The organism is Agromyces sp. NPDC057865, from assembly GCF_042796995.1.
Lineage (GTDB): Bacteria > Actinomycetota > Actinomycetes > Actinomycetales > Microbacteriaceae > Agromyces.
Window position 1 is genome coordinate 947,039 of the sequence record NZ_JBHVMJ010000001.1, and the last position, 223,166, is coordinate 1,170,204.

Below are 223,166 nucleotides of genomic sequence, written 5' to 3' on the forward strand. Positions count from 1 at the left end.
TGCACCCACGCCTGCATGTCGACGAGCTTCGCCTGCAACGAGATGAGCTCCCGCTCGTACAGCGCCTTCGGCATCTTCTTGGTCATCCGGCACCCCCTCGCGATCGAAGCCTACGACCTCGGGCCTTCCCCGCGGCAGGCCCGAACTGGTAGCCATGAGCAATGGCCACCAACCTGACGAGCCCACCCCCTGAGCCGAACGCTCCGCTCATCCGCGGTGAATCGGCGACGGATGCCGCGCGCCGCGTGCTCGACGCGATCACCTACCTCACGCTCGCCACCGCCGACACCGCCGGTCGCCCCTGGGCCACTCCCGTGTGGTTCGCGGAGCGCGACCTGCGCGAGTTCATCTGGGTGTCGCGGTTCGAGACGCGCCACTCGCGCAACGTGGCCGAGCGGCCCGAGGTCTCGATCGCGATCTTCGACTCGACGGTGGCGGTCGGCGGCGCGATCGCCGTCTATGTCGAGGCGACCGCCGAGGAGCTCGCCGAGGGCGACCTGTCGGATCCGCTCGAGGTCTTCAACGAGCGCTCCGTCGCGCAGGGGTTGCGTGCCTGGCGTCCCTCTGACGTGAGCGGCTTCGCGCCGCATCGCCTCTATCGGGCGACCGCGTCCCACGCGTGGGTGCTCGACGAGGAGGAGCACCGGGTGCCGCTGCTGTAGGGCCTAATTTCGGTGGACAGTCGAGGTGCCTGGGCCCCCCGTTCAGGGTCAACCGGAACATCGCACCGACGTCGGCCGCGGCGTGAGGTCAGCCCGCGCCGCGTAGCCAACCCTCGACGACCTCGATGAAGGCGTCGGATGCCGTCGCGTGCACGTTGTGGCCCACCGGGATCGTGACGAGCGTGGCGTTCGGGATGTGCTCGGAGGCCACGACGAGCAGCTCCTGCGGCACGTGGCTCGTCGGCCCGCCGGCGACGATGAGCGTCGGCGCGGTGATGTCCGCGAGCGCCGGCCACGACGTCCGGTCGGGATCGTCGAGCTCCGCGTGGACCTGCGGCACGACCTCCCAGTCGAAGTCGAGCGGACCCTCGGGCCGAGCCGCCATCGGCCGCCCGTTGCGCGGGTACGGCGGGCACGCGTCCTCGACGACGAGCCGCGCGATGCGCTCGGGCTGCGCCTCCGCGACCAGGTAGGCGACGACACCACCCAGCGAGTGCCCGACGAGCACCACGTCTCGGGCGCCGAGCCCATCGAGCACGCCGAGCACGTCGTCACGCATCCGCTCGAACGCGTATTCGCCGGGCCACTCGCTTCGCCCGTGCCCGCGCAGGTCGACTGCCGCGACGCGATACGTCGAGGCGAAGTGCTCGGCGACCGCGCCCCAGTCAGCGGCTCGCTCGCCGAGCGCATGCAGCAGCACCATCCACGGCCCTCCCGGCTCACCCGACAGGTGCACGGCGATCCGGATGCCGCCGCCGACCTCGATGACCCGGTGCTCCATGCGCCCACGCTAGCTGCCGGACGCTGCGATCACCGCCGGACAGGAGTTGTGCTTCCGGGGAGCACCGCCACAACGCCACAACGCCACAACGCCACAACGCCACAACGCCACCCCGAGGCTCGGACCGAAACACGCCGTTGACGCCCCGCCGCCCGCACCACTAGTGTTCGAAAGCTGCGCATCCCGCGCAGCATCCCCGGAACTGGACGGAAGGACACGGCCGTGTATCTGCAGCGCACGTTCGATCAGCCTTCCATCGAGCGCGCCCGCACGGCGCAAGCTTGCACGGCGATGAATCGCCCGAGCGAACTCGACCAGCTTCTCGACCAGGCACCCTGACGCCGCGGCATCCGACCGCGACCTTCGTCACCCCGGTGCCCGTTCGAGGCCCGGGGTGCTTTCCTGTCTGCGCGCGACGGGAGCCCTCCGGGCTCGGGACATCCGCACAGCACACCAGACAGGAAAGGAACATGGAGACCATCTCGAAGCGGCTCGTCTCGTGGGCGAGCCTGATCGACGGCAAGACCGTCGACCAGGCCCGCACCTCGTCGACCATGCCGTTCATCTACCCGCACCTCGCGCTGATGCCCGACGCGCACCTGGGCCTCGGCGCCACGGTGGGGTCCGTCATCCCGACGCTCGGAGCGATCATGCCGGCGGCGGTCGGCGTCGACATCGGCTGCGGCATGATCGCGGTCCGGACGCAGTTCGCGGCATCCGACCTGCCCACCGACCGGCGACCGGTGCGGGAGCAGATCGAGCGGGCCGTCCCGCTCTCGGCGGGCAAGCAGAACCGCAAGGTCGTCGCGACCGCCGTGCCGCGGATCGCGGAGCTCGAGGCGCTCGCCGAGGCGAAGGGCTTCGACCCGTCACGGTACGCGGGGAACTGGCGAGAGCAGCTCGGTTCGCTCGGCAGCGGCAACCACTTCATCGAGGTGTCGGTCGACGAGCTCGACCGGGTGTGGCTGTTCCTGCACTCGGGCAGCCGGGGCGTGGGCAACAAGATCGCGCAGCACCACATCGCCGTCGCGAAGCGGCTGGCGAAGCAGTGGTGGATCGACCTGCCCGACCCCGACCTCGCCTACCTCGTCGAGGGTTCGCCCGAGTTCACGAGGTACATCGCCGAGCTCCGGTGGGCGCAGCACTTCGCGCTGCTCAACCGGGAGGAGATGATGGACCGCGTCGCGCGGCAGGTCGGCGAGTGGGTCGGGACGCCGGTGGAGGAGCAGGAGCGGATCAACTGCCACCACAACTTCACCGAGAGCGAGGAGCACTTCGGCAAGCGGGTATGGGTGTCGCGAAAGGGCGCGATCCAGGCCGACCTCGGTCGGCCGGGCCTCATCCCCGGCTCGATGGGCACCGCGTCATACGTGGTCGAGGGGCTCGGCCACCCGATGTCGCTCAACTCGTCGCCGCACGGCGCCGGCCGGGAGTACTCGCGGACGAAGGCCCGGCAGCTGTTCACCCACGAGCAGCTGCGGGAGGCCATGGTCGGCATCGAGTTCCGGGACACCGACGCGTTCCTCGACGAGATCCCGCAGGCCTACAAGCCGATCGACCGGGTCATGTCCGACGCGTCCGAGCTGGTCAAGGTGCGGCACGTGCTGCGGCAGCTCGTGAACGTGAAGGGCGACTGAGGCGAGGCGCGAGCGCTGAGCGCGAGCGGATGCCTCGGGCCGCGGCCCGCACGCAGGGGGAAGCGTGCGGGCCGCGGCCGCCGCCGGTGCCGCGCGCCCGGCCGCACCGGCCCGAACGCGGGCCTTGCGGGGCATCCGAGCCGAGGAGAAAACTGAGCCGCACGGCCGGCTGCGGCCGTGCACCGGGGGATCGGAGCCGATCATGCCCAGCCCGACTCGACGTGTTGTGGGCGGGATCGCCGGCGTCGCGGCATCCGTGCTCGTGCTCGCCGGCTGCACCGCCGGCCCGACCGACGCCGACGCCACCGACGCCGGAGGCACCCAGACCGCATTGCCCACGCCCGACGACGGCGGCGCGACGACGACGGATGCCGCGGTGCAGGCGATGCTCGACGACGCCGCGGCCGAGCACTTCGACGAGCACGCGCTGGGGTCGCTGCTCGTCGAGATCCGCATGGACGGCGAGGTCGCCGCGCAGGCCGCGCTCGGCGACGCGATGAGCGGCGTGCCCGTGACGCTCGACGGGCGGTTCCGCAACGGCGCGGTCGCGATCACGTACATGAGCACCGTGATGCTGGCGCTCGCCGAGGAGGGCGTGATCGACCTCGACGAGCCGATCGACGAGTACCTGCCCGACCTGCCCGAGGCCGACGAGGTCACGCCCCGGATGCTCGCGGACATGACCGCCGGCTATCCCGACCACGTCGCCAACGAGGGCTTCGTCGACACGCTCACGAAGGATCCGTTCATCGCCTGGACCACCGAGGAGCTCCTCGAACTCAGCATCGACCAGCCGCGCACGTTCGAGCCGGGTGAGAACTGGGACTACTCGCACAGCGGCTACGTCGTGCTCGGGCAGGTGCTCGAGGAGGCGACCGGGCAGCCGCTCGAGGACCTCATCGCCGAGTACGTGCTCGACCCGCTCGACCTCGACGACATCGTGGCGGACCAGGGCCCGGCGATCCCGTCGCCCGCCGTGCACGCCTTCACCGCGGAGCGCGGCACGTGGGAGGACTCGACGTTCTGGAACCCCTCGTGGACGATCGCCGACGGCGCGGTCGAGACCACCACGATCAGCGACATGGCGTCGAGCTTCGACGCGATCGTCGGCCGCGGCGAGGTGCTCGACGAGGAGTCGTGGCAGGCGATGATCGATCCGGTGCTCATCGGGTTCGGCGAGCCGCTCGACGGATGCCGCGCCTGCCACACCCTGGACGAGAACTACTCGTACGGGCTCGGCGTCGTCCTCAGCGGCGACTGGGTGAAGCAGACGCCCTCGTTCGGCGGCTACGCGAGTGCGGTCGTGACCCTGCCCGCCTCGCGCGCCGAGGATGAGCGCTCGGTCACGATCGCGGTCGCGGTGACGTACACGCACGACTCGCAGGAGGACTGGCTCGGGTCGCTGCCGAACCTCGCCGAGCCGCTCGCGCTGTCGCTCGCCGCGGAACTCGTGCCGGATGACCCGCCGCCGACGGCGCCGGCATCCGAGTGAGTTCGCGGCTCACGATTGGCGCAGAAGGGCTTCAGCCCCGCGGCATCCGACGCGTACGCTCGACCCTGTGACGAATCCGAAGCCCAGCTCAGCTCCTGTCCCCGTCGACGACACCACCCGCGCCGCGATCCTCAACGCCGAGGTCGCCCGCTACGCGAACCAGGGCTGGACCGTCAGCTCGGTCTCCGCCGGCCAGGCCGTGCTCCAGCGCAAGAAGCGCATCGGCTGGTTCTGGAACCTCCTGCTCGTGCTCATCACCGCGGGCCTCTGGCTCATCGTGATCATCATCCGCGTCGTCAACCGCAAGATCGAGACCAAGATCGTGCGGGTCGACGCGTACGGACGCGTGTCGGTGAGCTGACGGTTCACGAACCGAGCGGATGCCGCGGAGTCGCGGCATCCGCACGATCGTGTCAGTCGTGAACGGCAATTCATGAGGAATCCTCGCGTCTAGAGGCCCAGAGCGGTACGTTCGACGCGATGGCGCGCCGTTCCCTCGCCGAGGTGTTCGACCCGAAGGCGAACTCGCTCAACTTCATCCGGCTCGTGCTCGCGGCCGGCGTGATCTTCTGGCACGCCTTCCCCCTGTCGGGTGCGGAGGTGGAGTTCGCGCCCGCCCGGCAGCTCCTGGGCCAGATCTGGGTCGACGGCTTCTTCGCGGTCTCGGGATTCCTGATCGTGGGCGCGTGGATGCGCGATCCCGACTGGGGTCGGTTCCTCGCCGCGCGAGTGCTGCGCATCTTCCCCGGCTACTGGACGTGCCTGATCATCACCGCGTTCGTGCTGGCGCCGCTCTCGGCACTGATCGCCGACGGGCTGTGGCCGTGGCAGTCCATCGGCCCGTCGAACGGGTCCTACGTCATCTCCAACGCGGTCCTCTCGATCAACCAGACCGGCATCGATGGAACCCTGACGGACGTGCCGTATCCCGACGCGTGGAACGGCTCCCTCTGGACGCTCCGCTGGGAGTTCCTCTGCTACCTCGGGGTGCTGGTGCTCGGACTCACGCGGCTCCTCACCAGGCGGCTGGTCGTCCCCGCCCTGTTCGTGCTCGCCGTCATCGGTTCGATCGCGGCCCGATTCGTCGACGTCTCGTTCGTGCAGCTCGACGTCGTCGCCCGGTTCGCCCTCATGTTCCTCGCCGGCGCCGTCGTCTACCTCTACCAGTCGCGGATCCCCGTGAACTGGCCGATCCTGGCCGGCTGCGCGGCCGCCGTCGCCGTCACCATGTTCCTCCCCGACTACCGCGTGCTCGGCGCGCTCCCACTCGCCGTACTGCTCCTCGGCGTCGGCGCGCTCATCAAGTCGCCCAGGCTCCGATTCGCCAACGACATCTCCTACGGCGTCTACGTGTACGCGTTCCCCGTGCAGCAGATCCTCGCGACCCTCGGCGTCTATCGGTGGGGCATCCTCCCCTTCGCGCTCATGGGACTGGCGTGCACGATCCCGCTCGCGGCGGCGAGCTGGTTCATCATCGAGAAGCAGGCCATGCGGCTGCGCCCGCGCAAGTACGCACCGAAGACCGTGCAGGAGCTCGTCGTCGACGAGAACCGGTACATCAAGTGACGGATGCCGCCGCATCCACCCGCCATGTCATTCGGCGCGCTGCAACTCGCGAGCCACTGCCAAACGAGGATCCCGATTTTGGCATCCGCGAAGTGTTGACGCACGGCTCCGACTGCGTCTAACGTCTGATCAAACGTTTTGGCAAAACGTTTAGGCAACGCACTCCATACTCCCCCATCACGCCACAGACATGAATGGAGCCGAAGTGATGAAGCTTCGCACCCGCACGACGGCGCTCGCCAGGCGCACCCGCCTCACCCTCTCACTCGCCGCCCTCAGCGCCGCGGCCCTCGTGCTCTCCGGCTGCGGCGTCGGCGACGGCGACGGGGCGGCAGCCGGCGACGACGAGCTCACCGTCCTCGTCGAGGGCGGCGGCCTCGCCGAGCTGCAGCCGGTCGCCGACGCCTACAAGGCGGAGACCGGCACGACCGTGACCCTCCTCGAGCTGCCGTACGACGGCCTCTACGACCGCATCTCGTCAGAGCTCGCCTCGGGCCAGGTGTCCTTCGATATCGCCGCGCTCGACGCGATCTGGCTGAGCGCCTTCGCCGACGGTGTCACGCCGCTCGACGACCTGTTCACCGACGACGTGAAGTCCGACCTGTTCCCAGGCCTCGTGAGCGAGGCGCAGGTCGACGGTTCGTTCGTCGGCATGCCGGTCTGGACCAACTCCGAGATCCTCTTCTACCGCACGGACCTCTTCGAGGACCCGGCCGAGCAGGCCGCCTTCAAGGCGAAGTACGGCTACGACCTCGCCCCGCCCACCGACTGGGAGCAGTACCGCGACGTCGCCGAGTTCTTCACGCGCGACACCGACGGCGACGGCCAGGTCGACCTGTACGGCACCGACGTGAAGGGCGCGGTCGAGACCGAGTGGCTCGCGACGGTCTCGCAGGCCGGGGAGGAGCACATGGTGCTCGACCCCGAGAGCGGCGAGGTCACCATCGACGACGCCGAGCACCTCGAGGCGCTCGACTACTACACGAGCCTGCTGCCGTTCGCGCCGTCGGGCGCGGCGCAGCTCGATTGGGCCGGCGCGCAGAACCTCTTCTACCAGGGTCAGCTCGCCATGATGCGGTTCTGGGGCCACGCCTACAGGGGCACACCCGACGACGCGGTCGTGAAGGACAGCATCGGAGCCGCCCCCATGATCGCCGGCCCCGGCGGCATCGCCGGTGTGCCGGGGGCCTGGTACCTCTCGGTGCCGACCGCCACGAAGAAGCAGCAGGAGGCGAAGGACTTCATCGCCTACGCCTACGAGCACAACGACCTCTCGATGGACTCGTGGCTCGGCCTCGCCGCGCGCATCTCGGCGTTCGAGTCGAAGCAGGGCGAGGAGGGCAAGGAGCACTACGCCGCCCTGCTCGAGACACTCAACGCGCCGCAGACTCTCGCCCGACCGGCCACGCCCGAGTGGCAGGAGATCGTCGACACGGTGCTCACGCCGCTGCTGCAGAAGGCGGTGGAGCCGGGCGCCGACAATGCCGCGCTCCTGTCCGAGGCGAAGGCCCAGATCGAGGCGATCGTCGAGTAGCTCCATGCGCACCACGATCAGCACCACGTCGGCCGGGGCGGCGCACGCCGCCCCGGTCCGGCGGCCCGATTCCCAGGCGACGGATGCCGCGGCATCCGTCGACGCGGGCGAGCACCCGACCGACCACCGCAACGGCTCCGACGCGGGCGACCCACGGATGCCGCGCGCCACCGTCGACCGACCCCGACGCCGCCCCATGAGCGACCGGCGATTCGCACTCCTGCTCATGATGCCGGCCGCGATCTTCCTCGCGGTGTTCGTCGGCTGGCCGCTCGTGAAGTTCATCACCGACAGCTTCTTCGAGATCTCGCCCATCGCGGGTGGCCCCCGGGAGTTCGTCGGATTCGACAACTACGCGACCGCGTTCGGGTCCGAAGCCTTCCAGAACGCCGCCTGGCGCACGGTGGTCTACACCGTGATCGTCGTCACGGCCGAGTTCCTGCTCGGGCTCGCCGTCGCGCTGCTCTTCACGGCGCTGGGCCGCCAGTCCAACGTGTTCCGAACCCTCTTCATGTACCCGCTCATGATCGCGCCCGTCGTGGCCGGCCTTCTCTGGCGATTCCTGCTGATCGACAACTTCGGCATCGTGAACCAGCTCCTGTTCGAGTGGGGCATCCTGCAGTCGCCCGACCAGATCCAGTGGCTGAGCGACCCCGACATCGCGCTGTTCTCGGTCGCCCTGCCCGACATCTGGCTCACGACGTCGTTCATCACCCTGGTGCTGTTCGCCGGATTGCAGAACATCCCCGGCGACGTGATCGAGGCCGCGCGGATCGACGGTGCGAACTACTGGCGACTGCTGATCAGCGTCATCATTCCCCTGCTGCGACCCGTGATCGCCGTCGCGCTCATCGTTCGCGGCATCGATGCGGCACGAGCCTTCGACATCATCATCATCCAGACCGACGGCGGCCCGCAGGGCAGCACCACGACGCTCAGCCTGCTCATCTACCGCACGCTCACCCGCTTCGGCGATCCCGGACTGGCGAGCGCGATGGGCACCGTCTACCTCATCGCGATGCTGGCGGTCTCGCTCGTGGCGATCGCACTGATCTGGCGCCCGGGAGGGAACGCACGATGAACCCCCTCGAGACCCGCGCACGCGTGAGTCGCGTCATCCTCTGGGCACTGCTCGCCTTCGCGATCGTGCTCTACGGCTTCCCGTTCGCCTACCTCCTGCTCACCTCGTTCAAGACCCCGCTCGACGCGATCGCCGTTCCACCCTCGGTGATGCCCGAGGTGTGGACGCTCGACAACTACGAGTCGGCGCTCAGCCACCAGGGCGTTCCGGCGGCGCTCGTCAACAGCGTCATCACGGCCGTGATCTCCACCGCGCTCTCGCTCGTGCTCGCGGTGCCCGCGGCGTACGCGATCACGCGCTTCCGCACGCCCAGCGGACGAGTGTTCATCGTCGCGGCGCTCGTCACCCGAATGGTGCCGACCATCGCGATCGGCGCCCCGCTCGTCGAGGTCATGCGCAACCTGGGCCTCACCGACACCTCGTTCGGCCTGGCGCTCGCACACACGACGATCTCGCTCCCGCTGTCGATCTGGCTCATGGCGAGCTTCTTCGAGGCGGTACCCGACGAACTCGACGAAGCGGCGAAGGTCGACGGATGCACCAGGCTGCAGGCGCTCTGGAGGGTCGTGATCCCCGTGGTCACCGGCGGCATGGCCGTCACGGCGATCTTCGCGTTCCTCGCCTCGTGGAACGAGTTCCTCTTCGCCCTCCTGCTCACCAGCGTCCGGGCCCAGACCACGCCGATCGTGATCGCGAACTTCCAGACGCAGTTCGGCCTCGACTGGGGCGGGATGACGGCGCTCGCCGCGGTCTACTCCATTCCCGTCATCCTGCTGACCCTCATCCTCCAGCGTCACATCGTCGCCGGACTGACCCTCGGCGCCGTCAAGGGCTGACGAACCGAGACCCGAACGGAGAACGCATGCCCGGCAGCAACGCCTACGACGTGACGACCTGGCCGCATGGCGACCCCTACGACGACATCGGCGCGGTGATCAACGGCATCATCGCCGACGTGAAGGCACGCCAGGCCGAATCGCACGCCGACGGCCGGGGGAAGCCCGGCGCGGTCATCCACATCCCGCCCGGGGATTACCGCCTTCGCACGCAGGTGCTCATCGACCGCAGCTTCCTGCGCATCCAGGGCGCAGGGCACGGGTTCGCCTCGTCGAGCATCCGCTTCAACATGCCGGAAGGGGAGTGGCCCGGGCTGCACGAGCTGTGGCCTGGGGGCAGCCGCATCATGGTCGACATCCCCGCCGACCGCATCCGGAGCGAAGCGGATGGCGCGGCCTTCCGCGTCGCGCGAAGCGGCAGCCCCAGGATCAGCTCGGTGGAGTTCGTGGACTTCTGCATCGACGGGCTGCACTTCGCCTCGGCCGGCCCGGAGGAGCCGGCCGGCGGCCCGGCCGATAGCGCCGGCGGCAATCCCGAGAACTCCTACGCCAACGGCAGGACCGGCGTCTTCGTCGAGACGGCGAACGACTCGGTGCGCATCACCGGCATGGGCTTCGTGTACCTCGAGCACGCCATCACGATCTGCAACGCCGACGCGCTCTCCATCCACGACAACTTCATCGCGGAATGCGGGAACTGCATCGAGCTGCGCGGCTGGGGGCAGGCATCGAAGATCACCGACAACCTGATCGGAGCCGGCCCGGACGGCCACTCGATCTACGCCGAACACCATGGCGGCCTGCTGATCACCGCGAACAACGTCTTCCCCCGCGGTGCGAGCAGCATCCACCTGCACGGGGTCCGGCGTTCGAGCGTGACGAACAACCGCCTGCACTCGTTCTACCCGGGCATGGTCGTGCTCGCGGCGGACAGCTCCGAGAACCTGGTCGCCTCGAATCACCTCCTGCGCGACCACGAGCCGTGGACGCCCTTCGTCGGCATCGACAACGGGCTCGACGACGTCGCGGGCCTGCTCAGCATCAGCGGCAGCAACAACAGCGTGATCGGCAACCACATCTCGGAGGTCGTCAAATCCGGTCGCATCCGACCGAGGGGGGCGACCCCCGTGATCATCCGACTCGTCGAGGGACACGGCAACTACATCGCCGGCAACCACGTCGTGGCGATGGATGTCACCGCCACGCCGAGCGACTCGGCCTTCGAAGCCCAGGTCGACGCCCTCTTGGCGGAGGAGTCCCAGGCGCTCGAGGTGACCGCCGTCCTGGTCGATGCCGCATCGACGCGGAACACGATCCTCGATTCCGGCCGCGCCGACCAGGTCATCGTCGACACCGCGGTGAACGCCGTCCGGGCGACGCCGCCGGTGGGGGACGGCGCGCTCACGCGCGCGTCGCCCGACCTGCAGGCGCTCCGCGGCGGCATCCGGTGACGAATGCACCTGACGAACAGGCTGCTCGGCGGCGCGGCGTCGGCGAAGACGCGGGCCCGAGGCGGTTCGAGATGGTACGAAGGGAGGCGGTGAGATGAGGAGACGGATGCCTCGCAAGCAGGTCGGAATCCGCGATGTCGCGGCCGCCGCCGGTGTGTCGGTGACGACCGTGTCGCACGTGCTCAACGACACCCCTCACACGCGCACCAGCGACGAGACCAAGTCACGCGTGCGCGAGGCCGCGGCCCGGCTCGGCTACCACCCGAACCGGCTCGCGCGTGGCCTTCGCACGCAGGCCTCGGGCATGGTGGGCCTGCTCACCGAGGAGATCGCGACCACGCCCCACGCCGGTCGCATCATCCTCGGCGCGCAGGAGGAGGCGAGCCGGCACAACCTCACGCTCGCGATCATCAACTCGACGCTGCGGCACGACCCCGACGTCGAGCCGTCGGAGGTGCAGGCCTTCCTCGACCGGCAGGTCGACGGGATCATCTACGCCACCGTCTACCACGACGAGGTGGTCCTGCCCGAGCAGATGCACGCCGTGCCATCGGTGCTCATCGGCGCGCGCGACCGCGACGGCGAGGTGCCGTCGATCATGCCCGACGAGCGCGCGGGCGCGGCATCCGTCATCGACCTGCTCGTGCGCCTGGGCCACCGGCGCATCGCCTTCGCCGCGACCTCGGTGGATGTGCCCGCCACGCGCGGGCGCCTGCGCGGCTACCGAGACGGCATGATCGCCGCCGGGCTCGACCCGTCGGCGCATGTCGTCGAGGCGGTGTCCGAGGCGGCCGGCGGCTACGAGGCGACGATGGCGCTGCTCGACGAGGGCCGCCGCGCCGAGGACCGCCCGACGGTCGTGTTCTGCTACAACGACCGCATGGCGATGGGCGCCTATCGCGCCGCGGCCGAGCTGGGGCTGTCGGTGCCGGCGGATGTCTCGGTCGTCGGCTTCGACGACCAGGCGCCCATCGCGGGCAGCCTGTTCCCGGCGCTGTCGACGGTGGCGCTGCCGCATTACGAGATGGGCGCTTGGGCGGTCGCGACGCTCGCCGCGATGATCGAGGGGCGCGACGAGCCGGAGGTCGCGGGGCCGTTCCCGACGCTGCTGCCGTGTCCGATCGTCGAGCGCGGGTCCATCGCCGTGCCGGCGCGCTGACTGGCGCGTCCGGTTCTGTATCTCCCTGCTCCGAATTCCGCTCCGAATTCTGTTCCCACTCCTACTCCGGCTCCTGCTCCTGCTCCTGCTCCTGCTCCTGCTCCTGCTCCTGCTCCTGCTCCTGTTCCACCGGGTCGACCCCCGCGCAACGCCGCGACGGCTCGCCCGAACCCTGCACACGAAAGGCCTCCGCACATGCTCCGACTCGCCGCATCCTGGGTGTGGGACTTCTGGTTCGCCGACGACGGCGACCGCTTCCACCTCTTCTTCCTCAAGGCGTCGCGGGCTCTGCACGACCCCGACCGCCGCCACTGGCGCGCGACAATCGGGCACGCCGTCTCGACCGACCTCGTGCACTGGACCGAGGTCGCCGACGCGATCGTCCCCTCCGACTCGCCGGCCTTCGACGACCTCGCGACCTGGACGGGCTCCGTCGTGCGCGGCGACGGCGGCACCTGGCGCATGTTCTACACGGGCGTCGACCGCGCCGGTGGCGGTCTGGTGCAGCGCATCGGTGTCGCGACCTCCGACGACCTCATGACCTGGTCGACGACCGGCAGGGCCCTCGTCGGGCCCGATCCCCGCTGGTACGAGCAACTCGCCGACGGCGCCTGGCCCGACGAGGCGTGGCGCGACCCGTGGGTGTTCCCCGATCCGTCGGGCGAGGGCTGGCGGATGCTCGTGACCGCGCGCGCGAACGTCGGCGAGCCGTCGTCACGGGGCGTCGTCGGCACCGCGTGGTCGGCCGACCTCGAGCAGTGGCTCGCCGAGCCGCCACTGTCGACCGCCGGCTCGGGCTTCGGCCAGCTCGAGGTGCTGCAGCTCGAGCAGGTGGATGGACGCTGGGTCCTGCTCTTCTCGTGCCTCGGCTCGGAGCTCGCGGCCGAGCGCCGGGCGGCGGGGGAGCACGGCGGCATCTGGGCCGTGAACGTCGACGACCCGGCCGGACCGTTCGACATCGCCAGCGCCTATCGACTCGCGGACGAGACGCTGTACGTCGGGCGCCTCATCCGCGACCGCGATGGTCGGTGGCAGCTCATGGCATTCCGCAACACCACGCCCGACGGTTCCTGGGTCGGCGAGATCACCGACCCGATGCCGGTCGCGTGGGTCGACGGCCGGCTGAGCGTGGCGACGGATTCCGCGGGCCTGCCCTCGCACGTCACTGTGGCCGACGAGGCGCGGGCGGATGCCTGATCGCTGGGAGGCGATGCGTCGCCCTGCTCGCTCGACCGAGGTGAAACGCTGGACTCGCTGAAGCTCATGCCGCGACGTCGGTTCGGGCCGGCGAGAACCGGGCTCGTCCGCCGAGCCGGGGCGTCTGCGTGACGTCGACGTGCGGTGGCGGGATGAACCAGACCTCGCTGAGGCCGGCGCGGATGTCCCACCCTTCTCGATGTATCTGGTGGTGGCAGAAGCTGCAGAGCATCACACCGTTGCTCAGGTCGGTCGGCCCGGCATCGCGTTCCCACCACCGGATGTGGTGGGCGTCGACGTAGGCGATGTTCTGGCCGCACGAGGCGCAGCCGCCGTCGCGCTCGGCGAGGGCGAGGCGCTGCGCACGGCTGAAGAGTCGGGCCGAGCGGCCGAGGTCGAGCGGAATGCTTTCGCCGCCGAGAACGGCGGGGATGAGCTGCGCATCCGCCGACATGCGCCGGGCGGTTCCCGCTGAGACGGGCTGGTCGATGCCATCGATGCTGGCGTGGCCGAGGCCGTCCCGGAGGGTGTCGAGGTCCAGCCGGATGACGACGGTCGTCTTCGCGAGCGGCGCGAGTGTCTGCTCGCAGCCGAGGGCATGTCGGGCGAGCGCTGCGAGCGCATCGGCCTGTATCTGCGGGATCGAGCGCTGGTCGTCGACCACGACGCCCGAATCCACCTCGGCGGGCTCGCGGCGTCGGAGCACATCGCTCACGAGCGCCTCGATCGCGGCCTTGACCGGGGCCGCATTCTCGGGATCGAGGCGCGCATGCAGGTGCACCATGCCCGCGGTGTCCTGCCGGATGGTGAGCGACCGTTCGCTGCGGAGTTCCTCCTCGCGCGGTTCGACGCCATCGCGGTCGAGCCTCGCCTCGGCTTCGCGGATGCCGCGCATGAGCAGCTCGAGCGGAACCCTGCCGGCGAGGTCCACCAGCACCGCTTCGGTGGAGTCGGCCAGCACCGGATCGGCACGCATGCGCACGCGATCGAGCATGGCGGTGATCGCGGATGCCGCGTCGACACCGATGGCGCCCGAATCGAGCGCCCCGGCGACGTGGGGATGCCTCGACGGGAGCCGCTCACCGCTGATGCTCTGGCGCTCGGCCGTCGCGGTGCCGACGGCGATCAGCCGCGCGGCATCCGTTCTCGATGCGCCAGTCGATGCGGCGATGAGCCGCACCGGACTGTGGAATCCTTGCGCTCTCGCAAGGCTGGACTCGCCCGAGTCGCGGCTCGACCGCTTCGACACCTCGGCGGCCACGCGCGCGAGCAGCCCTTCGGCATCGCGTCGCAGGCGCGCGAGCGAGTCGGTCACGCGAACCAGCCCCTCGTCGCTCATCTGCTCGACCTCGACCTGGGTCGACCCCTCGATCGCGCCGAGCGCGGGCATCGCACCGGCCCACGCCGCCCGCAGCTCCTCGACGTCATGCGCGAGGGGCTGCAACGGCTGCTTCATGACTCCATTTTGCATCGACCCACTGACATTCGAACGGGACCGATAGCCCTCCTGATCAGGCATATTCGCTGTGGACAACTGTGAGCGGAGCGCCCCTGTGGAGGACGAGTGCGAGGAGGACGAGTGCGCGGAAGACGAGGAGAACGGTGATGAGTGCGACGACCACGGTGCGGCCGTGAACCGATTCGGGCAAACCGGCAGGATCCTCAGCTCGCGGGAATCAGGATCGAAGGCGCCGCCGACCACAGCACGACGAAGGCAACCGGGATGGCCGCCACAATTGCGGCAGCACAGAGCTGCCGCAGCCGGCGCGCACGCCCGACGGCGGAGTGCAGTCGATCGAACGCGGCAAGATCGACGACGTCGACCCCGGCATCCGCTGCCACGCCGGCGGCCGGGCCGCGACCGTCGCGATGTGCTGCCCCTGCTCGGGTGTCAGGGTCGACGGATGCCGTGGCATCCGCCCGCCGTGTCATTCGGCGCGCTGCAAACCCGCGAGCCTCGGCGCGGCAGTACGCTGCCGCTCGGACGGGCGGCTCGCCCGCGATGAGGAGGGCGGACATGGTTCCCGAGATCAACTACTGGGCGGTGCTGCTGGCGACGGCCTCGAGCATGGCCGTCGGCGCGATCTGGTACGCGCGTGGCGTGTTCGGAACCCGTTGGGCGAAGCTCGCGAAGGTCGACATGGACCGCCCGGGCGCGAGCGCGGTGCTGCCGCTCGTCGTGACCGTGCTCGTGAGCTTCGTGTCGGCCTGGGTGCTGGCGGGCGCCTCGACGATCGCGTGGCACTTCTACGGCGGCAGCTACCTGTGGTCGGCGCTCCTGACGGCGCTGATCCTGTGGGCGGGCTTCACCGCCGCCCGTTTCATCACCCACGACGCGTTCGAGGGTCGGCCGTGGTCGCTCACGCTGCTGAACATCCTGCACGAGCTCGTGACCTTCGTCGTGATGGGCCTCATCATCGGGCTCTGGCCGACGGCGGGCACGGTCTGAGGGCGTCTACCGAGTCAATAGCGCGCTCATCGCGGCCAACGACGCCGTGACGAACACGAACGGCATCGCGGCGACCGCCGCGAGCACCCACAGGATCCGACGTCGCCGGGCGCGACCGACCGCCGCATGGAGCCGGTCGAACGCAGCGTGATCCACGGCCTCGACCTCCGGCGTCCGCTTCCACGCCGCGGGCCGAGCCGCGACCGTGGCGACGTGCCGCACCTGCTCGGGCGTGAGTGTGACCGGCTGACGCTGCAGCCAGCGCACCAGTTCGTACTCGCGTAGCACGGCGACGTCGGTCGGCCGCTCGCGCACCGTCATTCCCTTGGCGCCGACGATCGCGACGATCGGCGTCACGTCGACGAGCATCCGCGCGGCGACCGACAGCAGCTTCGACGTGCGCCTCGCCTCGAACGCAGCGTTGCGCAGGTGGTCGGTGCGCTGCCCGTTCACGAGCAGGCGCTTGGCGCCCAGCCACACGTTCTGGCCGCGGTGATGCTTGGTGTTGATCGTGAACACCCCGGCGGGTCCGATGACGACGTGGTCCAGGTCGCTCGCGCCGGTGCCGATCGGCACCGAGTGCAGCACATACCAACCCGGTCCGAGCGTGTCGAGCCGCCGCGCCACCTCGAGCTCGCCGAGCGCGCCGACGTACCAGGGCTCGGCCTCACGCCCGAGCGGCGAGACCCCGAACAGCCGCTGGGCTGCGTTGTTCGGCGTCACAGTCGACTGTATGCGAAGGCACTCGCCGATGACGGATGTCGCGGGCGGGCGCAGCCCGAGCGACTGGTCGACGGTTGGCTCGTTCGTCATGGGCGCGCGGGTCTCGGTTTCGGTCGGCGGTAGGGTCGCTCGATCCTCCCAATGGGGTGACCCAATGGGGAGTCCCCCATCGGGGGTTCCCAGTCCGCGATGCAGAATGCAAATCGGCTACAGAGGCGTCCGTCAGCTTGCTGCACTGCCTGTGGCGGTTTGGAATGCTTCGACGACCTCCTGCGGCAGGCGTCCGCGAACACCCACCGAGTACCCGTTCTCAAGCGCCCACCTGCGGATCAATGCCGGCGACGGGCCCGAGTAGGCAGCGGACGCGGCCGCAGCATCCTGGTCGGGGATCGGGCTGATTCGTTCTGGAGAGTCAGGCGCGGACGAGCGTGCCGGATTCCTCGATGACGACGACGCCTCCGCCGGCTGCAGGTGTGCGAGCAGCTTTTCGAACGTGGCGGGATCGACGAGTCGGGTGTTCAACTCGAGTGCCCTGCGCAGCTTCGTTCCGGCGAAGGATCCGTCGGAGACGAGCATCGCCGTCATGCGTGAGACGTTGCCCATGACTCGCACGCCGAGCTCCGAAGCGCGTCGCTCCAACCGATCCCGCATCGCTTCGTCGCAACCGGTGAACGCGACCTTGTGCCCCACACGGAGCGGCTCGCCATGCGTCCAGTCAACCGGAAGTGCCTGGAGGGCAGCGCCAAGGCGTGCAGCCCGCGAAGCATCCGCCTGCTTGATGATCTCGGACACTGCGGCCGAGTCGACGTCGAGCAGTTCCGCGACCCCGTTCAACTGGGTTCGCTCGTCGTTCGACACATGACCGTCGTCGAGGGCCCGATGTGCGAGCGCAAGCACGAAGGCCCGGTTCGCGGCTCGGATGTCGGCAGCGTTCAGTTCGTAGATCGCGGCGTGGTCGTTCAGCACGACCGCCTCCTCGTGGGAGATCTCGCCGTCCTCGAGCGCCTCGAGGAGCGTCTCGAGGTAGGTCATCGTGCCCTCAGGAGCGCCCTCGTCGAGCACGTCGAGCAGGCTCAGCCCCGACAGTTGCTGCAGGAGCGGCGGCTGCATCGGACGAGGCGGAGTGACACGGATCGGCCAGCTGTTAATCGGTACCGCTGCAGCCGAGGGCATCCGAGGCTCGCGCACCGGCCCTGACGGCCACGAAAGCACTCGAGCTTGCTGTGGGAGGTCGAGCAGATCGCGATGGACTGCTCGTCCTGACCCTCCAGCGAGATAGTGCCGAAGCAGACCGGCGGTCGCTCTCGCGTCGCCGAGCGCCGAGTGTGCGTTGCTCAACGTGACGCCCGTCGCCCAACAACAATCGGCCAAGCGCCTGCGGTCCATATCGGGCAGGTAGTGACGGCTGCCGTTGAGGGTGCAGTACGACGCCAGCTCGGGCAACTCCCAGCCGGCAAGCGTGAACTCCGCACGAAGGAAGGAGAGATCGAACCGGGCATTGTGGGCCGCGATCGGCAGGCCCTTCAGTCGACCAGCGACGTCTCCCGCAAGGTCGCGAAACAGCGGCGCGTCTGCGACATCCGCATCGGTGATTCCATGGATGTGCGTTGCTCCGACGGGTCCCTGAGGGTTGAAGCGGCTCGTCCATTCATCGACGATCACGCCTTGCGCGTCCACGCGGACGACGGCGAGCTCGAGCACGCGACTGGTCTTGGGGGAGAGTCCCGTCGTCTCGACGTCGATGATCGCGAAGGCCGGTATGAGCTGCTCGAGTAGACCGGCATCCGTCTGGCGGGGAGGCGCAGGCTGGGGCGGAGAAGCGGGCTGGCGCGGAGGGGCCGGCTGGCGCTGAGGGGCAGGCTGGCGGCGGTCGGTTCGGCCGAAAAGCCAGTCGAAGAAGCTCATGCTGTTCTTTCGTAGGGAAGGGTTCAGCGGGGGTCTCGCTCATCTTCCGGTACCCGCGCATGGCTCGCGCCCTCGACACGCGGCCCCTTCCGCCGACCCCGTGATTGTTCCGATTCCGTATGGCCGCGCCCTCGATCCGTCACGAGAGCGAGGCGTCGCTGGGACGCGTTCGAGCTGATCCCACGTAGCGTGTCGGCGGCGCACGCTAACGTCTTCTTCAGGTTCACGAGTGGCAGCTGTCGGTACCTGGCCGGCTGCCCGGCAACCCCCTCCGTCGAGCGGGGTGCCCCAGGGGAAGAACCGGCCCGCGGCATCCGTCTCGGGCAAGTCGACGGAGGTGACGCGCCTCCGAGCGAGGAGTGAACCATGCACGTATACAGGGACTTCGAGACGGCCGTCGAGGCGCTGAGGCGATCGCCCGGATACACGCGGAAGCGAGAGAAAGACCCGTGGGGCTCCGTGCCCAATTCGCTGCGCCTGGACTGGTGCCGGGCGCTGCTGGACTTCCCGACCTTCTTCCCGGGCGCAGCGAGAATGGCCTGGACCGCGAAGATCATCAGGTCGGACCGTGCGAGCACCGTGCACCAGTGGGCGTGGCAGGCCGACGACTTCCACCGCATCGGCTTCACGGCGAACGACTGGTACCTGCTGCGACTCTGCGTCGATCGGCGGCTGACGACGATGCTCGAGAAGGGCGACGGCCGCCTCGTGATCGACACGCAGCGCTTCGGATATCCGACGATCGTGCTGATCGCGGACCACTGGACGGACTGGAAGCCGCTGCTTCGCTCCGGCGTCACGCCGCAACGTGCGCTCGACCTGATCGTCGACGGTGACCGTAGCGCGTGGCCGGGCGGCGCGATCATCGACCTCGACGGCGGCACGCTCATGTCGTCCTGAGTCCGAAGCGGCCGCCTCGCGACACTCGTTGCGAGGCGGCCGGCCGGCATTCAGTACCCGAGCGCGGTCGTGAGCTGCTGCTGCAGCGACCGGATGCGTGCGTGTGCATCGGGCAGCAGCGTCTCGATCACGATGTCGACGATGAAGAACGCTTCGTCCTCATTGCCGGGGCACTCCGGATCCGTGCATCGGCACGGATAGTTCAGGTCGAGGAACTCGGCCACGCGGGCCACGGCGATCTGCTGCTGGGTCATGTTGCTTCCTTCGTTTCATGTCGTGGTACGACAACCGGCCGCAGGAGTGCGGCGCGGATTCAAAGGAAGGAGCGATGTGAAGGACATCGTGCCACAAGCCCACGACAGTGGCACGACGAACCAGCTAGGGACTCCCACGGGCAAGGTGTCGATCTTCCGTCTCCCCGTTCGACGCATGAGTAGAAGCATCCGTTCGAGGCATCTGCTTCGGGCAGGAAACGAAGCTCAAGCAGAGCGACGACCTAGGAGACGACATCATGTCAACACCCCGGGCACTCCGGCCCCTCCGCAACCCGGCCTACCGCTGGCTCGCCGCCGCGCTCGTGGCGTCGATGGTGGGCGCCGGCATCTGGATGGTCGCGCTCGTCTGGCAGATCGTCGCGATCGGCGGCGGCGCGGCCGAGCTGTCCCTCGTCGCCGGGGCATCCGCAGTGGGCATGCTGCTGACCACGCTGCTCGGCGGTGCACTCGCCGATCGGATGTCGCAGCGCCGCATCCTGCTCGTCGTCGAGGTCGTGAGGGCCGCCAGTGTCGGCATCGTCGCACTGCTGTCGCTCGCCGGTGCCCTCGAGGCGTGGCAGCTCGCGGCAGTCGCGTTCGTCGGCGGCGTCATGGCCGGCCTCTATTACCCCGCGTACTCGGCGCTGCTGCCGAGCGTGCTGCCCGAGGACCAGCTCATGGCCGCGAACGGCTTCGAGGGCATGGCGCGTCCGGTGCTCATGCAGGCCGGCGGGCCGGCGCTCGCGAGCGCGCTGATTGCGATCGCGTCGCCGGGTGCCGCTCTCGCCGTGGCTGCGCTGACCAGCGTCGCGGCGGTCGTGTTCATCCTGAGGGTGCCCGAAGTGCCGCTGCGCGGCGAGCGCCCCGAGCGTGCGAACGCGGATGCGGGCGCGAACGACGGCGCGGGCAACGCCGCCCCGCGGCATCCGGCCGTCGCCCTGCTCGTCGACGTGGCCGCTGGCTTCCGCTACATTGTGCGCACGCCGTGGCTGCTCGGCACGCTGACCTTCGCGTCGCTGCTGATCTTCCTGATCATGGGGCCGTTCGAGGTGCTCGTCCCATTCGTGATCAAGGACCGGGCCGCCGGCGGCCCCGACGATCACGCTCTGATCCTGGCGGCGTTCGGCATCGGCGGTGCGGTCGGCTCGGCCATCATCGCATCGCTCCGGATGCCGCGCCGCTACCTCACCGTGATGAACCTGCTCTGGGCGTTCGGATGCCTCCCGCTGGCGGTGTTCGGCCTGACCGACCAGATGTGGGTCATGGCGATCGCGGCGTTCCTGGTCGGCGCGGCCTTCAACGGCGGTGTGGTGATCTGGGGCACGCTGCTGCAGCGCCGCGTCCCGCCGGAGATGCTCGGCCGCGTCTCGAGCCTCGACTTCTTCGTCTCGCTCGCGTTCATGCCGATCTCGATGGCCGTCGCCGGTCCGGCGGGGGAGTCGCTCGGGCTGCCGGTGGTGTTCCTCGTCGCAGGGATCGCGCCCCTAGTGATCGGCGTCGTCGCGATCATCGCGGCACGGATGACGCGCGACGAGATCGCGAACCCGATCGACGCGGGCGGGGCTCCGGCAGCGGGACGAGCCGTCGAGGACGACGGCGAGGAGCGGATTCGATCCGCCAGCGAGCTCGTCCCGAGCGTCGCCTGACGTGGTTGCGATCGCCCGGACGGCCTACGCCGCTCGGACGGTCACCTGGCTTCAGGCGCCCGTCGACCGCCGCTCGGCCGTCCGCCGGAGACGATCGACATCGAGGCCGAGCAGCTCGAATCGCTCCCGAAGTGCAGCCGCCGCATCCGGATTCGTCGCTCCCAGGCAGTCGGCCACTCGGAGGCCTTCGTTGCTCACCTCGGTCAGCGAGGCCATCAGCGACGCGGCGGCGGACGCCGGGAGGGTGATCGCCCCCTCCGACTCCGATGCATCGGTCACTTCGCCGACCTCGACCACGTAAAGCAGTGCATTTCCGAGCGCCGCGCGCTCGCCGGCGCACGGGCCGCCCGGTCCGGGGTCCGTCTCGACGTCGAACCCCTCCGATGCAACGCCGGCGCTTCGCAGATACACGTCGGCCTCCCCGTCCGACGCGAGGATTCGCATGATCTCGGGGTACTCGGCCTCGGTGATCTCGACCGTCGGTTCGAGTTCGGATGCTCCATCAGCCATCTCGATCGCCCCTTCCGGCAAGAGAACAGCCCAGCGGTCCGGAATCTACTCCGGGCTCCCGTGTGCGGCAACGGTGGTGTCCGCGGTGACTCGACCGAGGCAGATCGCGACGGCCAAGCGCTCGCGCGCGGCATCCGTCGCCATAGTCGTCGCTCAGCCCCGCTCGTGGATCGTGACCTGGTACCCGTCGGGGTCGGCGAAGGTGAACGTGCGCCCGAAGGGGCCGTCGATGGGAGCGGACGTGATCGCGGCGCCGCTGCTGACGAGATGGTCGTGCATCCGCTGCACGTCGTGGGCGCGAACCCAGAGGCCGATGCCGGCGCCCGGCTGGGCGAGCGAGTCGAGGTCGAAGCCCGGCAGCGGTTCCCGCACCGCGAAGGGGATGGGCTGGGTGGCGAAGACGACCGCGTGGGGCGGCGAGACCTCGGCACGATCGAGGCCGAGGTGCTGTTCGTAGAACGCGGCCGAGCGCTCGAGGTCGCGCACCTGCAGCGAGATGAAGTCGGGTCCGATGGCGGACATGTGGAGCCTCCTTGAGTGTCAGAGTATTGACATAAAGAACGGTATGTCAGACTACTGACATGGGGCAAATCCACACGGGCGTCGACCTGGACGCTTCACTCGGCTACCTGCTCAAGCAGGCGGCAAGCACGCTGCGATCATCGATGGATGCCGCGCTGCGGCCGCTCGGCCTGACCGTGCCGCAGTACGCATGCCTCGAGTTGCTCGCCCAACGACCCGGGCTCTCGAACTCCGAGCTCGCCCGCGGTGCGTTCGTGACCAGGCAGTCGATGAACGTGCTGCTGCACGGCCTCGAACGCGACGGGTTGGTCTCCCGCCCCGTTGAGCCGCCGACCGGCGGCCGCGCAATGCCGGCGCAGCTGACAAAGCTCGGACGCGAGCGACTCACGGTGGCGAGCTCGGCGGCTCAGGCAGTCGAGGAGCAGATGCACGCCCGGCTCGATGCCGATCAGCAGGAGGCGCTGCGGGCGCTGCTCACCGCCACCATCACGGCGCTGAACGAGAGCCCTGCTCGTCAACCAACTGGGATCGCCGAGGGCTCCGCCGCAGCACCGTGATCGTGGCCACCGCAGCGAGAGCGGCGATTGCAGCGAAGACCAACAGGGTCTCACCGTCGGGGCGAACGACGCTCTGCCCGCGAAGCGCCTGCCAGGTGACGAGCAGCACGACCGCGGTGTAGCTCGCCCCCGCCACCTGCAGCAGCCGCGCGCGGGTCGTCGCGTCCAGGCGCGTCCATCGCCGCAGCGCCCAGGCGAGCAGCGGCAGCACCTGCAGGGCGTGCAGCCCGACGAAGTGGCCCACGCGCAGGTCGCCGTGCTCGAGGCTCCAGCCGGTGATCGGCATTCCGGCGCCGCCGTCCGCCGCTCCGACGGTGTGACCGCCGGAATCGTTCCACCCCTTGTTGAAGATCATCGTGACCGCGGCGAGCATGCCGAGGACGCAGATGCCGATTCCCCAGCGGAGCCCGGCTGCCAGTCCGGCGTCGAGGCCGCGCTGTCGCAGCGCGAGCACGCCGGCGGCGATGGTCGCGATCAGCACGAACGACACGATGCCGCCCATGGCGTACCAGACCGCGGCATCCAGGTCGGTGGATTCGTTGTAGTGGCTCGTCGTGCCGCGGAGGACCTGCAGCTCGACGAGCACGATCTCGGCGACGAGGGCGACCGCGATGACCGTGCTGAGGACGGTCAGCAGCCGAGCGTGGCCCCGAACGTGCGACAGGATCCAGCGCAGCGTCAGCAGGTAGATCGCGATCGAGAACGAGAACTTGGCCGGCTTCATCCAGGCGGGAGCCCCCGTGATCACGGTCGGGTCGACGATGAGGCCGACGACCGCGATCGCGAACGCGACCGCGCTGAGGCCGGCGCCGATCGCGAGCACGGTGCCCGCTGCCGACGTGCGGGAGGAGGAACGGGGAAGCGTGGTGGTGGGGATCGAGGTGGTCATGCCCCGATGCTCCGCTCGCGGCATCCGGCCGTCATCGCACCGTGGAACGCCTCGTTCTCGTACCACGGGACGAGGCGTGAACCCGTCCGATACGGTTTCGTTGAGGCGAGAGCCGAGAGGAGCGACGCATGATGCGGGCTTCAGTCGGGGCGGGTTCACGGGTCACCGACCTCGTCTACGCCGGGATCGCCCTCGTCGCCGCGGTGCTGGCCGTGGTCGGTGCGCAGTTCGACCCCGTGGTCGTGGTGGCGATGCTGGTCGCCTTGCTGCCCTGGGCCCTGCTCGTCTTCGGCGTCGAACTCCCGCAGCTCGCCTTCGTGACGCTCGCGATCGTCCCGGTGGTGCCCGTCATCGCGCTCTCCGAGATCGGGGCGGCGCTCTTCGTCAGCTTCGCCGCCGCCAGCCGGCTCGCCAGCAGGTCCGACGACCGCTGGCTGGTCGGCACGGTCACCGTCGTCGTCATGGCGATCCCGTTCGTGCCGTTCCTGTTCGGAGTCGAATGGGATGTCGGCGCGATCTACTTCGCGTTCGGCGGCGCGTTCAGCGTGCTCGTGGGCGTGCTCCTGCGGCGCGCCACGCGGTTGACCGACGAGCTGCGCGCGGCCGAAGGGGAGCTGGCGGATGCCGCGGCGCGCGAAGAACGGCATCGGATCGCTCGCGACGTGCACGACCTCGTGGCGCATTCGCTGACGGTCGTCGTGCTCCACGTCGGCGGGGCACGTCGTGTGCTGCGCAAGAATCCGGATGCCGCCGAGGCGGCCCTCATCGAGGCCGAACGGGTGTCGCGCGAGAGTCTCGACGCCATTCGCGGGGCCGTCGGGATGCTCCGGGATGACGACGAGTCCGACGCGGCATCCCTGGACCTCGAGCGACTCGTGACGACCTATCGCTCGGCCGGGCTTCCGGTGGAGCTGAAGGTCAGCGGCACCGCCGAACCCCTGTCGCTGCCCCTCCGGATCACGCTCTACCGGGTCGTGCAGGAGGCGCTCGCGAACGCCGCCCGACACAGCGCTCCCGGGGCGTCGGCCACTGTGGAGGTCGGGATCGACGACCACGCCATCGTCGCCCGCGTCTCGAACGAGTTCCCTTCGGGCTCGACGGATGCCGGTCCCGACGGCTACGGACTCGTCGGGCTGCGGGAGCAGACCGCCTCGCTCGGCGGCGAGCTCAGCAGCGGACCCGAGGGCGACTCGTGGGTCGTCGAGTGCCGGCTTCCCGTCGGGGGTGCCTCGTGAGCGCGCCGCTCCGGCTCGTGCTCGTCGACGACCAGGCCATGGTGCGAGCCGGACTCGCGCTCATCCTCGGCGCCGAACCCGACCTCTCGGTGGTCGCCGAATGCGCCGACGGCACGGGCGTGCTGCCGGCGGTTCGCGCTCACCAGCCCGACCTCGTGCTGATGGACGTACGGATGCCGCGGATGGACGGACCCGAGGCCACGCGGCAGCTCCGAGCCGTCTCGGCGTCCCCGCCGGTGCTCGCCCTCACGACGTTCGACGACGACGCCGTGCTCTGGGGAGCGCTGACCGCCGGGGCCGCGGGCTTCGTGCTCAAGGACAGCCCGGCCGAAGATCTGATCGCCGCGGTGCGTGTTGTTGCCGCCGGGGGTGCCTGGCTGGACCCACGGGTGCTTCCCCGGGTGCTGGCGCGCGCGAAGGACCGCGCGCCGGCATCTCCGGCGGCGAGCCGTGCGCTCGAGCAGCTGACCCCGCGCGAGCTCGAGGTGCTGCGTCGAATCTGCCGCGGGGCGAACAACCGCGAGATCGCGGCGCAGCTGCACGTGGGGGAGCGCACCGTGAAGTCGCACGTCTCGGCGATCTTCATGAAGCTCGGCGCGCGCGACCGGGCTGCGGCGATCGTCGCGGCGTTCGATGCGGGGTTGCGTCCGTAGCGGCGATCCGATCGGATGCCGCGGAGCGCTCGCATTCGTTTATGAGTCCGCTCGCCGTGAGCGGCGCTGCGGGCTGAAACTGTGTCGTGTCCTTGGCTTGGGGTCCGCTCCATGGCGAGTCGCGAACGGCGAACTTATGATGGAGCATGGCCGGGCTCTGGGTCAGGCGCCGACGCGGCGCGCAGGAACTCGACGTCCACGACGCCGACGTGGCGAAGCGGGCCGGATCGGCCCTGGTCGCCGCCGATGAGCGGATCCGCCGCGCCGCCGAGGAGCTCGAATTCGCCGAGGCCGAGCTCGGATCCGACGCGACCGAGGGGTTGCGGCAGGCGCTCGTCACGGCGCGACGACTCCTCAGCGAGGCGTTTCGAGCGAACCGGGCCAACCACGAACCGGACCCCGGCACCCTCGACGAAGTACGGGCCCGCAACGCTCGCATCGTGGAGCTGTGCGAACAGGTCGAGCTCATGCTCGACGACCACCTTTCAATGCTCGCCGAACGGGCCGCACGCGCCCGGGGCGCTCCCGGCGTCATCGTCGGTGTGCGAGCCGACATCGAGCGCCTGCGCTCGCGTCTCCCGCAGGCCCGCGAGACCATCGAGCAGCTGGCCGTGCGCTATGCGCGAGCGGCGCTCGTCACAGTGGACGGCAACCCTGCGGAGGCGGAGCACCTGCTCGGATTCGCCGAGCACAGCATCGGCGTGGCCGAGCGACGGCGTGACGCTGGGCACCGCGCACAGTCGATCGTCGCGCTCGAGGCATCCGTCGACTCGGTGCGCCGTGCCGCGGCCTTGCTCGATGCGGTGGGGGCCTTCGAGGTCGAGGCCCTGCGAGCGGAGTCCGAGCTGGCGGCCACGGTTGAGGAATCCCGCCGGGCCCTCACGGCCGCACTCGAGGAGCCCCAGCCCGCCAGTGTTGCGGGGGCGATCGTCGGACTGCAGGCGGCGCTCGCGAGCCTTCCGTCGGCTGGTGTCAACACCGACCCGTTCGCCCACCTGACTCAACTGCGCGAGGCGAACGCGAGGCTGGATGCCGCGATCGCGGCTGCCCGCGAGCACACCGCGCGTCCGATCGTACTCGTGGACCACGTGCGCCGCGCGATCACGCACGCCGACCGGGAGCTCGATGTCGCTCGCGATGCCATCGCTGGTCACCCGGGCCGGATCGGCGCCGAGGCACTCACGCGACTGGCCGAGTCCGAGCGCCTTCGGACCGATCTCGGCCACTACCTGAGCGGCACCGGGGCGACGATCTCGATGATGGACCTGGATCGCCGGGCGCAGGTGATCACGCTGGCCGAGCGTGTCGCGAGTCTCGCGAGCGAATCCCTGATCCTGGCGCGGCGCGACCTCGACGCGTTCCGATCGCGCGGTCCGAAACAGCGGGCCGGCGTCGAGGCTCAAGCCAGTTCGACGCCGTAGCGGCGAGAACTCAGCCGTCCGACGTGCACCGGATGCTGCGTCCGGCGCGCTCCGCCCGGAAGGTGCTTGGGCGGGAGTACGCTCACGCGCAGCGGTCTGCGCGAAGTGCGTCGCCGGCGGAAGCGGCCCGAGCCGCAACGAGAAGGAGGCGGAGATGATGGTCCCCGAGATCAACTACTGGGCGGTGCTGCTGGCGACGGCGTCGAGCATGCTCGTCGGCTCGGTCTGGTACGCGCGCGGCATCTTCGGAACGCGCTGGGCGAAGCTCGCGAACGTCGACATGGATCGCCCGGGCGCAAGCGCAGTCACGCCGATCATCGTGACGGTGCTCGTGAGCTTCGTGACGGCCTGGGTGCTCGCGGGCGCCTCGACGATCGCCTGGCACTTCTACGGTGGCAGCTACCTCTTCTCGGCGGTGCTCACGGCGCTGATCCTCTGGGCGGGCTTCACGGCCGCGAGGTTCATCACCCATGACGCCTTCGAGGGTCGCCCGTGGGCGCTCACCGGGCTCAACATCGCGCACGAGCTCGTGACGGTGATCATCATGGGGCTCATCATCGGGGTGTGGCCGCCGGCCGGCACCGTCTGAGACGCGCTCACCCGGCGACGTCGCGATCGGGCCAGATCGCCACGTCGACCTTGTTGCCTGCGGGGTCGGCGAGGGTCCACCACTCCTCGTCGTTCGAGGCGACGATCCGTCCACCCGCCGCGAGCGCGGCATCGACGCGCGCCCGCCCGACGGCGCGGGGCACCGAGACGTCGATATGGAACGCGTGCCGCAACGGCTTGTCGGCGGGGAGCTCCTGGAACCACAGGCCCATCCCGCGGCCCTGCCGGTCGACCAGGTCCTCGGCTCCGAGCTCGGCGTACCCGAACAATTCGCGCCAGAACGGGCGCACGTCGTCGTCGGGCTTGGACGCGATCGCCATCTGGATCGTCTGCACGTGCGAGGGGTCGGATTCGGTGCCGAAGTGGCGCGCGACCGCGGAGATGCGCCGCGCGAGGTCGAGGTCGGCCTCGACGAGCTCGATGGGGTTCAGGGCGAGCCGAACGGCCAGGCCTTCGGCGCGGAGGTCGAGGTGCAGTCGATCCGTGCCGTCCAGCTCGGCGAGCCGGGCGGCGAGCTCGGCACTGCGGGCGAGCGACCCGGTGCCGAACCATGCGGTCGGCCCCCAGAAGAGCATCGGCCAGTCGACCAGGTCGGATGCCTCGCGAAACGCCTCGAACATGGCCTCGCCCTGCTCGAGTTCGGCGAGGCCGGCAACGGCGGAAGGGCCGCTCGGCTTCGCTGCTGACTCGGGCACCGGCCGGCCGAGTGCGAGGGCGCCGGGGTCGATGCTGTCAGCCCCGAGCCGGAGCGCCTCGTCCTCCGGCATCGGCAGGTCGGGCCAGGCGACGAGGTCGACCTTGTTCCCCGCCGCATCCGCGCACGTCCAGTACCTCACCGCGGCGACATCGGAGGCGACGCGCCCACCCGCGGCGATCGCGGCGTCGAGCCGTCGACCCGCGATCTCCCGAGGCACGGCCAGGTCGAGGTGCATCGCGTGCTGCAACGGCTTCTCGGGATCGAGTTGCTGCAACCAGACCGAGGGTCCGCGACCACGAGGGTCGATGAGATCGTCGCTCTCGTGATCGGCATACCCGAGCACGGCTCGCCAGAACGGCCGCACGTCCTCGATGGGCAGCTGGGTCGCGATCGCGATCTGCACGTCCTGGGTGAGATCGGGGCGCGGGGTGAGTCCGCGCTCGTGCGCAACAGCGGAAACCACTCGGGCTCGATCCGCCACGCCGTCGTCCGTGAGGTCCTGGATGTCGGCGTGCAGGCGCACTGTCACGCCGCTCGGCTGCACGTCGATGAGCGGCGGATGGTCCGCGAGTTCGTCGAGCGCCGTGATGGCGGTGGCGAACGCGACGCCGGCATGCACCGACGCAGCCGCGAAGTGCGCGATCGGCCCGCAGTACAGCATCCTCCAGTCCTCGACCCCCGTCGCAGCAAGGAATGCCAGCCGATGCTCCGCGCCCATTGGGGCTCCCTTCCCGACGTGATGACGATAGCGAAACGCCCGCGAGCTTGCGCGACCGCGACCGCGGCCTGAGCCGGATGCCGAGAGATCACGGTCACGGCGACGGCGGTGTGGTCGGACGCGCGCGTCAGACAGCGGACGTGAGCAGGCGCTGCGCACGTTCCAAGAGATCATCCATGCTGCCCTTGGCGGCAATCGCAACGGCTTGCCGGGCTACCGCCTCTGCGCGATCGGCGTCTCCGAAGTTCAGCGCGGCCTGGGCTTCGGCAAGGAATGCATCCACCTCCGCCCAGGTGTACGAATCCGTCACCCGTCGATAGATGGTGCCCGCGTTCTTCATCCAATCCAAGGCGATTTCGTAGTGCCCCTCGGCCACGTGCGTGAGGCCGATGGATTTCGCCGCGAGCCCTTCCCAGCAGGGGTCCTGAACCTGTCGTGCCAGAGCGAATGTCTCCTCTGCAGCCTCGCGCACTACGCTCGGGTCGTCCCCTCTGGCAAGGCGGACATGGGCGAGCCAGGCTTCGGGCCACGGCCGGAATGCCGTCCAACGTTCGGCATCGGCCAACGCGCACGAGCGGTGGGCCCACTCCGCAGCTTCGTCCAGCCGCCCCAGAAGGTAGAAGGTGCGTGCTCCGATACCCAGATTCCATGCTTCGCGGCGAACGGCGCCGGCCGTTCGGCTCAACTCCACGGCCGTACGGAACCGTTCCACGCTCGCGTCGAGCCGACCCCAGTCGGTGAGGTTCATGGCTTCGATTCCTGCCAGGGCGGCGATCAGGGGCGGGTCATCGGCCGACAAGCCGCTCGCCTTCTCGAGATACTGCGCTGCGCTTGCTCGTCGTCCCGCCAGCACGTCGACATATGCCAACTCGGAGAGGGCCCGGGCCGCGATCTGTTCCGCTCCAGCTTCGAGTGCCAGGTCGACAGCGCTCGCGAGAATGACCGCTCCTTCGTCGTCGTAACCGCGAACCGAGTGCACGAGAGCCGTCCCGAGTTCCATCAGGCACCGCCCGAGCAGTTCCTTGTCGCCGGATGCCTCGGCAGACGCCGAGGCGCCGCGCAGGCACTCGATGCCCGCGTCGGCCGCGCCCGCCGAAAGCGCCGCGAGCCCCGCGTCGCACAGTGACACCGACGTGGCCCGCGCAGGGATCCCCGGTATCGGCGCCGCGACGGTGGGTCGTGCCGCAGCGCGGATCGCTGGTGTCGCCGTGACACCGAGCTCGATAGCGAACATCGCTTCACTGGCGTCGGCCTGGCGGATCGCCGCGTCCACGTCGCCTGACGAGGCGAGGGCCTTGACCAGCAGAACGTGTGCGCCTTCCTCGTATGGCGCTTGCCGCAGCATTGCACCGGCAAGCGCGACGGCCCGGTCGAACTGGCGGCCCGACAGGGCGCGGAGCGCTGCCTGCCGCAGCGCAGACAGCACCTCGCCATCAACCCGCTGGCGCTCGATCAGGAGCCATGACACGAAGCCGGGCGATCCCTTGACCTCGATGCCCTGCAGGAAGTGTCCTTCGACGATGTCGTCGGTGACCACGCCCGCCGCAACGTCGAGTACGTCAGCGGTCGCCTCTTCGCCGAGCGCCAACGAGACCGGGTTGCCCCCCAACGTATCGATCAGACCGGTTCGCCGACGCAACTCCGCCAGCGACCACCGAAGTGCTCCCATTGGATCGTCAGCTTCGCTGAACAATTCGTCGACGAGAACCTGGCGGGACACCGCCTCCGACGATCGGATCAGTCTGCCCAGGACGGCCCACGTCTTGTGCCCTCTCGGACCCGGAATCGGCTGGCCGTCGCGTTCGAGTAATGGTTGCCCGATCAATCGGATGTGCAACACAACGACAGCCTAACCGCGATCATGCCGCGAGCTCGTGAACGGAGGCGCCGCCGGCCAGTTGCTCCGCAAGTCGTACTTGCGATGTCGTCGGTAGGTCCCTGAGCAACACCCCATGCACGATGCCGAACGCCCGAAGGCGCGTAATCTCCGAGCCGCTCCAGTCGGTGAGTGCCGCTGCCGCCCCGGGACACAGGGCCCGAGCGGCAGCCCCCATCACCTGCAGGGCCGATGACTCGACGTGCGTCCCATCGGCAACGATGCGATCGGCCGTGCGATCGAGAATGTCCTTCAGTTCCATGGTCGTACTCCTGCTCGTATCGATGAACAGGAGCGTGAATCGTCGACGTGTGACGAGGCGTGTGCCCGTTCGACCCATCGGGCACCGAGGTCGTCACACGCTCGGTCACTCACCGGCTCCGTACCGTGCTCGTTGTCGCAGAAGGATCTGCGAGCCACGATTGAGAAGGAGCAAGACATGGCACTGTTCATGGATGTGCACACGCTTGGCGGCCCGGTTGGCATCATCGATGCCGAGCAGGCGCACGCAGCCGACCTGAAGACCCAGGGACGCTACGACGTCAACTACCTGCGGTACTGGGTCGACCCCGACCAGGGCAAGATCTTCTGCCTGGTGGAGGCGCCGGACGCGGCAGCGGCCGCAACAGTGCATCGCGAAGCGCACGGACTGGTGGCCGACCAGATCTTCGAAGTGAGCGAGGGCGCATGACGCCGGTGGGGAGCCGCACGAGTCGCGCTGCTCCCCACCAGCGCAGGAACCAGTCACATCGTCAAGGAGAGGAAAGCATGAAAGCCGCGGTGCACCGCCGTCTCGGCGGCCGGGAGGTCCTTCAAATCGGTGAATCAGCTCGCCCGGGTCTCAAGACGGACGAGATCCTCATCGCGGTTCACGCGACAACGCTCCGCACCGCCGACCACCGATCAGGGCGCCGGTCGGTGCTCGGAATGGACGTTGCGGGTGTCGTCGAAGCCATCGGACACGACGTCGACGGGTTCGAACCGGGCAACGAGGTGGTCGCAATGTCGGGTAGCAGGCCCGGCCGGCACGCCGACTACGTCATCGTCAAGGCCACCGAGGCTGTCGCCCGCATGCCCCGGAACCTGGGTTTCGACGAAGCGGCGAGCATTGTATTCGGGGGCATCACCGCTCAGGCCTATCTCAACCAGGTCACCGTGCAGCGTGGCACTACCGTGCTGGTGAACGGCGCGTCTGGCGCCGTCGGCTCCGCCCTGGTGCAAATGGCCCGGGCTGTCGGCGCTCGGGTGACGGGTGTCTGCAGTGCCGCCAACGAACAGATGGTGACCGGCCTCCGCACCAAGCGGACCATCGACTACGCCATCCATGACTTCATCGCAGACGGGTTCACGTATGACGTGATCATCGACTGCGTCGGAAACGCGCCAGTCGACCGTGTCCACGCGAGTGTCAACGCAGGCGGCGCAGTGCTGCTCGTCGCCGTAGGCCTCCGCTCGCTCCTTTCGGCCAAGCGGGACGCTCGACGGTATGGAATCACCGTGGTGACCGGGCCCGGCCCGTACCGCGCCGAGGACCTGAAGTACGTGATGTTCCTCGCCGAGGAGGGGGATCTCCGTCCCGTCGTCGACCGCACATTCCCGGTCGAGGACACCCCCGCAGCCCACCGATACGTCGACTTGGGCCGCGAACGGGGAAGCGTCGTCATCCACGTGGCCGAATCGGCTCACCCCGTGACGCAGCACCATGCGTCATGGACATGACTTGTCGCTCGCAATCAACGGGGGTCGCGCGCCGGCTTCGCCGCAGCACCGCGACGGTGGCCCATGGCTGCGAGTACCGCATCACAACCGCCATCCCTCTTGCACCGGGTGTTCTGGTGCTCTTCGACGGCAGCGTGCCCGTACTCGTCGGCGAGGGTACCGACAAGCGCGGTCTACGCGGTCGCATCCAAGAGCACCGAGCCACACGGCCGGACTTCAGTTCGAGCACCCTCCGGGCGAGCGTCGCGGTGGACGTCCTCCGGGTCAGCCGCTGGACCGCGCGCCGGCGACCGAGCGTGCCTCCGGCCGACATGGTCGAGCAGGTGAACGAGGCGGTCGCGGACTTGGAGTGATGTGGATCGTGTGCGCAACGCAGGAAGAGGCACGCGAGCTGAAGCAACAGCTGGACGGTGTACAAGCCCGAGTACAACGGTTAGGCCCCGTAAAGGGGTGTGACCGATCGTCCGGAGATCGCAGAGAGGAATCCCTCCGCGATCGCGTGCGGCTGAGCAGCGAGGTCGACTGTCGCGAATCGGATGCGGTGGCCCTGGATCTCGACTTCCTCATCGACATGTTCGCCGACGCTGGGATGCAGCATGAGTCCCTCCGGCCTGTGGGATTGATCGGGATCGCTCTGCGACATCAGGTACGCATAGATCTGGTAGACGTACCCGCTCTTGAGAGTCTGCTGGCCGAAATGGCCGGCCTTGGTGATGGAGGTGAACTTCGTGTCGATGACGATGCGGCGCGAAGGATGCTCGGCGCTGGTTGGCGCCTCCAAGGCGATGTCGATTTGCATGCGTGGCAGAAGTGCCTTGATACCAGGCGACGCGTTCGATGTCTGCCAGTTCAGGTATTGCCCGTGTGAGACTCTCCAGCCGGCAGGTTCCAGTCGATGCCGGTAGAAGCCCCAGGTTGCGTGCTCGAACAGCTTGCGCAAGTAGATGTCCTCGAGCGATGGCAGCGGAAGTGGCTTGGTGCCCGCCTCTGTCGTTGGGATGGCAAGCGTCAAGAGCAGCTCGGCGGCGGCGATCATGAGCTGGTCGCGGATAAGGAGCCTCTGACGGCGCATGGAAGACACTGTTGACAGTGGCGGGCATGGCCCGAGCACGCCAGCGGCTGCAAGCTGTAACGCGAGCGACCGATAGCGCGGTTCTCCGGGGATTATTCGTGTTGCGCGTTCAAGCGCGGCTCGCGCGAGGCGATTCACCGGCACGTCGCTCACGATCTCATCGAATGTGCAACTTACCTTCCCGCGCTGCAGCAATTGCCGTCGCTCGGTCGGGAGAACGTTGATGCGACCTCGAACCCGTGTCACGGGCCGCGTCGTGTCGAGAAAGCCGACTGTCAATCCTGTGTGGATGCGGCGACTGACCTCCTCGGCAAGGATCTCGGCAACCAGCTGCGGCAAGTCTTCGGGATTGTCCTCGGCCGACGACAAGCGGGATCCGGCGCGGCGGTACAGCTGCGATGCGAAGAGCTGGAGCAGCCATACATTCCGGATCGGGATCAGCACCATTACGGCCCTAGGAGTTGAGCGATTGCAGCCCTCGCGGTATCGGGCTGATCAAACCAGTACTCCTCGAGTAGCGGACGGATGTCTGTCTCGATGACGCGTTGCCACCACTGCGGGGTGTCGAGGCCCGTTTCTCCGATGCTTAGGTGCGGTGTGAAGAAGCTGTGGCCGACGCAGTACTGGCGTCCAAGTGACCCATCATTCGCGATCGTCTCGTTGAGCGCGTTAAGCCGCTTGCCGTACACCTCTAGTAGCTTCAGGTCGTAACCCAATCCGCTGACGTGTTGCACCCAGTCCTCGTCGAATGCGGGCTTGAGCTCGATGAACGAGAACCGCCTCCGTAGCGCCATGTCAACGATCGCGAGCGAGCGATCCGCTACGTTCATGGTGCCCAGTAAGTGCACGTTCGGTGGGACGAAGAAGCGTTCACCGTTGCGTGGGTATGCCAGCCGGATCGCGTACTCGGGAGAACGGTAGTCCGCTTCTATGAGTGTTAAGAGTTCACCGAGGATCTGGGCTGGATTGCCACGGTTGACCTCCTCAATGACCAGCACATAGGGGTCTTCAGGGTGAGCTGCCGCTTCGGTGCATATCGTGAGGAATGGGCCATCGGTCAATTCCAGCGCGGAGCCCGTTGGGCGCCAGCCGCGGACGAAATCCTCGTATGTCAGTGATGGGTGGAACTGAACGACCTGGACCCGGTCGCTTCCGCGCTCGTCACATAACGCCCACCCGAGCCGGCGAGCGAGCCACGTCTTGCCCGTACCTGGTGGCCCCTGCAAGATGACGTTCTTCTTTGCTCGTAGGCGCTCGAGCATCGCCTCAAGTTCGATCGCGGACACGAACCCGCCGTCCTCGCGAATCGAGTCCGTGGTGTAGGACTCGCCCGGCGCCACCTTGGTGGCCGGCGAGATCGGCGTGGAGGGAGGCACAGGGGACGTGTCTGGCGTGGGGGCAAGGCCGTATTGCCAGGCGGCGTTGGAGAACTCCGCAAAGGTGTTGTACGGGGACTCCGGGTCGGCAAGCCAGACGTTCATCGCCTCTGTATTGGCGAGGAACTGCTCTCCGTCTATCCGCGAGCCGAGCGAGAGCGTAGCTGCAAGTGCGGGGAACTCCTCCTTGAGGAACGTCACATTCCGCACGTCGTACGCGGCGAAGGATTTCGGACGTGCCCAGAAGAGTCCCATCGTCAGCTTTACCGTGTTGCCAATTGCGCATGCGTCGAACGCACCCACCAGGCGCTCACGAGTCTCTTCCGTTGCGTCGGCCGCGTATGCCGCACCCGCGCCGCACAGCTCCCACAGTGCGGGGATGATCCGCTCACCGCGCTCGTTCTCATAGCGGACGAACCACGAGGCCATGTTGTTGACGATCGGGATCCCCGGAAAGTGGACAGGGTACGGCGGGGCAACGCCGAACTCAGTTCCAAATGCACGAGCGATATCGGCGCGCGCGTCTTCGAGGATGCCGCGATTGAACGAGCTGAGAACGGTGAAGGGATCAACGTCACGCAGAGGACCAGATGTGCCGTCGACATAACGGTCGGATTGGAGGTACTTGAAGAGCTCCGGCCGGCCCGACGCGCGCGCGAGATTCCAGACCTTCTCGAGCAGTATCGTTCGATCGTCCACATAGCTGAGCAACGCGTCGACAAGTTGCGGGTAGAACGTTGTCCACGTGTAGTCCGGCTTGTCGTTTCGGGCGGGCGAGCTCATGAGGTGCAGGACTTCGGCCTCGGCGGTGCTGATCTTGAACAGCGTGGTGGCGGATCCGAGCTCGTGCTGTGCGGCCTTGGACAGTTCGGTGCGCGGCACGCCGGTTCGCACCCAACTCACCGGGCGCCAATGCTTGTACAACGCGCTCTCAGCGTGGAACTGATATGGACCTGTCACGACGCCGATGTCGAGGGTGCTCTGCCGCCTGTTCGGGCAGACGACGACATCGCCGTCGCGAATCTCGTGGACAAACCGGTAGAGCGTCCCCGCGCTCGACGGGATTTTGGCCTCCTCGAGTTCCGGCATTCGCTGGCCCACTTCGACCTTGAACGCCTCACGCGTCGGAGCGATCCCGGAGAGGTCGCCGATTTCCCAACCGATCCGAACCGCGCCGTCCTGGATCGGGTCGATGGTGGGCTGATCGTTGTGGATCCCCCATGTGGTGGTCATGATTCCTGAGCGTAGTGATCGCTCGTTCCTGAAGGTACTGATTTGCGCCGCCACCAGCCAGTCAGACAGTAGACGCCTGTTGCCCCAATCGCCGAGCAGCAATCATCGCGTCGGCTGCAGAGGGATTCGAGGGCAATGGGAGGGGCGCCCAATTCGGATCGGTGCCAGCATTCGCCCAGCCCACAGCGCGCTCCCAGCGCCGACCCTAGGATCGAAGGCATGGCCGGATTCTGGGGCAAGCGCAAACGCGAAGAAGAGCAGCAACTCCAGGCGCAGGACGCCGACCTGGCGAAGCGCGCCGGAACCGCCCTGGTCGCAGCCGACGAGCGCATCCGCGTGACCACCGACGAGCTCGCCTTCGCCGAGGCCGAGCTCGGCCCCGACGCCACCGCCGAGCTTCGTGAGGGGCTTACTGCGGTGCGTACTCACCTGGGCGAGGCCTTCCGGCTGAACCAGCTCAACCATGACGAGATCCCCGACACCCCCGAAGAGCTGCGCACCCGCAACGCCCGCATCGTGCAGCTGTGCGACTGGGCCGAAGACGTGCTCGACGAGCGCACCTCCGCCCTCGCCGAGAAGATCGCCCGCGCACGGCGCGCCCCCGAGATCATCGCCGGCGTGCGAGGGGATGTCGCACTCCTGCGCGCCCGCATCCCGCAGGCTCGCGACACCGTCGAACGCCTCGCCGCCCGCTACGCGCCCGAGGCGCTCGCCCAGGTGCAATCCAACCCTGCGGAGGCCGAGCAGCTGCTCGGATTCGCCGAGCACAGCGCCGGTGTCGCCGAACGGCGGCGGGAGGCCGGGCAGCGCGAGCAGGCGAACCTCGCGCTCGAGGCATCCGCTGAGTCGGTCCGCCGAGCGGCGGCCCTGCTCGATGCGGTCGAGAACTTCGAGGTCGAGGCGCTGAGGGCCGAGTCCACGCTGGCGGCGATCGTCGAGGACTCCCGCGGCGACATCGTCGTCGCGCTCAAGGAGCCGCACTCGCCCGGCGTCGAGAAGGCGGTCGCCGAACTGCAGTCGGCCCTGGCCTCGCTACCACCGGCTGGCGTGAACACCGACCCGTTCACCCACCTCGACCGGTTGCGTGAGGCGAACTCGGGGCTGGATGCCGCGATCGCCGCGGCCCGCGAGCGGGCGGCGCGTCCGATCCCGCCGCTCGAGCACGTGCGCCACGCCATCGACGACGCCGACCGGCAGCTCGCTGTCGCCCGTGACGTCATCGCCGGCCACCGTGGCTGGATCGGCGCCGACGCCCGCACCCGGCTGGCCGAGTCCGAGCGCATCCGGATCGACCTCGATCACTTCCTCGGCCGCTCGGCGGCGACGGCCACCGTGATCGACGAGGACCACCGCGAGCAGGCCATGGCGATGGCCCGCCGCGTCGCGTATCTCGCCGCCGAAGCCCTGCACCTCGCCCGACGCGACATCGACTCGTCGCGGCCGCAGGATCCCTGGGGCGGCGGCCCGGGCTGGGGCGGCGGCCGTCGCGGGGGCGGAGGCGACATGATGGGCGGCATCCTCGGCGGCCTCGTGATCGGGAGTGTGCTCGACGGCATCTTCGACTAGACCCGTGACGGCTACAGCCGCGAACTTGGTATGGAGCAGGGCCGGGTTCCCGGTCAGGGCCGACGTGATGCCCCCGAACTCGAGGTCCGCGACGCCGACTGGGCGAAGCGCGCTGGATGGGCGCTGATCTCCGTCGACGAGCGCATCCGCCTAACGGGGCCGGCCAATGTCGTCCTGGTTCAGGCGCCCTACCTCGACCGCCGGTTGCCACCGGAGTACAGTGAGATATCCTCGCAGAAGGGTACTCGTGTGATGATGGCGGACCTCGTCAATGCGTTCGCGACGATCGCCTTCGTGGGTGTGCTGGTGGGTTGCACACTCGCCGGCTCGACTTCATTTGGACTGCAGCAACGTGCTGGTTTGCTCGAACGCCGAGATCCGTCTATGGCCGAGGCGCTGCGGCGCGCCGATGCAATGAGCGACCTAGCCCCTTGCGGCGGCTTCGCCGGCATCGAGACGATGTCGCCGGTGTGCACGCCGAGCCGCCGTAGCTGGATCGACGGTGCGCGGATCCGTGCGGCCGACTCCGACCTGCGTGTGGAGCCGCTCGAGGAGTCGCTGCCAACCATGCCGGCGACGGTGGTTGCGCTCGCGAAGGGCAGACACGTCATCGCGAAGGGCGGGCACGTCATCGCGACGCCCCGCCGTCGGCAGTCGCCGACCGAGCCCACCGACCCCGCAGCACTTCAGGCTGAGCCCGCTCAGCGAGCGCTATAGCCCTCTTTCCCCTTGTCCTCCCTCCGCGGGACTACTCTTGTCGGTCTTCGAAGTCACGAGACCTCGGCCCGTTCACGATCGAAGGCGTCATCCTCTTCGAGGTGTTCGACGTCGTCTGTACCCTCTTCCGCCGTACCAATGAAGAAGTGGTGATTGGGCTGCTCTGCGAAGTACGCGCTCAACTCATCGCGTGCTTTGGCAAGGTTCTGGTAATAGTCGCGGAACGGCCGCGATGCCTCGTCGGCGTGTTCGGCGTCGCGCGGCACCGGGATGCGAATGTCGAAGTATCTGTCGCCGACATCTTCGCGGTTGGTCTGCATAAAGATCACGCGCCGCCACTGATCCCTCACAATGTTTAGCGTGACCGCCCACATCAAGTAAAACGGGTCAAAAACCGCGTTTTCCCCGGGCCGCAGCACGATGACTTCCTTCGTCGTCACCACCTGCTCCTGCCCTGGCATTAGCATGCAGAAGTCACCGATGTTCTTCGAGGTGCGCTCTGGGCAGATGAGATCCCAAGCCTTGAGCCCGGACGACTTGCCGCGCCAAAATTTCTCGGCGATGGCAAGCGGCACCCGATTGGTCGGGTTGATATTCACGAGTCCCGCACGGAGGTCGCTGACCTTGATGTACGGCACCGTGCCAACCCGTACGCTTTGGGTCGGAGAGCCGTGGCCGTTGCGGATCGTAAGCAGCCCTGCCTTCACCATTTCACCGATCGTCATAGACGTGAAGTCCTCGAAGATTGGGGTCTTCATCGCCTCGTCGAAGGCGTCGTCGAAGCGTCGGTCGTAGTACGTCGGAACGGCGCTTCGCATCGTCACATCCTCGGCCCTGACGAATCGAAGCGTCGGCGTCGAGTCACCCGCGCGAAGGGCCTCCATGTCAGTCCTCAACTGGTCATCGATGGCGTCCACGAACTCACCGGTCTCAGGGTCTGCCACCTGAACGCGCTGGCCGGTGGCGCGGTCAACGAGCGGCAACAGTCGGCCACCCTTGGTGAGACCACAGGTTGGCGCCGTTGAAACCATAACTTCGTCGTCACGGAACCACGAGGGCTTGTGAATCACGCTGCCACCTGCTCTGTCGTCGCCTGCTCAAGCTCTGGTTCGCCAACCTTTTCGAAGATGTAGAAGTTGGTCTTTGCGCGACAGAACTCCTCGAAGGCTTCCATCGCGATGTTCACCATGCCCCGCAGCTTCAGGCGGCCCTCGATCCACCCGGGCAGCCACCGGTAGCTGAATGAGAAGAAGTAGGTCTCGGGGAGCACAATGCCGACGCGGCCGCCGACCTGCAGCAGGCGGTAGGCGTGCTCGAGGAAGATTAGCCCGATCTCCAGCTCGGCGTATTCTGCCTTTTTCCCCGTCGCGGCCGCCTTCGAGATTGTGTACTTACCTGCTCGCGCGTCGGCCGCCGAGACCTTCAGGTTCTCGCCGAAGGGCGGATTGGTCATTACGACCGTGAACTTGCGCGCGATGCCGTCCGGCGTGTGCGTGCTGCCCAGCTCTTGCTGAAGGCGCGGGAATCCGCCGGTCCAGTTGTGGACCCGGACCGAATCGCCCTGCAAGACGTGAGTGGAACCGTCCCGGAAGGCGATCATGAGTGCCTTGGTGAGCTTCACTCCGATGCTGTCCATGTCGACGCCATAAAGGTTGTCGTTGGCGTACTTGACAATGTGATAAGCCTGCGCCTCATCCGGGAATTCATTCTCCTTGACCTGACGCAGCGCCTCGTGAAGGAATCCGCCGGTACCACATGCCGGGTCGATGACAGTATCTTCTGACGTGATCTCTAGCGCCATGACACACGGCCGGATGACCCGCTGCGGCGTTAGGAATTGACCCTCTCCCGACTTAAGCGCGCTCGCTCGGAAGACCTGGAAGGCCTTCGAGAGGACTTCCATATCGTCGCCCAGGATGCGGAACGGTGAGAGCTCTGCGACGACGCGGTAGAGCGTCGCGTCCGTGAGCTGGATCTCGTCCCGGTCGTCCTGATTAAAAACCCGGTTCTGCTGCCTAGCGAAGTAGTCCTTGAATTGCTTCCGGATGACCTCCGCCGTCTTCTGGATGCGGGTGTGCTCATCTCCATAGACGCGGAAGCGAACTGGCTCGTCTGCGTGAACCGGCAGAGAGAAGTAAGCATCGTTGTCCAGCTTTACGAGCATGACATGCAGCAGTTCTCGCAACTGGTCCTCGCGCCGTGTCGCACGCGAGTCCTGAACGACGACCGTCGCGACGAGACGCTTGAGTGCGGCGCTGAGCTCCACTTCCGTCGGGAGGCGGAGGGCGTTCCAGGTCAGCGGGGCCGACGGTGGTCGTGTGAGGTCGTCGTCGGGCTGTGGAAGCGGCGCACCCTCAACCTGGAGCCAATCGTTGGCGTGCTGCTTGTATATGGCAAGGCTGGCGCTCCCGTTCGTCCAGTATCCGAGCTTGGCCATCGGCTCCATCGAGAGGTATCGCATGAGCTGCTCCCGGCCAGCTTCGATGTCCGGTGCCTTGAATTCAAAGATCGCCTGTAGGGCGTACGACTGGCGACTGTCGTCGGCGAACGCAACGAGATCCGCTGAGCCTGCAATGCGGTACTTCTGACTACGCTCACGCTTAGATAGGTCATGCGGTGTTGCGGGGATAGGCCACTCAGGCTTCCACTGCAGCCGGCCGGAGGACCATCCGAGCGCATCGAGCTTGGCGATAACTTCCTGGCGGACAGTCTCTTCGGGCTTCACAGAACTCCAATCGAGAAACGAGTTGCCCGGAATCTATCACATGACCATGCCGCGCGAGAAAAGGAGCTGCTCTTTTTCGCCGAGCCCGATTGATCGCGTTCCTCCACGCCACCGGGTCCGTCGGACTCTCAATGAACCTGCCAAAGACTCGCCCAAGAGCATCTGTAAACGAAAATCCAATCGCTCGGGTCTTCTTGGCCCTGTGACGGCAAACCTCACAACGAGTAGCCGGGGATGTTTCGCTAGAGATCTACGATCGTCGGTGGTCACCGTCCGATGAGGACGACGGGGGACATGAGCCGGGGTTGAGGTTCGCCTTCCGCTTCTGATGGCTAGTACTGCTAGTGAGGAGCCGTGGATGGTGCTTGAGCCGACGACAAAATCCCGGCGCGCCGCAGTTCGCTATGCACTGTTAGGCGTGTGGTCAGCCACGCGGCGAGGATGACGATACCGAGCGACAACAGCGGTACAACTACCACGATGACGCGAACATGAAGCGGGCCAGGACAGGGCTCTAGCGTTGGGCGGGGTCCCGTCAGAGACGCTAATCTTCCAATTCGAACTCGGTGTAGACCTCTGCAAAGATCTGATGCACCTCGGCGTCTGTGGCGCCCATGCGAGTAGCGAGCGACATTAGGACATGCCTTGTAACGAATGCGCCTGCCTCGAGCTGCTTCGCCATCCGGGCTGCGAACACGCCGACATCGCCCCTTGATGCGTCTATGTGGTCTTGAAGAATTCCCTTGATTTGCTCGGCCCGGGCAGCGCGGTCGTCGTTGATGAAGCCGGTCACGATGCCCGCGTGCGCTCGGATCATCTCGCTTCGCTCTTCCGCGGCGATGAACATATGCGTCATGTTCTGATGTTGGCACCGACGGCCGACAATCCCCGAAATCGTGGCGCGGGGCCTCCATGGCGGCCAGGCTCGTTACATCGGCGCTCCGTCATGACTCGAAAGCAGAGATGACCCCGAGGAACGACGCCGCGGCCGCGGGATCTACCCCCGGGCGTCGCCCAGCGCGTCGGCCGATGGGTGCCGGCGCCCTCCCGCGAAGCTCACGAGCCCGTGACCGAGGAGCCCGCCCGTGCGGCGCGAACCTGACGCTGTCGCGGGATCGCATGGCGTCGGGCCGACGACTCCCGCCCAGAATGAATCCGAGTCACGGAAGGGCCGCCCATTCGCTCGGACGGCCCTCGCTGCTCCCCCACTTGGACTCGAACCAAGAACCTATCGGTTAACAGCCGATTGCTCTGCCAATTGAGCTATGGAGGATCGCTGTATCAGCACGGATACTCTAGCAACGGCGGAAGAGCACGAAGACGCAACCATGGAGTTGGCTCGTGAGCGCTACGAGGAGCGCAACTCGCCAGTGATCCGCTACGAGGTAGCGTCAATGCGTGAGCCTGATCGACGAAGACCTCCAGCTTGTGCTGGCGTACATCGCTGCCGCCAATCGAGCGGGCGCGGACCTCAGCACAGATAACCTGCGCGCATTCGCAGACAATCCCCGTCCTAGACCTGCGCTCAGCCGAACGCCGTTCAACCAGAACGCGGCGTCGTTCATACAAACCTTGTCGCAGTTCGTTGAAACGATTCGCGAGGCGGAGCACGTTGTCGACTACTTGACCCGAGTGGCCTGGATCGACATTACGGCCGCACGAGTCACCCTCACACCGTTGGGTCGTGCCGTCTTGGCAGCCGCTGAGCGACCCATTCCTGCCGATCCCTCCAATGAGCCTTTGACCGTCATCATCGACCCTCACGATCCGCTTTCATACGCAAGGATCTTCGACCTCATGACAGCCTACGGTAGAGGTCTTCTCGTCGACCCCTACCTGTCGCTCGATGGGCTCGCGGACCTCATCTCAATCTCGGAGGTCGACCGGGCGCTCACGAGTGATCGCAATCAGCGAAGGCGACTCGACCTCCTTGCACATGGTCTCGGCGCCGCCCAGACGCCGCCCGAAGTTCGGACCGTTGCTGCGGAACAGCTGCACGATAGGTTCTTCATTCCAGATGACGGACCGGTGTTCGTGCTGGGCTCGAGTCTAAATACGATCTCGAAGAGACCGGGTGTCGTGACGCCAGTTGCGGACCCGAATGCGGGCTCAGCAATCCGCGAAACCTATGCACGGATCTGGAACAGCAGTGAGCCTCTCAGACGCCGACCGATGGCAGAGGATCGTCGGAATGTCGGTTAGACCTGCTCTTGTGTTCCTCGATGGAGGCCACGGGTCTCCTTCTCCCCTCCTGTCGGCGGAGAAGAACGCCTAGTGGGTGAAGGAGCCGATCACCGCTAAGTGGCACGTGCGGCACCAAACGATGCCATTGCGACCTATCATGCAGCGAGTTCCACAGTGCGGGCAGTCAGGTTCCGTCTGCTCGAGCATGCTCAGCAACATAGCCTCAGTGGCGGAAGTGCCTGGCACGATCCGTTGGAACATGTGAGTGGATCGGTCTCGATTTCGCGCAGACGTGAGCTCCATACGCGGTTAGCGCTCCTAGCTAAGTCGCTCGCTCAAACAAGAAACCCCGGGAACCAGGGGGTTAATTGGGGGAGCGGGCGAGCGCTGAGGAGTTCCTCGGGCGAGCATCACCTGCCGGCGCCGTCCAGTGTTCGCGCTCATCGCGTGGAACTCGTCATCTTACGTCTGGCTACTCCTGCGGCCATTTGTGCACCGTCGTGGCGCGGCCGGTCCGCTGCGCTCGTTGCTCGTTCGGGTCGCGTCGGTGAGAGCACCGCTCCGCAGCGAGCGGGCAGATACTGCGACCGCCGCCGGGCGCACCGTGCTGCCGCTGCACGTCACCTCGTCGCGAGTGGCAGCGACGGTTCCGGGCAGGGCGGCCCGATAGGGTGAGGAGCCGTGGCTACCCATTCGCAGGTCGAGGCGTCGACCATCAGCGTCGGGGCGTTCTTCGCCGAGCGGCGTCTTATCGTTCCGGACTACCAGCGCAAGTACAGTTGGACGCCTGACGAGCAGATCGACGAGTTCTGGCGTGACCTGTCAACGGCCATCGGTCGGGGCGAGTATTTCCTCGGCCTGGTCATCCTCGCCGATGGGAAGGGTCGGACCGAGGTTGTAGACGGTCAGCAGCGCTTGGTCACCTTGACGATTCTCGCCAACGAGCTTCGCCTCATCGCCCTTCGGCTAGGCCGACGCCTCGTCGCCGAAAGCGTTCGGACCGATTTTCTCGATTCGATGGACTACGAGACCGAGGAACAGATTCCTCGGATTCTTCTCACAGACCCCGGCGACCACGCGGACCTCCGCGTTCTGCTGGCCGCCGATGGTGCCAGCGTGACGCCGATGCGAAACGGCTCGGCGATTCACGCTGCGCGCCTGGCGCTCGCATCAAGGCTCAGCGCGGACATCGACGGCCACGAGCAGCCAGCACTCCGAGTTGGGCAATGGACGGAGTTCTTGACCAAGTCGCTCACGTTCGCGGTGTTCACACACCCAGATCGCAACGCAGCGTTCCGCGTTTACGAGGTCGTGAATACCCGCGGCAAGGACCTCACTCCAACCGAGCTGATCAAGTCTCACCTCATTGGAAGCAGCGCTACCCGCGAGAGCACCTATCGCCGGTGGAGCGCCATCGAGTCACAGCTGGAATCTCTTGGTGCCGCCGAGCAGCTGACAACGTTTGTTCGACATGTCGTTACTCTCGAGCGGGGCTACGTGATCCCGCGGGAGTTGTATCAGGAGGTCTCGACCAACTACACGGGTCCGCTCGGCGTTGAGAAGCTTCTGGGTCTGCTTGAGCACTTCCTCCCGAGGTACTTGCAGATGATTGACCCGTCGGCGGATGTCGAGTCGTCTGAAGCGACCACGCGGAGCTTCGCTATTGCGGACGCGCTGTCTATCGCACGCTTCCGGCCTGTACTCCTCGTGGCTGCGTTCTCCGATAATCCTGACGGCAACCTCGTCGGACTGATGGACATCCTGATTCCGGCTGCCGTGACCGGACGCTTGGGTTCTGGCAGCTACGAAGCGCAGTTCGCTCGCGCAGCGCGTCGTTTGCACCAATCCGGTGACTGGTCCTCCGAGATGGCGCGGCTTGGGGAGCTAAAGCCTCCGCGAGATGAGTTCGAGCTGAGGCTGTCCCGGGGAATCAACAAGGCGCAGGCCCACGTTCTTCGGTCAGCGCGAGTCAAGGGAGATGCCCTACCCGACCTCGTCGGCTACCCGCACCAAGTTCGCCCTCGCAACGGTGAGGACTGGGTCGACTTCGATGGTGACCAGTACAAGGAAGTCGGCGGGCTGTTGGCGAACTGGGTGCTTTCGACGATCGAGCGGCGACCACAAGGGACGAGGACGCCTGAGGCGGTAGAGGCCAAGCTGCTTTCTACGCTGATCCCCGGTGAATCGATCTCGACCAACGACTTGCGCGATTGGACAGCACAACGCGTGAAGGCTGACAGCGCCGCAATGGCAACGGATGTTGCGGAGCTGTGGTATGGCGCTGCCTGAGGTCGAGGACCGCCTCCTAGAACGGCTCTCCTTACCGCAGCTTTCGGCAGAAACCCACCTGCGCGCCCTCGATGTCACCGTGCCGGAGGCTATGGACGATGTGGCTGCCATCGGGGTCGATACGAACATTCTCAAGGCCTTGAGGCGTGAACCGACTTTCGCGGACAGTCTCTTTGTGACGGTTCAAAGCACGGAGACGACGTTGATCGCACCGGGTCAGTGTGTAATCGAGTATTGGAATAATCACAAAGTCTTTGCGAGCGAGGACTGGAACACGTTCAAGAACGACCTCGCCAAACTGACCAAGCACCTCGACTCTGATGGCGTGGACGGTCACGACGAGGAGGCTGTGCGAGAAATCCAGCGCCTAGTCGGCGACTTGACTAGGGACCTCGAAGAGTCCCGCAATCCCGAGTATCTCAAGAAGTCGCAGGCATTGATGAGGCAGCTCCTCGATTCCGCAACCATGCCGATGGTCTCGAGGTCCCGCCTCGCGTCCCTCGCCGAGGTCCGACTCGCGAGCAAGACCCCTCCAGGATGGGCGGACGACAAGTCAAAATCGGCAGCCCTCGGTGACTTCTTCGGGTGGTGTGACTTTCTATTCGGGGTGCTATGCGCTGAGGATCCAAGAAAGCGCACAAAATTCCTCTTTGTCACCGACGACACTAAGCCGGACTGGCGAACCGGGGCGATGGGGCACCCGGCACTGATCGCCGAGTTCGATTGGGTCTGCGACGGCCAACTCTCAATCATCTCACTCCAGGACCTTCGCAAGCTGCTGGCGGCGGATGCTCGAACTAAACCGGCAACAGTCGACGCGGAAGCTGAGGAGTCGCCTCAGGGTGGGATCGGAGCCGGCCCAGCATCGACGAGCGAATCCGAGGAATCGACCCAGAGTGGAACCGAAGCGGCCCCTGCATCGCGGACTGAGGCTGAATCGTGATCGATGGCAAGCAGATTCGGGTCTACCTCGTCGACGGAACTCCCGGGGGCCTGCTTACTGCCGAGATCATGAACTGGACGGGCCACGTCGTCGCTGGGCCCCGCTCGGAACTTGCCGACTTGCTCTCGCGAGAAGAAGTCCGACGAACGGGCGTGTACGTCCTTCTCGGCGATGACCCTGAATCGCAAGCCCCGTCGGGCAAGGCCGTGTACATCGGCGAAGGTGACGACATCGGGGTGCGATTGCGACAGCACGCCCGACCGCACGAGGCCGGAGGCAAGGATTTTTGGGATCGGGTGGTCGTCTTGACATCGAAGGATGCAAACGTGACCAAAGCTCACGCCCGCTATCTGGAGTCCTCACTTATCAGAGCGGCCACCGATGCACGGCGTGCGAGTGTCCTTAATGGGACTGCGCCTGCCCCAATTCATCTTCCCGAAGCCGACGTCTCGGACATGGAGTACTACCTCAGTCAGCTCCAGATCGTGCTTCCCGTGCTGGGGATCACTGAGTTCCGGCCAACCAGAGCTCAACTTCGACCAGACGCGTCCCCCAGTGAGCCTGGTTCGCCCACCCAGCGGACCTCACCTACGTTCCGGTTCGAGATCACGCGACATGGTGTCGCTGCTCTCGCACAGGAGGTGGACGGAGAGTTCACGGTATTGGAGGGTTCGATAGCTCGGTCCGTCTGGGTAGGAACTGAACGCCACCCGGGATATCAGCAGCTTCACTCAGGGCTACTTAACGAGGGCGCCCTCCAGGTCGAGAAACATGGGTTGGCGCGCTTCACTCAGGACGTCGTCTTCTCGTCTCCATCCGCTGCGGCAACGGTTGTCGCTGGGCGGTCCGCGAACGGTCGTACCTCCTGGGTCGACACGTTGGCGGGTATCACCTTCGGTGAATGGCAGAGTCGCGGAATCGGGGACGACACTTCCCTGCCGCCGACAGAGGCTTTTACAGAACTGCAGGAGGATCTCACGTAGTCGGCATCAAGCTGTTTCCCGAGTCCGTTCGTGCATCCCCGACGCCCGGCGACGTGCGGGGAAGGGCCGCAGGCGGGAGGCTCCTGCTAATCCCGTGAATCTGCCAGACGCCTATTTCTGGCCTCCACACAAGAGTGAGGGCCAGGTCGGCATTTTGCGCACAGGTGACTTGGTAGATCTCTCGGGCACCTGCGACGATCTTGGCGTATGCGACGTCGGGCGCCCCCGGCGCGTGATTTGCCATCGACGCCATGCCCGGATTGCCGAGGCTGTCGATCAAAGCGGAATCTCGCTGAAATCCCCCCATGCGGATCTGGATTCCGGCGTTACGAGCGCGCCCAGCGCTTCTCGGTGCGTGGGAAGGTCGTTAATCCCCTGCCAGAACGCAAGCGCCGTGGTCATCGGATGGTCGATACCGTAGGCCGCAATGGCTGCTGCCGCGTCATCCTCGATTGTCCATCGTTCGTCGCTCACGAAATCGATGCTACGGGCGGCCCCCGACATCCCTCACCACGCAGGTGGTAGCTTGCACGAGCGCGCGATGGACGTTCTCGACCGCAGGCCGCAATCGATCGAATCGGCCGATCGGACTACCGCGGAATTGCGCGAGGTAGTAGATCTCCGATCCTTGCCGGACGATCTTGACCCCGCCGTAGGCGTGCCCCTGGGAATCTCGGAGTGTCCATATTCCGGGTGTCTTTTCATCGGCGTTGAGTAACGGGTGCCATTCAACGTTGAGTGATTGCTTGCTCACGGCTGGTTCCTTCCCTTCGCGAGCTGTGGCTTCCTGGTAGAGCGACCAGACGACCTCGGCACATAGGCGGAGCTCGTCGTGTGGGAAGAACCCGAGGAGGTTACGCGCGGTCTCCTCTGTGGCCCACGTGTCGGCGCGCAAGAGTGGTCTCGGTGGGTGGCCTGCTGTCACGGCGCGGATGATCGCGATGCGGCGGCCACCATCGAACTGGAGCCATGTGCCCGGTCCGGTTGCCCTGAGCTTGGGTTGCCAGTACCGCACGATTCGAACATACCTTCGAACACCCGGTTGGGTACAAGTTGCCCTGCCATCCTTCCCGGAGCGTTCAGCACACCGGACTCTCGTGTATCAAGACACCCGGGCCAGTTCGCCAGCTGATCGGCCAGTCGTTCGTGTTTTGATTTTCCCATGAGCTTGCCGGAGCAGAATCCCCGAAAGACCGTTCTCGAGCAAATGATCGGTGGCGCCATAAGCGCAATTCCGGGCATCGGTCCGGTGGTGTCCGGCGCCTACCTTGGGACAATCGCAGCCAGTGCTCGTGAGAAGGATGAGGAATGGCTCGCGATGGTCTCGGCCAGACTCAAGTTCGTCGAGCGTGAACTCGAGGCTCGCGGTGAAGCACTGGAAGTCGACGGCGAGTTCATAGGTCTTTTCAACAAGGCATTCCGGGAAGCCAGAGAGACGGGAGAGGCCGAGAAGCGACAGATACTCGCCGGAATCGTCGCCCACGCCGTTGACAGGCAGTCCTTCGACTGGGCATCGGACGAAGAATGGCTCGACTTGACCTTCGAGCTATCGCCGCGACATATCCACGTTATGAGCTTTTTTTACGATCCGGCGGACTGGATCAGATCAACTGGAGAAGACGTGGAACCACTATCCCGGAGAGGGGGCAACTTCGCGATAACCATCGACGATGTCATCCTCAAGTACCTAGCCCGAGGCGACGAGCGTCGTCGGGACAGGGTCGTTTCAACGATCAGAGACCTCGAACGGCGCGATTTGCTGGTGGTGCCACTTGGGAGCAACAGAAGCGCATACCCTGCACTTCAACCGCGAACTACGCCACGCGGCAATCAGCTGGTCGAGTTCCTCCGGAGGTGCGCGAGCGACGATTGATCCCGTTGGCAAGCAAACTCGCACGGGCGCCGAAAAAAATGTACGTCGGATACGGGCTAGCGAGCTGGCGCGCATGGCCCCGTCCGACCTCGCCAACCTCCAGACCCTCTGCACCTGGCATCACAAACGAAAGACATCACAAGAAGCACAAGCAGCACGTAAGCCACGCACCACACGACGACACCCGAGACACATCCGGGACTCCGCTGAGAGCCCCGGCACCCACCCCGTCCGTTCTGCCTCGTGGATGTGCTGTGAGAAATCCCCTGTACGGGGTCTGGGGAATCAGGGTACTGGGGGCGCTCAGGAGGCCGGCAGGCGCTCTGTACGCGGTTCGGTGAGTGTGTCGTGGTGATCTGGCCGTTGTGAGGCTGTGGCGGGCTCTGGCGGCGATATACGTTACAAGAGCCCTGTTCGTTAGAACGGTTTGGTGTCGGAGAAGCTGTCGTCGGGTTCTGGCCGCCGCCTGCCAATGATGTCGAGGACTTCGCGAGCGTATGCCTTGCGTCCTTGCTCGAAGTCTTCGCTTCCGGCGCTAACGATGACGCTGTGAGCTGATGCTGCGACTCGCGTGAGAACATCCTCCGCGCGGTCTGAAACGTCCGACATGTGGACAGCCTATGCCGCTGGAACTGGGCGTTGGTCTATTCGATCGCGACGCGCTTCAAGGTGTTCCCCCGCCCAGTCGGCAGCTCAATCTCTCGCACAAGAACGTGCTCACCCTGGTTCCAGCGAAGCCTGGCGTTTCGACTAGCCTCCAACGGCACCTGGACCCCGAACTGACGCGCCTCCTCGGGCGAAATGCGATCCCAAGCCAATGCAGTCAGTGCGTGAAGAGAGGGCGTCATCAATTCCACTGACACGTCAGTTGCCTCGTACGGACCGAGGTTGCTGAGCGCGAAGTGCATTGGTCCCCCGAGTACGTCGTGCGAATAGAGCTCGACATACTGGGAGACCTTGTTCGGTTGGGTATCTAGTCCGACGAAGGACACGGCGAGCGTAGTGCGGGTGGGCTCCGGCCCGGGCTCGCCGTACTTCTGCCGCATCCGGGTTTCGTGCCGGCTTCTCAGGAAGCGATACGCCCCGGCTATCTGCTTCCGCAAGGCAACGCCGATAGCGACCAGGATGGCCACAACGACACCGCCGACGATGGCTGATCCGAGCGGAGTCGATGCCCACAAGAAAAACGCAGTGATCGGGTCTTGGACTGTCTCCGCACCCTCGGCAATCATCACGTCGAAAGACCCGCGCACCTAGACGAAGAGTTGCTCAATGAGACCCTTGGCAACTGCGCCAGCGCCGGCGGCGATCGCGGCTTGCAGCGTCCCGCGCAACATCGCGAGTCCACGCTTCACGATCGATCGGTCCGGGTCAGGTTTGACGACCTCGCCGAGTACAGCGGCACTCGCCTCGCGCGCATTCTCACGCTCATCGGGGTCAAGGCCATGCGTAGCTTCGATCGCCTTCAGGGCGTCACCTACGGCTTGAGCGAGCTGCTCGTACCCAGGGCTTACCGGCTGCTGTTGGCTGATCTTTCCCTTGTCGAAGGCCACGTTTACGTGACTCCCGGACACGACGACCACAGGGCCGTTGAAGACCTGCGAAGACTCCGGACTCACCGGAGCCACGGGTGGGGTCGCGGAGTATGACACTGCGAGATGACTCATTGATGAGGACATCGGGGCTTGGTTGATCTTTACATTGGTCACGTAGACGGTTCTCGTCCCACCGGCGCCCCGCGGGTCAGGTATCTCGATCTCATCGCCGTCGTAGACAGGCGCGTCGATGTCAAAGTACGCCTTGCTGCCCTGCACCTGCGCTTCAAGCTCGTGACGCTCTTCGTCCTCCTGGCCGCGCTGATGCACGACCACGACGTTCGTCGTTCCGAACGATCTCCCCATGGTTGCAATGAAGCCGCCGTGTGCCATGTGCCCCTCCCCGAGCGTTGATGACTGCCACGAATGTAGCAACCCGGGTCGCAGTACTGCACGTGTATTGCACGCGAGACTGCGGACGTGCAACAACCCCCGGTAAGCCGGGGGTTTTCTTGTGGGCGATACTGGGATCGAACCAGTGACCTCTTCCGTGTCAGGGAAGCGCGCTACCGCTGCGCCAATCGCCCAAGTCGAGAACGGCGTTCTCAGGCTTGGAGGTGGATACGGGATTCGAACCCGTGTATACGGCTTTGCAGGCCGCTGCCTCGCCTCTCGGCCAATCCACCGTGTCTGGGTTCACCACTAAAGAACAGAAGGGGCTTTCGCCCCTGCTGATCAGAGCGGATGACGAGACTCGAACTCGCGACCCTCACCTTGGCAAGGTGATGCGCTACCAACTGCGCCACATCCGCGTTGCACGTGCCGTGCTCGACTCACCCTACCGGAGGCATCGATGGAAGTTTTACCACCCGCGTAGAGCCCCTAGCGCACGGGCTCGGGTGAGCGTCTCTGGCTCGAGAACTCGAATGTTCTCGAAGGGGGATTGTGTTAGATCTCAATGCGGTAATGGGATGCGACGATGGACCGTGCGCGCGGCATAGACTCCCCAACATATGGACGAGTCGGCCGCCCTCGACACGACCGCGGCGCGCGCCGTCGAGACGGCTGACCGCGACCGCGTGCTGTGGTCGGATGCCGACCGGGAGTGGGCGAGCCGAGCGGCGGCGACGATCGTAGGGGAGCGGGCGAGCGCGGAGGAGTTCCTCGGGCGGCGGGCGCAGCTCGTGCTCGAGCGGATCGGGACGCGGCAGCCGGCCGTGACACGGACGGTGCGCGGCATCCGATGGCGGCCGTGGGTGGGCGTCGTGACCGTGCTCGGGGCGTTCGTGTTCGGCGTGCTCATCGACCGCATCGGCGGCGGGTCGAGCATCAACCTGCTCGCGCCGCCCGTGTTCGCGCTCGTCGCGTGGAACCTGGTCGTGTACGTCTGGCTGCTCGTGCGGCCGCTGGTGCTCGGGCGCGGCGCGGCCGGTCCGGTGCGGTCACTGCTCATCCGGGTCGCGTCGGTGAGAGCACCGCTGCAAAGCGAACCGACGGATGCCGCGACCGCCGCCCGGCGCACCGTGCTCGCCGCCCTTCCGCGCGAGTGGGCCCGCGTCGCCGCGCCGCTCTACGGAGCGCGCGCCGCGCGCGTGCTGCACCTCGCCGCCGCGGCGACCGCGCTCGGCGTGATCGCCGGCCTCTACCTGCGCGGGCTCGCCTTCGAGTACCGCGCGTCGTGGGAGAGCACGTTCCTCGGCGCCGAGCAGGTGCACGCGCTGCTGAGCGTGACGCTCGCGCCGGGCTCGTGGATCATCGGCATCCCGGTGCCCGACCTCGCCGCGATCGAGGCGATCCGCGCGCCCGCGAGCGAGAACGCCGCGACGTGGATGCACCTCATGGCCGGCACGGTCGCCATCGTCGTCATCGTGCCGCGGCTCGTGCTCGCGCTCGTCGCCGGGCTGGTCGAGCGGCGCCGCGCGAAGCGCGTGCAGCTGCCCCTCGACGAGCCGTACTACCGCCGGCTCATCGCCGGGTGGGTGGGCGAAGCGACGCGCGTGCGCGTCATCCCGTACAGCTACACCCTCACGCCCGAGGCGCGGGTGGGGCTCGAGGCGATCCTCGCGCGGGCGTACGGCAACGCCGTTGCGGTGATCGACGAGCCTGTTGGGTGGGGTGATGACGAGTGGTTGAGTCCGGGGGCGGATGCCGCGGGCGGCGGGTCTGAGGTTCGCGTTGCGTTGTTCGGGCTCACGGCGACGCCGGAGGAGGATGCGCATGGGGCGTTCCTGAAGGAGCTCGGGTCGGGGAGCGGGCGGGGCGGGGCATCCGGTAGCGGGTCGGTGCTCGTGGATGAGTCGGGGTTCCTGGCGCGGTGGGGTGAGGATGCGCAGAGGTGTGAGGAGCGGCGGGCGGCGTGGCGTGAGTTGATCGAGGGGCACGGCGGGCGTGCGGTGTTCGTGGATCTCGGTGAGCCCGACCTGGCGGCGGCGGAGGCCGAGCTCGGGGATGCGGCATCCGTTCATGACAGCGACGGGAGGCGGGGAGGATGAGCGGGGGCGAGGTCTCGCGGTCGTCGAGTAGCGCCGCCGAAGGCGACGCGTATCGAGACGCGGGTCGGGGTCTCGATACGGCTGCTTCGCTGCCTACTCGACCACCGGACGGGCTCGACGCCGGGGCCGTGTCGCTGTCGCTCATCTCGCACACGAACGCGGGCAAGACGACGCTCGCGCGCACGCTCCTCGGACGCGACGTCGGCGAGGTGCGCGACGCCCCGCACGTCACCGCCGAGGCGACGCCGTACCCGCTCGTGCAGACGACCGACGGTGACCTGCTCACGCTGTGGGACACCCCGGGTTTCGGCGACAGCGTGCGGCTCGCGCGACGACTGCGGCAGGACCGTAACCCCATCGGCTGGTTCCTCTCGCAGGTGTGGGACCGCTACCAGGACCGCGCGCTGTGGCTCAGCCAGCTCGCGGTGCGCAATGTCGCCGAGCAGGCCGACGTGGTGCTCTACCTCGTGAACGCGGCCGAGGCGCCCGCCGACGCCGGCTACCTCGCGCCCGAGCTCGAGGTGCTCGAGTGGGTCGGCAAGCCCGTGCTCGTGCTGCTCAACCAGACGGGTCCGCCGCGCGACCGCTCGGCCGAAGCAGCGGATGCCGCGCGCTGGCGCGCCGCGCTCGCCGACTCCGGCCACGTGCGCGAGGTGCTCGCGTTCGACGCGTTCGCCCGCTGCTGGGTGCAGGAGTTCACGCTGTTCCGGGCGATCGAACCGCTGGTGCCGGATGCCTCGCGGCCGGCCTTCGCGCGGCTGTCCAACGCGTGGCGCGACCTTCGCCTCGACGAGTTCGACCAAGCGATGGTCGCGCTCGCGGGGCCGATCGCGCGCGCCGCCGTCGATCGCGTGACTCTGCCGACGGAACCGCTCGGCAAGAAGGTCACCGGGTCGCTCGGCCTGCCGAGTCCGGCGCGCCAGCAGGCCCGAGCGGATGCCGCGGAGGAGCTCTCCTCGCGCCTCGAGGCGGATCTGCGGCAGAGCATGGAGCGACTCATCGCCATCCATCGGCTCGAGGGACGCGCCGCGGACGAGGTGCTCGAGCGGGTGGCGGGCGACATCCGCATGGATGCGCCGCTCGACGAGACCCGCACCGCCGCGCTCGGCGGTGTCGTCTCGGGGGCGTTGACGGGGCTCGGTGCCGACCTGCTCGCCGGCGGGCTCACGTTCGGCGCCGGCATGGTCGCGGGCGCGATCATCGGCGCACTCGGCGGCGCTGGCGTCGCGCGCGGCGTCAACGTCGTGCGCGGGCGGAGCGAGTCGAGCCTGCGCTGGGAGGAGGCGTTCCTCGACGGGCTCGTGACCTCGGCGCTGCTTCGCTACCTCGCCGTCGCGCACTACGGCCGCGGCCGCGGCGCCTGGCGGCAGGGCGAGTACCCGCCGCACTGGCGTCCGATGGTCGTCGATGCGGTGGTCGCGGAGGGAGATCGACTCGCGGTGATCTGGTCGCGCCGGAGCGAGGGCGAGGATGCGCTGCAGCGCGAGCTCGAGGAACTCCTCGGCGAGATGGCGCTTGGGCTCCTCGACGAGCTCTACCCGGGCGCGCTCGACGACGATCGAAGCTGATCGACTCCTACGGATCCCGCGACAGCGTGCAGCTCACGGTGTACGTGCCGTTCGAGATCGTGTCGTACACCGCGATGGCCGTCGTGCGCTTGCGCTCGGCCGGCTCGTTCGGGCTCAGGCCCGCGATCGGGTACGAGGTCACGCCGTGCGCCCCGCCGAGGGTGTCGGGGTCCTCGATCACGAAGTCGAGCGTCTGGGTGAAGGCGACCGACTTGCTCGGCCAGCCGCGCTGCACGACCTCGAAGAAGATCTTGTCGCCGATGCCGGGCCAGTCCTCGCCGGTGTCGGCGTCGTCCCACACCGTGTGGATGAGCTTCTCGCCGTCCATCCACATGTCGAGCTCGGGCTCGTCGGCGCCCGGCCAGTCGGGTCCGGTCTCGTTGTTCACGTGCACCGTGAAGCCCTTGTCGAGTCGCAGGTAGGTGACCGGGGTCGCCCAGCGGATCACCTGTCCGATGTCCGAATCGTCGTCGCGTCGCACGGTCACGAAGATCTCGTCGTCGGCGTTCGCCGTGAAGGCGAACTCGAGCTTCGAGGAACCCGAGTCGCCACCGAGCGGGCTGCCCGCGGCATCCGACGCCTCGAGCGTGCCCGAGCCCTGCGGCTGCCGCAGGCTCACGCTCTCCTGGCGCGACTCGCCCATCAGCGTCGCGACCGGATGCACCCGGAACCACGCGATGTCGTCGTCGCCGAGTCGCTGGTTCGGCGGGAACGGCACGGTGACGTCCTCGTGGGGCGGCAGCGCGATCGCGGTGGCCTGCGAATCGCCCATGTGCTCGAGCACGATGAGCACGCCACTTCCGGGATCGCCGTCCTTCGTGCGCATCGACACCAATAGCGGTGACCGGTTCACGTAGGTCGAGCCCTCGTCATCGATGCTGCCGCCGAACTCGCGGTAGGCGGGCTTCACGACATCCGGGACATCCGACACCGAGAGCTGGTCGAGGCGTGTGAGCGGCCGGGAGATGTCGGTCGCGGCGTAGACCTCGACGACGAGCGACGCGCTGTGATGGAACGTGTAGGTGCCGGCCCGCGGGATCCACGCCCACGATCGGCCGCCCTCGACCCCGAGGGCAGGCAGCACGTAGTAGGCGAGCGAGGTGCTCGGCTGGCCCGGGCCCGACGTGCCGGCGACCGGCCCGTTCGCATCGATGTCGACCGCCGACGTCGGCTGGCAGTGGTCGTCGCGCCGCTGGATGATCGCTTCGAGCGCATAGTGATCCGACGTGTCGCGATGCCCGATGCGCATGTGGTGCGCGACGAGGTCGACGCCGTCGATCGTCTTGAACCGGCAGATGTAGTCGAGCCGCTGTTCGGCCTGGGTCTCACGGTTGCGGTTCGTGAGGCCGTGGTCGAGATCCTCGGATGCCCCGGGCGGCCGCATCTCGATCCAGCTGTCGGCGAACAGCTCGCCGAACGGCTCGCCGGCGGTGTCGAACACGTCGAACCACTCGTTGCTCGTCGCGTCGAGGTCGCCGCGGATGTTGAGGTCGCCCGCCACGATCACGTTCTGCCAGTCATTCGGCGACGGCCCGAGCACCTCGGCCACGAGCTCGCGGATTTCGGCGAGCTGCGACTTGCGGATGTCGCGATACTGCTCCTCCGTGTCGTACGCGGCCTGCAGGTGCGTGAACACCAGCGTCGTGTGCTCGGCCGGGCGGTTGACCTGCACCAGCACGGCCGCCTTCGACGCCCAGCTGTCGGAGCCCGCGTCATCCGCGTAGAAGCGCTCGCGCCGGTCGCCGCCACCAGGCAGGGTCACGAAGGGCAGTTGCGAGAACACCATGAGCCCGGCGTCCTCCTCGAGGTCGCCCTCGTGCACCGACTCGATCACGTGCGGCCACTCGGGCTTCAGCAGGTTGATGAGCACGTCGCGGGCGTCCTCGCTGAAGACCTCGTTGAGCGCCAGCACGTCGGGCCGCTCGGCGGGCTTGATCTTGAGCAGGTCGTTCGCCACGGCCTCGGCCTGCGCGATCGAGTCGGCGGCACCGCCCGGGATCAGTCCGGCGATGCCGGCCGGCACGCTGACCGTGCCCGCGCCCACGCCGGCGATGACCGGCAGGAGCTGCACGTTGAACGTCATCAAACGGAGCGGCTGCATCGCACGCCCCCTTCCCCCTCAGGACGGACGGCGTCAGCGTACTCCTGTCGGGCCGCGCCCTCCACGGCGCCGGCGCTTACCGATGCAGGTGCGCCGACTCCCCCGTGACGCCGGCGATGTCCTTCTCCGTCGTGTGCAGCAGGCGCTCGCTCAGGTTGCGCAGCGCGCGCGACACGGCGAGCTCGTCGCCGATCTCGTGCACGCTCGGGTCGAGCGGATTGCGCTGCGCCTGGCCCACGCCGGTCACCTCCTGGCCTGCGGGCGTGCGGACGCTGACGTGCGCCAGCGTGGTGTCCTCGTCGAATTCGTCGATGTCGACGGTGATGTCCCAGTGCTTCGTCGCAGACATGGAACTCACCACCCTCCCCGGTCTGGTTCCACGCTCAGCGTACGCGCGTGCGGGGTGGGCGGCGAGGGCCGAAATGCTCTGCCGAATGACCTACACGACGATCGCGACCGCGAACCCGTCCCACCCCTTCGAACCGACGGTCTGCAGGGCCGTGGCATCCACCCGAGGGTCGCTTCGGAGGAGCTCGAGCGCCCGCCGGCTGCCGATCACCATGGGGTCGTCGGTGTCGCGAACGGCGATCTCGCCGGCGCGCACGACGTTGTCGACGACGATGACGGTGCCCGGATGCCCCAGCCGGATCGCCCAGTCCACGTAGAGCGCGCTCGACTCCTTGTCGGCATCGATGAACACCAGGTCGAACGGCTCGTCACCGCGCTCGGCGATGCGCGGCAGCGAGTCCGCGGCACGCCCGACGAAGATCTCGACCTTGTCCGACACCCCGGCGCGCTCGAGGTTGGCGCGAGCCACCTCGGCATGCAGCTGCTCGAGCTCGAGCGTCACCACGCTTCCATCGTGAGGGATGCCGCGGGCGAGCCAGATGGTCGAGTATCCGCCGAGCGTGCCGATCTCGAGCACACGGCGAGCCCGGGTCATCCGCGCCAGCAGGTGCAGCAGCTTGCCGGTGAGCGGCGTGACGTCGATCGGAGGAAGGCCCGCCGCGAGCGCATCGGCATGCGCCTCGGTCAGCGTGGGGTCGTCGTCGAGCAGCGTCGCGGCGAGGTATTCGTCGACGACGCGCCAGGACTCGCGAGTGGACTCGGTCATGGGGTCAGACTCCTCCTCGCGTCGTCGTCCCGTCAACGATGACCTGCGGCAGTCGAGCGCCACAACGCCACAACGCCACGACGCCACGCGACGACCGCGGGCGACACACTGCTTGACCGCAGCTGCCGCGCGGGCGAGGATGGACGCGACCGGTTGGGAAATCGCTTTCCCGACCGCCTCACGCGGCGAGCACGGACGCTGCACCCACCACAGAGCACCACCACGCATCACGATCGAAGGAGATCCAGTGGGTCCAGACGTCCGACATGGCCGCGCGCGGCCGATCATCGCCGCGCTCACCGGCGCCGCACTCGTTGCGGGCGCCGCGCTCACCGCCTCACCCGCCGCGGCGGCCGAGCCCGCGGCATCCGTCGACTACAGCTTCGACTTCGGGGGACCGAGCACGCCGGTCGTGCCGGGCTGGCTCGGCATCAACCCCGGCACCACCTACAACGCGACCCGCGGCTACGGCTTCACGGTCGCGCCGCCTACCGCCGGGTTCCGCGACCGCGGCGGCGACAACACCGTCGGCCGCGACTTCACCATCGCGAACAACCAGGCCTTCGCGGTCGACGTGCCGAACGGCACCTACGAGGTCACGACGTGGGCCGGCGACCTCATCGCGGGCAACGGCACGAACTTCGACATCGAGGGCACGGCGTACGCGGGTCCGCGCACGAGCACTGGCGTCATCCACGAGGCGTACTTCCCAGCCGTCGCGGTCGCCGACGGGCAGCTGAACATCCGCGTCACGGGCGGCGATGGGCGCGTCAACGGTATCCGGGTGCAGACCCCGCTGCCTGCGCCGGCCGGCCTGCAAGCCACCGACATCGACGCGGTGAACGAGACCATCGAGCTCGGCTGGCAGCCGGTGGCGGATGCCACGGGCTACGCGATCTTCCGTTCGGCACCGGGCGGCGAGCTCGCCGAGATCGGCCGGGTGGCGGATGCCGCGACGACGAGCTTCACCGACACGGGCGTGGCCCTCGGCGAGAGCTACGACTACGCCGTGGCGACCGTGAAGGACGCACGCGTGTCGAAGCCGGGCGAGCGGTTCGCGGCATCCGTCGTCGACCCCGACGTGGCGAAGCCCGTGACCCCGACCGGCATCGCAACCGCCGCGATCGACCGCAACAGCGTCACGCTGAGCTGGACCGACGCGGGCGACGCCGTGCAGTGGAAGGTGTACCGCTCGGTGCGGGCCGACCTGCCGTTCGAGCAGATCGCCACCACGACCGAGCCGACGTTCACCGACACCGACGTGCTCACCACGCGGCCGTATCTGTACCAGCTCGTGGCGCTGAACGCGGGCGGGGCGTCCGCGGCATCCGAGACCTATGTGACCGCGGTGGCGACGACGCTCGTGCGCCAGGCGGAGTACCTGGACCGCGCCCCCGTGGCCGTGAAGACCGACGAGGGCGTGTACCTCGGCTGGCGCCTGCTCGGCCTCGACCCGCGCGACCTCGGGTTCAATGTCTACCGCGACGGCGAGAAGGTCAACGACGAGCCGATCACGGGCGCGACGAACCTCGTCGACGACGAGGGCACGACCGAGTCGACCTACCTCATCACCGCGCTCCAGGGCGATCGCGAGATCACCGTCGCCGATGACGTGACCGTGTGGGACCAGCAGTACCTCGACATCCCGCTGGACAAGCCGGCACCGGCGACGCTGCCCGACGGCCAGACGGTCACGTACTGGCCGGGCGACGGCACGGTCGGCGACGTCGACGGCGACGGCGAGTACGAGCTCGTGTTCCTGTGGAACCCGTCGATCTCGAAGGACAACTCGCAGTCGGGCTACACCGGCAAGGTCTACGCCGAGGCGGTCGAGTTCGACGGCACGAGCCTGTGGCGCATCGACCTGGGCGTGAACATCCGCGCCGGCGCGCACTACACGCAGCTCGAGGTGTTCGACTTCGACGGTGACGGGCGCTCGGAGGTCGCCTTCAAGACGGCCGACGGCACGGTCGACGCCGCCGGCACCGTGATCGGCAACCCGAACGCCGACTACCGCAACTCGAGCGGCTACATCCTGAGCGGGCCCGAGTACCTCACGGTCTTCGATGGCACGACTGGTGCGGCGATCGACACGGTCGACTACAAGCCCGGCCGCGGGTCGGTCGGCGCCTGGGGCGACACGTACGGCAACCGCGTCGACCGCTTCCTCGCGGGCGTCGCGTACCTCGACGGCGAGCACCCCTCGCTCGTCACCAGCCGCGGCTACTACACGCGCACCGTGATCGTGGCGTGGGACCTCGTCGACGGGCAGCTCGTCGAGCGCTGGACCTTCGACTCGAACCAGGCCGGATCGACCTACGAGGGCCAGGGCAACCACCAGTTCGTGCCCGCCGACGTCGACCGCGACGGCCTCGACGAGATCGTGTTCGGCTCGATGACCATCGACGACGACGGCACGCCGCTCTACAACACGCGCCTCCTGCACGGCGACGCGCTGCACGTGGGCGACTTCGTCACCGACCGCGCGGGCCTCGAGGTCTACGCGGTGCACGAGACGCCGAGCGGCAACGGCGGCAAGATCGCGACGATGCGCGACGCCGAGACCGGCGAGATCCTCTGGTCGAACTCGGGCAGCAAGGACACCGGACGCGGCACCGCCGCCGACATCGACCCGTCGCACCCGGGCGCCGAGGCGTGGAACATCGGCGGCGACTACGCGTGGAACTCGCCGGTCGGCACGCTCAACGCGGCATCCGGCGAGGTGCTCTCGACCGACATCCCGGCGGCGAACTTCGTCACCTGGTGGGACGGCGACCTCACCCGCGAGATCACCGATCACGACTACTCCGAGGCGAACGCGTCTGGCGTGCCGACGATCTCGAAGTGGAACCCCGCGACGAAGTCGGAGGACCTGCTCCTGCGTCTCGACGGCACGCTGACGAACAACACCACGAAGGGCAACCCCGTGATCCAGGCCGACCTGTTCGGCGACTGGCGCGAAGAGCTCGCCGTGCGCACGGCCGACGGCAACGCCATCCGCATCTACACGACGACGGATGCCACGGACGCGCGCATCCCGACGCTGATGCACGACTCGCAATACCGCGTCGGCGTCGCCGGGCAGAACTCGGCGTACAACCAGCCGCCGAACCCGTCGTACTTCATCGGCGCGGACATGGCGGAGCCGCCCGCGGCCTCCATCGCCTACGTGGGTGCGCCCGGCCTCGACGAGACGGCGCCGGTGATCTCGGGCCTGCCGTCGGGCACGGTCGTGTCGGATGCCCCGCTGCAGCTCGGCATCGCGATCGAAGATGCCGAGAGCGGCATACGCTCGCAGTTGGTGACGATCGGCGGTGTCGCGGTCGACGCCGCGGGCCTCGTGGACCTCGCCGGGCTCGGCATCGCGGGCGACGTCACGGTCGAGGTGACCGGGACGAACCACGCCGGGCTGACCTCGACGGCGTCGTCGCAGCTCCTCGTGGTTCCGGCGTCGTCGGCGACGACCGCGCCCGGCACGGGCACGCTCTCGAACACGAGCGGCTGGGAGTACGGCCTGCACGACGGCAACTACGACGTGGTCATGAACCTGTGGTGGGGCACGCCGGGCACGATCTTCCGGCTCTACGAGAACGGCGCGCTCGTGTCGACGCGCGTGCTGGACGACACGGCCGGCCTGTCGCAGACCTCGGGCGTCTCGTTCGAGGGCAAGCCCAACGGCACCTACGTCTACACGGGCGAGCTGATCAACGCGAACGGAACGACGGCCACCACGTCGACGACGGTCAAGGTGACGGATGCCGCGCCGGGCGCGCCCGTCGTCAGCACCGATCAGAAGAAGGGCGCGTCGTCGTTCACCGCGACCGCGAACCTGTGGTGGGGCACGAACGCGACGTCGTACCGGATCGAGCTCGACGGCGTCGTGGTCGGGTCGGGGTCGCTGACGGCGGCCACGCCGGGCGCGCAGGCGGCGTCGGTCAAGCTCAGCGGCGTGGCATCCGGTGAGCACACGCTCGTCGCGGTGTTCGCGAACGCGAACGGCGAGACGGCGTCGAAGCCGGTGAAGGTGATTGTTAAGTAGGTTCGCTGGATCGCGACTGCGGTCGCGGCGAGGGGCCGGGCGCTGGTGCGCTCGGCCCCTCGTGCGTCTCGTGCGCGGATGCGGTGCCGACGTTCCGAAGTTCCGGAGTGGCGGAGTGGCGGAGTCGCGGAGTTTCGAAGTGCCGAAGTGCCGAAGTGCCGAAGTGCCGACGTGGCGGAGTGGCCGAGTGGCTACGGCTCGGGCGGCTCCTGTAGCGCGCGCACCTCGATGGGCGTCTGCACCGCTCGCGACGCCTGGGTCGCCCACTCGATCGCCGCAGCCTCGTCGGGCGCCTCGATCACCCAGAAGCCGCCGACGTAGGCGGGCGCCTCGACGAACGGCTCGTCGAGCACGCGCGGCTCGCCCGACGACGTGTCGACGGTCTTCGCGGTCGACGGCGGGTGCAGGCCACCCGCGAAGAGCCACGCGCCCGAGTCCTTGAGCGCGGTGTTGAAGGCCTCGACGGCGGCCATGACCGCAGCGAGCGCCTCGGGGTCGAACTCCTGCATGGACTCCATCGTCGGCTCGGTCGCCGTGTCGTGGGGCATGGTCAGGAAGTACTGGGTCATTGCTCAGCCTCTCGTCCGGGGACGCCGTAGAGCCGCCCTCACTCCGACGTCGAACGGGAGGTCGTGCAGATCGACATCCAGCCTCGATTCGAGTGGTGATGGTCTCAGTAGGTGCCGGCCGGAACCTGGGTAGTGGGCGGCGCGAATATCCGTATGGCACGCGGATTCGCCGAGACGGCTTCGAGAGGAGTGTGGTGTGCAGCGGGAATCCGCCCGCACAGGACTCACTCGAAGGGAGGTGCACGAATGTTCGCCACCATGCTCATGCTCGGACTCCTCGCCGCCACCGCGATCGCCTCGGCCGTCGTCCAGTTCGGCCGCGACGGGTACCGCCGCACGCCCACGATCTCCCGGTAAGGCACCCCGCCCACCGATGGGTTCGGAAGATAGGGCGATCGCCCGATCCGAACCGACCACCTCAGCGAAGAACCTGAATGCAGACGGCGACCTCCGCCCTCGCACATCGAATGGAATGATCATGAACCTCGCAGCCGGCTACATCGCCCAGACGCTGCAGACCCACGACGAGCTCGTCGCCGCCCGCGTGAACGAGCACCGCCGCAACGCCGCCGACCGCCGCGCCGACCGTGCCGAGCGCGCAGTGCGCGCCCACCGTCCCGGCCTGCTGCAGCAGCTCGCCCAGCTGTGGCACGACGGTCGCACCTCCACGCCGATCCGGCCCGCCCACTGACCCATCGTCAGTGCGGCGCGGCCGCGCGGGGCGCAACCCCGTGCGGCTGATCGCCTCGCGGGTTACGGTGGGCGCATCGACCGAGGAGGCGACATGAGCGACACCTCGGGCCGCGACGGCGGCCCCGTCCCGAACCCGCCCGACGAGCGGAAGTTCGCCGACAGTGCGAGCGAGCAGGCGCGCCTGAAGGCCGAGCACGACCGCGAGCTCGGCGTCGACCCGTTCTGGGAGGGCGCGAACATCACCGAGAGCGACGGCCCCGACCTCGAGGCCGGCGACGACCTCGACCTCGGCGGCGGTCACCGCACGCCGCGCGACTGAGCGCGCGCGAACACTTCGATTCCGTTCCCCACACAAGCGTCGGTCACGCCTCCATGCGACGCGTGACCGTATCCTCATCGAAGGCGCGGCGACGAGCACCGCGCCTTCAGCGTGCCGGCCGACAACGTCCGGCGCAGGAGAGGACCGGAATGGTTCGTGAACGGATGCCGCGCGACCCTGCTGAGCTCGTGCTCGCACCGCTCGTGGCTGGCGGGTCGGCCTCGATCGCCGTGGTCGTACCCATGGTCGTTCGGAGTTCGGGTGGACCGAGCGTGCAGTACGACTACGTGAGCGCACAGCTCGCCGGCGCGATCGTGTTCGTCGTCGCTGCGCTGCTCGCGCTCGTCGTCTACGGCCTCGGCCTGCCGTGGCTTCCCCACGTCGTCCTCGCGGGAATCACCGCCTGCGCGGTAGCCGCCGCCATGTTCGTGATTGGACGCTCGAGCGACGCCTTGACCCTCGGCGCGCTCGTCGCGGCGCAAGCGATGTTCCTCAGCCTGTTATCGGCGATTGCCGTTCGTCGTGGTTCGAGTCGTCCACGCAGGAGGAGATCCGCGCCGCGCATTCCGCTCGCAGTCGTCGCCGTACTCGCCGGGCTGGTCGTGGAAATGATCGCCGCCGTCCAGTCCGCGGTCGTGGTCGCGATCGACCCGCCGCCCCTCGGCGCCCTCCAGGTCGTGTCCGGTTCGGTGATCTGGGCGATTCCGGGTGCGCTCGCAACGGCGTCGTCGGTCGTGGTCGTGTTGCTCGTCGACCGCTCGCGTGCGCCGCGAGCTGTTCCGGCGATCATCGTCGGGCTGCTGACACCGCTGCTCGTGCCATACCCGTTCCTCGTGATCAGCGGAATCGGCGATGTCCGCGAGAACCTGGCGTGGTGCGCGCTCATCGGAGCCTCGGTGGGCCTCCTCCTCTTCCTCTCGCATCGGCGCGTGGCGGCCGAGCCGGCCGGCCATGACGATCACCTCGGCGCAGTCGGGGTCGGCGAACCGGCCTGATCTTCGGGAGCCGATGCTTCAAGCTCCGGCGCCGGCTCGATGCGATCCGCGAAGTAGAACCGTGAGAGGCGCACCCGCAGCCGCTCGGCGAGCGTGAGCGCGCCGCGCGCGTTCGGGCGGAGCTGCGCGGGGCGCGGGGCATCCGTCACCGCGACGCGGGCGCGCTCGGACTCGCTCAGGAGCTGGTGCACCTCGACGTACTCGCCGCCCGGAAGGCGGACGATGCGGCCGGTCTCGAAGCCGTGCAGAAGGGCGTCGCGGTCCTTGCGCTGGAGGCCCAGGCAGAGGCGCCGAGCGACCGAGAACGCGATGATCGGGCCGAGCAGGAGCGCGGCCTGCTGCCCGGTGATCACGGTCTCGAGGCTCACCGAGAACTGCGTCGCGATGAGGTCGGCGCTCGCGGCGAGCCAGAGGACGCCGTAGAACACGATCCCGGCGACGCCGATGCCCGTGCGGGTCGCCGTGTTGCGCGGACGGTCGAGGAGGTGGTGGTCGCGGTGGTCGCCCGTGATCCACTCTTCGACGAACGGGTACGCGACGACGGCGAGCAAGTAGGCGCCGACGACGGCGAGCGGCACGAGGATCGCAAGCGTCCAGGTGCGGCCGAGCCAGACGAACTCCCAGTCGGGCGGCACGAGTCGGAGCGCCCCGTCGAGGAAGCCCGTGTACCAGTCGGGCTGGCTGCCGGCGCCGGCGGCCGCGGGATCGGCGGGGCCGTAGAGCCAGATCGGGCTCACGGTCACGGTCGCGGCCACGAGCAGGAGGAGCGCCGTGACCATGAGGAACAGCCCGCCGGCGCGGGCGGCCGCGTTCGGGAGCAGCGGGATGCCGACGACGTTCCGCTCGGTGCGGCCGCGTCCGGGGAACTGCGGCGGTCCGTGCCGCCACGCGGCGACGCCCCGCAGGACGACGAGTGCGATGAGCACGGCCGGGAAGACCGCGACGTGCAGTGGGTACAGGTGCTCGATGATCTCGCCCGGGAACGATCCTCCGAACAACAGCGTCGCGAGCCAGGTGCCGATGACCGGTATGCCGAGCGCGATGCCCTCGGTGATCCGCAGGCCGGTGCTCGAGAGCAGGTCGTCGGGCAGGGCGTAGCCGCTCCAGCCGGCCGCGAGCGCGGTCACGAACACCAGGAACAGCAGCACCCACATGCCGCGGCGGGGGCGGCGGAACGCGCCGGTGAAGAACGTCGTCAGCAGCTGCATGATGATCGCGGCGGGCAGGAGCAGCGCGGCCCAGTGGTGCGCCTGCCGGATGAGGAGGCCGCCGGGAACGTCGAACGTGATCGCCATGGTCGACGCGAACGCCTTCGACACCTCGGCGCCCTGCAGTGGCGCGTAGCCGCCCGAGTACGTGACGGCCTCGCTCGAGGGCGCGTAGAAGAACATCAACCACAGGCCGGTGAGCGTCACGACCACGATGCACGCGAGGGTGACGATGCCGAAGAGGTTCGTCCAGTGGCTCGGGATGCGCCTCCGGCGGGCTTCCGCCCTGACGTCGGCGAGGCGTCGGCCGAAGATGGTGACCGCCCCGAGACGTGCGGCGAGGCGGTCGGTGGTGGAGTGGTTTCGCATGCGTGCTCCTCGAACGTCCTTCACCCATACGACGCCGGAGGGGCCCGATTTGTGACAGGTACGGTGAGCCTGAGCGCAAGGAGCACTCCGAGCGATCCGGGGAGGCCATCATGAGCGGCACCGACGCACGCGTGATCGTGCAGCTGCGAGACGGGGCAGGGAAGCGCGCGGTGCGCGATCGGCCGCCGAGATGGGACGGCGAAGCTCCGCCCGACGACCTCGGCCAGGCCATCGTCGACACGTTGGCGTATGTGGCCGACCTGATCACCGAGTTCCAGGATCGGATCGCCGACGAGGCGTACCTCGGTTCCGGTCGGCCGAAGCGCGACCAGGTGGACCGTCCTCGAGCTGCGGAGTCGGGTGCGCCCGGCTCAGGTGTTCAGGTCGCGATCACGATGCGGGACGCGGCATCCGCTGACCGGCTCGCCCGCGAGCTCGACGCGAACGACGCGGTCGAGACCGCCGCGGTGGAGGCGGGACCGCCGACCCGGTGACACGCTGCGGCCGGGAGGCAGGACGCGTCCCGGCCGGGCTTTCGGAGAGGCTATTCTTCGACGCCGGGGTCGCCGCCCTCGAGGCCGCCCTCGGTGGAGTCGGTCATCGGTTCGGCGCTCGTCGGTGCGCCCGGGGTGTCGGCCCCGACCTGGCCGGGCTCGTCGGTCGGTCCGTCCGCGGCCACGCGGTCGTCGTCGCTCTGGCTGCCGCCGGTCCCGGTCTTGCCGGGGGCCCGCTCGGTGTCGTCGGGAACGGGCTGGATGTCGTCGTGGAGGTTCGAGTCGGTCATGGTCGCTCCTTCGTGATGGATGTGGTCCGGGGTGCGGCGGTCGAATCGTGGTCGCGCCGTCAGTCTTCGGAGATCTCGGCGACGGTCTCGGCGGTCTCGGTGGCCGAGAGCTCACGCGCGATGTCGGCCTGGGCGATGATGCCGACGAGGTCGTGCCCGTCGATCACGGGCAGGCGACGCACCTGGTACTCCTGCATCACCTCGAGCGCCTCGCGGACGTCGTCGTCGGCACCGATCGTGAGCGGCTTGCCCTCGGCGAGGCTTCCCGCCGTGACGCTCCCAGGGTCGCCGCCGTCGGCGACGCACTTCACGACGATGTCGCGGTCGGTGAGCATGCCCTTGAGCCGGTCGTCGTCGCCGCAGATCGGCAGGGCGCCGACGTCGAGATCCCGCATCATGCGGGCGGCGTCCACCAGGGTCTGGTGCTCCTTCACGCACGTGGGGTCGGGCGTCATGAGGTCGCGTGCGAGGGTCATCGGTTCGTCCTCTCTCCGGGCCCTCGGGTCTCGGGCCCGGTGTGTATCGGCAGGCTAACCACGCCGGGCGCTCGCGGCACGGGGGTTGACGCGGTGGCGGCGGATGCGGCATCCGGCCGTGTCCGGTCGCAGTCGGGCGAACCCTCAGCGCTCGAGGAACCCCCGCCCGTAGAGCGCGTCGGCGTTGCGCCACGCGATGAGCTCGGCGACGCGGATCGCCTCGTCGACCGGCCAGCCGTGCTCGGCGACGTAGCCGGCGAGCACACGGGTCGTCGCATCGCGCCACACGGCGGCGCCGAGCAGCACGCGCTCGGGCACGCCCCACGCGTCGGTCGAGAAGAGCACCTTCGCGAACGGCGCGAGGTCGAGCGACTCGCGCACGAGGATGTCGGCGTTCGCGCCGACGTGGGCGAGCGCGAGACCCGCGTCGAGGTACACGTGCGGGTAGAGGTGCGCGAGCATGCCCGCCTCGCGCAGGTACGGGTGGCAGTGCAGCAGCGCGATGCGCCCGCCCGTGGCCTGCGTCGCGGCGATGAACGGCTGCAGCCGGAACGGGTCGGCGCGGTCGAGCCGCAGGTCGGGGTCGCCGAATCCGACGTGCACCTGCAGCACGGCCGGGCCACCGTTGTCGCCGTGCTCGAGCGCCCACCACGCGAGGTGCCTGATGATGACGGGGTCTTCGAGGCGCACGGATGCCCCGCCGCCGCGCCGGCTCGCCGCGTGCCATGCGTCGGCGGCCTCCGCCAGCTCTGCGCGCGCGGGCTTCGCGGGGTCGAGCGCGAGTCCGCACCGGTACGCGGCGACGGTCTTGAACCCGACCGCGCTCGCCGCGGCGGACTCGAGCGCCACGGGGAGCCGTTCGACGAAGTCGGCGCCCGACGCGGCATCCGCCATGACCGACTCGGCCAGCGTCTCGAGGCGCACGATGCGGTGGATGCGGACGACGGGGCTGCCGTCGTCTCCGTGGCCCGCGAGCTCGGCGAGCTGCGCGTCGGAGATCAGCCGCTCGGGCGCGTGGCCGTCGTCGACGAGGTACGCGCGGATGCCGGAGGCGCGAAGGAGCCGGCGGGTGGCCTCGTCGAAGCCGAGCCGCTCGCGGGCGGCGAGGTAGTCCGCGGCATTCGCGTAGGGAGTCAGACCGAGGGTCGGGGCGCAGAACCGGCGCAGGGCGAAGCCGAGCTGGCTGTCGAAGATCGCGGTGCGGTCGGTCGCGTGCTCGGCCTGTGTGAGCGCGTCGAGCAGGTCGTGCTCGGCGAGCGGCGGGCGCAGCAGGCTGTGCGCGTGGTGGTCGACGAGCGGCATGGTATCGATGACGCGTGCGAGCTCGGCGCGGATGTCGGCGTCTGCTCCCGTGTTCGCGCCGGCCTCCGCCCCGCCAGGCGACTCCGCGTTCGCGGCCATGCGGCGATTCTCTCGCGTCTGCGCGGTTTGCGGCGGCATCCGACGGCTGAGATCGACCCTCGAATTGGGGCGGAGGGCGCGACCGGAATGCGCGGTTCCATCCATGCCTGCGGGGCGTGCGCGGGAGTAGCGTGCGGTCATGGGATGCGTGCTGGTCCCGGCGCTGCACCAGGCGGCAGGGCATCTGGGCTTCGCCGGCGCAGGGGATTTTTCGTACGCGGTATCGTCGTCCACGCTCGGGCCGGCGCTGCTGCCGATCTTCGCACTTCTCGCGAGCGTCGTCGCGGCCGTCAGCGTAGGGTCGCTCATCGTCGCCTGGCTCCGCGCGCCCGAGCCGAGCGGCCTGATCGAGGTCACCGACCCGAAGACGGCCGGACTGATGTCGGTGGGGTTCGCGTCGGGCACGGCCTCGCGGCGGTGGCTTGCCGCGACCGTTGTACAACTGGCATGCGACCGGGTCATCACGATCGACGATCGGCGCCCCGTGACCGATTCTTCGGACGGAACCGACGGGATGGGCCGCCGTTCGAAGGACGTGCGGCTCGTCTTCGGCACGGCGAATGCCGAGGCCGAGCGCGCGGCAGCTGGGGTGCTCGCAACCCAGGGTTCGTTCGACAGCGAGAGCGGCGTCGTCGCGGCGGTGTTCGAACCCGGCATGACGGGCGAGCGGCGGGATCCGGCGCCCGGCACCAGCGTCGACGTGGACCGCGTCGTGACGAAGAACGGATTGCTCGCCGCGCACACGAGCGACCGGTTCCGGGAGGCGATCGGGTGGTACCGAGAGCCGCGTCCGACTGCTCGCTTCCGAGCGGCGTCGATCGGCAGCATCCTCGGGATCGTCTTCGGGTTCATCTCGCTCGGGGTGAGTGCCGATTCGAGGTCGATCGCCTGGAGTGCGATCGTCATCGGGGCCGTCGCGCTCGGGTTGCGGCTGCTGCTTCCGCGATGGATCCCGCTCAACGCGGCAGGACTCCTGCTGCGTGAGCGAGCGAACCAACAGCGTGAGATCGTCGCGACGGCGGAGGTGCCGACGCTCGCGTCCGGTGAGCAGGTGCTCCCCTGGGCAGTGCTGTTCGACGAGCAGGGAACGATCCGGCGTGTCGCCGAGGTGGCCGAGGGCTCCGACGGCGCGCCGGCGTGGTATCGCTCGAACGACCCATTCACGGCCGACCGATTGGTGTCCTGCCTTGCCGTGGTGACGACGGAGCTCTCGCAACCACTCCGGGTCGGCGCGAAGGCCCCTTGGATGGGCGACGACAGCCGCTTCGGCGTTCCCCTCGTGGGCGACTACCGCGGTTGGGTCGGCGCCTACTACTACGGGAACAGCTGGGGAGGGACGCCCGGGCTCGGCGGGTTCGACGGCGGCACGGCCGGGGGATTCGACGGCGGTGGCGGGTTCGACGGGGGCGGCGGGTTCGACGGTGGTGGCTTCGGGGGTGGCGACGGCGGGGGCTTCTGAACGACGGCCCGCCCCGATCGCAGGGCTCGAGGGTCGGCTGGCCGGCGGAACGCGAAGTCCGAATCCCGCTGGCCGACTGGGTCGCGGCGGGCCCGGTCGGGGTGAGGATGGAGTCGTGCCCCGACGCCACGCCACGCTGCCGACCGCGATCGGCGACCTCCTGGTCGTCGCCGACGGCGACGCGCTCGCGGGCATCTACTTCCCGGGGCACTGGCATCCGCCGGTCGCCGGCTCGACCGGATCGGCCATCGACTGGCGTTCGGACGCGCTCCTCGGTCGGCTCGGCGAGGAGCTCGGCGAGTTCCTCGATGGCCGCCGTACCGAGTTCGACCTGCCGATGGCGCCGACGGGTGACGAGTTCCAGCTGTCGGTGTGGCGGATGCTGCGGGGCATTCCCTACGGCGAGACGACCACGTACGGCGAGCTCGCCGAGCGCCTCGGCGACCGCAACCTCGCGCGTCGCGTGGGCGGTGCAGTCGGGCGCAACCCGCTGAGCATCCTCGTGCCGTGCCATCGCGTGGTCGGCGCCGACGGCTCGCTCACCGGGTACGCGGGCGGGCTCGACCGCAAGCGATTCCTGCTCGAGCTCGAGGGCGCCGAGGTGGTGGCGCAGCGGCGGTTGTTCTGAGGCGGGCGCCCGGGATGGCCCTTCCCTCCGCAGAATCGGTAGATCAGGCGACAAATCTCCTGGGCGACAAATCTCTTGGGCGACATGTCTCCTGGGCGACAAATCGCCTCAGCGATACGTCGCCGAGGCGACAAAGCAACTTATCTACCGATCTACCGATCTACCGATCTACCGGTTCTGCCGAGAGACATGCCGCGACCGACCGTCGCGGCCGCACCCCGCTAACGCTCGTCGTCGCTCGTGATCCAGGGCGCGCCCCAACTGGATGCCGCACGGCGGGCGGCGTTGCGTCCGTCCTCGTCGGCGCGCGACGGACCGGGCAGCGTCTCCTCGCCCTCGACGCGCTGCATCTCCTCATAGCCCTCTTCGACCTCGTCGTGGTCGCGTCGACCCATGGCGACCTCCTTCGCTCGCGCCGGTGCGAGGAATCCTCGCTCCAGTCAGTCTCCTCCGTCCGAACGGATGCCGCGAGCCTCCGCCACGCGAGTTCGGATGCTGTTCACCGCCGACGTCGCCGCGCCGCGGCATCCGGCTCAGCCGCCGAGCACCCCGTCGGGATCCCGCACCACGACCCGCGGCGACCCGTCGGAACGCGCACCCACGACCGCCGGCAACGCATGGAAGAGCTGGCGCACCGCGCTGCCGACGCGGGTCACGCCCGAGAAGTCGAGCACGAGGCATCCGTCGTCGGACACGAGCGGAGCCAGCCGGGTGAGCACCTCCTCGGCGGCGGCGAAGTAGATCTCTCCGCGGAGCATCGCGACGGTCTCTCCGTCCGAGGTGGTGAGCGAGCCGATCGCCGAGAGCGCGTCGCCGCGGTGCGCGAGCATGTGCAGGCCGTACTGCGCAGACAGGCGTTCGAGCATCGCGACGCCGCGCACGCTGTTGCCGCGCTCGTCGAGTCGTGGGCTGAACGTGCCGATGCCGAACTGGCCCGGCTGCACGGCCACGATTCCGCCGCCGACGCCGCTCTTCGCGGGCAGGCCGACGTGCACCATCCAGTGGCCCGACTCGTCGTACATGCCGCAGCTCGTCATGACGGCGGTCGTCCAGCGCGCGGCATCCTCGCTGATCACGCGCTCGCCCGACACCGGGTTCACGCCGCCCGTCGCCAGCGTCGCAGCCATGATCGCGAGGTCGCGGGCGGTCACCGAGAGCGAGCACTGCCGGAAGTACGCGGTCGTCGCGACCTCCACGTCGGCGGCGAGCGTGCCCGCCGACTTCGTGAGGTAGGCGAGGGCGCGGTTGCGGTCGCCGGTGCGCGCCTCCGACGAGAAGACGTCCTCGTCGACGACCAGGTCGCGGCCGGCGAACCGCTCCAAGCCCGAACGGATGACGCCGAACTTGTCCTCGACGGTGTCGCCCGCGATGAGCGAGGTCGTCACGATCGCGCCGGCGTTGATCATCGGGTTGAGCGGGCGACCGGATGCCGGTTCGAGGCTGATCGCGTTGAACGGCTCGCCGCTCGGCTCGAGGCCGACGTGCTTCGTGACCTCGTCGACGCCGAGGGCGTCGAGCGCGAGCGCGAACACGAACGGCTTCGACACCGACTGGATCGTGAACGCCACGTCGCTGTCGCCCGCGTCGTGCACGTCGCCGCGCGTGCTCACGAGCGCGATGCCGAGGCGCTCGGGCTCGACGTTCGCGAGCTCGGGGATGTACGACGCGACCTCCCCGCTCGTGTCGGGACGGGCGGCGTCCAGCACGGCGTCGAGCGTGGCGCGAACCGGGTGATGCAGGTCGACCGGCATGCGGTCAGCCTATGGGGCACGGATGCCGCGCGTCACGGGTCGGGCGGGTGACGAGTGCGTGACGACCCCCGATCGCAGAGGCGGGGCGATTCGGCCGCGTCGGGTCGACTCCGAGCCGGACCGTCGATTCGCGGCATCCGTCTTCGTCGTACCAGCAGGACGCCACGCACGACGACGGAGGGAACCGCCATGCTCACGAGCCTCGAACACGAGCGCCGCATCCACGAGGCCGAGGTCGCCTGGATCGTGTCGAAGCGCGCCGCAGCGATGCGCTCGCGCGACGCCGACTGGCTCGCCGCCCGCTACCTGCCGGGCGCGCCAGTCGTCGGCCCGACGCCGCCGGTGACGCGGATCGCGGACCCGAGCCGTGACGCGGTGCGGCTGTGGGAGTGGTTCGAGCTGCTGCAGGGACGCATCCGGTGGTCGTCGCGGATCGAGCGGGTGCGCATGAACGGCGACCGGGCGATCTGCCGTTGCGTCGAGCAGGTGAGCGTGCGGGCGTGGATGCAGGCGCGCGTGCGGATGACGCTGACGACGACCGTCGCGCTGCGCCGGGTCGCCGAGGTCTGGCTGATCGAGTGGGAGCACGCCGTCGAGGCGTGAGCATCCAGCGCCCTGCTCTCGGCTGCCATTCGGCGCTCGTAGAGCGCTCTCACAGCCGAGCGGGGTACATTCATCAGTGGGACATTCGACCCACTTCCCCCGGTGGGAGTCCCCCGGCCGGCGCCATGGGCGGAGCCGCTCGACCCCCCGAGCCGAGCTCCTCATGCCCGGGCGCCGGTCCGCGTGCGTCCGCGTGCCGGATCCGAACCCTATCCGGATCCGGCGCGCGATCAGCGCGCCCTTTCACCACACGGATGCCGCGAACGCCCGCATGCGTTCGGCGAGCTCGCCAGGCACCTCCGCCGCCGTGAAGTGCCCGCCCTCGTCGAGGCGACCGAACTCCCTGAGACCGCGGTAGTGCTGCCGCGCGATCGATTCGGGGTACGCCGCTTCGTGCCGCTGGATGTAGACCGCCGCCGGCACCCCGGTCGGCGGGATCGCGTCGGGCTGGTCGGCGCCCTCGTAGTACGGGCGGAACGACGTGCCGATCGATTGGGTGACCCAGTAGATCATCGCCTCGGTGAGGATGCGCTCGCGGGAGATGCGACGTTCGACCGCCGATGGATCGCCCGGCGGGGTGTCGCTCCACTCGACGAGCTTCTCGGCGAGCCAGGCGAGCAGGCCGGCCGGGGAGTCGTTGAGTGCGGCGGCGAGCGTGTCGGGCCGGGTGGCCTGCACGTGCCCGTAGGCGCCGTCGGTCTCGTGCTTCGCGGCGAGTTCGGCGAAGAATGCCTGCTCGTCGGGATCAGTGAGCGCCGCGCGCTCCTCGTACGTCGGGAAATGCGAATGGGTCGCGAGGATGCCGGCGACCTCGGGGTAGCTCGCCGCGATGAGGTCGCTGACGTTCGCGGTGACGTCCTCGCCGTAGGTCAGCCAGCGCTCGTAGCCGAGCACGTCGGTCATGAGCGCATGCATCGTCGCCGCGAGGCGCCGTTCGGTCATCGGTCCGTCGGCGTACGGCGTCGAGAACGCGAATCCGGGCAGGCTCGCGACGACGACGTGGAAGTCGGGCAGGGCGTCGACGAAGTCGAGCTGCAGCGCGAACGTGTGCGGCCAGCCGTGCATGACGAGCAACACCGGGGCATCCGCTCGCTGGGCCCGCCGATGCACGAAGTGCACGACCGCGTCGTCGATGGGCACGGTGAACTGCGGATGCCGGTTGAGCCACGCCTCGCGCTCGCGCCAGTCCCACGCGAGCCAGGTGTCGACGAGCTCGCGGAGGTATGCGGAGCTCATGCCCGAGGTGGGCTTTCGCGGCGAATCGTCGAGGAATCGGGTGCGCGCGAGGCGCTCGCGGAGGTCGTCGAGGAAGTCGTCGGGCACGTGGAGCTCGAAGGGCTGCGGCTCGCTCATGGCCTGACGCTACGCCGCCCCGCCGACATGGGCGGGCCGCCGGCTCGAAGCCCAACTCCGAATTCAGTAGTGCCCCTCATGTGAGATCGACCACATACGGATAGCGTTCAGGCGACCCGACTCGCGATGCTGCGTGCCTCGCATCGCGTGAATCGCGCGCGAGCGCACGGAGAGAGGGCGACGGTCATGAACACAGTTGAGCTTGGCTCCGAGTCGACGGCCAATCGCCGTGGCATGCGCGGGATAGCCTCGATCGCTATCGCTCTCCTGTTCGGCTCTACGCTCGCTCTTGGGGCGGTCCAGCCTTCCGCAGCACTGACATGGAATTGTCCGGTCAACGCACCATTCGGATACAGGCTCCTCATCGATGACGTCGTGCTTCAGCGTGAGGCCGACAAGATCGGCGTTTGCGGGGACGGAGCATCAACGTTCCTTGTGATCAACAACTCCTCGAGCCAGCCGATCTCGTTTTGGTCGACAGGATTCGCATCTACTTGGCGATTGATCACTGGCACGGCCTCGGCAGCGACGCGGGCCCAGAACACTGCCGTACGGGACCTTTTGATGAGTACGGGTAGTTCTGGCAACTTCGTACTCGCTGGCGAGTCGATGCGCGTCGATCTCTCGCCCGCGCAGTTCGCCTGGGACTTCGACACTGGCCTGACTACCACAACGCTCGCTGCAGACGTCGCCGGTGGACTGGCGTTCGGCAAGGCCAAGAAGTGGGCGTCTGCTGGAAGCAACAAGCGGGCTGCGGTCGTCACTTGCGCGAGTGGTGCCATCGCGGCCGGTGCGACGGCGGAGTCGGTTGATGACGTGCTGAAGGGCCTGTTGCTGGGTGCCACGCCGTGCGCTGCGGCGGTTGAGCGTGCACAGGCCGTCGCCACCGACGAGAAGACTCTCGTTCAGCGTGCCGCCCGCCTACAGTCGACCATCACCTCGGTGGACAGCTTCGTCGACAACATCGACCTGGCGGTCGTAATCGGGAAGGTCCTTCGGCGCGGTCATTGACGGTCGCTCGGCGCTGAACCCGACCGCCGACACGCGAACGGGCCCGCCTCCGAGGAGACGGGCCCATCCGATCAGCGAGGCAGCGAGACTACTCCGCCGGGTTGTTCACCGTGACCCCCATGGTGCCGCCGGTGTTCTGCGAGGTGACGGTCACCGTGACGCCGTGGCCGGCCACGTAGACGCCGCCGAGCGGATTGCTGGCGTCGAAGTACGCGTCGGTCTTCGCGTCGGAGAACGTCGACTTCTGCAGGGTCTTGCCGTCGGAGCCGACCGCCGCGAGCGACTGGATCGTCTGGCTCTTGCCCTTGCCGACGAGGACCTCCTTGTGCAGTGCGACGGGGTCCATCGTCTGCAGGCCGAAGGTGGCGTCGAACGGCTGGCGACGGTTGCTCGGTCCGGTGCCGTCGGAGTACGTGAACTTCACCGGGTTCGCGTCGATCGGCAGCGCGAGGCCGTGGCCCTGGTGGTCGATCGTGTTGTTGTCGGTGTAGGTCTCGTCGACCGCCCAGACCAGCATGCCGTCCTGGAAGGGGAAGCGCTCGACGTGGTCGGGCGCCGTGTACGGCTTGTCGAACTGGTAGGGGCCGTCACGCAGCGTCGAGTCGTAGCCGACGTACGTGCGGTTCTCGACCAGGTAGTACCGGTCGCCCGACGAGGTCTCCGAGCCCGTGCTGAGCTTGAAGCCGCCCGCGGCCGTCCAGCCGTTGTCGCCGTGCTCGGCGTCATCGGTGGCCAGCGTGGTGCCGCCGTTCTTCACGACGATGTCGTCGATGAAAGCGCCCGCGAGGTGCACGCCGCCGTCGCTCTGGTAGCGGAACCGGAAGTCGACCTTGCCGTTGCCGGGGACCGTGAACCGGAGGTTCGACCACTTGCCGTTGGTCGAGCCCGAGATCGGCGCGCCGATCTGGACCCACTTGCCCGCGGCATCCTTGTACTCGGCGTACAGGTAGTCGTAGCCGTCCTCGATGTCGTACCAGGCCTTGGCGGTGACCGTCGCCGACTTCATGCCCGTCAGGTCGAGCGTGCGCGTGAGCGTCGTGTTCAGGTCGTCGGCGCTGGAGGTCCACCACGCGTGACCGCCGCTCGGGGTCACGTAGTTCGACGTGACCGGCTCGTCGGGAACGTCGACGACGAGCGCCTGGTCCTGGCCGTCGGCCTGCAGCGCGGCCGGGCTGAGCGTGTAGTCGCCGCCCTCACCCGGGTTCACGATCGAGTAGTCGAGCCAGCCGAGCTGGAGCTTCTCCCACGGACCCATGTAGCCGGGCGTCGTGCCGATGTCCTCGGTGCCGTGGTTGAGCCACGAGCCCGACGACATGAGCGTCCAGAACGCGGTCGAGTTCTCGCCGCCGTTGGTGTCGTAGAAGTCGGGCAGGCCGAGGTCGTGGCCATACTCGTGCGCGAACACGCCGAGGCCGCCGTTCTCCGCCTCGACCGTGTAGTCGCCGATCCAGAAGCCGGTGTCGCCGATCTGGGCGCCGCCGAACTGGGCGCCGGTCGGGCCGGTCACGCCGTAGTCGGTCGAGTTCACGTACCAGCGGTGCGACCAGATTGCGTCCTCGCCCTGCGCGCCGCCGCCGGCGTCCTCGCCTTCACCGGCGTGCACCGCCTGGAAATGGTCGAGGTAGCCGTCGGGCTCGTTGAAGTCGCCGTCGTTGTCGTGGTCGTAGCGGTCCCACTGGTCGAAGCTCGCGAGCTCGGCCTTGATCTGGTCGTCGGTCTTGCCGGCGGCCTTCTGCGCGTCGTACCACGCGTTGCCGGCGTCCTCGATGAACTGCCACGACCCACCGAAGTCCTCGACGGCGTTGTCGCCGTAGGTCGAGGCGTTGCCGGGCACCTTCACCCAGTCGCTCACCTCGCCGTCGACGGAGTAGTTGCCCGAGGACTGCTGCTCGTAGAAGTCCCTGAACGACTCGCCGTCGCCGAAGAACAGGTCGCGGTACGAATCCGGGTTGAAGTCCTTCATCCAGTGCGTGCTGTTGTTGACTGCGCGGTCGGGCTCGGGGATCTGGTTGTGCAGCGGGCCGGGCGTCGTGCCCAGCTTGCCGCTGCCCTGGTCGCCGAACTCGGCCAGGATCGTGAAGACCTGGTCTTCACCGGTGACGGCGGCCTGGTAGTACTTGTCGTCCGACAGCTGGACCACGCCGTCCTCGCCCGGGGCGGCCTGCCCCGAGAGGATGAGCTTCTGCGCAGCCTTGCGCCGCTCGTTCTGTCGTGCGGTGAGCGGACCGGGGCGGTTGTCGAGGCGCTGGGCCGCCGACGGTGCCGGGTCCTTGGCGGGAGCAGCGAACGCGGCCGGTGCGAATGCCGCACCGGCCACTACCGTCGCCCCCGCCGCAGCGACGGCCAGCAGGCCGCGCGTGCGTCGATTCACGGGTTTCTCCTTCGGGTTGAATGCCCGGGATCGCCGAGCACAGTGCGGGCAATCTAACACCGGGAATTCACCTTGGGAAGATGTTGACTTCGGTCATCTTTTTCGCGTTAATGCAGCAGTATCGAAGGGTCTGCGACAGAGGCCCGGACGACCGGTCATGGTCGGCCCGGGCCTCGCGGAATCGCGCGTTACGCGGCTGCCGCCTGCGCCCCCACCGCGTCCCGCAGTGCATCCACGAGCGGCGTCGTCGGCCGCCCGATCAGCCGCGACAGCGTCCCGTCGCTGTCGCCGAGGATGCCGCGGCGGATCGCGTCGTCGAGGCCCGCGACGAACGCGGCGGTGCCGGCGTCGAGCCCGACGGACTCGAGCGCCGCCACGTGCTCCTCGGTCGTGAGTCGCTGGTAGGCCACCTCGCGGCCGACGACCTCGGATGCCGCGGCGGCGAGCTCATCGAAGGTCCACGGGGTGTCGCCGGCGAGCTCGTACACCTCGCCGAGGTGCCCGTCCTCGAGGAGCACGACCGCGGCGGCGTCGGCGTAGTCGGCGCGGGGAGCGCTCGCCACGCGACCATCGGCCGCGGAGGAGGCGATCACGCCGGTGCCGGCCGCGCGCGCGACATCCGCCGTGTAGTTCTCGGTGTACCAGTCGTTGCGCAGGATCACTGCGGGCACGCCCGACGCGGCGATCGCCTCCTCGGTGGCCCGGTGGTCGGCGGCGAGCGGGAAGTCCTCGGCCGTCGTGGCCTTCGGCGCGCTCGTATAGACGAGCTTCGCGACGCCGGCGGCCTTCGCCGCATCGATCACGTTGCGGTGGCCCTGCACGCGGGCGCCGGGCACCGAGCCCGAGACGAGCAGCACCGCGTCGACGCCCTCGAGCGCCGCCGTGATCGTGTCGGGCCGCTCGTAGTCGAGCTCGGCCGTGCGGATGCCGCGTGCCGCGAGGTCCTGGAGCTTCGACGTGTCGCGTGCGGTCGCGACGACGTCGGCGGGCGCGGCGCCGCGGGCGAGCAGCGCCTCGACGACGAGGCGGCCGAGGTGGCCCGACGTGGCGGTGACGAGGATGGTCATGGGAGCGGTTCCTTCCGGTCGGTGGCGCATCGCCCTCGAGGGGTGCGCTTCACCGAGGGCAACCGGATGCCGCCGCTGTACCTTCCCTGTCGGAGGTACCCACTTTGAAGTAAGGTACCCACATGGTGGTAAGTCTTGCGGAAATCCGGGAGACCTCCGGCGAGGTCTTCATGGAAGGCTGTCCGACGCGCGTCGTGCTCGACCACATCATGAGCAAGTGGGGTGTGCTGGTGCTGCTCGCCCTCACCGACGGCACGCATCGCTGGGGCGAGCTGCGCCGCGAGGTGCAGGGCATCAGCGAGAAGATGCTCGCCTCCACGCTGCGCACGCTCGAGGCCGACGGCCTGGTCGTGCGCGAGTCCTACCCCGAGGTGCCGCCGCGGGTCGAGTACGCGCTCTCGCCGCTCGGCCGCGAGCTCATGGACCGCATGCTGCCCCTCGTCGAGTGGGTGGCGCGGCGGGCCGACGGCATCGTCGCGCGGCCGGCCTGAGCGGGCGACGCAGGCGACGGACCCGGGCATCATCGCCCGGGTCCGCATCCACTCGTTCGATCAGCTGACCGCGGACGCCACCAGCTCGGAGTACCGCTGCTCGATCGCCGGCGTCCACGTGCGCACGGCGAAGCCGATCGGCCAGAAGTCGCCGTCGTCGAGGTTCGCCCGGTCCTCGAACCCGATGGTCGCGTACCGAGCCTTGAACTTGTCGGCGGGCTGCATGAACGTCACGACCTTGCCCTCGTCGTTCGCGAAGGCCGGCATACCGTAGTACGTCTTCGGCATGAGCTGCGGCGCGACCTCCGAGACGACCTTGTAGAAGCCCTCGCCGATGGCGCGGTCCTCGCCCGACATCGCCTCGATCGCCTCGCGGATCGCCTTCTCGCCCGCGGCGCGGTTCTTGCCCGCCTTCGCCTCGGCGCGCAGCTCCTTCGCGCGGTCCTTGACGGCCTCGCGCTCGAACTCTGAGAGGCCCTCGCTCTTCTCGGCCATGATGATCATCTCCTCCAGGTCGGTGAGCCGCTTCGGTGGGCTCGTGCTCGTCACGCTACGCGGCTTCGGCGGCGCGTGCTTCTCGATTCCTGACCGACGATGCCGACCGACGAGGTCGCCCCGAGGGCCGGCACTTCACGACGACGCCGCGACCGGACTCACCTTCATGAACACCGTCGAGCTGTTGCACGCGGGCACCGGGTCGGTGCTCGACACGATGAACCCGGTGAAGCTGTGCGGCGGGTAGATGCGATACCCGGTGCCCTCGACGACCGGGCAGTCGTCGAGCGGTCCGCCGTCGGGTGCGATGTTCGTGACCTGCAACGGTGCGCTGACGGATGCCCCGGGCTCGAGCGTGACCGTCGCCGGCGAGTCGTCGTTCACCTGCTCGGCCGGCACGCCCAGCTCGTTCTCCGAGGCGTCGACGACCGACACCCCGGGCGCCCCGCGCAGCTCGCAGGATCCGCTGCCCGTGTTCGTGAAGACCAGGTTCAAGTAGATCGACCCCGCGCCCGCGTCGACGTTCTCGACGGTGACCTGCAGCGCGTCGTCGGCGCACTGGCCGGTCGGCGCGTTCGGGTCGACCGAGTGGGTGGGCGTCGACGTCGGCGTCTGCGTCGGACTCGCGGGCGCCGACGTGGTGGGCGGACTGGTCGGGGTCGCCCCACCGGAGCATCCGGTGAGGAGCAGGACGAGGGCGGTCGTCGTCAGCGCGGATCCGGCGATCAGGCGGCTCATCCGGTCAGGGTAACCGCCATGTCCGGTGCGTCCGCGGAGGCGGGCCGGGCGACTGCGGAGGCGGGCCGATCGGGAACATTCCGCGGCCCGCCGCGGTTCGCCTCAGCATGACGACGATCGGAATCATCGGAGCAGGACACATCGGCAGCCAGGTCGCGCGAGCCGCGATCGCGAACGGGTACGACGTGGTGATCGCCAACTCGCGCGGGCCCGAGACGCTGGCCGGGCTCGTCGCGGAGCTCGGGCCGAAGGCACGCGCCGCGACGGCGACCGAGGCGGCCGAGGCGGCGGATGTCGCGGTCGTGACCGTGCCGTTCAAGGCGTACGACGCGATCCCGGTCGAGCCGCTCGCCGGCAAGATCGTGATCGACACGAACAACTACTACTGGGAGCGCGACGGGCACGTCCCGGCGCTCGACGAGGGCCGCGCGACCGTTACCGGTCTTCTTCAGCAGCACCTCCCGACGAGCCACGTCGCCAAGGGCTTCAACCACATCATGGCGAGCGACATCACGACCGCCGGCCTGCCCGCGGGCACGCCCGGTCGCCGTGCGCTCGCGACGGCCAGCGACCACGCGGATGCCGCGCAGTTCGTGACCGACCTCTACGACGCGTTCGGCTTCGACACGGTGAACGTCGGCCCGCTCGCCGAGAGCTGGCGCGTCGAGCGCGACCAGCCCGCCTACGTGGTGCCGCAGGACCGCGACGAGCTCGTCGCGAACCTGGCACGTGCGGAGCGCCGGCTGGCGGCGTAGCGAGTCCGCGGGTCGAGGAGCCGCGGAGCGGCGTCCGGTTCCGTGGGTTGAGGAGCCGCGGAGCGGCGTCTCGAAACCCGCTTGCGCAGGGGGTCTCGATACGCGTCCGGCTGCGCCGGGCGCTACTCGACCACCGGGTCTGGGCGCTACTCGACCACCGGAATGTGCGGCTCCGCCGGGCGCTACTCGACCACCGGGCCCGGGCCACTCGACCACCGGCGGGGTGGCAGGCTGAAGGGGTGTCCGCCAGCTCGCCGTACCCGTCGTCCGTGTTTCCGAGCGCCGCGATCGAGGTGCTCGCCTCCCGCGCGCGGGCACTCACCGCCGCATCCGGCGGGCGTGTGCTCATCGGCGTGACCGGATCGCCGGGCGCGGGCAAGACGACGCTCGCCCGCTCGGTGGTGGCGGCGCTGAACGCGTGGGACGCGACATCCGCTGTGCACCTGCCGATGGACGGCTTCCACCTCGCGAACGCGACCCTCGACCGCCTCGGCCTGCGCGACCGCAAGGGCGCGATCGAGACGTTCGACGGCTGGGGGTTCGTCGGCCTCCTCGAGCGCGTGCGCCGCGAGGTCGACCACACCGTGTACGCGCCCGCGTTCGAGCGGCACGTCGACGAGCCGGTCGCCGGCGAGATCGCGATCGAGCCGGTGGCGCGCATCGTCGTCGTCGAGGGCAACTACCTGCTGAGCGACGAGGAGCCGTGGCGGCGCATCCGCGACCTCGTCGACGAGTCGTGGTTCTGCGCCGCCGACGATGACGAGCGGATGCCGCGACTCGTGCGTCGGCACACCGAGTTCGGGCGCTCCCCCGACGCGGCCCGCGCGTGGGCGATCGAGGTCGACGGCGCAAACGCGCTCCGGATCGACCCGACGCGCGTGCACGCCGACCTCGTCGTGTCGGGCGTCACGGGCGAGATCCTCGGCGACGTCCGCGAGGGCCGCGAAACGGGCTCGGCCTAGCCTGTTGCCGTGATCTCCATGATCGTGTTCAGCGCGAGCACGATGATGAACCCGTTGAAGAAGTAGCTGAGCACCGAGTGCCAGGTCACCGTCCACCGGATGCGGGAGGTCGTGTTGATGTCGTTGGGCGTGAAGCTCGTGCCGATCATGAAGGCGGCGTAGACGAAGTCGAGCAGGCCGGGGTCGTCGCGATCGGGGAACATCAGTGGGCGGCCGCGCGGGTCGTCGGGCACGCGGTTGTCGAGCCGGTAGTAGATCTGCGCGAAGCCCCAGTGCAGGAACCCCCACGCGATCAGCATCGCCCACACCCCGACGAAGTTCATGGCCTCGCCGAGGTCGGGATCCTGGCGGAGCACCAGCAGCTGGCCGGCGGCGGTGACGCCGATGAGGCTCGCCAGGATCGTGGTGATGAGGCTCGCGACCCGACCCGGCCGCCGGGTCGCGATCAGCGTCGGCGTCGCGCGCCACTCCTGCCGCGAGATGCGGGTGAGTGCGATCATCCACGCCGCCATGTAGGCCGACGAGAGCAGGCACCACACCGCCAGCACGATGATCTCGAAGACCGGGTCCTCGCCGACGAGGAACGTGATGCCGAGCACGACGATGATCGTGAGCGTCGTGATGTTCACGGCGCGCGCGATGCGGTGGTTGGGTGACGTGACGGTCGCGGTCGTCGCCTCCGTCATGCGCGTCCCCCTTCGCCGTCGCGGTGGACACCACGATGGCCCCCGCGGTCGCACCGAGTCAAGAGCGAGGATCCGGCTCCCGGGACCGCGGTGGCGTTGTGGCGTTGTGGCGTTGTGGCGTCGAGCGTCCGATGAAACGGTCGGCTTCCGCGAGGAGGAGGATGGGGTCGTGGACGCGAGGGTGCGGTGGGACCGCGCGAACTGGCTCGTCTGGGCGCAGCTCGGGCTCATCGTCCTGCTCCTGCTGCCGGGTGAGCCGCTGTGGAGCGCGACCTGGATCACCGCGCTCGCGGCGGTGCTGATCGTCGCGGGCCTCGCGCTCGTGGGTGCCGGCTTCGCGGTGCTCGGACGCGACCTCGTCGTGTGGGTCGCGCCGAAGCCCGATGCGCCGCTGCGCACCGGCGGGATCTACCGCCTCACGCGCAACCCGATCTACCTCGGGCTCATGATCGCGGCCGGAGGTTGGGTGCTCTGGCGGGCGCGGATCGAGCTCGTCGTCGTGTGGCTCCTGCTCTGCGTCGTGCTCGTGATCAAGGCGCACGTCGAGCAGCATCGGCTGCTCGACGCGTTCGGCGACGACTACCGCGCCTACGCCGATCGCACGCCGCTGATGCTGTTCGCCCGCGGCATCCGCTAGCTGTCGGCCCCGCCGGCGGCCGGGCCGTCGGCGACGTGCAGCAGCCGGAACTCGGTGCGATGCACGGCCTGCAGGTAGACCCGCAGCAGCGGGGCGAACGCGCGCAGCCCGGCATCCGTCGGGAACGGCTCGATGCGGTCGATCGCGTACTCGCGGCGGCCCCGCAGGACCACGCCGTGGCCGGCGGCGCGGAGGTTGCGGTACCAGCTGACCCCCGTGCCGTACACGAGCACGGCGACGAAGCCGGCCGGGATCCGGGCGTGCAGGATCGGCGTCTCGAACGTGCGGCCGCTCTTGCGGCCCACGTGCCGGACGAGCATGAACGGCCCGATGCCGCGGCGCGCCATCGCGAGCGTCAGGTGGTTGAACGTGTGCTTGATGGTGGTCAGCCACGCCTGCTTGAGCCGTCCCATCGCGTCGCCGTTCCGCCGGCTCAGGCCAGCGAGGGCGTGGGCGCGTCGGGCTCGGATGCCGCGCCCGCCTCGCCCGCCCGCGTCGGACCCGACTCGAGCAGGCTCATGATCGCGTGCAGCGGGATCGCCGCCCACGTCGGGCGGTTCCGGGTCTCGTAGATCGCCTCGTACACGGCCTTGTCGAGCTCGAACGCCGCGAGCAGCTCGCGGTAGCCGCTGAGGTCGAGGCCGGATGCCGCGACGTACCCCTCGAGGAACGCCCGCCGCGCGGCATCCGCCCACGCGACGGCCGACCCGGCGCGCTCGGGCAGCGCGAGCCCCGTGGAGCCCGCGACGTAGTCGAACGACCGCAGCATGCCGGCGACGTCGCGCGCCGGCACGTCGGGATGCTGGCGGTCCTGCATGGGACGCATTGGTTCGCCCTCGAAGTCGAGCAGCACCCAGCCGCGGTCGGGCACCAGGAGCACCTGGCCGAGGTGCAGGTCGCCGTGGATGCGCTGCAGCTCGGGCCACGCGCCCGCCTGCGCGCGCTCGTAGAACGCCTCGATCGCGGCGCGGTGCGGCTCGAGCTCGGGCACCTCCGCGACGGCGATGGCGAGACGGCGCGACCACGCCGACGTGATCGCCTGGATGTGCTCGGGCGAGGGCTGCTCCCGGGGGAACAGGCGGCCGAGCGAGAGGTGCACCTCGGCGACGGCGGCGCCGAGCGCGCGGGCCTCCTCGGTGAACGGCGTCCCGGCCGCGGCCGAGGAGAGCGCCACGCGCCACGCGTCCTCGACGCCGGGCAGGAACTCCTGCGCGAAGGCGAGGTGCCCGCGCGCGCGACCATCCGGCCGGCCCACGTCGTCCCACTCGCCCACGACGTCGCCGACGCTCGCCGGCACGTGCGAAGAGCCCGACGATGCGAGCGCGGTCTGCAGCGTGACATCCGGATTCTCGCCGTGGTGCAGCTGCCGGAACAGCTTGCAGATGATCGGCGCCGTGTCGGCGGGGCGGAAGATGATCGAGGTGTTCGACTGCTCGCCGCCGAGCACCGAGGCCGGCGACGTCGTCGGCGGGCGCACCGCATCGCCCGAGTAGTGGCCGATCGCGAAGGCGCCCTCGGAGACGGCGTCGCGGTCGCGCACGATGGTCGCGAGCAGGGCGTCGGTGTAGGCGCGGTCGTGCGGTCCGTCGTAGAGGTAGCCGTCGTCGGGAAGGCGCCCGATGAGGTGATCGGATGCCTCGGGCGCATGCAGCCGGTCGACCCGCTCGACGACCGGCACCTGGTACAGCACGGGAGGCTCCGACGCGTCGTCCATCACGAGCAGGGTGCGCACGCGCGCGTCCTCCTCGACCGTGGGCAGCTCGAACGCGCCGATGAGCCGCAGCGACGGCGTGTGGCCCTTGCCGCCGAACCATCGCTGGAGCGGCATCCACTCGGCGATCGCGGCCACGGCGCTGTCCATGCCTGAACCGTACGACGCGCCCCGGCCGATGTCGAGGAGCGACGCCGCGGGTTCCGCGTCGTTCAGGCCGAGGGCACGGGACGCACGGGGTCGCCGACCCGGACGAGCGCCCGGCCGCCGCCGTCGAGCTGCGGCACGAGGAGGATACCGAACCACGTCGTGCCGTCCCACCGGCGGCGCTTCGCGAGCGTCCGGATGGGCTCCACGCCGCGCGCGAGCGTGACCGGGTCGATGAGGGTCATCGCGCAGCGGTCGCAGATCGCGGTCACCCGGAAGCGCACGTCGCCGAGGTCGACGAACGGCCACGCGTCCTCGGCGAACGGCACGTCGCCGTCGATCACGATGTTCGGGCGGAACCGGAGCATGTCCAGCGGCGGCGTGCCCTCGTCCGTCCATGCGTCGAGCTGCGCCAGCGACGCCTCGCTCGTGAGCAGCACCGGGGCGACGTCGGCGAGGGTGACGCGCTCGCCGGGGAGGCCGCCGTGCGACGGGTTCACGGTGCGCACGGTCGGATCGGGCTGCCAGACGAGGCGCACGCCGGCGCCGATGCGCGCGGCCAGCCACTCGTCGGCTTCCTCGCCGACGGGCAGCGCGGTGCCCTGGCGCGTGAAGCCCACCGGGATCGGCGCGGCGTCGACGGGCGGGTCGACCTGGAGCGGGTCGCCCCGACCGTCGTCGAGCAGCACGCCGCCGCCGGCCATCGGCTCGGCGTGCAGCGCGAGCAGCCCGTTGCGCTCGCGTGCGGTGACCACGGCACCGGATGCCGCGTCGACGATGCCCCAGCGACGGTCGGCCGTGAGCCCCCACGGCTCGACCACGGCCGACCGCACGTCGTTCCCCGCGAACGATTTCACGGGGTGGACGCGGACGCGCGTGACCTGCATCCGATCACCGTACCGGGCGGTCGCGCCTGTGCCGAGAATCGGGGGCTTGTCGTGGCATCCGCGGGCTCGTATCGTCACGTTCGACCGCACCCTTCGACGACGAACGGAGCCGACATGGCCGCGACCGCGCTGCCCTCGAGCGGAGACCAACCCGCAGCATCCGGCACGCCCGTGAAGACGTGCGATGCGAGCGGCATGGCCGAGATCCACCGCATGTTCCGCGCGGGCTTCGGCGAGGGCCGGATGCTCGTGGAAGCCGTGCCAGGGGGCGATACTGCGCAGGCCGACCTCGTCGGCGACCACCTCGACATGCTCTCCGTGGGGCTGCACGCGCACCACGAGGGGGAGGACACGATGCTCTGGGCGCCGCTCGAGCATCGGGCTCCCTCGTGCGCCGCGCACGTGGAACGCATGAAGCAGCAGCACGCGGCGCTGCTGGTGCACCTCACGGCGATGGACCAGGCGTTGCCGACCTGGCGGTCGAGCGGACGGCCGGCGGACGCCGAGGACGTGCTCGCGGCGCTCGACGGCATCAACGCCGCGCTCGCCGCGCACCTCCCCGACGAAGAGTCGAACATCGTGCCCGTCATGGAGACGGTGATCACGCAGCCCGAGGTCGACGCGCTGTCGGAGCACGGTCGGAAGGCGACGCCCAAGGGCAAGGCGTTCCTGCAGCTCGGCGCGATCCTCGCCGCGCAGCCCGACGGCGGGGACGATTGGCAGCGCAAGCACCTGCCGCCGCCGGTGCGCCTCATCTGGCGGTGGGTCGGCCGACGGAAGTACGAGGCGCACCGCAAGGCGCTCGTCAAGGCGTAGCCCGCGCACACGGATGCCGCGCCGGGCGAACCCGGCGCGGCATCCGTGCTGTGGTGCTCGCCCCCTAGTCGAGCAGGTGATCCAGGGCTCGGCCCATCCAGGCGTTGCGCGTGGCCTGGTCGGTGATGCCCTCGAACCCGAAGCCGCTCAGCAGCGAGTGCGGCGTCGCCACCACGGCCGCCTCGGGGAAGCCCGCGGCCGTCGTGATGATGAAGTTGTTCGGGTTGGGCGCGCTGCCCTCAGGCGGGCCGGTGACCTGCCAGCCGTTCGAATCGTTGTTCTCGAACGAGGTCGATCCCTCGCCGGTCGACACGACGATGTCGTCGACGAAGACGCCGAGCCCCTGGGTCGACCAGTCGCTGACGTACCCGATGGAGACCTCGACCTGGCCCGCGGTCTGGTACAGCGACAGGTCGACGTTCCACTGCTCCCAGCCGCCCGAGTTGCCGGATGCCGCGTTCCACACGCCGGTGGTGCCGTTCGGCTCGCACGACGTCGAGTCGATGACCGTCTGGTAGTGGTCGAGCTGCGGGTGCAGCTCGCGCCAGCCGGCCGGGCAGCTCTGACCGGTGCTGCTCGTGGTGTGCTCGCTCGGCAGCGTCGTCCACTGGTCGGTGTTCGGCACGCGGGCCTCGACGATCAGGTGATCCCACTCGGGCTCGGTGTCGTAGGACGTCCAGAACGACAGGTTCGCGCCGCCTTGCGGGACGGTGATCGTCCGCGTCAGCCGCTTGTACGACACGTCCGCGATCTGCGAGTACGCGTAGGCGTCACCCGTGTGCGGCTCGAACGGACCGCCCTCGCGGTCCCAGCGGGCCGCGACCCAGCTCTCGAACTGCGGGTACTGCTGCGGGTCCAGGATGCCGCTCGTCGTGATGAACGAGTTGCTGTGGTCCTGGTTGCCCGCGCTGTCCGCGCCGTTGAAGCCCCAGTCGAGCCCGTCGTACGGGGTGTCCACGCCGAGCACGTCGAGCAGGTCGCCCTCATCCGTGGTGCCGGCGTCGTCGACCGCGATGTACGCGCCGAGCGAGTACTGCAGCGTGTCGTTGACGAGGTTGCCCGATCCGCCGAGCGGACGGCAGCGTGGCCGGACTGCGGGGTCGCCGCACGACGCGTTCGCGGCCGTCGGGTCGAACAGGTACGGACCGGCGTACTGCGTGCCGGCGTACTTGCCCGTGTAGAGCACCTTGCCGCCCTCGTTGAGGAAGTCGCGGACCTCGAGGATCTGGTCCATCGCCAGCCGGGAGGCGGTGCCCGCAGCACCGCCGGGTTCTCGGGTGATGATGTCGTCGCCCGTGTACCAGATCACGGCGTCGTAGTGCGAGAGCACGCCGAGGTTGTCGGACGCGATCCGCCCGCGTGCGTCCACGTCGTAGACGTCGTAGCCGACGCCGTTGGCCGTGAGCGCATTCTGGTAGGACGAGAGGTACTTCGGGGCCGTGACGCCCTGCGCCGGCGAAGCGCCGGTGTAATCCTCTGCCGACACGATCAGCACGCGGTCGCTCGACTCCTCGACGGCCTGGTACGTGAACGAGTCGCTCGTGGCCTTGCCGCCCGTGAACCAGACCTTGACGCTGTCGCCCGGCTGGGTCCCGGTCACGACGCCGCTCATGATGGCGTAGTGGGCGCCCGTCTTGCCGCCGTACGTGTCACCGCCCGTCCATTCCGACGTGGGCTTCGAGACGACGGGCTGGTTGTTGATCTGGTACTTCAGCGTCACGGCGCCGAGGCTCCGCTTCGCGATCACGCGCACCTCCTGCGGGTCGCCGTAGGAGTACTTGAACGTGAAGTCGGCCAGCGGGAGCCCGGCCTTGTACGTGTCGTCGCTCTTCAGGTAGAACGGCTTCGTCGTCAGGCCGAGGTGCGACACCGGGTTCGCCGGGTCGGCCGCCGACTTGGCCACGTCCATCGCGAAGGGCAGGGCGCGCTCGTACTCAGCCTGCACCAGCGCCTCGTCGTCGGGGAACACGAAGCCGGCGTCGGGCTCGCCCTCGCCGAGTTCGGGCGTCCACGCCAGCGTGCCGTGCTGGGCGTGCGCGAAGTCGGTGGTCTCGCCGTTCGTCACGTAGAGCACGTCGGAGGACAGGCCCGGCTCGAAGTCGGAGATCGCGGGGTTGTCGCGGTTGCCCGACAACGCATAGTAGATGGGGTCGTCCGCGGTCGGGGTCCCGGTCTGCCAGCCCTCGGCGTACAGCAGCCACTGTCCGAACGAGTGGTAGTTCACCTGGAACTCGGGAGCCGCCCGGTCGAGGAGCGCCATCATCGCCTGCGTCTCGGGCTCGGATCCGGCCGACGGGCCGCGGTACGTGTCGCTCGAGGTCAGAGACGAGGAGCCCTCCTCGTCGTAGCCGAAGTGCTCGGGGTAGTTGCGGTTGGGGTCGACGCCGTCGGCGCGGGTGATCTGGTTGTCACCGTCGTTGTCGCGCAGGTTCTTGCGCCACAGCCGCTCGTGGTCGAACGTGTACTGGTAGCCGTCGGGGTTGGCGACGAGCAGGAACCAGTACTCGTTCTTCTGCAGCAGCGTCTTCGTCGCCTTGTCCTTGGCGTTGTAGTTGTCGATGAACGAATGCAGCAGTCGCCGGTTGACCTCGGTCGAGATCCACTCGCGCGCGTGCTGCGTCGAGCTGTAGAGCACCGCCGGCCGGGACCCGTCAGGAACGCCCCTCGCGCCCTGCGTGACCTTCAGCGCGATGATCTCGCGGCCCTGGTAGGTGTGGCCGAGCACCACCAGCTTCACGAGCTGGGGGTTGTCCTTCGCGAGCTGGTAGAGCTCGTCGCGGATGCCGCCGCTCTCGTCCCACGATCGCCAGACGTTGTAGCCCGAGGCCGCCTGCTCCGCCGCCAACTGCTTGGCGGACTTGCCGTCCTTGTTCTTCTTCACGTGGACGTCGACGCCCTTCGCGCGGAGATCCTTCGCCTCCTGCTCGGTGAGCACGACGTCGACGGCGACGCCGTCGTCGGTGACCCGGCTCGCGGCGACGTCGACGCCGCTCGCGACGAGGTCGGTCGCCTGCTCGGTGCTCACGTCGGCGGTGTACATGTCGAGCGCTTCGTCGTCCTCTGCGGCGCTCGCGCCGACGGGAGCGAGCATCGCCAGCACGACTGCGAGCGTGGCGACACCGAAGGCGAGGCGCGTGGAGGTGGAACGAGTTCCGGCCATCATGGCTCCTTCGATCCGTCTCCGGCCGGAGGGGGTAATCGTGACGTCGTCGTCGATCATGTTCGCCACGCCTGCGGCTCGCTGCGGACCCTAGGCGCTAGCCTCCTCGGGTCCCGTCGCCCGTGTCAAGGCGGATTGGAGGGTTGCTCAGTCTCCCGCCTCCGTCCGCGAGCCCGCGCCTCCGCTCCCAGACGGCGGATGCCGCACCGGGCGACCCGGCGCGGCATCCGATCACCTGCTCCCTTCGATCAGATTCCGAAATGGTCGAGGATGCGGCCGACGACCTCGGCGCGCTCGTCGGGCGTGGCCAGCTGCTCGAGGCCGAAGCCGAGCATGAGCGAGTCGTCCGTCGCCACCGCGCTGTAGAACGGGCCCTCGACGGTGATGCGCTCCCAGTCGCTCGTGTTGCCCGGGCTGCCCGTGGGCGCCCCGAGTACCGACCAGTCGCCGAGTCCGGTCTCGAAGCCCTCGGCCTCGGTCTCGACGCCGGCCACCGTGAAGCGGGTGTCGTCGACGATCAGTCCGATCTCGCCCGTGAACGGGTCGGCCACGTAGCTGATCACGAGCTCGATGTTCTGGCCCGCATACGCGCTGAGGTCGAACGACACGTCGACCCAGCCACCGGAGCTGCCGGTGAACGCGTTCCACTCGCCGGTCGAACCGGTCGAGAGGCACGGGTTCGCGACCGTCAGGTAGTGCTCCAGCTGCGGATGCATGTCGACGTAGAAGCCGCCCTCGCACTCCGCCGACGGCGCCGTGCTCGTGCCGCCGTTGAGGTCGGGCAGGGTCGTCCACTCCTCGGTGCCCACGGGCCGGACCTCGACGATGACGTTGTCGTATCCGAGCTCTGCCGAGTACGAGAACTGCGCGTCGAAGGTCGCGGCCTCGCCCGCGCCGAGGGTCGGCACCGCGAAGGTGCGGCCCAGCCGCTGGTAGCTCTCGTGGGCGTGCGCGGCGAACGCAGCCCACTCGCCCTCGATCGGGATGAACGGACCCGACGGCTGGTCGTACTCCGCCGCGGCCCAGCTCTCGAACTGCGGGAACTCGTCGACCGGCAGCACGTCGCTCGTCGGCGTGAACTCGCCGGCCTCGTCGACGGGATTGTCCTCCGTCGCCGGTCCGCCGAACGCCGCCTCGACGCCCGTGAGCGGGTCGTCGATGCCGATCACGCCTCCGGCGCCGACGGGCGTGCGGTCGAACGCGCCGAGCCAGTACTGCGTGAAGTCGTCGGCCAGGATGAGGCAGTCGGAGAAGAAGTCCTCCGTCACCATGCACTCCTGGTCGGGCGCCCCGTCGAGGCCGTAGTAGATGCCGCCGAGCGCACCCGCGAGCTGGCCGTAGTATCCGGTCGTCTCGCCGGCGAGCGCCAGCTTGCCGTCCTCGTTGAGGTAGTCCCGCACCGCGATCGTCAGGTACTGCTGGCGCTCCGCCACCGACAGGTCGGTCACGGGTCCGAACAGGTACGTCTCGGTGAGCACGTCCTCCTCGTCCTGCGTCAGCCGGTTGTCGCCGAGGTACCAGAGCACTCCGTCGTAGTGGCTGAGCACGCCGAGGTCGTGCGGCACGCCCTGCGCGTCGACGTCCCAGACGTCCGCGTCCACGCCGTTGGCCGCGAGCGCGGCGACGTGCTCGTCGACGTACTTCGGACCGTCGTTGCGCGGCGCCTCCTCGGGGTTGTACCCGGTGTAGTCCTCGTTCGCGATGACGAGCACCTGGTTGCCCGTGTCCTGGGCGAGCTCGTACGTGAAGTGCTCGCTCTCGACCTTGCCCGGCTTCTGGCCCTTCGGCAGGTCCTTGGCGTTGGTCTGGCCCGAGAACCACACCTCGACGGAGTCGCCGGGCTTGGCGCCGGAGACGGCGCCTCGGTACTCGGCGTAATAGTCGGTGCCCTCGAAGCCGTAGCGCTCGCCGCCCTGCCACTCGGCGACCTGCTTCTTGACCTCCTTGCCGCCGTTGATCTTGTAGTGCAGCGTCTTCGCGTTGAGGGCGCGCTTCGCGGTGACCGCCACGGGCTGCGGGTCGCCGTACGAGACCTCGAACGGGTCGGCCACGAGGTCCGCGGCGTCGCGGCCCACGACCGACACCGGGTCGTCGGGGTCCTGCGCCGACTCGGCCACCGCGAGCGCGAACGGGATGTTCTTCTCGAACTCATCCTGGATGAGCGCCTCGTCGTCGGGGAAGTCGAAGCCGAGGGCCACGCAGTCCTCCTCGGCGACCCACTCGTCGTCGGGCACCCGGTCGGCCGCGTCCTCGCACGTCGACATCTCGGGCGTGAACCCGAGCGTGCCGTACGCCGCCTGCATGTGCGTGTCGAGGTCGCCGTTCGTCGTGTAGAGCTCCGCCGAGATGTCGGGGTCGTAGCCCGGCACGGCGGGGTTCGCGTCATCGCCGGCCATCGCCTCGTAGATCACGTCGTCGGGCGACGGCGTCGCCACCTGCCAGCCGATCCCGTAGAGCAGCAGCTCCGCGGCCGAGTGGTAGTTGATCATGAATTCGGGCGTCACCTTCGCGAACAGCTGGTCGAGCGCCTGCGTCTCGGGCTCGGATCCGGGGGACGGTCCGCGGTAGGTGTCACTCGCCGGGTTCGGCGATGAGCCCTCGTTGTCGTAGCCCCAGCGCGTCGCCGAGTTCCGGTTCAGGTCGACGCCGTCGGCTCCCGTGATCTGTCCATCCCCGTTGTTGTCGCGCAGGTTCTTGCGCCAGAGGCGGTTCCCGTCCTCGAACGTGAAGTCGTACCCGTCGGGGTTCGCGACCGGCACGAACCACAGCTCGGTCGTGTCGATGATCTTCGTGATGCGCGGATCGGTGCCGTACCCGCTCAGGTAGTAGTCGAGCAGGCGACGCACCATCTCGGGCGTGATCCACTCGCGGGCGTGCTGGGCCGCTACGTAGACGACGGTCGGCCGCTTGCCGTCCTTCTTCTGCTTGTCGATGTTGCCGGTGACACGCACGGCGCCGATGTCCTTGCCGTTCCACGTCTCGCCGAGCACGCGGAACTGCGCGATGGCGGAGTGCGCGGCCGCTTGGTCCATCAGCTCCTCGAGGATGCCACCCGGGCCGCTGTACATCCGGAACACGCCCTCGGGCTCGCCGAACGCCTGCATCGAGCGCTGCTGCGCCGCCGGCTCCTTGGCCTCGAGCGACGTCCCGTCCTTCGCGAGCTGTTCGACCTGCTCGGAGTTCAGGATGACCTGGACGTCCACCAGCCCGTCGGCGTGGGCGCTCGGCTCGACGACCATGTCGTGCCGATCCACCCCGAGGTCGACGATGCTCGCGAGCCCGTCCGCGTCGACGGTGCCGGTGTAGACCGATGGTCCGACCGCTCCGCCCGGTGGCTGTGGCGGACTGGCGAAGCTCGGCGCGGCGGCCGCGCCGGTGATGACCAGTGCCGCAGCGGTGGCGACGGCGAGTTGACGGAACATGCGTACCCCCTTGTGCGCGTGCGTCTTCGCCGGGTTGATCACCCGGCCGTCCGCCCACGGAGGTTCGCCGCGACGCGAACGATCCTCATCTTGGTCCCCGGTTCGGGGCCGGGTCAACCCCATTCGGAGAACGGTTCCCGATTCGCCGGGCGGCGGCGCTGCGTGCCGCGCGCCGCCCCGGCTCGGCCCGCCAGGCGACGGTGTCGGCGCTGCGTGCGAGCATGGAACCATGCCCGCCGAGCCCGCGTCCCGCCCCGGTGCGCACGGCAAGCGGGCGCCCGACTGGCGTCGTGCGATCGCCTCATTCACGGTCGCGCCGACCGACCTGCCCGAGTTCTCCGAGACGACGGATGCCGCATCGGCGGCCCCGCACGCTGGCCGACCGGCCGCGGCGCCGCGTCCCCTGGCGCTCCAGTTCGAGCTGCGCCGCGACGTGCCGCGTCGGCCGGGAGAGTGGCAGGGGCGACGCGACGAGCCCGCCCGGCGCGCGGCATCCGTCGACCGGCTCGCGGTGCGCCCGGTCACGGCCGGCGCACGCGGGCGCTGGGTCAAGTCCGGCCTCACCTGGCAGAACATCGCCTACCAGGCGAGCGCGGGCGGGTTCGACCACGCGCAGTCGCGGTGGTTCGGCCAGTTCGCGCTGCTGAAGGGCGGGTCGACCGGGGTGTACCAGCCCTCCGGGTCCGAGTGGATCTCGCTCGACGAGTTCGAGAGTCCGCTGCTGTGGGCGCTGCTCGCCGAGGCGCGGCGGCTCGGCATCGCGCTCGCCGGGTCGACGGCGGCGCCCGCGGTGGTCGTGCACGACGCGGCATCCGTGGCGCTCGATGCGACGATCGACGACGTCGGCGACCTGATGCTCGAGCCGATCGTGCGGTTCGGCGCGGCCGACGACCTTCGCTCGGTCCAGCACGTGCGTCGCATCGGCGAGCATGGGCTCTACCGCTTCGACTTCGACGCCGGGGTGCTCGACGTCGCGCCGCTGGAGGCACCGCTCGGGCCGGCCGAGGTGTCTGCGCTCGAGGGAGGCCTCGCCGTGCGCGTGCCGGCCGCGGAGGTTCCCGAGTTCGCGCGCGGGCACGTCCACCGGCTCGCGCGGTCGATCGCGATCGTGAGCCGCGACGACAGCTTCACGCCGCCGGTGGCACCGCCCGCGACGCTCGTGCTCGACGCACGGCATGAGCCGGGCGATCTGCTCCGACTCGCCTGGCGGTGGGAGCACGCCGACGGGCGCAGGACCCCGGTCGACGCGTCGGTCGCGACATCCGCCGACGACCCCGACCTCGACGACGACCTGCTCGCGCGGGTCGTCGACGCGCTCGGCTGGGTGCCGCTCGAGGCGGTGCTCCTCCGCGGCGCCGACGCGGCCGAGTTCACGGTCGAGCGGATGCCGCGACTCGAGCGCCTCGCCGAACGCGGGCCGCTGCGCATCGACGTGCGCGGTATCCGGCCCGACTACCGCCGAGCCGAGGGCGAGCCGCGGCTCACGGTCACGGCGGTCGAGTCGCTCAAGGCCGACTGGTTCGACCTCGGGGTGCAGCTCACCGTCGACGGTCGCCCGGTGCCGTTCCAGCGGCTCTTCACCGCGCTCGCGAAAGGGCGGCGGCGACTGCTGCTCGTCGACAAGACGTACCTGTCGCTTGCGGATCCGCTCTTCGATCCCCTCCGCGAGCTCATCGAGGAGGCCGGCACGGTCGCCGAGTGGGAGACCGGCACGCTGCCGATCCACCGCAGTCGCGCAGGGCTCTGGGCCGACTTCGAGGACCTCGCGCACGAGGCCGAGCCCGCCGTGGCGTGGCGTCGCATCGTTGAGGGACTCTCGCACGGAGGCGTCGAGGAGTTGCCGCCGCCCGAGGGGTTGGCACTGCCGCTGCGGCCCTACCAGCTCGCGGGATTCCGCTGGCTGGCGTTCCTGTGGGCGAATCGGCTCGGCGGCGTGCTCGCCGACGACATGGGGCTCGGCAAGACGGCGCAGGCGCTCGCGCTCATTCAGCATGCGCGCAACTCGGCGGTCGAGGAGGGCCCGGCGGAGCCGGTTCCGGTGGTTGAGGAGCGCCCGGCGGAGCCGGACGCGTCTCGAAACCTGGCGACCCGACAGGGTCTCGATACGCCTCCTTCGGTGGCTACTCGACCACCGACGGCAACCGCCGCGCCCCCGTTCCTCGTCGTCGCCCCCACCTCCGTCGCCTCCAACTGGGTGCGCGAGGCGTCGCGCTTCACGCCGGACCTCCGAGTCGCCACCGTCACCGCGACCGAGGCGCGGCGTCGTGGCCGCATCGCGGAGGCCGCGGCATCCGCCGACGTCGTCGTCACGACCTACGCGGTGCTGCGACTCGAGGCCGATGCCTTCGCCGCGCTCGAGTGGAGCGGGCTCGTGCTCGACGAGGCGCAGTTCGTGAAGAACTCGGCGACGAAGGTGCACGAAGCCGCCCGCGGCATCCGTGCGCCGTTCCGGCTCGCGATGACCGGCACGCCGATCGAGAACCACGTGGGGGAGCTGTGGGCGATCCTGCGGATCGTCGCGCCCGGCCTGTTCCCGTCGCGGCGCGCGTTCGACGAGACCTATCGCCGCCCGATCGAGCAGGACGGCAATGCCGAGCGACGCGAACGGCTGCGGCGGCGCATCCGGCCGCTCATCCTGCGCCGCTCCAAGGAGCTCGTCGCGCCCGAGCTGCCCCCGAAGCAGGAGCAACTGCTCGCGGTCGAGCTCGCTCCGAAGCATCGGCGCCTCTACGACGCGACCCTGCAGCGCGAGCGGCAGAAGCTCCTCGGACTCGTCGACGACCTCGACCGCCAGCGGTTCATCGTCTACCGATCGCTCACGCTGCTGCGAATGCTCGCGCTCGACGCCGCGCTCATCGACGAGGAGCGGTACGCCGGCTACCCGTCGGCCAAGCTCGACGCGCTGTTCGAGCAGCTCGACGACGTGCTCGCCGAGGGGCATCGAGCGCTGGTGTTCAGCCAGTTCACCTCGTTCCTCGGGCGGGCGAAGGCGCGACTGGATGCCGCGGGCATCTCCTACGCCTACCTGGACGGGTCGACGCCGGTGCGCCGCCGCGACGCCGAGATCGCGCGGTTCCGGGCGGGCGAGGCATCCGTGTTCCTGATCAGCCTGAAGGCGGGCGGCTTCGGCCTGAACCTCACCGAGGCGGACTACGTGTTCCTGCTCGACCCGTGGTGGAACCCGGCGAGCGAGGCCCAGGCCGTCGACCGCGCGCACCGCATCGGACAGGCGAAGCAGGTCATGGTCTACCGGCTCGTCGCGCAGGGCACGATCGAGGAGAAGGTCATGGCACTGAAGGCGCGCAAGGGTGAGCTGGTCGCGTCGATCCTCGATGCGCGTGCGGATGCCGCAGGCCCGCGTGACGGCGACGCGGATGCGCCGGGCGGAGCCGCGTCTCCGCCTGCCCCGGCCGACCTGCGCGCCGCGGAGGCGCTCACGGCCGCCGACCTCCGGGAGCTGCTCGACGGCTAGGGTCAGCGCGGGGCGACCGCCGTCGCGACCCGGCGCCCGGGCTGCCGGTTCGCCGCGCGGCGACGGCGGATCCACTTGTCGCCCTCGACCACGACGAGCAGGATCAGCGTCAGGCCGATGCACTCGAGCCACTGCCAGCCGGTGAGCGACACCGTGCCGAGTGCCCGCTGCAGCAGTCCGACCTCGGTCGACGCGACGATGAGGATGACCGGCCAGATGAGGATCTTCGTCACGGCCCAGATCGGAGGCAGCAGGCCCGACTCGGGTGTGCGGCGCATCAGCAGCGCACTCAGCACCGTCGCGAGGCCGAGCACGACGTAGGCCATGGTCATCGACGCGGTCGGCTGGCTCGGGCTCGGCTCGTCGGGTCCCCAGACGAGCGGGACCAGTGCGATGAGGAAGATGACCGCGCCGTACACGAGCCACTCGACGAGCGAGACGGGGTTCACGACGCCGATACGCGGATCGCGCGGCGGGTGGTTCATGATGCCGGGCGGGTTCGCGTCGGCGGCGATCGCGAGCACCGCGAACAGCGCCACGAAGAAGTTGATGAACAGCACCTGTGCGGGGAACAGCGCGACGCCCTCCGCGATCGAGAACGCGCTCGCCGCGAGGAACAGCATGATCAGGCTGAGCAGCTGCGTCATCTGGAACCGGAGGTACGCGGTGATCTTCGAGTAGACGATGCGGCCGAGCTCGACCGCGTGCACGAGCGTCGCGAAGTTGTCGTCGGTGAGCACGAGCTTCGCCGCCTGCTTCGTGACCTCGGAGCCCGAGCCCATCGCCACGCCGATGTTCGCCTGCTTGATCGCCGCCGCGTCGTTGACGGCGTCGCCGGTCATGGCGACGATGTTGCCCTTGGCCTGGAGGAGTCCGACGAGCCGCAGCTTGTCGTCGGGCGTCACGCGACCGAACACGTGCAGGTCGGGCAGACGGCGCGAGAGCTCCTCGTCGCTCATCTGCTTGAGGTCGGCGCCGCTGACGGCACCGGCTCCGAGCCCGAGCTCGGCGCCGATGGCGCCGGCCGTGACGGCGTGATCGCCGGTGATCATGCGGACGTCGATGCCGGCGGCGTGCGCCACCTCGACGGCGACCTTCGCCTCGGGGCGCAGCGGGTCGACGATGCCGACGATGCCGATGAGCACGAGCTCGTCGACCCACGACATCGCGTCGGCCGCGACCTTGCCCTCGTCGGCGTCGTCGATGAAACGCGCCGCGAACGCGAGCGTCCGCAGTCCGGTCGCCGACATGCGCTCGAGCTCTGCGGTCGCCGAATCGGATGCCACGGGCACCACTTCCCGGTCCTCGCCGAGCATTGTCGTGCATCGGCCGAGCACCACGTCGGGGGCGCCCTTCACGAGCAGCACGAGTTGCTTCTCGCCGCGGACCGGGATCCGCTGCAGCGTCGCCATGAACTTGTAGTCGGAGTCGAACGGCACCTCGGCGAGCCGCGGGTACTCGCGGCGGGCGTCATCGGCGTCGACGCCGAGCTTGGCGGCGAGCACGATGAGGGCGGCCTCGGTCGGGTCGCCGACGACGTCGCCCTCGTTCGAGACCGTCGCGTCGTTCGGCAGGCCGATCGCGAGCCCGAGCGTCGGCGCGTCGAGCGGCTCGTCGGTCGTGCCGAGCACGCGTCCGTCGAACGAGTACCCCTGGCCCGTCACGCGGTAGGTGTTGCCGCCCGCCCACGCGGTGCGCACCGTCATCTGGTTGAGCGTCAGCGTGCCGGTCTTGTCGGAGCAGATCGCGCTCGTCGCGCCGAGCGTCTCGACGTCGTTGAGCGATGCGACGATCGCGCGCTCCTTGGCGAGCTTCGAGGCACCCCACGAGAGCAGGCTCTGCACGAACACCGGCAGGCCCGTCGGGATCGCCGAGATCGCCACGGCCGTCGCGAGGAACAGCAGCTCGTCGAGGCTCTGTCCGCGCGCGAAGCCGATCAGGACGATGACGAGCACCGCGCTCCACGCGATGATGCCGAGCACCTTCGTGAGGCTGTCGAGCTCGAGCTGCAGTGGCGACTTCTTGTCGCCGACCTGCGTGAGCAGCGAGGCGATGCGGCCCATCTGGGTCCGCATCCCGGTCTCGACCACGACGATGCGTGCGGTTCCGCGAGTGACCGACGTGTTCTGGAACACCATCGACGTGCGGTCGGCGAGGGCCGTCTCGGCCGTGTTCTCCGCCGGCCCCTTCGGGATCGGAAGGGATTCGCCGGTGAGCGCGGACTCCTGCGTCTCGAGGTTCGCCGAGCGCAGGATGCGTCCGTCGGCCGGCACGAGGTCGCCCGACTCGAGCTCCACGATGTCGCCGGGCACGAGCTGCGTGGCATCGACCTGCGACAGGCTGCCGTCGCGGATCACGCGGGCCTGGGGCGTCTGCAGCTTGGCCAGCGCGTCGACGCTGCGCCGCGCCTTCACCTCCTGCCGCGTGCCCGTGATCACGTTGAACAGCACCAGGATCGCCACGATGATCGCCGTCGTGAACTGCTGGATGAGCAGCGAGACGATCGTCACCGCGATGAGCATGAGCGTCATGAGCTCGAGCACCTGGCTCAGCGCGATCCGCCACACGCTCGGTGGTGGCGCGCTCTGCAGGGCGTTGGGGCCGAACTCGGCGCGGCGCGTCTCGACCTCGGTCGCGGTCAGGCCGCGTGCACCGTCGGCCTTCGCCTCGGTCACGGCGGCGTCGGGGGCGAGGGCCCACCATTCGACGCCGTGTTCCTCCGCCTCGGTAGTGGTGCTCTGGACTTCGATGCTCACAAGACCCCCAGGGACGTCGTGCCGACTGTGGCCAGAGTAACGCCGCGGATGCCACGAAGGGGAGTGCCCCGACCGCGGGATTTCGGGCGGGCCGGAGGTGGGATAGGTCGCCGGCGCGGCATCCGTCATCGATGCCCGATGTCGAGGGCGGGTCAGCGCCCGAGGCGGCCCCAGCGGTCGCGGCGACGTGAGCGCGGCTCGTCGAGTCCGATGTGGACGCGCGTGCGCTTGCGTTCCCAGATGATCATGCCCGCGCCGAGCGCCCAGAGCGGCACCTGCGTGAGGAACGCGATGCGGAACGCCTCGAGCGAGTAGGTGGCGGGCGTGCCGGCGCCCTGCACGTCCATCGCGATGCCGATGAACAGGATGGCGAGGAGACCGGCCAGGAACCCGCCGCCGTTCACGATGCCGGTCGCGGTGCTGAGCCGGTGGCTCGGGTTGAACGTGCGGGCGTGGTCGAACGCGATCATCGATGCCGGTCCGCCGGTGCCGAGGGCGGCCGTGAGCAGGAAGAGGAGCCAGATCGGGGCGGGTCCGGGCCACAGGATGACCGAGAGCCATGCGACCGCCTGGATCGCGATCGTCGGCAGCACGAGCATGCGCGACCGGCGCATCGGGTGCCGGCTCGACAGCGCTCCGATGACCGGGCCGACGAGGATGCCGAAGATCACGAAGGACGTGACGACGAGCGACGCCACCGCGGGCGACAGGCCCTCGCCGGCGGTGAGGAACGGGAAGCCCCACAGCATCACGAACGCGGTGCCGGCGAAGGGCGTCGCGAAGTGCGACCAGAAGGCGAGCCGGGTCGCGGGGTGCGCCCACGACTCGCGGAAGCCCTCGCGAAGATCGGCGGCGCTCGTCACGACCCGGATGGCGCCGGTCTCCGTATCGACGGCGACGTCGGCGTCCCGATCGGGCGGATGGTTCCGGATGATCGTGAACGTGAGGATCGAGAACAGGACGCCGAGTCCGGCGAGGCTGCCGAAGGCGATGCTCCACGAGGTCGCGTGCAGGAGCGCGGCGAGCGGGAGAATCGAGATGATCTGCCCGAACTGGCCGATGAGCCCCGTGAACTGCACGAGCACGGGCGCCTGCCGGTCGGGGAACCACACGGCGATGAGGCGCAGCACGCTCGGGAAGACGGCCGCGTCGCCGGCGCCGATGAGCACGCGGGCGAGGATGCCGATGCCCACGTCGGACGCGAATGCCATCACGAGCTGGCCGAGCGCCATGAGCACCATGCCGGCGGTCACGATCGGGCGGGCGCCGAAGCGGTCGAGCAGCAGGCCGACCGGGATCTGCATCGCGCCGTACACTGCGAGCTGGATGACCGCGAACATCGACAGCGTCGAGGCGTCCGCGTCGAACCGGACGGCGGCGTCGACGCCGACCGACGAGAGCGAGGTCCGGTTCGTGACCGAGAGCACGTAGGCTGCGACGCCGACGGTCCACACCAGCCACATGCGCCACGGGCGCGCGGGCGTGGGGAGAATCGTCACTGGGCCTTCAGGGGGATCGGTGCCGCGGCGGCATCCGCGCGCCGCCCTTCCAGCCTAACCGCGCTGCGGGCGTGCCCCTGACGGCTGTGGACGGCAGGTGCCATCGTGCTGAACGCCCCGGGTTCAGTCCAGCCGGCCGAAGAGCTCGGCGCGCTCGGCCCGCGTCAGGCCGGTGCGTGGATCGCGTTCGTGCGGATCGGCAGCGGCATCGATGCGATGCGCGGTGTGGTCGAGCGCGAGATCGAGTTCTTCGCGATGCGCTTCGACGTAGGCGCCGATCGCGGACGCCACGACGTCCTTCTTGAACCGCCGTTGAAGACGGGCCGTGTCGGCGATCAGTCGGTCCGTCTCCAGGTCGACTCGTACGAGTCGGGTGATCTTGCCGGCCATGTCCGCACGCTACCTCCACACGCCGGGCGCCAGGCGCGACGTCGTTCCTCATCGACGGGACCGCTTCACGCGCACGCTGTGTGGAGGACGGGTCGTCACCGCCATCGTCTTTGAGGCGGGCGGGAGTATCACTCCGCAGAATCGGTAAACCCGTCTACTCGGCGACAAGGTCGACTGAGCAACAAATCAACCGGACGACAAGTCCACGGAGCGACAAGTCCGCGTAGCGACAACTCCATGGAGCGACAAGTCCTCGGGGCCACAAGTCGACGGAGCGACAAATCTACTGAGCGACGAAATCCCGTCGACGAGTCAATTTGGCGATAGATCGGGGATGACAGGTCTGCTCGGCGACAAATCAACTGATCGACAAGTCGACGGATTTACTGATTCTGCAAAGAGATATCCTCCTCCGCTTGGGCGCGACAACGGTGGCAGCGGCGACGTTGGCAGCGACAACGATGGCAGCGGCGACCGTCGAGAAGGCCGGAACATGGCCGACGGGTGATGCCGGCGCTGAGAGCGGGGACGACGACCGCGAAGGGCCGACGACGAAGGGCCGGGGCGACGATGTCGCCCCGGCCCTTCGTCAGGTTGCGGTGAGCAGGCGCTGCGGCCTGCCGGCGCAGCCTAGAGGTCGCCCTCGGCGGCCACCGCGTCGACCTTCTCCTCGATGATGTCCTCGAGGGGGCGGGTCGTCTGGGCGGGCGCCTTGTTCGACTGCTCGGCCGCCAGCTCGGCGTCGAGGTCGGTCGCGGCCTGCTCGAACTGCGAGTTGTAGAGGCGCCAGTACGCGCCCTGCCTCGCGATGAGCTGTTCGTGGCTGCCCTGCTCGACGATGTCGCCGTGCTCCATCACGAGGATGAGGTCGGCGTCGCGGATAGTCGAGAGGCGGTGGGCGATCACGAACGAGGTGCGGCCCTGGCGCAGCGCCGCCATCGCGTGCTGCAGCAGCAGCTCGGTGCGGGTGTCGACCGAGGACGTCGCCTCGTCGAGGATCAGCACCGAGGGCTGCGACACGAACGCGCGGGCGATCGTGATGAGCTGCTTCTCGCCCGCCGACACGTTCGAGGCCTCCTCGTCGAGCACGGTCTCGTACCCCTCGGGCAGCGAGTGCACGAACCGATCGACGTACGTCGCCTTCGCGGCGGCGATGATCTCGTCGTCGGTCGCGGTCTCGCGGCCGTACCGGATGTTCTCGCGGATCGTGCCGGCGAACAGCCACGGGTCCTGCAGGACCATGCCGGTGCGGGCGCGGACGTCGTGCCGGGTGAGCTCGGCGATGTCCTGTCCGTCGAGCAGGATGCGGCCGCCGTCGAGCTCGTAGAACCGCATGATGAGGTTCACGAGCGTCGTCTTGCCGGCCCCCGTCGGGCCGACGATCGCGACCGTCTGCCCGGGCTCGACCCGGAACGACAGGTCGCTGATGAGCGGCCGGTCGGGCGTGTACGAGAACGAGACGTTCTGGAACTCGATCGTGCCGTCGCCCTCGACCGGCGCGGGCGCGTCGGCGGCGTCGGGGTCCTGCTCGTCGGCGTCGAGCAGCTCGAAGACGCGCTCGGCCGACGCGGTGCCCGACTGGACGACCGCGGCCATGCCGCCGAGCTGCGACAGCGGCTGCGTGAACTGCTGCGAGTACTGGATGAACGCCTGCACGTCGCCGAGCCGCAGCTGCCCGTTCGCGACCATCAGGCCGCCGAGCACCGCGATGCCGACGTACGTCAGGTTCCCGACGAACATCATGCCGGGCATGATGATGCCCGAGAGGAACTGCGCCTTGAACGAGGCCGCGTAGAGCTCCTCGTTTTCGGCCCGGAACTTCTGGCTCGAGTCCTCCTCGCGACCGAAGACCTTGACGAGCGCGTGGCCCGAGAAGGACTCCTCGACGCGTGCGTTGAGGCGGCCGACCTTCTTCCACTGGATGCCGAACGCGGCCTGCGACTTCGGGCCGATCACGCCGAAGATCACGCCCATGAGGGGCAGTGCCACCAGCGCGACCAGCGAGAGCTGCCACGAGATCGAGAACATCATGACGAGCACGCCGACCACCGTGAGGATGCTCGTGAGCGCGCTGGAAAGCGACTGCTGCATCGTCTGGGTGATGTTGTCGATGTCGTTCGTCACGCGCGAGATCAGCTCGCCGCGCTGCATCCGGTCGAAGTAGCTCAGCGGCAGGCGGTTGACCTTGGCCTCGACGTCTTCACGGAGCCGGAACATGGCCTTCACCATGATCACGTTGATGACGTAGCCCTGGATCCACGAGAGCACGGAGGCCACCACGTACAGCATCAGCACGACGATGATGACCTGGCTGAGGCGCACGAAGTCGATGCCCTCACCCGGCGTCAGCGTCGCTGCGCCCACGATGTTGGCGAGGTCGTCCTGACCGGAGGCGCGGAGCCCCTCGACGACCTGCTCCTGGGTCAGGCCCGCAGGCAGCTGCAGTGAGATGAAGCCCTCGAAGATGATGTTCGTCGCCTCGGCGAGCACCTTCGGCGCGATCACCGTGAGCACGACGCCGATGGCGCCGAGCAGCGAGACGAACGCGAACGACCACTTCCACGGCGCGAGCAGTCCGAGCATCCGCCGGAAGCTCTTGCCGAAGTCCTGCGCCTTGCCGGGCTTCACGCTGTCCCAGTCGCCGGAATTGAGGCGGGCCTGCTCGGCGAGCTCGGCCTCGATCCGCTCCTCTTCGGTCAGCTCGGGCTCGACCACGGGTGCACCGCGGCGGCCACGGCCGCGTCCGCGGCCCTCGTTCTTCATGTCCGCGCTCATGCCCGTGCTCCCGCCGCCAGCTGCGACTCGACGATCTGGCGATACGTCTCGCAGGTCTCGAGCAGTTCTTCGTGCGTGCCGATGCCCACCATGCCGCCGTCATCGAGCACGATGATGCGGTCGGCGTCGGTGATGGTCGACACGCGCTGGGCGACCACGATCTTGGTCACGTTGGGCAACTCGCGCCACAACGCCTGCCTCAGCCGCGCGTCGGTGGTGAGGTCGAGCGCCGAGAACGAGTCGTCGAACACGAGGATGTCGGGCTGGTGCACGATCGCCCGCGCGATGGCGAGGCGCTGGCGCTGTCCGCCGGACACGTTGGTGCCGCCCTGCGCGATGCGCCCGTCGAGGCCGCCCTCCTTGTCGGCGACGAAGTCGGCGCCCTGGGCGATGGAGAGGGCCTCCCACAGCTCGGCGTCCGTGGCATCCTCGCGGCCGAACCGGAGGTTCGAGGCGATCGTGCCGTTGAACAGGAAGGGACGCTGCGGCACGAGGCCGATCGTCTTCCACAGCCGGTCGAGGTCGGCCTCGCGCACGTCGACGCCGTTCACGAGCACGGAGCCGCCTGTGACGTCGAACAGCCGGGGGATGAGCGACACGAGCGTGGTCTTGCCGGCGCCGGTCGAGCCGACGACGGCGACGGTCTCGCCGCGGTTCGCGCGGAACGAGATGCCCTCGAGCACCGGGTGCTCGGCGCCCGGGTACTGGAACACGACGTCGCGGAACTCGATCGTGCCGACCTCGGGGAAGGTCGAGACGGGGTTCTCGGGGCGGGCGAGCGTCGCCTTGTTGTCGAGTACCTCGCCGATGCGCTCGGCGGAGACCGCCGCGCGCGGGATCATGATCGTCATGAACGCGGCCATGAGCACCCCGCCGAGGATGATGCCGACGTACTGCATGAAGGCGAAGAGCGTGCCGATCAGCACGTCGCCCTCGTTCACCTCGATCGCGCCGAACCAGAGCACCGCAACGACCGTGACGTTGAGCACGAGCATGAACAGCGGGAAGAGCGTGATGAACAGCGTGCCGACGCGGCGGCCGACGTCCATGATGTCGGTGTTCGCCCCGCGGAAGCGCTGCTCCTCGATGCGCTCGCGCACAAACGCCCGCACCACGCGGATGCCCGTGAGCTGCTCGCGCAGGATGCGGTTCACGTTGTCGAGCTTCTTCTGGTACGAGCGGAACAGCGGCACCATGCGGATGATGACGACCCCCGCGACGACCAGGATGATCAGCACCGACGTCCAGATGAGCCAGCTCAGCCCGACGTCTTGACGCAGCGCCATGATGATGCCGCCGATGGCGAGCAGCGGCGCCTGCACGAGCATGGTCGCGCCCATCATGGCGAGCATCTGCACCTGCTGCACGTCGTTCGTGTTGCGGGTGATCAGCGAGCCGGGGCCGAACTGCGACACCTCGCGCTCGGAGAACCCGCTGACCTTGTCGAAGACGTCGTTGCGGATGTCGCGGCCGAGCTTCATCGCCGCCTTGGCCGCGAAGTAGGTCGCGATGATGGCCGCCGTGATCTGGCCGAGCGAGATCGCGAGCATGAACGCGCCCGTCGACCAGATGAACTCGGTGTCGCCCTTGCTCACGCCCTCGTCGATGATGTCGGCGTTGAGGCTGGGCAGGTAGAGGGAGGCGAGCGCCGCGATGAGCTGGAACACCAGCACGCCGAGCAGCAGCCACCCGTATGGTCTGAGATAGCGGATCAAGAGTTTGCCGAGCATGGTTCTCCGGGAGGAAACGGGGTGGATGGCGGGCGATGCGAGGGGGCCTGCGAGGCGCGACGCCGAACCCCCGATCGGCATCGCACCCGCTAGTCTGCATCGAACCCCTACCCTCCGACATCATCCGTCCGGCGGATATCGCTGAGAGCGCAATCATGCGCGCGATCAGGGCTCACAGGACGGGGCTGGGCGCCATGCGATAGGCCGTGAGCGAGGCGATCGCGAGCCACGCCCACCCGACGACGACGGCGAGCCACAGCAGTGCGACGCCCGCGGGCACCATGGCGAGCGCGGCACCGCCGAGGAAGCCGAGCACGATCACGGCGGCGGCGACGTACGACGTGATCGCGGCACCGCGCCGGCCCTCGCGGCGGAACCAGCCGCCGACGACGATCGCGGCCGCGGCGAGGCTCACGAACCCGATCGCGCCCGCCACGAGGTGGAGGAGGCCGCTGACCGACGCCGTCGCGGCATCCGTGCCACCGGGCGGGAAGCCGCCCATCGGGTCGGGCGGGAACAGCGCCGCGCCGAAGAGGCTCACGCCGTAGAGGCCGAGCAGCACGCCGGCGGCGACCCCGCGACCGCCCGGCAGCAGCCGCGCGAACCCGAGGGCCGCGGCGAGCACCATGAGCCCGCTGAGCACGAGGTTGAGCGCCTGGATCCAGCCGAGCGGACCGACGAGCAGCAGGCTCAGCGCGTGCCGCGAGAGGTCGAAGCCCGGCACGAGGAGCGCCTGCGCGAGGCCGACCACGAGGTAGAAGGGACCGGCGAGGACGCCCCAGCCGAGAAGCGACTTCGTGACGGCGCGACCGCGGTCGAAGGTCGCGTTGGGCGTAGTTGAGGGGACTGTATTCGACATCGTGCTCACCTGTCCGTCGTGTCGTGGGTGCATCCGAGGGTGTTCTGCCCTCTTGGGTGTAGTATTACACCGTGCAATGCAAAAGTAAACGGATGAGTGCAAGAGATTCGGAGTCCGGATGAACAGCGCGCCATCGACGACCGACCGGGCCGACTACGAGGACCCGCGCATCACGCGCTCCCGCGCGCTCATCATGGAGGCCGCCGCCCGTGTCTTCTTGCAACGTGGCTACCCCGGCACGAGCGTCGACGACATCGCCGCCGAGGCCGGCGTCTCGAAGCGCACGGTCTACAACGTCTTCGACGACAAGGAGCAGCTCTTCCGGGCGATCCTCGACCAGGCCATCACGACGGCCGAGCGCTACTCGCTCGCGTTCGGCGAGACGGCGGCCGAGACCGACGACGTCGAGGCGGCGCTCACCGCGCTCGCGCGCGAGCTCGCGGCATCCGTGCTCAGCGGTCGCGTCGTGCCGCTGCGGCGGCTGCTGATCGGCGAGGCGTCCCGCTTCCCCGAGTTCGCGGCGGAGTACTACGAGCGGGCGCCCGGCCGCGTGATGACCGCCGTCTCGGGCGCGCTGCGCGGATTCGGCGAGCGCGGGCTGCTGCGCATCGACGACCCCGAGCTCGCCGCCGAGCACTTCGCGTTCCTCGCGATCGGGCCGTCACTCGACCGCGCGCTCTTCGACCTCGAGAGCGACACGGATGCCACGACGGCGACCCGCGCGGTCGAGCGCGCCGAGCGCGGTGCCGCCGCCTTCCTCCGCGCCTACGCGCCGTGAGCCCGCGGGCCGCCCGCCCCGCTGCCCGGTGCCCGGTGCCGCGATCGTCGCGCCGCGGCCGTCGCCGCGACCAGAATGGACCGCGGAGGTCGACGATGATCACGCACGAGGTCCTCAACCAGGCACCGCCCCGCGAGGGCGTCGACGAGTTCGCGGCGAACGTGCCGCTCGTCGAGGCGGTGGCGCGCTGGGGGCGTGACGGCGCGCGCACGTCCGGCGGGCGCACGGCCGGCGGGCCGCCCACGCCAGACACGCCCCGCCCCGACGCCGACTTCGACGGCATCGACGCGGCATCCGTGCTGCACGACCTCGGACGGCACGTCGGCTCGGCCGCCTTCCAGCGCGACGCGGAGCGCGCGAACACCCACCCGCCGGTGCTGCACACGCACGATCGGTGGGGGAATCGGATCGACGAGGTCGAGTACGACGACGCGTACCACCGCATCATGGCCGCGGCGGTCGGCGCCGGCGCGCACACCTCGGCGTGGGCGGAGCCCGGTCCGGGTGCGAACGTCGAGCGTGCGGCGGCGTTCTTCCTGCTCGCGCAGGTCGAGCCCGGGCACGCGTGCCCGGTGTCGATGACGCACGCCGCGGTGCCGACGCTCGAGCTCGCGGCATCGGGACTCGCGAGCGACTGGATGCCGCGGCTGCTGAGCCGGGAGTACGAGCCGGGGCTGGGTGATCGAGCAGGGCCGCGCGAAGCGCGACCCGTATCGAGATCGGAGGGCCTCGATACGGCTGCTTCGCGGCCTCCTCGACCACCGGCCCCGAAGCGCTCGGCGCTCGTCGGCATGGCGATGACCGAGAAGCAGGGCGGATCCGACGTGCGCGCGAACACGACCCGCGCCGAGCCGACCGGGTCCGACGGATCCTGGGGTCGCGAGTTCCGGCTGACCGGACACAAGTGGTTCTGCAGCGCGCCGATGAGCGAAGCGTTCCTCGTGCTCGCGCAGGCGCCTGGCGGGCTCAGCTGCTTCTTCGTGCCGCGCGTGCTGCCCGACGGCTCGCGCAACGTGTTCCGGATCCAGCGGCTGAAGGACAAGCTCGGCAACCGCTCGAACGCGTCCAGCGAGATCGAGCTCGACGGCACCGCCGCGTGGCTCGTCGGCGAGGAGGGGCGGGGCGTCACCACGATCGTGCAGATGGTCACCCGCACGCGCCTCGACTGCGTGCTCGGCACGGCCGCTGGGATGCGGCAGGCGGTCGCCGAGGCCGCGTGGCACGTGCGGCATCGCCGCGCGTTCGGCGAGCTGCTCGTCGACCAGCCCGCGATGCAGGCGGTCGTGGCCGACCTCGCGCTCGAGTCCGAGGCCGCGACGGTCACGGCGATGCGGCTGGCGCGCGCCTACGACGACGACGCGGATGCCCCGGAGCAGGCGTTCCGCCGCCTCGCGACCGCCGTGGCGAAGTACTGGATCTGCAAGCGCGGGCCCGGGCACGCGTCCGAGGCCCTCGAGTGCCTCGGCGGCAACGGCTACACGGAGGCGTTCCCGCTCGCGCGGCGCTACCGCGAGCAGCCGCTGCTCGCGATCTGGGAGGGCTCGGGGAACGTCATCGCGCTCGACGTGCTGCGCGTGCTCGCCCGCGAGCCCGAGGCGTTCGACGCGTTCTTCGGCGTGGTCGCCGAGGCGACGGGGGCGCACGCCGCGCTCGACCTCGAGATCGCCGAGGCGCAGGCGGTCGTGCTCGAGGTGTCCCGCGATCCGGCGAGCGGCGCCGTTCGGGCCCGGGAGCTCGCCGAGCGGCTCGCGCTCGTGCTGCAGGCGTCGCTGCTCGTGCAGCACTCGCCCGCCGCCGCGACCGACGCGTTCGTGCGCTCCCGGATCGAGGGCGACGGCGGCACCATGTACGGCGCGCTGCCGCCAGGCCTCGACACGGCGGCGATCCTCGCGCGGGCGTGAGGGCGTGAGGGCGTGAGGGCGCCTCGCGGGCTCGGAGGCGGAACCCTCAGCTCCTGATCGGCACGTAGTGCGCGATCGTGACGCCCTTCGGCGTCGTGGTGCTGCGCGTGAGCTCGAGCGGCTGGTGCGTCGAGCCGAACAGCTTCGTGCCGGTGCCGAGCACGATCGGGTGGATCACGAGCACCCACTCGTCGATCAGGTGCGCCGCGGCGAGCGAGCGCACCACCGTACCGCTGCCGAGGATCGAGAGGTCGGGACCGTCGCTGTGCTTCAGCGTGGCCACGGTCTTGATCGCATCGCCGGCGACGAGCGTGGAGTTCTCCCACTCGAGACGGGTCGCCGCGTTCCGCGACACCACGAACTTCTCGACGCGGTTCATGTACTCGGTGTACGGGTTGCCGTCGTCCTGGTGCGGCCAGAACGCGGCCATGCTCCGGTAGGTGCGATGCCCGAACAGCATCGCGCCGTCGGAGCCCATGCCGACGGCCATCTCGGCCGCCAGGGCTTCGTCGCTCCCCGGGACGGCCCAGCCGCCGTACGGGAACTCGCCCCGGGTGTCCTCGTCGGGCGATGCGGGCGCCTGCATGACGCCGTCGAGTGAGACGTTCTCGGTCACGGTGATTCTGCGCATGCGGCTCATCCTCCGCCCGGATGCCGCGCGCCGCCAGTGCCGGCTCAGCCCGCGATGAGCCGCTCGAGCGCGGCGAGCGCCGGGCGCTGGCCCTTCACGAGGCGGTCGAGGGCCTCGTCGGGCGTGAACCAGCCCGCGGCATCCAGTTCGGGGAAGGACTGGCGCCGACCTGAACGGGGCGGCCATTCGAGCTCGAACAGGTTGCTGCGGATCTCGCTCGCGTCGAAGTCCGATTCGCCCGCGAAGACGTGCACGACCTTGCCCGACGAGTACCGGAACGTGCCGAGCTCCCGATACTCGACGTCGGGCGCGGGCCGGCCGACCTCCTCGGCGAACTCGCGCCGCGCTGCCGCCAGGGGTGTCTCGTCGGTGAAGGTGCCCTTCGGGATCGACCACGCCGAGGCATCCTTGCCGCGCCAGAACGGCCCGCCCATGTGCCCGAGGAGCACCTCGAGCCGCGGCTGCCGCCGGTAGAGCAGGATGCCCGCGCTGGTCTCCGCCATGCGGAAACGCTACCGCCGCCGGGCGACGTCGCCGCGGAGGCGAGGTCCGCTCAGCCGCGCCAGACGAACGGCGGATGCACCGCCGGCGCCTCGCCCGCCCCGACGAGCCGCGCGAGCCGCACGGCCCCGTCGAGCGGCGGCCCCTCCGCGGCGACGAGCGACGCCGACGGCGCGAGCCGCCCGAACTCGGTCGCGAACGCCTCGGCGAAGGCGCCGCCCGCTCCGAACACCCCGCCCGTCCCGGCCGCGAGCGGCGGCACGTCGGGGTCGAGCGCGGCGGCGAGCGTGGCCGCGACCTCGGCGCCGGCGCGCCGCATGATGTCGGATGCCACGACGTCGCCGGAAGCCGCGAGCCCGGCCACGTCCGCCGCGAACCCCGCGAGCAGGCCGGCACGGTCGGGCCGCGTGAGCAGTTGCCCGGGCCAGGACGGCGCCGCTCCGAACCGCGCCACGGCCGCGTCGAGGAGCGCCGCGGCATTCGTCGTCGCGCCGTCGTGCGTGCGGATCGCCGCCTTCAGTGCCTCGATGCCGATCCACGCGCCCGAGCCACGGTCGTCGAACAGGTGGCCCCAGCCCCCGACCCGCTTCCAGCGGTCGTGCAGGTCGGTGCCGATCGCGATCGCGCCCGTGCCCACGGCGACGACCGCACCGCCGCGTCCGGCCAGGGCTCCGAGGTGCGCCGTCACGGCGTCGATCGCGAGCGCGACGGGCGCGCCCGCGGCATGTGCGAGGCGGGCGGCGGCTTCGTCGGGGGAGCCCACGAGGGAGGCGAGGCCGGTGGCCCCGACCCCGACGCCCGCGATCGCGGCATCCGGCCAGTCAGCTCGAACTTCAGTGATGAGCGCGACGACCACGTCGATGACGCTCGAGCCGGCGGATGCCACGCCGACCCGGCCGCCCTCGAGCACGCGTCGCTCGTCGCCCGCCGCCGCCAGCGCCGGCGAGAACGGTTCGAGCGCGGCGCGGGACCCGGTGCCGCCGACGTCGATGCCGAGCACCCACCGGGCGGCGTCCGACTCGCCGGACTCCCAGCCGCCCGATGCGACACTCTTCACGGCCCGAGCCTACGGCCGGGGCATCCGACGCGCCCTCGTGAGGCGGCAGGTTTCCGGAAGGTCACGATTTCGGAAAAAACTTGCAAACATGACATCGCTCACGAATACTACTTCCCAGTGTCACATTCCCGGGCGCGCGTCGCGCCATCGAGATTTCCAATGAAGGAGGCATCCATGAAGAAGCGCTTGCTGCCCGTCGCCGTGCTCGCCACGGCCGCGTTCGGGCTCACCGCGTGTGCGGGCGGGGCGAACGGTGGAGACGGCGGTGACGTCAGCGCCGAGGGCGAGACCCTCAACGTCTGGATCATGGAGGGCACGAACCCCGACTCCGATGCGTTCTTCGACGAGGTCGGCGAGGCGTTCACCGAGGAGACCGGCGCGAAGCTCGACGTCGAGTTCGTGCAATGGGCCGACGCCCACGACCGGTTCGTGACCTCGATCGCGGGCGGCACGACGCCCGACGTCGCCGAGACCGGCACCACCTGGACCGCGGAGTTCGCCGACGCCGGCGCGCTCGCCCCGATCGGCGACTTCGTCGACGACGAGGGCCTGGGCGACGACCTCGTCGAGGGCCTCGTGACCTCGGGCACCTACGACGACGAGCTCTACGGCATGCCCTGGTACGCCGGCGTGCGCTCGCTCGTCTACCGCTCCGACATCTTCGAGGAGCTCGGCCTCGAGGCGCCGACCAGCTGGGACGAGATCGTCGCGGCCGGCGAGGCGATCAAGGCCGCGCACCCCGAGATGATGGCGTTCGCGGTTCCCGGCGACGCCGAGTTCGGCGTGTACCCGTGGGTCTGGGGCGCCGGCGGCGAAGTCTCCGAGCAGGACGGCGACGAGTGGGTCTCCGGCCTCGACAGTGCCGAGTCGCAGGAGGGCATCCAGTTCTACACCGACCTCGCGCTGAAGCACGGCTTCTCGTCGGCCGGTGCCACGACGTGGAAGGAGACGGACGTCCTCGACAACTTCTCGCAGGGCAACGTCGCCATGGCGCTCATGGGCTCGTGGACGCCCGCCGCGATCGTCGAGAAGAACGCCGAGCTCGAGGGCAAGTTCGCCGCCACGCCGATCCCCGGCAAGGACGGCGGCATCGCGCCGTCGGTCCTCGGTGGCTCGCACCTGAGTATGTTCAACACCGCGAAGAACCCCGAGCTCGCGTGGGAGTTCATCAAGCTCATGACCACGGGCGAGTTCGCCGAGCAGTGGGGCGAGCAGTCGGGCTACTTCCCGGGCCAGCAGTCGCTCCTCGCCGAGACGATGGAGTCGGACGACCCGCTGGTCGCGCCGTTCGCCACGCAGCTCGTCGACGGCGGCGGCACCGTTCCGGTGACCCCGAAGTTCGGTGCCGTGCAGGCGAAGAAGACCACGAACACCGCCATCCAGGCGATCCTCTCCGGGCAGAAGACGGTCGAGCAGGCCACGTCCGACGCCGCAACGGAGATGAACGAGATCATGAACGGCAACTGAGTCCGTGACCTCGACGATCCAGGTGCCGACGTCCGCGCGGGGGGCCGAGTCCCCCCGCGCGGGCGGCGGCCCCGTGCAACGACGGAACCCGATCACGCGGCTCCGGCCGTGGCTGCTGCTCGCGCCCGCCCTCGCGGTGCTCGCCGTGCTGCTGCTCTGGCCGCTCGTGCGCGTGTTCCTCTTCTCCCTGCAGGACTACGGCCTGCGCGAGATCGTCTCGGGCGAGCCGAACTGGATCGGCATCGACAACTACCTCGAGGTCTTCACCGACCCGACCCTCTGGACCGTCGTCCTCCCCAACACCGTCGGCTTCGCCGTGCTCGCCGTTGCGGGCACGGTCGCCCTCGGCACGGCCGTCGCCGTGCTCATGGCCTCGCTCGGCCCGTTCTGGCGCACCATCGTCGGCAGCGCCATCATGATCGCCTGGGCCATGCCCGCGGTCACCGGCACCTACGTCTGGGTCTGGATCTTCGACGCCGACCGCGGCATCTTCAACGAGACCCTCCAGACGCTCGGGCTCCAGGACGAGCCCGTCAACTGGTTCACGAACCGGTACACCTTCTACGCCATCGTGCTGCTCAACGTCGTGCACCACGGCTTCCCGTTCGTCGCCATCACGATCCTCGCCGGCCTCCTCGGCGTGCCGAAGGAGATGCTCGAGGCCGCCGAGATGGACGGCGCCGGCCCGTGGCGCCGGTTCTGGCGCATCATCGTGCCGAACCTCAAGCAGGTCTTCGCGGTCGTCATCATCCTGTCGACCATCTGGGACTTCAAGGTCTTCGCGCAGGTCTACCTCATGCCCGGCGGCTCGGGCTCGAACCGCGAGGCGCTGAACCTCGGCGTGTGGTCGTACGTCGAGTCGTTCGGCCAGAACCGCTACGGCTTCGGCTCGGCCATCGCGGTGCTGCTGACCCTCGTGCTGCTCGCGATCACGGTCGTGTACGTGCGCACCATGCTGAAGGAGGAGGAGCTGTGAGCACCGTCACGCCCACCACCGACGTCGCGCCCGCGGCATCCGTCGTCGTGGACGGCCCCGCCGACGAGACCCGCCGCATCGCGCGCAGCCGCCATAGCGCACGCAAGACCCGCGGCGCCGCGCTGAAGGCCGTGCTCGTCGTGCTGCTGCTCGCGTTCACGCTCTTCCCCGCGTTCTGGATGCTCTCGAGCGCCTTCGACGCGAAGGCCGGCACGGGCGGCCAGACGCTGCTCCCGCGCGAGTTCACCTTCGACAACTTCGCCTACGTGCTCACCGAGGGCGGGTTCGACGTGTTCCTGCGCAACTCGGCGATCGTCGCGCTCGTCACCGTGCTCGCGAGCGCCCTGCTGGCGCTGCTCGCCTCGGTCGCCGTCGCCAGGTTCCGGTTCCGGTCGCGCACCGCGATCCTGCTCATGATCCTCATCGTGCAGATGGTGCCGCTCGAGGCGCTCGTCATCCCGCTGTTCGTGCAGGTGCGCGACCTCGGCATGCTCAACACGCTGCTGGGCCTGATGGTCGTGTACGTCGCGCTCTCGCTGCCGTTCGGCATCTGGATGCTGCGCGGATTCGTCGCGGCCGTGCCCGTCGAGCTCGAGGAGGCCGCCTACATCGACGGCGCGAGCTGGGGACGGATGTTCCGCTCCGTGCTGCTCCCCCTCGTGATGCCGGGCCTCGTGGCCACGTCGGTGTTCTCCTTCATCACCGCGTGGAACGAGTTCATCTTCGCCATGACGCTGCTCGGCGGGGCATCCGAGAACTACACCGTGGCCATCGGCCTGAAGCAGTTCTTCGGCGAGCACACCAACGAGTGGGGCTACATCATGGCCGCCTCGACGATCATCACGATCCCCGTCATGATCTTCTTCGTCATCGTGCAGCGCCGCCTGTCGGCCGGGCTCGTGGCGGGTGCGGTCAAGGGATGAGCGCCATGCACGACCCAGCGCTCCGTCGGCTCGTCGGCGCGGTGCTCTGGCCCGGCTACCTCGGGCGCGAGCTGCCCGACTGGCTGCGCCGCGAGCTCGCCGAGGGCGGCCTCGCGGGTGCGGTGCTGTTCTCGCACAACCTTCCCGTTGGTCGAGTAGCGCCCGGCGAAGCCGGACGCGTATCGAGACCGGCGTCCGCCTTCCGCGACCTCCGCGACGACGTCCTCGTCGGCATCGACGAGGAGGGCGGCAACGTCACGCGCCTCGAGGCGGCGACGGGCTCCACCCTCCCGGGCGCCGCGCAGCTCGGCGCCGTCGACGACACGGATGCCACCGCCGCCACCGGCCGCGCGCTCGCGGAGCGTTCGCTCGCGGCCGGCGCGAACGTGGTGCTCGCTCCCGTCGCCGATGTGAACACCGACCCGCGCAACCCGGTGATCGGCGTGCGCGCCTTCGGCGACTCTCCCGAGCTCGTCTCGCGGCACGTCGCCGCGGCCGTGCGCGGCATCCAGTCGGTCGGTGCCGCCGCGTGCGTGAAGCACTTCCCGGGCCACGGCGACACGCACGTCGACTCGCACCACGCCCTGCCGACGCTCACGATCGACGTCGAGGAGATCGAGCGGATGCACCTCCCGCCGTTCTGCGCCGCGATCGAGGCCGGCGTCGCCACCGTCATGACCGGGCACCTCGTCGTGCCGCAGTGGGGCGACGCGCCCGCGACGCTCAACGCCGCCGTGCTCGGCCGCCTGCGCGCGATGGGCTTCGAGGGCGTCATCGTGACCGACGCGCTCGACATGGCCGCCGTGCGCGAGACCGTCGGGGCCGGGCCCGGTGCCGTGCAGGCGCTGCTCGCCGGGGCCGACCTGCTCTGCATCGGCAACCCGCGCAATCGGGGTGCCGCCACGGCGCCCGACCAGGACGAACAGGACTTCCGCGAGGTGCAGGCCGCCGTGCTCGCCGCGCTCGACGACGGCACCCTACCCGTCGTCGCGCTCGAGCGAGCGGCGGAGCGGGTGCGGAAGCTCGGGGCCGCGCTCGCCGGTGGGGGATTCTCCGGCGAGCGCACCGAGGCGCCGGGAACGACGGATGCCGCGAGCTGGGGAGCCGACGCGGCATCCGTCGCCCGGACCGCGATGACGGTCGACGGGCCCGTCGCCCCGGCACCCGGACCGCGGACCGTGCTCGACGTGCGCGGTCGCGCGACCATCGCGGTCGATGGCGACGCCGACTACGTGGCCGACGCGCTCGCCGCGGGCGGACGCGTGGTGCGGCTGGACACCGGCGCTGTGCCCGGCGATCGGCTGCGCGGCGCCGTTGCTGCGGCGGCCGAGGCGCCGGGCGCGTTCGTCGTGCTGGTGGACGCGATCGGCGCGCACAGCGCCCAGCGCGACGTGATCGAGCTGCTCGGCGCGATCCGGCCGGGCGCGGTCGTCGTGAACGTCGGGATGCCCGGCGCGCGGCTCCCGCTCGCCGCCGTGCACACGCGCGCCGCGAGCCGCCTCGCCGCCGAGGCCGCGAGCGCACTGCTCGAGGTCGGCTCCCGCCGGGAGGCGACCGCATGATCGTGCTGTCCCTGCAGTCGGGCACCTCCGCGGACGGCATCGACGTCGCGGTCGTGGACGTGTCGCGGGTCGAGGAGCCGCGCAGCGGCGTCTCGAGACCCGAGCTCCCCGCGGACGTGACGATGCGCGTCCTCCACGCCGACACCCTCGACTGGGCCCCCGACCTCCGCGCCCGCGCCCTTGCGGCGACGGCGGGCGAGCCGCTGACCGCCGGCGCGCTCTGCGAGCTCGACACTCGGCTGGGTCAGGCGTTCGCGGAGGCCGCGGCCGCCGGCTCCCGCGCCGCCGGCGTCGTGCCCGACCTCGTCGTCTCGCACGGTCAGACGATCTTCCACTGGGTCGACGGCGGCCGTGCCCGGGGAACCCTCCAGCTCGGCGAGCCCGCGTGGATCGCCGAGGCGGTCGGCGCGCCCGTGCTGTCCGACCTGCGCGCGGCAGATATCGCCGCGGGCGGTGAGGGCGCTCCGCTCATGGCGGTCTTCGACCTGGCCTGGCTCGGCGCCGAGGCCGCCGCGACCGGGCGGGCGATTGCCACGGTCAACCTCGGCGGGATCGCCAACGTGCAGGTGGTGCGTCCCGACGGCGACGTCGTGGCGTTCGACAGCGGGCCCGGCAACGGGCTCATCGACGCGGTCGTGGCCCGTGCCACCGACGATGCGGAGACCTTCGACGAGGACGGTCGCCTCGCGGCATCCGGGCGCGTCGACGCGGCACTCCTCGCCGAGCTACTCCGGCATCCGTACCTCGCGGCGCCCGTGCCGAAGACCACCGGGCGCGAGACGTTCGACCTGGGGGTCGTCGACCGCGCCGTGGCGGCGGTCGGGGCATCCGCCGTCGTGGCCTCGGGTGGTGCGGCGCCCGCGACCCGACCTGCGCTCGAGGACCTCGTCGCGACGCTCACCGAGCTGACCGCGCGCACCGTCGTCGACGCGATCCCCGGCGACCCGGCCGTGCTCATCGCGTCGGGCGGCGGCGCGCGCAATCCCGTGCTGCTCGGGCGCATCACGGCGCTGGCCGCCGAACGCGGCATCGCCGTGGAGTCGAGCGCGGCGCGGGGGATCGACCCGTCGTTCAAGGAGTCGCTCATGTTCGCCCTGCTCGGCTACCTGAGCTGGCACGGCGTCCCGGCGAGGCTGTCGTCGGGCGGCTCGGGGGAGCCGCGCGTCGCCGGGCGGTTCACGAGCGGTCGGATGCCGCTGCGCCTCCCGCCGCCGCTCGCCGGCGTCGCATCCGTCACCATCACCAGCACCGATCACGGGGGAGGACCGCGATGAGCCACACCGTTCCCGCCGGGGACCGTCGCGCCCTGCGCGAGCTCCTCGGCGAGCTCGCGACCGAGGGCGTGAACGACGCGCACGGCGAGTTCGACCTGCTCGCGACCGAGGCGCAGTTCGCGGCGATGCAGGGCGAAAGCGCCCAGGCCGTCGCTGCAGTGACGGATGCCGCGCCGCAGGTCGCCGCGGCCATCGACGCGATCGTCCCCCGTCTCCGTGCCGGCGGGCGACTCGTCTACCTCGGCGCCGGCACCGCCGGACGCATGGGCGTGCTCGACGCGAGCGAGATCCCGCCGACGTTCGGCACCGACCCGTCGCTCGTCGTCGGCGTCATCGCGGGCGGCGAGGTCGCCCTGCGCTCGGCCGTCGAGGACGCTGAGGACGACGCCGCGCGCGGCGCCGCCGACCTCGACGCAATCGGACTCACGGCCGCCGACGCGGTCGTCGGCATCTCGGCGTCGGGCCGGACGCCCTACGTCGTCGGGGCGCTCGAGCACGCGCGCGCGATCGGCGCGCTGACCGTCGGGCTCTCCTGCAACGCAGGCAGCCGCGTCGGAGAGGTCGCCGACCTCGCGATCGAGACGGTCGTGGGGCCCGAGATCGTCGCCGGATCGACCCGCCTCAAGGGTGGCACCGCGCAGAAGCTGGTGCTCAACGCGATCTCCACGATCGCGATGGTGCGGCTCGGCAAGGTCCACGGGAACCTCATGGTCGACGTGCAGGCGACCAACGCGAAGCTGCGGGCCCGTGCTGAGCGCATCGTCATGCTCGCGACGGGCGTCGACGCGGCGGCGGCATCCGCGACCCTCGAATCGGTCGGCGGCTCGGTGAAGGCGGCGATCCTCGTGACCATTACTGGGGTGTCGCCCGATGCGGCGCTCGCGCGCCTCGCGACGCACGATGGGGTGTTGCGAGATGCTCTCAGTGAGGTTCGCGCCGTGACCGTACCCGCCCGAACAGAGGAGACCGATGTCCCGTGACGTGCTCCAGAGCGTGCGGCAGGCCCTGCCGCGCCTGAGCTCGTCGGAGGCGCGCGTCGCGGAGGCGATCATCGCCGATCCCTCGATCGTGGTGGACCTCACGATCACCGACCTCGCGAAGCGGTGCGGCACCTCGCTCTCGACCGTCGCGCGCTTCTGCCAGACGCTCGGGTACACCGGCTACCGCGAGTTCCGCATGGAGGTCGCGAGCGCGATCAGCCGCGAGGCCGCCGAGCGCGACCGGTTCGGCCTCGCCGACTCCGACATCGGGCCGGATGACCCCGCCGCCGACGTCGTCGCCAAGATCGCGTTCCACGAGGTGCTCGCGATCGAGCAGACCGTGCAGGCGCTCGACATCGCCGAGCTCGACCGCGTGGTCGACGCGATCGCGGGCGCCGCGCACGTCGACCTCTACGGCTTCGGCGCCAGCGGCCTCACCGCCCAGGACCTGCAGCAGAAGCTCGCGCGCATCGGCATCTCGGCGTTCTGCTCCGTCGACGTGCACCTCGCGCTCGTCTCGGCGGCGCTGCGCAAGCCCGGCGACGTCGCGATCGGCATCTCCCACTCGGGCCTCACGACCGAGACGATCCACGCCCTGAGCGTCGCGCGGGATGCCGGTGCGACCACGGTCGCCCTCACGAACTCGCCCGACTCGCCCGTCACCGAGGTCGCCGACATCGTGCTCACGACCCAGGCGCGCGAGTCGACGTATCGCATGGGCGCCATGTCGAGCCGTATCGCGCAGCTCGCGGTCGTCGACTTCGTGTTCGTGCGCGTCGCACAGCGGCGGCACGAGGACGTCGCGGCGCCGCTGCGCCGCACGTACGAGGTGACCGCGAGCCACAAGGTGAGCACGCGCAAGCGGCGCGAGCAGCAGGGGTAGGGCGTTCGCGGGTTGCTCTCGCTCCCGCGGGCGGAGTTCCGCGGGTTGAGGAGCGGCCCAGCCGCGTCTCGAAACCCGCCTCTCGGCCTCGCTCTCGCTCCGTCCGCCGCGCGTCCTCGTTGCGCTGCCTCGCCCGGACGATCGGCTCGAAAGTCGGCCACCCGCGCGTGTGCGCCGGGGGGATGTCGCCGGCCGTGCGTACCGTGGGCGCCATGACGAACCAGGTGCAGATCACGGTCGCGCACGACGTGCTCGACGAGCCGTGCCCCCGCTGCGAGTCGACGGCGGTGCGAGCGGTCGTGCACACCCGCACGGTCGACGTCGTCACTGAGACGGATGCCGCTACGGACCCGTTCGCCGGCGAGAGCCCGCTCTTCGACTGCCGCGAGTGCGGCTTCGAGTGGGGAGAGCTCGTCCGCGACCTCATGCGGTAGCGCTCGCCGGAATCCGTCGCGCGGGGGAGGAACGCACACCTCGCGATCCGTAGGCTCGCACGCGTGAGCGACCACGACCGAGCCCCCGCATCCAAGCCGTCCGGCGAGGCGTGGGGGATCGGCCTCGCCCTCGGGACCGGCGTCGGCGTCGCCCTCGGGACGGCCCTCGGCAACGTCGGAGTCGGCATCGGCATCGGCGTCGCCATCGGCCTCGTGTTCGCGCTGGGGTTCGGCAAGGTCCTGGGGCAGCGGTCGGCCGACGGGCCGACGGATGCCTCCGATGACCCCGATTCCGAGCCGCCCGCGCCTGACTCGCGTTGACGCGCTCCCTGTGGATAACCCGACGGGACGGGGGTCCGGGCTCGCCTAGGCTCGACGCCATGCCGATCCCCACCCGCCGCCGAACCGTGCGACGCGGTGCTGTTGCAGCGGCCGCGGCGACGGGACTGGCCCTCGTGCTCGCCGGATGCGTCGGCGCTCCCGCGGCCACACCCACACCGTCCACCGCCGACACTCCCGCCCCGATCTTTGCGTCGGATGAGGAAGCCCTCGCAGCGGCCAGCGAAGCGTACGGAGAGTTCGAACGCGTATCGCAGACGATCGCTTCAGAGTCAGGCTCGTCGCCGGAGCGAATCGGCGACGTCGCGACATCGAGGTACACACCCGAGTTGGTGGAGGAGTTCCAAACGTACGAGGACCTCGGTATCCACACGGTTGGTCAATCAACGCTCGACTCATTGGAATTGGTTGAGCAGTCTTCCTCGGATGGCGCTGCCACGGTCGTCATCTACGTCTGCAGAGACGTGAGCGATGTCCGCGTTATTGACGCGACGGGGAACGACGTAACTCCGGCTGATCGTGACGAACGAGCTCCACTCGTGGCAACACTTGTCTCCGACGAATCGGAGCATCTACTCGTCGATCAGGTTGAGCTGTGGGCCGGCAAAGACTTCTGCTAGCGGGCATCATCCTCGGCGCAGCCAGCACGCTCGTGGTCGGGATTGCACCGGCGAATGCCTGCAGTCCCGCTGTTGGCTACGTCGGTTGTGTGCCGAACGTTGACGGCGGTCTCAGCGGATCGGAGGCGATTCTCGAAGGAATCGTTGGTGGCGGAGGCGGTCGCACGCCGGATTCCGGGGATGCGATCGTGGATGACCAGCCATCAGGGCAGGCTGACCCTGCGCCCGCTCCCCCACCCCCACCCGCGAACTGCAGCCCCAACAACATCGCGCTCTGCGCCGGCGACCCCGCCGCGCCGCCGCCCGAGGACCCGGCCGCCCCGGTCGTGGTGACGCTCCGCGACATCGCGTCGTTCCGGCCGGCGACGCCCGGCAACGGGATGGAGCCCGGGGGATGGGCGGTCGTGGGGCTGCCAGCGAACTTCGTGGCCGCGGCATCCGTGGACGTGGTCTCGGGCACACTGCTCGGGCAGCCCGCCGACGTGCGGTTCACGCCGGTCGGCTACCGCTGGAGCCACAGCGACGGCGGGATCGTCGAATCGGGCACCCCCGGCGCGAGCTGGACGGCCCTCGGGCAGGGCGAGTTCAGCCCGACGTCCACGAGCCACGTGTACACCGCGTCGGGCGAGTACACGGCCGAGCTGGAGGTCGTCCTCCGTGCCGAGTACCGGTTCGCGGGGTCGCCGTGGCGGTCGATCGCGGGCACGCTCTCGGTGGCCGGTCCGCCGCAGCGCGTCCTCGTCGGCGAGTTCGACACGGTGCTGACCCGCGGCGACTGCAACGCCGACCCGTCGGGCCCCGGCTGCTGATCGACGCACCGCGGAGTGGAAACGTCGCCCTAGATGTTGTTCGACGTGGTCCGCTCGCCGCTACGGCCGTGGTTCGCGACGATCGTCGCGTCGAGGAGCCGTCGCACGCCCGCCATCCCGTCGATCGCGAACGCCGCGCGCTGCCGCTCCGCCCCGGTGCCGGTCCGGATGAGGCGTCGCACCGAGCTCTCGACCGCCTCGAGGTCGCCCTCATCCGCGAGCTCGCCGGCGACCATCTGCACGAAACGGCGGAGGACGTCACCAGCCGGCGCGAGTCCGCCCGAGATCGGATCGAACACCTCGGCCCGCATGCCGTAGTGCGCCGAGTGCACCAGCGCAGCGCTGAGCAGTTCGGTCGGCACCTCCGCCGAGGCGGTGGCCGCGGCATGCGTCGCCTCGGGCCTCGCGAGCATGTGGCTCACCAGCGCACGGCAGAGCGCGGCGATGAGCAACGTCGAGTCGGCGTCGAGCTGGGCGTCGCCCATGCGGAACTCGACCGTGGGAAGGTGCTCGGACAGGCGCACGTCCCAGGCGATCAGCGCCAGGTCCTTGGTGCCGCCGATGCCGAGGAGTCGATGGATCCGGCGGTCGTAGTCCGCGGCATCGACGAATGATGGCGGGCAACCCGCGGTCGTCCAGCGGCGCAGGAGGACCGTGCGCCAGCTGTCGTAGCCGGTGTCAAGGCCGCGCCACAGCGGCGAGTTGGCCGAGATGGCCGTGAGCAGCGGCATCCACGGCCGAGCGGCGTTGAGCGCGACGACCCCGGCCTCGCGGTCGGGCACGCCGATGTGCACGTGCAGGCCGCTCAGCTGGTGGTCGGCGATCATTCCGCCCACGTCCGTCACGATGCGGTGGTAGCGCTCGACGTCGGTGACGGAGGGGAACGGGGTCGTCTGCGGCGGCGTGCCCACGCTCGCCGCGACCACGCCGAGCTCATCGGCTCGGTCCGCCAGGAAGCGGCGGAAGCCGAGGAGCGCCGAACGCGCCTCCTCGAGCGAGGAGAACACCGCGGACGCGTGCTCGACCTGCGAGGCGAGGAACTCCTTGTGCGTCACGTCGGCCCACTGCGGCGACGCCATCAGGGCGCCGTACACGTCGGCCCCGACGTCTGCCGGCTGCAACGTGATGCGATCGAGGAACTGGAACTCCTCTTCGATCCCGAATGTCCTCACGACGTCACCCCTCCGCCGAACCCGACAACAGACTCGGGCACCGACCCCGAATCAGTGCCCCGATTCGACCATCGGTGGCTGGAATCCTCCTGTCAACCCCGTGACGGATGAACGGGTCTCGGCTATCCGATGGCCCCCGAACGAACGAGGACGGGCGCAGGATGCCGTCGGCGAGCGGGCCTCCGAGGCATCCGATCAGGGCGCATGTCGAGAACGCGACGGCAGCCTCGACATACTGGTGGGAGCGCGGTCCAGCCTCCTGAACGAAACGACGACGACGCACGATCGAAGGAGCGATTCCGATGAAGTACCTCATCCAGATCTACAGCAACCCCGAGTCGCGGGCGATGTGGGACACCTTCACCCCCGAGCAGCAGGCCGAGGGCTACGCGTACTACCAGGCGATCAGCGACGAGCTCGTGTCGAGCGGCGAGTACGTGGCCGCCGAGGCGCTCGCCGACGCCTCGCTCGCGAAGCGCGTGACGCAGACCGACGGCTCGGCCGTCGCGAGCGACGGCCCCTTCGCCGAGACGAAGGAGCTCCTCGCCGGGTTCTACCTCGTCGACTGCGAGACCGAGGCGCGCGCCGTCGAGATCGCCGGCCGCTTCCCCGAGGCCGAGTTCGGGCTCATCGAGGTCCGGCCGGTGCTCGACATGGCCGCACGCGGCGACGTCTGAGTCGTCGGCACGACGCCGGTCGAGCCGATGAGCGACGCCGTGGGCGACGCCGTCCGGGCACTGCGAGCCGCTGCACCGTCAGCGCTCGCGGTGCTCGTACGGCGCTACGGCGACTTCGAGACGTGCGAGGACGCCATGCAGGAGGCGCTCATCGCGGCATCCGCCCAGTGGCCTCGCGACGGCGTGCCCGACAGCCCGCGTGCGTGGCTCGTACAGGTGGCGTCGCGGCGCTACATCGACCAGGTGCGATCGGATGCCGCGCGTCGCCGCCGCGAGTCGCTCGCCGTCGACCTCGAACCGCCGCCCACGCCGGTCCCCGCGGTCGACGACACCCTCGCCCTGTTCCTGCTCTGCTGCCACCCGGCGCTCACCACGCCCTCGCAGATCGCGCTCACGCTGCGCGCGGTCGGCGGGCTCACCACCGCCGAGATCGCGCGTTCCCTGCTCGTGCCCGAGGCCACCATCGCCCAGCGCATCTCACGGGCGAAGGCGCGCATCAAGGCGAGCGACGAGGGCTTCCGGATGCCGCGCGCCGACGAGCTCGAATCGAGGCTCGGCGCGCTCCGCAGCGTCCTCTACCTCGTCTTCACCGAGGGCCATACCGCCAGCTCGGGCGACCGGCTCGCGCGCGTCGACCTCTCCGCCGAGGCGATCCGCCTGACCCGGCAACTGCACGACGCCGACCCGGATGCCTCGGGCGAGACGACCGGGCTCCTCGCGCTGATGCTCCTCACCGATGCCCGCCGCGCCGCCCGCACCGACGACGCGGGCGCGATCGTGCCACTCGACGAGCAGGACCGTTCGCGCTGGGACCGCGCCATGATCGACGAGGGCGTCGCGTTGGTGACCGCGGTGCTCGATCGGGCGCCCATCGGTCCGTACCAGCTGCAGGCCGCGATCGCAGCGGTGCACGACGAGGCCGACTCCACCGCGACGACCGACTGGCTCGAGATCCTCGGGCTCTACGACCTGCTCGCGTGCCTGGCCCCGAGCCCGATGGTGACGCTCGGGCGCATCGTCGCGCTCGCGATGGTGCAGGGCCCCGACGCCGGACTCGCGGCGCTCGACCGGGCCGAAGCCCAGCGCGACGACGGACTGACCGACCACCACCGGACCTGGGCCGTCCGCGCGCACCTCCTCGAGCAGTCGGGGTCGACGGATGCCGCGTCGCTCGCGTTCGCGGAGGCCGCACGTCGCACGCTCAACGGCCCCGAGCAGCGCTACCTCGCAACGAAGGCGGAGCGCCTGCGGAGCTCGGCGGGGTGAGGCGTCGCGAGGATCAGAGGTCGAGCACCTCGAGCGCGACCTCGACGTCGTCGCCCTCCTCGATGCCCTCGGCCGTGCGCACGGCCTTCTTCACCGGCAGCACGTAGCTGCCCTGCTTCGAGTCGGGGAAGATCGAGGTCGACCAGGTGGTGCCGCCCACCGTGACGCGCACGCGCACCGCCCCGAAGCCGCGCGGCATGCGCGGAACCTCGCGGACGTCGTCGCCGTACTCCTCGGGCAGGGTCACGAAGAACCAGCCGCCCTGCGCGCTCCACTCCCAGAGCGGCGCCGTGAAGCGGAATCGCATGCCCGGATGCTACCGGCGACCACCGACGCGGCGTCGCGGATCGCGCCGCTCGCGCGGCTCGCGCGCCACCGGTCCTGACTCGTCGGGCAGCGGAACCGTGGTGTGCTCGTCGGGCGCGCGCAGCGGCATCGTCACGGTGACCGTCGGTGCGGCCGACCCGAACAGCGCGGCGAGCGCGTCGTGCGAAGCCTCGAGTGCACCGTCGGCTCGGGGTCGCGGCGCCGTGTGCGGGCTCCACTTCGTGCCGTCCCAGTAGCGGAGGAGGGTGGCATCCGTCGCCTCGTCGTACCAGCCGGCGGTGCGACGCTCAGGCACCGTCGCGCTCCTTGCGGCTCAGGCGCACGGCGCGCACGGCGAGCTGCACCGCGGCGATGACCATGAGCGCGGCGAACAGCCACGCCGACCACTCGGGCGAGAGCAGGAACGCGATCGCGACGCCGCCGAACGAGGCGAGGGTCGCCGGGATGCCGACCACGAGCGCCACTCGGAGGTCGACGATGCCCGCTCGCGTGTTCGCGACCGTGCCGCTGATCGCCGTGGGGATCATGACGGCGAGCGAGGTGCCCTTGGCCACGAGGTCGCCCATGCCGAACAGCGCGATGAAGGCGGGCACCATGATGACGCCGCCGCCGATGCCGAAGAGCCCCGAGGCGATGCCGATCACGACGCCGAGCGCGATCATGCCGAGGATGGGCAGGACGTCGAACTCGATCGTCGTGTCGCCGCCGCGAACCGGCGCGACGACCACCATGCGCACGGCCACCGCGATGAGCAGCGCGACGAACAGCCAGCGCAGCCAGCCGAGCGAGAGCCTGCGCAGCAGCCACGACCCGATCCACGAGCCGACGATGCCGCCGATCGCCACGAAGAGCGCCGCGAGCAGGTCGATCTCGCCGTTCGCGAAGTACGTGAGCGAGCCGGCGAGCGCGGCGGGCACGATGGCCGCGAGCGACGTGGCCGATGCGCGCCGCTGGTCCATGCCGGCGACGAGGATGAGGAGCGGGACCATGAGGATGCCGCCGCCGACGCCGAACGCGCCCGACAGCAGTCCGCCCGCCGCCCCGACGAGCGCGAGGCGCACCCACGGCACGCGCGCCTGATCGGCGGGCGCATCGGGGGAGGTCACCCGCCCAGCGTACCGGCGCGCGAGCGCGTTCTCAGGCGGCGCGGTCGCTGCCGGCGAGGAGCGCGGTGGACTCGGCCCGCACTGTCGAGGCGGTGGTCACGGTCGGCTCGACCGCGGCCTCGGGCAGCGATTCGAAGGTCGGCACCGGGAGGGCGTTGGCGACCCGGACGGATCGGCGCACCATGCGGGCGGCCAGCACGAGGACCACGCCGAAGACGGCCCCCGCCGTGTTCATCACGAGGTCGCGGGGGTCGGAGATGCGGTGCGGCTCGGGCACCTGGATCAGCTCGATCACGGTGGTGAACGCGAGCCCTGCCAGGAGGGCGAGCGGCCAGCGGCGACGCGGGATGAGCAGGGCGGCGAGGATGCCGACCGGGATGAACAGCGCCACGTTGAACGCCATCTCGGAGAGGTAGCCGGTGGTCCAGGTGGTCGTCGCCGTCCACGAGTCGGGATTGAGGATGCCGCCCTCGAGCTGGCTGCCGGTGTTCGTGCGCCACGGCGTCGGCCCCACTGTCACCCACAGCACGAGGGCTGCGTAGGCGAGGGCGACGAATCGCAGGGGGCGGCGGTTCATGCCACGATTCTCCTCCGGTTCCCTATGAGCAGGCTGGCACGTTGCCGCATGTCCGCCGATCGTCCACATCGGGCCCCTGTCGAGGACGAGTGCGCACCACCAGGCCAGGTCTCGATCCCGCGTCATCGTGCGTCACCTGTGGATGGATCCGTGCTGTATCGTCGCGCGTGCACTAGGGTTGGGTGAACCTCCATCAGCGGGCAGACGCCCGTGCCTCCATCCGATTGCCCGGAGGCGGACCCATCCGCGTGGCATGACCCGATACGAGACGGCGGAAGCCCGAGCGCATTCCCGCCCCTCGCCCCTCGCTTCGGCGGCACGGTGCCGCCGAGGCCGCGATCGACCCTCGATCGCAGCGGGCACGCACCGAGCGGCCCGAAGGACAGAAGGACAGCAGTATGGCAACCGGAACCGTCAAGTGGTTCAACGCCGAAAAGGGCTTCGGCTTCATCGCCCCCGACGACGGCAGCGCCGACGTCTTCGCACACTTCAGCGCCATCACGGGCAGCGGCTACCGCTCGCTCGAAGAGGGCCAGAAGGTCGAGTTCGAGGTCGCGCAGGGTCCCAAGGGCCTGCAGGCCGAGAACATCCGCGGCCTCTAGGCTCCGCGAACCCGGACGCCGCCGCGACTCGTTCGCGGCGGCGTCCGTCGTCCCAGCCGACGACCGACTCGACGAGCGGTCTCAGCTCGGGCGCCCGGACGCCGCGGCATCCGTCACCTCGTCGCGCCATGAGTGACGCGGCTCGTACCCGAGCATCCGGCGCGCCTTGTCGATCGAGAGCATCGTGTCGTTGACCCCCAGGTCGCCGCGCACCGGAACGTCGGGGAACACCTCGGCGACGAGCTCGGCGTTCGGCCGGCTCATGACCGTGTCGGCGGCCGCGATGATGTACCGCTCGAAGCCGGGCTTCGCCGCGGCGAGCGCCCGACTCACGGCCTGCGCGCCGTCGCGCCCGTCGATGTAGCCCCAGAGGTTCCACTTGCGCAGGCTCGCGTCGGCGTCGAACGACGGGAACGCGTCGTAGTCGGCCGGGTCCATCACGTTCGAGAAGCGCAGCGCCGTGATCGAGAGCTCGGGGTGCCAGCGCACGAGCTCGATCGCCATCTGCTCCTCGAGGTGCTTCACGAGCGAGTACGTGCTCTCGGGTCGAGCCGCGTACTCCTCGTCGACGGGGATGTACGGCGGCGGCACGTCGAACGGGAGGCCGAGCACCGTCTCGCTCGAGGCGTAGACGATGCGCGTGATGCCGAGGCGGCGCGCCGCCTGGAGCACGTTGAACGTCGACAGCATGTTGTTGTGGAAGGTCGCGACGTCGCTCACGATGCCGGGCGCGGGGATCGCGGCGAGGTGCACGATCGCGTCGACGCCCGAGTGCCGGTCGTCGACGCCCGCGATGGCGTCGATCACCTGCCCGTAGTCGGTGAGGTCGACGCGGGTGACGGACTCGCGGTCGCCCTGCTGGTCGAGGTTGACGACCTCGTGGCCCTCCTCGCGGAGCGTTCGGACGACGGTGCGGCCGAGCTTGCCCGACCCACCGGTGACGGCGATGCGCATGCGTCAAGTCTCGCACCGGATGCCGCGGCCCCGCGTCGCGGCATCCGTCGCCGTTCACCGCGCTCGCGTCCGCGGCTTCGCGGCCACCTTCGCTTTCGGGGCGCCATTCTCGCCGGCCTTCCCGGCGGACGCCTTCGCATTCGCCGTGGCCTTCGGCGAGCCGTTCTCGACGCCCTTCGGCTTCGTGTTCGACCCGGTCGCGGCCCGACTGCGCGGCGGCGGCGGCTTCGGCTTCGCGCTCGGCGGCTGCGCCATGAGCCGCTCGACGGCCTTGGCCATCGTGACGCCCCGCATCGCGTCGAGGTGCACCTCGATCGCGCGGAGGTCCGTGCGCAGCGCCGGGTCGTCGACGCGCGTGCGGAGCCGGCGCAGGACCTTGACGCCCGCGTCGACCTCCTCGGCCGTGAGCTTCACGCTGTCGTCGCGCGCGAGGCCGGCGCTGCGCTTGACGAGCTCGGCGGACTCGGCGAGCAGGTCGCGATCCTGGAGCGCGGCCGCCAGCGCGGGCACCTCGACGCGTTCGAACAGTGCGATCCACTCGCGTCCGGCGTCGGTCGTGGCGAGCAGCTTGTCGCGCACCTTCCGCAGCGCGTTGACCTCGGTCTGCGCGCGGAAGAACTGCAGCCCGATGAGCTCGATCGCGCAGATGCTCTGGTGGAGCAGCGCCACCATGCCCGACTTCGCGTCGCGCTTGACCGGCTCGGGGTCGGCGGGGTGGAACGACTCCTCGGCGGAGCCCACGTATGGTCCCGTCTCGAACGTGAACCCGTACGTCTTGTTGAGGCGCGAGTTCGCGATGTGGCGGCTGTATGTGTAATCGCTCCACGTGCCCGTGGTCGGGTACAGCGCGATGCCCGCCTGGTTCGCGTACGTGCGGCCGCGGACGGCCTTGATGGCGTCGCGGATTCGTCCGCCCACCGTCTGGAACCGCTGCAGGTCGCGTGGCGGGATGTACTCCTGGTACCCCGGCACGCCGATGGGCGCGCACGTGCCCGTCGGCAGCGTCGTGAACCGCTTGGACGGATCCGTCGTCTGCGACGGCGCATGCCCCCACGGCCACAGGATCAGCTCGGAGTAGGAGTGCACGTCGACGAACGTGTCCACCCGGTGCGTGTCGAGCAGGTGCTTCACGTTGCGGTTCTCGGGCTCGCTGAACGCGCTCGGGCCGACGTAGATGTCGGTGCACGGGTTGCACGAGGTCTGGCCCTGCGTCACGCCCCACACGAAGTCGGCGTTGCGGTTGAGGTCGACGCCGATGCACGTCGTGCCCGCGTTCGTCCGACGGTTCTTGCGCCACATGCCGTCGATCGTCATGACGTGCACGCGACCGTCGGGGTTCACGCACGGCACCATCCAGATGTCGAGGGCCTCGAGGATGAGCTTCACGTCCGCGGCGGGCCAGCGGCGGCCGCCGTAGACGAGATCCCGCTCGTTGACGTAGCTCGTGAAGAGGTCGACGGCGAGCTCGACGATCGCGTCGGGGTTCATGAGCTCACGGGCGTGCGTGCCGCCGACGAGGAGCACGCCTCGGCGCTCGGGGCCCGTGCCGGCGCGCAGCCGGAGGGCGAAGACGGGGCGTCCCTGCACGGATGCCTCGGGCAGCTGGATCCGCGTGAAGAAGTCGGGGAACCACGTGGCGAGGAGCTGCGTCAGCGAGTCGAGCTGCGCGACGGTGCGGTACATCAGCCTTCCTCCTCACGCGGGATGCCGGCGACGCGTTCGTCGAGCCAGCGCCGTGCGTCCTCGTCGGACTGGATGAGCGACGGATCGAGCGGCTCGATCGGCACCGTGCGGAACACGCGCACCTCGTAGCCGCGTCGCACGAGCTCGGCGAGCTCATCCGCCGTGACGACGACGCGCACCCCGCCCTGCGGATCGGGGATGCGGTCGAGGTCGAGGTCGGAGACCTGCGCCAGCGCGACGTCGCGCTCGCCGGGGTGCACCGTCGCCTCGAAGCGGCCGCCCTCCGGGCGACCCGGCGCCTCGTCGACGGTCACGTCGCGTTCATCGCGCTCATCGCGCTTCGATCGCCTGGCCATGAGAATCCCCCTCAGGTCGATGGCACGCCCGAAGGTCGATGGCGCGCCCGACGCGCTCGTGCGGGCACCACGACTCGTGGCGGGCACGTCGAACGGGCTCCCCCCGGACCCCTCTGCGCGTCAACGTACTCCCGCCGCACAAGTGACGCAACCTCAGGTTCGATGGGTGCACGGATGCCGCGTCGAACCCCGTCGTGCCGTCGTCGGATGCCGCCGGCTGACGGGGGAGCGACGGTGTTCGGCACGCGCGGCATCCGGCCCCTCACAGGCCGTGCACATGTGCAGCCCATAGCGTTCGAGCATCTGCAGCGGGCGATCGCCCGCGACCCCCGGCTGGGAAGTCGACGACCCGCTGGGAACCCGACATCTCACACACCGAAACGGTCGGTGCACTCCGGGCCACTAGGCCCCGCACCGGCACTGCCGACATCACCCGCAGCTACACGGCCCTCTCCCGGGTCGTCCGCGAATCCGGCCTCCTGCATCGCACGCGCTGGTTCTACCTCGGGCTCGTCACGCTCCTGGCACTCGCCCTCGGCGGCGCGATCACCGGGTTCATCCTGCTCGGCGACTCCTGGTTCCAGCTCCTCATGGCCGGCGCGCTGGGGCTCATCTTCACGCAGTTCGCCTTCCTCGCGCACGAGGCGTCGCACCGGCAGGTGCTCGAGTCGGGGCCCGCCAACGACCGCATCGGGCGGATCCTCGCCGCGGGCGTCGTGGGCATCAGCTACTCGTGGTGGATGACGAAGCACACGCGCCACCACGCGAACCCGAACCGAGTGGGCAAGGACCCCGACATCGAGTTCGACACGATCTCCTTCACCGAGACGGATGCCGCGAGGCAGCGCGGCCTGATCGCGCTGATCACGCGCCGACAGGGCTGGCTCTTCTTCCCGCTGCTCACGCTCGAGGGCCTGAACCTGCACGCCCGGTCCATCCGGACCCTCTTCGACCGCGGGCCGGTCAAGGGTCGGTGGATCGAGCTCGGGCTCATCGCCGTGCGATTCACCGTCTACCTCGGGGCGATCTTCTGGGTCCTGCCGCTCGGCATGGCGTTCGCCTTCCTCGGCGTGCAGCTCGCGGTCTTCGGCGTGTACATGGGTGCCTCCTTCGCGCCGAACCACAAGGGCATGCCGCTCATCCCGGCCGACGTGAAGCTCGACTTCCTCTCGAAGCAGGTGCTCACCTCGCGCAACATCTCGGGCGGCCTCTGGGCGAGCGCACTGCTCGGCGGCCTCAACTACCAGGTGGAGCACCACCTCTTCCCGAACATGCCGCGTCCGCATCTCGCGAAGGCGCGCGAGATCGTGCGCGAGCACTGCCGCACGCTCGACGTGCCCTACACCGAGACGACGCTCGTGCGCTCGTACGGGATCGTCATCCGCTACCTCAACGAGGTCGGCCTCTCGGCTCGCGACCCGTTCGACTGCCCGATGGTGAACCGGTTCCGTCGGGCCTGACGCTCGCCGGATCCCGGCCTTCCACCCCGTGCCCGCCGGGTCTTCGTGTCGGGCATCTTCGGAGCTTCGCTCCATAGGGTCGTCACGACGCCGATGTTCGCGGACACCCCAGCAGGATTCCCCCATGCAGTGCCCCAATGACGCGACCGTGCTCGTGATGAGCGAACGCAGCGGAATCGAGATCGACTACTGCCCGACGTGCCGCGGCGTGTGGCTCGACCGCGGCGAGCTCGACAAGATCATCGAGCGCGACACCCGCGACTACGGGCAGGCCGCATCGGGAGCGCAGGCTCCCGCCGCGCCGGCCGCCCCCGCTGCGCCGCCCGCGCCGCTGCAGGCGCCCGGGTACCAGCAGCCCTCCTACGGGCAGCCGTCGTACGACCGCGCCTACGACCCGGCGTACGATAACCGCGGGTACGGCGACCAGGGCCCGTACCGCAAGAAGAAGAAGGAGAGCTGGCTCTCCGAGCTCTTCGACTGAGCAGCCGGCGGCCGTGCCTTCGACCACGGATGCCGCGACCGCCCGCCGGAGCCCGGACACGCTGCCGCGGCATCCGTCGCCGCTCTGCCGAAGCGAGCGACTCAGGCCGCGAGCGCCTCGAGCACCCGCCGCGCGACCGAGGTGCTCGACTGCGCGTTCTGGCCGGTGATGAGGTTGCCGTCGACGACCACGTGATCGCTCCAGGGCGCGGCGGATTCGATGACGACCCCCGCGTCGCGGAGCGCGGTCTCGACCCACCACGGCGTGTTCTCGCCGGTGCCGCCCGTCCGCTCCTCCTCGTCGGTGAAGACGGTGAGGCGGCGTCCGGCGAACGCGTTCGTACCGTCGGCGAGGGTCGCGGACAGCAGTGCAGCAGGCCCGTGGCAGAACGGCGCGATGATGGTGCCGGCGGTGTTCGCCGCCACGAGCACGCGACCCACGGCCGGGTCGGAGGCGAGGTCGGCCATCGGGCCGTGGCCGCCCGGCAACACGATCGCGGCGTAGTCCGCCGGGTCGACGTCGGCAACGGGGACCGCGGCGGCGAGCTCGTCGGCGATCGACGCGAGGTACGACTCGAGCTCGGCGACGGCCTCGGCGCTCCCGACGACGCCCGCGTCGATGCTCACGGCGTCGACCGTGGGGGTGACGCCGCCCGGCGTGGCGATCGTGACGCGGTGGCCGGCCGCGACCAGCTCGCGGTGCGCGGTCACGAGCTCCTCGGCCCAGAAGCCGGTCGGATGGTCCGACCCGTCCTTCATGGTGAGGCTGGTCGCGCCGGTGACGATCATGAGGAGGTCGCTCATTCGTGTTCCTGTTCTCGAGGCAGTGGGAGTGGGTTCGGATTCGGTCGGGTTCGTGGGCGGGCTCAGGCGACGGATGCCGCGGGCTCGCGCTCGGGCGAGTCGGACGACGTCGCGGCATCCGCTCGGTGCGCATTCGCGGCATCCGCCCGCTCGGCGCGACGTGCCGTGAGGGCCGCGACCGCCATGACCGCGAGCGCGGTGAGCGTGATGATCGCCCCGGCCCAGATCGGGGACGTGTAGCCGAGTCCGGCGGAGATGCCCACGCCGCCCGAGAACGCGCCGAGCGCGTTGCCGAGGTTGAACGCGCCGATGTTCGCGCCCGACGCGAGCGTGGGGGCCGAGGCGGCGTAGCGCATGATGCGGCTCTGCAGCCCGGGCACCGTGCCGAATCCGAAGGCGCCCATGAGCACGAGCAGGACGACGGTCGCGATGGGGCTCGACGCGAGCCAGGCGAAGAGCGCGAGCACGACGACCAGCGCGCCGATGAAGGCGAGCAGGGTGCCGTCGATCGAGCGGTCGGCGAGGCGTCCGCCGACCCAGTTGCCGACGACGAGGCCCGCGCCGAAGAGCACGAGCAGCCAGGGCACGGCGGTCGCGTCGAAGCCGCTCACCTCGGTGAGTGTGTAGGCGATGTACGTGAATGCGCCGAACATTCCGCCGAAGCCGAGGACGGTCACGAGGAGAGAGAGCCACACCTGGCCCGAACGGAACGCGCCGAGCTCGCGGCGCAGGCTCGGAGCAGGTCCGTCGCGGTGGAGCGCCGGCACGAGGGCGGCGATGCCGATGAGGGCGAGCACGCCGATCACGGCGATCGCCCAGAACGTCGATCGCCAGCCGAACTGCTGGCCGAGGAACGTGCCGAACGGCACCCCGAGCACGTTCGCGGCGGTGAGCCCCGTGAACATGACGGCGATGGCGCCGGCGGCCTTCTCGGGTGCGACGAGTCCGGCCGCGACGACCGAGCCGATGCCGAAGAACGCGCCGTGGCAGAGCGCGGCGATGACGCGTCCGGTCATCATGGCCTCGTACGTGGGCGCGAGCGCCGACAGCGCGTTGCCCACGATGAAGAGCACGAGCAGGCCCATGAGCACGGGCTTGCGGGGGAGCCGCGTGGTGGCGGCGGTCAGGCCGAGGGCACCCACGACGACGGCGAGGGCGTAGCCCGAGATGAGCCAGCCGGCGGCGGCCTCGGTGACGCCGAAGTCGGCGGCCACCTCGGGCAGCAGGCCCATGATGACGAATTCGGTAAGGCCGATGCCGAAGCCCCCGATGGCGAGGGCGACGAGTCCGAGTGGCATGCGGGAGATCTCCTGGGAAGCGGTAAGATAGTTGCAGACGCGTTCTATTGCGAACGCGGGCACAATACTTGCACACGCAAATACAAAGCGCAAGCAACTACTTCGCTACGTCGGTCGGGTGGTATCCGTCCCGCGGACCGATCGACAAGTCAACAAATCGATAGATCGACGAGTCAACAAATCGACAAGTCAACAAATCCACCGAACTCACGAACAGATCGACCGACCGAGGAGCATCACATGGGCATCGCCGACGACGCAGTCGAGGTGCGCGCACAGGGCTGGCGCACGCTCGCCGCCCTGCACGGCATGATCGAGGCCGAGCTCGAGCGCGCGCTCGCGGCATCCGTCGACCTCTCGGTCGTCGAGTACACCGTGCTCGACGCGCTGAACCGGCAGGACGGCTGGCACATGCGCATGCAGCAGCTCGCGCGCGCCGCCGCACTCAGCCCGAGCGCCACCACGCGCCTCGTGAACCGGCTCGAGGACCGTGCGCTGCTCACGCGCATCCTGTGCGCCGACGACCGCCGCGGCATCTACACCGAGCTCACCCCCATCGGCCGCGCGCTCTACGAGCAGGCGCGCCCGATCCACGACGAGACGCTCGAACGCGTGCTCGCCGAGGCGGCCGAGCAGCCCGAGCTCGCGCCCGTCGTCGAGGCGCTGCACGGCGCCACAGCGCCCGCCGCCGGCTGAGCGACGAGCAACGAGGCCCGGCGCGACGCGAGCGCAATTCAGGCGATCGGCCGCGATACGGCTGCGCCCAGCCGGCCACGCCCGCAGTACGACGGCGCGGCATCCGCCGCTCGAGGTGACGGATGCCGCGTCGTGATCGTCAGGCGGCCGCGCCGCCGATGTTGATGAGCCAGCTCACGCCGAAGCGGTCGACCAGCATGCCGAACGCGTCGCCCCAGGGCGCCACCTCGAGCGGCTGCACGATCGTCCCGCCGTCGGCGAGCTTGTCCCAGTAGCCGCGCAGCGTTGCGTCGTCCTCGTTGGGGCCCGACAGCGAGACCGAGAACCCCGAGATGCCGTTGTAGTCCATGTGCTTCGGGGTGTCGGCGCCCATGAGCGTGAGCCCCGGTCCGTCGAGCTGCGCGTGCATCACCAGGTCGTTCTCCGACGGGTCCTGCGCGGACTGGTAGTCGGCGAACGTCGAGACGTTGAGGTCGCCCCCGAAGACGGAGTGGTAGAACTCCATCGCCTCGCGGGCGTTGTCGCGGAAGTTCAGGTACGGGTTGAGCGTGACCATCGTGGCCTCCAGATCGTCGTCGGTCCTCCGCCCGATTCTGCTCCGGATGCCGTGGCGACGCGAGGGGTTCTCGGCAAACTCTTGACGACCATCGGCGATGGGCGTACTCTCGTAATCAACCAAACAGTTGATCAAGCATCGAGTTGACAAAGGAGGCGGACATGATCTACGACCCGAGTGCCGATGACCGCCTCGACCGGGCCTTCATGGCCCTCGCCGACCCGGTGCGCCGCCGCATCATCGCCCGGCTCAGCCGTGGCCCGGCAACGGTCAACGACTTGGCCGAGCCGTTCGAGATCACCAAGCAGGCGGTCTCCAAGCACATCCAGGTGCTCGAGCAGGCGGGGCTCGTGACGCGCACGCGCGACGCGCAGCGCCGGCCCGTGCACCTGGATGCGGCGCAGCTCGAGGCGCTCACCGCATGGATCGACCGCTACCGGCTGATCCACGAGCAGCAGTTCCGCAACCTGGACGCGCTGCTCACCGACCGCGGCACGGACGCCGCGGCATCCGACACCGATGCCCCGCAGGGCGGGGCCGCACAGGAAGCGACGGAACCATGACGAACCCCGTCACCATCAACGCCCCCGAGGGGCTCCCCTTCATCGAGATCATCCGCGAGTTCGACGCGCCCGTCGAGGCCGTCTTCCGCGCCCACTCCGAGCCCACGCTCGTGAAGCAGTGGCTCGGGCCCAACGGCTACGAGATGGACATCGAGCGCTGGGACTTCACGACCCAGGGCGGCTACCGCTACGTGCACCGCAACCCCGAGGGCGAGGAGTACGCGTTCAACGGCACGTTCCACACCGTGCGGCCGAATGAGTTCGCGGTGCAGACCTTCGAGTTCGAGGGCGTGCCCGACGTGGTCGCCGTCGAGTCGATGACGTTCGAAGACCTGGGCGACGGCCGCACCCGGCTGCGCGGCTGGTCGACCTACCCCAGTGTCGAGGCCCGCGACGGCATGGTCGAGTCCGGCATGGAGATCGGCCTGCGCGAGGGCTACGAGCGCCTCGACGCGATCCTCGACGCCTGACCCCATCACCGCGCACGATCACGCGAAGAGCGAAGAGAACGGAGCACATCATGGACTGGACCCTCGAGGTCGTCCTCCTCCCCGTCACCGACATCGACCGGTCCGTCGCGTTCTACCGCGACCAGGTCGGGTTCGACCTCGACCACGACACGCGCAACGAGCACATGCACGTGGTGCAGCTCACCCCGCGCGGATCCGGTTGCTCGATCGTGATCGGCGACCTGCCCTCGCAGCGCGAGATGGCGCCGGGCTCGATGCGCGGCCTGCAGCTCGTGGTCGCCGACGCGGCCGCCGCCCGCGAGGAGCTCGTCTCCCGCGGCATCGAGTGCAGCGAGATCACGGTGTTCGACGAGCGCGACGGCGGCACCTTCTTCGGGTTCGCCGATCCCGACGGCAACACCTGGGCCGTGCAGCAGATCAAGGCGCGCGGCGAGCGGCCGCTCATCCCGCTCGACGCCCGCCAGCGCTTCGGCGCGGAGCAGGAGGGCTGACGGCACGGCCGATCACCTCGGCAGTGCCCAGCGGATGCCGCGGGCCGTCCCCATCAGGGATCGGACCCGTGGCATCCGCTCGTCTGCGCCCCCGCCTGCGCGTTCGCGCCGACGTCCGCCGATCACGTGTGGAAACCCGGCGACATCCGACCGCCGAACCATTGCATCGAGCCGCCGGCGCGGCGATCATGATGCGGGGGGTTCTGACATGGGGAGGCAGGCGAAGGCGACCTGGATCGGCGATCACGGAACCGCAGCATCCGTGACGCTGCACCTGGAGGCCGCCGGATTGCAGATCTCGGGCGAGCGACGAGGGCGCGTGCCCCGTTCGGCGTGGTCGCATGTGGAGGCGGCCGACGGCGTGGTGTCGTTCGAGGCCGATGGATTGACGTACCGGTTCGAGCTGGGCGCAGCGGCGCCGACGTGGGCGACGGCGCTCACCACGCCGCCGCCGACGCTTGCGGAGAAGCTCGGAGTGTCCGACGGCGAGGCGGTCGCGGTGCGCGGTGCGCTGCCGCTGCCCGAGCTCGACGAGGCGCTTTCAGGCGCCACGCGGGTGCCGCCGTGGGAGGCGGACGTGGTCGTGGTCGTGGTGCACAGCGACGCCGAGCTCGAGTCGCTCCCGGTGTGGTTCCGGGAGTGCGGCATCGCCTCGCACGTGTGGGTGGTGCACGGCAAGGGCCGGACGAGCAGCGCACCCGGCGACAACGCCGTGCGCGCCGTGCTGCGCGCCGCCGGATGGCGCGACACCAAGGTCAGCGCGGTGGCCGACGAGTGGTCGGCCACGCGCTACTCGCCGACGAAGGCGTCATGACGGCCGAGCCCACGGTGCTGCGGTACGCCGCGTTCACCGACGATCCGGCGGGCGGCAACCCGGCGGGCATCGTCCTCGACGCGTCGGCGCTCGACGACGCGGCCATGCAGGCCATCGCGATCGAGGTCGACTACTCCGAGACCGCGTTCGTGACCGGTCGCAACGGCGACCTCCGCACCGTGCGGTACTTCTCGCCGATCTCCGAGGTGCCGTTCTGCGGCCACGCGACCATCGCCACCGCGGTCGCCATCGCCGAGCGCGAGGGCCCCGGCATCGTGCGGTTCGCGACCCCGGTCGGCGAGATCTCGATCGAGACACGCGACGACGGGAACGGCCTGCGCGCGGCCTTCACGAGCCCCGACACCGACCTCGCGCACTTCCCCGAGTTCGCGCTCGACGCCCTGCTCGAGCTCATCGGCGTCGACCGCGTGCACCTCGATGAGCGGTACCCGCCTCGGATCGCCACCGCCGGTGGCCGACACCCGGTGATCGTCATCGCCGACGCGCACGTGTTCGACGACTTCCGGTTCGACCCCGGCGCCATGCGCGCGTTCATCGACGCGCAGGGGTGGCCGCTCACGATCGCCGTGCTGCATCGGGTGTCGGATGCCGCGGACGGCGCCTTGCACTTCGAGGCGCGCAACATCTTCCCGGTGGGCCGCATCACCGAGGACCCGGCGACGGGCTCGGCCGCGGCCGCCCTCGGCGGCTACCTGCGCGGACTCGGCGCGGTGCACCCGCCGGCCCGCGTCGTGATCGAGCAGGGCCGGCACGTCGGCCGCCCGGGGCGGCTCATCGTCGAGATCCCCGAGGAGGGCGGCATCGTCGTGAGCGGTCGCGCGGTGCCGATCCGCTGAGGTGCGGGCGCGGCATCCGTCACCCCCGCCCGCGGCTAGGCTCGACCCCATGCAGACCCGCACCCTCGGCCGCACCGGCCGCACCGTCTCCGCGATCGGCCTCGGCACCTGGCAGCTCGGCGCCGACTGGGGCGACGTCGACGAGGCCGACGCGCTCGCCGTGCTCGACGCGGCGCACGAGTCGGGCGTCACGTTCTTCGACACCGCCGACGTCTACGGCGACGGCCGCAGCGAGACGCTCATCGGGCGCTGGCTGCGCGAGCACCCCGGCTCGGGCGTGACGGTCGCCACGAAGATGGGCCGGCGGATGCCGCAGGAGCACGAGAACTACTCGCTCGACCACTTCCGCGCATGGACCGACCGCTCGCGCGCGAACCTCGGCGTCGACACGCTCGACCTCGTGCAGCTGCACTGCCCGCCGACCTCGGTGTACGCCGACGACCGCGTGTTCGACGCGCTGGACACGCTCGTCGACGAGGGCGCGATCGCCGACTACGGCGTGAGCGTCGAGAAGGTCGAGGAGGCGCTCACCGCGATCGCCCGTCCTCGTGTCGCGAGCGTGCAGATCATCCTCAACGCGTTCCGGCTGAAGCCGCTCGACGACGTGCTGCCCGCCGCACGGGCGAACGGCGTCGGCATCATCGCGCGCGTGCCGCTCGCGAGCGGACTCCTGTCGGGCCGCTACACGCTCGAGACCGAGTTCGCCGCGAACGACCACCGCAGCTTCAACCGGCACGGCGAGTCGTTCGACGTCGGCGAGACGTTCTCGGGCGTCGACTACGCGACCGGGGTGCGTGCGGCATCCGAGTTCACCGAGTTCGCACGCCAGGCGGCGCCCGACGCCACGGCCGCCCAGGTCGCGCTCGCCTGGGTCGCCGCGCAGGACGGCGTGAGTTCGGTCATCCCCGGCGCGCGCAACCCCGAGCAGGCGCGAGCGAACGCGGCCGCCGGGTCGCTCGAGCTGCCGGCGTCGTTCCAGTCGCAGGTGCGCGAGCTCTACGACCGCGACATCCGCCCGCTCGTGCACGACCGCTGGTAGCGCGGCTCAGCGCGACTCGTACTCCCACCCGGTGACCCAGTCGGGGTCGATGCCGTGCTCGTACGCGTACTCGCGCGCCGCGTTGCGCGCCGCGTGCCACTCGTCGGCGATCTCGGCCACGCCGGGCCGCTCGGCGAGCCCGGGCACGCGGTGGATCACGTCGAGCGCGAGCCGGTACCGGTCGAGGTCGTTGAGGTGCAGCATGTCGAACGGCGTCGTCGTGGTGCCCTTCTCGACGAAGCCGCGCACGTGCAGGTTGGCGTGGTTCGTGCGCCGGTAGGCGAGCTGGTGGATCAGCGACGGGTAGCCGTGGAACGCGAACACCACCGGCCGGTCCTTCGTGAAGATCGCGTCGAAGGCGAGGTCGTTGAGCCCGTGCGGGTGGTGCGACGGATCCTGCAGCCGCATGAGGTCGACGACGTTGACGACGCGCACGCGCAGGTCGGGCAGGCGCTCGCGCAGCAGCAGCGCGGCCGCGACGGTCTCCATGGTCGGCACGTCGCCCGCGCAGGCCAGCACGACGTCGGGCACGGATGCCGCGGGGTCGGCCGCGTCGTACCCGGGCTCGTTGCTCGCCTCGGCCCAGATGCCGATCCCCTGTTCGACGTGCGCCTCGGCTTCGGCGTGCGTCATCCACTGCGGCGCCGGCTGCTTGCCCGCCACGATGACGTTGACCCGGTTCTGCGTGTCGAACACGTGGCGCATGACCACGAGCAGGGTGTTCGCGTCGGGCGGCAGGTAGACCCGCACGACGTCAGCCTGCTTGTTCACCACGACGTTGAGGAAGCCCGGGTCCTGGTGCGAGAAGCCGTTGTGGTCCTGTCGCCACACGTGCGACGACAGCAGGTAGTTGATGGAGGCGAGGTCGCCGCGCCACGGCACGTGGGTCGCGGACTCGAGCCACTTCGCGTGCTGGTTGAACATCGAGTCGACGATGTGGATGAACGCCTCGTAGCTCGTAATGAGCCCGTGCCGCCCGGTGAGCAGGTAGCCCTCGAGCATGCCCTGCATGAGGTGCTCGCTGAGGGCCTCGGTCACGCGCCCTGAGCGAGCCAGGTGCTCGTCGAGCGGATGCAACGACTCGGCCCACACCCGCTGCGTCACGTCGAACACCGCGCCGAGCCGGTTCGACAGCACCTCGTCGGGGCCGAAGAGCCGCACGTCGTCGGGATTGCGCCGCATGAGCTCGGCGAGCCACCCGCCGAACACGCGCGTCGACTCGGCGGAGTCGCCGCGGTCGCCGGGATCGACGTCGACCGCGAACTCCTCGGTCGGCGGCAGGTCGAGCGGCCGCACGATGCCCGCGTTCGCCACGGGGGTCGCGCTCATCCGCAGTTCGCCGCGCGGCCGCAGCGGGTCGAGGTCGGCGACCGGCCGCCCGTCGGCGTCGAAGAGCTCTTCAGGTCGGTACGACCGCAGCCAGGACTCGAGCATCGCGAGGTGCTCGGGGTTCTCGCGCACCTCGGCGAGCGGCACCTGGTGGGCGTGGAACGTGCCCTCCACCTGCACCCCATCGACCACGCCGGGCCCGGTCCAGCCCTTGGGCGTGCGCAGCACGATGGCGGGCCACCGCGCCGCGTTCTCGTCGAACGCGCCCGCCGCGGCATCCGCCCGGATCGCGGCGATGCGCTCGTAGGCGACGTCGATCGCATCGGCGAGACGGCCGTGCACGGCCCTGTGGTCCTCGCCGTCGAAGCCGCCCGTGACGAGCAGCGGCTCGTAGCCGTTGCCGCGGAAGAAGTCGACGAGCTCAGCCTCGGGGATGCGCGCGAGCAGCGTCGGGTTCGCGATCTTGTAGCCGTTGAGGTGCAGGATCGGCAGTACGGCGCCGTCGGTGACCGGGTTGAGGAACGAGTGCCCGCGCCAGCTCGCGGCGAGCGGCCCGGTCTCGGCCTCGCCGTCGCCGATGACGCAGGCGACCACGAGGCCGGGGTTGTCGAGCGCCGCCCCGAACGCGTGCATGAGCGAGTACCCGAGCTCGCCGCCCTCGTTGATCGAGCCCGGCGTCTCGGGCGCCGCGTGCGACGGGATGCCGCCGGGGAACGAGAACTGGCGGAACAGCTGCTCCATGCCCGGGCGGTCGAAGGTGATCGCGGGGAACAGCTCGGAGTACGTGCCGTCGAGCCACGTGTTCGCGACCATCGCCGGTCCGCCGTGCCCGGGCCCGCACACGTAGAGCGTCGGCGTGCCGCGCTCGACGATCGCGCGGTTGAGGTGCGCGTAGACGAGGTTCAGGCCCGGCGACGTGCCCCAGTGCCCGAGCAGCCGCGGCTTGACGTCGTCGGGCTCGAGCGGGCGGTCGACTAGCGGGTTCCGCATCAGGTAGATCTGGCCCACGCTCAGGTAGTTCGCCGCACGCCACCAGGCGTCGACGACCTCCAGGTCGACGGATGCCCCGCCGCTCGACGCCACGTCGTCGCCGCCGCTCAGACCGGCCGCCTCCCGAGTGCGAGCAACGACCATCCGTAGAGCACGGCGATCACGCCGGTGCCCGCGGCGAGGAGCGCCACGCCGAACGCGACGATCGAGGTGAAGAGCGAGGTGCGCAGGTACGAGGCCGTCGCCGCTGTCTCACGCAGCGGGTCGTCCTGGTCGAGCTCGGCGTAGGTCTTGCCGCCGGTCGCCGCGAGCGCGTGCTTCTGGATGACCTCCGCCTGCGCCCACGCGGTGATCGGGTCGAGCACCTGCTGGCCCTGCGCGAATGCGGCGTCGTCGCTGACGACGATGTTCTCCTCGGCCAGCTGCGTGGTGACGCCGATCCACGCGGCGACGCCGCCGAGGATCATCAGCGCGCCGATGACGATGCCGACGATGCCGGCGAATCGGGATCCCCCGCTGCCCCGCTTGGGCTGCTCCGTCGTGGTGCGTTCGGTGTCGTCCACCTGTCCGCTCATGGCTTGTTCCCCCTCCCAGTCGGGGGCGATTCCCGCCCTCGGGGGCAGCGTATCGGGCGGCGCCGGTCGGGCGGAAGAGGTCGGCGGCGACGGGCGCGGTTCGCCCGCGGGGTAGGCTCGTCGCGATGAGCCGCCCGTTCCGCGCACCGCACCGGGACGTGCGCGCGTGATCGGCATCCTGACCGGATTCGCGGTCATCGCCCTCGCCGTCTTCGTCGGCTGGGTGGCGGCTCGCACGGGGGTGCTTCCGCCCGAGGCAAGGCCAGTGCTGGCGCGCCTGAACTTCCACGTGCTGGCGCCGTTCCTGCTGTTCTCGGTGCTCGCGACGGCCGACGTCGGCGCGCTCTTCTCGGCGCTGCTGCCGGTGTCGGCGGTCACCGCCGTCGCGATGATGGTGATCTTCGCCCTCGTCGCACTGCTCGCCTGGCGGCGCTCGCTCGCGCAGACGGTGATCGGCTCGCTCGCCTCCGGCTACGTCAACGGCAACAACTTCGGGATCCCGATCGCCGTGTACATGCTCGGCGACGCCGCGTGGTCGGCGCCGGTCGTCCTGCTCCAGCTCCTGTTGTTCGCGCCCATCGCCCTGGCCGTGCTCGGCGCCAAGGTGGAGGGTCGCGCGTCGGCGTGGGACATCGTGCGGTCGACGTTCACGAACCCGATCATCGTGGGATCGCTCCTCGGCGTGCTGGTGGCCGTCACCGGCATCGAGCTGCCCGCGTGGGTGCTCGATCCGATCGAACTCATCGGACACGCGGCGGTGCCGCTCATGCTCATCGCCTACGGCCTCTCGCTCCATGGGCAGCGACTCCTCGAGCCGGGCACCGGCCGTCGCGACGTACTCCTCGCTGCGACGCTGAAGCTCGTGGCGATGCCGCTCGCGGCGTGGGCGCTCGGCCGCTTCGTGTTCGGGCTCGAGGGCATCGAGCTCTACGCGGTCACGGTGCTGGCGGCGCTGCCGACCGCCCAGAACGTGTTCGTGTTCGCGCAGCGCTACGAGACCGCCGAGGTCGTGGCGCGCGACACCGTCTTCGTCACCACGATGGGATCGGTGCCGGTGCTCTTCGCAGTGGCGCTGCTGCTCGGCTGACCGGGCGCGGCAGGATGGTCGCGAGCGCGTTCGTGCGACCCCCAGAGCATGAGCGACCCTCGCGACCCTGCCAGCGAAGGAGACCGCATGCCGTTCCGCACCGACGACGGGCAGCCCCTCGGCGAGCTGCTGCTGGCCCAGCGCCCAGCCGACGGCCATCGCTTCGAGGTGCGGGCCGGGTTCGTCTACGACGATCCGGTGACGGGCCGCCGCTACACGGTGCCCGCGCGTCCGGCGGGGGCGCCGCTGCCCGACCCCGGCGTCGCGGAGCCGCCCGTGCACGGCGTGACCGACCTCGCCTCGGTGCCCATGTGGATGTGGAGCTTCATCGCGAGCTACGGACGCCAGTCGGCGCCGGCGATCCTGCACGACGAGCGCTCGATCGTCGCGGCGGAGCTCGGCGATCGACGCGCGGCCCTCGCGCAGCGCCGCGAGGACGACCGGGTCTTCCGCACGGGACTCCGCGAGCAGCGGGTTCCAGTCCTGCGGTCGTGGCTGATGTGGGCGTGGGTCGCCGCCGACCGCGAGCGGCAGTTCGGCGGGGCGGCCGGCGTGCTGCTGCTCGTGCAGTCGATCGTCGGAGCGATCGTGGTGCTCGGGGCATCCGTCGCCGCGTTCTGGAACCCGTGGTGGCTGCTCGCGCTGCCCGCCGTGGCGCTCGCCGCGCTGCTCTGGGCGGCGGCGGGCCTCGCGGTGCTCGTGCTGCTGCTCACGGGATCGCTCGCGGTGCTCGGCCCGCTGCTCGCGCTGCACCTCTCCGCGCTCGTGCCGTTCCGGCTCGTCGAGGCGATCGTCGAGGTGGCCGCTGGAGGTCGTGCGGCCGACGTCGTGCGGCCGACGGTGGCGCCTGTTGCGGAACGGGATTCGTGACACCAGTCACGAGGATCGGAGCGTCGAAGACAGCCGCTGTATCAGGACGAGGACCGAACCTGTTCGACTGATCCCCTGTTCGTCTTCGCCTCCGCGGCCATGCGTCGGAGCTCGAGTTGCCGTGACTGCTGGATATTGGACAACCACTGCCCTCGCTTCCGCTTGAGTGCTCGTAGCTCGGCCTTGTCTTTAGCGAGGAAGACCTTGCGGTCGTCGAGGTCCGATTGAAACTCCGCAGTTGAGACCACGTCCTTCAATCTGAGCGCCACCGGCGGTGCTGATTCGGCACCCACTGGACCGCGGGCGGGGACCACCATCGGTGCAGGTGCGATGAGTGGTTCGATGAAGACGAATATCGCGATGAGCGCGATGCCGGAACAGGTCCATACGACGGCTTGCACCTGCCAGCTGCTGGCCCAAACGATCACCGTTGCGCAGAGCGACCAGGCCGCTCCGGTGACAAACAGGGCTCTGGGAATCGACCACAGGGCGAGCCACGCGAATGGCGACTTCGGGCATCGTTTCCACACTCGCGAGCGCTGACTGAATCGCGAGACGAACTGGTTGATCCAGATGAAGAACGCGAGAAGGAGCAAGGACGAAAGCACCCACCCCCAAGGTGAGAGGAGCAGCTGCGGACCGTCCATCGGATCGGGCTGCTTCGACGGGTCGGCGAGAAGGAACTGGACGTGCTGCTTGGCGGACTCACCGGTGACCGTCGAACCCGGGATGATGCCGAGCAACGTTCCGACCAACCACGCGATCCCTTCGTAGATCCAGATCAGCCATGATGCCGTCAGCGGGAGACCAGGAAGGGTTGCCGCCATCGCCACCGCGGCAAGCATGTTGACGCCGTTCGACTTCTGGTCCACCACGGCGAGCCGGTTCTCCACGTACTCGACAGAGGGCTTCGACGCGGGGAACCGCGCACCGAGGAGCGAACGCGCAGTCGGATCGACCACCTGGACGATGTTCTTGTAGTACACGGAATGGTCGGTGAACGGCTGGCTGGTGTTGTGGACGGCATGCTCTTCCGGTCCCATGCTGTCGTCCGGCACGGGGAAGTACGCGTTGCGCCAGCGAGCACGCGCCCCGTAGTTCGTGTCAGCTATGGGCCCCGCGGAGAACGGATCCCAGATCCCCCAGTGGTTCGCCCACGCGACCGGAGCGTCTTGCGTCTTGTCCAGCCAGTTCGACACCGGTGTGTAGACATCGGGTCGCCCGCGCCACTTATCGCGCCCGAGTAGCACTACGGCGGCGCCGACGGTCGTCAGGCGAGTGACCCGGTAGTCGGAGGGAGTGAGTTCCTCGAACAGCGCGTACGTCGCGACGGCGGCTCCTTGCGAGTGGGCGAACACATGGACGTCGCCGTGATCTCCCACGAGGCGCTTGGCCTGCTCGAGCGCGCTACGCACGACGAGTCGCATCGCCGTGGCGCGCACGGGACGCTCCTTCCAGGCCGCGACATCACCGATGGACTCGACGACGCCGTCGATCACCTTCTGCGCGACGTTCTTGAACCACGGAATGAGCAGCAACGGCGAGAGCAGAGGAAGGACCACCGATGCGATCAGGCCGAGGGCGATCACGACTGCCGACGTGACGACGAACGCGGTGAAAGCGAGTAGGAGTCGTGCCAGATCGACGGTGAAGACCAGGACGATTGCGATGATCCGGATCGGAGCGAACTTCGGCCACTTCTGCCAGATGTTCCTCGGGTGATTGGTCATCGTGTACCAGGGGACCAGCACCATGGTGCCCCAGAACTGCGTCAGCATCCGCAGGATGGCATGCCAGAGGAACCCGATCGCCCATTGGAACACCTGCGCGCGAGTCATCGGGACGAATGACTCAGACCATCGCGCCTCGATGATCGCGACGCGGTGTTCGATGGTCGACCGTTCTTTCGGTGGAGTCGACTCGGGCCCTGGGAATCGCACGGTCGCGGTGATGATCGGGAGATCGCCGACAAGATCCGAATTGTGGATCGTGACGCCGTGATCGCCGTTCGCGCCGATGACGCGGTCACGCGCGAGCCAGTCCATTCGCTGAAGGAGCGGTTCCGCCCACTCGAGCAGGATCTGGCTGCGGTAGGCCGCACCCATGCCGTGTACGAGAACCAGGACGGTGTCGTACGGCTTGGCGCGCTCCGCCAGCCAGTCCCCCCACCGCTGCGTACGCCGGGTTCGCCGCCGATTCGTTGCCATCCTCATGTCGTCCCCCTCAGGGTGCAGACGAGATGGGCATGAGTGTGGGGCAACGGGGCGTCGCACGCATCGGGGGTACTACTGAAAGTTCGCCGAGCCGACACCTCACTGCGATCGAGGCGCCCTGCGGTGTCAGATCACGGTCGTGTCGGATGCCGCGGGCGTCGCGTCTGGGGTCCAGCCGTGGAAGTGCTTCGCCCACCACGTCGCCCATGCGCCCTCGGGCTGCAGGTTGGCGCGCCGGGTCGCGAGCTCGCGGCGGTACTCCTCGCTCGCGATCGCGATGCCGAGGCGCATCGGCTCGGGCGGCGGCACGATTCGCGGCGCCGCCTCGAGGCTCTCCTGCTCGGGCACGATCCGCGGCGCCGGCGAGAACCGGGGCTCGACGATGACGAAGCCGGCGATCGCCGCGAGGACGACCCCGCTCACGACCAGCCAGCCCGTGCTGGGCTGGGGCTCCCACCAGTCGAGGATGGCGAACCACACGACCACGGCGGCGGCGAGGACGTAGAGGGCACGCGGGATCGCTGTGAGCACGAGCCAGGTGCGTACGTCGAGCGGGCAGCGGTCCCACACGATCGAGCGCTCGGTCTGCTTCTGCATGAGCTGGTTGAGCCAGACGAGGAGGGCCGCGACGAGCGCCGATGCGACGATCCAGCCGATCGTCGAGAGCCGCGGCGGCGTGCTGCCCTGGTCGATCAGGAACCCGACGGACGCCGAAGCGCCCGAGCCGTCGAGCCCGGGGACGAGCGAGATCACCCATCCGATCGCGTCGGCGACGGTCTGGATGAGCCAGGCGAAGGCGACGGACGCACCCGAGAGGCCGGGCAGGATCGCCGCGATCAGGAACGCCGCGATGGTCGAGAGGCCGAGCGACTTCTTGTCGATCACGACGAGGCGGTTGCGGATGTACTCCACCGGCTGAGGCACTGGCGGGAACTCGTCGCCGAGCAGGTGCCGCACGGTCGGCTCGACGACCTGCACGGTGTTCGCGTAGTAGACGCCGTGGTCGAGCCAGGGCTGGCTCGTGTTGTGCACGGCATGCTCCTCGGGGCCGAGGGCGAGCGTCGCGGCGGACGGGAAGTACGCGGCCTGCCAGCGCTTGCGCGCGGCATCCTTCGTGTCGGTGATCGGGCCGGCCGAGAACGGGTCCCAGATCGCCCAGTGGTTCGACCAGGCGACGTGCGGCTTGCCCTCGAGCTTGTTCGCCGCGTTCCGCTCGATCCAGGTCTTGACGGGCGTGTAGGTGTCCTTGCGGCCCTGCCACTTCTCGCGGCCGAGCAGCACCACCGCTGCACCGACGGTCGTGAGCCGGCGCACGTTGAGCTCGGCGGGATCGAGCTCCTCGAACAACGCGAAGGTCGCCACCGCCGCACCCTGCGAGTGCGCGAAGAGGTGCACGTCACCGTCGTCGCCGACGAGCTCCTTCGCCCGCGTGAGCGCGTCGCGCACGACGAGCCGCATGGCGGACGCCCGCACGGGACGCTCCTTCCACGTGGCGACGTCGCCGATCGACTCGACGAGCTGGTCGAGCACGCCCTGCGCGACGTTCTTGAACCACGGGATGAGCAGCAGCGGGCTGAGCAGTGGCAGGATCGGCGTCAGCACCACGCCGACCACGACGAGGAACGTCCAGACGACGAGGAACGCGATCGTCGACACGATGACTCGGATCAGGTCGACGATGAGGTTGAGCCAGCGGGGGAGCAGGAGGGTGTTGCGCGGGGCGCGCAGGTGGTGCCCGAGGGTCAGCCACGACAGCACGACCATGGTGTTCCAGAACAGGCTCAGCGTGCGCCTGATCGCCCGCCACATGAACGGCACCGCCCAGCGGAACACCTGCGCCCGCGTCATGGGCACGAACGACTCCGACCACCTGGCCTCGAGGATCGCGATCTTCCGCTCGACGGTCTCGACCGGGGCATCCGGTGCGTCGGGGTCGCGTCGCTTCGGGAACCGGACCGTTGCCGTGACGATCGGGCTGTCGCCCGAGAGGTCGGAGTCGTGGATCGTCACGCCGTGCGTCGCGTTCGCCCCGATGATGCGGTCGCGGGCGACCCAGTCCATGCGCTCGAGCAGCGGCTCGGCCCATTCGAGGAGGATCTGGCTCTTGAAGGCGTTGCCCATGCCGTGCACCACCACGAGTGCGGCGTCGAAGGTGCCGGGATCGGGTCGGCTCGCCGACTCGGAGCCCTTGGCCGGGGCGATGAGCATCTGGTCCTCCTGCGTCGGGCGACGTCGGGCGCGTCGCCTGACCGCACGCTAGTGGTCGGCGGATCGCCGGATCAAGCGCCATCCCCCGAACGCGGGGCGCGGCGGCGGCGCAGCGCACCGTACGCGCGCATGAGCTGCGGCACGACGAGGTAGACCGCGAGCGGCACGACGACGAGGGTGAGCACGAAGGCGCGCAGCACCGGATGCCACGACTCCGCGATCGGCGCGATGAGCAGCATGCCGACGGCGACGAGCGGGAAGATCGCCAGCCACGTGATCACGGCGCGCACGTGCACCGACGGCGGGGCGGGGAGTGGGGCGTGCGCTGCGGCGGCGGCCGGCGTTGCGGCGGCGGGTGCGGCTGCCTCGGATGCTGCGGCCTCGACGACGGGGGTGGGGGCGGTGGTCATATCGACTCCTGTGGTCATTTCCAACTGAACGGTTGTAATTGAACCACGCCGCGTGCGAAATCGCAACTGTTCGGTTGGAGATTGCTACACTTGCCGAATGGCCTGGGACACCGAGCGCACGAAGCGACTGCTGCTGGATGCCGCGACGGCCGAGTTCAGCGAGCACGGACTCGCCGGCGCCCGCGTCGATCGCATCGCCGCGGCCGCGGGCGTGAACAAGGAGCGGATCTACCAGTACTTCGGCAAGAAGGACGACCTCTTCGCGGCCGTCCTCGCCGCCCGCCTGCGCACGTCGATGGACGAGGTGCCGATGCGCGGCGTCGGCGCCGACGCGGTGGGCGACTACGCCGGCCGGCTGTTCGACCACCACCTCGCCGACGGCGTCATCCCGCGATTGGTCTTCTGGGAGGGGCTCGAGCGCGGCGCGGCGACGGCGGCCGACGCGGCGCGCGCGGAGTACCACGCCCAGAAGGTCGAGCGGTTCCGCGAGCTGCTGCCCGGCGTCGGCCGCGAGGCGGCCGGCGAGCTCCTGCTCACGATCGTCTCGCTCGTGAACGCGTGGCCGGTGCTCGGGCACCTCGACGCGTTCCTCGTCGACGGCGGGCCCGACCGCGCGGCGCGACGCCGTGCGGTGCTCGTCGCGTCGGCGACGGCGCTCGCGCACGACGCGATCGACGCCGCGGCATCCGCCGCCTGACTCGACCGCCTCGCGCCCTCGACCGGCGGCGCGGCACTGCCCGACCTTCTCTCCGCAGAATCGGTAGATCGATCGACTGGGCGACAATTCGACTGGGCGACAAATCGACCGGGCGACAATTCGACTGGGCGACAAATCGACCGGGCGACAAATCGACTGGGCGACGAGTTGACTGGGCGACGAGGCGACGAGTCAACTCGTCGATTTTTCGACGAGGCGATAGGGCGACAAGTCCGCATGTCGAGAAGTCCACGAATCCACCGATTCTGCGGAGAGGTACTCCCGTCCGCCATCGAGAGATCGGTCAGCGAAACCGGGCGAGCGAATCCGGGCGAGCGCGAGGTTCAGTGATATCCCTGATGCCCGCCCTTCGAGGCGTCCGTAGCGTGGGAACCGGTCGTCGAGCCGTGGACCGCAGGGGGAACTGTCACCACGGACGGCGGCCGGAGAGCCGGTCAGCACCTGGTCCCGGACCGGGTGGGACCGGCTCCCCCCTTTCTCCCCGGAATCGCCGGGACCACCCGATCACCAGCCCAGACCAGCCGGCACACGCACGGCCCGACGAGCGGAGCACCCATGGACCACACGACGCGAGCCGCGCGCCTCACCCAGGCCCGCCCGGCGCACGCCGCCCTGCTGCCGAAGCGGCTCGACCGCGCGGTGAGCTGGACCGACTTCCGCACCGCAGTCCGGTACGACCCGTCCAACCGGCTGCTGATCGCGGTGCCCGCCATCAGCGCGAAGCGCGCCGAGCACCCGTGGCTCGGCGAGGCCGTGACGCTGCACACGCAGGTCGGTGAGGCCGACGTGTACCGCCGCGGCTACGAGCACGGCACGGTGTACTGGTCGGAGCGCACCGGCGCGCACGAGGTGCACGGCGAGATCGCCGAGCGCTGGCAGGCGGTCGGCGGCGAGCGATCGTTCCTCGGGCTGCCCACGACCGACGAGCAGCGGCTCGACGGTCCGACCGGCGACGCCGGCGGCTTCGCGCACTTCGAGGGCGGCTCGGTCTACTGGACGGCCCGCCACGGCGCGGCCATCGTGCACGGCATGGTGCGCGACATCTGGGCGCTGCTCGGCTGGGAGCGCTCGAGCCTGGGCGTGCCGGTCGCCGACGTGATCGTCGACCCGACGACGGGTGCGATGAGCGGATGCTTCGAGCACGGCACCATCGCCTGGTCGCCGTCGCGCGGGCCCGAGATCATCGTCGCCGACGCGACCACAGCGCTCGACGACGCCGACCGCGACACGCTCGGACGGCTGAGCACCGCGTACGCACCGCAGGCCTGACCCGCGACGGCTGGCCGTCGGCGCCGGGGTACCGCGGCACGCCCGCGCCCCACCGCATGACAGACTCGGACGGGTGACCGCGCCGCTCCTCGACCTCGCCCCGCGCCCGTACGACGCCGACGCGATGTACGACGCGTTCGTGGAGTGGGCCGCCGGACGGGGCTTCTCCCTCTATCCCGCGCAGGACGAGGCGATCATCGAGATCGTCTCGGGTGCGAACGTGATCCTGTCGACCCCGACCGGCACGGGCAAGTCGCTCGTCGCGGTCGCGGCGCACGCGGCATCCGTCGCCCGAGGCGGGCGCAGCTACTACACGGCGCCGATCAAGGCGCTCGTGAGCGAGAAGTTCTTCCAGCTCGTCGAGATCTTCGGCGCGCAGCACGTGGGCATGGTCACGGGCGACAGCTCGGTCAACCCGGATGCCCCGATCATCTGCTGCACGGCGGAGATCCTCGCGAACCTCGCCCTCCGGCACGGCGCCGAAGCCGACGTCGACCAGGTCGTCATGGACGAGTTCCACTACTACGGCGACCCCGAGCGCGGCTGGGCGTGGCAGGTGCCGCTCATCACCCTGCCGCGCGTGCAGTTCGTGCTCATGTCGGCCACGCTCGGCGACGTCACCGCGATCGCCGACGACCTCGCGCGCCGCACGGGCCGCGACACCGCCCGGGTCACGGGCGTCGACCGCCCGGTGCCGCTGCATTTCTCGTACGCGAAGACGCCCGTGCAGGAGACCGTCGAGGAGCTGCTCGAGACCCGGCTCGCGCCCGTCTACATCGTGCACTTCTCGCAGGCCGCGGCGATGGAGCGCGCGCAGGCGCTGTCCTCCATCCGCGTCGTGACGAGGGAGCAGCGCGACGAGATCGCCGAGGCGATCGGCGGGTTCCGGTTCACGACCGGGTTCGGCAAGACGCTGTCGCGGCTCGTGCGGGCCGGCATCGGCGTGCACCACGCCGGCATGCTGCCGCGCTACCGCCGACTCGTCGAGACGCTCGCGCAGCGCGGGCTGCTTCGGGTCATCTGCGGCACCGACACGCTCGGCGTCGGCATCAACGTGCCGATCCGCACGGTGCTCATCACGGCGCTGTCGAAGTACGACGGCCAGCGGATGCGGCAGCTCAGCGCCCGCGAGTTCCACCAGATCGCGGGGCGCGCGGGACGGGCCGGCTACGACACGGCCGGCACCGTCGTCGTGCTCGCGCCCGACCATGAGATCGAGAACGAGGTCGCGATCCGCAAGGCGGGCGACGACCCGAAGAAGCTCAAGAAGGTCGTGCGCAAGAAGGCGCCGGCGGGGTTCGTGACCTGGGGCGAGGGCTCGTTCGAGCGACTCGTCGGCGCGGAGCCCGAGGCGCTCGTGCCGCAGCTGCAGCTGACGGCGGCGATGCTGATCAACGTGATCGGGCGGGGCGGCGACGTCGTCGGCGGCATCCGCTCGCTCGTCTTCGACAATCACCAGTCGCGGGCCCGGCAGTACGAGCTGGCGCGTCGCGCGCTCGAGATCCTACGCACGCTGAAGGTCGCCGGCGTGGTCGAGATCCTCGAGCCGTCCGCGCCCGGGCGCCTCGCCGACCTGCGCCTCACGGTCGACCTGCAGCCGAACTTCGCGCTCAACCAGCCGCTGTCGCCGTTCGCGCTCGCGGCGATCGAGCTGCTCGACCCCGCCCCTTCGACGGGCTCAGGGACCTCGACGGGCTCAGCGGACGGCGGGGTCGGCACGGGCCACTACGCGCTCGACGTCGTGTCGATCATCGAGTCCACGCTCGACGACCCGCGGCCGATCCTCTCGCAGCAGCAGTACAAGGCGCGCGGCGAGGCGGTGGCCGCGATGAAGCGCGACGGCATCGAGTACGACGAGCGCATGGCGCTGCTCGAGGAGGTGACCTGGCCGAAGCCGCTCGACGAGCTGCTCGACGTCACGTTCGAGACGTTCGCGTCGAGCCAGCCGTGGGTGCGCGACTTCGAGCTCTCGCCGAAGTCGGTGGTCCGCGACATGTTCGAGCGCAGCATGTCGTTCGGGGAGTACGTCTCCTTCTACCAGCTGCAGCGCAGCGAGGGGCTGGTGCTGCGGTACCTGTCCGACGCGTTCCGCGCGATCCGCCAGACCGTGCCGAGCGACGCGAAGGACGAGGAGCTGCTCGACATCATCGAGTGGCTCGGCGAGCTCGTGCGGCAGGTCGACTCGAGCCTCGTCGACGAGTGGGCGGAGCTCGTCGACCCGTCGTCGCACCTTCCCGAGGACGAGCAGTCCGTCGTGCCGCCCGCGCCGCCATCGGTGGTCACCAACCGCCGCGCGTTCACCGTGCTCGTGCGCAACGAGCTGTTCCGGCGCGTGCAGCTCGCGGCGCTCGAGCGCGACGAGGAGCTCGCCGAGCTCGACCCCGACGTCGGCTGGCCCGACGCGCTCGACCGCTACTACGGCGAGCACGACGAGATCCTCACGGGCGGCCCGGCGCGCTCGCCGCGGCTCGTCACGATCGACGAATCGGATGCCGCGAGCGGCCTGTGGCGCGTCGAGCAGGTGATCGACGACCCCGCGGGCGACCACGACTGGCGCATCCGCGCCGAGGTCGACCTCGAGGCGTCCGCGGAGGAGGGCGCCGCGGTCGTGCGCGTGACCGAGGTCGTGCGGCTCTAGCGTTCCGCGGGTTGAGGAGCGCCCGGCGAAGCCGGACGCGTCTCGAAACCCCGTTTCCACAGGCGGGTTTCGAGACGCCCGCTGCGCGGGCTCCTCAACCCGCGGGCGAGCGACTACGCGACCGCGAGCATCCCCGCGGCGGTCAGCGCGAGCACGAGCCCGACCCACTGCACGGGTGCGATGCGCTCCTTGAGCACGAGCGCGGCGAGCAGGATCGTGCCCGCCGGGTACATCGCGCCGAGCACCGCCGCCACCGAGAGGTCGCCCGCGCGGATGCCGACGAGGAGCAGTCCGTTCGCCACGACGTCGACGGTGCCGCACGCGATCGCCAGCTGCACGCCGAGCGCGGTCGTGCTGCGCACGGGCGCGACGGCGGCGCCGACCGACGAGCGCTGGGGCATCCGCTCGGCCCAGGGCTCGTCGTGCCGGTGACGACGGGCGACGCCGACGAGCGCCAGCACGCCGAGCACGCGAACATGATGACCGCGTTCACGACGCGGTTGACGACGAGCGGCAGCACGCCGCTCTGCTCCGAGGTCTGGTCGATCGTGATGAAGAAGGTGCCGATCGCGATGCCCGAGCCGATGGCCATCAGGATGCCGCGCAGGCTCGGTCGCACGGCGCCGCGCTCGGGCACGAAGCCGACGAGCACGACCGCGACGAGCGCCAGTCCGAGCGCCCAGTAGCCGAGGGTGGCGAACCGCTCGCCGCCGACGACGAGGCCCCACACCATCGGCACGACGGCGGACACGAGCGCGGTGAGCGGGGAGAGGATGCTCATCGGGCCGATCGCGAGACACGCGTAGAGCAGCGAGATCGCGATCGCGCCCGCGATGCCCGACAGCACGCTCCAGAGCAGGTCGCCCGGCAGCCAGGTGCCGCCGAGGAACGGGAGCGCCGCGAGCAGCAGCACGAAGCCGGTCAGCGAGGCGACGGCCGTGACGAGGATGGAGCTCACGCGCTTCGCCGCGAGTCCGCCGAGGAAGTCGGCCGCGCCGAAGACGAGCGCTCCGGCGAGCGAGAAGACGGCGGTGAGCATGGTCGTCCCAGCGTAGCCGCGGCCCGGACCGTGCTCATCCGAGCAGGGTTCGGGGCCGACGGCGCACATCTGCGCGCGATCCGTGAACACCGCGTGAAAACGGGCGTACGAAGCAACGGAAACCCCTTGGCAGCGTCGGAGGCGGTGCCTAGGCTACGGACCAGTGCTCCCTGCGAACCCGACCTGCGCCGACAACGTCGTCGAGCCCAGGCTCCGCAGGTGCACCCAGAGGTAGGGGACCAGAGGAGAGTCATGCCACGTCGCAGTACTGTTCAACGCCTGTCAGCCGTGGCGGTCGCCGCGGCCGGCGCCGTCGTGGCGGGAGTCCTCGCCGCACCACCGGCATACGCCGTACCCGTCACGAATACGATCGCCCAGGTGCAGGGCACGGGGGCCGCGACGCCCCTCGTCGGGCAGACCGTGACGGTCGAGGGCGTCGTGACCGCCGACCACCGCGTCGGCGGCTACGCGGGCGTCTACATCCAGACGCCCGGACCCGACACCACGCCCGGTGCATCCGACGGCGTCTTCGTCTGGCTGAACGGCAAGTCGACGCCCTCGTTCGCGATCGGCGACCTGATCCGGGTCACCGGCATCGCGCAGGAGAACTTCACCGTCACCCGCATCAACGCCTCCGGCGCCGCCGCCTCGGTGGAGCTCGTGCAGGCCGGGGCCAACGGCGTGACGCCCACCAACCTCGCCGCCACCGTGCTCGGCAGCGCGCGTGAGGCGTTCGAGGGCATGCTCGTGCGGCCGACCGGCACGTACAAGCTCGTCTCGACGCACAACGCGCAGAACTTCGGCGAGCTGTGGACGAGCGCCGGCAGCGCCATGCCGGTCGAGGCATTCGAGACCGCGGTGCCCGGCACCACGGCCGCGAACAACATCACGACCGCGAACAACAACGCCCGACTGCTGCTCGACGACGGCTACAGCATCCGCACCGACAACGCAGCGCACCCGGGCGAACAGCCGTACCTCACGAAGGACACCGTCGTCCGCAACGGCGACAACGTGACCTTCCCGGCGGGTGGCGGCGTGCTCAGCTTCGACTTCAACAACTGGCGCGTGCAGCCGCCGCTGCCGATCAACGACGCGAGCCCGGCGAACCTCAAGCCGACGTTCACCACGGGCAACCCGCGTCCGGCCACCGTTCCGCAGGTCGGCGGCGACATCAAGGTCGCGGCGTTCAACGTGCTGAACTACTTCACGACGCTCACGTCGCAGAACCCCGACGCGCGTGGCGCGGCCACGGCCGAGCAGTTCGCGATCCAGAAGGCGAAGATCGTCAACGCGATCAACGCGCTGGGCGCCGACGTCGTCGCGCTCCAGGAGATCGAGAACTCCGTGAAGCTCGGGGAGACGGCCGACGAGGCGCTCGCCGACCTCGTCGCGGGGCTCAACACAGCTGCGGGTTCAAAGGTGTGGGACTACGTCCGCACGCCCGACGCCCTGAAGGACGCCGCGATCACCGACGTCATCACGAACGCGATCATCTTCAAGCCCGCCGTCGTGAAGCCGTCGGGTGAGGCGCAGACGATCATCGACGAGACCGTGTGGGACATCGCGCGCGAGCCGATCGCCCAGACGTTCAAGTACGGCAAGTCGTTCGTGACCGTCGTGGCCAACCACTTCAAGTCGAAGAGCGGCACCGACCCGACACCGCAGGCGGGTCAGGACGCCTTCAACGACGAGCGGGTGGAGCAGGCGCAGTCGCTCCTGAAGTTCGCGAACGGCCTCTCCGACGGTCGCAAGAACGCCGTGTACCTCGTGGGCGACTTCAACTCGTACGCCAAGGAGGACCCGATCAAGGTCTTCACCGACGCGGGCTGGAGCGACCTCCTGTTCACCAAGGCGCGCGGCCAGTACACCTACACGTTCGACGGCGAGCTCGGCTCGCTCGACCACGTGATCGCGTCGCCGGCTGCGGCCGACCGCGTGACCGGTGTCGGCGTCTGGTCGATCAACTCGCCCGAGTGGTCGGGCCGTGAGTACCCGGGCCCCGCCGCTGACGCGAGCAACCCGTTCCGCTCGAGCGACCACGACCCGATCCTCGTGGGCGTCGGATCCGAGAAGGTCCCCGGCACGGTCGACATCGACCTCGTGACGGTGAACGACTTCCACGGGCGCATCGAGCAGGCCACCCCGTCGGGCGGCATCGCGGCCCTGTCGACCGCCGTGAAGCAGATCCGCGCGGGCAACCCCAACACGGTCTTCGCCGCCGCCGGTGACATGATCGGCGCCTCGACGTTCACCTCCTTCATCCAGAAGGACGTGCCGACGATCGACGCGCTGAACGCGGCCGGGCTCGACGTCAGCTCCGTGGGCAACCACGAGTTCGACCAGGGCTTCGCCGACCTCACCGACCGGGTGATGCCGCTGGCGAACTGGGAGTACCTCGGCGCCAACATCTATCAGAAGGGCACCAAGACGCCCGCCCTGCCCGAGTACTACACCCGGACGTTCGACGGCGTGACCATCGGCTTCGTCGGTGCGGTCACCGACGAGCTGCCCTCGCTGGTCAGCCCGGGCGGTATCGCGGGCATCGATGTGGGCTCCCCGGTCGAGGCGGCGAACCGCGTGGCGGACCAGCTGAGCGACGGCAAGAAGCAGAACGGCGAGGCCGACATCGTGGTGCTCCTCGTGCACGAGGGTGCAGCGACGACCGCCAAGTCGTCGGCGCTCGACGCTCAGTCGCGCTTCGGCAAGATCGTGCTCGGTGCGAACAAGAACATCGACGCGATCGTCTCGGGTCACACCCACCTGGCGTACAACCACGTGATCACCGAAGCGGACTCCGCGGCATTCAAGCACGCGCCGATGCCGGTGATCTCGAGCGGTCAGTACGGCGAGCGGTTCTCGGTCATGGACATCCAGTACAACAAGTCGACCAAGACCTTCACGATGAAGAACGACACCTTCAACCTGATGGACGGCACGACGGCGCTGTACCCCGATGACCCGGCCGTCAAGCCGATCGTCGACGCGGCGGTGGCGAAGGCCAACGAGCTCGGCAACGTCGTGCTCGGCACCGCGAACGCGGACTTCGGTCGCGCCGTGGCGTTGAACCCGGTCGGCGCACCGTCGTTCCCCGAGAACCGAGGCGGCGAGTCCACCCTCGGCAACCTCGTGGCCGACGTGCAGCTCTGGTCGCTCAACGAGGACGGCACGCGTGACGTGGACATCGCGTTCATGAACCCGGGCGGCCTGCGCGCCGACCTGGCCTCGGGCGAGGTCACGTACCGGGAGGCGGCCGACGTGCAGCCGTTCGCCAACACGCTCGTGACCATGAACCTCACGGGTGCGAAGATCAAGCAGGTGCTCGAGGAGCAGTGGCAGCCGGCAGGCGCGTCGCGTCCGTTCCTCAAGCTCGGGGTGAACAAGGAGTTCACGTACACCTACAACCCCAGCGCACCGACTGGTCAGCACATCACCGAGATGTTCCTGAACGGCGCCGCGATCGATCCCGCCGCGACCTACTCGGTCGGCGTGAACTCGTTCCTCGCGACGGGTGGAGACAACTTCCTCACCCTGAACACGGGCACGAACAAGGCCGACAGCGGCAAGGTCGACCTCGAGTCGATGGTGGACTACTTCGAGGCCTTCGACACGATCACGCCGGACCTCAAGCAGCGAGCCGTCGGCGTGGTCGTGCAGGGCGACGGCACCTACGCCGTCGGTGAGACGGTGACGGTCAACCTCTCGTCGCTCGAGTTCACGCGTACGGAGCCGCCGGCCAACACGGTCGCGGTGACGTTCGGCGGGTCGACGATCGCGACCGGCACGGTCGATCGCGCCTACACGCCGACGGTCGACGAGGTGGGCAAGTCGACGGTGACGTTCCAGGTGCCCGCGGGCACCAGCGGACCGACCCGGTTCGGCATCACGACGCCGCTCGGCACGACCAGCTCGTTCGTGATCAACGTCGGCTGAGTCGACACGCATGACGGAGACGGCCCCGGGCACAAGCCCGGGGCCGTTCCCGTTCCCGATCGGTCTCCGTTCCCGATCGGCCGGGCCGGTTAGGCTGATCGGGTGATCTCCCGGGGCGCACGAGTCGCACGCGGAACGGCCGTGGCCGTCTTCGCGACGTTCGTGGCCTCGCTCGCGCACACCATCGGCGGCGGTGCACCCCCCGGACCCGTCGCCCTCGCGGTCGCGCTCGCGTTCTCCGCGCCGCTCGCGATGGCGCTCTCCGGTGCCCGGGCGAGGGTGCTCCGCACCGCCGTCTCCGCGCTCATCGCCCAAGGTGTCCTGCACCTCACGTACGCCATCGGCGAGCCCGCCACCCGCTCGATGCGGAGCGGGCATGGGACCGCGCACCTGAGCGTGCCCGGGGCATCCGTCGATCATGGGAACGCCTGGATGCCGGTGGCGCACCTCGGGGCCGCCGTGCTCACCCTCGCGGTGCTCGTCGTGGGCGACCGCGTCTTCGACGCCGTCGGCCGCGCGCTCCGCGTGTTCGTGCGACGGCTCACGTCGATCCCGGCGCCGGTGGTCGCGACGGTGTTCTCGCTGCCCGCCGATGCGCCGCGTCCCCACTTCGCCGGGCGCCTGCTCGTCTCGGGGCTCTGGTCGAGAGGTCCTCCGAGCGTCCTCGCCGCGTCCTGACGCGGCCGACGCTTCTCACCTCTTCTTCCTTGCTGGCGCTCGCGCATACGCGCGCGTCCGCACCGAACACGAAAGCATCCCATCATGCGCATCGCACGCCTCTCCCTCGCCGGCCTCGCCGGCGGCGCCGTCCTCGCACTCGCGGCAGTTCCGCTCGCCGCCAGCGCCCACGTCACCGTCACGCCGAGCGGCACCGCCGCAGGCAGCTACACCGTGCTGACGTTCGCGTTCAGCCACGGCTGCGAAGGGTCGCCGACCACGGCGATCGCGATCGACATCCCCGAGTCGATCGCCAGTGTCTCGCCGACGCTCAACCCGAACTACACGATCGAGAAGGTCGCCGACGGCGACCGCACCTCGCAGGTCGTCTACACCGCGATCACGCCGGTGCAGGACGGCTACCGCGACACCATCGAGCTCTCGCTCCAGCTGCCCGAGGACGCGGCCGGCGAGACGCTCGCCTTCCCCGTGCTGCAGTCCTGCGAGGTCGGCGAGACCAACTGGAACCAGGTCGCCGAGGAGGGCGAGGAGGAGCCCGAGAGCCCCGCGCCCGTCATCGTCGTGACCGAGGCGACGGGCGACGGGCACGGCCACGGCGCCGCGACCGAGGAGGCGGCATCCGACGAGCACGGCGACGGCCACGCCGAGGGCGCCGAGGAGACCGCCGCGACGTCCGACGACTCCGACACGGTCGCGCGCGTGCTCGGCATCGGCGGCCTGGTGGTCGGCGTCGTCGGCATCGTGCTCGCGCTCGCCGCGCGCCGTCCGCGGTCGGGGGCGTGATGTCCTCGGCGCGTTCGGCGGCGGGGCGCGCGGCATCCCGACGGCGCGTCGCGGCGCGGTTCGGCCGTCTCGCGGCGGTGGTCGCGGCATCCGCGGCGCTCGCCCTACTGCCGGCCCTGTCGGCCTCGGCGCACAACTACGTCGTGGCGACGACGCCCGCCAAGGATGCCGTCGTGACGGCCCAGCCCGGCACGGTCTCGCTCGAGACGAACGAGGCCCTGCTCGACGTCGAGGGCGGCTCGGTCATCCAGGTGCAGGGCCCCGACGGCAAGTACTACGGCGACGGATGCGCCGTGGTCGACGGGCCCGTCGCCACGACGCAGACGCAGCTGGGCGAGCCCGGCGTGTACACCGTGACGTGGCGCGTGGTCTCGACCGACGGCCACCCGATCTCGGGCACGTGGGCGTTCACGTGGCAGCCGGTCGACGGCATCGCGCTCGCGGAGGGATCCGATGAGCCGGGAGCCTGCGGCGGCACGTCGGCCGCCGCGCCCGGGGCCTCGACGCCGGCCGACGAGTCCGGCGCGCCGGAGGAGTCCACAGAGGCGGCCTCGGCCGCACCGACCGACGCGCTCTGGATCGTCGGCGGCGTGCTGCTCGCGGCCGTGGCGGCGATCGTGACCTGGCTCGTCGTGCGCCGGCGGGCGTGATCGGCGTGATCGGCGTGATCGCCTGAACCCGTCCTCCCCAGCCCGGCGTCGGCATCGGCCGCCGGGCCGGGGAGGCTTCCGGCTCACCCGTCGTGGGTGCTCGTTACACTCGACGGGTGAGCTGGAATGCGGAATCCCACGGCCCCGAGGAGGTCCCCTGGGATCCCGATGAGCTCGCCCCGCCGCCCGACGACGAGTGGGCTCCGCCGCCCCCCGACGAGGCGCGACCTTCAGCCGCGGCACAGGGCTGGGGCACGCCGATGGATGCCGCGTCACCGGGCCGCGCCGCGACCGAGCCGCGCATGGTGCGCCCCGCCCCGCCTCGCTTCGCCACAGCCGACGAGGCGCTGCACACGGTGTTCGGGTACGACGCCTTCCGCGGCGAGCAGGCGGCGATCATCGAGCAGGTCGCCGGCGGTGGCGACGCCGTCGTGCTCATGCCCACGGGTGGCGGCAAGAGCCTCTGCTACCAGATCCCCGCGCTCCTGCGCGAGGGCACGGGCATCGTCGTCTCGCCGCTCATCGCGCTCATGCACGACCAGGTCGACGCCCTCGTACGCAACGGCGTGCGGGCCGCCTACCTCAACTCGAGCCAGCTGCCGGCCGAGCGCGCCGCGGTCGAACGGGCCTACCTCGCGGGCGAGCTCGACCTGCTCTACATCGCCCCCGAGCGCCTCAACGCCGAGCCGGTCAAGCGATTCCTCGAGGGCGGCCGCATCGCGCTGTTCGCGATCGACGAGGCGCACTGCGTGTCGCAGTGGGGCCACGACTTCCGGCCCGACTACCTCGCCCTCTCCGAGCTCGCCGAGCGCTGGCCCGACGTGCCGCGCATCGCGCTCACCGCCACGGCCACCGAGGCGACGCATCGCGAGATCACGAGCCGGCTCTCGCTCGAGGGCGCGAAGCACTTCGTCTCGAGCTTCGACCGGCCCAACATCCAGTACCGCATCGCGCCGAAGCTCGAGGTGCGGCGCCAGCTCCTCGACTTCATCCGCAGCGAGGGCACGGATGCTTCGGGGCAGCCGGTCTCGGGCATCGTCTACGCGCTCTCGCGCGCGAGCACCGAGAAGATCGCCGTGTTCCTCGCCCAGAACGGCGTGAACGCCCTCCCGTATCACGCGGGACTCGAGGCGGGCCTGCGGCGCCGCACGCAGGAGCGCTTCCTTCGCGAGGACGGCATCGTCGTGGTCGCGACCATCGCGTTCGGCATGGGCATCGACAAGCCCGACGTGCGGTTCGTCGCGCATGTCGACCTGCCGAAGTCGGTCGAGGGCTACTACCAGGAGACGGGTCGCGCCGGCCGCGACGGTGCGCCGGCCACGGCGTGGCTCGCCTACGGCCTCCAAGACGTGGTGCAGCAGCGACGCATGATCGACGAGAGTCCCGGCGACCTCGCGCACCGACGCCGCATGTCGCAGCACCTCGACGCGATGCTCGCCCTGTGCGAGACCGTGCAGTGCCGCCGCCAGAACCTGCTCGCCTACTTCGGCGAGCGCAGCGAGCCCTGCGGCAACTGCGACACCTGCCTCGAACCGCCCGCGTCGTGGGACGGCACGGTCCCGGCGCAGAAGCTCATGTCGACGATCGTCCGGCTGCAGCGCGAGCGGCGGCAGCGCTTCGGCGCGGGCCACCTCATCGACATCCTTCGCGGCAAGGAGACCCCGCGCGTGCGCCAGCACGGGCACGACGCCCTGGCGACGTGGTCGATCGGCGACGACCTGAGCGAGCAGCAGTGGCGCGGCGTCGTGCGGCAGCTGCTCGCGCAGGGCCTCCTCGAGACGCACGGCGAGTACGGCACGCTCGCGATCACGGATACCGCGTCCGACGTGCTGTCGGGCGGGCGCTCGGTCATGCTCCGCGCCGAGCCAGAGCGTGCGGCCCGCTCGCGCGGCCCGAAGGCGGCCCCCGCCGCGGCCGACCTCGAGCCCGCCCAGGCCGAGCTCTTCGAGGCGCTGCGCGCCTGGCGCGCGGGGGAGGCCCGCGAGCAGGGCGTCCCGGCCTACATCGTGTTCGGCGACGCGACACTGCGCGCCGTCGCGGTGGCGCGTCCGGCGAACCTCGGCGAGCTCGACGGCATCACCGGCATCGGCGCGAAGAAACGCGAGGCCTACGGCGAGGCGCTCCTCGCGGTGGTCGCGGCGGCATAGCCCGGCCGTCGGGTGCCCGCTAGGATCGCCGCAAGCGCGGTTCGCCGCGGCATCCGTTCGCCCGACCGAGGGAGTGCCATGTCAGACCAGTTCGCGACGAAACGGCCGCTCGGGGTCACGATCGTGGCCGCCCTCTCCATCATCGCCGGCATCATCGACGTCATCGCGGGCATCATGCTTCTCGCCGTGCAGGCTGATCCAGCGGTCGTCGAGCGGGCGGGCGGCGCCCGCCTCGTCGTGACTGCCGCGATCGTGTCGCTGCTGCTCGGCGCGGCCATGATCGTCATCGCCTTCGGCCTGCTGCGCGGATACGCGACGGCCCGCATCGCCGCGACGGTGCTGCAGGTGTTCTCGCTGGCGCAGTCGATCTGGCTCGGCATCGTCAACCCGGCGATGCTCCCGAGCGAGATCCTCAGCGCCCTCCTCGCGATCGCCCTGCTCTTCCTGCTGTGGTCGGGGGAGGCGAGCCGCTACTTCAAGGGCCTCGCGCCCGACGAGCCCGCAGCCTGAGGTTCAAAACCAAGCGACATTCGGTTTATGATGAACCGGATGCCGGACGCGAACGTGCCGGCTGGAGCATGAAGGAGTGCTGCGGATGACCGACACGACGGCGCAGGCCGACCCGACGACCACGACCGGGGCGGCGGATGTCGCGGGCCCGACGACCACGATCGACCCGACCACGGGCGGCGACCTCGACACCCGCTACCGCGACGCGAGCCTCTCCGTCGACGAGCGCGTCGAGATCCTGCTCTCGCAGATGACGCTCGAGGAGAAGGCCGGCCTCTTCTTCCAGACGATGATCGCGACGAACGAGGACGGCACGCTGTCCGACGGCGACCCGGTGTTCGGCCTGCCGGCGACCGACGAGTACGTCAATGGCCGGCTCATGAGCCACTTCAACATCCTCGCCGCGGCGAAGACGGCCGAGGCCATGGCGGAGTGGCACAACCGGCTTCAGGAGCTCGCGGCCGCCACGCGCCTCGGCATCCCCGTCACCATCTCGACCGACCCGCGCCACTCCTACAGCGACAACCCGCTCGCCGGGCTCATGGCCGGCGCCTTCTCGGTGTGGCCCGAGACGCTCGGACTCGCGGCGATCGGCGACGAGGCGGTCGTCGAGCGGTTCGGCGACATCGCCCGGCAGGAGTACACCGCCGTCGGCATCCGCGTCGCGCTGCACCCGCAGATCGACCTCGCGACCGAGCCGCGCTGGTCGCGCCAGCTGCAGACCTTCGGCGAGGACCCCGAGCTCACGAGCCGACTCGGCGCGGCGTACATCCGCGGCTTCCAGGGCGCCGAGCTCGGGCCCGACTCGGTCGCGACCATGACGAAGCACTTCCCCGGCGGCGGCCCGCAGCTCGACGGCGAGGACCCGCACTTCGCGCACGGCCGCGAGCAGGTCTACCCCGGTGGCGCCTTCGAGACCCACCTGCAGCCCTTCGAAGCGGCGTTCGACGCGGGCACGAGCCAGATCATGCCGTACTACGGCATGCCCGTCGGCACCGAGTACGAGGAGGTCGGGTTCGGCTTCAACAAATCGGTGATCACCGGCCTGCTGCGCGAGCGCTACGCGTTCGACGGCATCGTCTGCACCGACTGGGGCCTCCTCTCGGACTCCGAGATCCTGGGCCAGCCATTCCCGGCACGCGCGTGGGGCGTCGAGCACCTCTCGACCCGCGAGCGCATGGTGAAGGTGCTCGAGGCCGGCGTCGACCAGTTCGGCGGCGAGGCGATCCCCGAGCTGCTCATCGACCTGGTGCGCTCGGGCGAGGTCGCGGAGGAGCGACTCGACGTCTCCGCGCGCCGCCTGCTGCGCGAGAAGTTCGTGCTCGGCCTCTTCGACCGTCCGTTCGTCGACGTCGAGCGCGCGAAGCAGGTCGTCGGCTCGCCCGAGTTCGTGGCCGCCGGCGAGGCGGCGCAGCGCGCGTCGATCACGCTTCTCAAGAACTCGGTGACGGATGCCGGCGCCCCGACGCTCCCGCTCGCACCGGGGCCGCGGCTCTACGTCGAGGGCATCGACGCCGAGCTCGCCGCCGAGTACGGCACCGTGGTCGCGACCCCCAAGGAGGCGGACGTTGCGATCCTGCGCGTCCAGGCGCCCTGGGAGGAGCGCCCGACCGTGTTCGAGAACTTCTTCCACGCTGGCTCGCTCGACTTCGCCGAGGCGTTCGTCGCGCACGTGCGCGATGTGGCGGCATCCGTGCCCACCGTCCTCGACGTGTTCCTCGACCGGCCGGCGATCCTCACGCCGTTCGTCGACGACGTCGCCGCGATCGTCGCGAACTGGGGCGCGAACCCGCGCGCGGTGCTCGACGTGCTGACCGGCGCGGCCGAGCCGAAGGGTCGCCTGCCGTTCGACCTGCCGTCGAGCATGGCCGCGGTCGAGGCCAACCGCCCTGACGTGCCGTTCGACACCGCCGACCCGCTGTTCCGCTTCGGGCACGGCCTGCGCTACGAGCGCTGACGACCCCGCACCGACAGCGTCGAGCCCCTCACCGGGTGGCGGATGCCGCGAGCCCTCGCCGCGGCATCCGCCCCCGCGCTAGCATCGGCCTCACGGGACGCAGTGGTCGCGTCTCCGAGCGAATGGGGTGCGCATCATGTCGGATTCTGTGGAAGTCAAGCGGCCGGTCGTCGTCTCGATCGTCGCGGTCGTGGCGTTCATCTCGGGCGTCTACGACATCATCTCGGGCATCCTGCTGATCTTCCAGGCGAACGACCCCACGGTGAACGCCGCGTTCGGAGGGTCGAGCGGCGTGCTGGCCGCGTCGATCGGGTCGATGATCCTCGGCGCCATCGTCGTGGCGCTGTCGTTCGGCCTGTGGACGGGCAACTGGGTCGCCCGCATGATCGTGACCGTCGTGCGAGCCCTGTCGCTCATCAAGTCGCTCTTCCTCGCCGTCGCGTGGATGGGCAACCCGGTGGGCGAGTGGGCGAACGTGGCGCTCTCCGCGATCGTGCTCATCCTGCTCTGGACGCGCCCGGCGAGCGCCTTCTTCAACGCCACGGCCCGCGCCAAGGAGCGCGCCAAGCAGTAGCATCGCACCAGGCGCGCCGCGTCCTGGCGGCGCCGACGACGTGGGGGAGTCATCGATGTCGAATTCCGTCGACCGTCCGGGCGGCGTGACGCTCGTCGCCGTGCTGACCTGGATCTCGGGTGCGCTCGACATCCTGGGAGGCACGATCCTGCTGTTCCAGACGAGCATCGCCTCGACCGTCGAGCAGTTCGGCGGCGCGAGCCAGCTCATCGCGACCGCGATCTTCTCGATCCTCATCGGCGCCGTGGTGATCGTGGTGGCGGTCGGCCTCATGCGGGGCAGCAGCGGCGCGCGCATCGTGATCACCATCTTCGAGGCGCTCTCGATCATGAGCTCGATCTTCCTCGCGATCGCCTATCCGGCCGGCGCGATCGGCGAGTACTTCGGCGTCGCGATCTCGCTCGTGATCATCGCGCTGCTCTGGACGCGCCGGGCGAGCGCCTTCTTCCGCAACTGACTCGCGATTCGATGAGCGGATGCCGCGGCATCCGCTCATCGTCGTGAAGCGGGTGCACGGATGCCGCGACGCCCGCTTGTGGACACTGCAACGCACCCTCGATGCGCCTTTGTAGGGTCCCGACAGCCCCGTCCGAGGGGTCCCGCGCGCCGTTTGTAGGCGCCGGACGCCTCGTTTCCGGCCCCCGTGAGGGCGTCCTAGCGTGGAACGGCAGCCCGCCGACAGCGAAGGACAGAACCGACGATGGTTGACACGGCAACCCCTACTTCCCCGAAGACGACCGGCGACACGACCGCCGCGACCGTTCCCGCGACGCCGTCGCGCGACCGTTCCGCGGCGCCCGTCCAGGCCCCGCCCGCAGCGGCGCAGCCCGCCTCGCCGCGCATCGACGTCGAGCAGCTCGCGCATCAGCTGCTCGGCACGTGGCCCGAGATCCGGCTCGCCGCTCGCGCCCGCGCGGCGGAGCCCGAGTACCAGCGCATCGACGGCCAGCCGATGGACGAGCACCGCGAGCGCGTGCTCGGGCAGCTCAAGCGCCTCGTCGAGTCGGGGGCCGTGCACAAGGCGTTCCCGAAGGAGCTCGGCGGCCAGGACGACCACGGCGGCAACATCGCGGCGTTCGAGGAGCTCGTGCTCGCCGATCCGAGCCTGCAGATCAAGTCGGGCGTGCAGTGGGGCCTCTTCGGCGCCGCCGTGCTGCACCTCGGCACGACCCCGCACCACGAGCAGTGGCTCCCGGGCATCATGAGCCTCGAGGTGCCGGGCGCCTTCGCGATGACCGAGACCGGGCACGGCTCCGACGTCGCGGCCATCGGCACCACGGCGACCTACGACCCCGAGACCGAGGAGTTCGTGATCCACACGCCGTTCCGCGGCGCGTGGAAGGACTACCTCGGCAATGCGGCCGTGCACGGCATCGCGGCCGTGGTGTTCGCGCAGCTCATCACCAAGGGCGTGAACCACGGCGTGCACGCGTTCTACGTGCCGATCCGCGACGAGCAGGGCGAGTTCCTGCCGGGCATCGGCGGCGAGGACGACGGCCTCAAGGGCGGCCTCAACGGCATCGACAACGGCCGCCTGCACTTCACCGACGTGCGCGTCCCGCGCGAGAACCTCCTCAACCGCTACGGGGACGTCGCAGCCGACGGCAGGTACTCGAGCCCCATCGCGAGCCCCGGCCGCCGCTTCTTCACGATGCTCGGCACCCTCGTGCAGGGCCGCGTGTCGCTCGACGGCGCGGCGACCATCGCCTCGGCGGCGGCCCTCGACATCGCGATCACCTACGGCAACCAGCGACGCCAGTTCAACGCGGCGAGCGACGTCGACGAGGAGGTGCTGCTCGACTACCAGCGCCACCAGCGCCGGCTCATCCCGAAGCTCGCCACCACGTACGCGCAGGTCTTCGCGCACGACGAGTTCCTCGTGAAGTTCGACGCGGTGTTCTCGGGCAAGGCCGACACCGACGACGACCGCCAGGACCTCGAGACCATCGCCGCAGCGCTGAAGCCGCTGTCGACGTGGCACGCGCTCGAGACGCTGCAGGAGGCCCGCGAGGCCTGCGGCGGCGCCGGGTTCCTCGCCGAGAACCGCCTCGTCGGCCTGCGCCAGGACCTCGACATCTACGTGACGTTCGAGGGCGACAACAACGTGCTGCTGCAGCTCGTGGCCAAGCGCCTGCTCACCGACTACTCGAAGCAGTTCGCGAACGCCGACGCCGGCGCGCTCGCCCGGTACGTCGTCGCCCAGACGGCCGACCGCGCGTACCACGGCTCGGGCCTGCGCCGCCTCGCGCAGACGATCGCCGACTTCGGGTCGACGGCCCGCTCGGTCTCGGAGCTCCGCGACGAGGAGGGCCAGCGCGAGCTGCTCACCGACCGGGTCGAGACGATGATCGCCGAGATCGCGGGCCGGCTCCGCGACGCGCGCAAGCTGCCGAAGGCGGATGCCGCGGCGGCGTTCAATCGCAACCAGAACGAGCTCATCGAGGCGGCCCGCGCCCACGCCGAGCTGCTGCAATGGGAGGCGTTCACGCGCGGCCTCGCGAAGACGACGGATCCGGGCACCAAGCAGGTGCTCACGTGGGTGCGCGACCTGTTCGGCCTCGGACTCATCGAGCAGCACCTCGCGTGGTACCTGATCCACGGCCGCCTCTCGCCCCAGCGCGCGCAGGCCGTCACGGCGTACATCGACCGGCTCGTCGAGCGACTGCGCCCGCACGCGCAGGACCTCGTCGATGCGTTCGGCTTCGCGCCCGAGCACCTGCGTGCGAGCATCGCGACGGGCGCCGAGCTCGAGCGCCAGGACGAGGCCCGCGAGTACTACGCCGAGCGTCGGGCGGCGGGCACGCTGCCCGCGCCGGAGAAGAGCTCGAACAAGTAATTCCGGTGGTCGAGTAGCGCCCGCCGGAGGCGGACGCGTATCGAGACCTGGTGACCTTCCGGTGGTTGAGTAGCGCCCGCCGGAGGCGGACGCGTATCGAGGCGTGGTGACCTTCCGGTGGTCGAGTAGCGACCGCCGGAGGCGGAAGCGTATCGAGACCTGGTGAGGGGATCTCGATACGCGTCGCGCTGGCGCGCGGCGCTACTCGATCACCGGAGGGGTCGCGCTGCGCGCGGCGCTCCTCGATCACCGGTCGGTCAACGCCGCAGACGCCGGTACGCGACCGCCGCGAGCGGCACGAACACGAACGCGATCACGAGCGGCCACACGGATGCCGCGAGCACCGCGTGCTCGGCGAGCCATCCGCTCGTGACCCCCGTCGGGTTGCCGAACAGCTCGCGCGCGGCCGTGGCAGTCGCCGACACGGGATTCCACTCGGCGATCACGCCGAGCCAGCCGGGCATCGTCTCGGCCGAGACGAACACGGTCGAGAGGAATCCGACCGGCCACACGAGCACCTGCACGGCCGTGGTGGCGCCCGTGCCGCGGAACCGGAGTCCGAGGAAGATCCCGACCCAGAGCAGGGCGAACCGGAGCCAGAGCAGGAGCAGTACGCCGAGCGCGATCTCGGCCGGCCCGGTCGTCGGGCGCCAGCCGATGAGCAGTCCGCCGAGCATCAGCACGGCGAGGTTCAGCATCGAGTTGCCGAGGTCGGCGATCGCCCGTCCGAGCGCAACCGACGCGCTCGAGATGGGCAGCGAGCGGAAGCGGTCGGTGATCCCGCGTTGCGCGTCCTCGGACATGGCGGTCATCGTGGTCTCGAGCCCGAACAGCATCGCCAGCGCGAACATCCCCGGCAGGAGATAGGCGATGTAGTCGCCGCCGCCCGGGACCTCGATCGCGCCGCCGAAGAGGAACGCGAACAGCAGGATCAGCATGATGTTGAACGCGAGGCCGAAGACGACTCCCCAGGGCTCGCGCACCTGGTGGAGCAGGTCGCGGCCGGCGATGAGCGCTCCCTCGCGGAGCGGATTCGAGCGGCGGTCGCGCAGCCCCGGAGCGGCCGCGATGCCGCGGGCGGGCATGGGGTGGAGGGCGGCGCTCATCGGGCGACCTCCTCGTCGGTTCGGGCGGCGTGTGCGGTGAGGTGCAGGAACACCTCGTCGAGCGTCGGGCGGCGCAGCGCGAGGTCGTCGACGTCGACCCCGGCGGCGTCGAGCGCGCGCACGATGGGCGCGAGCGCCTTCGCGCCGTCGGCGACCACCGCAGTGACGGTGCGGGTGTCCGCATCGACGGATGCCGCGGCATCCGTGACCCGGGCGATCGCGTCCGCGGCATCCGCGAGCCGGCTCGCATCGGCGACCACGGCCTCGACGCGGTCGCCGCCGAGGCGCGCCTTGAGCTCGGCGGGCGTGCCCTCGGCGATGACGCGTCCGTGGGCCATGACGGAGACGCGGTCGGCGAGCTGATCGGCCTCGTCGAGGATCTGGGTCGTGAGGAGCACCGTCGTGCCCGCGGCGGCGACCTCGCGGACGGCCTGCCAGACGGTGGCGCGGCCGCGCGGGTCGAGTCCGGTGGTGGGCTCGTCGAGGAACAGGATCGCGGGGGTCAGCACGAGGCCGGCCGCGATGTCGAGGCGGCGGCGCATGCCGCCCGAGAACCCGGAGGTCGGGCGGTCCGCGGCATCCGCCAGCCCGAACGCCTCGAGCAGGTGGCCGGTGCGCTCGGCCGCCCGCCGTTTCGAGAGGCCGCTGAGCCGGGCGAAGAGCATGAGGTTCTGCCGCGCCGAGAGCGCGTCGTCGACCGCGTGGAACTGGCCGACCAGGCCGATGCGCTCGCGCACGCCGACGGGATCGCGCCGGACATCGACGCCCGCGATGGCGGCGGTGCCGTCGTCGAACGAGGTCAGCGTCGTGAGGCACCGGACGGCCGTGGTCTTTCCGGCACCGTTCGGGCCGAGCAGGCCGTGCACCGTACCGGCCGCGATCGTCAGGTCGAAGCCGTCGAGCGCCGGTTCGCGCCCGTAGCGCTTGCGAAGCCCGATGGCCTCGAGGGCGGGAGGGGGAGGGAGGGTGGCAGTCATCGAATCCTTTCAACGTACAACGTACGGAATTATTCAATGACCGTACACTATACGGAGAATGTAGGCTAGCCCCCGTGTCGACCGAATCCACCGGGCGAGGGGAGCCCGACCGGACCCTGCGCCTGCTGTGGCGCGATCGCCTCGGCGAGCCGGTGGGCTCGCGGGGTCCGAAGCAGCGCGCGAGCGTCGACGCGGTGGTCGACACGGCGATCGCCCTCGCCGACGAGGAGGGCATGGAGGCGCTCTCGATGCGCCGCATCGCCGAGCGCCTCGGCCTGAAGCCGATGTCGGTGTACACCTACGTGCCGGGCAAGGCCGAGCTCATCGACCTGATGGTCGATCGCGTGGCGGCCGAGCAGCCGCTCCCCGAGTTGCGCGGATCACTGCGCGAGCGCCTCGAGCAGGTGGCGCGGCTGACGTGGAACGAGCTGCTCCGGCATCCGTGGCTGCTCTCGATCGACACGAGCCGGCCGCCGCTCGGACCGAACGTCTCGGACCGCTGGGAGTGGAGCCTGCGGGCCATCGAGGGACTCGGGCTGAGCGACCTCGACATGGACCAGGTGATCACGCTCGTCGTCGGCTTCGTCGCGGGGCCGGCGCGCGCCTACGTCGACGCCGAGCGACTGCACCGCTCGACCACCGAGACCGACGAGGAGTGGTGGGAGCGGAACGCGCCCGTGCTCACCGAGATCATGGACCCCACGCGGTACCCGATCTCGGGCCGCGTCGGACAGGCGGCGGGCGAGGAGTACGGCGCGCCGGCCGATCCCCAGCGCGCGTTCCACTTCGGGCTCGCCCGCGTGATCGACGGGATCGAGGCGTACGTGGCGTCGGGGCGCTGACCTACTCCGACGACGGGGGTTTCATGAGCGCGCCGGCCGCGAGCCCGACCGCGAGTCCGGCGGCGAGCCAGAGCCAGAACCCGGTCCAGAGGCTGATGCCGACGCCGACGATGGCGCCCACGACGAGCCCCACGATGAGCTGCTTTCGGCGGGCGGAGGACATCGGTTCGGAGGCCATGCCCCCAGCCTAGGCGGCGCCGGCGCGCGGTCAGCGGGGCCGGTACTCGCGCACGTGCGCCACCTCGAACACGAACGGCAGGGCATCCAGGTCGCGCGGGGCATCCGTCGGCAGTTCGTAGACGTCGAGCATGAGCTGCACCGGATAGGCGATGGACTGCTCGACGGTCTTCACGAGCCGACCTTCGACGAAGAAGCGCAGGCGCTCGGGCAGCCACTCGACGGCGTAGTCGTGGAACGCGGTGAGGTCGCCGTCGACGCGCACCTTCTCGAAGTCCATGACGAGTCGCGGATCGTGCTGCGGCTTCACGCCGACGCCGACGAGACCCGAGTCCTCGCCGACCTCGCTGCCGAAGATCTCGAAGATGCAGATCTCGCCGCAGTTCACGGCCTCGTCCTCGAACCCGACCGGCCAGAGGGCGACCATGGCCGACGGATGCCGGATCGCGCGGACCCGCGCCTCGATGACCCCGTGGTGCGGCAGCCAGAGGCGCTCCTCGTCCTGCTCCTCGCGCACGAGGAGGCCCGACCGGAACCGGTGCTGGCCCACGGGGCTCCCGAGCGGGCCCGAGAACTGGCCCGTCTGCAGGTGCGACACTCGCACGTCGCCGTCGTACTCGGGCGACCACGGCTCGGTGTCGCGGTCGATGCGCAGCTTGAGCGTGCCATCGGAGACCTCGTAGCGAGCCCGGGTCGCCGCCCGCGAGCTCCAGTGCGGCAGGTAGTGCGGGAACCAGCGGGTGTCGGCGAGGTCGTCGCCGTCGAACTGCTCGTCGACCGCGAGCACGTAGCCGCTGAGGTCGAGGGTCGTGGCATCCGTCGTCATCGTCGGTCGCTCCTTCCGCGACGTCTGCGTCGCTCCCGGCGGCTGCCGCCGCTACACGAGGCCGAGGGCTCGCACCGCGTCGCGCTCGTCCTGCAGTTCGGCCACGGATGCGTCGATGCGATGCCGCGCGAACGCGTCGAGCTCGAGGCCCTGCACGATGCGCCAGGCGCCGTCGACCGACTCGACCGGGAACGACGACACGAGCCCCTCGGGCACGCCGTACGAGCCGTCGGACACGACCGCGGCGCTCGTCCATCCGTTCGAGGTGCCGAGCACCCAGTCGTGCACGTGGTCGATCGTGGCGCTCGCCGCGGACGCGACCGAGGACGAGCCGCGCACCTCGATGATCTCGGCGCCGCGCTTCGCCACGCGCGGGATGAAGTGGTCGACGAGCCACTCGCGCGCGGCCTCGGGTCCGCCGAGGCGGTACGAGAGCAGCGCGGCCACCGACTGCCCGCCCGCGGTCGCGTGCGCGACGTCGGGGAACTGCGTCGCCGAGTGGTTGCCCCAGATCGTGAGGTCGCGGATGTCGCTCACCGGTGTCCCGACGGTCGGCGCGAGCTGGGCGAGCGCGCGGTTGTGGTCGAGGCGGGTGAGGGCCGTGAAGCGGTCGGCCGGGACATCCGGAGCATGCGCCGCCGCGATGAGCGCGTTCGTGTTTGCCGGGTTGCCGACCACGACGACGCGCACGTCGTCGGCCGCGCCCGCGTTGATCGCTGCGCCCTGCGGCCCGAAGATGCCCGCGTTCGCCGCGAGCAGGTCGCCGCGCTCCATGCCCGCGGTGCGTGGACGGGCACCGACGAGGAGGGCCAGGTTCGTGCCGCGGAAGGCCGCCGTCGGGTCGTCGTAGACCTCGACGTGCGAGAGCAGCGGGAACGCCGAGTCGTGCAGCTCGAGCGCCGCGCCCTCCGCACCGCGCAGGCCCTGCGGGATCTCGAGGAGGTTCAGGCGCACCTGGGTGTCGGGTCCGAGCATCGCGCCCGAGGCGATGCGGAAGAGCAGCGCGTAGCCGATCTGCCCTCCGGCGCCCGTGATCGTGATCGTGATCGGCTTCTTCGCGGCCATACGCACAGACTATGCCGCGTCACCAGCCGTGGGAGCCCGGGCCGCCCTTGAACGGGCCGACGACGCCCGACGTGATCCAGCCGCCGTAGAACCCGCCGGGCTGCGGCACCACGGGTTCGCCGTCGACGATGCAGGCGTCCATGGGGGCCGCGTAGACCGCGACCCGATCCGCGAGCACTTCGAAGCCGCGCGACGGAGTCGGGTAGTTCCACGCCGCACGCTCGGCCACGGTGCCGCCGCCGCGCACGCTGAGGTAGCGGGCCGCGCCCTTGAACTCGCAGAACGACTCGCCGGCAGTGGGCTCGAGCGAACCCTGTGCGAACGCCGCGATCGGCAGGTAGTAGACGGGCGGATGGCTCGTCTCGAGCACCCGCACGACGTCGCGGGTGTCGACGACGCGCTCGCCGCCGAGGTCGATCGTCACGCGGACGTCGACGACTTCGGCGCGTGGCGGTCGGGGGTAGTCCCAGACGGACTCCTGCCCAGGGGCCGCAGGTGCCGGGTCGGGTCGCATGGCGGGAGCGTAGGGCGCGAGGCTGGGAGCGGGCGGCATGCGGGCGAATGGGGGTGCGTCGGCGGCGCGGCGGCTGTCGGGGGCATCCGCGGATCGTCTAGCGTGTCGGCATGAGAGACCTCTATCCCGAGATCGAGCCGCTCGAGACGGGCATGCTCGATGTGGGAGACGGCCAGCACATCTATTGGGAGGTGTCGGGCAACCGCGAGGGCCGGCCCGTGGTGTTCCTCCACGGCGGACCCGGCGCCGGCACGACACCCGAGCACCGCCGGCTGTTCGACCCCGAGCGATACCGGATCGTGCTGTTCGACCAGCGCGGCTGCGGACTCTCGATCCCGCACGCGTCGGAACCCGACGCCGACCTCTCGGCGAACACCACGTGGCACCTCGTGGCCGACATGGAGCGGCTGCGGAACCACCTCGGCATCGACCGGTGGCAGGTCTTCGGCGGATCGTGGGGCAGCGCCCTCGCGCTCGCGTACGCGCAGACGCATCCCGAGCGGGTCACCGAGCTCGTGCTGCGCGGCATCTTCACGCTCCGCAGGCAGGAGCTCGACTGGTTCTACGAAGGCGGGGCCGCCGCCGTGTATCCCGACCTCTGGGAGCAGTTCCTCGCGCCCGTGCCGGCGCTCGAGCGCGCGCACCTCATCGAGGCGTACGGGCGGTTGCTGAAGGATCCCGACCCCGAGGTGCACCAGCCCGCCGCGATCGCCTGGTCGCGCTGGGAGTCGTCGACGATCACGCTGCTGCCGCAGGCCGACACGATCGCCCGGTTCACGGCGCCCGAGTACGCCACGGCGTTCGCGCGCATCGAGAACCACTACTTCCGGCACGGGGGCTGGTGGGAGGAGGGGCAGCTCATCCGGGACGCCCCGCGGCTCGCCGGCATCCCGGCCGTGATCGTGCAGGGCCGCTACGACATGTGCACTCCGCCGATGACCGCGTGGGACCTGCACAGCGCGTGGCCAGAGGCCGAGTTCCACCTCGTCTCCGACGCCGGGCACGCGTTCGACGAGCCGGGCATCCTCGATGCACTGATCCGCGCGACCGACAAGTTCGCGGGCGGCGGCGGCGACGACGAGCGTGAACGTGCCACGGATGCCGCGACGGAGCCCTTGGAGGGCGAGGACGCGGACGACGATGCGGATGACGCCGGCGAGGACGCGGACGACGAGGACGACGACGAGGACGACGACGCGGACGACGACGACGACGCGGACGACGAGGACGACGCGGACGATGACGCGGACGATGGCGACATCGAAGACGAGGATCCGGACGGCGACGCGGTCAGCGACGACACGGGGCCGCTCCGGCATCGGAGGGGCTTCATTCCCGCCCGACCCGACGTCGTCAACCCCTCGCCCGAAGACGGCGGGGATCGGCTTCCGAAGCCGCGCGGAGAGTAGCGTCATGCCATGACGTTCAACCCGAACGCCGACATCGGCGGTGGCAAGACCTCGAAGCGCGGACGCAACACCGGCATCGCCGTCGGCGGCGGCCTCGGCGTGATCGCACTCGTGATCATCTCGCAGCTCCTCGGCGTCGACGTCACCGGCCTCCTCGGCGGAGGCGGCGGCCAGCCGGCGGCGGAGGACTCCGCCCTGGAGGAGTGCCAGACCGGTCAGGACGCCAACGAGCGCGTCGACTGCCGCATGAAGGGCGCCGCGGCATCCCTCGAGGACTACTGGGTCGACGCGGCACCGACCATCGGGGTCGCCTACGCGAGCCCGCAGGGCTTCGTGCTCTTCACCGATGCCGTCGCGACCGGCTGCGGCAACGCCTCCTCGGCCACCGGGCCCTTCTACTGCCCGCCCGACCAGACCCTCTACGTCGACACGAGCTTCTTCGACCAGCTCGAGAGCCAGTTCGGCGCCAGCGGTGGCCCGCTCGCCGAGATGTACGTCGTGGCGCACGAGTGGGGGCACCACATCCAGAACCTCGCGGGCGTCCTCGAGCGCGCGCAGGACGGCCAGACCGGACCGACGTCGAACTCGGTGCGCACCGAACTGCAGGCGGACTGCTTCGCGGGTTCGTGGGCGGCGGCGGCCTCGCAGACCACGGACGAGCGCGGCGTCCCGTTCCTCCAGCCGATCACGCGCGAGCAGTACGCGCAGGCGATCGACGCGGCGGCGGCGGTCGGCGACGACCGGATCCAGGAGGCGACGCAGGGGCAGGTGTCGCCGCACTCGTTCACCCATGGGTCGAGCGAGCAGCGCGTGCGCTGGTTCGAGACCGGGTACCAGGGCGGCGCGCAGTCGTGCGACACGTTCTCGATCGACGGCTCGCAGCTGTGATCGGCGCCTGCCGGTGATCGCACGCCGCGTCGGGCGGATCGCCCTCGGCGTGGTCGCGGTGCTCGTGCTCGTCATCGTGGTGTTCCTCGTGTGGGCGCACACCGTGATGGCCGGCGAGCGACCGGCCGCGCTCGAGGCCTGGCGCGACGACGAGATCACCATCACCCACACCGACCGGTCGTTCGTGATCCAACCGTCCGACGGCGGCAGCGACGTCGGACTCGTGTTCATCCCCGGAGCGCGCGTCGATCCGGCCGCCTACCTGTGGAAGCTCAGCGGCATCGTCGCCGAGTCGGGTGCGACCGTCGTGATCACGGAGCCCACGCTGAACCTCGCCTTCTTCGACACCCGCCCGCTCTCGGCGTTCACCGCCGACGCACCCGACGTGACCGAGTGGTACGTCGGCGGGCACTCGCTGGGTGGCGTGCGCGCCTGCCAGCTCGCGGGTGCGAGCACGGATGCCGCGGCCGACCCGCCCGTCGCCGGCGTCGTGCTGTTCGGCAGCTACTGCGCGAACGACCTCGCCGACACCGACCTGCGGGTGCTCTCGCTCGTGGGCGAGCGCGACGGACTCTCGACGCCCGAGAAGGTCGCCGACGCGGCGCACCTGCTGCCGCCCACCGCCGAGACGGTCATGCTCCCGGGCGCGAACCACGCCGCGTTCGGCGACTACGGCCCGCAACCGGGCGACAACGCGGCGACCGCGTCGGACGAGGAGACCCGCGACCGCATCACGGAGGCGGTCGCCGAGTTCCTCGCCCCGACGCAGCGACGCCCGTGCCGCCGGTGCGGTGACGCCGCCGGCTCGGCTCAGCCGATCGCGGCGGCGATCGCCTGGCCGAGCTGCACGGGCTTGGTGAACTGCGGCCAGTGCCCCGTGGGCAGGTCGACGTAGTCGACGTGCTTCACGCGCGCGAGCTCGCGCGTGAACGGCGAGTCGGCGGCGATCCACTCGACAAGGGCCGCGCTCGGGAACTCCGACGCGATGATCGTGACCGGCACGTCGTAGCGCCGCTCGTCGGTGAGCGCGATCGGGTCGTAGGCGACGCCCTTCGGCTCGGCGATCGCCCGGGCACGGAACTGCGCGCGCAGGTCGTCGTCGAGATCGACGAGGTCGGCGTCGTCGAACACCGACCAGTCGGGCAGCGGGATCTCGCCGTCGACGACGGGCAGCTGGTCGTTGACGGCGAGCCCGTCGCCGAGCGGACCGGCGTCGACGTAGACGACGCGCACGATGCGGTCGGGGCGGGCGTCGGCCACGCCGTGCGCGATGGCGCCGCCGCCCGAGTGCCCGACGAGGACGAGCTGCGCGTCGGCACCGTAGCCGTCGACGATCTCGGCGACCGCGTCGATGTGGTCTTGGAGGCCGATCTCCGACCGGTCGGCGTCGGGCGACTCGAGCCCGGGGAGGGTGAGCGGGTTGACGCGATGACCGGCCTCTTCGAGGAGGGGGGTCACCCGCTCCCACGACGACGCGTCGAGCCAGAAACCGGGGATGAGGATGACGTCCATCCCTCGACGCTATCGGCGGCCTCCGACACCCCGACGCGTCAGGCGACCGCGGGCCGCGGCGCCCGTCGCGTGCCCGCCGTGGCGAGCACCACGATCCCGGCGGCGAGCACGGCGAGTCCGAGCAGGCCGCCCGCCGACAGCGTCTCGCCGAGCACGGCGACGCCGAGGATCCCCGCGGTGAGCGGCTCCGCGAGGGTGAGCGTCGACACGGTCGCGGGGGCGAGTCCGCGCAGGCCGATCCCGAACAGCACGTAGGCGAGCGTCGTCGTGACGAGGCCGAGCCACAGGGCCATGACGAGGCCCGGGCCGGTCGCGAGCCACGAGGCATCCGTCGACAAGAGCACCGGGAGGCTCACGATCGCGGCGACGCCGAAGAGCGAGCCCATGCTGCCGATCGGCGTCCAGTCCCGGTCGAGCAGCGCCTTGCCCGCCAGCGTGTACACCGCGTACGACGCGCCGGCGCCGAGCGAGGCGAGGAGTCCGAGTGGGCTGGCACTCGCCGAGCCCTGGTCGGTGGCGACGGCGAGGATCGCGACGCCCGCGGTGGCGATCGCGGTGGCGAGGAGCCAGCGGTGTCCGGGATAGCGGCGCCGCAGCATCCAGTCGAGCGCGCCCGTGATGACGGGGGCCGAGCCGAGCGCCACGACGGTGCCGACCGCGACGCCGTTCGCGGCCGTGCCCGCGAAGAAGGCGGGCTGGTAGGCGAGCACGCCGAGCGCGCCGATGCCGACGACCGCCCACGTCGGCACCCGGGGCGAGGGCGCGGGGCCGACGCCGGGCGTCGACGCGGCGGATGTCCCGGTCGCGCCGCCTCGACGCCCGGCGAAGTGCATGAACAGGGCGATGAGCCCCAGTGCGCCGCCGCCGATCAGGAGGCGCGCGGCACCCACGGAGGCGGAGCTCGCGTCGGGCCCGAGCGCCTGCGCCGTGCCGGTGGTGCCGAAGCACACCGAGGCGAGGAGGACCGCGACGACGAAACGCATGCGATATTGTTACACAATCCTGTCGCCGGCCCGCAAGTCCCGGCGGACGCATGGACCTGCGCGGGGAGGTAACATCGCGGATGTCGCGCGCGCCCTGCGGCGACGGACCCGCAGCGCCGCGGACCGTCGCCTCCCCCAGCAGGCGTCGCCGCGGCATCCGTCACGTGGTTCCCCCAGCCCGTCGGCGGAGCGACCCCGAACGGAGGACCCCTGTGCGCGCCGTGCTCGTGAACGCCTTCGGCGAGACGCCGCAGATCGCCGACGTCCCTGAGCCCGCATGCCCGCCGCGCGGCGCGGTGATCCGCGTTCGCGCGACCGGCGTCTGCCGCAGCGACTGGCACGCGTGGATGGGCCACGACGACACCGTCGCGCTGCCGCACGTGCCGGGCCACGAGTTCGCCGGCGAGATCGCCGTGCTCGGCTCGGAGGTGCCCGACACGGCGGGCTGGCGCGTCGGCGATCGCGTCACCGCGCCGTTCATCTGCGCGTGCGGCCGTTGCCCCGAATGCCTCGCGGGCAACGAACAGGTCTGCGACGCCCAGTCGCAGCCGGGCTTCACGCACTGGGGCTCGTTCGCCGAGCTCGTCGTCGTCGACGAGGCCGCCCGCAACCTCATCCGCCTGCCCGACTCGCTCGGCTTCGTCGAGGCCGCGTCGCTCGGATGCCGCTTCGCGACCGCCTACCGGGCGATCGTGTCGCGCAGCCGCCTCGCGCCTGGCGAGCAGATCGCGGTGCACGGATGCGGCGGCGTCGGCCTCTCGGCGATCATGATCGCGGTCGCGGCGGGCGTTACCGTGTACGGGGTCGACGTGTCCGACGCGGCCCTCGAGGCGGCGGAGAAGCTCGGCGCGGTGCCGGTGCGCGGTGGCGAGGGCGCGGCGGAGCGGATCGTCGCGGCATCCGGCGGCGGCGTCGACGTGTCGTTCGACGCGTACGGCTCGGCCGCGACGGCGCTCGACTCGGTGCGGAGCCTGAAGAAGCGCGGCCGGCACGTGCAGATCGGGCTCATGTTCGGCGACAACGCCCTTGCGGCCATGCCCATGGACGCGGTCATCGCAGGCGAGCTCGAGATCCTCGGCAGCCACGGCATGGCGGCGCACGAATATCCGTCGATGCTCGGCGCGGTGGCGTCGGGCGACTTCCGTCCGGTCGAGCTCGTCGGCCGCACGATCGCGCTCGACGAGGTGCCGGCGGCGCTCGCCGCGATGGGCACGGCGGGCGGTGCGGGCTCGGGCATGACGGTCGTCGAGCTGTAGCGGCATCCGTCGTGCCCGTCGACCGGGTGACGGATGCCGCGGCCATCGCCACAATGGGGGGATGGATCCCGTCGCGGCGCTCGAGGAGATCGCCTTCCTGCTGGAGCGCGACCGAGCCTCGAGGTACAAGTCCACGGCATTCCGCCGGGCCGCGGCGATCATCGAGGAGTACACGCCCGAGGAGCTCGCGGCGCGCGTGCGCGACGGCCGGCTGAAGCGCACGAAGGGCATCGGCGACAGCACGTACGCGGTCATCGCCCAGGCCGTCGGGGGCGAGGTGCCCGACTACCTCGCCGACCTGCGCGAGCGCAGCGGCCCGGCGGTCTCCGCCGCGAAGCCCGGGCTCCGCGCGCAGCTGAAGGGCGACCTGCACAGCCACACCGAGTGGAGCGACGGCACGACGCCCATCACGACGATGGCCCGTGCGGCCGAGCTCGTCGGCCTCGAGTACCTCGTGATCTCCGACCACTCGCCGAACCTCACGGTCGCGAACGGGCTCAGCGCCGAGCGCCTGATCGAGCAGCTCGACGTGCTCGACGAGCTGGACGCGGCACGGGAGGGCGGCATCAGGCTGCTCTCGGGCATCGAGGTCGACATCCTCCTCGACGGCGCGCTCGACCAGACGCCCGAGATGCTCTCACGGCTCGACGTCGTGGTCGCGAGCGTGCACTCGAAGCTGCGCACCGAGTCGCGCGAGATGACCCGGCGGATGCTGGGGGCGATCGCCGACCCGCAGACGAACGTGCTCGGCCATTGCACCGGCCGACTCGTCGAGGGCTCGCGCGGTACCCGGCCGCAGTCGACGTTCGACGCGCGCGCGGTGTTTTCCGCGTGCGCCGAGTACGGCGTCGCCGTCGAGATCAACTCGCGGCCCGAGCGCCAGGACCCGCCCGACGACCTCATCCAGCTCGCGCTCGAGGCCGGATGCCTCTTCAGCATCGACAGCGACGCGCACGCGCCGGGGCACTTCTCGTTCCTCGAGCTCGGGGCGGCGCGCGCGGAGGCGAACGGCGTGCCGGCCGAGCGCATCGTCACGACGTGGCCGGTGGACCGGCTGCTGGAGTGGTCGCGCCGGAATCGGTGAGCGGGATGACCCGCGGAGGCGGTCGCGGGGCGGCTCAGGCGCGCCGGGCGCCGTCGACCACGGCGGCGACCGTGGCGTCGTCCGTCGGCAGGTTCGCCTCGCCGAGTCGTTGGCGCGCCATCGTCGTGAGGTCGTCGACGTGGCCCAGCGCGGCGTCGCCGCGCATCTGCTCCGCGACGCCCGCGATCTTCTCGTCGATCCCGGCCTCGCCGCTGCCGTCTTCGATGGGTGCGTCCTGGGTGTCCATCGGGTCAGCCTCGCACGGCTGTCCGATCGCCACTGCCCCTTGACAGCCGTTGGGAGATCTTCTCCTTCTCCTCGACGCGGGCGGCGCGTACAGTGGTCGCACCGGTCGGACCCGAACGCCTGGGAGATGGAATGAGCGGTGTGACGCGCACGGATGTCGTCGTCCACGACCTCGAGTCGGCCGAGCGCGAGCTCGGCGCCCATTTCCCCGACATACGCCTCGGACGCGTCGAGCGCGACGGGTTCCGATCGACGTTCGCGTCGACCGCCGGCGAGCGATTCACCGTCATGGACTACACCTTCGAGGGATCGGGTTCTGCCGTCTCGGGCTCAGAGGACCTGGTCGTCATCATGAGCCGCGGTCGGGGCTACGAGCTGGCGCACGGCCGCGAGCCCGTCGACACCTCGCGACCGTTCCTCGCACCGGCGGAGGGGATGGCCGGGCGTTGGGAGGCGTTCGACGCGAAGCTCGTGCGGCTCGACCTCGGTGCCGTCGAGCGCATCGCACAGGCCGCAGCCGGCGACCCGTCGTTCCGCCTCGTCCGCCGTGGCACTGCGCCGCTGTCGACCGAGCACGCCCGACACTGGAGCCTCGCGCTCGGCGCCTTCGAGCGCGTGCTCGCGGAGGCGCCCGAAGCCTTCGATTCCCCGATCTTCGCGGAGGGGATGTTCCACCAGCTGGCGACCGCGTTCCTGTACGCCTTCGACACGAGCTGGCTCGACGTCGCCGAGCGCCCACCTGCGCGCCCTGAGCCGTCGGCGGTCGTCCGTCGCGCCATCGAGTACATGCACGAGTACGCGGGCGAGCCCATCACGGTGCAGCACGTCGCGGATGCCGCATTCATCTCCACGCGAGGCCTGCACTACGCGTTCACGCGCGACCTCGGCCGGTCGCCGTCGGAGGTGCTGCGGCGCATCCGGCTCGAGCGGGCACGCGCCGAGCTCGCGGCATCCGATGGCCGCCTCACCGTCGCGGCGGTCGCGCGTCGCTGGGGCTTCGCCAACTCCTCCAGGTTCTCGCAGGCGTATCACCGGGCCTTCGGCGAGCACCCGAGCGAGACGCTCAGGCGCTGATCGGCTCGGGGGTGCGTTCGGGAGCGCGCTCGTCGGGACGCTCGGTCGGGCGCGGCGGCTCGATCGGCTCGGGCATGACCACCAGGCCGCTGTTCGCGTTCGCCGAGAGCGCGAGCAGCTCGAGCCAGGCCCGGTTCAGCACCGGCTGCCGATTGCCCGAGTAGACGAACTCGATCGCGATCGACGGCGCGACCCAGCACACGGTCTGCTCCGCGCCGTCGTCCCACGTGAAGGTGAACGACTCGCGTCGGCGCAGCTTGTTGACGATGACGACCTGCAGGTGCGCCATGGTGCGGTCGTCGACGGCGAGCGAGATGCCGCCGTTGTAGATGAGGGTGCCCATGGGGTCTCCAAGCGGGTCGGGGGTCCGCGGGCGGGGTGTGCCGCGGAGGACGCACGGACCGAGGGGTCCGGCCGGCGGGTGCCCCCACGCCGCCGGCGGTCGTCCGCTCACACCGTACGGCGGCGGCGTGCCGATCGGGCCCACGCTCGCGGCATCCGTTCCGCCAGCGGCTGCAGCCGTTCCGATCGCGGATGCCGCGGGCCCGGATTCCCGTGGGTCGAGGAGCGCCCGGCGCAGCCGGACGCGTCTCGAAACCCCTGCGGACGCCGGTTTCGAGACGGGCGCTGCGCGCCCTCCTCAACCAGCGGCCCCGGGCTCAGCGCGTGCGCAGCTCGTTCAGCACCTCGACGAGCACGTTCGAGATGCCGTTCGCCTGGATGGCGAGCTTCGCCAGGGCGTCGAACACCGCGCTCCCCGGAGCGACCTCGCCGCTGTCGGCGAGGGCGCCGATCGCCTCGGTCGTCTCGGAGGCCAGCGCCTTCAGCATCTGCGCCCGCTCGATCGGGTTGATGGCCATGGGACTCCTCGGGCTACGTGTCGCTGACGGGCGGGTGGTGCGGGCTGCGGTGGACCTCCTCGACGTGCGCGAGCCCGGGCAGATCGGGATCGTCGACGATCGGCTTGTCGGCCATGAAGAGCCGGATGACGTGCGCGAGCTCGTCGGGGTGGCTGAAGTTGATGGCATGCGCCGCGCCCTCGATGACGACGAGCACCACGTGGTTGTCGGTGTTCGTCGCGACCTCGCGCACGATGGCCGGCGGGGGCATGAGCGGGTCACGGTCGCCCACCACCGCCAGGGTGGGGATGCGCAGGGCGAGCAGCCGCTCGTACGACGGGTACCGGGTGAGCGAACGGAACATGCGCACGGTGCTCGGGATGCCGAACTTGAGGTAGTCGGGCACGGCGACCCGCAGCATCCGCTTCGGCTCGCGGCCGCCGTCGCGCGCGAGCTGGGTGATGGCGCCCATGAGCGGCTGGTTGTAGACCCCGCCGGCCGGTGAGACGAGGATCGCGCGGTCGATGCGATCGGGGAAGCTGTAGGCGAACTCGGTGATCACCGGGCAGCCCATCGAGTTGCCGACGAGCGTCGCCCGCTCGACGCCGCGGTCGTCGAGGAACCGGGCGGCGGTCTGCGCCAGCCCGGGCACGTCGAGCGCGCGGGGGGCGCGCCAGCTCCGCCCGAAGCCGGGCAGGTCGGGCACGTAGGTGCGGTACTCGTCGGCGAGCCGCTCGGCGGTCGGCAGCAGGTACCGGCCCGAGAGCCCGAAGCCGTGCAGGTGCACCATCACGGGGGCGTCGGGCGGCGCGTTCGGCGACTCGCGGTAGAACACGTCCACCCCGTCGATCCGGGTCCAGCGCTCGGCCAGGCTCGACTCCGGCCGGCGGGGTCCGCGCGGCCGGGATCGCGGCTCGCCGCGGACGTCAGGTGCCGACAACGCCGCCTCGCCGTCGCCCGATGCCCACCAGTGCCCAGTCCATGCCGGCCCCCGATCCACGTCTGCGATGCCGCGCGGTGCTGCCTTCAGGGTGAGTCTAGATCGAAGCCCCGGCCCGAACGTATGGTGGGCACGACCCGTTCCGAACCTCCGGAAGGAGCACGCATGTCCATACCAGCCGAACCATCCGCCGGGGCGGGCGTCCCGGCCAGCAACGTCGTCCTCGTGCACGGCGCCTACGCCGACGGCTCGTCGTGGGCCGACGTGATCGCCCTGCTGCAGCAGGCGGGCCTGTCGGTCACCTCCGTGCAGAATCCGCTCACCACGCTCGACGACGACGTGGCCGCCACGCGCCGTGCCCTCGACCTGCAGGACGGGCCGACCGTGCTCGCCGGGCACTCCTGGGGCGGCACCGTCATCTCGGAGGCGGGCGCGCACCCGAACGTCTCGGCGCTCGTGTACGTGGCGGCCCGTGGCCCCGACGTGGGCGAGGACTACGCAGCGCTCGCCAAGCGATTCCCCACGCCGCCCGCCATGGCCGGGCTGGTGAACGACGCCGGCTTCATCCAGTTCGGCGAGGAGGCGTTCCTGGAGAACTTCGCGAACGGCGTCGATCCGGCCAGGGCGCGGGTGCTCTTCGCCGTGCAGGGTCCGATCACGGACACGTTGTTCGCGAGCCGCACGACCGTCGCGGCCTGGCGCGAGAAGCCGAGCTGGTACGCGGTCTCGAAGCTGGACCGCACGACCTCGCCCGAGCTCGAGCGGTTCGTGGCCGAGCGCATGGGCGCGACGACCATCGAGGTCGAGAGCGGTCACCTCTCGATGGTCGTGCGCCCCCGCGAGATCGCCGACCTGATCCTCGCGGCGAGCGGTCGCGGCTGAGGGGGATCTCGCCCGCCCGGGCGTCGCCCGGCGCTCTTCGTCCCATGCGGGGCATCCGTTCACCCTCGCCTTGGCGACGCCGCGTGCGAGGCGTATAGTCCATGTCGACTATTCGGGATGGAGGACCCCACCGTGGAGCGGATCACCGGCCTCGGGTTCATGATCCTGAGCCTGCTGCGCGAGGGCGACATGCACCCCTACGAGATGATGCGGCTCATGCGCCAGCGGCACGACGACCGCTTCGTCGCGATCTCGAACGGCACGTTCTACCACACGGTCGGACGCCTCGAACGGCTCGGCCTCGTCGACGAGGTGGGCGTCGAACGCGCGGGCAACCGACCCGAGCGCACGACCTACGCGCTCACCGACGCGGGTCGCGAGACCGTCGTCGACTGGGTGCGCCGCGAGCTGCCCGGCATCGACCGTCCGGCCGAGTTCCGGGTGGCGCTCGCCGAGGCGCATCACCTCCGGCGCGACGAGGTCGTCGCGCTGCTGCGCACCCGCCGCGCCGCGCTCGCCGAACTGCACGGGATGCAGGTCGAGGCCCGTCGCGAGGCGCGCGAGAAGGACGTGCCACGACAGTTCATCCTCGAGGTCGAACGCGAGGACGCCATGCTCGCGGCCGAGCTGACGTGGCTCGAGGGCATCATCACCGCACTGGAGGAGCACGCGTTCCCGTGGGGCGTCGACGAGCTCGACGGACCCACCGAGCGCTACCTCGCCGATCGAGAGGAGGCACGTCGATGACCGAGCACTCGACGGATGCGACGACCACCACTTCGGGCACCGGGGCCACCGCGGCATCCGGCCGTCGCGAACGCGGCCCATGGCCCGGGCTCTGGGCCCTCGTCATCGGGTTCTTCATGATCCTCGTGGACACGACGATCGTGTCGGTGGCGAACCCGGCCATCAAGGCCGCGCTCGACCCGAACACGCCCGACCTCGACAACGTCGTCTGGGTGACCTCGGCGTACCTCCTCGCCTACGCCGTGCCGCTGCTCATCACCGGGCGCCTCGGCGACCGGTTCGGGCCGAAGAACATCTACCTCATCGGCCTCTCGATCTTCACGCTCGCCTCCCTCGGCTGCGGCCTGTCGGGCTCGCTCGGTGCGCTCATCGCCTTCCGTGCGGTGCAGGGCCTCGGCGCGGCCCTCATGACGCCGCAGACGATGGCCGTGATCACGCGCACGTTCCCGCCCGACCGCCGCGGTGCGGCCATGGGCCTGTGGGGCGCGACCTCTGGCGTCGCCCTGCTCGTCGGTCCGCTGGCCGGCGGCCTGCTCGTCGACGGGTTCGGCTGGGAGTGGATCTTCTTCGTGAACCTGCCGGTCGGCGTCGTCGGCTTCGTGCTCGCCTGGATCCTGGTGCCGAAGCTCGAGACGCACAAGCACCGCTTCGACATCCTGGGCGTGTTCCTCAGCGCGACGTCACTGTTCCTCATCGTGTTCGGCCTGCAGGAGGCGGAGAAGTACGACTGGGGCGTGATCTGGGGCCCGATCTCGGTGTGGAGCCTCATCATCACGGGCGTCGCCGTCATGGGCCTGTTCATCTGGCAGCAGGCGCGCACGCGCAGCGAGCCGCTCGTGCCGCTCCCGCTGTTCCGCGACCGCAACTACTCGATCGCGAACCTCACGATCGCGACCGTCGGGTTCACCGTGACGAGCATGTCGCTGCCGCTCATGTTCTTCGTGCAGCTCGCCCGGGGGCTCACGCCCACGCAGGCTGCGCTGCTGCTCGTGCCGATGGCGGTCTTCGCGGGCGTGCTCTCGCCGATCGCCGGCCGCCTGATCGACCGCATCGACCCGCGCTGGATGCTCATCCCCGGACTCCTGCTGGTGTCGGGATCGCTCGTGCTCTACTCGGCGCTCATGAACGTCGACACGCCGATCTGGGCGTACCTCATCCCATCGGCGATCATGGGCATCGGCAACGCCGGCATGTGGGGGCCGCTCGCGACGACCGCGACGCGGAACCTCCAGCCGCGGCAGGCGGGCGCGGGCGCGGGCATCTACAACACGATGCGCACCGTCGGGTCGGTCATCGGCTCGGCGGCGATCGCCGCGTTCATGCAGGCGCGCCTCGAGGCGAACCTCCCCGGAGCGGCCGAGGCCTCGTCCGAGGGGTTCGGCAGCGGCGCGCTGCCGCCGTTCGTCGTCGACGGCTTCTCGCAGGCGATGGCGCAGGCGACCCTGCTGCCGGCGGCGGTCATCCTCATCGGCGCGGTCGCGGTCGTCTTCCTGCGCCGTCCACAGCGGGCGCCGCAGGGCGTGCCGGATGTCGCGGGCGCGGCGGCCGAGGCGGCGCCGGCGGGCTGAGCGGGACGAGCACGATCAAGCCGGGTCCCGAGACGCGTCCGGCTGCGCCGGGCGCTCCTCGCCAGCGGCCGAGCGACTCGCCGAGGCATCCGTCGTCGCAGCTCAGCCCGACTTGCTGCCCATGATGAACGCCGCGCGGATCTGCTCGAGCACGAGCTCGGGGTGCTCGTTGCCGATGAAGTGGCCGCTGTCGGTCTGCGTGACGTGCGCGGCGCCGAGCGAGTCCGCGAGGCGCGTCTGCGCCTCGACCCATGCGGGCCAGTACGTGTTCGCGTCGCCGATGCCGAGGTAGTCGAACGGCCGGTCGGCGGTGAGCACGGCCACGGGCATCGACGGGAGCGGCGGCGCGGCCGCGAGGGCCGCGATGCTGGCGGGGTAATCGGGTGCCTCACCGCCCGGGTTCGCCTCGCCGGCCTTCGCGATGTCGGCCATCCACTGGTCCCACACCTCGGGCGGCAGGGTCTCCTGCAGGTACTGCGATCCCGGGTCGACGAGAACGAGTCCGATCACGTCGTCGGGGTGCTCGCGCGCGAACGTCGCGGCGATCATGCCGCCCCACGAGTGCCCGACGACGAGGTAGGGCCCCTCGACCTCGGCCGCGGCCAGCATCACCGCCAGGTCGGATGCCGCGTCCTGCGACGTCGTCGGCTGCGGCACCTCCGTCGACCGGCTCGGCTGGCCCTCCATCTGCTCGGTGCCAGGTCGGTCGTACGCGCATACGCGCGTGGACGCGGCCGCCTGCGGGTACACCGCGTCGTCGGAGGGCACCGCCGGGTCGGTCGTGCTCGTCGGGTCGCCGACGTACTCCCAGTCGTCGGCCGCGACGCCGGCCCCCGAGACGAGCACCACCGTGGGCGAGCCGCTGCCGCTGCACTTCAGGTACAGCTCGCGTCCGTCGCCGAGGTCGACGAGGCCTGAACGGTCGCCGTCGCCCGGCACGAAGGCGTCGGATGCCGCGGCCGACGTCTCCGGCGCGGCGGGGCTGCCCGTTCCGCCGCCGGCGACCGTGCCGACGCCGCAGCCCGCGAGAAGGGCGAGCACGCCGACGGCGCATCCCGCCGCGAGGACGGGACGCGTCGCCTGGGTCACGGCGTCACCCCTGGAGGACGATCGAGTGGTTGATGCTCGTGGTCGGCACCACGAGCATGCGCAGGCCGAGGAGCCGGCTGTCGGTGCTGCCGGTGCGCCAGCACCAGTCGAACGCCCGGCTCGGCAGCTGCGTCATGAACGGACCGGCCCACACTTGACCGCCGTCGTTCTCGGCGTACCAGAAGTACTTCGCGCCGTTCGAGGCGCCGCCGCGCACCGTGGCGCGCCCGCCCGGTGCGATGGCCCACCATCCCTTCTTCGCCCAGTTGTCGCCCTCGCAGCCGGGCGAGTGGTAGGCGAGGGCGACGTACATGGTCGTCGCCGAGCCGTTGTGCACGTAGATGGCCATGTCACTGCTCCTCGACGTCGCGCGGATTCGGTGGGCCGTCGGCGCCCGACGCCTCGGCGTCGGCGTACGCCATCACGCCGGGGCGATGCGCCTCGGCGGTCGACTCGGCGCCCAGTCCGGGCCGCACGGTCGTCGGACTCTCCTCGTCCGACTCGGGAAGCGGGGCGAGGGCGGCGGCTTCGTCGGCACTGAGCGTGCGGACGAGCTCGGATGGATCCTGCATGCGAGACCTCGATTCGTCGGATGCGGCCGGCCCGGCATCCGCGACGCCACCGTCGCGCGCGCCCGACCGTCGCCGCCTCGGCACGGTCGACGGAGCGCAGCGTCCCGGATCGCATCCCAACGGCCGCGGTCGATGATTCCCCCGATGCACCCGACCAGGCGCAGCCCCCCGACACGCCGGAATATAGTCCCGGCCTGCAGGGGCGGCAAGGTTCGTCGGACGATCGCGTCGTCGCGGCATCCTTCGCACCCTTGCGAAGCGGAGGATGTTCTCGGTATGGATGGAGGTGCGCCCGACACCATCGACCTCGACGAAGAGGGGCTGCACATGCCATCGACCACCTCTGTGACGGCTCACCAGGCTGCAGCGCTCGACGCGCTGCGTTCCTCGGACGACGATCCCGACCGGTCGCTCCTGCTGCAGGGCGGCTGGGTCGTCGACCTGGTCGACGTCGCGCCGCGGCGGGCCGACGTCCTCATCCGCGGCGGGGTCATCGAGGCGATCGCGCCGGGTATCGCCGAGCGCGTCGGACCCGAGGTGATCGTCGTCGACGTCGCCGACGCCATCGTCATGCCGGGCCTCGTCGACAGCCATCAGCACGCATGGGAGGGCGCGCTCCGCGGCGTCGCGCCGACCGTCGCGTTCGGCGGGTACTGGGGGCTCACGCACGGCGGGACAGCCGAGCACTTCACGCCCGACGACATGGCCGTCGGCGAGCTCACGTCGGTCGCGCAGGCGATCAACGCCGGCACGACGACGTTCATCGACAACAGCCACAACCACCGCACCGAGGCGCACGCGGATGCCACGATCGAGGCGTTGCGCTCGACCGGGATCCGCGCCGTGTTCGCCGCCGGGCCGCCCGGCGACGGCCCCCACGACGACCTGTTCCCCGACGAGCTGCTGCGGTTGCGCGACCGGTGGTTCGCGAGCGACGACGGGCTCGTGCGCCTCCGGGCGTTCGACCTCTACCCGAGTCCCGACAGCCTCCGCTGGGCGACCGATCACGGCCTCGGGGTCGCCGCAGAGCTCGGACCGTGGGCGCCCGCGGCCGGCGAGCTGGCGGCATCCGGCGTGCTCGGACCGGGCCAGGCGTTCAACCACTGCGCCGGACTCACGCCTGACACGTGGCGGGCGCTCGCCGACAGCGGCGCAGCCGTGAACCTCGTGGTGCGCTCGGACGCGCAGTACGGGATCGGCGGGCTGTCGCCGGTGCTCGAGGCGCAGGCCGCCGGCCTCCGGTTCGGGATCAGCAGTGACAACGAGACCGCCTACGGGCACGACCTGTTCACCGAGATGCGCGTGCTGCTCACCGTGCAGCGCGGGCTCGCGTTCCGCAGGCTCGGCACCGACGAGGACATGCCGGCCCCGTTCGAGCCATGGGACGTGCTGCGTGCGGCGACCGTCGGGGGCGCGGTGAACGCCGGACTCGAGGATCGGATCGGCACCCTCGAGCCGGGCAAGCGCGCCGACGTCGTGGTGCTCTCGCTGCGTGGCGTGCACCTTCACCCGTGGGGCTCGGCCGTCGGCACCATCGTGAACTTCGCGACGCCCGCCGACGTCGACGCGGTGTTCGTCGACGGTCGGCCGCTGAAGTGGGGCGGCGAGCTCGTCGGCGTCGACTACGAGGCGCTCGCGCGACGCGCGGAGACGTCGCGGGCGCGGCTGCTCGAGGCGGCCGGGTTCTCGATGGAGGATGCGCGGGCGGGCGGCATCACGCCGCCGATCCCGCCGGGGTTCTGAGCCGGTTCGTCGTAGACGAACGCGGGGTCGCGCTCGGGTCGTACCGTGCGGAACCCGACGAGCTTGTGGCTGCCGTCGCAGAACGGCCGGATCGCCGACGCGCCGCACCGGCAGAGCGCGACGGTGCGGCGATGCGGGTCGACGTGGTTGCCCTGCTCGTCGAGGATCTCGACGTCGCCGCGCACGATGAGCGGGCCGTTCGGGCACGCGACGACCGACGGGCTCTGCGGCCGGGTCACGGCAGCGCCTTCCGCAGCGCGGAGCCGCCAGCCTCGAACGCGCGGCGCACCTCGCCGCACAGCCGGCCGTCGACGGTGAGGCACGCGCAGGCCCCGAACAGGATGTCGTCGGCGAGCCCGGGCTCGTCGGCCACGAGGCCGCCGGCCAGGTCGTGCGCGGCAAGCTGCTCGTGCACCGCGTCGGCCTCGACGTGCTCGTCGAAGTAGTCGGCGGCGTCGTCGCCGAGTCCGAGTCGCCGGAAGCCGTTCGCGTACGCCCGGCACGGGATCGAGCTGGTCATCTCGAAGGCGGCGAGGTGGCCGACGATCGCCCCGCGGAGCCGACGCTGCAGGCCGAGCATCGACATCAGGTTCATCGACGCGTACACGAGCGCCGGCACGTGGTCGGCGTAGGCGCCGTACCGGTCGTCGAGCCCCATGACCCGCATGGTCTTGGCGAAGATCTCAGCGTGCAGCCGCTCGGGCCGGCCGCCGCCGTACTCGTCGGCCTGGATCTCGACGAGCGCAGACTTCGCCCGGCCGTGCAGCCGCGGGATGGCCCAGCTGTGCGGGTCCGCCTCCTTGAGAGTGTAGATCGAGCGGTGCACGAGCACTTCGCGCACCTGGTCGACGGTCGCATCGCGCTCGACCCATGCCGAGAGTCCCGGCCCGTCGTCGGCGGCCTCGACGAGCGCGAACAGCGCCTCGGGGATGTCGCGCGTGGCGTGCGGCTGCGGGATGCGCCCCCGCAGCTCGGCCTCGTAGGCGCGCTCGAGCTCACCGCGGAAGGCGAGCAGCTCGGGCTCCCACTCGAGGCGGTCGTCGACGGCCTCGAGGCCGCCGTAGTGCAGTTCGTAGAGCACGAAGAGGGCGAGCTGCACGTCGTCGTCGTCGAGGAGGCTCGGGGACCGGCGGGTCGCAGCGGTCGCCACGTCGGGTTCCAGGCGGATGCCGTCGCCGGCGCGCAACCGCCCGATGACGAGCTCGCTCACCTCGCCCCGCGGCTCGGGCAGGCGCATGGGCCATCGGTCGTCCGTGCGGGTGGAGACCGGTGCCGTCAGCGTCATGTGCGCCCCCTTGCTGGCTCTCCGGCCCACGCTACGGCTGGGGCGAGTCGCGGGCACGGGGGTTGACCGCCCGGAGGGCCCGGTGTAACCGCGCCGGGTGCGTGCGGAGGCGACGTCGTCGAGGTCGATGCTGGCCGCCTCCGCGAGCCGCGTCACCGCCGCACGCCACGGGCCACCGCACGGGCCACGGCGACGAGGCCGACGCCGGCGAGCACCCACGGGCCGGCGACGAGGATGGGGTCCATCCACTGGTGCCGGACGTCGGCGCGGCGGGAGCCGAATCGCGATGAGATGCCGTGCCGCCGACGCTCGCTCAGCACGCCGGTCTCGGTGACGGGGTTGTCGGGCCGGAGGGTCGCGAACGAGCGCAGATGGCTCTCGACCGCGTCCACGCGATCGCCGAGGATCAGCAGCAGCCAGTGCGCGGCCCGACCCTCGCTGTATCGCGCGTAGGCGAAGCGGCGGATGCCGCCGGAGAGGCCCTTCAACGGCTGGGCGGTTCCGAACACGGGCGGCAGCTGTTCGTGCTCGATCGACCGCTCCCGTGCCGACGGCTCGGGCTGGCGCTCCGGGAACTCCCAGTGCGCACCGGTGCCGCCCGGTTCACGGCGTTCGCGGGGGACGGCCGGGCGGTCGGCGGGGTCGAGGTCGACGCCCCAGCCGGGGATCCGGCGGCGCAGCTCCTCGACATCGGTTCGTTGCTCATGCGGAGCTGACGTGTACGGCATGGGATTCCCTCCTTCAGGCGGCGCTCGGCAGGATCACCGGCTTGATGCAGCCGTCGAGCTTCGCGGAGAACATGTGGTAGCCCTCGGCGATGTGCTCGAGGGGGATGCGGTGCGTGATGATGTCGCTCGGCTTCAGGTAGCCGTTGCGGATGTGCTCGAAGAGGCGCGGCCACTGCCGCTTGACCGGAGCCTGGTTCATCCGCAGGGTGAGCCCCTTGTTCATGGCATCGCCGAACTTGACGGCGCTGAACATCGGTCCGTACGCGCCCATGACCGACACCGTGCCGCCCTTGCGCACGGAGTCGACCGCCCAGTTCAGCGCGATCGGGGAACCGCCCTGCAGCTTGAGCTTCGCCGCGGTGACGTGCTGCGTGAGGTTCCCGTCGGCCTCGGCCCCGACCGCGTCGATCGCGACGTCCGAGCCGAGCCCGTCGGTCGCGCGCTTGAGGTGCACCACGATGTCGTCGAGCTCCGCGAAGTTCACGGTCTCGGCGTGCGCGAACGTGCGCGCCTTCTCCAGCCGGTAGTCGAGATGGTCGACCACGATGACGCGGCCGGCTCCCATGAACCACGAGGATTTCGCGGCGAACAGGCCGACGGGCCCGGCGCCGAACACGACGACCGTGTCTCCCTCCCCGATGTCTCCGAGCTGGGCGCCGAAGTACCCGGTGGCCAGGGCGTCGGTGCAGAGCAACGCGTCCTCGGCGTCCATCCAGTCGGGGATGATCGACGGCCCGACGTCGGCGAAGGGGACGCGCACGAACTCCGACTGGCCCCCGTCGTACCCGCCGCACGTGTGCGAGTAGCCGTAGATGCCGCCCACGGCCGTCGCGTTCGGATTGACGTTGTGGCAGTTGGAGTACAGCCCTCGTTCGCAGAAGTAGCAGGAGCCGCAGAAGATGTTGAACGGCACCATGACCCGGTCGCCGGGCTGCAGGCGCTCGACGGATGCCCCGACCTCGACGACCTCGCCGATGAACTCGTGCCCGAAGGTGTGCCCCACCCGCGTGTCCGGCATCATGCCGTGGTACAGGTGCAGGTCGGAGCCGCAGATCGCGGCGAGCTCCACCCGCACGATGGCGTCGTTCGGGTGTTCGATCCGGGGCATCTCCTTCTCCTCGACCCGAACCTTGTAGGGCCCCCGGTAGACCATTGCCCGCATGTGCTGCTCCCTTGATCGCGGTCGTCACGCAGCCCAGGACACGCCACGAAACCATCCCCCTCGAAGCGGGTCAAGGGGATTGCCCGGTCGTACATCCTGCGCATGGTGCGGAGTGGCGGACACGCCGTTCGGGGCGGCCGCTCCCATCGACTGGTGAGCTCCTTCGCGCAGCGGATGTCAAGTCCCGTGCGAGGACACCAGCGAGGGCGGACGATGTGGTGAGCACCACCAGGGGGAGGACGACGATGTCAGGAACATCCGCCGCGAGGCCGGAGACTCCGGACCTCGATTTCGTGGCGCTGAGTGAGACGACCTGGCGCGTCTGCGACTGCAGCTGCGCAGACGACGACACCCGCCGGATCCTGGGCTACCTCCAGGTCGTCGACGGCGAGTACGAGATGCTGTGGATGCGCCCGCGGCCGGGGGTGAGCCGACGCTATCCGTCGCTCGAGTCCGCCGTCGACGCGATCTCGAGGCGATTGCGAACGCTCCCCGATCGCTGACGAACGATGATGGTGGCAACGGGCTACTTCGAGCTCTCCAGCAACTCCCGCAGCTGCCGGACCTCGACCATGAGCGCGTCGATGTGCGCCTTCGTGGCCGCGCGGTCCGCCTCGTTCGTGGCGCTCACCTTCTCGATGATCCACGAGGCGAGCGTGGCCGTCACCACGCCGATCAGCGCGATCCCGCCGATCATCACGCCGACCGCGACGAGCTGTCCGGCGGGCGTGATGGGGAAGTAGTCGCCGTAGCCGACCGTCGTCACGGTGACGAACGCCCACCAGACGCCTTCGCCCAGGGTCTGGATCGAGCCGTCCTGGCCAGGTAGTCGGCGAGGAACAGGCCCCAGGTGGTCCAGATGACCGTTTCCGCGAGCACTGCGTCGGGCCCGGTGAGGTTTCCGATCACCTGCCATGAGTAGGCGACGAGGAATGCGAGAGCCGCTGCCGCGAGCGGCCACTCGGTGAGCTTCTGCCAGCGCTTCTGGTCCATGCGGGTCACTCTAGGACGCGTGACCACGCGCCTGAGAGGACCAGTTCACGGGGGTGTCGCGTGCGAGCTCAGTGCGACTCACGGCTGACCGTCGAGCCTGATCCCCCGACGAGGAAGTCGAGGTCGGCGCCCCGGTCGGCCTGGAGCACGTGGTCGACGTAGAGGCGCTCCCAGCCGCGGCGCGGATTCGCGTAGCCGTCGATCGTCGCGTCGGTCGGCTGTCGGTTCGCGAGCTCCTCGGCCGGCACGTCGACGTCGAGCCGTCCGCCGCGGACGTCGAGCGAGATCCAGTCGCCGGTCTGCACGAGCGCGAGGGGTCCGCCGGCGGCGGCTTCGGGCGTGACATGCAGCACGACGGTCCCGTACGCGGTGCCCGACATGCGCCCGTCGCAGATGCGGACCATGTCGCGCACGCCCTGCTCGAGGAGCTTCTTCGGCAGCGGCATGTTCGCCACCTCGGGCATGCCGGGGTAGCCGCGCGGGCCGCACCCGCGGAGCACCATCACCGAGTCCGCGTCGATGTCGAGGTCGGGGTCGTCGATGCGGGCGTGGAAGTCCTCGACCGAGTCGAACACCACGGCCCGGCCGCGATGCCTCAGCAGGTGCGGGGATGCCGCGGCGGGCTTGATGATCGCCCCGCCGGGCGCGAGCGACCCGCGCAGCACCGCGATTCCGGCGGCGGGGAGCAGCGGAGTCTCGCGCGGCGTGATGACCTCGGGATCCCAGATCCGCGCGTCGTCGAGGTACTCGACGAACGGGCGGCCGGTGATCGTGAGCGCATCGCGGTCGAGCAGGTCGCGCACCTCGCGCATGACGGCGAGGAACCCGCCGGCCCGGTACAGGTCGTCCATCAGGTACCGCCCTGCGGGCTGCAGGTTCACGAGCAGCGGCACCTCCTCGCCGATCCGGTCGAAGTCGTCGATCGTCAGCTCGATCCCGAGCCGCCCGGCGATGGCGAGCAGGTGCACCACCGCGTTGGTCGACCCGCCGATCGCGGCCAGGGCCACGATCGCGTTGTGGAAGCTGCCAGCCGTCAGGAACGTCGACGGTCGCCGGTCCTCGGCGACGAGCTGCACCGCGAGCCGCCCGGTCTCGTGCGCCGCCTCGAGCAGCCGCGCATCGGGCGCGGGCGTCCCGGCCAGCCCGGGCAGCACCGTGCCGAGCGCCTCCGCGACGAGCGCCATCGTCGACGCCGTGCCCATGGTGTTGCAGTGCCCCTTCGAGCGGATCATCGACGACTCCGACCTGAGGAACATCGCCTCGCTCAGCGTGCCGGCGCGCACCTCCTCGCTGAGCCGCCACACGTCGGTGCCGCATCCGAGGGCCTCGTTGCGGAAGTGCCCGGTCAGCATCGGCCCGCCGGGCACGACCACGGCGGGCAGGTCGACGGATGCCGCGGCCATCAGCAGCGACGGGATCGTCTTGTCGCACCCGCCGAGCAGCACCACCCCGTCGATCGGGTTCGCGCGCAGCATCTCCTCGGTCGCCATCGCCGCCATGTTCCGCCAGAGCATCGCCGTCGGGCGGACCTGGGTCTCTCCGAGCGAGACCACCGGGAGTTCGAGCGGGATGCCACCGGCTTCGTAGATGCCGTTCTTGACCGACTGGGCGACCTCGGTCAGGTGCGCGTTGCACGGCGTGAGGTCGGATGCGGTGTTCGCGATCGCGATCTGCGGACGGCCGGTGAACGCGGAGTCGGGCACACCCCGACGCATCCACGCTCGATGGATGTACGCGTTCCGATCGTCGCCCGAGTACCAGGCGGAACTGCGGAGAACCCGGTCCATGATCTCCATCCTTCGGAATTCGGGGTCCGTCATGTGAGACTGCGGTGAGCATATGGCCCGAGAGGGGAGACGCGCGAGCATGTCGGCATCGGAGACCCCCGCATGAGCGCCGACGGCCTGGTGCTCGCCACCGCTGAACCGGGCGTGCTCTCCGAGGGCCCGTTCTGGGATCCGGTCCGCCGCAGCATCCACTGGGTCGACATCCGGCGCGGCGAGGTGCTCACCGGCACGCTCGCCGAGGACGGGACGATCGACGTCGTCGACCGGGTCTCGCTGCCGGGCACCGTCGGCGCGATGGCCCCGTCTGCGACGGGGGAGTGGATCGTCGCGAACGGCGACGACCTCGTCGTGGTGCGAGACGGCCGGGTCGTCCGCACCATCCCCGTCCTCGGCACCGACGAAGCCCGTCGGTTCAACGACGGCAAGCCGGATGCCGCGGGCCGCTACCTCGTGGGCACGCTCTCCGAAGGCGGGCCCTCCGAGCGCGAGGAGCTGCTCGTCGTCGAGCGCGACGGCTCCCGGCGTGTACTCGACGCCGACCTCACGCTCGCGAACGGCCTCGGATGGTCCGCGGACGGCACCCGCCTCCACACGATCGACACGCTCCGACGACGCGTGTACACCCGCGACTACGACGTGGAGACCGGACGGACCGGACCGCGCGAGGTGCTCCTCGAACTCGACGCGGGCTTCCCCGACGGCATGTGCGTCGACGCCGAGGACCACCTGTGGATCGCCTTCTGGGGCCTCGGACAGGTGCGCCGCTACACCGCCGGCGGCGAGCTCGTGCGGATGATCGAGGTGCCCGCCCCGCACACGTCGAGCGTCGCCTTCGCAGGGCCGGCGCTCGACACGCTCGTCATCACCACCGCCGCCGACGAACTGACACCCGAGCAGCTCGAGCAGTACCCGTACTCCGGATGCCTCTTCACGATCGTCCCCGGCGTCACCGGGCTTCCCCAGCCGCTGTGGGCCGGCTTCGTCGGTGCGGGCGATGGGGAGCGAGCATGAGGGCGCTCGTGATCACCGGCCCGGGGCACGCCGAGGTGCAGGACGTCCCGCCGCCCGACGCGGTGCCAGGTGAGGTCGTGGTGGACGTGGGCCGCGCCGGCATCTGCGGAACCGACGTCGAGTTCTTCACCGGCGAGATGCAGTACCTCCACGACGGGCACGCGACGTACCCGATGCGCATCGGGCACGAGTGGATGGGCGTCGTGTCCGCGATCGGCGACGGGGTCGATCCGGCGTGGCTCGGGCGTCGTGTCACCGGCGACACCATGCTCGGCTGCGGGGTGTGCCGCCGCTGCCGCACTGGATTCCAGCACGTCTGCGTCGATCGGTCGGAGATCGGCATCCGTCGCGGCCGGCCGGGCGCCCTCGCCGAGCAGCTCGCCGTCCCCGCTCGTGCCCTGCACGCGCTGCCCGACACCGTCGACGACGCGGCCGGCGCGCTCGTCGAGCCCGCCGGCAACGCCTTCCGCGCCGTGCAGGCCGCCGCCCTGGAGCCGGGCGATCGCGTGCTCGTCACGGGCGCGGGCACGATCGGACTGCTCTGCGCGATGTTCGCGCGGGCCGGCGGCGCCGACGTCCACCTCCTCGGCCGCAGTCCGCGATCGCTCGACTTCGCGCGCTCGCTCGGCTTCGAGCACGTGTGGACCGACGATGCCCTCCCGGAACTGCCGTGGGACGCCGTCATCGACGCCTCCACCGCTCCCGAGCTTCCAGCGAAGGCCGTCGAGCTCGTCGAACCGGGCAAGCGCGTCGTCTACATCGGACTCTCGGGCTCACCGAGCCTGCTCGACACCCGCATGCTCGTGCTCGGCGACGTCACGGCGGTCGGCATCCTGAGCGCGTCACCTTGCCTCGAGGGCACCATCCGCGCTTTCGCGCACGACCAGGTCGACCCGAGGCCGCTCGTCGCCGCAACCGTGGCGCTCGACGACCTGCCCGCGGTCCTAGCGGGTGAGCGCCCCGCAGGCTCGGGGCCGGGGCCGAAATTCCACGTCGCGATCTGACCGCCGTCGTCTCGATCGCGCTCGCCTAGCGTGCCGCTCGGAAGTTTTCAAGACCGTTGCCACCCGCGCGTCACGGCGGTGTGATCGAGGAGTGAAGATCATCGTGTACGCCGGGGACGAGTTGCTGACCGGAGACGAGATCGCCGAGGCGCTGCTCGAGTACGGCCAGGCACTCGCCCAGAACGGCACCGCCTCGAAGGTGGAGATCCCGACGCTCGAGGCGGACGGCTCGCGTTCGACGACGACGGTGCTGGTCGGCCCGGCCAGCCAGATCGTTGCGAAGAGCGCCGACACCAATGCCGAGGAGTTGCGGGACCCGAGCGTGGTCGCCGACCTCAAGGCTCGCACTCGTGCGTTGCGGCCGGACCCCTCGGCCCCGCCGATGCTGTCGGGCGGAGACGTCCCGGACTGGGTCGAGGACCTCTGAGACAGGGCGAGCGGATGCCGCGACGGCGCCTCGTGAAGGGGGCGCGGGCCGCGGCATCCGCTCGTGGATCGGCGGCGTCACCGCCGATCAGCCGGTTCGAGGACTACGCGATGACGCGGATGTTCTCGGCCTGCAGGCCCTTGGGGCCGCGGGCGGTGTCGAACTCGACCTTCTGGTTCTCGTCGAGCGAGCGGAATCCGCCCGTCGTGATGGCGCTGAAGTGCGCGAAGACGTCGGCGCTGCCGTCGTCGGGGGCGATGAAGCCGAAGCCCTTGTCGGCGTTGAACCACTTGACGGTTCCGGTTGCCATGTTTCTTTCCTTCTGTAGAGCCGAGCCGCCGAAGCGGCTGCGACGTGCACGACGCTGGTCGTGCGTTGCTCCGCCGACGACGTCCGTCGACGGAAGTGGGGGGATGCGCGTGGCGCGCATGATGGGTCGAGCCCGGCCGACGATGGCGCAGTGGAACGATTCGTGGGCGGCGAGTCCGACGCGGGAGCGGGCGGAGTCGCTGCGGGCGAGGTCCGCGGATCCGGTTCGGGGCTTCGTCGCCCGAACCGCACCGAGGAATTCGGTGAAGGAGATGTGTACACGTCCCAGCTGAGTCTTGTCGACTTCCCAGCCGGGTCACGCGGGCGATCGTCCGCTGCAGATCCTCGAACCCTACGGGCTGCAGATGGGAAGGGTCTGTGAGCGGCGTGCGTCAGAACGTGAGCAGCACCTTCGTGGCGCGTCGCTCGTCCATCGCGCGGTAGCCCTCGGCGGCCTGCTCGATCGGCAGGGTCAGGTCGAAGACCGTTCCCGGGTCGATCAGGTCGCGCATGATGAGGTCGACCAGGTCGGGCAGGAACCGGCGCACGGGCGCGGGCCCGCCGTGCAGGTGCACGCCGGAGAAGAACAGCTCGAGTCCGGGGAGCTCGACGTCGTGCGAGACGCCGACGTAGCCGACGTGGCCGCCCGGGCGGGTGGAGCGGATCGCCTGCATCATGGACTCCTGCGTGCCGACGGCCTCGATGACCGAGTGCGCACCGAGCCCGCCGGTGAGCTCCTTCACCTTGACCATGCCGGCGTCGCCGCGCTCCTCGATGATGTCGGTCGCGCCGAAGCTGCGCGCGAGCGCCTGGCGGTCGGCATGCCGGCTGAACGCGATGATGCGCTCGGCCCCGAGCTCGCGCGCGGCGAGGATGCCGAGCAGCCCCACCGCGCCGTCGCCGACGACCGCGACGGTCTTGCCAGGTCCCGCCTCGGCGGCGACGGCAGCGAACCAGCCGGTGCCGAGCACATCGGATGCCGCGAGGAGGCTCCGCTCCTGCGCCGGGGTGGGTCGGGTCGCCGTCGCGACGAGCGTGCCGTCGGCGAGCGGGACCCGGAGGAACTCGGCCTGCGTGCCGAGCGCGCCCATCGGCACGGCGTGGACGCAGCGGGACTGGTAGCCCGCCCGGCAGATCTCGCACGTGTTGTCCGACGCGAAGAACGATCCGACGACGAAGTCGCCGACCTTCACATTCCGCACGTCGGCGCCGATCTCCTCGACGACCCCGACGTACTCGTGGCCCATCGGGGCCGGCCAGCCGTAGTCGTCCTGGCCGCGGTACGGCCAGAGGTCGGATCCGCAGATGCAGGCCGAGGTGACGCGGATGATCGCGTCGGTCGGCGCCTCGATGGTGGGGGTCTCGCGGTCCTCGACGCGGACGTCGCCGGGGCCGTACATGATGACACCGCGCATTGGGGGGTGCTCCTTCTCTCAGGGTGGGGTCAGTGCTCGTCGGCCGTCGCGAACGCGTCGGCCGGAGCGGGGTGGGGTCGGGTGATCTTCGAGGTCCGGGTCGCGAGCAGTGCGACGGATGCCGCCGCGAGGGCGATCCCGGCGACGGTGACGATGCCGAGGGGCAGCATGGTCCCGGCGCCGGCGATGCCCACCAACGGCGCGGCGGCGCCGCCGAACCCGAAGCGCGCCATCCCGAGCAGCGAGGATGCCGTGCCCGCCATCTGCGGATACCCGGCGAGCGCGATCGTGGTCGTCGGCGGCGTCGTCACCGCGACCCCGCTGACCAGGACGAGCAGCGACACGATCACGACGCCGACCGGCAGGGCCGCGACGGCGGCCGCGAGCAGCCCGAGCGCGCCCAGCGCGCACATCGCGAGCCCGGCGACGAGCGTGCCGTGGAGGCTCCAGCGGTCGGCGCTGCGCGCGGCGAGCCATCCGAAGACCATGAAGCCGGCCGAGTTCAGCCCGAACGCGAGCGCGTACTGCTGGGGCGAGAGCCCGTAGATGCCCTGGAGCACGTACGTCGCGCCGGCGAGGTACGCGAACAGCGCGGCGCTCACGAAGCCGCTCACCAGTACCGCCCCGACGAAGCGGCGATCGCGCAGCAGGGTGCCGTAGCCCTGGGCGGAGTGCGCGAACCCGCCGGTGACGCGGCGATCCCGCGGCAGGGTCTCGGAGAAGGCGAAGCACACCGCGAGCAGGATCGCGACGCCGATCGCCGTGAGGAACAGGAACAGGCCGCGCCAGTCGGTGACGGTCGCGAGCAGCCCGCCCGCGAGCGGACCGACGATCGCGGCGAGGCCGCTGAGCACCGTGAGACGGCCGAAGTAGCGGATGAGGGCGCCGCCGGAGTACAGGTCGCGGCCGGCGGCCTGCGCGATGACGAGTCCGACGCCGCCGGCGATGCCCTGCAGCAGGCGGGCGCCGATGAGCAGTTCGACGCTGGGTGCGATCGCGCACCACGCCGACATGACGACGTAGGCGATGACCCCGACGAGCAGGGGACCGCGCCGGCCGAACCGGTCGGAGAGCGGGCCGGCGATCAGCTGGCCGAGGGCGAGCCCCAGAAGGCACGCCGTCACCGTCAGCTGCGCCATCGACGTGGCGGCGCCCAGCTCGAGCGTGAGCGCCGGCAGCAGCGGCAGGTACAGGTCCATCGAGATGGGGCCGAACACGGTGAGCAGGAGCAGCACGGCCGGCAGCAGCCGGCCGGCGGACGTCGGCGGGTTCGGAGCGGGGGCAGTGGTGGGCACGACATCAAGTGCACGCGATCGCCACCGATCGAGGGAGTCCCTGACGAACCGTGTACTGGCAGGGCACCCCTCGTGCGCGGCATCCGACCTACCCTGTGAGCATGGACAACCGAGCCGAGGTGCGAGAGTTCCTCATGTCGCGCCGGGCGAAGCTCACGCCCGACCAGGCGGGCCTTCCGGCCGGACCGAACCGCCGCGTGGCGGGCCTGCGGCGCACCGAGGTCGCCGTCCTCGCGGGCGTGAGCGTGGAGTACTACGCGAAGCTCGAGCGCGGCGGGATCGCCGGGGCATCCGCGTCGGTGCTCGACGCCATCGCCGACGCGCTGCAGCTCGACGACACGGAGCGCGCGCACCTGTTCGACCTCGCGCGCGCCGCCGACGGCATCCCCGCGTCGGGGCGTCCCCGTCGGCGGACGACGCGGCAGGCGCCCTCGCGGCCGAGCCTGCAGTGGACCCTCGAGTCCATCACGGGCGGAATCGCGTTCGTCCGCAATCAGTACTCGGACCTCCTCGCGACGAACGCCCTGGGCCGCGCCTTCTACTCGCCGCTCATCGGCGACGGCGGGCGCACGCCGAACCTCGCGCGCTTCCAGTTCCTCGACCCGGCGTCGCGCGACTTCTACCCCGACTGGGACCTGTTCGCCGAGATGTGCGTCGCGATCATGCGCGCGGATGCCGGGCGCAATCCGCACGACCGCACGATGCAGGATCTCGTGGGGGAGCTCTCGACCCGCAGCGAGACCTTCCGCAGGCTCTGGGCCGCGCACGACGTGCGCACACACGGCGCGGGCACGAAGCGCTTCACGCACCCGGTGGTCGGCGAGCTCACGCTCGCCTACGAGGAGTTCACGCTCACGGCCGAGCCGGGACTCGTCATGCTCGTCTACACGGCCGAGCCCGGCTCGCCCTCGGCGGAGCGGCTCCAGCTCCTCGCGTCGTGGGCGGCGACGCAGCACGCCACGGCCTAGACCTCGGGGATGGCCCGACCGTGCGACTCGAGCCTGATAGCCGCCGGCTCGGGTCCGCCGCGGACGCCGGTGTCGAGGGCGTCGATCGCCGCGAGCTCGCGGGGCGACAGCTCGAAGCCGAGCACGTCGAAGTTCTCGGCGATCCGACGCGGGTTCGTCGACTTCGGGATCGCCGAACGGCCTTGCTGCAGGTGCCAGCGCAGCATCACCTGCGCGGCCGTCCGGTCATGCGCGTCGGCGATGTCGAGCAGCACCGGATCGGCGAGCGTGCTGCGCCGGTCGTCCCCGTAGCCGGGATAGAACGTGATGCCGCCGATGGGCGACCAGGCCTGGCTGAGGATTCCATGCTCGGCGTCGAGCGCAAGCAGTTCCCGTTGCTGGAAGTACGGGTGGACCTCGACCTGGTTGACGGCGGGAACGATCTCCGTCGCCTCGAGCAGCCGAGCCAGGTGCTCGGGCATGAAGTTGCTGACGCCGATCGCGCGCACCCGGCCCTCGGCCTGGAGCCGCTCGAGCGCCCGATATGCATCGAGGGTGCGGTCGAAGGCGGTCGGCAGCGGCTGGTGCAGGATGAACAAGTCCAGGCGGTCGACCCCGAGCTTGCCCGCGGACTTGTCGAAGGCATGGGGCGTCTCGTCGAAGCCGTAGTCGCTGATCCAGACCTTCGTCTCGAGGAACACGTCGTCGCGCGCGAGGCCCGATTCGCGGAGTGCGAGGCCGACCTCGCGCTCGTTGCCGTACGCGGCCGCCGTGTCGATGTGCCGAAATCCGACCTCCAGCGCGGTGCTCACGGCGGCGCGGGTCTCGTCGGGCGGGGTCTGGAAGACGCCGAAGCCGAGGGCGGGCAGGGTGACGCCGTTGTTCAGGGTGAAGGTCGGGATCGCCATGGCGGCCACGCTAAGCGCCCGGTCGATGAGGAGGGAGGCCGTGCTGGTACCTGTCACGCCAGGGACTCCCGCGCGCACGCTGGAAGGCGTGGGATGGAGGTGGTCGCGCGGACCGCGCACCACCCCGGAAGGAACACCATGCACACGAGAACACTTGGCCAGGGCCTCGAGGTGTCGGCCATCGGGCTGGGCGCCATGGGCATGTCCATGAGCTACGGGCCGAACCCCGGGGACCGCGACGACATGATCGGCGTGCTCCGCTACGCCGTCGAGCACGGCGTGACGTTCATCGACACCGCCGAGGTCTACGGGCCCTACGTGAACGAGGAGCTCGTCGGCGAGGCGATCGCGCCGATCCGCGACCAGGTGGTGGTCGCGACGAAGTTCGGCTGGAACATCGCCGACGGTCGCATGCAGGGCCTCGACTCGCGTCCCGAGCAGATCCGGCGGGTCGCCGAGGCCTCCCTCCGGCGCCTCGGGGTCGACCGGATCGACCTGTTCTACCAGCACCGCGTCGACCCCGACGTGCCCGTCAAGGACGTCGCCGGCGCGGTCGGCGAACTCGTCGCCGAGGGCAAGGTCGCGCACTTCGGGCTCTCCGAGGCGGGTGCGGCGACGATCCGTCGTGCGCACGCGGTCTTCCCGGTCACCGCCGTGCAGAGCGAGTACTCGCTCTGGACCCGCGATCCCGAATTCGAGGTGCTGCCCGCGTGCGCCGAGCTCGGCATCGGGTTCGTGCCGTTCAGCCCGCTCGGCAAGGGCTTCTTCACCGGCTCGGTCTCGGCAGACGCGACCTTCGCGCCCGACGAGATCCGTGCGCGGGTGCCCCGCTTCGAGGCCGAGAACCTCGCCGCCAACCAGGTGCTGATCGACCAGGTCCGCGCGCTCGCCGACCAGCGCGGTGCGACGCCGGCGCAGGTCGCGCTCGCCTGGCTGCTCGCGCAGCGGCCGTTCATTGTGCCGATTCCCGGCACCCGGCGCCGCGAGCGCGTCGACGAGAACGCTGCAGCGACCGCCGTCGCGCTCTCGGCCGACGACGTCGCCGACCTGAACGCGCTCGTCGAGCGGGTCGGCGTCGCCGGCAACCGCTACGACGCGTCGGGCATGCAGATGGTCGGCCGCTGACGGATGCCGCGGCATCCGCGCACCGATGACGACGTGGCATCCGCCCGCCTGAGACGAAGGAGCAGCCCATGAGCACGCAACGGCAGCCGAAGCGGCCGACCGTGAAGGGACCCGAGGACTGGTTCACCGGCGACGTGTACTTCAACGCCTACTACGCGGGTGAGGAGCCATCGCGAGCGCGCCTCAACCTCGTGCGCTTCACGCCCGGCGCCCACACGGCCTGGCATCGACACGCGGTCGGGCAGATGCTGCACGTGACCGAGGGCCGCGGGTACGTGCAGTCGCGCGGTGAGGAGCTGATCGAGCTGCGCCCCGGCGACACCGTCTACACGCCGCCGGGGGAGTGGCACTGGCACGGTGCGACCGCCGACAGCTTCATGTGCCACCTGGCGCTGTGGGAGGCGCCCGGTGCCGGAGCGGACGAGCCCGAGACGGTGTGGGGTGACAAGCTGCGCGCCGACGAGTACCCGTCGGCGTGAGTCGCTGCGCCGGTTCCGGCGGGGACGCCTAGGGCTTCCTCACCGGCGCCGTCGTGCGCACGGCCTCGTCGGCCGCAGCGAACTCCGCCTCGTGCGTCGCGGCCCACGACGCGAGCAGCTTGATCGCATCCGCCGACGGCGAACCGACGGGCGCGGTGTAGACGTTGAGCACGAGCCCGGGCTCGCTCGGCAGGTCCATCGACTCGTAGTCCAGGTCGAGGTCGCCGACCACCGGGTGGTGCAGGCGCTTCCGCCCGCTGCGGTGGAACTTCACGTCGCGCGACGCCCACCGCTCCCGGAACAGCTCGCTCTGCGTCGACAGCTCGCCCACGAGCCGGATGAGCTCGGGATCGTGCGGGTTGCGGCCGGCCTCCATGCGGAGCATCGCGGCGGCGTCGTGGGTGACCTGGTCGTAGTCGCGCCAGAACTCCTTCGCCGCGGGGTTCAGGTACGCGAACCGGGTCGTGTTGACGGGCCGTCGGGGATCGTCGAACACCGGGGAGTAGAGGGCGCGGGCCAGCCGGTTCGCGGCGAGGATGTCGTGCCGTCCGTTCCGCACCCACGCCGGGGCATCCGCGAACGCATCGAGGACCTGCAGCACGGCCGGCCGCACCGATGGCTTCAGCTTCGGGCCGCGCGTGAGGCCCGGCCCCGAGGCGCGCGCGAGGTCGTGGAGGTACTGCCGCTCGGCGTCGTCGAGCTGCAGGGTCGTCGCGAGCGCGTCGAGCACGCTGTCGGATGCCCCGCCGAGATTGCCGCGCTCGAGCCGCACGTAGTAGTCGACCGAGACGCCGGCGAGCATCGCCACCTCCTCGCGGCGCAGTCCCTTCACTCGGCGGTTGCCGCCGTATGCGGGGAGCCCGGCCTGCTCGGGGGTCAGCCGGGCGCGGCGGGAGCTAAGGAACTCCCGGACCTCGGCGGGGACATCAGCCATGCCATCAACGGTAGGCCGGAGCGGTCGCGTCTGGGAGGGCCTGGCGGGACCTGCTTCGCGTCGTCCCTCGTCCGCTCACTCCGGCGACAGCCGTGCGAGCTCCGCGCGGGCGAGCCCGACGATCTCCTCGTTGGTCTGCGCGTGCCCGAAGAGGCCCCAGCCGCCGGGCTGCGCCTCGGTCAGCAGCACCCACACCCGGTCCTCCGTGATCAGGCCTCCGGATGCCTCGACGACCAGGTCAGTGAGTCGGCGGACGACGGCGAGCTGCTGTTCGCGGTCGAGCGCGCCGTCGTTCGTGAGCACCTGGACGCGGACGCCGATCGACGAGCCCGCGGCATCCGAGATCGCCGCAGCCGGCAGCTCATGGACGAACGCGACCGTATTGTTGCGGAACAGCGGGATGTCAGGGACCCGCTCGACGTCCTTCACGATGCTGGCCGCGCTTCGGGCCACCTCGTGGGGATCGGCGAACGTGCCGGCGGGTGCGTGGAGGTCGATCATCGGCATGATGGCTCCCTTCAGATTATGACGCTCATCATAGAAGCTAGTATGACGGTCGTCCTAGTAGCCTGAGCAAGACGGGGAGGACGAATGGCCGGAGACACCCGAGCGAGGATGGTGCGCGCCACCCAGGTGCTCATGGCGAGCCACGGGTCGCACGGCACGTCGTTCACGGACGTCCTCGCGGCATCCGGGGCGCCTCGCGGTTCGCTCTACCACCACTTCCCGGGCGGCAAGGACGAGTTGGTGCGGTCGGCGGTCGAGGTCGCCGGCGCGAACGCCCTCGCGGCGCTCGAGGCGTCACGCGGGAGGCCGGCGCCCGACGTCGCCGCCGGCTTCATCGACGCGTGGCGGCGGCTGCTCGTTGCGACCGACTTCACGGTCGGATGCGCCGTCGCCGCGGTGACCGTGGACGCCGAGACCTCCGAGCTGGTCGAACGAGGCGGCGAGGTGTTCCGTCAGTGGACGGCCACCCTGTGCGAGCTGCTCACGGTCGGTGGGGTCCCGGAGGCACGTGCCGGAGCGCTGGCCGCCCTCCTCATCGCCGGATGCGAGGGCGCGGTCATCATGTCTCGCGCCGAACGGGACCTGGCGCCGTTCGAGCAGACGGCGACCGAGCTCCTGCGCCTCATCGCGACGGCGACGGCGGGCTGACCTGTCTACTGGAGCGGCATGGTTCGCTGCGGGCCGGGGTCGTGGCCCGGCGGTGCGTAGTGCACGGGGGCGGCCGCGACGACCGCGCTCGCGACGAGCAGGATCGCCGTCCCGGCAGCGCAGGCGCGCGTCATGACCGCGGCGGTCCTCGCTCGGAGCCGACGGCGCACCGCGGCGAGCAGGCCGAACCCCGCCAAGCCGCCCACGGTGTTCGCGATGACGTCGGACACGTCCGAGCTGCCGACGGCCAGCACGTACTGCGCGACCTCCAGAGCCACGCTGCTCGCCGCGAACACGACCGCGGCCCTCCACCGCGACCACGCCGGCGCGAGGAGGCCGACGTAGACGCCGAAGGGCACGAAGAGCAGGACGTTCGCCACGACCTCGAGGGGGCGGCTGGCACCCGTACCGGGCCCCGCCACGAACGGGACGAGCTTGATCACGCGCCTCGACTCCTCGCCGAGCCACGGGAGCTCGACCTTCCACAGCACGATCCACACGAGCAGCACGAGGTAGACGGCGAACATCACCACCAGGGCCGTTCTGCCACCGGTTCGCTCCCCGGTCACTGCTGCATCCTCGGATCCTGCGTGGGGTCGGCATACGTGGCTGGGCAGCCGTCGCCGATCGCCTCGGGGCGCAGCTCGACGTGCCAGGGCTCGTTGTCGTACGTGGTGCACAGCCCGAACGCGGAACCGTGCTCGGAGAGCCACGCGGTGGCGTCGTACGACCCGATGTCGACGGCGTCCCCGGCGACGTGGGCGGAGGTCTCGGCGGTGGCGACCCAGCGGGCGGCCTCGGCTTCCGAGCCGTACGTCGAGACCGCCTCCCGCAGCAGCTGGTCCTGGTACTCCGCCGAGCGCCAGCCGCTGTTGACGAAGAACTCCACGCCGTCGGCGGAGGCATCCGTCGCCGCTGCGCGCAGCGCCGACAGCAGCCCGGCGTCGAGGTTCGCGACGCCGGGGTACCGATCGTCGAAGACGGTCACGCCGTCGGGCAGGACGCCGTCGGCCTCGGTCACGGCGCCGTCGGCAGCGGATGCCGCGCGCCCCGGTTCGCCGTCAGGGACCTCGCCGCCACCGCCCTCGTCGGCGACCCGGCCGGGGGCCTCCCCGAACGAGCTCGCCGACGACACCGAAGACCAGGCGACGGATGCGCCGGTGATCGCGGCGGCGGCGACGGCGAGGCCGACCGCGAGGAACGCGATCGTCCTGCGCAACCGTCGTCGTGCAGTCAGGGTTCGATTCATGCCGCAAGTCAAGGCGGCGGCGCGTTGCAGGCCCGTATGCGATTTTCGATAGGCCGACGATATGCGCGGCCTTCTAGCATCGAGTGCATGCGCGTTCTGGTCGTCGAGGATGAGCCGTACATGGCCGAGGCCATCCGCGACGGCCTGCGGCTCGAGGCGATCGCCGCCGACATCGCCGGCGACGGTGATACGGCGCTGGAACTGCTGAGCATCAACGCCTACGACATCGCGGTGCTCGATCGTGACATCCCCGGCCCGTCGGGCGACGAGATCGCCGAGCACATCGTCGCGTCCGGCAGCGGCATGCCGATCCTCATGCTCACCGCCGCCGACCGGCTCGACGACAAGGCGTCGGGCTTCGAGCTCGGCGCCGACGACTACCTCACCAAGCCGTTCGAGCTGCGGGAGCTCGTGCTCCGGCTGCGGGCGCTCGACCGCCGTCGCGCCGTCAGCCGGCCGCCGGTACGGGAGCTCGCGGGGCTCCGCCTGGATCCGTTCCGTCGCGAGGTCTACCGCGACGGACGGTACGTCGCGCTGACGCGGAAGCAGTTCGCCGTGCTCGAGGTGCTCGTCGCCGCGGAGGGCGGTGTCGTGAGCGCCGAGGAGCTGCTCGAGCGCGCATGGGACGAGAACGCGGACCCGTTCACGAACGCCGTGCGCATCACCGTCTCCGCGCTGCGCAAGCGCCTCGGCGAGCCGTGGCTGATCGCCACGGTGCCCGGTGTCGGCTACCGCATCGACACCGGCCCCGAGTCGGACGGCGGGGCCGTCGGCGCGGAGACCGGAGGGGGCGCGCGTGGCTAGGGAGCCCGGACTCAGCGTCCGATTCAAGCTCACGCTGAGCTACGCCGGGTTCCTCATGGTCGCCGGTGCCCTGCTGCTCACGGTCGTGTGGCTGTTCCTCCTGCGGTACGTGCCGGCCGAGGCGATCAACACGATCGGGGGATTCGTCCCGGGCCGCGACGACCTCGTGCGCGCGTTCGTCCCGGCGGTGGCCTGGGCGATGCTCGCGCTCCTCGTGTTCGGGCTCCTCGGCGGGTGGATCCTCGCCGGGCGCATGCTCGCGCCCCTGGCGCGCATCACAACGGCGGCGCGCAGGGCGGCCACCGGTTCGCTCTCGCACCGGATCGAATTGGAGGGTCGCCAGGACGAGTTCCGCGAGCTGGCCGACAGCTTCGACGCCATGCTCGCGCGGCTCGAGGCGCAGGTCGCCGAGCAGCAGCGCTTCGCGGCCAACGCCTCGCACGAACTGCGGACGCCGCTCGCGATCACGCAGACCCTCCTCGACGTCGCGCAGCACGATCCGCGCCGCGAGCGGGATGAGCTCATCGAACGACTCCGCGTCGTCAACTCCCGGGCGATCGAGCTCACGGAGGCGCTGCTCCTGCTCAGCCGCACCGACCAGCGAGCCTTCACCCGGGCGCCCGTCGACCTGTCGCTCGTCGCGGAGGAGGCCGCCGAGACGCTCCTGCCGCTCGCCGAGAAGCACGGCGTCGCCATCGTGACGTCGGGCGAGGTCGCGACCACCGTCGGCTCGCACGCGCTCCTGCTGCAGCTGACGTCGAACCTCGTCCACAATGCGATCGTCCACAACCTCCCCGAGCACGGCACCGTGCAGCTGCACACCGCCGTCGGCCCCGAGTCCGTGACGCTCACCGTCGAGAACACGGGGGAGCAGCTCAGTCCGCAGCTGGTCTCGACGCTCACCGAGCCGTTCCAGCGCGGCACCGAGCGCATCCGCTCCGACCACGCCGGCGTCGGCCTCGGCCTGGCGATCGTCGCGAGCATCACCCGCGCGCACGACGGATCGATGCGCATCGTTCCCCGTGACGGCGGCGGACTCCGCGTCTCGGTGCAGCTGCCGGCCGCGGGCATCGCACCGAGCCGCGGGGTGGTCGCGCCCGCCGGTCCGCCGAGTGTCGCGTAGCGTCCGCGGAGCGGGTGCGTCGCCGGACCGGTGACCCGGACCGTGCGGTGTACCGTACGGGCATGAGCCTCACGCACCGGCTCGTACGGATGTCGGGTCGAGACCCCGCCGAACGGCATCGCGCCCCCACACCGCTCGAGCTGCTCTTCGACCTCACGTTCGTGGTGTCGTTCAGCGTCATGTCCAGCGAGACGGCGCACGCGCTCGAGGCGGGCCACTGGGCGCCCGGGATCGCCGCGTTCGTCCTGAGCGCCTTCGCCGTCGGCTGGGCATGGGTGAACTACTCGTGGCTCGCGTCCGCCTACGACAACGACGACCTCCTGTTCCGGCTCGCGACGCTCGTCGAGATGATCGGCGTGGTCGTGATCGCCCTCGGCCTGCCGCCGTTCTTCCGATCGATCGAGGAGGGACAGCACGTCGACAACTCGATCATGGTGGCCGGCTACGTGGTCATGCGGGTGGCGGCGATCATGCTCTGGCTTCGAGCCGCGAGGGATGATCCGGAGCACCGACGCGCGTGCCTGGCGTATGCCGGGGCGATCGCCGTCGCGCAGGTCGGATGGGTCGCGCTCATCTTCCTGTCGCTGCCGGTCTGGGGCACGTTCGTCGCGTTCGGCGTGCTGACGGCGGTGGAGCTGACCGGCCCGATCATCGCCGAGACGCGCTTCGGCGGCACCCCGTGGCATCCGCACCACCTGGCCGAGCGGTACTCGCTGCTCGTGATCATCACCCTCGGGGAGATCGTCTTCGGCACGGTGCTCGCGGTCTCCGCCGCCGTCGACCGGGTGGGGTGGTCCCCCGAGGCGGTGCTCATCGCCTTCAGCGGGACCGCACTCGCGTTCGGCATGTGGTGGCTGTACTTCACGGTGCCCGTCGGGCGCCTCCTGGCGCGACATCGCGGTCGCGCGTACGGATGGAGCTACGGCCACATCCTCGTGTTCGCGGCCGTGGCGGGCACGGGCGCCGGGCTCCACGTCGCTGCGACGTTCATCGCGGGCGAGGCGCATATCGACGCCGTGGCCGCGGTGCTCACCGTGGTCGTCCCGGTGCTCGTGTACGAGCTGATGCTGCTCGCCCTGTACGTGCTGCTCCTGCGGTCGACGGATCGGCTCCATCTCTGGGCCTTCGCAACGGCCGCACTGGTGCTCGCCGGTGCGGTCGTCGCCGTCGCATCCGGGGCGAGCATCGGCATCGGGCTCCTGCTCGCCGCCTGCTCCCCGGCGCTTGTCATCGTGCTCTACGAGACCGTGGGTTACCGGAACGAGGCGGCTGCACTCGAGCGGCAGGCGCCCGAGTGACCGGCGGCTGCCTGGGCTCGCGCCCTCAGCGCGTGGTCGCCGCCGCTCGAGCGCTGTTCGCGTCGAAGCGCTCCCGCGCGTCGGTGATGCGCGGGTAGTTCTCGATCGCCCACCCGGCCAGGGCCATGGACGGCTGGATGAGGGTGCGGCCGACGTCGGTCAGCTCGTACTCGACGCGCGGAGGCACCTCGGCGTGCACCGTGCGCGCGACGAGGCCGTCGCGCTCGAGCTGGCGCAGGGTGAGCGTCAGCATCCGCTGCGAGATGCCGGGGATGTGCCGTTGCAGCTCGGTGAACCGGAGCAGGCCGTCGTTGAGCGTGACGATCACGAGCAGCGACCACTTGTCGCCGATGCGGTCGAGCACCTCTCGCACCGCGCGGCCGTCGCCGTCACCGCGGCTCGCGCAGGCGCCCTCGTAGTCGCTGCGAGCGGGTTGGGGCTGCGATCCCAGGATCGTCATCGCATCCTCCGATGTTGCTCACGCACACGCATGTGCCTTCTGCACGCGGATGTGCCTTTTGCACGTCCTTCAATACTCACGCATCATGTGGTTGCACACAAACAGTAACCATTGAACCTGAGAGGGATCCCATGCTGATCGCGTTCTGGATCGTCAGCGGCCTCGTCGCACTCGCCTTCTTCGCCGCCGGCTTCATGAAGCTCGTCCGCCCGAAGGCTGCGCTCGCGGCATCCGGCATGGCCTGGACCGAGGACTTCACCGAGCCGACGCTGAAGGTCATCGGCGCAGCCGAGGTGCTCGGCGCCATCGGCATCGTGCTGCCCGCGCTCACCGGCATCGCGCCGATCCTGAGCCCGATCGCGGCATCCGCTCTCGCGCTCGTGATGGTGGGCGCCATCGTGGTGCATGTTCGCCGGAAGGAGAATCCCACGGTGAACGTGGTGCTGCTCGTGCTCGCCGCGACGAGCGCCGTGCTCGGGTTCGCGGCGCTGCTCGGCTGAGTCGGGTGCGCGGGACACTCCCGCAGCTGTGAAATCCCCCGGCACCGTGCCGTGTTCCGGTCTCGAGCCGACGCCCGAACAGCCTGATGACGGGGACTTTCGCCTCCCGATGCCACAGTACGGGCGTTTCCACAATGCCGACCTGACGGCTTCAGGTGCGCGGTTCGACTCTGCTAAGAAAGGAACACCCCTGCCCTGCCAGTGATTGGAACCCACCGATGAACGACAGCCGTAACGAGCAGTCCGACAACCAAGCGCGCAGCGACTACGAGGCGGTCGGCGGCGGCCAGGCGGTCGCTGCGGTCGTCGACCGGTTCTACGTCCTCATCCTCGACGACGACCGACTCCGCGGGTACTTCGACGGCGTCGAGATGGACCGACTCAAGCGACACCAGACGGCACTCGTCTCCCAGGTGATGGGCGGCCCGGTCGAGTACACCGGCCGTCAGCTGCGTACCGTCCACCAGGGCAAGGGCATCTCGACCGATGCCTTCACCGCCGTCGCGGGTCACCTCGTGACCGCACTCACCGAGGCCGGCGTCGAGCCCGCGATCATCGACCGCACGGTGACTGCGGTCGCCGGCACGGCACCCGACATCATCGAGATCGACACGGCGGCCGGGTGACGCGGTGGACACCGCTGCGCTGAAGCGGACGTGGGCGGCGGCGGAGAGCCTCGGCGACGAGGTGCCGCTGTTCTTCTACTCGCACCTGTTCCTGTCGCACCCCGAGCTGCGGGGCATGTTCCCCGTCTCGATGGCGACCCAACGCGATCGTCTTGTCGGCGCGCTCGGCCGGATCGTGTCCAGCGTCGACGAGCTCGGCGAGGTGGTCGGGTTCATCGAACAGCTCGGTCGCGACCACCGGCGCTTCGAGGTCATCGCGGCCCACTACAACGCGGTCGGGGCCTCCCTCCTCGCCACGCTCAAGCACTTCCTCGGCGACGGGTGGACCGACGAGGTCGCGGCCGACTGGGCCGAGGCCTACGGGGTGATCGCCACGGTCATGGTCCAGGCAGCCGAGGCTTCCGAGTCGACCAGCCCCGCCTCCTGGGCCGGGCACGTGACCGCGGTGGATCGTCGGGGGATGGACCTCGCGGTCATCCAGGTCCGCCCCGAACCGCAGCTGGCTTTCGTGCCGGGCCAATCCGTCGCGGTGGAGATCCCGTCGCGGCCTCGGCTGTGGCGCTACCTCAGCCCGGCGAACGCGCCGCGTGCCGACGGCACCCTCGAGTTCCACGTCCAGATGGTCCCCGGCGGCCAGGTCAGCAGCAGCATGGTGCGCCACCTCGAAGCCGGCGAGACCGTGCGCATCGGAGCCCCCGTCGGTCAGGAGCTGACCCTCGACGAGGACGAGCGTCGGCGCGACCTGATCATGGTCGCCGGAGGAACCGGCCTGGCCCCGCTGCGGTCGCACCTGGAACGGATCGACCAGGACTGGCAGGCGACCGGCCAGGCTCCGCAGGTCCACCTGTTCCACGGTGCGCGCCTGCCCTGGAACCTGTACGAGAACCGGCTGTTGAAGAACCTGTCCACCCGCCCGTGGTTCACCTACACGCCGGTGGTCTCCGACGACCCCAGCTATCCGGGCCGCAAGGGCCTGGTGGGGGATGCCGCGGCGGAGAGCGGCTCGCTGCACGGACGTCTCGCGCTGGTGTGCGGATCGCCCGAGATGGTGCGCCACACGGTCTCCCGGCTCCGCGCCGGAGGGATCGCGCGGTCGGACATCCGGTTCGAGCAGTTCGCAACCCTCGACGAAGACAGCCACGAACTTCACCACCACACCCATGAACCGGAGCCGGCTGGGCTGCCGGGGAGCGAATAGGGGTACCACGCATGTCGCTGAACGAGATCGACCCCGACAACATCGCCGATTCGGGCACGGGGCCCGAGCACGACCTGGCCGTCGCGGTGAGCCACCTCCCCGACCCCCATTCGGTGGAGTTCACCATGAAGATCCGGGGCGGCGCCTACGACCGCCTCGAGGTCGACAACTTCATGCGCGACCTCGCGACCGCGATCTCCGAGGTCAAGGCGGCTGCGGCCAGCACTCGGCAGGAGCTCGCCGAGCTGCGAGCCGCGAAGGCGACCACCGGAGCGTCCGGCCCCGCCTCGGACGACGAGATCACGGCCGGAGCAGTCGGGTTGCTCACCCAGGCCCAGCTGATCGCCGACAAGGCCGTGGCCGACGCCGAGCAGTACGCCCGCGACCTCGTGCTCACCGCTCGCAACCAGTACCGCGAGATCCTCGAGCGCGCCGAGACCACGGCCAGCCAGGCTGCAACGGCGACGGTCCCCGCGGAACACGGTGCGCTGGTTCCCGAGATCGAGTACGTCCGCACCTATGCGCAGGTCGCCCAGGTGCAGCTGCGCTCGGTCCTCGACGCGCTCACCGAACAGGTCGATCGCCTCGGCAGCCTGCCCCAGCCCTCGCCCGATGCGGTTGCGCCGGCGGAGGACGCCTCCGACGAAGACGCCGACGACGAGGGCCCGACTGGCGAGCCCGAGTGGCAGCCCGCGCCGGCGCGGTCGGAGGCCGCCGAGTAGCACCGGGCGCAGTCGAAGCGCTGCCCCGACGCCACCCGGAGCCTGTCCGCCGGCGGCAGGCTGATGCACGCTCGTAGTGCGCGTCAGCCCGTGGCCCCACCTCGGAGCGTGGAGGCGCGTGACACGAGCTGCGGCTCGAAGAGGATGTGCCGGCTCGGAGTATCCGGCAACTCGCCGGGACGAGCCGACGCGACCAGCTCCATCTCCTCGAAGAGCAACTCCACCGCGGCAACACCGAGTGATTCGGCCGAGACACGGACCGACGACAGGGGTACGGCAGTCGAGGCGGCGAACTCGATGTCGTCGTAGCCGATGACGGCCACGTCGGAAGGGATCCGAATGTCGGTGTGCACCGCGAGATGCTGGATGACGCCGATCGCAAGGAGATCATTCGCGCAGAACAGTGCGTCTGGGCGGGCCGACTCGGCTCGCGCCGCGATGTCCGCGGCGACAGCAGCACCCGCACCGACGCTGCGTTCCGGGACCTGGATGACCTCGAACGTTGCGCCGCGCTGCTCATCCATCGCTCTCAACGCCCCCTGGAGGCGGTCGCTCATCTGCCTCAGCTCGGGCGAGGTGGTCACGAAGGCGACCCTTCGGCATCCGATCTCGAGCAGGTGCGAGACGGCCAGGTATCCGCCGAGGATGCCGTCGGCCGACGAGGAGGCCAAGGAGTCGCTGGTCGCGAGCCGTGCGCTGAGCACGCTGGGAGTGCCCCGACGTTTCAGCTCGAGGAGGTCCGTCTCGATCTCGCCGACCGGGGCGATGATGAGCCCGCTCACACGTTGCATCTCGAAGAGCTCGATGTAGCTGCGCTCCCGATCCGTCGATTCCGTGTCGTTCGCCATGAGCACGTGCATGCCCCGGGCGGCCACCTCGCGCTCGATCGCGTTGGCGATCCCCGGCGTGAACGCACTCATGAGCTCGAACGCGATGTAGCCGACGACGGGGTTGGTGCCGGCACGAAGGCGCCGAGCGGCGTCGTTCGGCACGAATCCGAGATCCCGGATGGCACGGCGGATGCGATCCCGAGTGTCGTCGGAGAGGCGGGCGGGCCGATTGAAGTAGTTCGACACCGTCGAAGGCGACACGTTGGCCGCGGCAGCGACGTCCTTCACGGTGACCTTGCCCACGTGGATATCTTCGCTGAAATCCAGGAATGTGACCGCACAATTCGATGAGAGCGGTACCACGATGCAACCAGTGAGGCAGTGGGTCTGAAATTCAGTGGACCCATTGGTAAATCGTTGCAATTGCCCTACAGTGACCTGAACGGGATGAATCGATTCACCCCATGTTCACGATTACGGCTCAAAGGAGAGAAATGCGATCGAACAGCGCGGCGTCTCGGGCGAGGAGCGAGACGCCTCCCACCACAACCCGGCGATTCACACGAACGTGCATGGCGGCGAGCGTCGTCGCTGCCCTGGCGCTCACCTCCCTCGCCGTGCTGCCGGCACAGGCGGAGGAGGAGCAGGCATGGCAGGACGAGGTCCTCGGAACCGGCGAGTCCACCCTGCGCCCCGAGGTCGTCGCCGGGTCGTTCGGCAATGTGACGAATGCCGAGGCGCTCGTCGCCGGCGGCAGCGGGTCGGCCACCCTCAGCTGGGACGGCACGGGACTCGCTCCCTACGTGATCCTGGACTACGGACCGGTGGTCGGCGGCCTGCCGTACTTCACGGTGGACTCGTCGTCGGGCACCGTCGGTGTCCGCACGGCGTACAGCGAGAGCTTCAATTACATCAGCCGCAAGAACGAGTCGCAGCTCGTCAAGCCGGCTGCGGCCGGCTCCGAGACCGTCTACGTGACGAACACGACGCAGATGACGGTGGGGCAGTCGCTGCTCATCGGAACCGGCGCGGACCAGGAGTCCGCGACGATCGTGAGCATCGGACTCGCGGCGGTCTCCACGACAGCGTTCGCGCCGATCGCGCCCGGCGCCACCAACGTCGAGGTGACGACGACGAACAACTTCCCCGTCGGCGCCGAACTGCTCATCGGCACGGGGTCCAGCCAGCAGGCGGTCACCATCACCGCGGTCGGCAGGACCTCGAGCCAGACGACGCTCGCCGCCGCCGCCGTTGCGGGCGCGACCAACATCAAGGTGGCCTCGACCACCGGCCGTCAGGTCGGCGATGTCCTCGACGTCGGCGGCGAGAACGTCACGGTGACGAGTGTCGGCACGGCCGGCGCCGCCGGCACGGGTCTCGGAATCACGGCGCTGTCCGCCGATCGCGCCGCCGCGACGCCGGTCGTCTTCCACGGAACGGGACTGTCGTTCGCCCCGGCCGTCACCGCGGGCTTCGATGCCGGCACGACGCTGCGCAACCCTCGCACGGGTGTCACCGTCAGCCCGCTCGCGAAGGACCACGCCACCGACAGCGCCGTCGTCAGCTCCCCCGGAAACGTCGTCGGCGACAACGCCGGATACCTCGGGACCGGCGTCGGCTCGCCTCGCAACCGCGTGACGCAGGTGACCGGCGCAGGCACCTACACCACCCCGGCGAACGCGCTGCAGGGCGGCATCCGGTTCCACGCGGTGACCCTGACCACGCCCGGGACCGTCACCATCTCCGATGTCGGCGTGGAGTCGAAGTTCCCGAACTACGGCCCCGACGACTACCAGGGCTGGTTCCTGTCGAGCGACGAGGTGCTGAACGACATCTGGTACACCGGCGCGTACACCGTCGACACCAACATGGTGCCGACCGGAGCCCAGAACAACAGCACGTTCCCGGTCATCCTCGACGGCGCGAAGCGCGACCGCCGGATCTGGGCGGGCGACCTGTTCAACGCAGGTCGGTCGACGTACACGGCGTTCGGGTACGGCCCGAAGGGATCGGAGTACATCGAGAACTCGATCGGCGTGCTGGGGTCGCGCCAGGCCGCCAACGGGTCCGTCCCCGGCGAGTCGGCCAACTGGACCTCGGTCCCGGCGGTCGCCCAGTTCTACTCGACCGCGTACTCGATCTACTTCCCGGTCGGCCTCGTCGACAGCTACCGCTACACGGGAGACCTCGACTTCGCGATCTCGCAGTACAGCAGGCTCAAGGCGCAGATGAACTACAACCTCGGCCTGGCCAACGCGGACGGCCTGATCGTGACGACGTCGGGCAGCGACGGTCGCGACTGGGACTTCTACGACGGCGGTCGTGCGGGAACAGTGACCGCGACGAACGTGCTCTACTACCACGCGCTCACGGAAGCGGCGTGGCTGGCGGGCCACATGATCGAGAACGACCCCGGCAACGCGGACGCGACGGTCTGGGCCGCCGACGAGGCGGCATGGGAGGCTCGCGCCACCCAGGTGAAGGCCTCGATCAACGCGACCCTCTTCGACCCCGTGCGTGGCGTCTACAAGATGTCGAACGTCGACACGGGCAACAAGTCGGGCAACGCCGTGCCGCAGGACGCGAACTCGATGGCCGTGCTGTGGGGCGTCGCGCCCGAGGACAAGGTCTCGGGCATCCTCGATTGGATGAAGAACAACCTGTGGGGCGACCAGGGCCCCCAGCCGTTCTCGCCCGAGGCGAACAACTCGACGCTCATTAGCACGCACATCTCCGGATTCGAGCTCGCTGCTCGGTACGAGTCCGGCAACACCGATGACGCCCTCGCCCTCACCAAGAACCTCTGGGCGAGGATGGCGAACCCGGACGACCCGTTCTACACCGGGGCGTTCTGGGAGAACCACCAGCAGAACGGCGACCTCACCGACGCGAACAAGAGCCTCGCGCACAGCTGGGCGAGCGGTCCGACGTGGAACATGTCCGCCTACCTGCTGGGCGTGAAGCCGGTCGAGCCCGGGTTCGAGACCTGGACGGTCAAGCCGCACCTGTCGGACCTCGAGTGGAGCGAAGGTCGAGTGCCGACGCCGAACGGCGACATCGACGTCAAGTGGACGCAGGACGACGCGAAGGTCATCGACCTCGACGTGACGGTTCCCGAGGGCACCAGTGGCGAAGTCTGGGTGCCCTTGGCATCCGAGGACAGCGTCAGCATCGGCTCCGAAGGCGCGACCTTCACGGGTCGTGAGGACGGCTACGACGTCTACGAAGTGGCCGAGGGCGGGGACTACTCGTTCACGTCCGCGGTCACGATCACGGCGGACACGCCCGTCATCGAGGGCGACCTCAATGTCGGCGGGACACTGAAGGTGACGGGCGACTGGTCGCCGGGCAACGCCGAGCTCACCTACAACTGGTACCGGATCGGCGCGCCGACCCCCATCCAGTCCGGTCCCTCGGACAGCTACGTGCTGACCGACAAGGACAAGAACCGCCGGATCTTCGTGGAGGTGACGGGGTCCTTCGGGACGCTCGATCCGCTGACGGTCCGGAGTGCGACCACCGACAAGGTGGCCAAGGGATAGGTCTGTCTGGCCTGATCCCAACGCGGAGTGGGTCCTCCCTCGGGAGGACCCACTTCGCGTCTCCCGGGAAGTCCCTCGGCCTGCGAAGGCTCGGATCGATGTCGGTCGGGTCGCGTCGAGGATCGACGACCTCGTGAGCTGCGCCCGCGATTGCCTGCTTCGTCTCTCCGTTGCGCGCTGACGAGTCGTGGGCGGGCGGATTTGTCAAGGGGCGAGTCGCCAGGCTCCTCGTGGCGTTTCATTGGGCTGCTTGCGACCGGCGGAGCTCCTGGGCGCATCGGCGGAGTGGAGGCAGGAATGGCTGCAGGATCAACGACCTCGTACGTCGTAGGCGTGGTCGCCGCGATGTTGGCGGTCGCAGCGTGCGCGGGCGCCGCCGTCCTGGTGAACCTTCCGGATGTCGTCTCAGCCTTCGGGATTCCCGGATGGGTCTCCGTCTTCGTGAGCGCGGCAGCCGTCGTGCTCGCGGTACTGGTGACCGCCGTGGGGGTGTTCGCAGGGATTCCGCGTCGATGGTGAGAGTGACGGCCGCAGGCGGTGGTCGACCCTGAGCGCACGAGGCGATAGCGAGTGGCTGGGAAGTCAAGGGGGACTCCTGCGATTTCGCGTATCCGTACCAGCGATGTCGGATGGTCTCAGCCGATCCTAGGGGCATCGGCGAGATGTCGGCCCGTCCGCCGCAGTCGCTTGGGGGCGAACGCGTTGAGGGACGGGCCGGCACACCAAGCGAATGCAGCGGTCGTGCACGCGACTCCACCGACCGTGCGCAGCCACCCGTCT

Annotated in this window: 212 protein-coding genes, 4 tRNA genes, 2 pseudogenes and 1 riboswitch (1 of these 219 cut by a window edge); of the genes and pseudogenes, 114 read left to right on the forward strand and 104 right to left on the reverse strand. The window is 70.1% G+C overall.

The genetic code is table 11. The features are described from left to right. On the reverse strand, positions 1-86 hold the start of the coding sequence (gene ppk2 / locus ACFVN5_RS04425) for a polyphosphate kinase 2 (RefSeq protein WP_376953486.1). It extends 730 nt beyond the left edge of the window; 86 of the gene's 816 nt are visible here — the first part of the coding sequence; the start codon lies at positions 84-86; the stop codon falls past the left edge of the window. Positions 87-161: 75 nt separating this feature from the next. Here ppk2 and ACFVN5_RS04430 point away from each other — a divergent pair, with 75 nt between their 5' ends. Then, on the forward strand, positions 162-662 hold the full coding sequence (locus tag ACFVN5_RS04430; protein ID WP_376953488.1) for a pyridoxamine 5'-phosphate oxidase family protein: 501 nt from the start codon (positions 162-164) through the stop codon (positions 660-662). An 88-nt stretch (positions 663-750) separates the two neighbouring features. On the opposite strand, the gene ACFVN5_RS04435 is transcribed toward ACFVN5_RS04430, so the two are convergent. Beyond that, on the reverse strand, positions 751-1,443 hold the full coding sequence (locus ACFVN5_RS04435) for an alpha/beta fold hydrolase (protein ID WP_376953491.1): 693 nt from the start codon (positions 1,441-1,443) through the stop codon (positions 751-753). 470 nt (positions 1,444-1,913) lie between these two features. On the opposite strand from ACFVN5_RS04435, the gene ACFVN5_RS04440 reads away from it, so the two are divergent. The 10 genes from ACFVN5_RS04440 (at position 1,914) to ACFVN5_RS04485 (ending at position 13,396) form a co-directional block, all read left to right on the forward strand. Further along, a complete protein-coding gene (locus ACFVN5_RS04440; protein ID WP_376953493.1) occupies positions 1,914-3,080 on the forward strand; it encodes an RtcB family protein in 1,167 nt (388 codons plus the stop codon). Between the two features lie 202 nt (positions 3,081-3,282). Then, complete coding sequence (locus tag ACFVN5_RS04445) at positions 3,283-4,572, forward strand: serine hydrolase domain-containing protein (RefSeq protein WP_376953495.1); 1,290 nt, start codon at positions 3,283-3,285, stop codon at positions 4,570-4,572. A 67-nt stretch (positions 4,573-4,639) separates the two neighbouring features. Continuing rightward, entirely contained in the window at positions 4,640-4,933 is a 294-nt protein-coding gene (locus ACFVN5_RS04450) for a hypothetical protein (RefSeq protein ID WP_376953497.1), read from the forward strand. 119 nt (positions 4,934-5,052) lie between these two features. After that, entirely contained in the window at positions 5,053-6,138 is a 1,086-nt protein-coding gene (locus ACFVN5_RS04455; protein ID WP_376953498.1) for an acyltransferase family protein, read from the forward strand. Positions 6,139-6,346: 208 nt separating this feature from the next. Next, entirely contained in the window at positions 6,347-7,672 is a 1,326-nt protein-coding gene (locus ACFVN5_RS04460) for an ABC transporter substrate-binding protein (RefSeq protein WP_376953499.1), read from the forward strand. A gap of 196 nt (positions 7,673-7,868) precedes the next feature. Further along, entirely contained in the window at positions 7,869-8,753 is an 885-nt protein-coding gene (locus ACFVN5_RS04465) for a carbohydrate ABC transporter permease (protein ID WP_376954312.1), read from the forward strand. After that, positions 8,750-9,589, forward strand: a complete 840-nt coding sequence (locus tag ACFVN5_RS04470; RefSeq protein ID WP_376953502.1) for a carbohydrate ABC transporter permease — start codon at positions 8,750-8,752, stop codon at positions 9,587-9,589. The genes ACFVN5_RS04465 and ACFVN5_RS04470 overlap by 4 nt, the downstream gene beginning before the upstream one ends. Positions 9,590-9,615: 26 nt before the next feature. Next, a complete protein-coding gene (locus ACFVN5_RS04475; protein ID WP_376953504.1) occupies positions 9,616-11,040 on the forward strand; it encodes a NosD domain-containing protein in 1,425 nt (474 codons plus the stop codon). A 106-nt stretch (positions 11,041-11,146) separates the two neighbouring features. Continuing rightward, positions 11,147-12,199 carry a LacI family DNA-binding transcriptional regulator gene (locus ACFVN5_RS04480; RefSeq protein ID WP_376953506.1) on the forward strand — a complete coding sequence of 351 codons (1,053 nt, stop codon included), beginning with the start codon at positions 11,147-11,149 and terminating at the stop codon, positions 12,197-12,199. Between the two features lie 195 nt (positions 12,200-12,394). Further along, positions 12,395-13,396 carry a glycosyl hydrolase family 32 gene (locus ACFVN5_RS04485; protein WP_376953508.1) on the forward strand — a complete coding sequence of 334 codons (1,002 nt, stop codon included), beginning with the start codon at positions 12,395-12,397 and terminating at the stop codon, positions 13,394-13,396. 64 nt (positions 13,397-13,460) lie between these two features. Here the strand turns inward: ACFVN5_RS04485 and ACFVN5_RS04490 are convergent, their stop codons facing one another. Together ACFVN5_RS04490 and ACFVN5_RS04495 are read right to left on the reverse strand one after the other, a co-directional pair. Next, entirely contained in the window at positions 13,461-15,098 is a 1,638-nt protein-coding gene (locus ACFVN5_RS04490) for a DUF222 domain-containing protein (protein WP_376953509.1), read from the reverse strand. Next, positions 15,059-15,238, reverse strand: a complete 180-nt coding sequence (locus tag ACFVN5_RS04495; RefSeq protein ID WP_376953511.1) for a hypothetical protein — start codon at positions 15,236-15,238, stop codon at positions 15,059-15,061. Before ACFVN5_RS04495 ends, ACFVN5_RS04490 begins: the two co-directional genes overlap by 40 nt. Before the next feature lie 175 nt (positions 15,239-15,413). Between ACFVN5_RS04495 and ACFVN5_RS04500 the strand changes: the two genes are divergently transcribed. Next, positions 15,414-15,845: a DUF1761 domain-containing protein gene (locus ACFVN5_RS04500; RefSeq protein WP_376953513.1), complete on the forward strand. Its 432-nt coding sequence runs from the start codon at positions 15,414-15,416 to the stop codon at positions 15,843-15,845. A 6-nt stretch (positions 15,846-15,851) separates the two neighbouring features. On the opposite strand, the gene ACFVN5_RS04505 is transcribed toward ACFVN5_RS04500, so the two are convergent. Together ACFVN5_RS04505 and ACFVN5_RS04510 are read right to left on the reverse strand one after the other, a co-directional pair. After that, on the reverse strand, positions 15,852-16,658 hold the full coding sequence (locus ACFVN5_RS04505) for a nuclease-related domain-containing protein (protein ID WP_376953514.1): 807 nt from the start codon (positions 16,656-16,658) through the stop codon (positions 15,852-15,854). 132 nt (positions 16,659-16,790) lie between these two features. Then, a complete protein-coding gene (locus ACFVN5_RS04510) occupies positions 16,791-18,473 on the reverse strand; it encodes a histone-like nucleoid-structuring protein Lsr2 (protein WP_376953515.1) in 1,683 nt (560 codons plus the stop codon). A 221-nt stretch (positions 18,474-18,694) separates the two neighbouring features. Then, positions 18,695-18,809, forward strand: a riboswitch (SAM riboswitch). Positions 18,810-18,839: 30 nt separating this feature from the next. Between ACFVN5_RS04510 and ACFVN5_RS04515 the strand changes: the two genes are divergently transcribed. After that, the gene (locus tag ACFVN5_RS04515) at positions 18,840-19,373 is read left to right on the forward strand and encodes a hypothetical protein (protein ID WP_376953517.1); all 534 of its coding nucleotides are present in this window, start codon (positions 18,840-18,842) and stop codon (positions 19,371-19,373) included. Between the two features lie 50 nt (positions 19,374-19,423). On the opposite strand, the gene ACFVN5_RS04520 is transcribed toward ACFVN5_RS04515, so the two are convergent. After that, positions 19,424-19,627, reverse strand: a complete 204-nt coding sequence (locus tag ACFVN5_RS04520; protein ID WP_376953519.1) for a hypothetical protein — start codon at positions 19,625-19,627, stop codon at positions 19,424-19,426. Positions 19,628-19,884: 257 nt separating this feature from the next. Here ACFVN5_RS04520 and ACFVN5_RS04525 point away from each other — a divergent pair, with 257 nt between their 5' ends. Further along, positions 19,885-21,273 (forward strand): MFS transporter, encoded by a 1,389-nt coding sequence (locus ACFVN5_RS04525; RefSeq protein ID WP_376953522.1) that lies wholly within the window; start codon positions 19,885-19,887, stop codon positions 21,271-21,273. 51 nt (positions 21,274-21,324) lie between these two features. Here the strand turns inward: ACFVN5_RS04525 and ACFVN5_RS04530 are convergent, their stop codons facing one another. Next, positions 21,325-21,783, reverse strand: a complete 459-nt coding sequence (locus ACFVN5_RS04530; RefSeq protein WP_376953524.1) for a hypothetical protein — start codon at positions 21,781-21,783, stop codon at positions 21,325-21,327. A 153-nt stretch (positions 21,784-21,936) separates the two neighbouring features. Continuing rightward, entirely contained in the window at positions 21,937-22,305 is a 369-nt protein-coding gene (locus ACFVN5_RS04535; protein WP_376953526.1) for a VOC family protein, read from the reverse strand. A 59-nt stretch (positions 22,306-22,364) separates the two neighbouring features. Between ACFVN5_RS04535 and ACFVN5_RS04540 the strand changes: the two genes are divergently transcribed. Next, on the forward strand, positions 22,365-22,862 hold the full coding sequence (locus ACFVN5_RS04540) for a MarR family winged helix-turn-helix transcriptional regulator (protein WP_376953529.1): 498 nt from the start codon (positions 22,365-22,367) through the stop codon (positions 22,860-22,862). Here the strand turns inward: ACFVN5_RS04540 and ACFVN5_RS04545 are convergent. Then, positions 22,792-23,751 (reverse strand): hypothetical protein, encoded by a 960-nt coding sequence (locus ACFVN5_RS04545; RefSeq protein ID WP_376953531.1) that lies wholly within the window; start codon positions 23,749-23,751, stop codon positions 22,792-22,794. The two genes, ACFVN5_RS04540 and ACFVN5_RS04545, sit on opposite strands and share 71 nt — an antisense overlap. A gap of 128 nt (positions 23,752-23,879) precedes the next feature. Between ACFVN5_RS04545 and ACFVN5_RS04550 the strand changes: the two genes are divergently transcribed. The 4 genes from ACFVN5_RS04550 (at position 23,880) to ACFVN5_RS04565 (ending at position 27,649) form a co-directional block, all read left to right on the forward strand. Further along, positions 23,880-24,986: a sensor histidine kinase gene (locus ACFVN5_RS04550; RefSeq protein ID WP_376953533.1), complete on the forward strand. Its 1,107-nt coding sequence runs from the start codon at positions 23,880-23,882 to the stop codon at positions 24,984-24,986. Continuing rightward, positions 24,983-25,639, forward strand: a complete 657-nt coding sequence (locus tag ACFVN5_RS04555; RefSeq protein WP_376953535.1) for a response regulator — start codon at positions 24,983-24,985, stop codon at positions 25,637-25,639. The genes ACFVN5_RS04550 and ACFVN5_RS04555 overlap by 4 nt, the downstream gene beginning before the upstream one ends. A 146-nt stretch (positions 25,640-25,785) precedes the next feature. After that, entirely contained in the window at positions 25,786-27,060 is a 1,275-nt protein-coding gene (locus tag ACFVN5_RS04560; protein ID WP_376953537.1) for a hypothetical protein, read from the forward strand. A gap of 157 nt (positions 27,061-27,217) precedes the next feature. Then, positions 27,218-27,649, forward strand: a complete 432-nt coding sequence (locus ACFVN5_RS04565; protein ID WP_376954313.1) for a DUF1761 domain-containing protein — start codon at positions 27,218-27,220, stop codon at positions 27,647-27,649. 7 nt (positions 27,650-27,656) lie between these two features. On the opposite strand, the gene ACFVN5_RS04570 is transcribed toward ACFVN5_RS04565, so the two are convergent. The 3 genes from ACFVN5_RS04570 to ACFVN5_RS04580 form a co-directional block, all read right to left on the reverse strand. Further along, the gene (locus ACFVN5_RS04570) at positions 27,657-29,027 is read right to left on the reverse strand and encodes a VOC family protein (protein WP_376953540.1); all 1,371 of its coding nucleotides are present in this window, start codon (positions 29,025-29,027) and stop codon (positions 27,657-27,659) included. 184 nt (positions 29,028-29,211) lie between these two features. Further along, positions 29,212-30,924, reverse strand: a complete 1,713-nt coding sequence (locus tag ACFVN5_RS04575; protein ID WP_376953542.1) for a BTAD domain-containing putative transcriptional regulator — start codon at positions 30,922-30,924, stop codon at positions 29,212-29,214. 19 nt (positions 30,925-30,943) lie between these two features. Beyond that, positions 30,944-31,222 carry a hypothetical protein gene (locus ACFVN5_RS04580; RefSeq protein WP_376953545.1) on the reverse strand — a complete coding sequence of 93 codons (279 nt, stop codon included), beginning with the start codon at positions 31,220-31,222 and terminating at the stop codon, positions 30,944-30,946. A 177-nt stretch (positions 31,223-31,399) separates the two neighbouring features. Here ACFVN5_RS04580 and ACFVN5_RS04585 point away from each other — a divergent pair, with 177 nt between their 5' ends. Continuing rightward, the gene (locus ACFVN5_RS04585) at positions 31,400-31,651 is read left to right on the forward strand and encodes a DUF4242 domain-containing protein (RefSeq protein WP_376953547.1); all 252 of its coding nucleotides are present in this window, start codon (positions 31,400-31,402) and stop codon (positions 31,649-31,651) included. A gap of 77 nt (positions 31,652-31,728) precedes the next feature. Further along, positions 31,729-32,679: an NAD(P)-dependent alcohol dehydrogenase gene (locus tag ACFVN5_RS04590; RefSeq protein ID WP_376953549.1), complete on the forward strand. Its 951-nt coding sequence runs from the start codon at positions 31,729-31,731 to the stop codon at positions 32,677-32,679. Between the two features lie 433 nt (positions 32,680-33,112). Here ACFVN5_RS04590 and ACFVN5_RS04595 read toward each other — a convergent pair whose 3' ends face one another. Together ACFVN5_RS04595 and ACFVN5_RS04600 are read right to left on the reverse strand one after the other, a co-directional pair. Further along, a complete protein-coding gene (locus ACFVN5_RS04595; RefSeq protein WP_376953551.1) occupies positions 33,113-34,198 on the reverse strand; it encodes a 5-methylcytosine-specific restriction endonuclease system specificity protein McrC in 1,086 nt (361 codons plus the stop codon). Then, positions 34,198-36,360, reverse strand: coding sequence for an AAA family ATPase (locus tag ACFVN5_RS04600; protein WP_376953554.1), 2,163 nt, complete (start codon positions 36,358-36,360; stop codon positions 34,198-34,200). The genes ACFVN5_RS04595 and ACFVN5_RS04600 overlap by 1 nt, the downstream gene beginning before the upstream one ends. A 219-nt stretch (positions 36,361-36,579) precedes the next feature. On the opposite strand from ACFVN5_RS04600, the gene ACFVN5_RS04605 reads away from it, so the two are divergent. Beyond that, positions 36,580-37,926 carry a hypothetical protein gene (locus ACFVN5_RS04605; RefSeq protein WP_376953556.1) on the forward strand — a complete coding sequence of 449 codons (1,347 nt, stop codon included), beginning with the start codon at positions 36,580-36,582 and terminating at the stop codon, positions 37,924-37,926. A gap of 30 nt (positions 37,927-37,956) precedes the next feature. Beyond that, positions 37,957-38,643: a hypothetical protein gene (locus tag ACFVN5_RS04610; protein WP_376953558.1), complete on the forward strand. Its 687-nt coding sequence runs from the start codon at positions 37,957-37,959 to the stop codon at positions 38,641-38,643. A 53-nt stretch (positions 38,644-38,696) separates the two neighbouring features. On the opposite strand, the gene ACFVN5_RS04615 is transcribed toward ACFVN5_RS04610, so the two are convergent. The 4 genes from ACFVN5_RS04615 to ACFVN5_RS04630 form a co-directional block, all read right to left on the reverse strand. Beyond that, entirely contained in the window at positions 38,697-39,713 is a 1,017-nt protein-coding gene (locus ACFVN5_RS04615) for a hypothetical protein (RefSeq protein ID WP_376953559.1), read from the reverse strand. Beyond that, on the reverse strand, positions 39,710-41,368 hold the full coding sequence (locus ACFVN5_RS04620) for a restriction endonuclease subunit M (RefSeq protein ID WP_376953561.1): 1,659 nt from the start codon (positions 41,366-41,368) through the stop codon (positions 39,710-39,712). Before ACFVN5_RS04620 ends, ACFVN5_RS04615 begins: the two co-directional genes overlap by 4 nt. A 544-nt stretch (positions 41,369-41,912) precedes the next feature. Beyond that, on the reverse strand, positions 41,913-42,224 hold the full coding sequence (locus ACFVN5_RS04625) for a hypothetical protein (RefSeq protein WP_376953564.1): 312 nt from the start codon (positions 42,222-42,224) through the stop codon (positions 41,913-41,915). A gap of 344 nt (positions 42,225-42,568) precedes the next feature. Further along, positions 42,569-42,641 (reverse strand) — tRNA-Asn (locus tag ACFVN5_RS04630). Positions 42,642-42,766: 125 nt separating this feature from the next. Between ACFVN5_RS04630 and ACFVN5_RS04635 the strand changes: the two genes are divergently transcribed. The 4 genes from ACFVN5_RS04635 to ACFVN5_RS04650 all read left to right on the forward strand — a co-directional run bounded on the left by ACFVN5_RS04635 (position 42,767) and on the right by ACFVN5_RS04650 (position 47,767). After that, complete coding sequence (locus ACFVN5_RS04635; protein ID WP_376953565.1) at positions 42,767-43,570, forward strand: hypothetical protein; 804 nt, start codon at positions 42,767-42,769, stop codon at positions 43,568-43,570. Positions 43,571-44,233: 663 nt separating this feature from the next. Further along, positions 44,234-45,841, forward strand: a complete 1,608-nt coding sequence (locus ACFVN5_RS04640) for a DUF262 domain-containing protein (RefSeq protein WP_376953567.1) — start codon at positions 44,234-44,236, stop codon at positions 45,839-45,841. Continuing rightward, the gene (locus ACFVN5_RS04645) at positions 45,828-46,784 is read left to right on the forward strand and encodes a PIN-like domain-containing protein (RefSeq protein WP_376953573.1); all 957 of its coding nucleotides are present in this window, start codon (positions 45,828-45,830) and stop codon (positions 46,782-46,784) included. Before ACFVN5_RS04640 ends, ACFVN5_RS04645 begins: the two co-directional genes overlap by 14 nt. After that, the gene (locus ACFVN5_RS04650; RefSeq protein ID WP_376953575.1) at positions 46,781-47,767 is read left to right on the forward strand and encodes a GIY-YIG nuclease family protein; all 987 of its coding nucleotides are present in this window, start codon (positions 46,781-46,783) and stop codon (positions 47,765-47,767) included. The genes ACFVN5_RS04645 and ACFVN5_RS04650 overlap by 4 nt, the downstream gene beginning before the upstream one ends. 276 nt (positions 47,768-48,043) lie before the next feature. Here the strand turns inward: ACFVN5_RS04650 and ACFVN5_RS04655 are convergent, their stop codons facing one another. Further along, complete coding sequence (locus ACFVN5_RS04655; protein ID WP_376953578.1) at positions 48,044-48,241, reverse strand: hypothetical protein; 198 nt, start codon at positions 48,239-48,241, stop codon at positions 48,044-48,046. A gap of 688 nt (positions 48,242-48,929) precedes the next feature. On the opposite strand from ACFVN5_RS04655, the gene ACFVN5_RS04660 reads away from it, so the two are divergent. Continuing rightward, a complete protein-coding gene (locus ACFVN5_RS04660; RefSeq protein WP_376953580.1) occupies positions 48,930-49,640 on the forward strand; it encodes a hypothetical protein in 711 nt (236 codons plus the stop codon). A 644-nt stretch (positions 49,641-50,284) separates the two neighbouring features. On the opposite strand, the gene ACFVN5_RS04665 is transcribed toward ACFVN5_RS04660, so the two are convergent. The 5 genes from ACFVN5_RS04665 to ACFVN5_RS04685 form a co-directional block, all read right to left on the reverse strand. Beyond that, positions 50,285-50,875 (reverse strand): hypothetical protein, encoded by a 591-nt coding sequence (locus ACFVN5_RS04665; protein WP_376953582.1) that lies wholly within the window; start codon positions 50,873-50,875, stop codon positions 50,285-50,287. Between the two features lie 18 nt (positions 50,876-50,893). Continuing rightward, positions 50,894-51,568: a hypothetical protein gene (locus ACFVN5_RS04670; RefSeq protein WP_376953584.1), complete on the reverse strand. Its 675-nt coding sequence runs from the start codon at positions 51,566-51,568 to the stop codon at positions 50,894-50,896. 122 nt (positions 51,569-51,690) lie between these two features. Beyond that, positions 51,691-51,762: transfer RNA gene (locus ACFVN5_RS04675), tRNA-Val, on the reverse strand. 25 nt (positions 51,763-51,787) lie between these two features. Next, positions 51,788-51,861 (reverse strand) — tRNA-Cys (locus tag ACFVN5_RS04680). A 53-nt stretch (positions 51,862-51,914) separates the two neighbouring features. Beyond that, positions 51,915-51,987: transfer RNA gene (locus ACFVN5_RS04685), tRNA-Gly, on the reverse strand. 201 nt (positions 51,988-52,188) lie between these two features. Here ACFVN5_RS04685 and ACFVN5_RS04690 point away from each other — a divergent pair. Together ACFVN5_RS04690 and ACFVN5_RS04695 are read left to right on the forward strand one after the other, a co-directional pair. After that, positions 52,189-53,667 carry a DUF2868 domain-containing protein gene (locus tag ACFVN5_RS04690; RefSeq protein ID WP_376953587.1) on the forward strand — a complete coding sequence of 493 codons (1,479 nt, stop codon included), beginning with the start codon at positions 52,189-52,191 and terminating at the stop codon, positions 53,665-53,667. Continuing rightward, a complete protein-coding gene (locus ACFVN5_RS04695; RefSeq protein ID WP_376953588.1) occupies positions 53,664-55,235 on the forward strand; it encodes a DUF3482 domain-containing protein in 1,572 nt (523 codons plus the stop codon). The genes ACFVN5_RS04690 and ACFVN5_RS04695 overlap by 4 nt, the downstream gene beginning before the upstream one ends. Before the next feature lie 7 nt (positions 55,236-55,242). Here the strand turns inward: ACFVN5_RS04695 and ACFVN5_RS04700 are convergent, their stop codons facing one another. From ACFVN5_RS04700 to ACFVN5_RS04710, 3 genes are all read right to left on the reverse strand, one after another. Next, a complete protein-coding gene (locus ACFVN5_RS04700; protein WP_376953590.1) occupies positions 55,243-57,336 on the reverse strand; it encodes an endonuclease/exonuclease/phosphatase family protein in 2,094 nt (697 codons plus the stop codon). 76 nt (positions 57,337-57,412) lie between these two features. Continuing rightward, on the reverse strand, positions 57,413-57,685 hold the full coding sequence (locus ACFVN5_RS04705; RefSeq protein WP_148733501.1) for a DUF1876 domain-containing protein: 273 nt from the start codon (positions 57,683-57,685) through the stop codon (positions 57,413-57,415). Between the two features lie 90 nt (positions 57,686-57,775). Next, a complete protein-coding gene (locus tag ACFVN5_RS04710; protein WP_376953593.1) occupies positions 57,776-58,450 on the reverse strand; it encodes an O-methyltransferase in 675 nt (224 codons plus the stop codon). Positions 58,451-58,697: 247 nt separating this feature from the next. Here ACFVN5_RS04710 and ACFVN5_RS04715 point away from each other — a divergent pair, with 247 nt between their 5' ends. Beyond that, complete coding sequence (locus ACFVN5_RS04715; RefSeq protein ID WP_376953595.1) at positions 58,698-62,489, forward strand: hypothetical protein; 3,792 nt, start codon at positions 58,698-58,700, stop codon at positions 62,487-62,489. Positions 62,490-62,680: 191 nt separating this feature from the next. Here the strand turns inward: ACFVN5_RS04715 and ACFVN5_RS04720 are convergent, their stop codons facing one another. Next, positions 62,681-63,058 (reverse strand): YciI family protein, encoded by a 378-nt coding sequence (locus ACFVN5_RS04720; protein ID WP_376953597.1) that lies wholly within the window; start codon positions 63,056-63,058, stop codon positions 62,681-62,683. A 478-nt stretch (positions 63,059-63,536) separates the two neighbouring features. On the opposite strand from ACFVN5_RS04720, the gene ACFVN5_RS04725 reads away from it, so the two are divergent. The 3 genes from ACFVN5_RS04725 to ACFVN5_RS04735 all read left to right on the forward strand — a co-directional run bounded on the left by ACFVN5_RS04725 (position 63,537) and on the right by ACFVN5_RS04735 (position 65,065). After that, positions 63,537-63,749 carry a hypothetical protein gene (locus tag ACFVN5_RS04725; RefSeq protein ID WP_376953599.1) on the forward strand — a complete coding sequence of 71 codons (213 nt, stop codon included), beginning with the start codon at positions 63,537-63,539 and terminating at the stop codon, positions 63,747-63,749. 93 nt (positions 63,750-63,842) lie between these two features. Further along, positions 63,843-64,070 (forward strand): hypothetical protein, encoded by a 228-nt coding sequence (locus ACFVN5_RS04730; RefSeq protein WP_376953602.1) that lies wholly within the window; start codon positions 63,843-63,845, stop codon positions 64,068-64,070. Between the two features lie 188 nt (positions 64,071-64,258). Further along, positions 64,259-65,065 carry a hypothetical protein gene (locus ACFVN5_RS04735; RefSeq protein ID WP_376953603.1) on the forward strand — a complete coding sequence of 269 codons (807 nt, stop codon included), beginning with the start codon at positions 64,259-64,261 and terminating at the stop codon, positions 65,063-65,065. On the opposite strand, the gene ACFVN5_RS04740 is transcribed toward ACFVN5_RS04735, so the two are convergent. Further along, a complete protein-coding gene (locus ACFVN5_RS04740; RefSeq protein WP_376953605.1) occupies positions 65,029-66,642 on the reverse strand; it encodes a cytochrome bc complex cytochrome b subunit in 1,614 nt (537 codons plus the stop codon). The genes ACFVN5_RS04735 and ACFVN5_RS04740 overlap by 37 nt on opposite strands. A gap of 110 nt (positions 66,643-66,752) precedes the next feature. Between ACFVN5_RS04740 and ACFVN5_RS04745 the strand changes: the two genes are divergently transcribed. Next, positions 66,753-67,136: a hypothetical protein gene (locus ACFVN5_RS04745; RefSeq protein WP_376953607.1), complete on the forward strand. Its 384-nt coding sequence runs from the start codon at positions 66,753-66,755 to the stop codon at positions 67,134-67,136. Between the two features lie 50 nt (positions 67,137-67,186). On the opposite strand, the gene ACFVN5_RS04750 is transcribed toward ACFVN5_RS04745, so the two are convergent. The 3 genes from ACFVN5_RS04750 to ACFVN5_RS04760 all read right to left on the reverse strand — a co-directional run bounded on the left by ACFVN5_RS04750 (position 67,187) and on the right by ACFVN5_RS04760 (position 69,303). Continuing rightward, positions 67,187-67,426 (reverse strand): hypothetical protein, encoded by a 240-nt coding sequence (locus ACFVN5_RS04750; RefSeq protein WP_376953609.1) that lies wholly within the window; start codon positions 67,424-67,426, stop codon positions 67,187-67,189. Between the two features lie 59 nt (positions 67,427-67,485). Beyond that, positions 67,486-67,902 (reverse strand): CBS domain-containing protein, encoded by a 417-nt coding sequence (locus ACFVN5_RS04755; protein ID WP_376953611.1) that lies wholly within the window; start codon positions 67,900-67,902, stop codon positions 67,486-67,488. Positions 67,903-68,046: 144 nt separating this feature from the next. Then, positions 68,047-69,303, reverse strand: a complete 1,257-nt coding sequence (locus ACFVN5_RS04760) for an amidohydrolase (RefSeq protein WP_376953613.1) — start codon at positions 69,301-69,303, stop codon at positions 68,047-68,049. Positions 69,304-69,442: 139 nt separating this feature from the next. Here ACFVN5_RS04760 and ACFVN5_RS04765 point away from each other — a divergent pair, with 139 nt between their 5' ends. Both ACFVN5_RS04765 and ACFVN5_RS04770 read left to right on the forward strand, forming a co-directional pair. Beyond that, complete coding sequence (locus ACFVN5_RS04765) at positions 69,443-70,762, forward strand: hypothetical protein (protein WP_376953615.1); 1,320 nt, start codon at positions 69,443-69,445, stop codon at positions 70,760-70,762. A 115-nt stretch (positions 70,763-70,877) separates the two neighbouring features. Continuing rightward, complete coding sequence (locus ACFVN5_RS04770) at positions 70,878-71,390, forward strand: methylated-DNA--[protein]-cysteine S-methyltransferase (RefSeq protein ID WP_376953617.1); 513 nt, start codon at positions 70,878-70,880, stop codon at positions 71,388-71,390. A 221-nt stretch (positions 71,391-71,611) separates the two neighbouring features. Here ACFVN5_RS04770 and ACFVN5_RS04775 read toward each other — a convergent pair whose 3' ends face one another. Both ACFVN5_RS04775 and glsA read right to left on the reverse strand, forming a co-directional pair. Beyond that, a complete protein-coding gene (locus ACFVN5_RS04775; protein ID WP_376953619.1) occupies positions 71,612-71,785 on the reverse strand; it encodes a hypothetical protein in 174 nt (57 codons plus the stop codon). Between the two features lie 138 nt (positions 71,786-71,923). Continuing rightward, positions 71,924-73,141 (reverse strand): glutaminase A, encoded by a 1,218-nt coding sequence (gene glsA, locus ACFVN5_RS04780; protein ID WP_376953621.1) that lies wholly within the window; start codon positions 73,139-73,141, stop codon positions 71,924-71,926. Positions 73,142-73,330: 189 nt separating this feature from the next. Between glsA and ACFVN5_RS04785 the strand changes: the two genes are divergently transcribed. Beyond that, positions 73,331-73,744: a YybH family protein gene (locus ACFVN5_RS04785; protein WP_376953623.1), complete on the forward strand. Its 414-nt coding sequence runs from the start codon at positions 73,331-73,333 to the stop codon at positions 73,742-73,744. 243 nt (positions 73,745-73,987) lie between these two features. On the opposite strand, the gene ACFVN5_RS04790 is transcribed toward ACFVN5_RS04785, so the two are convergent. After that, a complete protein-coding gene (locus tag ACFVN5_RS04790; protein WP_376953625.1) occupies positions 73,988-75,097 on the reverse strand; it encodes an epoxide hydrolase family protein in 1,110 nt (369 codons plus the stop codon). Between the two features lie 186 nt (positions 75,098-75,283). Here ACFVN5_RS04790 and ACFVN5_RS04795 point away from each other — a divergent pair, with 186 nt between their 5' ends. Next, positions 75,284-76,108 (forward strand): hypothetical protein, encoded by an 825-nt coding sequence (locus tag ACFVN5_RS04795; protein WP_376953628.1) that lies wholly within the window; start codon positions 75,284-75,286, stop codon positions 76,106-76,108. Positions 76,109-76,196: 88 nt separating this feature from the next. Here ACFVN5_RS04795 and ACFVN5_RS04800 read toward each other — a convergent pair whose 3' ends face one another. Together ACFVN5_RS04800 and ACFVN5_RS04805 are read right to left on the reverse strand one after the other, a co-directional pair. After that, the gene (locus ACFVN5_RS04800) at positions 76,197-78,479 is read right to left on the reverse strand and encodes an immune inhibitor A domain-containing protein (protein WP_376953630.1); all 2,283 of its coding nucleotides are present in this window, start codon (positions 78,477-78,479) and stop codon (positions 76,197-76,199) included. Between the two features lie 188 nt (positions 78,480-78,667). Next, positions 78,668-79,546: an SDR family oxidoreductase gene (locus tag ACFVN5_RS04805; protein WP_376953632.1), complete on the reverse strand. Its 879-nt coding sequence runs from the start codon at positions 79,544-79,546 to the stop codon at positions 78,668-78,670. Between the two features lie 122 nt (positions 79,547-79,668). Here ACFVN5_RS04805 and ACFVN5_RS04810 point away from each other — a divergent pair, with 122 nt between their 5' ends. Next, positions 79,669-80,037 carry a winged helix-turn-helix transcriptional regulator gene (locus ACFVN5_RS04810; RefSeq protein WP_376953635.1) on the forward strand — a complete coding sequence of 123 codons (369 nt, stop codon included), beginning with the start codon at positions 79,669-79,671 and terminating at the stop codon, positions 80,035-80,037. Positions 80,038-80,097: 60 nt separating this feature from the next. Here ACFVN5_RS04810 and ACFVN5_RS04815 read toward each other — a convergent pair whose 3' ends face one another. Beyond that, complete coding sequence (locus ACFVN5_RS04815; protein WP_376953638.1) at positions 80,098-80,586, reverse strand: hypothetical protein; 489 nt, start codon at positions 80,584-80,586, stop codon at positions 80,098-80,100. 81 nt (positions 80,587-80,667) lie between these two features. Further along, positions 80,668-81,270: a DUF4232 domain-containing protein gene (locus ACFVN5_RS04820; RefSeq protein ID WP_376953640.1), complete on the reverse strand. Its 603-nt coding sequence runs from the start codon at positions 81,268-81,270 to the stop codon at positions 80,668-80,670. Between the two features lie 77 nt (positions 81,271-81,347). On the opposite strand from ACFVN5_RS04820, the gene ACFVN5_RS04825 reads away from it, so the two are divergent. Next, complete coding sequence (locus ACFVN5_RS04825; protein WP_376954314.1) at positions 81,348-82,025, forward strand: NADPH-dependent F420 reductase; 678 nt, start codon at positions 81,348-81,350, stop codon at positions 82,023-82,025. Between the two features lie 239 nt (positions 82,026-82,264). Continuing rightward, positions 82,265-82,987 (forward strand): nucleoside/nucleotide kinase family protein, encoded by a 723-nt coding sequence (locus ACFVN5_RS04830; protein ID WP_376953641.1) that lies wholly within the window; start codon positions 82,265-82,267, stop codon positions 82,985-82,987. On the opposite strand, the gene ACFVN5_RS04835 is transcribed toward ACFVN5_RS04830, so the two are convergent. After that, the gene (locus ACFVN5_RS04835; protein WP_376953643.1) at positions 82,984-83,673 is read right to left on the reverse strand and encodes a DUF1345 domain-containing protein; all 690 of its coding nucleotides are present in this window, start codon (positions 83,671-83,673) and stop codon (positions 82,984-82,986) included. The genes ACFVN5_RS04830 and ACFVN5_RS04835 overlap by 4 nt on opposite strands. A 169-nt stretch (positions 83,674-83,842) precedes the next feature. Here ACFVN5_RS04835 and ACFVN5_RS04840 point away from each other — a divergent pair, with 169 nt between their 5' ends. Continuing rightward, a complete protein-coding gene (locus ACFVN5_RS04840; protein ID WP_376953645.1) occupies positions 83,843-84,310 on the forward strand; it encodes a methyltransferase family protein in 468 nt (155 codons plus the stop codon). On the opposite strand, the gene ACFVN5_RS04845 is transcribed toward ACFVN5_RS04840, so the two are convergent. From ACFVN5_RS04845 to ACFVN5_RS04855, 3 genes are all read right to left on the reverse strand, one after another. Next, positions 84,307-84,723: a nitroreductase family deazaflavin-dependent oxidoreductase gene (locus tag ACFVN5_RS04845; protein ID WP_376953646.1), complete on the reverse strand. Its 417-nt coding sequence runs from the start codon at positions 84,721-84,723 to the stop codon at positions 84,307-84,309. The genes ACFVN5_RS04840 and ACFVN5_RS04845 overlap by 4 nt on opposite strands. Before the next feature lie 20 nt (positions 84,724-84,743). Continuing rightward, positions 84,744-86,171, reverse strand: a complete 1,428-nt coding sequence (locus ACFVN5_RS04850; protein ID WP_376953647.1) for a phosphotransferase — start codon at positions 86,169-86,171, stop codon at positions 84,744-84,746. Positions 86,172-86,233: 62 nt separating this feature from the next. Continuing rightward, positions 86,234-87,055, reverse strand: a complete 822-nt coding sequence (locus tag ACFVN5_RS04855) for an MOSC domain-containing protein (RefSeq protein ID WP_376953648.1) — start codon at positions 87,053-87,055, stop codon at positions 86,234-86,236. A 114-nt stretch (positions 87,056-87,169) separates the two neighbouring features. On the opposite strand from ACFVN5_RS04855, the gene ACFVN5_RS04860 reads away from it, so the two are divergent. After that, positions 87,170-87,871, forward strand: coding sequence for a hemerythrin domain-containing protein (locus ACFVN5_RS04860; protein ID WP_376953650.1), 702 nt, complete (start codon positions 87,170-87,172; stop codon positions 87,869-87,871). A gap of 64 nt (positions 87,872-87,935) precedes the next feature. Here the strand turns inward: ACFVN5_RS04860 and ACFVN5_RS04865 are convergent, their stop codons facing one another. Beyond that, entirely contained in the window at positions 87,936-91,031 is a 3,096-nt protein-coding gene (locus ACFVN5_RS04865) for a M14 family zinc carboxypeptidase (protein WP_376953652.1), read from the reverse strand. 248 nt (positions 91,032-91,279) lie between these two features. Then, positions 91,280-94,453 carry a M14 family zinc carboxypeptidase gene (locus tag ACFVN5_RS04870; RefSeq protein WP_376953654.1) on the reverse strand — a complete coding sequence of 1,058 codons (3,174 nt, stop codon included), beginning with the start codon at positions 94,451-94,453 and terminating at the stop codon, positions 91,280-91,282. A 229-nt stretch (positions 94,454-94,682) separates the two neighbouring features. Between ACFVN5_RS04870 and ACFVN5_RS04875 the strand changes: the two genes are divergently transcribed. Beyond that, a complete protein-coding gene (locus ACFVN5_RS04875; RefSeq protein ID WP_376953655.1) occupies positions 94,683-97,925 on the forward strand; it encodes a DEAD/DEAH box helicase in 3,243 nt (1,080 codons plus the stop codon). Positions 97,926-97,927: 2 nt separating this feature from the next. Here ACFVN5_RS04875 and ACFVN5_RS04880 read toward each other — a convergent pair whose 3' ends face one another. The 6 genes from ACFVN5_RS04880 to ACFVN5_RS04905 form a co-directional block, all read right to left on the reverse strand. Next, positions 97,928-100,681, reverse strand: coding sequence for a cation-translocating P-type ATPase (locus tag ACFVN5_RS04880; protein ID WP_376953657.1), 2,754 nt, complete (start codon positions 100,679-100,681; stop codon positions 97,928-97,930). 152 nt (positions 100,682-100,833) lie between these two features. Next, a complete protein-coding gene (locus ACFVN5_RS04885) occupies positions 100,834-102,144 on the reverse strand; it encodes a nitrate/nitrite transporter (RefSeq protein ID WP_376954316.1) in 1,311 nt (436 codons plus the stop codon). Positions 102,145-102,303: 159 nt separating this feature from the next. Then, on the reverse strand, positions 102,304-102,570 hold the full coding sequence (locus ACFVN5_RS04890) for a hypothetical protein (protein ID WP_376953658.1): 267 nt from the start codon (positions 102,568-102,570) through the stop codon (positions 102,304-102,306). Positions 102,571-103,200: 630 nt separating this feature from the next. Beyond that, positions 103,201-105,345, reverse strand: coding sequence for an ABC transporter ATP-binding protein (locus ACFVN5_RS04895; RefSeq protein WP_376953659.1), 2,145 nt, complete (start codon positions 105,343-105,345; stop codon positions 103,201-103,203). Next, complete coding sequence (locus ACFVN5_RS04900) at positions 105,342-107,075, reverse strand: ABC transporter ATP-binding protein (RefSeq protein WP_376953660.1); 1,734 nt, start codon at positions 107,073-107,075, stop codon at positions 105,342-105,344. The genes ACFVN5_RS04895 and ACFVN5_RS04900 overlap by 4 nt, the downstream gene beginning before the upstream one ends. A 172-nt stretch (positions 107,076-107,247) precedes the next feature. Continuing rightward, entirely contained in the window at positions 107,248-107,934 is a 687-nt protein-coding gene (locus tag ACFVN5_RS04905; protein ID WP_376953662.1) for a DUF998 domain-containing protein, read from the reverse strand. A gap of 118 nt (positions 107,935-108,052) precedes the next feature. Between ACFVN5_RS04905 and ACFVN5_RS04910 the strand changes: the two genes are divergently transcribed. Together ACFVN5_RS04910 and ACFVN5_RS04915 are read left to right on the forward strand one after the other, a co-directional pair. Beyond that, on the forward strand, positions 108,053-108,712 hold the full coding sequence (locus ACFVN5_RS04910; RefSeq protein ID WP_376953663.1) for a TetR/AcrR family transcriptional regulator: 660 nt from the start codon (positions 108,053-108,055) through the stop codon (positions 108,710-108,712). Positions 108,713-108,807: 95 nt separating this feature from the next. Beyond that, positions 108,808-110,613, forward strand: a complete 1,806-nt coding sequence (locus ACFVN5_RS04915; RefSeq protein WP_376953664.1) for an acyl-CoA dehydrogenase family protein — start codon at positions 108,808-108,810, stop codon at positions 110,611-110,613. A 46-nt stretch (positions 110,614-110,659) separates the two neighbouring features. On the opposite strand, the gene ACFVN5_RS04920 is transcribed toward ACFVN5_RS04915, so the two are convergent. The 3 genes from ACFVN5_RS04920 to ACFVN5_RS04930 are packed head-to-tail and all read right to left on the reverse strand — an operon-like array spanning position 110,660 to position 112,802. Continuing rightward, positions 110,660-111,244, reverse strand: a complete 585-nt coding sequence (locus tag ACFVN5_RS04920) for a dihydrofolate reductase family protein (protein WP_376953665.1) — start codon at positions 111,242-111,244, stop codon at positions 110,660-110,662. A gap of 44 nt (positions 111,245-111,288) precedes the next feature. After that, positions 111,289-111,747 (reverse strand): NUDIX domain-containing protein, encoded by a 459-nt coding sequence (locus ACFVN5_RS04925; RefSeq protein ID WP_376953666.1) that lies wholly within the window; start codon positions 111,745-111,747, stop codon positions 111,289-111,291. A 50-nt stretch (positions 111,748-111,797) separates the two neighbouring features. Next, positions 111,798-112,802, reverse strand: coding sequence for a BadF/BadG/BcrA/BcrD ATPase family protein (locus ACFVN5_RS04930; protein ID WP_376953667.1), 1,005 nt, complete (start codon positions 112,800-112,802; stop codon positions 111,798-111,800). A gap of 174 nt (positions 112,803-112,976) precedes the next feature. Here ACFVN5_RS04930 and ACFVN5_RS04935 point away from each other — a divergent pair, with 174 nt between their 5' ends. From ACFVN5_RS04935 to ACFVN5_RS04985, 11 genes are all read left to right on the forward strand, one after another. Further along, positions 112,977-114,269 (forward strand): sugar ABC transporter substrate-binding protein, encoded by a 1,293-nt coding sequence (locus ACFVN5_RS04935; RefSeq protein WP_376953668.1) that lies wholly within the window; start codon positions 112,977-112,979, stop codon positions 114,267-114,269. Positions 114,270-114,273: 4 nt separating this feature from the next. Beyond that, the gene (locus ACFVN5_RS04940; RefSeq protein WP_376953669.1) at positions 114,274-115,245 is read left to right on the forward strand and encodes a carbohydrate ABC transporter permease; all 972 of its coding nucleotides are present in this window, start codon (positions 114,274-114,276) and stop codon (positions 115,243-115,245) included. Between the two features lie 77 nt (positions 115,246-115,322). After that, complete coding sequence (locus tag ACFVN5_RS04945) at positions 115,323-116,168, forward strand: carbohydrate ABC transporter permease (RefSeq protein WP_376954317.1); 846 nt, start codon at positions 115,323-115,325, stop codon at positions 116,166-116,168. Positions 116,169-116,173: 5 nt separating this feature from the next. Next, positions 116,174-117,730, forward strand: a complete 1,557-nt coding sequence (locus tag ACFVN5_RS04950) for a glycoside hydrolase family 3 protein (protein ID WP_376953670.1) — start codon at positions 116,174-116,176, stop codon at positions 117,728-117,730. Next, entirely contained in the window at positions 117,727-119,004 is a 1,278-nt protein-coding gene (locus ACFVN5_RS04955; RefSeq protein ID WP_376953672.1) for an anhydro-N-acetylmuramic acid kinase, read from the forward strand. The genes ACFVN5_RS04950 and ACFVN5_RS04955 overlap by 4 nt, the downstream gene beginning before the upstream one ends. Continuing rightward, positions 119,001-119,984, forward strand: a complete 984-nt coding sequence (gene murQ / locus ACFVN5_RS04960) for an N-acetylmuramic acid 6-phosphate etherase (protein WP_376953674.1) — start codon at positions 119,001-119,003, stop codon at positions 119,982-119,984. The genes ACFVN5_RS04955 and murQ overlap by 4 nt, the downstream gene beginning before the upstream one ends. Further along, entirely contained in the window at positions 119,974-120,867 is an 894-nt protein-coding gene (locus ACFVN5_RS04965) for a MurR/RpiR family transcriptional regulator (RefSeq protein ID WP_376953675.1), read from the forward strand. The genes murQ and ACFVN5_RS04965 overlap by 11 nt, the downstream gene beginning before the upstream one ends. A 212-nt stretch (positions 120,868-121,079) precedes the next feature. Continuing rightward, positions 121,080-121,301 (forward strand): hypothetical protein, encoded by a 222-nt coding sequence (locus ACFVN5_RS04970; RefSeq protein WP_376953677.1) that lies wholly within the window; start codon positions 121,080-121,082, stop codon positions 121,299-121,301. Positions 121,302-121,364: 63 nt separating this feature from the next. Continuing rightward, the gene (locus ACFVN5_RS04975) at positions 121,365-121,622 is read left to right on the forward strand and encodes a hypothetical protein (RefSeq protein WP_376953678.1); all 258 of its coding nucleotides are present in this window, start codon (positions 121,365-121,367) and stop codon (positions 121,620-121,622) included. Between the two features lie 59 nt (positions 121,623-121,681). Beyond that, the gene (locus ACFVN5_RS04980) at positions 121,682-122,260 is read left to right on the forward strand and encodes a hypothetical protein (protein WP_376953679.1); all 579 of its coding nucleotides are present in this window, start codon (positions 121,682-121,684) and stop codon (positions 122,258-122,260) included. A gap of 188 nt (positions 122,261-122,448) precedes the next feature. Further along, positions 122,449-123,069 carry a hypothetical protein gene (locus ACFVN5_RS04985; protein ID WP_376953680.1) on the forward strand — a complete coding sequence of 207 codons (621 nt, stop codon included), beginning with the start codon at positions 122,449-122,451 and terminating at the stop codon, positions 123,067-123,069. Positions 123,070-123,098: 29 nt separating this feature from the next. On the opposite strand, the gene ACFVN5_RS04990 is transcribed toward ACFVN5_RS04985, so the two are convergent. Continuing rightward, entirely contained in the window at positions 123,099-124,241 is a 1,143-nt protein-coding gene (locus ACFVN5_RS04990) for a YbdK family carboxylate-amine ligase (RefSeq protein ID WP_376953681.1), read from the reverse strand. Positions 124,242-124,543: 302 nt separating this feature from the next. Between ACFVN5_RS04990 and ACFVN5_RS04995 the strand changes: the two genes are divergently transcribed. Together ACFVN5_RS04995 and ACFVN5_RS05000 are read left to right on the forward strand one after the other, a co-directional pair. After that, positions 124,544-124,918: a YciI family protein gene (locus ACFVN5_RS04995; RefSeq protein WP_376953682.1), complete on the forward strand. Its 375-nt coding sequence runs from the start codon at positions 124,544-124,546 to the stop codon at positions 124,916-124,918. A gap of 27 nt (positions 124,919-124,945) precedes the next feature. Next, positions 124,946-126,184: an RNA polymerase sigma factor gene (locus ACFVN5_RS05000; protein WP_376953683.1), complete on the forward strand. Its 1,239-nt coding sequence runs from the start codon at positions 124,946-124,948 to the stop codon at positions 126,182-126,184. A gap of 13 nt (positions 126,185-126,197) precedes the next feature. On the opposite strand, the gene ACFVN5_RS05005 is transcribed toward ACFVN5_RS05000, so the two are convergent. The 4 genes from ACFVN5_RS05005 to ACFVN5_RS05020 are packed head-to-tail and all read right to left on the reverse strand — an operon-like array spanning position 126,198 to position 128,194. Beyond that, positions 126,198-126,491: a DUF1905 domain-containing protein gene (locus ACFVN5_RS05005; RefSeq protein ID WP_376953684.1), complete on the reverse strand. Its 294-nt coding sequence runs from the start codon at positions 126,489-126,491 to the stop codon at positions 126,198-126,200. Between the two features lie 9 nt (positions 126,492-126,500). Then, complete coding sequence (locus ACFVN5_RS05010) at positions 126,501-126,806, reverse strand: DUF2510 domain-containing protein (RefSeq protein WP_376953685.1); 306 nt, start codon at positions 126,804-126,806, stop codon at positions 126,501-126,503. Continuing rightward, positions 126,799-127,617 (reverse strand): sulfite exporter TauE/SafE family protein, encoded by an 819-nt coding sequence (locus ACFVN5_RS05015; RefSeq protein WP_376953686.1) that lies wholly within the window; start codon positions 127,615-127,617, stop codon positions 126,799-126,801. Before ACFVN5_RS05015 ends, ACFVN5_RS05010 begins: the two co-directional genes overlap by 8 nt. Positions 127,618-127,648: 31 nt before the next feature. After that, a complete protein-coding gene (locus ACFVN5_RS05020) occupies positions 127,649-128,194 on the reverse strand; it encodes a VanZ family protein (RefSeq protein ID WP_376953687.1) in 546 nt (181 codons plus the stop codon). A 398-nt stretch (positions 128,195-128,592) separates the two neighbouring features. On the opposite strand from ACFVN5_RS05020, the gene ACFVN5_RS05025 reads away from it, so the two are divergent. Next, positions 128,593-128,796 carry a cold-shock protein gene (locus ACFVN5_RS05025; protein ID WP_056733649.1) on the forward strand — a complete coding sequence of 68 codons (204 nt, stop codon included), beginning with the start codon at positions 128,593-128,595 and terminating at the stop codon, positions 128,794-128,796. A gap of 81 nt (positions 128,797-128,877) precedes the next feature. Here ACFVN5_RS05025 and ACFVN5_RS05030 read toward each other — a convergent pair whose 3' ends face one another. Genes ACFVN5_RS05030 through ACFVN5_RS05040 form a run of 3 tightly spaced genes read right to left on the reverse strand, consistent with a single transcriptional unit; the run spans position 128,878 to position 131,789 of the window. Then, on the reverse strand, positions 128,878-129,750 hold the full coding sequence (locus ACFVN5_RS05030) for an NAD-dependent epimerase/dehydratase family protein (protein WP_376953688.1): 873 nt from the start codon (positions 129,748-129,750) through the stop codon (positions 128,878-128,880). A gap of 54 nt (positions 129,751-129,804) precedes the next feature. Next, positions 129,805-131,433, reverse strand: a complete 1,629-nt coding sequence (locus ACFVN5_RS05035) for a M14 family zinc carboxypeptidase (RefSeq protein ID WP_376953689.1) — start codon at positions 131,431-131,433, stop codon at positions 129,805-129,807. After that, positions 131,433-131,789 (reverse strand): hypothetical protein, encoded by a 357-nt coding sequence (locus tag ACFVN5_RS05040; protein WP_376953690.1) that lies wholly within the window; start codon positions 131,787-131,789, stop codon positions 131,433-131,435. Before ACFVN5_RS05040 ends, ACFVN5_RS05035 begins: the two co-directional genes overlap by 1 nt. A gap of 365 nt (positions 131,790-132,154) precedes the next feature. Here ACFVN5_RS05040 and ACFVN5_RS05045 point away from each other — a divergent pair, with 365 nt between their 5' ends. Next, complete coding sequence (locus ACFVN5_RS05045; RefSeq protein ID WP_376954318.1) at positions 132,155-133,249, forward strand: fatty acid desaturase family protein; 1,095 nt, start codon at positions 132,155-132,157, stop codon at positions 133,247-133,249. Between the two features lie 124 nt (positions 133,250-133,373). Further along, positions 133,374-133,730, forward strand: a complete 357-nt coding sequence (locus ACFVN5_RS05050) for a zf-TFIIB domain-containing protein (RefSeq protein WP_376953691.1) — start codon at positions 133,374-133,376, stop codon at positions 133,728-133,730. A gap of 101 nt (positions 133,731-133,831) precedes the next feature. Here the strand turns inward: ACFVN5_RS05050 and ACFVN5_RS05055 are convergent, their stop codons facing one another. Together ACFVN5_RS05055 and ACFVN5_RS05060 are read right to left on the reverse strand one after the other, a co-directional pair. Further along, positions 133,832-134,533, reverse strand: coding sequence for a type 1 glutamine amidotransferase domain-containing protein (locus tag ACFVN5_RS05055; RefSeq protein WP_376953692.1), 702 nt, complete (start codon positions 134,531-134,533; stop codon positions 133,832-133,834). A 62-nt stretch (positions 134,534-134,595) separates the two neighbouring features. Then, positions 134,596-135,831: an MFS transporter gene (locus ACFVN5_RS05060; protein WP_376953693.1), complete on the reverse strand. Its 1,236-nt coding sequence runs from the start codon at positions 135,829-135,831 to the stop codon at positions 134,596-134,598. A gap of 240 nt (positions 135,832-136,071) precedes the next feature. On the opposite strand from ACFVN5_RS05060, the gene ACFVN5_RS05065 reads away from it, so the two are divergent. Next, complete coding sequence (locus ACFVN5_RS05065; RefSeq protein ID WP_376953694.1) at positions 136,072-136,527, forward strand: MarR family winged helix-turn-helix transcriptional regulator; 456 nt, start codon at positions 136,072-136,074, stop codon at positions 136,525-136,527. A 139-nt stretch (positions 136,528-136,666) separates the two neighbouring features. Here ACFVN5_RS05065 and ACFVN5_RS05070 read toward each other — a convergent pair whose 3' ends face one another. Beyond that, positions 136,667-137,083 carry a VOC family protein gene (locus ACFVN5_RS05070; RefSeq protein WP_376953695.1) on the reverse strand — a complete coding sequence of 139 codons (417 nt, stop codon included), beginning with the start codon at positions 137,081-137,083 and terminating at the stop codon, positions 136,667-136,669. A 161-nt stretch (positions 137,084-137,244) separates the two neighbouring features. Between ACFVN5_RS05070 and ACFVN5_RS05075 the strand changes: the two genes are divergently transcribed. The 6 genes from ACFVN5_RS05075 to ACFVN5_RS05100 all read left to right on the forward strand — a co-directional run bounded on the left by ACFVN5_RS05075 (position 137,245) and on the right by ACFVN5_RS05100 (position 141,317). Then, a complete protein-coding gene (locus ACFVN5_RS05075) occupies positions 137,245-137,646 on the forward strand; it encodes an ArsR/SmtB family transcription factor (RefSeq protein ID WP_376953696.1) in 402 nt (133 codons plus the stop codon). Continuing rightward, complete coding sequence (locus ACFVN5_RS05080; RefSeq protein WP_376953697.1) at positions 137,643-138,116, forward strand: SRPBCC family protein; 474 nt, start codon at positions 137,643-137,645, stop codon at positions 138,114-138,116. The genes ACFVN5_RS05075 and ACFVN5_RS05080 overlap by 4 nt, the downstream gene beginning before the upstream one ends. 50 nt (positions 138,117-138,166) lie before the next feature. Beyond that, positions 138,167-138,607, forward strand: coding sequence for a VOC family protein (locus tag ACFVN5_RS05085; protein ID WP_376953698.1), 441 nt, complete (start codon positions 138,167-138,169; stop codon positions 138,605-138,607). Positions 138,608-138,815: 208 nt separating this feature from the next. Then, complete coding sequence (locus ACFVN5_RS05090; protein WP_376953699.1) at positions 138,816-139,421, forward strand: hypothetical protein; 606 nt, start codon at positions 138,816-138,818, stop codon at positions 139,419-139,421. Continuing rightward, positions 139,418-140,278 (forward strand): PhzF family phenazine biosynthesis protein, encoded by an 861-nt coding sequence (locus ACFVN5_RS05095; protein ID WP_376953701.1) that lies wholly within the window; start codon positions 139,418-139,420, stop codon positions 140,276-140,278. The genes ACFVN5_RS05090 and ACFVN5_RS05095 overlap by 4 nt, the downstream gene beginning before the upstream one ends. Before the next feature lie 49 nt (positions 140,279-140,327). Further along, on the forward strand, positions 140,328-141,317 hold the full coding sequence (locus ACFVN5_RS05100) for an aldo/keto reductase (protein WP_376953702.1): 990 nt from the start codon (positions 140,328-140,330) through the stop codon (positions 141,315-141,317). A gap of 6 nt (positions 141,318-141,323) precedes the next feature. Here ACFVN5_RS05100 and ACFVN5_RS05105 read toward each other — a convergent pair whose 3' ends face one another. Both ACFVN5_RS05105 and ACFVN5_RS05110 read right to left on the reverse strand, forming a co-directional pair. Next, the gene (locus ACFVN5_RS05105; protein ID WP_376953704.1) at positions 141,324-143,780 is read right to left on the reverse strand and encodes a phosphoketolase; all 2,457 of its coding nucleotides are present in this window, start codon (positions 143,778-143,780) and stop codon (positions 141,324-141,326) included. After that, positions 143,744-144,211, reverse strand: coding sequence for an aromatic ring-opening dioxygenase LigA (locus ACFVN5_RS05110; protein WP_376953706.1), 468 nt, complete (start codon positions 144,209-144,211; stop codon positions 143,744-143,746). Before ACFVN5_RS05110 ends, ACFVN5_RS05105 begins: the two co-directional genes overlap by 37 nt. Before the next feature lie 166 nt (positions 144,212-144,377). Here ACFVN5_RS05110 and ACFVN5_RS05115 point away from each other — a divergent pair, with 166 nt between their 5' ends. Both ACFVN5_RS05115 and ACFVN5_RS05120 read left to right on the forward strand, forming a co-directional pair. Next, positions 144,378-145,298, forward strand: coding sequence for an AEC family transporter (locus ACFVN5_RS05115; protein WP_376953708.1), 921 nt, complete (start codon positions 144,378-144,380; stop codon positions 145,296-145,298). An 87-nt stretch (positions 145,299-145,385) separates the two neighbouring features. After that, complete coding sequence (locus ACFVN5_RS05120) at positions 145,386-146,168, forward strand: DUF1353 domain-containing protein (RefSeq protein WP_376953709.1); 783 nt, start codon at positions 145,386-145,388, stop codon at positions 146,166-146,168. A 41-nt stretch (positions 146,169-146,209) separates the two neighbouring features. Here ACFVN5_RS05120 and ACFVN5_RS05125 read toward each other — a convergent pair whose 3' ends face one another. The 3 genes from ACFVN5_RS05125 to ACFVN5_RS05135 all read right to left on the reverse strand — a co-directional run bounded on the left by ACFVN5_RS05125 (position 146,210) and on the right by ACFVN5_RS05135 (position 150,999). Then, complete coding sequence (locus ACFVN5_RS05125) at positions 146,210-148,381, reverse strand: hypothetical protein (protein WP_376953710.1); 2,172 nt, start codon at positions 148,379-148,381, stop codon at positions 146,210-146,212. A 126-nt stretch (positions 148,382-148,507) separates the two neighbouring features. Beyond that, positions 148,508-150,589, reverse strand: a complete 2,082-nt coding sequence (locus tag ACFVN5_RS05130; protein WP_376953711.1) for a hypothetical protein — start codon at positions 150,587-150,589, stop codon at positions 148,508-148,510. A 71-nt stretch (positions 150,590-150,660) separates the two neighbouring features. Beyond that, positions 150,661-150,999: a hypothetical protein gene (locus tag ACFVN5_RS05135; protein WP_376953712.1), complete on the reverse strand. Its 339-nt coding sequence runs from the start codon at positions 150,997-150,999 to the stop codon at positions 150,661-150,663. A gap of 97 nt (positions 151,000-151,096) precedes the next feature. Here ACFVN5_RS05135 and ACFVN5_RS05140 point away from each other — a divergent pair, with 97 nt between their 5' ends. The 3 genes from ACFVN5_RS05140 to ACFVN5_RS05150 all read left to right on the forward strand — a co-directional run bounded on the left by ACFVN5_RS05140 (position 151,097) and on the right by ACFVN5_RS05150 (position 155,624). Next, positions 151,097-151,696 carry a TetR/AcrR family transcriptional regulator gene (locus ACFVN5_RS05140; RefSeq protein WP_376953713.1) on the forward strand — a complete coding sequence of 200 codons (600 nt, stop codon included), beginning with the start codon at positions 151,097-151,099 and terminating at the stop codon, positions 151,694-151,696. 576 nt (positions 151,697-152,272) lie between these two features. Continuing rightward, positions 152,273-152,986 (forward strand): LGFP repeat-containing protein, encoded by a 714-nt coding sequence (locus ACFVN5_RS05145; protein ID WP_376953715.1) that lies wholly within the window; start codon positions 152,273-152,275, stop codon positions 152,984-152,986. 124 nt (positions 152,987-153,110) lie between these two features. Then, on the forward strand, positions 153,111-155,624 hold the full coding sequence (locus tag ACFVN5_RS05150; RefSeq protein ID WP_376954320.1) for a DEAD/DEAH box helicase: 2,514 nt from the start codon (positions 153,111-153,113) through the stop codon (positions 155,622-155,624). A gap of 113 nt (positions 155,625-155,737) precedes the next feature. Here the strand turns inward: ACFVN5_RS05150 and ACFVN5_RS05155 are convergent, their stop codons facing one another. Beyond that, a complete protein-coding gene (locus ACFVN5_RS05155) occupies positions 155,738-156,025 on the reverse strand; it encodes an EamA family transporter (protein ID WP_376954321.1) in 288 nt (95 codons plus the stop codon). 75 nt (positions 156,026-156,100) lie between these two features. Between ACFVN5_RS05155 and ACFVN5_RS05160 the strand changes: the two genes are divergently transcribed. From ACFVN5_RS05160 to ACFVN5_RS05210, 11 genes are all read left to right on the forward strand, one after another. After that, positions 156,101-156,310, forward strand: coding sequence for a hypothetical protein (locus ACFVN5_RS05160; protein WP_376953716.1), 210 nt, complete (start codon positions 156,101-156,103; stop codon positions 156,308-156,310). Positions 156,311-156,915: 605 nt separating this feature from the next. Continuing rightward, positions 156,916-160,596, forward strand: coding sequence for an ExeM/NucH family extracellular endonuclease (locus ACFVN5_RS05165; RefSeq protein WP_376953717.1), 3,681 nt, complete (start codon positions 156,916-156,918; stop codon positions 160,594-160,596). Positions 160,597-160,698: 102 nt separating this feature from the next. Beyond that, entirely contained in the window at positions 160,699-161,274 is a 576-nt protein-coding gene (locus ACFVN5_RS05170; RefSeq protein ID WP_376953718.1) for a hypothetical protein, read from the forward strand. 84 nt (positions 161,275-161,358) lie between these two features. After that, positions 161,359-162,057 (forward strand): YcnI family protein, encoded by a 699-nt coding sequence (locus ACFVN5_RS05175; RefSeq protein ID WP_376953719.1) that lies wholly within the window; start codon positions 161,359-161,361, stop codon positions 162,055-162,057. After that, complete coding sequence (locus ACFVN5_RS05180) at positions 162,057-162,707, forward strand: copper resistance protein CopC (protein WP_376953720.1); 651 nt, start codon at positions 162,057-162,059, stop codon at positions 162,705-162,707. Before ACFVN5_RS05175 ends, ACFVN5_RS05180 begins: the two co-directional genes overlap by 1 nt. Positions 162,708-163,009: 302 nt before the next feature. Further along, positions 163,010-164,854, forward strand: coding sequence for a DNA helicase RecQ (gene recQ, locus ACFVN5_RS05185; RefSeq protein WP_376954322.1), 1,845 nt, complete (start codon positions 163,010-163,012; stop codon positions 164,852-164,854). Positions 164,855-164,932: 78 nt separating this feature from the next. Then, on the forward strand, positions 164,933-165,364 hold the full coding sequence (locus tag ACFVN5_RS05190; protein WP_376953721.1) for a hypothetical protein: 432 nt from the start codon (positions 164,933-164,935) through the stop codon (positions 165,362-165,364). 85 nt (positions 165,365-165,449) lie between these two features. Further along, positions 165,450-167,321 carry a glycoside hydrolase family 3 protein gene (locus ACFVN5_RS05195; protein WP_376953723.1) on the forward strand — a complete coding sequence of 624 codons (1,872 nt, stop codon included), beginning with the start codon at positions 165,450-165,452 and terminating at the stop codon, positions 167,319-167,321. 136 nt (positions 167,322-167,457) lie between these two features. Further along, a complete protein-coding gene (locus ACFVN5_RS05200; protein WP_376953724.1) occupies positions 167,458-167,895 on the forward strand; it encodes a hypothetical protein in 438 nt (145 codons plus the stop codon). A 55-nt stretch (positions 167,896-167,950) separates the two neighbouring features. After that, positions 167,951-168,352: a hypothetical protein gene (locus tag ACFVN5_RS05205; RefSeq protein ID WP_376953725.1), complete on the forward strand. Its 402-nt coding sequence runs from the start codon at positions 167,951-167,953 to the stop codon at positions 168,350-168,352. A gap of 243 nt (positions 168,353-168,595) precedes the next feature. Beyond that, on the forward strand, positions 168,596-170,731 hold the full coding sequence (locus tag ACFVN5_RS05210; protein WP_376953726.1) for an acyl-CoA dehydrogenase: 2,136 nt from the start codon (positions 168,596-168,598) through the stop codon (positions 170,729-170,731). 257 nt (positions 170,732-170,988) lie between these two features. Here the strand turns inward: ACFVN5_RS05210 and ACFVN5_RS05215 are convergent, their stop codons facing one another. Further along, the gene (locus tag ACFVN5_RS05215) at positions 170,989-171,837 is read right to left on the reverse strand and encodes an ABC transporter permease (RefSeq protein ID WP_376953727.1); all 849 of its coding nucleotides are present in this window, start codon (positions 171,835-171,837) and stop codon (positions 170,989-170,991) included. Further along, positions 171,834-172,814 carry an ATP-binding cassette domain-containing protein gene (locus ACFVN5_RS05220; RefSeq protein WP_376953728.1) on the reverse strand — a complete coding sequence of 327 codons (981 nt, stop codon included), beginning with the start codon at positions 172,812-172,814 and terminating at the stop codon, positions 171,834-171,836. The genes ACFVN5_RS05215 and ACFVN5_RS05220 overlap by 4 nt, the downstream gene beginning before the upstream one ends. A gap of 74 nt (positions 172,815-172,888) precedes the next feature. Here ACFVN5_RS05220 and ACFVN5_RS05225 point away from each other — a divergent pair, with 74 nt between their 5' ends. Further along, entirely contained in the window at positions 172,889-173,656 is a 768-nt protein-coding gene (locus ACFVN5_RS05225) for a TetR/AcrR family transcriptional regulator (protein ID WP_376953729.1), read from the forward strand. A gap of 1 nt (position 173,657) precedes the next feature. On the opposite strand, the gene ACFVN5_RS05230 is transcribed toward ACFVN5_RS05225, so the two are convergent. From ACFVN5_RS05230 to ACFVN5_RS05245, 4 genes are read right to left on the reverse strand one after another with little or no spacing between them, the layout of a single operon-like run. Next, a complete protein-coding gene (locus ACFVN5_RS05230; RefSeq protein WP_376953731.1) occupies positions 173,658-173,834 on the reverse strand; it encodes an HPP family protein in 177 nt (58 codons plus the stop codon). A 30-nt stretch (positions 173,835-173,864) separates the two neighbouring features. Then, a complete protein-coding gene (locus ACFVN5_RS05235) occupies positions 173,865-174,659 on the reverse strand; it encodes a glycoside hydrolase family 16 protein (RefSeq protein WP_376953732.1) in 795 nt (264 codons plus the stop codon). Between the two features lie 51 nt (positions 174,660-174,710). Beyond that, a complete protein-coding gene (locus tag ACFVN5_RS05240; RefSeq protein WP_376953733.1) occupies positions 174,711-175,724 on the reverse strand; it encodes a malate dehydrogenase in 1,014 nt (337 codons plus the stop codon). A 19-nt stretch (positions 175,725-175,743) separates the two neighbouring features. Beyond that, the gene (locus ACFVN5_RS05245) at positions 175,744-176,238 is read right to left on the reverse strand and encodes a DUF427 domain-containing protein (protein ID WP_376953734.1); all 495 of its coding nucleotides are present in this window, start codon (positions 176,236-176,238) and stop codon (positions 175,744-175,746) included. A gap of 110 nt (positions 176,239-176,348) precedes the next feature. Between ACFVN5_RS05245 and pip the strand changes: the two are divergent. The 3 genes and pseudogenes from pip to ACFVN5_RS05260 form a co-directional block, all read left to right on the forward strand. Next, positions 176,349-177,299 (forward strand): annotated as a pseudogene (gene pip, locus ACFVN5_RS05250) (prolyl aminopeptidase); the annotation flags it as partial. A gap of 357 nt (positions 177,300-177,656) precedes the next feature. Further along, positions 177,657-178,535, forward strand: coding sequence for a neutral zinc metallopeptidase (locus ACFVN5_RS05255; RefSeq protein ID WP_376953735.1), 879 nt, complete (start codon positions 177,657-177,659; stop codon positions 178,533-178,535). 13 nt (positions 178,536-178,548) lie between these two features. Then, positions 178,549-179,430, forward strand: coding sequence for an alpha/beta hydrolase (locus ACFVN5_RS05260; protein ID WP_376953736.1), 882 nt, complete (start codon positions 178,549-178,551; stop codon positions 179,428-179,430). Here the strand turns inward: ACFVN5_RS05260 and ACFVN5_RS05265 are convergent. Further along, entirely contained in the window at positions 179,346-180,047 is a 702-nt protein-coding gene (locus ACFVN5_RS05265; protein WP_376953737.1) for an alpha/beta fold hydrolase, read from the reverse strand. The genes ACFVN5_RS05260 and ACFVN5_RS05265 overlap by 85 nt on opposite strands. Before the next feature lie 38 nt (positions 180,048-180,085). Further along, the gene (locus ACFVN5_RS05270; RefSeq protein WP_376953739.1) at positions 180,086-181,030 is read right to left on the reverse strand and encodes an EamA family transporter; all 945 of its coding nucleotides are present in this window, start codon (positions 181,028-181,030) and stop codon (positions 180,086-180,088) included. A gap of 212 nt (positions 181,031-181,242) precedes the next feature. Between ACFVN5_RS05270 and ACFVN5_RS05275 the strand changes: the two genes are divergently transcribed. After that, positions 181,243-182,286 carry a zinc-dependent alcohol dehydrogenase family protein gene (locus ACFVN5_RS05275; protein WP_376953740.1) on the forward strand — a complete coding sequence of 348 codons (1,044 nt, stop codon included), beginning with the start codon at positions 181,243-181,245 and terminating at the stop codon, positions 182,284-182,286. Between the two features lie 61 nt (positions 182,287-182,347). Beyond that, on the forward strand, positions 182,348-183,370 hold the full coding sequence (locus ACFVN5_RS05280; RefSeq protein WP_376953741.1) for a PHP domain-containing protein: 1,023 nt from the start codon (positions 182,348-182,350) through the stop codon (positions 183,368-183,370). A gap of 34 nt (positions 183,371-183,404) precedes the next feature. On the opposite strand, the gene ACFVN5_RS05285 is transcribed toward ACFVN5_RS05280, so the two are convergent. Then, a complete protein-coding gene (locus ACFVN5_RS05285) occupies positions 183,405-183,617 on the reverse strand; it encodes a hypothetical protein (protein ID WP_376953742.1) in 213 nt (70 codons plus the stop codon). Positions 183,618-183,748: 131 nt separating this feature from the next. On the opposite strand from ACFVN5_RS05285, the gene ACFVN5_RS05290 reads away from it, so the two are divergent. Beyond that, the gene (locus ACFVN5_RS05290; protein ID WP_376953744.1) at positions 183,749-184,690 is read left to right on the forward strand and encodes a helix-turn-helix transcriptional regulator; all 942 of its coding nucleotides are present in this window, start codon (positions 183,749-183,751) and stop codon (positions 184,688-184,690) included. Here ACFVN5_RS05290 and ACFVN5_RS05295 read toward each other — a convergent pair. The 3 genes from ACFVN5_RS05295 to ACFVN5_RS05305 form a co-directional block, all read right to left on the reverse strand. Then, complete coding sequence (locus ACFVN5_RS05295; protein WP_376953745.1) at positions 184,680-185,033, reverse strand: ATP-dependent DNA ligase; 354 nt, start codon at positions 185,031-185,033, stop codon at positions 184,680-184,682. The genes ACFVN5_RS05290 and ACFVN5_RS05295 overlap by 11 nt on opposite strands. Before the next feature lie 316 nt (positions 185,034-185,349). Next, positions 185,350-185,550, reverse strand: a complete 201-nt coding sequence (locus ACFVN5_RS05300) for a hypothetical protein (RefSeq protein ID WP_376953746.1) — start codon at positions 185,548-185,550, stop codon at positions 185,350-185,352. Between the two features lie 13 nt (positions 185,551-185,563). Then, a complete protein-coding gene (locus tag ACFVN5_RS05305; protein WP_376953748.1) occupies positions 185,564-186,370 on the reverse strand; it encodes an alpha/beta fold hydrolase in 807 nt (268 codons plus the stop codon). A 264-nt stretch (positions 186,371-186,634) separates the two neighbouring features. Here ACFVN5_RS05305 and ACFVN5_RS05310 point away from each other — a divergent pair, with 264 nt between their 5' ends. The 3 genes from ACFVN5_RS05310 (at position 186,635) to ACFVN5_RS05320 (ending at position 189,666) form a co-directional block, all read left to right on the forward strand. Next, positions 186,635-187,351: an alpha/beta fold hydrolase gene (locus ACFVN5_RS05310; protein WP_376953749.1), complete on the forward strand. Its 717-nt coding sequence runs from the start codon at positions 186,635-186,637 to the stop codon at positions 187,349-187,351. A gap of 117 nt (positions 187,352-187,468) precedes the next feature. Continuing rightward, complete coding sequence (locus tag ACFVN5_RS05315; RefSeq protein ID WP_376953750.1) at positions 187,469-188,098, forward strand: PadR family transcriptional regulator; 630 nt, start codon at positions 187,469-187,471, stop codon at positions 188,096-188,098. After that, complete coding sequence (locus tag ACFVN5_RS05320) at positions 188,095-189,666, forward strand: DHA2 family efflux MFS transporter permease subunit (RefSeq protein WP_376953751.1); 1,572 nt, start codon at positions 188,095-188,097, stop codon at positions 189,664-189,666. The genes ACFVN5_RS05315 and ACFVN5_RS05320 overlap by 4 nt, the downstream gene beginning before the upstream one ends. A gap of 102 nt (positions 189,667-189,768) precedes the next feature. Here ACFVN5_RS05320 and ACFVN5_RS05325 read toward each other — a convergent pair whose 3' ends face one another. From ACFVN5_RS05325 to ACFVN5_RS05335, 3 genes are read right to left on the reverse strand one after another with little or no spacing between them, the layout of a single operon-like run. Next, a complete protein-coding gene (locus ACFVN5_RS05325) occupies positions 189,769-190,755 on the reverse strand; it encodes an alpha/beta fold hydrolase (protein WP_376953752.1) in 987 nt (328 codons plus the stop codon). Positions 190,756-190,759: 4 nt separating this feature from the next. After that, positions 190,760-191,104, reverse strand: coding sequence for a DUF1036 domain-containing protein (locus ACFVN5_RS05330; RefSeq protein WP_376953753.1), 345 nt, complete (start codon positions 191,102-191,104; stop codon positions 190,760-190,762). Position 191,105: 1 nt separating this feature from the next. Beyond that, positions 191,106-191,327 (reverse strand): hypothetical protein, encoded by a 222-nt coding sequence (locus ACFVN5_RS05335; RefSeq protein WP_376953754.1) that lies wholly within the window; start codon positions 191,325-191,327, stop codon positions 191,106-191,108. On the opposite strand from ACFVN5_RS05335, the gene ACFVN5_RS05340 reads away from it, so the two are divergent. Next, on the forward strand, positions 191,326-191,463 hold the full coding sequence (locus ACFVN5_RS05340) for a hypothetical protein (RefSeq protein ID WP_376953755.1): 138 nt from the start codon (positions 191,326-191,328) through the stop codon (positions 191,461-191,463). The genes ACFVN5_RS05335 and ACFVN5_RS05340 overlap by 2 nt on opposite strands. 140 nt (positions 191,464-191,603) lie before the next feature. Then, a complete protein-coding gene (locus tag ACFVN5_RS05345) occupies positions 191,604-193,070 on the forward strand; it encodes an amidohydrolase family protein (protein ID WP_376953756.1) in 1,467 nt (488 codons plus the stop codon). Between the two features lie 74 nt (positions 193,071-193,144). On the opposite strand, the pseudogene ACFVN5_RS05350 reads toward ACFVN5_RS05345, so the two are convergent. The 4 genes and pseudogenes from ACFVN5_RS05350 to ACFVN5_RS05365 all read right to left on the reverse strand — a co-directional run. Beyond that, positions 193,145-193,393 (reverse strand): annotated as a pseudogene (locus tag ACFVN5_RS05350) (CDGSH iron-sulfur domain-containing protein); the annotation flags it as partial. Beyond that, entirely contained in the window at positions 193,306-194,355 is a 1,050-nt protein-coding gene (locus ACFVN5_RS05355) for an iron-containing redox enzyme family protein (protein WP_376953757.1), read from the reverse strand. The gene ACFVN5_RS05355 and the pseudogene ACFVN5_RS05350, both read right to left, overlap by 88 nt. Positions 194,356-194,507: 152 nt before the next feature. Beyond that, positions 194,508-195,083 carry a hypothetical protein gene (locus ACFVN5_RS05360; protein WP_376953758.1) on the reverse strand — a complete coding sequence of 192 codons (576 nt, stop codon included), beginning with the start codon at positions 195,081-195,083 and terminating at the stop codon, positions 194,508-194,510. Positions 195,084-195,096: 13 nt separating this feature from the next. Next, entirely contained in the window at positions 195,097-196,245 is a 1,149-nt protein-coding gene (locus tag ACFVN5_RS05365; protein WP_376953759.1) for a zinc-dependent alcohol dehydrogenase, read from the reverse strand. Between the two features lie 293 nt (positions 196,246-196,538). Between ACFVN5_RS05365 and ACFVN5_RS05370 the strand changes: the two genes are divergently transcribed. After that, complete coding sequence (locus tag ACFVN5_RS05370; RefSeq protein WP_376953760.1) at positions 196,539-196,748, forward strand: hypothetical protein; 210 nt, start codon at positions 196,539-196,541, stop codon at positions 196,746-196,748. Positions 196,749-196,771: 23 nt separating this feature from the next. Here ACFVN5_RS05370 and ACFVN5_RS05375 read toward each other — a convergent pair whose 3' ends face one another. From ACFVN5_RS05375 to ACFVN5_RS05385, 3 genes are all read right to left on the reverse strand, one after another. Next, positions 196,772-197,011, reverse strand: coding sequence for a potassium channel family protein (locus ACFVN5_RS05375; protein WP_376953761.1), 240 nt, complete (start codon positions 197,009-197,011; stop codon positions 196,772-196,774). Continuing rightward, entirely contained in the window at positions 197,008-197,238 is a 231-nt protein-coding gene (locus tag ACFVN5_RS05380) for a hypothetical protein (protein WP_376953763.1), read from the reverse strand. The genes ACFVN5_RS05375 and ACFVN5_RS05380 overlap by 4 nt, the downstream gene beginning before the upstream one ends. 68 nt (positions 197,239-197,306) lie before the next feature. Then, positions 197,307-199,025: an IlvD/Edd family dehydratase gene (locus ACFVN5_RS05385; RefSeq protein ID WP_376953764.1), complete on the reverse strand. Its 1,719-nt coding sequence runs from the start codon at positions 199,023-199,025 to the stop codon at positions 197,307-197,309. Positions 199,026-199,127: 102 nt separating this feature from the next. Between ACFVN5_RS05385 and ACFVN5_RS05390 the strand changes: the two genes are divergently transcribed. The 3 genes from ACFVN5_RS05390 to ACFVN5_RS05400 all read left to right on the forward strand — a co-directional run bounded on the left by ACFVN5_RS05390 (position 199,128) and on the right by ACFVN5_RS05400 (position 201,467). Beyond that, a complete protein-coding gene (locus ACFVN5_RS05390) occupies positions 199,128-200,036 on the forward strand; it encodes an SMP-30/gluconolactonase/LRE family protein (RefSeq protein ID WP_376953765.1) in 909 nt (302 codons plus the stop codon). Continuing rightward, positions 200,033-201,040, forward strand: coding sequence for a zinc-binding dehydrogenase (locus ACFVN5_RS05395; protein ID WP_376953767.1), 1,008 nt, complete (start codon positions 200,033-200,035; stop codon positions 201,038-201,040). Before ACFVN5_RS05390 ends, ACFVN5_RS05395 begins: the two co-directional genes overlap by 4 nt. 91 nt (positions 201,041-201,131) lie before the next feature. Then, positions 201,132-201,467 carry a hypothetical protein gene (locus ACFVN5_RS05400; RefSeq protein WP_376953769.1) on the forward strand — a complete coding sequence of 112 codons (336 nt, stop codon included), beginning with the start codon at positions 201,132-201,134 and terminating at the stop codon, positions 201,465-201,467. Between the two features lie 103 nt (positions 201,468-201,570). Here ACFVN5_RS05400 and ACFVN5_RS05405 read toward each other — a convergent pair whose 3' ends face one another. The 3 genes from ACFVN5_RS05405 to ACFVN5_RS05415 form a co-directional block, all read right to left on the reverse strand. Further along, positions 201,571-201,777 (reverse strand): cold-shock protein, encoded by a 207-nt coding sequence (locus tag ACFVN5_RS05405; RefSeq protein WP_376953770.1) that lies wholly within the window; start codon positions 201,775-201,777, stop codon positions 201,571-201,573. 391 nt (positions 201,778-202,168) lie between these two features. Next, complete coding sequence (locus ACFVN5_RS05410) at positions 202,169-203,191, reverse strand: zinc-dependent alcohol dehydrogenase family protein (protein ID WP_376953772.1); 1,023 nt, start codon at positions 203,189-203,191, stop codon at positions 202,169-202,171. 29 nt (positions 203,192-203,220) lie between these two features. Next, complete coding sequence (locus ACFVN5_RS05415) at positions 203,221-204,486, reverse strand: multidrug effflux MFS transporter (protein ID WP_376953773.1); 1,266 nt, start codon at positions 204,484-204,486, stop codon at positions 203,221-203,223. Between the two features lie 101 nt (positions 204,487-204,587). Here ACFVN5_RS05415 and ACFVN5_RS05420 point away from each other — a divergent pair, with 101 nt between their 5' ends. Next, positions 204,588-205,454: a helix-turn-helix transcriptional regulator gene (locus tag ACFVN5_RS05420; protein ID WP_376953774.1), complete on the forward strand. Its 867-nt coding sequence runs from the start codon at positions 204,588-204,590 to the stop codon at positions 205,452-205,454. On the opposite strand, the gene ACFVN5_RS05425 is transcribed toward ACFVN5_RS05420, so the two are convergent. Beyond that, positions 205,451-206,341 (reverse strand): aldo/keto reductase, encoded by an 891-nt coding sequence (locus ACFVN5_RS05425; protein ID WP_376953775.1) that lies wholly within the window; start codon positions 206,339-206,341, stop codon positions 205,451-205,453. The two genes, ACFVN5_RS05420 and ACFVN5_RS05425, sit on opposite strands and share 4 nt — an antisense overlap. Before the next feature lie 138 nt (positions 206,342-206,479). Here ACFVN5_RS05425 and ACFVN5_RS05430 point away from each other — a divergent pair, with 138 nt between their 5' ends. Both ACFVN5_RS05430 and ACFVN5_RS05435 read left to right on the forward strand, forming a co-directional pair. Further along, positions 206,480-207,466, forward strand: coding sequence for an aldo/keto reductase (locus ACFVN5_RS05430; protein WP_376953776.1), 987 nt, complete (start codon positions 206,480-206,482; stop codon positions 207,464-207,466). A 68-nt stretch (positions 207,467-207,534) separates the two neighbouring features. After that, complete coding sequence (locus tag ACFVN5_RS05435) at positions 207,535-207,945, forward strand: cupin domain-containing protein (RefSeq protein ID WP_376953777.1); 411 nt, start codon at positions 207,535-207,537, stop codon at positions 207,943-207,945. Between the two features lie 28 nt (positions 207,946-207,973). On the opposite strand, the gene ACFVN5_RS05440 is transcribed toward ACFVN5_RS05435, so the two are convergent. After that, complete coding sequence (locus tag ACFVN5_RS05440) at positions 207,974-208,879, reverse strand: helix-turn-helix transcriptional regulator (RefSeq protein ID WP_376953778.1); 906 nt, start codon at positions 208,877-208,879, stop codon at positions 207,974-207,976. A gap of 75 nt (positions 208,880-208,954) precedes the next feature. Further along, a complete protein-coding gene (locus tag ACFVN5_RS05445) occupies positions 208,955-209,386 on the reverse strand; it encodes a 4-oxalocrotonate tautomerase family protein (protein WP_376953780.1) in 432 nt (143 codons plus the stop codon). An 84-nt stretch (positions 209,387-209,470) separates the two neighbouring features. Between ACFVN5_RS05445 and ACFVN5_RS05450 the strand changes: the two genes are divergently transcribed. Further along, positions 209,471-210,034 carry a TetR/AcrR family transcriptional regulator gene (locus ACFVN5_RS05450; RefSeq protein WP_376953781.1) on the forward strand — a complete coding sequence of 188 codons (564 nt, stop codon included), beginning with the start codon at positions 209,471-209,473 and terminating at the stop codon, positions 210,032-210,034. A 5-nt stretch (positions 210,035-210,039) separates the two neighbouring features. Here ACFVN5_RS05450 and ACFVN5_RS05455 read toward each other — a convergent pair whose 3' ends face one another. Both ACFVN5_RS05455 and ACFVN5_RS05460 read right to left on the reverse strand, forming a co-directional pair. Beyond that, a complete protein-coding gene (locus ACFVN5_RS05455) occupies positions 210,040-210,603 on the reverse strand; it encodes a VanZ family protein (RefSeq protein ID WP_376953782.1) in 564 nt (187 codons plus the stop codon). Continuing rightward, positions 210,600-211,283 carry a M15 family metallopeptidase gene (locus tag ACFVN5_RS05460; RefSeq protein ID WP_376953783.1) on the reverse strand — a complete coding sequence of 228 codons (684 nt, stop codon included), beginning with the start codon at positions 211,281-211,283 and terminating at the stop codon, positions 210,600-210,602. Before ACFVN5_RS05460 ends, ACFVN5_RS05455 begins: the two co-directional genes overlap by 4 nt. An 87-nt stretch (positions 211,284-211,370) precedes the next feature. On the opposite strand from ACFVN5_RS05460, the gene ACFVN5_RS05465 reads away from it, so the two are divergent. The 3 genes from ACFVN5_RS05465 to ACFVN5_RS05475 all read left to right on the forward strand — a co-directional run bounded on the left by ACFVN5_RS05465 (position 211,371) and on the right by ACFVN5_RS05475 (position 214,508). Then, the gene (locus tag ACFVN5_RS05465; protein WP_376953784.1) at positions 211,371-212,087 is read left to right on the forward strand and encodes a response regulator transcription factor; all 717 of its coding nucleotides are present in this window, start codon (positions 211,371-211,373) and stop codon (positions 212,085-212,087) included. Then, a complete protein-coding gene (locus ACFVN5_RS05470) occupies positions 212,080-213,210 on the forward strand; it encodes a sensor histidine kinase (protein ID WP_376953785.1) in 1,131 nt (376 codons plus the stop codon). The genes ACFVN5_RS05465 and ACFVN5_RS05470 overlap by 8 nt, the downstream gene beginning before the upstream one ends. Positions 213,211-213,272: 62 nt before the next feature. Then, a complete protein-coding gene (locus ACFVN5_RS05475; RefSeq protein WP_376953786.1) occupies positions 213,273-214,508 on the forward strand; it encodes a low temperature requirement protein A in 1,236 nt (411 codons plus the stop codon). 25 nt (positions 214,509-214,533) lie between these two features. Here the strand turns inward: ACFVN5_RS05475 and ACFVN5_RS05480 are convergent, their stop codons facing one another. Next, a complete protein-coding gene (locus ACFVN5_RS05480) occupies positions 214,534-214,968 on the reverse strand; it encodes a winged helix-turn-helix transcriptional regulator (protein WP_376953787.1) in 435 nt (144 codons plus the stop codon). A gap of 131 nt (positions 214,969-215,099) precedes the next feature. On the opposite strand from ACFVN5_RS05480, the gene ACFVN5_RS05485 reads away from it, so the two are divergent. The 4 genes from ACFVN5_RS05485 (at position 215,100) to ACFVN5_RS05500 (ending at position 218,014) form a co-directional block, all read left to right on the forward strand. Beyond that, positions 215,100-215,468, forward strand: a complete 369-nt coding sequence (locus ACFVN5_RS05485; RefSeq protein ID WP_376953788.1) for a DoxX family protein — start codon at positions 215,100-215,102, stop codon at positions 215,466-215,468. A 218-nt stretch (positions 215,469-215,686) separates the two neighbouring features. After that, positions 215,687-216,094, forward strand: a complete 408-nt coding sequence (locus ACFVN5_RS05490) for a group 1 truncated hemoglobin (RefSeq protein ID WP_376953790.1) — start codon at positions 215,687-215,689, stop codon at positions 216,092-216,094. Positions 216,095-216,098: 4 nt separating this feature from the next. Continuing rightward, positions 216,099-217,292: a globin domain-containing protein gene (locus tag ACFVN5_RS05495; RefSeq protein ID WP_376953791.1), complete on the forward strand. Its 1,194-nt coding sequence runs from the start codon at positions 216,099-216,101 to the stop codon at positions 217,290-217,292. Between the two features lie 11 nt (positions 217,293-217,303). Beyond that, the gene (locus ACFVN5_RS05500; RefSeq protein WP_376953793.1) at positions 217,304-218,014 is read left to right on the forward strand and encodes a hypothetical protein; all 711 of its coding nucleotides are present in this window, start codon (positions 217,304-217,306) and stop codon (positions 218,012-218,014) included. Positions 218,015-218,097: 83 nt separating this feature from the next. On the opposite strand, the gene ACFVN5_RS05505 is transcribed toward ACFVN5_RS05500, so the two are convergent. Next, complete coding sequence (locus ACFVN5_RS05505) at positions 218,098-219,267, reverse strand: LacI family DNA-binding transcriptional regulator (RefSeq protein ID WP_376953794.1); 1,170 nt, start codon at positions 219,265-219,267, stop codon at positions 218,098-218,100. A 149-nt stretch (positions 219,268-219,416) separates the two neighbouring features. Between ACFVN5_RS05505 and ACFVN5_RS05510 the strand changes: the two genes are divergently transcribed. Next, positions 219,417-222,386, forward strand: coding sequence for an alpha-L-rhamnosidase C-terminal domain-containing protein (locus ACFVN5_RS05510; RefSeq protein ID WP_376953795.1), 2,970 nt, complete (start codon positions 219,417-219,419; stop codon positions 222,384-222,386). The last annotated feature ends 780 nt before the right edge of the window (positions 222,387-223,166 follow it).

Coding starts and splice junctions, on each gene's coding strand:
- ACFVN5_RS04430 (WP_376953488.1), top strand. CDS start 162: ATGGCCACCAACCTGACGAGCCCACCCCCTGAGCCGAACGCTCCGCTC.
- ACFVN5_RS04435 (WP_376953491.1), bottom strand. CDS start 1,443: ATGGAGCACCGGGTCATCGAGGTCGGCGGCGGCATCCGGATCGCCGTG.
- ACFVN5_RS04440 (WP_376953493.1), top strand. CDS start 1,914: ATGGAGACCATCTCGAAGCGGCTCGTCTCGTGGGCGAGCCTGATCGAC.
- ACFVN5_RS04445 (WP_376953495.1), top strand. CDS start 3,283: ATGCCCAGCCCGACTCGACGTGTTGTGGGCGGGATCGCCGGCGTCGCG.
- ACFVN5_RS04455 (WP_376953498.1), top strand. CDS start 5,053: ATGGCGCGCCGTTCCCTCGCCGAGGTGTTCGACCCGAAGGCGAACTCG.
- ACFVN5_RS04460 (WP_376953499.1), top strand. CDS start 6,347: ATGAAGCTTCGCACCCGCACGACGGCGCTCGCCAGGCGCACCCGCCTC.
- ACFVN5_RS04465 (WP_376954312.1), top strand. CDS start 7,869: ATGAGCGACCGGCGATTCGCACTCCTGCTCATGATGCCGGCCGCGATC.
- ACFVN5_RS04470 (WP_376953502.1), top strand. CDS start 8,750: ATGAACCCCCTCGAGACCCGCGCACGCGTGAGTCGCGTCATCCTCTGG.
- ACFVN5_RS04475 (WP_376953504.1), top strand. CDS start 9,616: ATGCCCGGCAGCAACGCCTACGACGTGACGACCTGGCCGCATGGCGAC.
- ACFVN5_RS04480 (WP_376953506.1), top strand. CDS start 11,147: ATGCCTCGCAAGCAGGTCGGAATCCGCGATGTCGCGGCCGCCGCCGGT.
- ACFVN5_RS04485 (WP_376953508.1), top strand. CDS start 12,395: ATGCTCCGACTCGCCGCATCCTGGGTGTGGGACTTCTGGTTCGCCGAC.
- ACFVN5_RS04500 (WP_376953513.1), top strand. CDS start 15,414: ATGGTTCCCGAGATCAACTACTGGGCGGTGCTGCTGGCGACGGCCTCG.
- ACFVN5_RS04505 (WP_376953514.1), bottom strand. CDS start 16,658: ATGACGAACGAGCCAACCGTCGACCAGTCGCTCGGGCTGCGCCCGCCC.
- ACFVN5_RS04510 (WP_376953515.1), bottom strand. CDS start 18,473: ATGAGCTTCTTCGACTGGCTTTTCGGCCGAACCGACCGCCGCCAGCCT.
- ACFVN5_RS04515 (WP_376953517.1), top strand. CDS start 18,840: ATGCACGTATACAGGGACTTCGAGACGGCCGTCGAGGCGCTGAGGCGA.
- ACFVN5_RS04520 (WP_376953519.1), bottom strand. CDS start 19,627: ATGACCCAGCAGCAGATCGCCGTGGCCCGCGTGGCCGAGTTCCTCGAC.
- ACFVN5_RS04525 (WP_376953522.1), top strand. CDS start 19,885: ATGTCAACACCCCGGGCACTCCGGCCCCTCCGCAACCCGGCCTACCGC.
- ACFVN5_RS04530 (WP_376953524.1), bottom strand. CDS start 21,783: ATGGCTGATGGAGCATCCGAACTCGAACCGACGGTCGAGATCACCGAG.
- ACFVN5_RS04535 (WP_376953526.1), bottom strand. CDS start 22,305: ATGTCCGCCATCGGACCCGACTTCATCTCGCTGCAGGTGCGCGACCTC.
- ACFVN5_RS04540 (WP_376953529.1), top strand. CDS start 22,365: ATGGGGCAAATCCACACGGGCGTCGACCTGGACGCTTCACTCGGCTAC.
- ACFVN5_RS04545 (WP_376953531.1), bottom strand. CDS start 23,751: ATGACCACCTCGATCCCCACCACCACGCTTCCCCGTTCCTCCTCCCGC.
- ACFVN5_RS04550 (WP_376953533.1), top strand. CDS start 23,880: ATGATGCGGGCTTCAGTCGGGGCGGGTTCACGGGTCACCGACCTCGTC.
- ACFVN5_RS04560 (WP_376953537.1), top strand. CDS start 25,786: ATGGCCGGGCTCTGGGTCAGGCGCCGACGCGGCGCGCAGGAACTCGAC.
- ACFVN5_RS04565 (WP_376954313.1), top strand. CDS start 27,218: ATGGTCCCCGAGATCAACTACTGGGCGGTGCTGCTGGCGACGGCGTCG.
- ACFVN5_RS04570 (WP_376953540.1), bottom strand. CDS start 29,027: ATGCTGTACTGCGGGCCGATCGCGCACTTCGCGGCTGCGTCGGTGCAT.
- ACFVN5_RS04580 (WP_376953545.1), bottom strand. CDS start 31,222: ATGGAACTGAAGGACATTCTCGATCGCACGGCCGATCGCATCGTTGCC.
- ACFVN5_RS04585 (WP_376953547.1), top strand. CDS start 31,400: ATGGCACTGTTCATGGATGTGCACACGCTTGGCGGCCCGGTTGGCATC.
- ACFVN5_RS04590 (WP_376953549.1), top strand. CDS start 31,729: ATGAAAGCCGCGGTGCACCGCCGTCTCGGCGGCCGGGAGGTCCTTCAA.
- ACFVN5_RS04595 (WP_376953551.1), bottom strand. CDS start 34,198: ATGGTGCTGATCCCGATCCGGAATGTATGGCTGCTCCAGCTCTTCGCA.
- ACFVN5_RS04600 (WP_376953554.1), bottom strand. CDS start 36,360: ATGACCACCACATGGGGGATCCACAACGATCAGCCCACCATCGACCCG.
- ACFVN5_RS04605 (WP_376953556.1), top strand. CDS start 36,580: ATGGCCGGATTCTGGGGCAAGCGCAAACGCGAAGAAGAGCAGCAACTC.
- ACFVN5_RS04610 (WP_376953558.1), top strand. CDS start 37,957: ATGGAGCAGGGCCGGGTTCCCGGTCAGGGCCGACGTGATGCCCCCGAA.
- ACFVN5_RS04625 (WP_376953564.1), bottom strand. CDS start 42,224: ATGACGCATATGTTCATCGCCGCGGAAGAGCGAAGCGAGATGATCCGA.
- ACFVN5_RS04645 (WP_376953573.1), top strand. CDS start 45,828: ATGGCGCTGCCTGAGGTCGAGGACCGCCTCCTAGAACGGCTCTCCTTA.
- ACFVN5_RS04660 (WP_376953580.1), top strand. CDS start 48,930: ATGAGCTTGCCGGAGCAGAATCCCCGAAAGACCGTTCTCGAGCAAATG.
- ACFVN5_RS04670 (WP_376953584.1), bottom strand. CDS start 51,568: ATGGCACACGGCGGCTTCATTGCAACCATGGGGAGATCGTTCGGAACG.
- ACFVN5_RS04690 (WP_376953587.1), top strand. CDS start 52,189: ATGGACGAGTCGGCCGCCCTCGACACGACCGCGGCGCGCGCCGTCGAG.
- ACFVN5_RS04695 (WP_376953588.1), top strand. CDS start 53,664: ATGAGCGGGGGCGAGGTCTCGCGGTCGTCGAGTAGCGCCGCCGAAGGC.
- ACFVN5_RS04700 (WP_376953590.1), bottom strand. CDS start 57,336: ATGCAGCCGCTCCGTTTGATGACGTTCAACGTGCAGCTCCTGCCGGTC.
- ACFVN5_RS04705 (WP_148733501.1), bottom strand. CDS start 57,685: ATGTCTGCGACGAAGCACTGGGACATCACCGTCGACATCGACGAATTC.
- ACFVN5_RS04710 (WP_376953593.1), bottom strand. CDS start 58,450: ATGACCGAGTCCACTCGCGAGTCCTGGCGCGTCGTCGACGAATACCTC.
- ACFVN5_RS04720 (WP_376953597.1), bottom strand. CDS start 63,058: ATGACCCAGTACTTCCTGACCATGCCCCACGACACGGCGACCGAGCCG.
- ACFVN5_RS04725 (WP_376953599.1), top strand. CDS start 63,537: ATGAACCTCGCAGCCGGCTACATCGCCCAGACGCTGCAGACCCACGAC.
- ACFVN5_RS04730 (WP_376953602.1), top strand. CDS start 63,843: ATGAGCGACACCTCGGGCCGCGACGGCGGCCCCGTCCCGAACCCGCCC.
- ACFVN5_RS04740 (WP_376953605.1), bottom strand. CDS start 66,642: ATGCGAAACCACTCCACCACCGACCGCCTCGCCGCACGTCTCGGGGCG.
- ACFVN5_RS04745 (WP_376953607.1), top strand. CDS start 66,753: ATGAGCGGCACCGACGCACGCGTGATCGTGCAGCTGCGAGACGGGGCA.
- ACFVN5_RS04750 (WP_376953609.1), bottom strand. CDS start 67,426: ATGACCGACTCGAACCTCCACGACGACATCCAGCCCGTTCCCGACGAC.
- ACFVN5_RS04755 (WP_376953611.1), bottom strand. CDS start 67,902: ATGACCCTCGCACGCGACCTCATGACGCCCGACCCCACGTGCGTGAAG.
- ACFVN5_RS04760 (WP_376953613.1), bottom strand. CDS start 69,303: ATGGCCGCGAACGCGGAGTCGCCTGGCGGGGCGGAGGCCGGCGCGAAC.
- ACFVN5_RS04765 (WP_376953615.1), top strand. CDS start 69,443: ATGGGATGCGTGCTGGTCCCGGCGCTGCACCAGGCGGCAGGGCATCTG.
- ACFVN5_RS04775 (WP_376953619.1), bottom strand. CDS start 71,785: ATGGGTCGACGCGACCACGACGAGGTCGAAGAGGGCTATGAGGAGATG.
- glsA (WP_376953621.1), bottom strand. CDS start 73,141: ATGCCGGTCGACCTGCATCACCCGGTTCGCGCCACGCTCGACGCCGTG.
- ACFVN5_RS04785 (WP_376953623.1), top strand. CDS start 73,331: ATGCTCACGAGCCTCGAACACGAGCGCCGCATCCACGAGGCCGAGGTC.
- ACFVN5_RS04790 (WP_376953625.1), bottom strand. CDS start 75,097: ATGAGCGAGCCGCAGCCCTTCGAGCTCCACGTGCCCGACGACTTCCTC.
- ACFVN5_RS04795 (WP_376953628.1), top strand. CDS start 75,284: ATGAACACAGTTGAGCTTGGCTCCGAGTCGACGGCCAATCGCCGTGGC.
- ACFVN5_RS04805 (WP_376953632.1), bottom strand. CDS start 79,546: ATGACCATCCTCGTCACCGCCACGTCGGGCCACCTCGGCCGCCTCGTC.
- ACFVN5_RS04810 (WP_376953635.1), top strand. CDS start 79,669: ATGGTGGTAAGTCTTGCGGAAATCCGGGAGACCTCCGGCGAGGTCTTC.
- ACFVN5_RS04820 (WP_376953640.1), bottom strand. CDS start 81,270: ATGAGCCGCCTGATCGCCGGATCCGCGCTGACGACGACCGCCCTCGTC.
- ACFVN5_RS04835 (WP_376953643.1), bottom strand. CDS start 83,673: ATGACGGAGGCGACGACCGCGACCGTCACGTCACCCAACCACCGCATC.
- ACFVN5_RS04845 (WP_376953646.1), bottom strand. CDS start 84,723: ATGGGACGGCTCAAGCAGGCGTGGCTGACCACCATCAAGCACACGTTC.
- ACFVN5_RS04850 (WP_376953647.1), bottom strand. CDS start 86,171: ATGGACAGCGCCGTGGCCGCGATCGCCGAGTGGATGCCGCTCCAGCGA.
- ACFVN5_RS04855 (WP_376953648.1), bottom strand. CDS start 87,055: ATGCAGGTCACGCGCGTCCGCGTCCACCCCGTGAAATCGTTCGCGGGG.
- ACFVN5_RS04860 (WP_376953650.1), top strand. CDS start 87,170: ATGGCCGCGACCGCGCTGCCCTCGAGCGGAGACCAACCCGCAGCATCC.
- ACFVN5_RS04865 (WP_376953652.1), bottom strand. CDS start 91,031: ATGGCCGGAACTCGTTCCACCTCCACGCGCCTCGCCTTCGGTGTCGCC.
- ACFVN5_RS04870 (WP_376953654.1), bottom strand. CDS start 94,453: ATGTTCCGTCAACTCGCCGTCGCCACCGCTGCGGCACTGGTCATCACC.
- ACFVN5_RS04875 (WP_376953655.1), top strand. CDS start 94,683: ATGCCCGCCGAGCCCGCGTCCCGCCCCGGTGCGCACGGCAAGCGGGCG.
- ACFVN5_RS04885 (WP_376954316.1), bottom strand. CDS start 102,144: ATGTGGCTGGTGTGGACCGTCGGCGTCGCAGCCTACGTGCTCTCGGTC.
- ACFVN5_RS04890 (WP_376953658.1), bottom strand. CDS start 102,570: ATGGCCGGCAAGATCACCCGACTCGTACGAGTCGACCTGGAGACGGAC.
- ACFVN5_RS04895 (WP_376953659.1), bottom strand. CDS start 105,345: ATGAGCGCGGACATGAAGAACGAGGGCCGCGGACGCGGCCGTGGCCGC.
- ACFVN5_RS04900 (WP_376953660.1), bottom strand. CDS start 107,075: ATGCTCGGCAAACTCTTGATCCGCTATCTCAGACCATACGGGTGGCTG.
- ACFVN5_RS04905 (WP_376953662.1), bottom strand. CDS start 107,934: ATGTCGAATACAGTCCCCTCAACTACGCCCAACGCGACCTTCGACCGC.
- ACFVN5_RS04910 (WP_376953663.1), top strand. CDS start 108,053: ATGAACAGCGCGCCATCGACGACCGACCGGGCCGACTACGAGGACCCG.
- ACFVN5_RS04915 (WP_376953664.1), top strand. CDS start 108,808: ATGATCACGCACGAGGTCCTCAACCAGGCACCGCCCCGCGAGGGCGTC.
- ACFVN5_RS04920 (WP_376953665.1), bottom strand. CDS start 111,244: ATGCGCAGAATCACCGTGACCGAGAACGTCTCACTCGACGGCGTCATG.
- ACFVN5_RS04925 (WP_376953666.1), bottom strand. CDS start 111,747: ATGGCGGAGACCAGCGCGGGCATCCTGCTCTACCGGCGGCAGCCGCGG.
- ACFVN5_RS04935 (WP_376953668.1), top strand. CDS start 112,977: ATGAAGAAGCGCTTGCTGCCCGTCGCCGTGCTCGCCACGGCCGCGTTC.
- ACFVN5_RS04950 (WP_376953670.1), top strand. CDS start 116,174: ATGCACGACCCAGCGCTCCGTCGGCTCGTCGGCGCGGTGCTCTGGCCC.
- ACFVN5_RS04955 (WP_376953672.1), top strand. CDS start 117,727: ATGATCGTGCTGTCCCTGCAGTCGGGCACCTCCGCGGACGGCATCGAC.
- murQ (WP_376953674.1), top strand. CDS start 119,001: ATGAGCCACACCGTTCCCGCCGGGGACCGTCGCGCCCTGCGCGAGCTC.
- ACFVN5_RS04965 (WP_376953675.1), top strand. CDS start 119,974: ATGTCCCGTGACGTGCTCCAGAGCGTGCGGCAGGCCCTGCCGCGCCTG.
- ACFVN5_RS04970 (WP_376953677.1), top strand. CDS start 121,080: ATGACGAACCAGGTGCAGATCACGGTCGCGCACGACGTGCTCGACGAG.
- ACFVN5_RS04980 (WP_376953679.1), top strand. CDS start 121,682: ATGCCGATCCCCACCCGCCGCCGAACCGTGCGACGCGGTGCTGTTGCA.
- ACFVN5_RS04995 (WP_376953682.1), top strand. CDS start 124,544: ATGAAGTACCTCATCCAGATCTACAGCAACCCCGAGTCGCGGGCGATG.
- ACFVN5_RS05000 (WP_376953683.1), top strand. CDS start 124,946: ATGAGCGACGCCGTGGGCGACGCCGTCCGGGCACTGCGAGCCGCTGCA.
- ACFVN5_RS05005 (WP_376953684.1), bottom strand. CDS start 126,491: ATGCGATTCCGCTTCACGGCGCCGCTCTGGGAGTGGAGCGCGCAGGGC.
- ACFVN5_RS05020 (WP_376953687.1), bottom strand. CDS start 128,194: ATGAACCGCCGCCCCCTGCGATTCGTCGCCCTCGCCTACGCAGCCCTC.
- ACFVN5_RS05025 (WP_056733649.1), top strand. CDS start 128,593: ATGGCAACCGGAACCGTCAAGTGGTTCAACGCCGAAAAGGGCTTCGGC.
- ACFVN5_RS05030 (WP_376953688.1), bottom strand. CDS start 129,750: ATGCGCATCGCCGTCACCGGTGGGTCGGGCAAGCTCGGCCGCACCGTC.
- ACFVN5_RS05035 (WP_376953689.1), bottom strand. CDS start 131,433: ATGTACCGCACCGTCGCGCAGCTCGACTCGCTGACGCAGCTCCTCGCC.
- ACFVN5_RS05040 (WP_376953690.1), bottom strand. CDS start 131,789: ATGGCCAGGCGATCGAAGCGCGATGAGCGCGATGAACGCGACGTGACC.
- ACFVN5_RS05050 (WP_376953691.1), top strand. CDS start 133,374: ATGCAGTGCCCCAATGACGCGACCGTGCTCGTGATGAGCGAACGCAGC.
- ACFVN5_RS05055 (WP_376953692.1), bottom strand. CDS start 134,533: ATGAGCGACCTCCTCATGATCGTCACCGGCGCGACCAGCCTCACCATG.
- ACFVN5_RS05060 (WP_376953693.1), bottom strand. CDS start 135,831: ATGCCACTCGGACTCGTCGCCCTCGCCATCGGGGGCTTCGGCATCGGC.
- ACFVN5_RS05065 (WP_376953694.1), top strand. CDS start 136,072: ATGGGCATCGCCGACGACGCAGTCGAGGTGCGCGCACAGGGCTGGCGC.
- ACFVN5_RS05070 (WP_376953695.1), bottom strand. CDS start 137,083: ATGGTCACGCTCAACCCGTACCTGAACTTCCGCGACAACGCCCGCGAG.
- ACFVN5_RS05075 (WP_376953696.1), top strand. CDS start 137,245: ATGATCTACGACCCGAGTGCCGATGACCGCCTCGACCGGGCCTTCATG.
- ACFVN5_RS05080 (WP_376953697.1), top strand. CDS start 137,643: ATGACGAACCCCGTCACCATCAACGCCCCCGAGGGGCTCCCCTTCATC.
- ACFVN5_RS05085 (WP_376953698.1), top strand. CDS start 138,167: ATGGACTGGACCCTCGAGGTCGTCCTCCTCCCCGTCACCGACATCGAC.
- ACFVN5_RS05090 (WP_376953699.1), top strand. CDS start 138,816: ATGGGGAGGCAGGCGAAGGCGACCTGGATCGGCGATCACGGAACCGCA.
- ACFVN5_RS05095 (WP_376953701.1), top strand. CDS start 139,418: ATGACGGCCGAGCCCACGGTGCTGCGGTACGCCGCGTTCACCGACGAT.
- ACFVN5_RS05100 (WP_376953702.1), top strand. CDS start 140,328: ATGCAGACCCGCACCCTCGGCCGCACCGGCCGCACCGTCTCCGCGATC.
- ACFVN5_RS05105 (WP_376953704.1), bottom strand. CDS start 143,780: ATGGTCGTTGCTCGCACTCGGGAGGCGGCCGGTCTGAGCGGCGGCGAC.
- ACFVN5_RS05110 (WP_376953706.1), bottom strand. CDS start 144,211: ATGAGCGGACAGGTGGACGACACCGAACGCACCACGACGGAGCAGCCC.
- ACFVN5_RS05120 (WP_376953709.1), top strand. CDS start 145,386: ATGCCGTTCCGCACCGACGACGGGCAGCCCCTCGGCGAGCTGCTGCTG.
- ACFVN5_RS05125 (WP_376953710.1), bottom strand. CDS start 148,381: ATGAGGATGGCAACGAATCGGCGGCGAACCCGGCGTACGCAGCGGTGG.
- ACFVN5_RS05130 (WP_376953711.1), bottom strand. CDS start 150,589: ATGCTCATCGCCCCGGCCAAGGGCTCCGAGTCGGCGAGCCGACCCGAT.
- ACFVN5_RS05135 (WP_376953712.1), bottom strand. CDS start 150,999: ATGACCACCGCCCCCACCCCCGTCGTCGAGGCCGCAGCATCCGAGGCA.
- ACFVN5_RS05140 (WP_376953713.1), top strand. CDS start 151,097: ATGGCCTGGGACACCGAGCGCACGAAGCGACTGCTGCTGGATGCCGCG.
- ACFVN5_RS05145 (WP_376953715.1), top strand. CDS start 152,273: ATGGACCACACGACGCGAGCCGCGCGCCTCACCCAGGCCCGCCCGGCG.
- ACFVN5_RS05150 (WP_376954320.1), top strand. CDS start 153,111: ATGTACGACGCGTTCGTGGAGTGGGCCGCCGGACGGGGCTTCTCCCTC.
- ACFVN5_RS05155 (WP_376954321.1), bottom strand. CDS start 156,025: ATGCCCCAGCGCTCGTCGGTCGGCGCCGCCGTCGCGCCCGTGCGCAGC.
- ACFVN5_RS05160 (WP_376953716.1), top strand. CDS start 156,101: ATGATGACCGCGTTCACGACGCGGTTGACGACGAGCGGCAGCACGCCG.
- ACFVN5_RS05165 (WP_376953717.1), top strand. CDS start 156,916: ATGCCACGTCGCAGTACTGTTCAACGCCTGTCAGCCGTGGCGGTCGCC.
- ACFVN5_RS05175 (WP_376953719.1), top strand. CDS start 161,359: ATGCGCATCGCACGCCTCTCCCTCGCCGGCCTCGCCGGCGGCGCCGTC.
- ACFVN5_RS05180 (WP_376953720.1), top strand. CDS start 162,057: ATGTCCTCGGCGCGTTCGGCGGCGGGGCGCGCGGCATCCCGACGGCGC.
- recQ (WP_376954322.1), top strand. CDS start 163,010: ATGGTGCGCCCCGCCCCGCCTCGCTTCGCCACAGCCGACGAGGCGCTG.
- ACFVN5_RS05190 (WP_376953721.1), top strand. CDS start 164,933: ATGTCAGACCAGTTCGCGACGAAACGGCCGCTCGGGGTCACGATCGTG.
- ACFVN5_RS05195 (WP_376953723.1), top strand. CDS start 165,450: ATGACCGACACGACGGCGCAGGCCGACCCGACGACCACGACCGGGGCG.
- ACFVN5_RS05200 (WP_376953724.1), top strand. CDS start 167,458: ATGTCGGATTCTGTGGAAGTCAAGCGGCCGGTCGTCGTCTCGATCGTC.
- ACFVN5_RS05205 (WP_376953725.1), top strand. CDS start 167,951: ATGTCGAATTCCGTCGACCGTCCGGGCGGCGTGACGCTCGTCGCCGTG.
- ACFVN5_RS05210 (WP_376953726.1), top strand. CDS start 168,596: ATGGTTGACACGGCAACCCCTACTTCCCCGAAGACGACCGGCGACACG.
- ACFVN5_RS05215 (WP_376953727.1), bottom strand. CDS start 171,837: ATGAGCGCCGCCCTCCACCCCATGCCCGCCCGCGGCATCGCGGCCGCT.
- ACFVN5_RS05220 (WP_376953728.1), bottom strand. CDS start 172,814: ATGACTGCCACCCTCCCTCCCCCTCCCGCCCTCGAGGCCATCGGGCTT.
- ACFVN5_RS05230 (WP_376953731.1), bottom strand. CDS start 173,834: ATGGCCTCCGAACCGATGTCCTCCGCCCGCCGAAAGCAGCTCATCGTG.
- ACFVN5_RS05235 (WP_376953732.1), bottom strand. CDS start 174,659: ATGACGACGGATGCCACGACCCTCGACCTCAGCGGCTACGTGCTCGCG.
- ACFVN5_RS05240 (WP_376953733.1), bottom strand. CDS start 175,724: ATGGCCGCGAAGAAGCCGATCACGATCACGATCACGGGCGCCGGAGGG.
- ACFVN5_RS05245 (WP_376953734.1), bottom strand. CDS start 176,238: ATGCGACCCGACCCGGCACCTGCGGCCCCTGGGCAGGAGTCCGTCTGG.
- ACFVN5_RS05255 (WP_376953735.1), top strand. CDS start 177,657: ATGACGTTCAACCCGAACGCCGACATCGGCGGTGGCAAGACCTCGAAG.
- ACFVN5_RS05265 (WP_376953737.1), bottom strand. CDS start 180,047: ATGGACGTCATCCTCATCCCCGGTTTCTGGCTCGACGCGTCGTCGTGG.
- ACFVN5_RS05270 (WP_376953739.1), bottom strand. CDS start 181,030: ATGCGTTTCGTCGTCGCGGTCCTCCTCGCCTCGGTGTGCTTCGGCACC.
- ACFVN5_RS05280 (WP_376953741.1), top strand. CDS start 182,348: ATGGATCCCGTCGCGGCGCTCGAGGAGATCGCCTTCCTGCTGGAGCGC.
- ACFVN5_RS05285 (WP_376953742.1), bottom strand. CDS start 183,617: ATGGACACCCAGGACGCACCCATCGAAGACGGCAGCGGCGAGGCCGGG.
- ACFVN5_RS05290 (WP_376953744.1), top strand. CDS start 183,749: ATGAGCGGTGTGACGCGCACGGATGTCGTCGTCCACGACCTCGAGTCG.
- ACFVN5_RS05295 (WP_376953745.1), bottom strand. CDS start 185,033: ATGGGCACCCTCATCTACAACGGCGGCATCTCGCTCGCCGTCGACGAC.
- ACFVN5_RS05300 (WP_376953746.1), bottom strand. CDS start 185,550: ATGGCCATCAACCCGATCGAGCGGGCGCAGATGCTGAAGGCGCTGGCC.
- ACFVN5_RS05310 (WP_376953749.1), top strand. CDS start 186,635: ATGTCCATACCAGCCGAACCATCCGCCGGGGCGGGCGTCCCGGCCAGC.
- ACFVN5_RS05315 (WP_376953750.1), top strand. CDS start 187,469: ATGGAGGACCCCACCGTGGAGCGGATCACCGGCCTCGGGTTCATGATC.
- ACFVN5_RS05320 (WP_376953751.1), top strand. CDS start 188,095: ATGACCGAGCACTCGACGGATGCGACGACCACCACTTCGGGCACCGGG.
- ACFVN5_RS05330 (WP_376953753.1), bottom strand. CDS start 191,104: ATGGCCATCTACGTGCACAACGGCTCGGCGACGACCATGTACGTCGCC.
- ACFVN5_RS05340 (WP_376953755.1), top strand. CDS start 191,326: ATGCGAGACCTCGATTCGTCGGATGCGGCCGGCCCGGCATCCGCGACG.
- ACFVN5_RS05335 (WP_376953754.1), bottom strand. CDS start 191,327: ATGCAGGATCCATCCGAGCTCGTCCGCACGCTCAGTGCCGACGAAGCC.
- ACFVN5_RS05345 (WP_376953756.1), top strand. CDS start 191,604: ATGGATGGAGGTGCGCCCGACACCATCGACCTCGACGAAGAGGGGCTG.
- ACFVN5_RS05355 (WP_376953757.1), bottom strand. CDS start 194,355: ATGACGCTGACGGCACCGGTCTCCACCCGCACGGACGACCGATGGCCC.
- ACFVN5_RS05360 (WP_376953758.1), bottom strand. CDS start 195,083: ATGCCGTACACGTCAGCTCCGCATGAGCAACGAACCGATGTCGAGGAG.
- ACFVN5_RS05365 (WP_376953759.1), bottom strand. CDS start 196,245: ATGCGGGCAATGGTCTACCGGGGGCCCTACAAGGTTCGGGTCGAGGAG.
- ACFVN5_RS05380 (WP_376953763.1), bottom strand. CDS start 197,238: ATGGACCAGAAGCGCTGGCAGAAGCTCACCGAGTGGCCGCTCGCGGCA.
- ACFVN5_RS05385 (WP_376953764.1), bottom strand. CDS start 199,025: ATGGACCGGGTTCTCCGCAGTTCCGCCTGGTACTCGGGCGACGATCGG.
- ACFVN5_RS05390 (WP_376953765.1), top strand. CDS start 199,128: ATGAGCGCCGACGGCCTGGTGCTCGCCACCGCTGAACCGGGCGTGCTC.
- ACFVN5_RS05395 (WP_376953767.1), top strand. CDS start 200,033: ATGAGGGCGCTCGTGATCACCGGCCCGGGGCACGCCGAGGTGCAGGAC.
- ACFVN5_RS05405 (WP_376953770.1), bottom strand. CDS start 201,777: ATGGCAACCGGAACCGTCAAGTGGTTCAACGCCGACAAGGGCTTCGGC.
- ACFVN5_RS05410 (WP_376953772.1), bottom strand. CDS start 203,191: ATGCGCGGTGTCATCATGTACGGCCCCGGCGACGTCCGCGTCGAGGAC.
- ACFVN5_RS05420 (WP_376953774.1), top strand. CDS start 204,588: ATGGACAACCGAGCCGAGGTGCGAGAGTTCCTCATGTCGCGCCGGGCG.
- ACFVN5_RS05425 (WP_376953775.1), bottom strand. CDS start 206,341: ATGGCGATCCCGACCTTCACCCTGAACAACGGCGTCACCCTGCCCGCC.
- ACFVN5_RS05430 (WP_376953776.1), top strand. CDS start 206,480: ATGCACACGAGAACACTTGGCCAGGGCCTCGAGGTGTCGGCCATCGGG.
- ACFVN5_RS05435 (WP_376953777.1), top strand. CDS start 207,535: ATGAGCACGCAACGGCAGCCGAAGCGGCCGACCGTGAAGGGACCCGAG.
- ACFVN5_RS05440 (WP_376953778.1), bottom strand. CDS start 208,879: ATGGCTGATGTCCCCGCCGAGGTCCGGGAGTTCCTTAGCTCCCGCCGC.
- ACFVN5_RS05445 (WP_376953780.1), bottom strand. CDS start 209,386: ATGCCGATGATCGACCTCCACGCACCCGCCGGCACGTTCGCCGATCCC.
- ACFVN5_RS05450 (WP_376953781.1), top strand. CDS start 209,471: ATGGCCGGAGACACCCGAGCGAGGATGGTGCGCGCCACCCAGGTGCTC.
- ACFVN5_RS05460 (WP_376953783.1), bottom strand. CDS start 211,283: ATGAATCGAACCCTGACTGCACGACGACGGTTGCGCAGGACGATCGCG.
- ACFVN5_RS05465 (WP_376953784.1), top strand. CDS start 211,371: ATGCGCGTTCTGGTCGTCGAGGATGAGCCGTACATGGCCGAGGCCATC.
- ACFVN5_RS05475 (WP_376953786.1), top strand. CDS start 213,273: ATGAGCCTCACGCACCGGCTCGTACGGATGTCGGGTCGAGACCCCGCC.
- ACFVN5_RS05480 (WP_376953787.1), bottom strand. CDS start 214,968: ATGACGATCCTGGGATCGCAGCCCCAACCCGCTCGCAGCGACTACGAG.
- ACFVN5_RS05485 (WP_376953788.1), top strand. CDS start 215,100: ATGCTGATCGCGTTCTGGATCGTCAGCGGCCTCGTCGCACTCGCCTTC.
- ACFVN5_RS05490 (WP_376953790.1), top strand. CDS start 215,687: ATGAACGACAGCCGTAACGAGCAGTCCGACAACCAAGCGCGCAGCGAC.
- ACFVN5_RS05500 (WP_376953793.1), top strand. CDS start 217,304: ATGTCGCTGAACGAGATCGACCCCGACAACATCGCCGATTCGGGCACG.
- ACFVN5_RS05510 (WP_376953795.1), top strand. CDS start 219,417: ATGGCGGCGAGCGTCGTCGCTGCCCTGGCGCTCACCTCCCTCGCCGTG.